Origin of the sequence: Streptomyces misionensis (genome assembly GCF_900104815.1) — a bacterium.
Lineage (GTDB): Bacteria > Actinomycetota > Actinomycetes > Streptomycetales > Streptomycetaceae > Streptomyces > Streptomyces misionensis.
In genome coordinates this window covers 7,650,762-7,880,659 of sequence record NZ_FNTD01000004.1, presented here as the reverse complement: position 1 = coordinate 7,880,659, position 229,898 = coordinate 7,650,762, and the positions used below count along the sequence as shown (strand labels likewise).

The 229,898-nt window shown below is 72.5% G+C and carries 196 protein-coding genes and 5 pseudogenes (2 of these 201 cut by a window edge); 97 read left to right on the top strand and 104 right to left on the bottom strand.

The annotated features are described in order from the left end of the window. From BLW85_RS36600 to BLW85_RS36590, 3 genes are all read left to right on the top strand, one after another. Window positions 1–562, top strand: the 3' end of a protein-coding gene (locus BLW85_RS36600; RefSeq protein WP_074995758.1) for an endo-beta-N-acetylglucosaminidase. Its footprint begins 1,457 nt before the window's first position; the window shows 562 of its 2,019 coding nt (coding positions 1,458–2,019); its start codon lies beyond the left edge, outside the window; it ends in the stop codon at window positions 560–562. Between the two features lie 41 nt (window positions 563–603). Beyond that, window positions 604–3,624, top strand: a complete 3,021-nt coding sequence (locus tag BLW85_RS36595) for an alpha-mannosidase (protein ID WP_074995757.1) — start codon at window positions 604–606, stop codon at window positions 3,622–3,624. A 310-nt stretch (window positions 3,625–3,934) separates the two neighbouring features. Further along, window positions 3,935–6,538, top strand: a complete 2,604-nt coding sequence (locus BLW85_RS36590; RefSeq protein ID WP_074995756.1) for an MXAN_6230/SCO0854 family RING domain-containing protein — start codon at window positions 3,935–3,937, stop codon at window positions 6,536–6,538. A 166-nt stretch (window positions 6,539–6,704) separates the two neighbouring features. Here BLW85_RS36590 and BLW85_RS36585 read toward each other — a convergent pair whose 3' ends face one another. The 3 genes from BLW85_RS36585 to BLW85_RS36575 all read right to left on the bottom strand — a co-directional run bounded on the left by BLW85_RS36585 (window position 6,705) and on the right by BLW85_RS36575 (window position 9,114). Next, window positions 6,705–7,850 (bottom strand): RNA polymerase sigma factor, encoded by a 1,146-nt coding sequence (locus tag BLW85_RS36585; RefSeq protein WP_074995755.1) that lies wholly within the window; start codon window positions 7,848–7,850, stop codon window positions 6,705–6,707. 8 nt (window positions 7,851–7,858) lie between these two features. Beyond that, window positions 7,859–8,266: a YciI family protein gene (locus tag BLW85_RS36580; protein ID WP_070029899.1), complete on the bottom strand. Its 408-nt coding sequence runs from the start codon at window positions 8,264–8,266 to the stop codon at window positions 7,859–7,861. A 104-nt stretch (window positions 8,267–8,370) separates the two neighbouring features. Continuing rightward, window positions 8,371–9,114 (bottom strand): alpha/beta fold hydrolase, encoded by a 744-nt coding sequence (locus tag BLW85_RS36575; RefSeq protein WP_074995754.1) that lies wholly within the window; start codon window positions 9,112–9,114, stop codon window positions 8,371–8,373. 49 nt (window positions 9,115–9,163) lie between these two features. Between BLW85_RS36575 and BLW85_RS36570 the strand changes: the two genes are divergently transcribed. Together BLW85_RS36570 and BLW85_RS36565 are read left to right on the top strand one after the other, a co-directional pair. Beyond that, window positions 9,164–9,541 carry a winged helix-turn-helix transcriptional regulator gene (locus BLW85_RS36570; protein ID WP_070029897.1) on the top strand — a complete coding sequence of 126 codons (378 nt, stop codon included), beginning with the start codon at window positions 9,164–9,166 and terminating at the stop codon, window positions 9,539–9,541. Between the two features lie 249 nt (window positions 9,542–9,790). Next, window positions 9,791–11,065 (top strand): MFS transporter, encoded by a 1,275-nt coding sequence (locus BLW85_RS36565; protein WP_074995753.1) that lies wholly within the window; start codon window positions 9,791–9,793, stop codon window positions 11,063–11,065. 195 nt (window positions 11,066–11,260) lie between these two features. Here the strand turns inward: BLW85_RS36565 and BLW85_RS36560 are convergent, their stop codons facing one another. From BLW85_RS36560 to BLW85_RS36530, 7 genes are all read right to left on the bottom strand, one after another. Beyond that, window positions 11,261–13,438, bottom strand: coding sequence for a discoidin domain-containing protein (locus BLW85_RS36560; protein WP_074995752.1), 2,178 nt, complete (start codon window positions 13,436–13,438; stop codon window positions 11,261–11,263). A 50-nt stretch (window positions 13,439–13,488) separates the two neighbouring features. Next, complete coding sequence (locus tag BLW85_RS36555) at window positions 13,489–15,096, bottom strand: glycoside hydrolase family 13 protein (RefSeq protein WP_074995751.1); 1,608 nt, start codon at window positions 15,094–15,096, stop codon at window positions 13,489–13,491. Window positions 15,097–15,129: 33 nt separating this feature from the next. Continuing rightward, window positions 15,130–16,008 (bottom strand): carbohydrate ABC transporter permease, encoded by an 879-nt coding sequence (locus BLW85_RS36550; protein WP_074995750.1) that lies wholly within the window; start codon window positions 16,006–16,008, stop codon window positions 15,130–15,132. Continuing rightward, the gene (locus tag BLW85_RS36545; RefSeq protein ID WP_074995749.1) at window positions 16,005–16,958 is read right to left on the bottom strand and encodes a carbohydrate ABC transporter permease; all 954 of its coding nucleotides are present in this window, start codon (window positions 16,956–16,958) and stop codon (window positions 16,005–16,007) included. Before BLW85_RS36545 ends, BLW85_RS36550 begins: the two co-directional genes overlap by 4 nt. A 5-nt stretch (window positions 16,959–16,963) precedes the next feature. Then, window positions 16,964–18,316 (bottom strand): ABC transporter substrate-binding protein, encoded by a 1,353-nt coding sequence (locus BLW85_RS36540; protein WP_074995748.1) that lies wholly within the window; start codon window positions 18,314–18,316, stop codon window positions 16,964–16,966. 130 nt (window positions 18,317–18,446) lie between these two features. Then, entirely contained in the window at window positions 18,447–19,445 is a 999-nt protein-coding gene (locus BLW85_RS36535; protein ID WP_208624937.1) for a LacI family DNA-binding transcriptional regulator, read from the bottom strand. A 101-nt stretch (window positions 19,446–19,546) separates the two neighbouring features. Continuing rightward, a complete protein-coding gene (locus BLW85_RS36530) occupies window positions 19,547–20,047 on the bottom strand; it encodes a MarR family winged helix-turn-helix transcriptional regulator (protein ID WP_070029889.1) in 501 nt (166 codons plus the stop codon). A gap of 40 nt (window positions 20,048–20,087) precedes the next feature. Here BLW85_RS36530 and BLW85_RS36525 point away from each other — a divergent pair, with 40 nt between their 5' ends. The 6 genes from BLW85_RS36525 to BLW85_RS36500 all read left to right on the top strand — a co-directional run bounded on the left by BLW85_RS36525 (window position 20,088) and on the right by BLW85_RS36500 (window position 24,639). Next, window positions 20,088–20,711, top strand: coding sequence for a mycothiol-dependent nitroreductase Rv2466c family protein (locus BLW85_RS36525; RefSeq protein ID WP_079172554.1), 624 nt, complete (start codon window positions 20,088–20,090; stop codon window positions 20,709–20,711). Then, a complete protein-coding gene (locus BLW85_RS36520; protein ID WP_079172553.1) occupies window positions 20,692–21,966 on the top strand; it encodes an MFS transporter in 1,275 nt (424 codons plus the stop codon). Before BLW85_RS36525 ends, BLW85_RS36520 begins: the two co-directional genes overlap by 20 nt. Window positions 21,967–22,088: 122 nt before the next feature. Further along, window positions 22,089–22,526 carry a GNAT family N-acetyltransferase gene (locus BLW85_RS36515; protein WP_074995745.1) on the top strand — a complete coding sequence of 146 codons (438 nt, stop codon included), beginning with the start codon at window positions 22,089–22,091 and terminating at the stop codon, window positions 22,524–22,526. A 75-nt stretch (window positions 22,527–22,601) separates the two neighbouring features. After that, on the top strand, window positions 22,602–23,120 hold the full coding sequence (locus tag BLW85_RS36510) for a hypothetical protein (protein ID WP_244174986.1): 519 nt from the start codon (window positions 22,602–22,604) through the stop codon (window positions 23,118–23,120). 226 nt (window positions 23,121–23,346) lie between these two features. Further along, a complete protein-coding gene (locus BLW85_RS36505; RefSeq protein ID WP_177329935.1) occupies window positions 23,347–23,700 on the top strand; it encodes a hypothetical protein in 354 nt (117 codons plus the stop codon). Window positions 23,701–24,165: 465 nt separating this feature from the next. Next, window positions 24,166–24,639, top strand: coding sequence for a hypothetical protein (locus BLW85_RS36500; protein WP_074996354.1), 474 nt, complete (start codon window positions 24,166–24,168; stop codon window positions 24,637–24,639). Between the two features lie 175 nt (window positions 24,640–24,814). Here the strand turns inward: BLW85_RS36500 and BLW85_RS36495 are convergent, their stop codons facing one another. The 3 genes from BLW85_RS36495 to BLW85_RS36485 form a co-directional block, all read right to left on the bottom strand. After that, on the bottom strand, window positions 24,815–26,317 hold the full coding sequence (locus tag BLW85_RS36495) for a pyridoxal phosphate-dependent decarboxylase family protein (RefSeq protein WP_244174985.1): 1,503 nt from the start codon (window positions 26,315–26,317) through the stop codon (window positions 24,815–24,817). Between the two features lie 149 nt (window positions 26,318–26,466). Then, entirely contained in the window at window positions 26,467–26,766 is a 300-nt protein-coding gene (locus tag BLW85_RS36490; protein WP_244174984.1) for a hypothetical protein, read from the bottom strand. 109 nt (window positions 26,767–26,875) lie between these two features. Then, window positions 26,876–27,847 (bottom strand): SDR family NAD(P)-dependent oxidoreductase, encoded by a 972-nt coding sequence (locus BLW85_RS36485; protein ID WP_070029885.1) that lies wholly within the window; start codon window positions 27,845–27,847, stop codon window positions 26,876–26,878. A gap of 63 nt (window positions 27,848–27,910) precedes the next feature. Here BLW85_RS36485 and BLW85_RS36480 point away from each other — a divergent pair, with 63 nt between their 5' ends. Continuing rightward, a complete protein-coding gene (locus tag BLW85_RS36480; protein ID WP_079172552.1) occupies window positions 27,911–28,483 on the top strand; it encodes a TetR/AcrR family transcriptional regulator in 573 nt (190 codons plus the stop codon). Window positions 28,484–28,551: 68 nt separating this feature from the next. On the opposite strand, the gene BLW85_RS36475 is transcribed toward BLW85_RS36480, so the two are convergent. The 6 genes from BLW85_RS36475 to BLW85_RS36450 all read right to left on the bottom strand — a co-directional run bounded on the left by BLW85_RS36475 (window position 28,552) and on the right by BLW85_RS36450 (window position 38,068). Continuing rightward, complete coding sequence (locus BLW85_RS36475) at window positions 28,552–29,502, bottom strand: SDR family NAD(P)-dependent oxidoreductase (RefSeq protein WP_074995743.1); 951 nt, start codon at window positions 29,500–29,502, stop codon at window positions 28,552–28,554. A gap of 243 nt (window positions 29,503–29,745) precedes the next feature. Further along, complete coding sequence (locus BLW85_RS36470) at window positions 29,746–33,036, bottom strand: tetratricopeptide repeat protein (RefSeq protein ID WP_074995742.1); 3,291 nt, start codon at window positions 33,034–33,036, stop codon at window positions 29,746–29,748. After that, entirely contained in the window at window positions 33,033–33,494 is a 462-nt protein-coding gene (locus tag BLW85_RS36465) for a hypothetical protein (RefSeq protein ID WP_143060493.1), read from the bottom strand. The genes BLW85_RS36470 and BLW85_RS36465 overlap by 4 nt, the downstream gene beginning before the upstream one ends. 167 nt (window positions 33,495–33,661) lie before the next feature. After that, window positions 33,662–34,558 (bottom strand): hypothetical protein, encoded by an 897-nt coding sequence (locus BLW85_RS36460; RefSeq protein ID WP_079172551.1) that lies wholly within the window; start codon window positions 34,556–34,558, stop codon window positions 33,662–33,664. Between the two features lie 73 nt (window positions 34,559–34,631). Continuing rightward, complete coding sequence (locus tag BLW85_RS36455; RefSeq protein ID WP_143060492.1) at window positions 34,632–35,039, bottom strand: peptidase inhibitor family I36 protein; 408 nt, start codon at window positions 35,037–35,039, stop codon at window positions 34,632–34,634. Window positions 35,040–35,275: 236 nt separating this feature from the next. Beyond that, window positions 35,276–38,068: an AfsR/SARP family transcriptional regulator gene (locus BLW85_RS36450; RefSeq protein WP_079172550.1), complete on the bottom strand. Its 2,793-nt coding sequence runs from the start codon at window positions 38,066–38,068 to the stop codon at window positions 35,276–35,278. Between the two features lie 238 nt (window positions 38,069–38,306). On the opposite strand from BLW85_RS36450, the gene BLW85_RS36445 reads away from it, so the two are divergent. Then, window positions 38,307–38,597: a hypothetical protein gene (locus BLW85_RS36445; protein ID WP_074995739.1), complete on the top strand. Its 291-nt coding sequence runs from the start codon at window positions 38,307–38,309 to the stop codon at window positions 38,595–38,597. Here the strand turns inward: BLW85_RS36445 and BLW85_RS36440 are convergent. After that, window positions 38,581–38,952, bottom strand: a pseudogene (locus BLW85_RS36440) (transposase); the annotation flags it as partial. The gene BLW85_RS36445 and the pseudogene BLW85_RS36440 overlap by 17 nt on opposite strands. Window positions 38,953–39,279: 327 nt before the next feature. Here BLW85_RS36440 and BLW85_RS36435 point away from each other — a divergent pair. Both BLW85_RS36435 and BLW85_RS36430 read left to right on the top strand, forming a co-directional pair. Next, window positions 39,280–41,145, top strand: a complete 1,866-nt coding sequence (locus BLW85_RS36435; protein WP_074995737.1) for an IPT/TIG domain-containing protein — start codon at window positions 39,280–39,282, stop codon at window positions 41,143–41,145. Between the two features lie 128 nt (window positions 41,146–41,273). Then, window positions 41,274–41,780, top strand: coding sequence for a hypothetical protein (locus BLW85_RS36430; RefSeq protein ID WP_074995736.1), 507 nt, complete (start codon window positions 41,274–41,276; stop codon window positions 41,778–41,780). A gap of 325 nt (window positions 41,781–42,105) precedes the next feature. Here BLW85_RS36430 and BLW85_RS36425 read toward each other — a convergent pair whose 3' ends face one another. After that, window positions 42,106–42,537, bottom strand: coding sequence for a winged helix-turn-helix transcriptional regulator (locus BLW85_RS36425; protein ID WP_070029872.1), 432 nt, complete (start codon window positions 42,535–42,537; stop codon window positions 42,106–42,108). A 26-nt stretch (window positions 42,538–42,563) separates the two neighbouring features. Here BLW85_RS36425 and BLW85_RS36420 point away from each other — a divergent pair, with 26 nt between their 5' ends. The 5 genes from BLW85_RS36420 (at window position 42,564) to BLW85_RS36400 (ending at window position 50,539) form a co-directional block, all read left to right on the top strand. Beyond that, a complete protein-coding gene (locus BLW85_RS36420; RefSeq protein ID WP_244174983.1) occupies window positions 42,564–44,087 on the top strand; it encodes an MFS transporter in 1,524 nt (507 codons plus the stop codon). A 559-nt stretch (window positions 44,088–44,646) separates the two neighbouring features. Further along, window positions 44,647–46,509, top strand: a complete 1,863-nt coding sequence (locus BLW85_RS36415) for an ABC transporter ATP-binding protein (RefSeq protein ID WP_074996351.1) — start codon at window positions 44,647–44,649, stop codon at window positions 46,507–46,509. Window positions 46,510–46,608: 99 nt separating this feature from the next. Further along, entirely contained in the window at window positions 46,609–48,102 is a 1,494-nt protein-coding gene (locus BLW85_RS36410; RefSeq protein ID WP_074995734.1) for an NUDIX domain-containing protein, read from the top strand. Between the two features lie 71 nt (window positions 48,103–48,173). Next, window positions 48,174–49,475 carry a methyltransferase domain-containing protein gene (locus BLW85_RS36405; RefSeq protein ID WP_244174982.1) on the top strand — a complete coding sequence of 434 codons (1,302 nt, stop codon included), beginning with the start codon at window positions 48,174–48,176 and terminating at the stop codon, window positions 49,473–49,475. Beyond that, a complete protein-coding gene (locus BLW85_RS36400; RefSeq protein ID WP_074995733.1) occupies window positions 49,475–50,539 on the top strand; it encodes a GNAT family N-acetyltransferase in 1,065 nt (354 codons plus the stop codon). Before BLW85_RS36405 ends, BLW85_RS36400 begins: the two co-directional genes overlap by 1 nt. Before the next feature lie 93 nt (window positions 50,540–50,632). Here the strand turns inward: BLW85_RS36400 and BLW85_RS36395 are convergent, their stop codons facing one another. Continuing rightward, window positions 50,633–51,976, bottom strand: coding sequence for a COG1361 family protein (locus BLW85_RS36395; RefSeq protein ID WP_074995732.1), 1,344 nt, complete (start codon window positions 51,974–51,976; stop codon window positions 50,633–50,635). 438 nt (window positions 51,977–52,414) lie between these two features. Here BLW85_RS36395 and BLW85_RS36390 point away from each other — a divergent pair, with 438 nt between their 5' ends. Next, a complete protein-coding gene (locus BLW85_RS36390; protein ID WP_070029867.1) occupies window positions 52,415–53,752 on the top strand; it encodes a dicarboxylate/amino acid:cation symporter in 1,338 nt (445 codons plus the stop codon). Between the two features lie 89 nt (window positions 53,753–53,841). Here BLW85_RS36390 and BLW85_RS36385 read toward each other — a convergent pair whose 3' ends face one another. Further along, window positions 53,842–54,756, bottom strand: coding sequence for an alpha/beta hydrolase (locus BLW85_RS36385; RefSeq protein ID WP_074996349.1), 915 nt, complete (start codon window positions 54,754–54,756; stop codon window positions 53,842–53,844). Window positions 54,757–54,882: 126 nt separating this feature from the next. On the opposite strand from BLW85_RS36385, the gene BLW85_RS36380 reads away from it, so the two are divergent. Both BLW85_RS36380 and BLW85_RS36375 read left to right on the top strand, forming a co-directional pair. Then, window positions 54,883–56,940 (top strand): AfsR/SARP family transcriptional regulator, encoded by a 2,058-nt coding sequence (locus tag BLW85_RS36380; RefSeq protein WP_074995731.1) that lies wholly within the window; start codon window positions 54,883–54,885, stop codon window positions 56,938–56,940. Between the two features lie 102 nt (window positions 56,941–57,042). After that, the gene (locus BLW85_RS36375) at window positions 57,043–57,828 is read left to right on the top strand and encodes a DUF1963 domain-containing protein (protein ID WP_074995730.1); all 786 of its coding nucleotides are present in this window, start codon (window positions 57,043–57,045) and stop codon (window positions 57,826–57,828) included. 306 nt (window positions 57,829–58,134) lie between these two features. On the opposite strand, the pseudogene BLW85_RS38625 reads toward BLW85_RS36375, so the two are convergent. Next, window positions 58,135–58,370 (bottom strand): annotated as a pseudogene (locus BLW85_RS38625) (VOC family protein); the annotation flags it as partial. Between the two features lie 62 nt (window positions 58,371–58,432). Then, window positions 58,433–58,861, bottom strand: coding sequence for a VOC family protein (locus tag BLW85_RS36365; RefSeq protein ID WP_070029864.1), 429 nt, complete (start codon window positions 58,859–58,861; stop codon window positions 58,433–58,435). A 589-nt stretch (window positions 58,862–59,450) separates the two neighbouring features. On the opposite strand from BLW85_RS36365, the gene BLW85_RS36355 reads away from it, so the two are divergent. Next, window positions 59,451–59,915 carry a universal stress protein gene (locus BLW85_RS36355; protein ID WP_070029863.1) on the top strand — a complete coding sequence of 155 codons (465 nt, stop codon included), beginning with the start codon at window positions 59,451–59,453 and terminating at the stop codon, window positions 59,913–59,915. A gap of 234 nt (window positions 59,916–60,149) precedes the next feature. Then, window positions 60,150–62,027 (top strand): AMP-dependent synthetase/ligase, encoded by a 1,878-nt coding sequence (locus tag BLW85_RS36350; RefSeq protein ID WP_079172548.1) that lies wholly within the window; start codon window positions 60,150–60,152, stop codon window positions 62,025–62,027. A gap of 107 nt (window positions 62,028–62,134) precedes the next feature. Here the strand turns inward: BLW85_RS36350 and ku (BLW85_RS36345) are convergent, their stop codons facing one another. Then, on the bottom strand, window positions 62,135–63,058 hold the full coding sequence (gene ku, locus BLW85_RS36345) for a non-homologous end joining protein Ku (protein WP_074995729.1): 924 nt from the start codon (window positions 63,056–63,058) through the stop codon (window positions 62,135–62,137). 261 nt (window positions 63,059–63,319) lie between these two features. Between ku (BLW85_RS36345) and BLW85_RS36340 the strand changes: the two genes are divergently transcribed. Then, window positions 63,320–63,520, top strand: a complete 201-nt coding sequence (locus BLW85_RS36340) for a hypothetical protein (RefSeq protein ID WP_074995728.1) — start codon at window positions 63,320–63,322, stop codon at window positions 63,518–63,520. Between the two features lie 113 nt (window positions 63,521–63,633). Here BLW85_RS36340 and BLW85_RS36335 read toward each other — a convergent pair whose 3' ends face one another. Beyond that, entirely contained in the window at window positions 63,634–64,680 is a 1,047-nt protein-coding gene (locus BLW85_RS36335) for a serine/threonine-protein kinase (protein WP_244174981.1), read from the bottom strand. Window positions 64,681–64,959: 279 nt separating this feature from the next. Here BLW85_RS36335 and BLW85_RS36330 point away from each other — a divergent pair, with 279 nt between their 5' ends. Then, window positions 64,960–65,712: an MBL fold metallo-hydrolase gene (locus BLW85_RS36330; protein WP_074995725.1), complete on the top strand. Its 753-nt coding sequence runs from the start codon at window positions 64,960–64,962 to the stop codon at window positions 65,710–65,712. An 89-nt stretch (window positions 65,713–65,801) separates the two neighbouring features. Here the strand turns inward: BLW85_RS36330 and BLW85_RS36325 are convergent, their stop codons facing one another. The 4 genes from BLW85_RS36325 to abc-f form a co-directional block, all read right to left on the bottom strand. After that, window positions 65,802–68,444 carry a SpoIIE family protein phosphatase gene (locus tag BLW85_RS36325; RefSeq protein WP_074995722.1) on the bottom strand — a complete coding sequence of 881 codons (2,643 nt, stop codon included), beginning with the start codon at window positions 68,442–68,444 and terminating at the stop codon, window positions 65,802–65,804. 968 nt (window positions 68,445–69,412) lie between these two features. Next, window positions 69,413–69,865, bottom strand: coding sequence for a hypothetical protein (locus BLW85_RS36315; protein ID WP_074995719.1), 453 nt, complete (start codon window positions 69,863–69,865; stop codon window positions 69,413–69,415). Window positions 69,866–70,002: 137 nt separating this feature from the next. After that, window positions 70,003–71,658 carry an ABC-F family ATP-binding cassette domain-containing protein gene (locus tag BLW85_RS36310; RefSeq protein WP_074995716.1) on the bottom strand — a complete coding sequence of 552 codons (1,656 nt, stop codon included), beginning with the start codon at window positions 71,656–71,658 and terminating at the stop codon, window positions 70,003–70,005. A gap of 79 nt (window positions 71,659–71,737) precedes the next feature. Continuing rightward, window positions 71,738–73,372 (bottom strand): ribosomal protection-like ABC-F family protein, encoded by a 1,635-nt coding sequence (abc-f, locus tag BLW85_RS36305; RefSeq protein WP_074995713.1) that lies wholly within the window; start codon window positions 73,370–73,372, stop codon window positions 71,738–71,740. Between the two features lie 396 nt (window positions 73,373–73,768). Here abc-f and BLW85_RS36300 point away from each other — a divergent pair, with 396 nt between their 5' ends. From BLW85_RS36300 to BLW85_RS36290, 3 genes are all read left to right on the top strand, one after another. Further along, window positions 73,769–74,893, top strand: coding sequence for a DUF6183 family protein (locus BLW85_RS36300; protein WP_074995711.1), 1,125 nt, complete (start codon window positions 73,769–73,771; stop codon window positions 74,891–74,893). A 93-nt stretch (window positions 74,894–74,986) separates the two neighbouring features. After that, window positions 74,987–75,535 carry a GNAT family N-acetyltransferase gene (locus BLW85_RS36295; RefSeq protein ID WP_074995708.1) on the top strand — a complete coding sequence of 183 codons (549 nt, stop codon included), beginning with the start codon at window positions 74,987–74,989 and terminating at the stop codon, window positions 75,533–75,535. A 71-nt stretch (window positions 75,536–75,606) separates the two neighbouring features. Further along, window positions 75,607–76,089 (top strand): hypothetical protein, encoded by a 483-nt coding sequence (locus BLW85_RS36290; RefSeq protein ID WP_074995705.1) that lies wholly within the window; start codon window positions 75,607–75,609, stop codon window positions 76,087–76,089. Window positions 76,090–76,147: 58 nt separating this feature from the next. Here the strand turns inward: BLW85_RS36290 and BLW85_RS36285 are convergent, their stop codons facing one another. Then, window positions 76,148–78,223, bottom strand: a complete 2,076-nt coding sequence (locus tag BLW85_RS36285; RefSeq protein WP_079172687.1) for a HelD family protein — start codon at window positions 78,221–78,223, stop codon at window positions 76,148–76,150. Window positions 78,224–78,647: 424 nt separating this feature from the next. On the opposite strand from BLW85_RS36285, the gene BLW85_RS36280 reads away from it, so the two are divergent. Continuing rightward, window positions 78,648–79,628, top strand: coding sequence for an alpha/beta fold hydrolase (locus BLW85_RS36280; protein WP_074995702.1), 981 nt, complete (start codon window positions 78,648–78,650; stop codon window positions 79,626–79,628). A 336-nt stretch (window positions 79,629–79,964) separates the two neighbouring features. Next, entirely contained in the window at window positions 79,965–81,464 is a 1,500-nt protein-coding gene (locus BLW85_RS36275; RefSeq protein WP_244174980.1) for a metallophosphoesterase family protein, read from the top strand. 60 nt (window positions 81,465–81,524) lie between these two features. Here the strand turns inward: BLW85_RS36275 and BLW85_RS36270 are convergent, their stop codons facing one another. After that, complete coding sequence (locus BLW85_RS36270; RefSeq protein WP_074995700.1) at window positions 81,525–82,430, bottom strand: MBL fold metallo-hydrolase; 906 nt, start codon at window positions 82,428–82,430, stop codon at window positions 81,525–81,527. 145 nt (window positions 82,431–82,575) lie between these two features. Here BLW85_RS36270 and BLW85_RS36265 point away from each other — a divergent pair, with 145 nt between their 5' ends. The 4 genes and pseudogenes from BLW85_RS36265 (at window position 82,576) to BLW85_RS36250 (ending at window position 85,542) form a co-directional block, all read left to right on the top strand. Then, entirely contained in the window at window positions 82,576–82,785 is a 210-nt protein-coding gene (locus BLW85_RS36265; RefSeq protein ID WP_070029850.1) for a hypothetical protein, read from the top strand. Continuing rightward, the gene (locus BLW85_RS36260; protein ID WP_074995698.1) at window positions 82,772–84,163 is read left to right on the top strand and encodes an Asp-tRNA(Asn)/Glu-tRNA(Gln) amidotransferase GatCAB subunit A; all 1,392 of its coding nucleotides are present in this window, start codon (window positions 82,772–82,774) and stop codon (window positions 84,161–84,163) included. The genes BLW85_RS36265 and BLW85_RS36260 overlap by 14 nt, the downstream gene beginning before the upstream one ends. 56 nt (window positions 84,164–84,219) lie before the next feature. Next, window positions 84,220–84,783: a TetR/AcrR family transcriptional regulator gene (locus BLW85_RS36255; protein WP_070029848.1), complete on the top strand. Its 564-nt coding sequence runs from the start codon at window positions 84,220–84,222 to the stop codon at window positions 84,781–84,783. Window positions 84,784–84,904: 121 nt separating this feature from the next. Next, a pseudogene (locus tag BLW85_RS36250) lies at window positions 84,905–85,542 on the top strand (TOPRIM nucleotidyl transferase/hydrolase domain-containing protein). Here BLW85_RS36250 and BLW85_RS36245 read toward each other — a convergent pair. Continuing rightward, window positions 85,526–86,494 carry a LysR family transcriptional regulator gene (locus tag BLW85_RS36245; protein ID WP_079172547.1) on the bottom strand — a complete coding sequence of 323 codons (969 nt, stop codon included), beginning with the start codon at window positions 86,492–86,494 and terminating at the stop codon, window positions 85,526–85,528. The pseudogene BLW85_RS36250 and the gene BLW85_RS36245 overlap by 17 nt on opposite strands. A 92-nt stretch (window positions 86,495–86,586) precedes the next feature. Here BLW85_RS36245 and BLW85_RS36240 point away from each other — a divergent pair, with 92 nt between their 5' ends. Further along, a complete protein-coding gene (locus BLW85_RS36240) occupies window positions 86,587–87,675 on the top strand; it encodes an alcohol dehydrogenase catalytic domain-containing protein (protein ID WP_079172546.1) in 1,089 nt (362 codons plus the stop codon). 65 nt (window positions 87,676–87,740) lie between these two features. Here the strand turns inward: BLW85_RS36240 and BLW85_RS36235 are convergent, their stop codons facing one another. From BLW85_RS36235 to BLW85_RS36225, 3 genes are all read right to left on the bottom strand, one after another. Beyond that, window positions 87,741–88,256: an NUDIX hydrolase gene (locus tag BLW85_RS36235; RefSeq protein ID WP_074995695.1), complete on the bottom strand. Its 516-nt coding sequence runs from the start codon at window positions 88,254–88,256 to the stop codon at window positions 87,741–87,743. Between the two features lie 258 nt (window positions 88,257–88,514). Then, window positions 88,515–89,267: an SDR family NAD(P)-dependent oxidoreductase gene (locus BLW85_RS36230; RefSeq protein WP_070029845.1), complete on the bottom strand. Its 753-nt coding sequence runs from the start codon at window positions 89,265–89,267 to the stop codon at window positions 88,515–88,517. Next, a complete protein-coding gene (locus tag BLW85_RS36225) occupies window positions 89,264–89,581 on the bottom strand; it encodes a hypothetical protein (RefSeq protein WP_070029844.1) in 318 nt (105 codons plus the stop codon). Before BLW85_RS36225 ends, BLW85_RS36230 begins: the two co-directional genes overlap by 4 nt. 70 nt (window positions 89,582–89,651) lie before the next feature. Here BLW85_RS36225 and BLW85_RS36220 point away from each other — a divergent pair, with 70 nt between their 5' ends. Next, window positions 89,652–90,575, top strand: a complete 924-nt coding sequence (locus tag BLW85_RS36220; protein ID WP_074995692.1) for a LysR family transcriptional regulator — start codon at window positions 89,652–89,654, stop codon at window positions 90,573–90,575. A 29-nt stretch (window positions 90,576–90,604) separates the two neighbouring features. Further along, window positions 90,605–91,039, top strand: a complete 435-nt coding sequence (locus BLW85_RS36215; protein ID WP_074995690.1) for a VOC family protein — start codon at window positions 90,605–90,607, stop codon at window positions 91,037–91,039. A 59-nt stretch (window positions 91,040–91,098) separates the two neighbouring features. Here BLW85_RS36215 and BLW85_RS36210 read toward each other — a convergent pair whose 3' ends face one another. The 6 genes from BLW85_RS36210 to BLW85_RS36190 form a co-directional block, all read right to left on the bottom strand. Continuing rightward, window positions 91,099–92,109 carry an aldo/keto reductase gene (locus tag BLW85_RS36210; RefSeq protein WP_074995688.1) on the bottom strand — a complete coding sequence of 337 codons (1,011 nt, stop codon included), beginning with the start codon at window positions 92,107–92,109 and terminating at the stop codon, window positions 91,099–91,101. Window positions 92,110–92,335: 226 nt separating this feature from the next. Further along, a complete protein-coding gene (locus BLW85_RS36205; protein ID WP_074995685.1) occupies window positions 92,336–92,644 on the bottom strand; it encodes a hypothetical protein in 309 nt (102 codons plus the stop codon). A 160-nt stretch (window positions 92,645–92,804) separates the two neighbouring features. Next, window positions 92,805–93,647, bottom strand: coding sequence for an MBL fold metallo-hydrolase (locus tag BLW85_RS36200; protein ID WP_074995682.1), 843 nt, complete (start codon window positions 93,645–93,647; stop codon window positions 92,805–92,807). 179 nt (window positions 93,648–93,826) lie between these two features. Then, entirely contained in the window at window positions 93,827–94,357 is a 531-nt protein-coding gene (locus BLW85_RS36195; protein ID WP_244175064.1) for a DUF1990 family protein, read from the bottom strand. Next, complete coding sequence (locus BLW85_RS40415) at window positions 94,357–94,548, bottom strand: hypothetical protein (RefSeq protein ID WP_244175070.1); 192 nt, start codon at window positions 94,546–94,548, stop codon at window positions 94,357–94,359. The genes BLW85_RS36195 and BLW85_RS40415 overlap by 1 nt, the downstream gene beginning before the upstream one ends. Window positions 94,549–94,554: 6 nt before the next feature. Further along, the gene (locus BLW85_RS36190) at window positions 94,555–94,803 is read right to left on the bottom strand and encodes a hypothetical protein (RefSeq protein WP_239697649.1); all 249 of its coding nucleotides are present in this window, start codon (window positions 94,801–94,803) and stop codon (window positions 94,555–94,557) included. A 90-nt stretch (window positions 94,804–94,893) separates the two neighbouring features. Between BLW85_RS36190 and BLW85_RS36185 the strand changes: the two genes are divergently transcribed. Continuing rightward, on the top strand, window positions 94,894–95,616 hold the full coding sequence (locus BLW85_RS36185) for a DUF1990 domain-containing protein (RefSeq protein WP_070029837.1): 723 nt from the start codon (window positions 94,894–94,896) through the stop codon (window positions 95,614–95,616). Between the two features lie 10 nt (window positions 95,617–95,626). Continuing rightward, a complete protein-coding gene (locus tag BLW85_RS36180; RefSeq protein ID WP_074995680.1) occupies window positions 95,627–96,511 on the top strand; it encodes a short-chain dehydrogenase/reductase in 885 nt (294 codons plus the stop codon). A gap of 475 nt (window positions 96,512–96,986) precedes the next feature. Here BLW85_RS36180 and BLW85_RS36175 read toward each other — a convergent pair whose 3' ends face one another. The 3 genes from BLW85_RS36175 to BLW85_RS36165 form a co-directional block, all read right to left on the bottom strand. After that, the gene (locus BLW85_RS36175) at window positions 96,987–97,157 is read right to left on the bottom strand and encodes a DUF5670 family protein (protein ID WP_070029835.1); all 171 of its coding nucleotides are present in this window, start codon (window positions 97,155–97,157) and stop codon (window positions 96,987–96,989) included. Between the two features lie 139 nt (window positions 97,158–97,296). Beyond that, window positions 97,297–97,524, bottom strand: a complete 228-nt coding sequence (locus BLW85_RS36170; RefSeq protein ID WP_070029834.1) for a helix-turn-helix domain-containing protein — start codon at window positions 97,522–97,524, stop codon at window positions 97,297–97,299. A 107-nt stretch (window positions 97,525–97,631) separates the two neighbouring features. After that, entirely contained in the window at window positions 97,632–98,177 is a 546-nt protein-coding gene (locus BLW85_RS36165) for a lytic transglycosylase domain-containing protein (protein WP_244174979.1), read from the bottom strand. A gap of 464 nt (window positions 98,178–98,641) precedes the next feature. On the opposite strand from BLW85_RS36165, the gene BLW85_RS36160 reads away from it, so the two are divergent. From BLW85_RS36160 to BLW85_RS36150, 3 genes are all read left to right on the top strand, one after another. Continuing rightward, complete coding sequence (locus tag BLW85_RS36160) at window positions 98,642–99,055, top strand: globin family protein (protein WP_074995676.1); 414 nt, start codon at window positions 98,642–98,644, stop codon at window positions 99,053–99,055. Window positions 99,056–99,143: 88 nt separating this feature from the next. Beyond that, entirely contained in the window at window positions 99,144–100,250 is a 1,107-nt protein-coding gene (locus BLW85_RS36155; RefSeq protein WP_074995673.1) for a globin domain-containing protein, read from the top strand. Next, window positions 100,138–100,827, top strand: coding sequence for a DivIVA domain-containing protein (locus tag BLW85_RS36150; protein WP_279628624.1), 690 nt, complete (start codon window positions 100,138–100,140; stop codon window positions 100,825–100,827). Before BLW85_RS36155 ends, BLW85_RS36150 begins: the two co-directional genes overlap by 113 nt. A 5-nt stretch (window positions 100,828–100,832) precedes the next feature. Here the strand turns inward: BLW85_RS36150 and ku (BLW85_RS36145) are convergent, their stop codons facing one another. After that, window positions 100,833–101,912: a non-homologous end joining protein Ku gene (ku, locus tag BLW85_RS36145; protein WP_074995667.1), complete on the bottom strand. Its 1,080-nt coding sequence runs from the start codon at window positions 101,910–101,912 to the stop codon at window positions 100,833–100,835. A gap of 528 nt (window positions 101,913–102,440) precedes the next feature. Here ku (BLW85_RS36145) and ggt point away from each other — a divergent pair. The 7 genes from ggt to BLW85_RS36110 all read left to right on the top strand — a co-directional run bounded on the left by ggt (window position 102,441) and on the right by BLW85_RS36110 (window position 108,756). After that, window positions 102,441–104,291, top strand: a complete 1,851-nt coding sequence (gene ggt, locus BLW85_RS36140; protein WP_079172544.1) for a gamma-glutamyltransferase — start codon at window positions 102,441–102,443, stop codon at window positions 104,289–104,291. Between the two features lie 212 nt (window positions 104,292–104,503). Further along, on the top strand, window positions 104,504–105,097 hold the full coding sequence (locus BLW85_RS36135) for a DUF4291 domain-containing protein (protein ID WP_070029828.1): 594 nt from the start codon (window positions 104,504–104,506) through the stop codon (window positions 105,095–105,097). 46 nt (window positions 105,098–105,143) lie between these two features. Continuing rightward, the gene (locus BLW85_RS36130; protein ID WP_074995665.1) at window positions 105,144–105,845 is read left to right on the top strand and encodes a class I SAM-dependent methyltransferase; all 702 of its coding nucleotides are present in this window, start codon (window positions 105,144–105,146) and stop codon (window positions 105,843–105,845) included. Between the two features lie 124 nt (window positions 105,846–105,969). After that, window positions 105,970–106,419, top strand: coding sequence for an SRPBCC family protein (locus BLW85_RS36125; RefSeq protein ID WP_074995662.1), 450 nt, complete (start codon window positions 105,970–105,972; stop codon window positions 106,417–106,419). 180 nt (window positions 106,420–106,599) lie between these two features. Then, window positions 106,600–107,340 carry a class I SAM-dependent DNA methyltransferase gene (locus tag BLW85_RS36120; RefSeq protein WP_074995659.1) on the top strand — a complete coding sequence of 247 codons (741 nt, stop codon included), beginning with the start codon at window positions 106,600–106,602 and terminating at the stop codon, window positions 107,338–107,340. Between the two features lie 73 nt (window positions 107,341–107,413). Continuing rightward, the gene (locus BLW85_RS36115; protein WP_074995657.1) at window positions 107,414–108,376 is read left to right on the top strand and encodes an aldo/keto reductase; all 963 of its coding nucleotides are present in this window, start codon (window positions 107,414–107,416) and stop codon (window positions 108,374–108,376) included. A gap of 23 nt (window positions 108,377–108,399) precedes the next feature. Next, window positions 108,400–108,756, top strand: coding sequence for a MerR family transcriptional regulator (locus BLW85_RS36110; RefSeq protein ID WP_074995654.1), 357 nt, complete (start codon window positions 108,400–108,402; stop codon window positions 108,754–108,756). 73 nt (window positions 108,757–108,829) lie between these two features. Here the strand turns inward: BLW85_RS36110 and BLW85_RS36105 are convergent, their stop codons facing one another. Together BLW85_RS36105 and BLW85_RS36100 are read right to left on the bottom strand one after the other, a co-directional pair. Continuing rightward, a complete protein-coding gene (locus tag BLW85_RS36105) occupies window positions 108,830–109,504 on the bottom strand; it encodes an ABC transporter ATP-binding protein (RefSeq protein WP_074995651.1) in 675 nt (224 codons plus the stop codon). Next, window positions 109,501–110,628: an ABC transporter permease gene (locus tag BLW85_RS36100; protein ID WP_074995648.1), complete on the bottom strand. Its 1,128-nt coding sequence runs from the start codon at window positions 110,626–110,628 to the stop codon at window positions 109,501–109,503. Before BLW85_RS36100 ends, BLW85_RS36105 begins: the two co-directional genes overlap by 4 nt. An 88-nt stretch (window positions 110,629–110,716) precedes the next feature. Between BLW85_RS36100 and BLW85_RS36095 the strand changes: the two genes are divergently transcribed. Together BLW85_RS36095 and BLW85_RS36090 are read left to right on the top strand one after the other, a co-directional pair. Further along, a complete protein-coding gene (locus BLW85_RS36095; protein WP_070029821.1) occupies window positions 110,717–111,328 on the top strand; it encodes a TetR/AcrR family transcriptional regulator in 612 nt (203 codons plus the stop codon). 112 nt (window positions 111,329–111,440) lie between these two features. Then, a complete protein-coding gene (locus tag BLW85_RS36090) occupies window positions 111,441–111,971 on the top strand; it encodes an SRPBCC family protein (protein WP_070029936.1) in 531 nt (176 codons plus the stop codon). A gap of 49 nt (window positions 111,972–112,020) precedes the next feature. Here BLW85_RS36090 and BLW85_RS36085 read toward each other — a convergent pair whose 3' ends face one another. The 7 genes from BLW85_RS36085 to BLW85_RS36055 form a co-directional block, all read right to left on the bottom strand. Further along, window positions 112,021–112,662, bottom strand: a complete 642-nt coding sequence (locus BLW85_RS36085) for a hypothetical protein (protein ID WP_074995645.1) — start codon at window positions 112,660–112,662, stop codon at window positions 112,021–112,023. Between the two features lie 41 nt (window positions 112,663–112,703). Then, on the bottom strand, window positions 112,704–113,417 hold the full coding sequence (locus BLW85_RS36080; RefSeq protein WP_070029819.1) for a YqjF family protein: 714 nt from the start codon (window positions 113,415–113,417) through the stop codon (window positions 112,704–112,706). 140 nt (window positions 113,418–113,557) lie between these two features. Next, the gene (locus BLW85_RS36075; RefSeq protein ID WP_167381463.1) at window positions 113,558–114,187 is read right to left on the bottom strand and encodes a hypothetical protein; all 630 of its coding nucleotides are present in this window, start codon (window positions 114,185–114,187) and stop codon (window positions 113,558–113,560) included. A gap of 77 nt (window positions 114,188–114,264) precedes the next feature. Beyond that, window positions 114,265–114,582 carry a nuclear transport factor 2 family protein gene (locus BLW85_RS36070; RefSeq protein WP_079172685.1) on the bottom strand — a complete coding sequence of 106 codons (318 nt, stop codon included), beginning with the start codon at window positions 114,580–114,582 and terminating at the stop codon, window positions 114,265–114,267. A 79-nt stretch (window positions 114,583–114,661) separates the two neighbouring features. Further along, entirely contained in the window at window positions 114,662–115,423 is a 762-nt protein-coding gene (locus BLW85_RS36065) for an alpha/beta hydrolase (RefSeq protein WP_107409241.1), read from the bottom strand. Window positions 115,424–115,500: 77 nt separating this feature from the next. Beyond that, window positions 115,501–116,109 (bottom strand): DinB family protein, encoded by a 609-nt coding sequence (locus BLW85_RS36060; protein ID WP_074995640.1) that lies wholly within the window; start codon window positions 116,107–116,109, stop codon window positions 115,501–115,503. Between the two features lie 89 nt (window positions 116,110–116,198). Then, complete coding sequence (locus BLW85_RS36055; protein ID WP_074995637.1) at window positions 116,199–117,545, bottom strand: COG1361 family protein; 1,347 nt, start codon at window positions 117,543–117,545, stop codon at window positions 116,199–116,201. A 208-nt stretch (window positions 117,546–117,753) separates the two neighbouring features. Here BLW85_RS36055 and BLW85_RS36050 point away from each other — a divergent pair, with 208 nt between their 5' ends. Further along, a complete protein-coding gene (locus BLW85_RS36050; RefSeq protein WP_074995635.1) occupies window positions 117,754–118,479 on the top strand; it encodes a dienelactone hydrolase family protein in 726 nt (241 codons plus the stop codon). Between the two features lie 176 nt (window positions 118,480–118,655). On the opposite strand, the gene BLW85_RS36045 is transcribed toward BLW85_RS36050, so the two are convergent. Next, on the bottom strand, window positions 118,656–119,270 hold the full coding sequence (locus BLW85_RS36045; RefSeq protein WP_074995632.1) for a hypothetical protein: 615 nt from the start codon (window positions 119,268–119,270) through the stop codon (window positions 118,656–118,658). Between the two features lie 209 nt (window positions 119,271–119,479). Further along, window positions 119,480–120,493: a zinc-binding dehydrogenase gene (locus tag BLW85_RS36040; RefSeq protein ID WP_074995629.1), complete on the bottom strand. Its 1,014-nt coding sequence runs from the start codon at window positions 120,491–120,493 to the stop codon at window positions 119,480–119,482. Window positions 120,494–120,665: 172 nt separating this feature from the next. On the opposite strand from BLW85_RS36040, the gene BLW85_RS36035 reads away from it, so the two are divergent. Then, window positions 120,666–121,214 carry a TetR/AcrR family transcriptional regulator gene (locus BLW85_RS36035; RefSeq protein ID WP_074995626.1) on the top strand — a complete coding sequence of 183 codons (549 nt, stop codon included), beginning with the start codon at window positions 120,666–120,668 and terminating at the stop codon, window positions 121,212–121,214. A 173-nt stretch (window positions 121,215–121,387) separates the two neighbouring features. Here BLW85_RS36035 and BLW85_RS39665 read toward each other — a convergent pair. Next, window positions 121,388–121,483 (bottom strand): annotated as a pseudogene (locus BLW85_RS39665). Between the two features lie 299 nt (window positions 121,484–121,782). Here BLW85_RS39665 and BLW85_RS36030 point away from each other — a divergent pair. The 3 genes from BLW85_RS36030 to BLW85_RS36020 all read left to right on the top strand — a co-directional run bounded on the left by BLW85_RS36030 (window position 121,783) and on the right by BLW85_RS36020 (window position 126,022). Further along, window positions 121,783–122,613 carry an aldo/keto reductase gene (locus tag BLW85_RS36030; RefSeq protein ID WP_070029810.1) on the top strand — a complete coding sequence of 277 codons (831 nt, stop codon included), beginning with the start codon at window positions 121,783–121,785 and terminating at the stop codon, window positions 122,611–122,613. A 398-nt stretch (window positions 122,614–123,011) separates the two neighbouring features. Continuing rightward, window positions 123,012–125,015, top strand: coding sequence for a glycosyltransferase family 4 protein (locus tag BLW85_RS36025; protein WP_244174978.1), 2,004 nt, complete (start codon window positions 123,012–123,014; stop codon window positions 125,013–125,015). 212 nt (window positions 125,016–125,227) lie between these two features. Further along, entirely contained in the window at window positions 125,228–126,022 is a 795-nt protein-coding gene (locus BLW85_RS36020; RefSeq protein ID WP_074995620.1) for an SDR family NAD(P)-dependent oxidoreductase, read from the top strand. Window positions 126,023–126,045: 23 nt separating this feature from the next. Here BLW85_RS36020 and BLW85_RS36015 read toward each other — a convergent pair whose 3' ends face one another. From BLW85_RS36015 to BLW85_RS35995, 5 genes are all read right to left on the bottom strand, one after another. Continuing rightward, window positions 126,046–126,495, bottom strand: a complete 450-nt coding sequence (locus tag BLW85_RS36015) for a DNA-binding protein (RefSeq protein WP_070029807.1) — start codon at window positions 126,493–126,495, stop codon at window positions 126,046–126,048. Window positions 126,496–126,553: 58 nt separating this feature from the next. Then, on the bottom strand, window positions 126,554–127,720 hold the full coding sequence (locus BLW85_RS36010) for an FAD-dependent oxidoreductase (RefSeq protein ID WP_074995618.1): 1,167 nt from the start codon (window positions 127,718–127,720) through the stop codon (window positions 126,554–126,556). Window positions 127,721–127,938: 218 nt separating this feature from the next. Beyond that, window positions 127,939–128,634 carry a TetR/AcrR family transcriptional regulator gene (locus BLW85_RS36005; protein WP_107409239.1) on the bottom strand — a complete coding sequence of 232 codons (696 nt, stop codon included), beginning with the start codon at window positions 128,632–128,634 and terminating at the stop codon, window positions 127,939–127,941. Window positions 128,635–128,693: 59 nt separating this feature from the next. Then, window positions 128,694–129,254 (bottom strand): GNAT family N-acetyltransferase, encoded by a 561-nt coding sequence (locus BLW85_RS36000; protein WP_074995613.1) that lies wholly within the window; start codon window positions 129,252–129,254, stop codon window positions 128,694–128,696. Then, on the bottom strand, window positions 129,247–129,711 hold the full coding sequence (locus tag BLW85_RS35995; protein WP_070029803.1) for a MerR family transcriptional regulator: 465 nt from the start codon (window positions 129,709–129,711) through the stop codon (window positions 129,247–129,249). The genes BLW85_RS36000 and BLW85_RS35995 overlap by 8 nt, the downstream gene beginning before the upstream one ends. Before the next feature lie 56 nt (window positions 129,712–129,767). Here BLW85_RS35995 and BLW85_RS35990 point away from each other — a divergent pair, with 56 nt between their 5' ends. Continuing rightward, complete coding sequence (locus BLW85_RS35990; RefSeq protein ID WP_074995610.1) at window positions 129,768–130,739, top strand: SDR family NAD(P)-dependent oxidoreductase; 972 nt, start codon at window positions 129,768–129,770, stop codon at window positions 130,737–130,739. A 49-nt stretch (window positions 130,740–130,788) separates the two neighbouring features. Here BLW85_RS35990 and lysA read toward each other — a convergent pair whose 3' ends face one another. The 3 genes from lysA to BLW85_RS35975 all read right to left on the bottom strand — a co-directional run bounded on the left by lysA (window position 130,789) and on the right by BLW85_RS35975 (window position 133,633). Beyond that, a complete protein-coding gene (lysA, locus tag BLW85_RS35985) occupies window positions 130,789–132,123 on the bottom strand; it encodes a diaminopimelate decarboxylase (protein ID WP_074995607.1) in 1,335 nt (444 codons plus the stop codon). Between the two features lie 14 nt (window positions 132,124–132,137). After that, on the bottom strand, window positions 132,138–132,554 hold the full coding sequence (locus tag BLW85_RS35980) for an SAV_915 family protein (protein WP_074995604.1): 417 nt from the start codon (window positions 132,552–132,554) through the stop codon (window positions 132,138–132,140). Between the two features lie 224 nt (window positions 132,555–132,778). Further along, window positions 132,779–133,633: a GNAT family N-acetyltransferase gene (locus BLW85_RS35975; protein ID WP_074995601.1), complete on the bottom strand. Its 855-nt coding sequence runs from the start codon at window positions 133,631–133,633 to the stop codon at window positions 132,779–132,781. Window positions 133,634–133,868: 235 nt separating this feature from the next. Between BLW85_RS35975 and BLW85_RS35970 the strand changes: the two genes are divergently transcribed. Both BLW85_RS35970 and BLW85_RS35965 read left to right on the top strand, forming a co-directional pair. Further along, window positions 133,869–134,936 (top strand): P1 family peptidase, encoded by a 1,068-nt coding sequence (locus BLW85_RS35970; RefSeq protein WP_074995599.1) that lies wholly within the window; start codon window positions 133,869–133,871, stop codon window positions 134,934–134,936. A 168-nt stretch (window positions 134,937–135,104) separates the two neighbouring features. Next, window positions 135,105–135,560 (top strand): nuclear transport factor 2 family protein, encoded by a 456-nt coding sequence (locus BLW85_RS35965; protein WP_070029797.1) that lies wholly within the window; start codon window positions 135,105–135,107, stop codon window positions 135,558–135,560. Window positions 135,561–135,580: 20 nt separating this feature from the next. Here BLW85_RS35965 and BLW85_RS35960 read toward each other — a convergent pair whose 3' ends face one another. Beyond that, window positions 135,581–136,753 (bottom strand): MFS transporter, encoded by a 1,173-nt coding sequence (locus BLW85_RS35960; RefSeq protein ID WP_074995596.1) that lies wholly within the window; start codon window positions 136,751–136,753, stop codon window positions 135,581–135,583. A 207-nt stretch (window positions 136,754–136,960) separates the two neighbouring features. Here BLW85_RS35960 and BLW85_RS35955 point away from each other — a divergent pair, with 207 nt between their 5' ends. Further along, complete coding sequence (locus tag BLW85_RS35955) at window positions 136,961–137,821, top strand: helix-turn-helix transcriptional regulator (RefSeq protein ID WP_079172541.1); 861 nt, start codon at window positions 136,961–136,963, stop codon at window positions 137,819–137,821. Between the two features lie 109 nt (window positions 137,822–137,930). Continuing rightward, on the top strand, window positions 137,931–139,073 hold the full coding sequence (locus BLW85_RS35950; protein WP_074995593.1) for a DUF5954 family protein: 1,143 nt from the start codon (window positions 137,931–137,933) through the stop codon (window positions 139,071–139,073). A gap of 85 nt (window positions 139,074–139,158) precedes the next feature. Here BLW85_RS35950 and BLW85_RS35945 read toward each other — a convergent pair whose 3' ends face one another. Beyond that, window positions 139,159–140,409, bottom strand: a complete 1,251-nt coding sequence (locus BLW85_RS35945) for an amidohydrolase (protein WP_239697646.1) — start codon at window positions 140,407–140,409, stop codon at window positions 139,159–139,161. Continuing rightward, window positions 140,406–141,824: an MFS transporter gene (locus BLW85_RS35940; protein ID WP_244174977.1), complete on the bottom strand. Its 1,419-nt coding sequence runs from the start codon at window positions 141,822–141,824 to the stop codon at window positions 140,406–140,408. The genes BLW85_RS35945 and BLW85_RS35940 overlap by 4 nt, the downstream gene beginning before the upstream one ends. Window positions 141,825–141,931: 107 nt before the next feature. Between BLW85_RS35940 and BLW85_RS35935 the strand changes: the two genes are divergently transcribed. Both BLW85_RS35935 and BLW85_RS39660 read left to right on the top strand, forming a co-directional pair. After that, window positions 141,932–142,951 carry an Lrp/AsnC family transcriptional regulator gene (locus BLW85_RS35935; RefSeq protein ID WP_167381462.1) on the top strand — a complete coding sequence of 340 codons (1,020 nt, stop codon included), beginning with the start codon at window positions 141,932–141,934 and terminating at the stop codon, window positions 142,949–142,951. A gap of 223 nt (window positions 142,952–143,174) precedes the next feature. Beyond that, window positions 143,175–143,591, top strand: a complete 417-nt coding sequence (locus tag BLW85_RS39660) for a glutaredoxin domain-containing protein (RefSeq protein ID WP_074996341.1) — start codon at window positions 143,175–143,177, stop codon at window positions 143,589–143,591. Here the strand turns inward: BLW85_RS39660 and BLW85_RS35925 are convergent. Both BLW85_RS35925 and BLW85_RS35920 read right to left on the bottom strand, forming a co-directional pair. Next, window positions 143,579–144,037, bottom strand: coding sequence for a universal stress protein (locus tag BLW85_RS35925; protein WP_070029790.1), 459 nt, complete (start codon window positions 144,035–144,037; stop codon window positions 143,579–143,581). The genes BLW85_RS39660 and BLW85_RS35925 overlap by 13 nt on opposite strands. Before the next feature lie 30 nt (window positions 144,038–144,067). Then, a complete protein-coding gene (locus tag BLW85_RS35920; protein ID WP_074995588.1) occupies window positions 144,068–145,105 on the bottom strand; it encodes a lactonase family protein in 1,038 nt (345 codons plus the stop codon). 261 nt (window positions 145,106–145,366) lie between these two features. Between BLW85_RS35920 and BLW85_RS35915 the strand changes: the two genes are divergently transcribed. From BLW85_RS35915 to BLW85_RS35900, 4 genes are all read left to right on the top strand, one after another. Then, window positions 145,367–146,407, top strand: a complete 1,041-nt coding sequence (locus BLW85_RS35915; RefSeq protein ID WP_244174976.1) for an NAD(P)-dependent alcohol dehydrogenase — start codon at window positions 145,367–145,369, stop codon at window positions 146,405–146,407. 71 nt (window positions 146,408–146,478) lie between these two features. Beyond that, on the top strand, window positions 146,479–148,308 hold the full coding sequence (locus BLW85_RS35910) for a glycoside hydrolase family 15 protein (protein ID WP_074995582.1): 1,830 nt from the start codon (window positions 146,479–146,481) through the stop codon (window positions 148,306–148,308). Beyond that, complete coding sequence (locus BLW85_RS35905; RefSeq protein WP_070029786.1) at window positions 148,305–149,756, top strand: glucose-6-phosphate dehydrogenase; 1,452 nt, start codon at window positions 148,305–148,307, stop codon at window positions 149,754–149,756. Before BLW85_RS35910 ends, BLW85_RS35905 begins: the two co-directional genes overlap by 4 nt. A gap of 15 nt (window positions 149,757–149,771) precedes the next feature. Continuing rightward, entirely contained in the window at window positions 149,772–150,302 is a 531-nt protein-coding gene (locus BLW85_RS35900; protein WP_079172539.1) for a gluconokinase, read from the top strand. A 52-nt stretch (window positions 150,303–150,354) separates the two neighbouring features. On the opposite strand, the gene BLW85_RS35895 is transcribed toward BLW85_RS35900, so the two are convergent. The 3 genes from BLW85_RS35895 to BLW85_RS35885 form a co-directional block, all read right to left on the bottom strand. Further along, entirely contained in the window at window positions 150,355–150,852 is a 498-nt protein-coding gene (locus BLW85_RS35895) for a hypothetical protein (protein ID WP_070029785.1), read from the bottom strand. A 118-nt stretch (window positions 150,853–150,970) separates the two neighbouring features. Beyond that, window positions 150,971–152,044: a hypothetical protein gene (locus BLW85_RS35890; RefSeq protein WP_074995580.1), complete on the bottom strand. Its 1,074-nt coding sequence runs from the start codon at window positions 152,042–152,044 to the stop codon at window positions 150,971–150,973. A 256-nt stretch (window positions 152,045–152,300) separates the two neighbouring features. Further along, entirely contained in the window at window positions 152,301–152,690 is a 390-nt protein-coding gene (locus BLW85_RS35885) for a hypothetical protein (RefSeq protein ID WP_074995577.1), read from the bottom strand. Between the two features lie 286 nt (window positions 152,691–152,976). Here BLW85_RS35885 and BLW85_RS35880 point away from each other — a divergent pair, with 286 nt between their 5' ends. Beyond that, on the top strand, window positions 152,977–154,206 hold the full coding sequence (locus BLW85_RS35880) for an NAD(P)/FAD-dependent oxidoreductase (protein WP_074995575.1): 1,230 nt from the start codon (window positions 152,977–152,979) through the stop codon (window positions 154,204–154,206). A gap of 115 nt (window positions 154,207–154,321) precedes the next feature. Then, window positions 154,322–155,680, top strand: coding sequence for an MBL fold metallo-hydrolase (locus BLW85_RS35875; RefSeq protein ID WP_074995572.1), 1,359 nt, complete (start codon window positions 154,322–154,324; stop codon window positions 155,678–155,680). Window positions 155,681–155,793: 113 nt separating this feature from the next. Here BLW85_RS35875 and BLW85_RS35870 read toward each other — a convergent pair whose 3' ends face one another. The 6 genes from BLW85_RS35870 to BLW85_RS35845 form a co-directional block, all read right to left on the bottom strand. Further along, on the bottom strand, window positions 155,794–157,638 hold the full coding sequence (locus BLW85_RS35870; RefSeq protein ID WP_279628623.1) for an endo-1,4-beta-xylanase: 1,845 nt from the start codon (window positions 157,636–157,638) through the stop codon (window positions 155,794–155,796). Between the two features lie 13 nt (window positions 157,639–157,651). Beyond that, the gene (locus BLW85_RS40990) at window positions 157,652–159,142 is read right to left on the bottom strand and encodes a GH12 family glycosyl hydrolase domain-containing protein (protein ID WP_425275379.1); all 1,491 of its coding nucleotides are present in this window, start codon (window positions 159,140–159,142) and stop codon (window positions 157,652–157,654) included. A 102-nt stretch (window positions 159,143–159,244) separates the two neighbouring features. Further along, window positions 159,245–162,049 carry a glycoside hydrolase family 48 protein gene (locus tag BLW85_RS35860; RefSeq protein WP_074995563.1) on the bottom strand — a complete coding sequence of 935 codons (2,805 nt, stop codon included), beginning with the start codon at window positions 162,047–162,049 and terminating at the stop codon, window positions 159,245–159,247. 185 nt (window positions 162,050–162,234) lie between these two features. Beyond that, entirely contained in the window at window positions 162,235–164,295 is a 2,061-nt protein-coding gene (locus tag BLW85_RS35855; RefSeq protein ID WP_079172684.1) for a glycoside hydrolase family 6 protein, read from the bottom strand. Between the two features lie 149 nt (window positions 164,296–164,444). Then, the gene (locus tag BLW85_RS35850; RefSeq protein ID WP_425275359.1) at window positions 164,445–166,409 is read right to left on the bottom strand and encodes a cellulase family glycosylhydrolase; all 1,965 of its coding nucleotides are present in this window, start codon (window positions 166,407–166,409) and stop codon (window positions 164,445–164,447) included. A 1,034-nt stretch (window positions 166,410–167,443) separates the two neighbouring features. Continuing rightward, complete coding sequence (locus tag BLW85_RS35845) at window positions 167,444–168,472, bottom strand: LacI family DNA-binding transcriptional regulator (RefSeq protein ID WP_070029779.1); 1,029 nt, start codon at window positions 168,470–168,472, stop codon at window positions 167,444–167,446. Between the two features lie 329 nt (window positions 168,473–168,801). Here BLW85_RS35845 and BLW85_RS35840 point away from each other — a divergent pair, with 329 nt between their 5' ends. After that, window positions 168,802–170,181: a PP2C family protein-serine/threonine phosphatase gene (locus tag BLW85_RS35840; protein ID WP_107409371.1), complete on the top strand. Its 1,380-nt coding sequence runs from the start codon at window positions 168,802–168,804 to the stop codon at window positions 170,179–170,181. Here the strand turns inward: BLW85_RS35840 and proP are convergent. Both proP and BLW85_RS35830 read right to left on the bottom strand, forming a co-directional pair. Further along, complete coding sequence (gene proP, locus BLW85_RS35835) at window positions 170,150–171,646, bottom strand: glycine betaine/L-proline transporter ProP (protein ID WP_070029777.1); 1,497 nt, start codon at window positions 171,644–171,646, stop codon at window positions 170,150–170,152. The genes BLW85_RS35840 and proP overlap by 32 nt on opposite strands. A gap of 119 nt (window positions 171,647–171,765) precedes the next feature. Continuing rightward, window positions 171,766–172,038, bottom strand: coding sequence for a hypothetical protein (locus tag BLW85_RS35830; protein WP_074995561.1), 273 nt, complete (start codon window positions 172,036–172,038; stop codon window positions 171,766–171,768). A gap of 173 nt (window positions 172,039–172,211) precedes the next feature. On the opposite strand from BLW85_RS35830, the gene BLW85_RS35825 reads away from it, so the two are divergent. Beyond that, the gene (locus BLW85_RS35825; RefSeq protein WP_074995559.1) at window positions 172,212–173,729 is read left to right on the top strand and encodes an MFS transporter; all 1,518 of its coding nucleotides are present in this window, start codon (window positions 172,212–172,214) and stop codon (window positions 173,727–173,729) included. Window positions 173,730–173,739: 10 nt separating this feature from the next. Here the strand turns inward: BLW85_RS35825 and BLW85_RS35820 are convergent, their stop codons facing one another. After that, window positions 173,740–174,525: an SDR family NAD(P)-dependent oxidoreductase gene (locus BLW85_RS35820; protein WP_074995556.1), complete on the bottom strand. Its 786-nt coding sequence runs from the start codon at window positions 174,523–174,525 to the stop codon at window positions 173,740–173,742. A 168-nt stretch (window positions 174,526–174,693) separates the two neighbouring features. Between BLW85_RS35820 and BLW85_RS35815 the strand changes: the two genes are divergently transcribed. Continuing rightward, window positions 174,694–175,950 (top strand): LmeA family phospholipid-binding protein, encoded by a 1,257-nt coding sequence (locus tag BLW85_RS35815; protein ID WP_074995554.1) that lies wholly within the window; start codon window positions 174,694–174,696, stop codon window positions 175,948–175,950. A 13-nt stretch (window positions 175,951–175,963) separates the two neighbouring features. Here BLW85_RS35815 and BLW85_RS35810 read toward each other — a convergent pair whose 3' ends face one another. Beyond that, window positions 175,964–176,845: an SDR family NAD(P)-dependent oxidoreductase gene (locus BLW85_RS35810; protein ID WP_074995552.1), complete on the bottom strand. Its 882-nt coding sequence runs from the start codon at window positions 176,843–176,845 to the stop codon at window positions 175,964–175,966. 70 nt (window positions 176,846–176,915) lie between these two features. On the opposite strand from BLW85_RS35810, the gene BLW85_RS35805 reads away from it, so the two are divergent. Together BLW85_RS35805 and BLW85_RS35800 are read left to right on the top strand one after the other, a co-directional pair. Beyond that, window positions 176,916–177,584, top strand: a complete 669-nt coding sequence (locus BLW85_RS35805) for a TetR/AcrR family transcriptional regulator (RefSeq protein ID WP_074995549.1) — start codon at window positions 176,916–176,918, stop codon at window positions 177,582–177,584. 120 nt (window positions 177,585–177,704) lie between these two features. Continuing rightward, entirely contained in the window at window positions 177,705–178,292 is a 588-nt protein-coding gene (locus BLW85_RS35800) for a TetR/AcrR family transcriptional regulator (protein WP_070029770.1), read from the top strand. Window positions 178,293–178,299: 7 nt separating this feature from the next. Here the strand turns inward: BLW85_RS35800 and BLW85_RS35795 are convergent, their stop codons facing one another. Further along, complete coding sequence (locus BLW85_RS35795; protein WP_074995547.1) at window positions 178,300–179,322, bottom strand: SMP-30/gluconolactonase/LRE family protein; 1,023 nt, start codon at window positions 179,320–179,322, stop codon at window positions 178,300–178,302. A gap of 173 nt (window positions 179,323–179,495) precedes the next feature. Here BLW85_RS35795 and BLW85_RS35790 point away from each other — a divergent pair, with 173 nt between their 5' ends. Continuing rightward, complete coding sequence (locus BLW85_RS35790; protein WP_074995544.1) at window positions 179,496–181,307, top strand: flavin-containing monooxygenase; 1,812 nt, start codon at window positions 179,496–179,498, stop codon at window positions 181,305–181,307. Window positions 181,308–181,453: 146 nt separating this feature from the next. Here BLW85_RS35790 and BLW85_RS35785 read toward each other — a convergent pair whose 3' ends face one another. Next, window positions 181,454–182,215, bottom strand: a complete 762-nt coding sequence (locus BLW85_RS35785; RefSeq protein WP_070029767.1) for an SDR family NAD(P)-dependent oxidoreductase — start codon at window positions 182,213–182,215, stop codon at window positions 181,454–181,456. An 89-nt stretch (window positions 182,216–182,304) separates the two neighbouring features. On the opposite strand from BLW85_RS35785, the gene BLW85_RS35780 reads away from it, so the two are divergent. Next, window positions 182,305–182,931 (top strand): TetR/AcrR family transcriptional regulator, encoded by a 627-nt coding sequence (locus tag BLW85_RS35780; RefSeq protein ID WP_074995542.1) that lies wholly within the window; start codon window positions 182,305–182,307, stop codon window positions 182,929–182,931. Window positions 182,932–183,064: 133 nt separating this feature from the next. Here the strand turns inward: BLW85_RS35780 and BLW85_RS35775 are convergent, their stop codons facing one another. Together BLW85_RS35775 and BLW85_RS35770 are read right to left on the bottom strand one after the other, a co-directional pair. Then, window positions 183,065–183,748 (bottom strand): MOSC domain-containing protein, encoded by a 684-nt coding sequence (locus tag BLW85_RS35775; RefSeq protein WP_074995539.1) that lies wholly within the window; start codon window positions 183,746–183,748, stop codon window positions 183,065–183,067. Window positions 183,749–184,001: 253 nt separating this feature from the next. Further along, window positions 184,002–184,553, bottom strand: coding sequence for a TetR/AcrR family transcriptional regulator (locus tag BLW85_RS35770; protein WP_074995537.1), 552 nt, complete (start codon window positions 184,551–184,553; stop codon window positions 184,002–184,004). Window positions 184,554–185,512: 959 nt separating this feature from the next. Here BLW85_RS35770 and BLW85_RS35765 point away from each other — a divergent pair. From BLW85_RS35765 to BLW85_RS35710, 12 genes are all read left to right on the top strand, one after another. Next, entirely contained in the window at window positions 185,513–186,703 is a 1,191-nt protein-coding gene (locus BLW85_RS35765) for a cytochrome P450 (RefSeq protein WP_070029764.1), read from the top strand. 7 nt (window positions 186,704–186,710) lie between these two features. Continuing rightward, window positions 186,711–186,932, top strand: a complete 222-nt coding sequence (locus BLW85_RS35760) for a ferredoxin (RefSeq protein ID WP_070029763.1) — start codon at window positions 186,711–186,713, stop codon at window positions 186,930–186,932. 152 nt (window positions 186,933–187,084) lie between these two features. Then, window positions 187,085–187,504, top strand: coding sequence for a hypothetical protein (locus BLW85_RS35755; protein ID WP_074995534.1), 420 nt, complete (start codon window positions 187,085–187,087; stop codon window positions 187,502–187,504). 191 nt (window positions 187,505–187,695) lie between these two features. Beyond that, window positions 187,696–188,226, top strand: coding sequence for a hypothetical protein (locus BLW85_RS35750; protein ID WP_107409237.1), 531 nt, complete (start codon window positions 187,696–187,698; stop codon window positions 188,224–188,226). 106 nt (window positions 188,227–188,332) lie between these two features. Then, complete coding sequence (locus tag BLW85_RS35745) at window positions 188,333–188,800, top strand: MarR family winged helix-turn-helix transcriptional regulator (protein WP_239697642.1); 468 nt, start codon at window positions 188,333–188,335, stop codon at window positions 188,798–188,800. Beyond that, entirely contained in the window at window positions 188,797–191,247 is a 2,451-nt protein-coding gene (locus BLW85_RS40985) for an MFS transporter (RefSeq protein ID WP_079172537.1), read from the top strand. The genes BLW85_RS35745 and BLW85_RS40985 overlap by 4 nt, the downstream gene beginning before the upstream one ends. A 270-nt stretch (window positions 191,248–191,517) precedes the next feature. Further along, a complete protein-coding gene (locus BLW85_RS35735; RefSeq protein WP_070029760.1) occupies window positions 191,518–192,708 on the top strand; it encodes an acyltransferase family protein in 1,191 nt (396 codons plus the stop codon). A 625-nt stretch (window positions 192,709–193,333) separates the two neighbouring features. Beyond that, entirely contained in the window at window positions 193,334–194,227 is an 894-nt protein-coding gene (locus BLW85_RS35730) for an STAS domain-containing protein (RefSeq protein WP_403422514.1), read from the top strand. 8 nt (window positions 194,228–194,235) lie between these two features. Next, window positions 194,236–194,592 (top strand): STAS domain-containing protein, encoded by a 357-nt coding sequence (locus tag BLW85_RS35725; protein ID WP_070029930.1) that lies wholly within the window; start codon window positions 194,236–194,238, stop codon window positions 194,590–194,592. Beyond that, entirely contained in the window at window positions 194,592–195,038 is a 447-nt protein-coding gene (locus tag BLW85_RS35720) for an anti-sigma regulatory factor (protein ID WP_074995529.1), read from the top strand. The genes BLW85_RS35725 and BLW85_RS35720 overlap by 1 nt, the downstream gene beginning before the upstream one ends. Continuing rightward, the gene (locus BLW85_RS35715) at window positions 195,035–196,108 is read left to right on the top strand and encodes an ATP-binding SpoIIE family protein phosphatase (RefSeq protein ID WP_074995527.1); all 1,074 of its coding nucleotides are present in this window, start codon (window positions 195,035–195,037) and stop codon (window positions 196,106–196,108) included. The genes BLW85_RS35720 and BLW85_RS35715 overlap by 4 nt, the downstream gene beginning before the upstream one ends. Beyond that, window positions 196,092–197,765 carry a PP2C family protein-serine/threonine phosphatase gene (locus BLW85_RS35710; RefSeq protein WP_074995524.1) on the top strand — a complete coding sequence of 558 codons (1,674 nt, stop codon included), beginning with the start codon at window positions 196,092–196,094 and terminating at the stop codon, window positions 197,763–197,765. The genes BLW85_RS35715 and BLW85_RS35710 overlap by 17 nt, the downstream gene beginning before the upstream one ends. A gap of 50 nt (window positions 197,766–197,815) precedes the next feature. Here BLW85_RS35710 and BLW85_RS35705 read toward each other — a convergent pair whose 3' ends face one another. The 4 genes from BLW85_RS35705 to BLW85_RS40980 all read right to left on the bottom strand — a co-directional run bounded on the left by BLW85_RS35705 (window position 197,816) and on the right by BLW85_RS40980 (window position 202,872). Beyond that, window positions 197,816–198,058 (bottom strand): chaplin, encoded by a 243-nt coding sequence (locus BLW85_RS35705; protein WP_071828869.1) that lies wholly within the window; start codon window positions 198,056–198,058, stop codon window positions 197,816–197,818. Window positions 198,059–198,198: 140 nt separating this feature from the next. After that, window positions 198,199–200,463, bottom strand: a complete 2,265-nt coding sequence (locus tag BLW85_RS35700; RefSeq protein WP_074995522.1) for a catalase — start codon at window positions 200,461–200,463, stop codon at window positions 198,199–198,201. A gap of 478 nt (window positions 200,464–200,941) precedes the next feature. After that, entirely contained in the window at window positions 200,942–202,405 is a 1,464-nt protein-coding gene (locus BLW85_RS35695) for an aminotransferase class I/II-fold pyridoxal phosphate-dependent enzyme (protein ID WP_074995519.1), read from the bottom strand. Between the two features lie 107 nt (window positions 202,406–202,512). Continuing rightward, the gene (locus tag BLW85_RS40980) at window positions 202,513–202,872 is read right to left on the bottom strand and encodes a hypothetical protein (protein WP_425275358.1); all 360 of its coding nucleotides are present in this window, start codon (window positions 202,870–202,872) and stop codon (window positions 202,513–202,515) included. Between the two features lie 149 nt (window positions 202,873–203,021). On the opposite strand from BLW85_RS40980, the gene BLW85_RS40975 reads away from it, so the two are divergent. After that, complete coding sequence (locus tag BLW85_RS40975) at window positions 203,022–203,384, top strand: zinc-binding metallopeptidase family protein (RefSeq protein WP_425275357.1); 363 nt, start codon at window positions 203,022–203,024, stop codon at window positions 203,382–203,384. A 75-nt stretch (window positions 203,385–203,459) separates the two neighbouring features. Here the strand turns inward: BLW85_RS40975 and BLW85_RS35685 are convergent, their stop codons facing one another. The 4 genes from BLW85_RS35685 to BLW85_RS35670 form a co-directional block, all read right to left on the bottom strand. Continuing rightward, a complete protein-coding gene (locus tag BLW85_RS35685; RefSeq protein WP_074995516.1) occupies window positions 203,460–206,015 on the bottom strand; it encodes a discoidin domain-containing protein in 2,556 nt (851 codons plus the stop codon). Window positions 206,016–206,136: 121 nt separating this feature from the next. Further along, window positions 206,137–206,943 (bottom strand): inositol monophosphatase family protein, encoded by an 807-nt coding sequence (locus tag BLW85_RS35680; protein ID WP_074995514.1) that lies wholly within the window; start codon window positions 206,941–206,943, stop codon window positions 206,137–206,139. A 45-nt stretch (window positions 206,944–206,988) separates the two neighbouring features. Further along, window positions 206,989–208,773 carry an RICIN domain-containing protein gene (locus BLW85_RS35675; protein ID WP_074995511.1) on the bottom strand — a complete coding sequence of 595 codons (1,785 nt, stop codon included), beginning with the start codon at window positions 208,771–208,773 and terminating at the stop codon, window positions 206,989–206,991. A 120-nt stretch (window positions 208,774–208,893) separates the two neighbouring features. Continuing rightward, complete coding sequence (locus BLW85_RS35670) at window positions 208,894–210,066, bottom strand: FAD-dependent oxidoreductase (RefSeq protein ID WP_074995508.1); 1,173 nt, start codon at window positions 210,064–210,066, stop codon at window positions 208,894–208,896. 221 nt (window positions 210,067–210,287) lie between these two features. Between BLW85_RS35670 and BLW85_RS35665 the strand changes: the two genes are divergently transcribed. Next, window positions 210,288–211,298 carry a Ppx/GppA family phosphatase gene (locus BLW85_RS35665; protein ID WP_074995505.1) on the top strand — a complete coding sequence of 337 codons (1,011 nt, stop codon included), beginning with the start codon at window positions 210,288–210,290 and terminating at the stop codon, window positions 211,296–211,298. Window positions 211,299–211,349: 51 nt separating this feature from the next. Here BLW85_RS35665 and BLW85_RS35660 read toward each other — a convergent pair whose 3' ends face one another. After that, entirely contained in the window at window positions 211,350–213,986 is a 2,637-nt protein-coding gene (locus tag BLW85_RS35660; protein WP_074995503.1) for a WD40/YVTN/BNR-like repeat-containing protein, read from the bottom strand. A 392-nt stretch (window positions 213,987–214,378) separates the two neighbouring features. Continuing rightward, the gene (locus BLW85_RS35655) at window positions 214,379–214,639 is read right to left on the bottom strand and encodes a hypothetical protein (protein WP_074995500.1); all 261 of its coding nucleotides are present in this window, start codon (window positions 214,637–214,639) and stop codon (window positions 214,379–214,381) included. A gap of 248 nt (window positions 214,640–214,887) precedes the next feature. Between BLW85_RS35655 and BLW85_RS35650 the strand changes: the two genes are divergently transcribed. The 5 genes and pseudogenes from BLW85_RS35650 (at window position 214,888) to BLW85_RS35630 (ending at window position 222,822) form a co-directional block, all read left to right on the top strand. Then, window positions 214,888–217,380, top strand: coding sequence for a SpoIIE family protein phosphatase (locus tag BLW85_RS35650; RefSeq protein ID WP_074995497.1), 2,493 nt, complete (start codon window positions 214,888–214,890; stop codon window positions 217,378–217,380). 140 nt (window positions 217,381–217,520) lie between these two features. After that, complete coding sequence (locus BLW85_RS35645; protein WP_070023415.1) at window positions 217,521–217,937, top strand: PaaI family thioesterase; 417 nt, start codon at window positions 217,521–217,523, stop codon at window positions 217,935–217,937. A 676-nt stretch (window positions 217,938–218,613) separates the two neighbouring features. Further along, a pseudogene (locus BLW85_RS35640) lies at window positions 218,614–220,770 on the top strand (glycoside hydrolase family 31 protein); the annotation flags it as partial. 141 nt (window positions 220,771–220,911) lie between these two features. Next, entirely contained in the window at window positions 220,912–222,144 is a 1,233-nt protein-coding gene (locus tag BLW85_RS35635; protein WP_074995492.1) for a chitinase, read from the top strand. Between the two features lie 177 nt (window positions 222,145–222,321). Next, window positions 222,322–222,822 carry a hypothetical protein gene (locus BLW85_RS35630; protein ID WP_070023412.1) on the top strand — a complete coding sequence of 167 codons (501 nt, stop codon included), beginning with the start codon at window positions 222,322–222,324 and terminating at the stop codon, window positions 222,820–222,822. 32 nt (window positions 222,823–222,854) lie between these two features. Here the strand turns inward: BLW85_RS35630 and BLW85_RS35625 are convergent, their stop codons facing one another. The 5 genes from BLW85_RS35625 to BLW85_RS35605 all read right to left on the bottom strand — a co-directional run. Continuing rightward, complete coding sequence (locus BLW85_RS35625) at window positions 222,855–226,229, bottom strand: pyruvate carboxylase (protein WP_074995490.1); 3,375 nt, start codon at window positions 226,227–226,229, stop codon at window positions 222,855–222,857. Window positions 226,230–226,407: 178 nt separating this feature from the next. Continuing rightward, complete coding sequence (locus BLW85_RS35620; protein WP_244174974.1) at window positions 226,408–227,289, bottom strand: hypothetical protein; 882 nt, start codon at window positions 227,287–227,289, stop codon at window positions 226,408–226,410. Window positions 227,290–227,608: 319 nt separating this feature from the next. After that, entirely contained in the window at window positions 227,609–228,469 is an 861-nt protein-coding gene (locus tag BLW85_RS35615; RefSeq protein WP_074995487.1) for an RNA polymerase sigma-70 factor, read from the bottom strand. Further along, window positions 228,466–229,044 carry a carboxymuconolactone decarboxylase family protein gene (locus BLW85_RS35610; RefSeq protein WP_074995485.1) on the bottom strand — a complete coding sequence of 193 codons (579 nt, stop codon included), beginning with the start codon at window positions 229,042–229,044 and terminating at the stop codon, window positions 228,466–228,468. The genes BLW85_RS35615 and BLW85_RS35610 overlap by 4 nt, the downstream gene beginning before the upstream one ends. Before the next feature lie 80 nt (window positions 229,045–229,124). Beyond that, window positions 229,125–229,898, bottom strand: partial view of an MFS transporter gene (locus tag BLW85_RS35605; protein ID WP_208624989.1) — the 3' portion only. The gene runs 336 nt beyond the window's last position; the window shows 774 of its 1,110 coding nt (coding positions 337–1,110); the start codon falls outside the window, past its right edge — the gene reads right to left on this strand; it ends in the stop codon at window positions 229,125–229,127.

Sequence of the window (229,898 nt, the reverse complement as noted above, 5' to 3'; positions counted from 1 at the left end):
GCTCGGCCCCGACACGGTCGTCGAGCTGACCCATCGCACGGATGCGGGGGCCGTCCGTGTCGAACTGGCCGTGGCGACGGCCGAGCCGGACGCGGCCGGCGCCGCACCGCCGTACACCTATGTACCCGTGCCGGCCGGGTCGGGCGACGGCTGGCACACGTCGGCCGTCCGGCTCACCGGGCTGTCCGGGACCGTGCACGCCGTCGGTGTCCGGCTCACCGCCACCGGCGGCGGTCCGGTGCGGTGGCGGCTCGGCGGCCTCGCCGTCCACGACCGCACCGACACCCCGGCCGCCCCCTCCGGTCTGCGGGTCACCGCCGCGTCGGGCGGCGACCTGCGCCTCGCCTGGGACCACGCGGCCCCCGGGACGGTACGCCACTACACCCTGCACCGTGTGCTGCCCGACGGCACCCGCCGCTTCCTGGGCGGCACCGGCCAGCGGGCGTACTTCACCGGTGGCCTGACGCCCGCACCGGGCGAGCACGCCGCACGGTTGGAAGTGCGCGCGGTCGGGGAGTTGTACACCTCGTCCGCCCCCGCCACCGTCACCCACCCCTGGTAGACCGATCCACCCGCTGACGTACGACCTACGGAGCATCCCGCATGCATGACGACCGCAGTCTGGTCGAAGCGCGTCTCAAGCGCGTCCTCGACGAGCGCATCCGCCCCGCCGTGTACCCCGAGTCCGTCCCCCTCCAGGTCGCGGTGTGGCACGCGCCCGGCGAGCCCGTGCCGGTCGCCGAGGGACTGGCCGCCGAGCCGGAGCCGATCGAGGTGGGCGCCCGGTGGGGTGCTCCGTGGGGCACCAGCTGGTTCCGGGTGACCGGGACCGTGCCGAAGGAGTGGGCCGGGCGGACCGTGGAGGCGCTGCTCGACCTCGGCTTCGACGAGAACATGCCCGGCTTCCAGTGCGAGGGGCTGGTGTACCGGCCCGACGGCACCCCGGTGAAGGGCCTCAACCCGCGCAACCAGTGGGTGCGCGTCGGCGCGCCCGTCACCGGCGGCGAGGAGGTGCGGCTGCACATCGAGGCGGCCTCCAACCCCGTGATCCTCGACTACCACCCCTTCCTGCCCACCCGGCTCGGCGACAGGGAGACCGCGGGCGGCGAGCCCCAGTACACCCTGACCCGCATGGATCTCGCGGTCTTCGACGAGACCGTGTGGCAGCTGGTGATCGACCTGGAGGTGCTCGGCGAACTGATGGCCGAGCTGCCCGCCGACTCGCAGCGCCGCTACGACATCGTGCGCGCCGTGGACCGGGCGCTCGACGCGGTCGACCTCCAGGACGTGAACGGCACCGCCGCCCGCGCCCGCGACCGGCTCGCCCGGGTGCTGGCCGCGCCCGCCGTGTCTTCCGCGCACCGGATCAGCGCCGTCGGGCACGCGCACATCGACTCGGCGTGGCTGTGGCCGCTGCGCGAGACGGTGCGCAAGGTGGCCCGGACCACGTCGAACATGACCGCCCTCCTGGAGGACGAGCCGGACTTCGTGTTCGCCATGTCCCAGGCGCAGCAGTGGGCGTGGGTCAAGGAGCACCGGCCCGAGGTGTGGGCGCGGGTGAAGAAGGCGGTGGCGGACGGGCGGTTCGTGCCGGCCGGGGGGATGTGGGTGGAGTCGGACACCAACATGCCGGGCTCGGAGGCGATGGCCCGTCAGTTCGTGCACGGAAAGCGGTTCTTCCTCGACGAGTTCGGCATCGAGAACGACGAGGCATGGCTGCCCGACACCTTCGGCTTCGCCGCCGGACTGCCGCAGATCATCAAGGCGGCGGGCTCCACCCGGCTGCTCACACAGAAGATCTCCTGGTCGCAGACGAACAAGTTCCCGCACCACACCTTCCGCTGGGAGGGCATCGACGGCACCCGCATCTTCACGCACTTCCCGCCGGTCGACACCTACAACTGCTCCATGAAGGGCAGTGAGATCGCGCACGCCGCCCGCAACTTCAAGGACAAGGGCGTCGCCCGGCACTCGCTGGCGCCGACCGGCTGGGGCGACGGGGGCGGCGGCACCACCCGCGAGATGGTCGCCAAGGCCGCCCGGCTGCGCGACCTGGAGGGCTCGGCGCAGGTGGTGTGGGAGACCCCGCGGGCGTTCTTCGAGAAGGCCGAGGCCGAGTACCCGGAGCCGCCCGTCTGGGTCGGGGAGTTGTACCTGGAGCTGCACCGCGCCACCCTCACCAGCCAGGCCCAGACCAAGCAGGGCAACCGGCGTAGCGAACACCTGCTGCGCGAGGCGGAGCTGTGGGCGGCGACGGCGGCCGTGCGCACCGGTTTCCCCTACCCCTATGAGGACTTGGACCGGCTGTGGAAGACGGTGCTGCTGCACCAGTTCCACGACATCCTGCCCGGCTCGTCCATCGCCTGGGTGCACCGCGAGGCACGGGCGACCTACCGGCGCGTCGCCGGGGAACTGAGCGGGATCATCGAGGCCGCCCAGCGCGCGCTGGCGGGCGAGGGCGGCACGCCGCTGGTCTTCAACGCGGCCCCGCACGTCCGAGCGGGCGTCCCGGCCGGTGCCGCCGGGACCCCGGTCGCCGAGGGCCGTACCGAACTGAGGCCCCGCGAGGGCGGCGGGCACGTCCTGGACAACGGCCTGCTGCGCATCGAGATCGACGGCCGCGGCCTGGTGGTCTCGGCGTACGACATCGACGCCGACCGCGAGTCGATCGCGCCCGGCCGGGCCGCCAACCTTCTCCAACTGCACCCGGATTTCCCCAACATGTGGGACGCCTGGGACGTGGACGAGTTCTACCGCAACACCGTCACCGACCTCACCGACGCCGAGTCGGTCACGCCCGGCGAGGACGGCGCGTCGGTGCGGATCGTCCGGTCCTTCGGTTCCTCCCGCGTCACCCAGGTGCTCTCGCTGCCGCCGGGGGAACGGCGGCTGGTCCTGGACACCGAGGTCGACTGGCACGAGACGGAGAAGTTCCTCAAGCTGGCGTTCCCGCTGGACGTGCACGCCGAACGGTACGCGTCGGAGACCCAGTTCGGGCACGTCTTCCGGCCCACCCACACCAACACCTCCTGGGAGGCGGCCAAGTTCGAGGCGTGCAACCACCGCTTCGTCCACCTGGCGGAGCCCGGCTGGGGCGTGGCGATCGTCAACGACTCGACGTACGGCCACGACGTGACCCGCACCGTCCGCACCGACGGCGACCGCGGCACCACCACGACGGTCCGGGCGTCGCTGCTGCGCGCCCCGCGCTTCCCCGACCCCGAGACCGACCAGGGCGTCCACCGCTTCCGGCACGCGCTGGTGCCGGGCGCGGACATCGGCGACGCGGTGCGCGAGGGCTGGCGGATCAACCTGCCCGAGCGGCGCACGACCGGCGCCCGGGAGGTCGCGCCGCTGGTGTCGGTGGACTCGGACGCGGTGGTCGTGACGGCGGTGAAGCTCGCCGACGACGGCAGCGGTGATGTGGTGGTCCGCTTCCACGAGGCCCACGGCGGCCGGGCCCGGGCGACGCTGACCGCCGGGTTCGAGGTCGCCGAGGTCACGGTGACCGACCTGCTGGAACGCCCCCTGCCCGATGCGGCGGCACCCCGGCGGGACGCCGACCGGATCGAGGTGCGCCTGCGGCCGTTCGAACTGGTGACGCTGCGGCTGCGGCGGCGCTGAGGTGCTGCCCGCCTTCCGGGTGAGATCCTGCCCCTGCTCGAACGGATCCCGCCCGGAGCACGAACGACGCCGGTATGACCGCCGCTTCCAAGGAGGCGGCGGTCCCGGCCTGCCCGGTGGCGACCCGGCCGGGCGAACGCGGCTCCTCGGCCATTAATTCGGTTGGCGGCGGCGAGGAGTTGTGGTGGGATCAGGGCAACGGGGGCGGCTCCCCGGCGCGCATCCTTCTCACCTTCTCTGAAAAGTCTCGGCGCGCCCACTCTCCGTCCCCGTTCTGCTGTTCCAGGTCGTCGTGGAGGGGAATCCCCTGTTGCTCGCTGCCGAGTCCGTACTGCTGCGCCGTATCCAGACCGTGTACGTGGACGGGGCGTCCGCGTCCGGCGGCGGTACCGGACCCGCGCTGCGTCGGCTCGAGGCCGAACTGCTCGGCCGCGGTCACGTCCTCTCCCCCGCGCTGCACGCGGCGCTCGGCACCCTGGTCCCCGAGGTGCTGGCGGCCGCGCACACCCGCCTGGTCGGGCTGGCCGACGAGCTGCTCGGCTCCCATCGCACCCACGTCCCGCTCTTCCGCCGCTTCCCGCACACCGTGCCCCGGGACACCGAAGCCCTGTACGTGGACCGGGTCTTCGCCTTCCTGCTGCAACAGCCGGACCAGCCCTGCGTGTTGTGCGGCGAGGCCCGCACGGTGTTCCCCGTCTCGCCCTGCGCCCACCTGGTGTGCCGGCTGTGCTGGGACGGGTCCGACTACGAGGGCTGCCCGGTCTGCCACCGCCGGATCGACGCGGACGACCCCTTCCTGCGGCCGGTGCGTGCCATCGGCGCCGCCAAGGCACCGGTGGCCGGCCCGCTGCGGCTGCTGCGCCTGGGCACCGACCGGGCCGCCGACGCCACCGTCCTGGTGGACTCCCTGCTGGCCCGGCGCACGCCGCTCTCCCCGCAGGACCGCGACGATCTGCTCACGCTGCTGCCGCTCACCCCGGCCGGCCGGGGCCTGCTGCCGGAGGAGATACCGGTCCGGGAGACGAAGGCGATGGTGCTGGCCGCGCTGGTCCGTGCGGCGCCGGACGGCCTTCCGGTGCGGAAGCTGCTGGCCGAGCGGCTCACCACGGCCACCGATGTGCTGCGGCTGCTCGCCGTGCTCTCCGGCGGCGACGCCGGGCTGGTGACACCGTCGCCGTTCACCGGACCGCGGCGCCCGCTGCGCCGCGACCTCCTCGCGGTCCTCGACGGCTTGCCGACGCCGTACCTGGTGGAGGACGTGCTGCGGCACCCCACGGCGTGGAAGCGGGCCGCGGAGGTCCTGCACCCCTTCGAGCGGCACGCCCGGCATCCGCGCGCCGCCCTCGCCTTCGCCGTGCTGCGCGGCACCCGGGTGGATCCCGGCACCGCCTTCGGCGCCGCCCTGCTGGAGACGGCCGCCGCGCACCCGGACGCCGTCCGCGTGGACGGTGCCCGGATCCGCCCGGCCACCTGGGCCGGGCGGCTGGAGCAGGCGGTCGCCGAGGGCGATGCGGGCCGGGCCGCCGCCCTGGCCGGGGAGCGGCCCGGCGAGCTGGTGCGCCGGCTGGATCTGCTGCTGCGCCTGCACACCAGCGACGACCTGGCGCCGGAGCTGGAGAAGGCACTGCTGCGCGGACTGCCGAAGGTGGGGCCGGGGCCGCTGCTGTCGGCGCTCGGGGCGCTGCGGGTCCGCACCGAGGACCGTACCGGCCGCCGCCGGGTGTTCTTCCCACGTGGCGAGGTCACCCGCGCCCTGTCCGTTCCGGAGCGACGGGCTCCGCTGCCTGCCCGGCTGGTCACCGCGGTGGTCACGCTGCTGGAGGCCGAGCTGCTGCGCCGGTTCGCCGCCGGGGAGCCGTACGCGCTGTCGGTGCTGGAGGCGGGCCTGGCCGACCTCACCGTGCCGTTCACCGAGCGGTCCACCGCGAAGGCCCTGGTGGCAGTGCCCAGGGGCAGCACGCAGACGCTGCCCGACGGCGCGGTGCTGCGGCTCTTCCTGCACTGGACCGAGCCGGACGGCAACCGTACGGACCTGGACCTGTCGGTCGCGTTCTTCGATGCCGAGTGGACGTTCACCGGCCTGTGCGACTACACGAACCTGGTGCACGGCGCGCGGTCCGCGGTCCACTCCGGCGACCTGACCTCGGCCCCGGCGCCGCGGGGCGCCACCGAGTACGTGGACCTGGACCTGGAGCGGCTGGCGGAACAGGGGGACGTCTATGCCGTCCCGCTCGTCTTCAGCTTCAACAACGTGCCGTTCGAGGAGTTGCGGGACGCCTTCGCGGGCTTCATGGCGCTGGACGCGCGGGGCGCGCGGGACGCCTCCTACGACCCGCGCACGGTCCGCCAGCGCTTCGATCTGGCGGGCGACTCGCAGGTGTGCCTGCCGATGGTCGTGGACCTGGGCCGGCGCCGGATGCTGTGGACGGACACCCATCTGCCCTCCACGGACGGCTTCCAGAGCATCGGCTCGCACGGCGGCGCGCGACTGGCGACCGTGGCCCGGGACCTGTGGGAGCAGTTCGGCTCCGGCAGCCGGACCACTCTGTGGGACCTCGCGGTGTGGCGGGCCGCGGCGCGCTCCCCGGAGGTGGCCGTGATCCGCCGGGAGCCGGAGCCCGCGCTGCTGACGTTCCGGCGGCGGCCGGAGGAGGACGCGGCCGCGTTCGCCGCCCGGGTGTCCGCCATGGAGGAGGCCGAGGAACGGCTCCCGCACCCGGACCCCGACGCCGCGGCGGCCGAACTCGCCTCGGACACACGGGTGTTCCTCGCGACGGTGCACGGGACCGTCGGACCCGCAGGGGCCTCGGGCACCTCCTACCGGTTGTTCCCCGGGGCCGGGGACGCCTCGGAGACCCTGGTCCGCGTGACCGCCGGGGATCTGGTCGCCGAGCTGGGCAGCACCTCCGCGTAGGCCCGCGCACCGCCGCCGTCGCGGCCGGGCTGGAGGGAGCACGTCGGGATCGCGGCGGCGGGCGCGGACCGTGCCGACCCGCAACCACCCCGACTCCGAAGGGCATCGCGGCGGCTGCGGCCCCGCACGGTGAAGGCCAGGAGGCCCGGATGCCGGGCGCGACCCGTCAGCCGCGTCGAAGGGCGTTGAGCCGGGCGGCCTGGCGCGTCAGATGGTCGCGCTCGGCCAGGTTCGGTGCCTTGTGGGCCGCCTCGGCGTACAGCCGCGCGGCCGTCGCCAGGTCGCCGTCGCGCTCGTGGAGGTAGGCGGCCACCGCGGCATGGCGGGGCAGTGAGTCGTCCAGCGTCGCGAGCGTCGCCAGCCCCGCGCGCGGTCCGTCGGCCTCGCCGACGGCCACCGCGCGGTTGAGCCGGACGACCGGGCTGTCGGTCAGCCGCACGAGTTCGTCGTACCACTCGACGATCTGCGCCCAGTCCGTCTCCGCGGCGGTGGGCGCGTCGGCGTGGAGGGCCGCGATGGCGGCCTGGGCCTGGAACTCGCCCAGCCGGTCGCGGGCGAGGGCCCTCTGGAGGATCCCGATTCCCTCGGCGATCAGCTCGGTGTCCCACCGACCGCGGTCCTGCGCGGCGAGCGGCACCAGACCGCCGTCGGGCGCGGTCCGGGTGGCGCGCCGGGCGTGGTGCAGCAGCATGAGGGCGAGCAGCCCCGCGACCTCGGGGTGGTCGATGCGGGCCGCGAGCTGCCGGGTGAGCCGGATGGCCTCCGCGGCGAGGTCGACGTCGCCGGAGTAGCCCTCGTTGAAGACCAGGTAGAGGACGCGCAGCACGGTGGCGACGTCGCCGGGCTGGTCGAACCGCACGCCGGACACGGTGCGCTTGGCGCGGCTGATGCGCTGCGCCATGGTCGCCTCAGGCACCAGGTAGGCCCGCGCGATCTGGCGGGTGGTGAGCCCGCCGACGGCGCGCAGGGTGAGCGCGACCGCGGACGACGGCGTCAGCGACGGGTGGGCGCACAGGAAGTAGAGCTGGAGCGTGTCGTCCAGCGCGGGCGCGGGCCCGGGCGCCGGCTGGTCGTCGAGGCGGTCCTCACGCCGTCGGCGGGCGGCGTCCGCCCGGGCCTGGTCGAGGAACTTGCGCCAGGCCACGGTGACCAGCCAGCTCTTCGCGGACCGTGGCGGGTCGGCCGGCCAGACGCGGACCGCCTCGACCAGGGCGTCCTGCACGGCGTCCTCGGCCGCCGCGAAGTCGGCTCCGCGGCGGACGAGGATGGCGAGCACGCTCGGTGTGAGGCTGCGGAGCAGGGCCTCGTCCATCCGAGGGGTCACTCCGTGACGGTGGGCGGCGCGGCCAGGAACGGGCGCACTTCGAGCCACTCGTGGATCGGCTTCCCGCCTGCCCCGGGAGCGGCCGACAGCTCCCCGGCCAGCTCGACGGCGCGCTCGTACCCGTCGACGTCGATCACCATCCAGCCGGCGATCAGGTCCTTGGTCTCCGCGAACGGACCGTCGGTGACCGGCGGCCGCCCCTCGCCGTCGTACCGGACCCACACACCCTCGGGGGCGAGCGCCTGCCCGTCGACGAACTCGCCGCTCTTCTCGAGCCGGGCCGCGAAGTCGTGCATGTACTGCATGTGCGCCGAGATCTCCTGCGGCGTCCACTGGTCCATGGGCACGTCGTTGACCGCTGCCGGAGCGCCGCGGTAGTGCTTGAGCAGCAGGTACTTGGCCATCGTGTCTCTCCTCGGTGCTGGTGCGACCCATTGTGGCCGCCTTCACCACGAGGACGGAGCCGGTCACGGGTTCTCGACATCACCGGCCGATGTTTTTCAACGCGTCAGCCGGCTTTCAGCAGCAGTTCGGCGAGTGCGTCCGGCACGGTGACCATGCAGTCATGGCCGCTCCGCAGCTCCCACACCTGCGACGCGGTGCCGCCTGGCCGCACCGCCGGCACCGGGCGGCGCGTGACGTTCCCCGGTGCGCTGCCGACGCAGTGGATGTGCGTCCGGGAGATCGCGTCCATGGCCGGGTTGTCCAGCCGGACCGGCTGCAGGAAGCAGCGCACCGATTCGTCCGACAGCATGGTGCGCAGCCACGCGGTGTCTGCCGGGTCGGTCACCCCGAACAGACCCGTGGGCGCGGGCATTTCCGGCACGGGCGGGATGCGCCAGGGGGCGTCGGAGGCGGCGGCCGCGTCGATGAGCCGCTGTGTCATGTCCGGTATGACGTCCCGTGCGCTCTCGCCGTCGGTCGGGACCATCGCGTCGACGTAGACGAGATGCGCGATCCGGTCCGGGACCTCGTTGGCCGCGCCGGATATGACCATCCCGGCGTAACTGTGCCCGACCAGGACCACGTCGGTGAGATCCTGCTCGCCGAGGAGAGCGACGACGTCGCCGATGTGGGTGTCCAGGCTGACGTCCGCAGTGAGCAGGTGTTCCTTCTCGCCGTGGCCGGTCAGCGAAGGGGCGAACACCCGATGCCCGGCCCGGGTCAGCAAGGGAACCACCCGGTCCCAGACGCGCCCGCTGTGCCAGGCGCCATGGACGAGAACATAGGTTTTCGTGTGCGGCGTACTCATGTGGAAAAACGCTACTGAGCCGATAGGTACCTCCTGGTAACCTTCGGCTATGCAGGAGTCAGCCGGAAGCGTCTTCCTCGCCGACTGCCCCGCCCGGCTCGCCATCGACATCATCACCAACAAATGGGCCGTCGTCGTCCTGTTCGCCCTCAGCCGCAGGCCCCGTCGGCACGGGGAACTCGTCGACCTCATCGGCGGCATCTCCCGCAAGGTGCTCACCCAGACACTGCGCAGACTTCAGAGCTACGGCCTGATCGAACGCCGCGTCTACGCCGAGGCACCCCCGCGGGTCGAATACAGTCTCACCGACCTCGGTCAGACCCTCACCGAACCCATCGCCGCCTTGACCGACTGGGCGAAGACGCATGGCGCCGCCGTCGCCGACTTCCAGGAAGCGGCGCGGCAGGACAGCACCTCCGGCACCTGACCCGTGACCGCCACCGGACAGGTGATCGACAAGGGCACCCCTCGCGACCCGCAACGGCGCCCGACGACAGTGTCGTGGTGTTCCCGGAGGGAGGGCCCCATGCCGGACAGCGCCGTGGCCACGGTCGCGGCCGGTGCTCGACGGCCGGCCGCGCCGAGCACCGGCCTCCCCGGGCCCACCGGCCCGCGACTCGCCGAAAGGGGCCCCGGCCGGCGGCCCCGCCCCTGCTCGCCCACTCCGGAAGAGATGATGACCAGCGCCCCGACCGCCGACACGACGGCCCTCATATCCGACCCCGCACAGGCCCAGCGCCACATCCTGCGCGTCCTGGTCGCCTCCCAGATCCTCAGCGGCGCGGGTCTCGCCGCAGGCGTCACCGTCGGCGCCCTCCTCGCCCAGGACATGCTCGGTACCACCAGCCTCTCCGGGCTCCCCAGCGCCCTGTTCACCGCCGGCTCCGCGCTCACCGCCGCCGTCGTCGGCCGCGTCTCCCAGACCCGCGGTCGCCGCCCGGGGCTCGCCACCGGCTACCTCACCGGTGCCATCGGCTCCGCCGGGGTCATCGCCGCCGCCGTGCTGGACAACCCGGTCCTGCTGTTCGTCGCCCTGTTCGCCTACGGCGCGGGCACCGCCACCAACCTCCAGGCGCGCTATGCCGGAGCGGACCTCGCCGCCCGCGGCCACCGGGCCCGCGCGGTCTCCACCGTCCTCGTCGCCACCACCCTCGGCGGAGTCACCGGCCCCAACCTCGCCGCCCCCGCCGGCACCTTCGCCAAGCACCTCGGCGTTCCGAGCCTCGCCGGGCCCTTCCTCCTCTCCGGCACCGCGTACGCGCTGGCCGCGCTCGTCCTCGCCGTCTGGCTGCGGCCCGACCCGCTGCTCCTGGCCCGAGCCGTCGCCCGGGCCGAGGAAACCGGCGCCGCGCCCCACCCGGCCGGCGCCGGCGCCGCGGATGCCGCCGACCCGGGCGAGGGCCGGGGCGGCGTGGTCCTCGGCGCCCTGGTCATGGTCCTCACCCAGCTCGTCATGGTCTCGATCATGACGATGACGCCGGTCCACATGCACGACCACGGCCATGGCACGGCCACCTCCGGCCTCGTCATCGCCGTCCACATCGGCGCCATGTACCTGCCCTCCCCGCTGACCGGCCGGCTCGTCGACCGCTGCGGGCGGACGAAGGTCGCCCTCGCCTCGGGCGTCACCCTGCTGGCCGCGGGCGTCCTCGCGGCCGCCGCGCCCGGCGGCTCCGTCGCACTGCTCGCGCTCGCGCTCGGACTGCTCGGCCTGGGCTGGAACCTCGGTCTCGTCTCCGGAACCGCGATCATCACCGACACCGTCCCGCTCGCCACCCGCGCCAGGACCCAGGGCATGGTCGACGTCTCCATCGCCATCGCGGGCGCCACCGGCGGCATGGCCTCCGGCATCATGGTCGCCGCCACCGGCTACCCCGCCCTCGCCCTGACCGGCGGCGCCCTCGCCCTGGCCCTCCTGCCCGCCATTGCCGCCACCGCCTACCGCCGATGAGGCCGGGAAGGGTTCGTGGGGCCCGAGCCGGAGGGGGAAGACGACGCCGACGGCCCGCACCGCGTCCGGCCGCCGGCGTCACCGCGTACACGTCCCGGCCCCGGCGGTCCCGTGACTGGCGCGGACGCGAACGGCCGGGTTCCGTGCGGTGCCGGCGCCCGGGCTTCCCCGCCCGGACGCCGGAATCCCAGGGCGTCAGGAGGTGAGATAGGCCTCCACCTCGCTGAACTGCCCGGCCGGCCAACCGGTGTTGGCACTGACCGACAGCCGCAGGTACCGCAGGTTCGTGCCGCTCGGCAGGGACACCGTGGCGGTGTTGCCGGTGGCCGGGTCGAATCGGTAACCCTGGGAGCCGACCACGGTGGAGTAGTTCGAACCGTCGGTGCTGCCGAGCACGGTGATGGTCTGGGTGCGGGCGCCCCACGCCGAGGACGGCGGCAGCTTCAGCACCAGCCGGCGCACCGCGTACGACGAACCGAGGTCGACCGTCAGGGATTGCGGGAAGGCGTTGTTCGCCGACTCCCAGTACGAGTTGGCGTCGCCGTCCACCGCCTTGCCGGGCGTGTAGACGTCCTGGGAACCGGTCGCCGTGGCCGGACGGCCCTTGGCGAGATTGCGGTTGGGGTCGGGCGCGGGGTTCCCCTGGCCGGGCTGCGGCCAGGTGGAGCAGTCCGACCAGGTGCTGGACCAGCCGGAGTTGCCGCCGCCGTCGGTGAGGGTGAAGGAACCGGAGTTCGCCGGGTACGGGCAGTTGTACACCCCGGCCGCGCCGACGCCGGTCGCGGTGACGTTCTTGAACGTGGCCGCCCCCTGCGCCTCTCCCTGGACCACGACCGTGCCGGTGTTCCGCACCGTCGCGCCGGTCACGTTGACGTTGCGCACGGGGTAGCCCTGCCCGCCGCCGGAGACGAACTCGAAGGCGCTGTACGGGCTGTCGGTGATCGTGGTGTCGGTGATGTTCACGGTGGCGTTGATGGCGCTGTCGTACGAGTCGACGCGCAGCGCGCCCATCGGATGGTTCCAGTTGGGGTTGAGCGCGCCGGTGCGCACCAGGGTGTTGCCGTCGACCGTGATGGTGCCGGACAGCGGCGAGAACGGGTCCATGAACTTCTGGTTGGAAATGGCGATACCGCTGCCCAGGGCGTTGGTGTCGGAGACCAGGTTGTTGCGCACCGTGATGTCGGTGCCGCCGTAGATGGCGATGCCGTTGGCGAGGTTGGGCTGGGAGACGGTGTTGTTCTCGAAGCTGGAATTGGTGTCCGGGGCGTACAGCGACCACATGGCGAGGGAGTCGTCGCCCTGGTTGCGCAGGAAGTTGTTGCTGACCCGGACGCCCCTCGCGGTGCCGTTGAGGTTGATGCCGTCGGCGGTGGTGTCGAGGATGCGGTTGTTCTCCACGACCAGGTTGTCATTGGTGCCGGTCAGCCACAGTCCGCACTTGAGGTGCTGGATCCACATGCCGGAGACGGACGAGTTCGGGCCGAGTGAGCCGTTGACGAAGTTGTCCGGGCTGGAGTCGACGCGCTCGGTGACCTCCCCGATCACCGCGAAGTCCTTGATGTGGACGTTCCCGGCGGAGCTTGACTGGTCGACGAACCGGGAGGTGTGCACGACGGAGTACCAGCTGCCCGCCCCTTGCAGGGTGACGTTCTGTACGCCGCCGAGGGAGGAGGTGAGCCGGTAGTCGCCCGGTGGGATCCACACCGTCCCGCCCTGGGCGGCGGCGATGGCGTCCCGGAAGGCCTGGGTGGAGTCGCCGTTGCCGCTGGGGTCGGCGCCCTTGGAGACGACGGACACCGAACCGGACGGCTGTGTGCCGGCCGCGGCGACCTGTTCGAAGTCGGCGACGTCGACGGTGACCTGGGTGCTGGTCGCCACGAACGCGACCTTGTCACCGGCCTGGACGTTCTGTCCCAGCAGCAGCCGGGCGTTGTCGAAGAAGTGGTGCGTCTTGCTGCCGGTGATCCAGCCGGTGTCGACGTACGAGTACTTGGACGTCACCGGAAGGGACTTGGCCAGCTTGGTGCCGTTGACGTACACGTCGAGCGAGCCGGACTGGCCGTCGGGGACGCTGTAGGAGACGTTCACCGCGTTGGCCGCCCGCGGCACGGTGAACTCCACCCGCTGCCCCGCGGACAGTCGTACGGCCTGCCGGCCGGACGCCTCCGAGGCGAGGGTGCCCTGGGTGTAGTCCGGGCCGATCTTCGTGCCGGTGGTGGTGGCCGACTCGGCCTCGACCGAGGTGAAGGGCAAAGTGGCGCCCGCGGCCGCGTGCGCGGCGGGGGCCACCGTGACGAGCATGCCCGCGGCGAGGGCGACGACCGCCCCCACGGCTGGCATGCGCCTGACATATCTGAGGGTGCTGCTGTGCATGAGCTGTTCCCTTCGTGGTGGGGGTTCGCGGGACAGCGGTGCGCCGCGGCTCAGGCGTGCAGCCAGGCCGCGGTGTCCTGCGGCAGCCGGCCCGTGTCGTCCAGCGGGCCGCTGCTGAGCAGGAGTTCCGAGTGCGCGGGGAGGTCGGCGGGGGTGGCGGAGAAGTTGACCACGCAGATCGCGCCGCCCGCGCGGGAGAAGGCCAGGACGTCGTCGGGGGCGGGGAGCCAGGTGAGGGGGCCGGTGCCGAAGCGGGGGCGCAGGGCGATGGCCCTGCGGTAGAGGGTGAGCATGGAGCCGGGGTCGCGCTCCTGGTGGTCGGCCGCGTACGACGGCCAGTCGGCCGGCTGCGGCAGCCACGGTTCGCTCTGTGAGCCGAACCCCGCATACGGCATGCCGGCGTCCCACGGCAGCGGCACCCGGCAGCCGTCGCGGCCGGGATCGGTGCCGTGCGAACGGTGGTACATCGGATCCTGTATGCGGTCGACCGGGATCTCTGCCTCCGGCAGCCCCAGTTCCTCCCCCTGGTACACGTACACCGACCCGGGCAGCGCGAGGGACAGCAGGGCGGCCGCCCGTGCCCTGCGGGTGCCGAGCGTCGGATCGGTCGGGGTGCCGAAGGCCTTGGTGGCGAAGTCGAAGGCGGTGTCCTCGCGGCCGTAGCGGGTGACCGTGCGGGTGACGTCGTGGTTGCACAGCACCCAGGTGGCGGGGGCGCCGACCGGGGCGTGTTCGGCGAGGGTGGTGTCGATCGAGGCGCGCAGCCGTCCGGGGTGCCACGGGCAGGAGAGGAAGGAGAAGTTGAAGGCGGTGTGGAGTTCGTCGGGGCGCAGATAGCGGGCGAAGCGTTCGGCGTCGGGGAGCCACACCTCGCCGACGAAGACGCCGTCGTAGGCGTCGGCGACGGCGCGCCAGGAGCGGTAGATGTCGTGGAGTTCGTCGCGGTCGACGAAGGGGTGCGGCTCCGGGTGCGTGGCCAGGTCGGGGAGGTGCGGGTCCTTGGCGAGCAGGGCCGCGGAGTCGATGCGGACGCCGGCGACACCCCTTTCGAACCAGAAGCGGAGGATGTCCTCGTGTTCCTGGCGGACGGTCGGGTGCGCCCAGTTGAGGTCGGGCTGCTCGGGGGTGAACAGGTGCAGGTACCAGTCGCCGTCGGGCAGCCGGGTCCACACCGGTTCGGTGGTGCCGGCGAACTGCGACGGCCAGTCGTTGGGCGGGAGTTCACCGTGCGGGCCGCGGCCGGGCCGGAAGTGGAACAGGTCCCGCTCGGGGCTGCCGGGACCGGCGGCGAGGGCCGCCTGGAACCAGGGGTGCTGGTCGGAGACGTGGTTGGGGACGATGTCGACGATGGTGCGGATGCCCAGCCCGCGGGCCTCGGCGATGAGTTTCTCCGCCTCGGCGAGGGTGCCGAACGCCGGGTCGATGGCGCGGTAGTCGGCGACGTCGTAGCCGCCGTCCTTCATCGGTGACCGGTACCAGGGGTTGAACCACAGCGCGTCCACGCCGAGTTCGGCCAGGTAGGGCAGCCGGGAGCGGACGCCCGAGAGGTCGCCGGTGCCGTCGCCGTCGCCGTCGGCGAAGCTGCGGACGTAGACCTGGTAGATGACGGCGTCGCGCCACCAGTCGTGGCTGCCGGGGGCATGGGTGGGCTGTCCCACTGAGCTTGCCTTTCTGTAGACGTGCGGTCGGCGTCAGCCCTTGGTGCTGCCCGCGCTGATCCCGGCGATGATGTGCCGCTGGAAGACGAGGAACAACGCCACCATCGGGATGCCGGCGATCACCATCGCGGCGAGGAGCACGGTGAGCTGGATGTTCTGCGACAGCTGGACCAGGGCCACGCTGATCGGCTGTTTGTCGGTGTCGGAGAAGACCATCAGCGGCCACAGGAAGTCCTGCCACACGGCGACCAGCGCGAAGATGGACACGACACCGAGGACCGGCCGCGACATGGGCAGGACGACGGACCACAGGGTGCGCAGCTTCCCGGCGCCGTCGATCTCGGCGGCCTCCAGCACGTCACGGGGCAACTGGTCGAAGAACCGTTTGAGCAGATAGAGGTTGAAGGCGTTGGCGACGGCCGGCAGCCAGATGGCGAGCGGGTCGTTGAGCAGGCTGGTGTGCAGCAGCGGAAGATCGGCGACGGTGAGGTACTTGGGCACGACGAGCGCTTGGGCCGGGACCATGAGGGTGGCGAGGATGCCGCCCAGGATCACCTTGCCGAAGGCGGGCCGCAGCTTGGACAGGGCGTAGGCGGCGGCCGTGCAGAACACCAGTTGGAGGGCCCAGGCGCCGGCCGCCTGGACGACGGTGTTCCACAGGTGCCGCGGGAGCTGCATCAGGTCCCAGGCGTCGGTGTAGGCACCGGTGTGCCAGTGCTCCGGCACGAGCGTCGGCGGGATCCGGGCCACCTCGTCGGGGGACTTCATCGCGCCGGTGACCATCCAGTAGACCGGGAAGAGGAAGGCCAGCGCGAAGAGGACGACGACGGCGGTGAACACCGTCCAGTAGATCGCCTTGCCGCGTGGGCGGGCGAGGGTGGCCGGGGAGATCAGGGTGCGGGTGGCGGTCACGCGGTGTCCCCCTCGTTGCGGGTGAGCCGCAGATAGACGGCGGAGAAGATGCCGAGCAGCAGCAGGAGCAGCACGCTGAGGGCGCAGGCGCCGCCGAAGTCGTTGTAGAGGAAGGCGTATTTGTAGATGAGGTAGAGGACGGTGACGGTGGCGCTCTCGGGGCCGCCGCCGGTGATGACGAACGGCTCGGTGAACACCTGCATGGTGGCGATGATCTGAAGGAGCATCAGCATCAGGATCACGAACCGGGTCTGCGGGATCGTGACGTGCCGGATGCGCTGGAGGAGGCCGGCGCCGTCGAGTTCGGCGGCCTCGTACAGCTCGCCGGGGATGGACTGCAGGGCGGCCAGGTAGATGAGGACGGTGCCGCCCATGTTGGCCCAGGTCGCCACGATCACCAGGGAGACGAGCGCGGTGTCGGTGCCGTTGGACCAGTTCGAGGTGGGCAGGTGCGCGAAGCGCAGCGCCTCGTTGGCGAGGCCGGCTCCCGGGTCGTAGAACCACTTCCACAGCAGGGCGCTGACCACTGGCGGGATCATCACCGGCAGGTAGACCACGACCCTGAAGAAGGCCTTGGCGTGCCGGAGTTCGTTGAGGACGAGGGCGAGGAGGAAGGGGACGGCGAAGCCGATGAGCAGGGCGAGCAGGGTGAAGGAGAAGGTGTTGCGCCAGGCGGCGGCGAATTCCGGGTCGTGCAGGACACGGGTGAAGTTGGCGGTGCCGACCCACTGGGGCGGGGAGCCCGGGGTGTACTTCTGGAAGGCGATCACGACCGCGCGGATCGCCGGGTACCAGGAGAACAGTGCGAAGCAGAGCAGGCCGCCGAGGAGGAACGCGTAGGCGCGGGCCTGGTCGAGCAGGCGGTGCCGCCCCCGCTTCCTTGCCTGGGGCGGCACGGGGGCCGGGGAGGCGGCGGCCGCCGTCGGCTGTCGTTCGGCCGTCTTCGTCATGGCGGTCAGCTCCGGGCGAGAATGCCGTCGATCTTGCCGGACGCGTCCTTGAGGAGCTGGTCGATGTCGGCGTCCTTGTTGGTGAGGACGGCGGAGACGGTGCCGTCGAGGACGGAGTAGATCTGCTGCGCGTTCGGCGGCTCGATCTTCATCCGGAGTTCGGCGTTGCCGTCGAGGAAGGGCTGGTAGTTCTTCACCGGGACGTTGGCGTTGGCCTTCTTGATCGCCTGGTCCTTGGCGTCGGCGGCGCCGGTGAACAGGCGCGGCTCGGGCAGGCCGACAGGGGCGTTGTTCCGCTTGGCGCGGGCGTAGTCGCCGAGGAAGCCCTTGCCGGGGGTGAGGTACATGTGCTCCAGCCACTTGAGGCCGGCGCGGATCTGGGCGGGCGAGTCGTGCTTGTTGAACATGTAGCCGTCGCCGCCGATCAGGGTGCCCTGGCCGCCGGGCATGGGGCCGATGGCGATGTCGTCGTAACGGGCGCCCTTCTCCTTGACGAGGATCGGGATGTTGTCGGGTGCGGCCAGGTACATGCCGAGCTTGCCGGCGCCCATCAACTGCTGTGCGTCGTTGATGACGAGGAGCTGTTTGCTGCCCATGGAGTTGTCGTTCCACCGCATGTCGTGCAGGTTCCGCAGGACGGCGTGGCCCTCGGGAGTGTCGACGGTCGCCTTCTTGCCGTCGGCGCTGACGACGTCGCCGCCCTGGGAGTACAGCTCGGCGGTGAAGTGCCAGCCGCCCTGGTTCTGGGCGCTGTAGTCGGCGTACCCGACGGTGCCGTTGCCGAGGGCGGCGATCTTCTTGGCGTCGGCGCGGACCTCGTCCCAGGTGGTGGGGGGCTGGTCGGGGTCGAGGCCGGCCCGCTCGAACAGGGCGCGGTTGTAGATCAGCCCCATGCTGTATCCGGTACGCGGTATGCCGTACACCTTCCCGTTCACCGTGTAGATGTCGCGCAACTGCTTCTGGAGCGTGCCGTAGCTCTTCATCTCCTTGAGGTACGGCGTGAGGTCCGCGGCCTGGTTGATGTCCACGACATGCCCGACGTCGGTGAAGTACGTGTAGAACACGTCCTCCATCTGGCCGCCGGCGAGCTTGGCGTCGAACGTCTTGGGGTCCTCGCAGGGGAAGGCGTCGTGGGTGACGACGTCGATGTCCGGGTTCTGCCGCTCGAAGGAGGCGACGTCCGCGTCGAAGAACTTCCGGTCGGTTCTGGCACTCTTCGGTGGCTCGCAGTTGACGGTGATGCGCGTCTTGCCGCTCGCCGAGCCGTCGCCGCCCGAACCGCAGGCGGTGGCGGCGAGGGCGAGGGAGGAGCAGACGCCGATCGCGACGAAGGTGCGGCGGAACCCGGTGCTTGTCATCGATGGACCCCTTGGTGGCACTCATGGCGGGAGCAGTGGGCGCGGCACACTCAAGCACCGCCGACAAGGGTCCGCAAGATGTCGCGCGAGTTCTGTAATTATTTGACAGTGGGCTGGATGTACTGGGGTCTCAGTCGCGCGGTGCTTGCCCGGTCGATCCGCGCACCACCAGTTCGGGTTCGAACAGCAGCTCCTCGGCGGGTACGGCGGTGCCGCCGATCTGCGCGTTCAGCAGTTCCACGGCCGCGCGCCCCATGGCCTCGATGGGCTGGCGGACGGTGGTGAGCGGGGGTTCGGTGCAGTTCATGAACGCCGAGTCGTCGTAGCCGACCACGGAGATCCGGCCCGGCACGTCGCAGCCCTTGCGCCGGGCGGCCCGGATCGCGCCGAGGGCGAGGGGGTCGCTGGCGCAGATGATGCCGGTGACGCCCCGGTCGATCAGCCGGGAGGCGGCGGCGTGCCCGCCCTCGATGGAGAAGATGGCCCGGGCGACTCGCTCTTCCGGCAGACCGCCGGTGAGGTCGTGCGCGGCGGCCAGTTTGCGGGCGGAGGGCATGTGGTCGCCGGGGCCGAGGACCAGTCCGATGCGTTCGTGACCGAGCGAGGCCAGGTGCCGCCAGGCCTGTTCGACGGCGACCGCGTCGTCACAGGACACGCCCGGGAAGCCGAGGTGTTCTATGGCCGCGTTGACCAGGACGACGGGGATGTTGCGGTCGGCGAGCAGCCGGTAGTGGTCGTGCGGGGCGTCGGCCTGGGCGTAGAGGCCGCCGGCGAAGACGACGCCGGACACCTGCTGCTGGAGCAGCAGTTCGACGTAGTCCGCCTCCGAGACGCCGCCCTTGGTCTGGGTGCACAGCACGGGGGTGAGCCCGAGCTGGGCGAGCGCACCGCCGATGACCTCGGCGAACGCGGGGAAGATGGGGTTCTGCAGCTCGGGCAGGACCAGGCCGACGAGCCGGGCGCGCTCACCGCGCAGTTGAGTGGGGCGCTCGTAGCCCAGGACGTCGAGGGCCGTCAGCACGGCCTGCCGGGTGGCGTCGGAGACTCCGGGCCTGCCGTTGAGCACCCGGCTGACCGTGGCCTCGCTGACCCCTACCTTCTTCGCCACTTCCGCAAGTCGTCGCGTCATGCGCGCAAGAATAGCGCGGATTACGTAAGCGGCTTGCGTAAACTCGGCACGGGGCAACGGGGGCGGCGAGCGAGGCCGCGAGCGCCATGCCCCCGTGGGTCTCAGTCGTCGCCCGAGGCAAGCGTGAGCGCGAGTCGTCCGAGCAGGCCGGCGAGTTGGGTCTGCTCGTCCGCGCTGAGCCCGGCCAGAAGCCGGCGCTGGTTGTCCAGGTGGACGGCGATGAGTTCGTCGGTCAGTTCGACGCCCTCGGGAGTGAGGGTGATGAGGCGTCCGCGCGAATCGCTCCGGTCCACGGATCTGCCGACCAGCCCACGGGCTTCGAGCCGGTCCACCCGCTTGGTGATCGCGCCGGTGGTGACCAGGACGGTGCGGCTCAGTTCGCCCGCGGACAGGGAGTAGGGGGCCCCTGCGCGTCGTAGCGCCGCGAGCACGTCGAAGTCGCCGCTGCCCAGCTCCGCGGCCGCGAACGGCGGGCGCAGCCGCTGATCCAGTGCGCTGGTGAGCCGGAAGAGCCGACCGATGACGAGCATGGGTGCCGCGTCGAGATCGGGCCTCTCGCGTTTCCACTGTTCGACGATGGCGGCGATGGGATCGGGCTGCATGGCTTCCATTGTATCTTCCGCGGATGATAATTTATCTTCCATGGAAGATATGCTTGCTCGGCGAGCCACCCCGTCCGTCGTGTGTTACTTCGACCCCGCCTGTCCCTTCGCCTGGACCACCTCCCGGTGGCTGCTCGAAGTCGAACGGTTTCAGCCGATCGACCTGCGCTTCCGGATCATGAGCCTGTCCGTGCTCAACGAGCACCGCGAACTCGAGCCCTGGTACCGCGAGTTCAACGACCGTGCCTGGGGCCCCGCCCGGGTCTGCGCGGCCGCCGAAACCCTGCACGGCGAAGCCGTCCTGCGTGACCTCTACACCGCGCTCGGCCGACGTGTGCACGTGGACGGTGACAAGGACTACGACGCGGTCATCGCCGACTCCCTCGACGAACTGGGGCTGCCCCGGTCCCTGGCCGAGGCCGCGCGCACCGACGAATTCGACGCGGCCCTGCGCGCCGGCCACCAGGCCGGTCAGGAAGCGGTCGGCGAGGAGGCCGGGACGCCCGTCGTCACCGTGGACGGCGTCGGCTTCTTCGGTCCCGTCCTCACCTCCATACCGCGGGGCGAGGAGGCGGTCCGGCTGTTCCAGGCCCTCCGGACGCTGGCCGGGACGGGCGCGTTCGCCGAGCTGAAGCGGGGGCGCGGTGCGCTCGACCTCCGCTGAGGCCGGTGTTCGTGCCCGCCGCCTCGTCACCGCCGGCCTGGCCGGCTCGATCGGTGACGGCATGTACGTACCGCTGACGATGCTGTTCGTCCACTCGCTCACCGGTCTGTCCCTGACATCGATCGGTGCGGGCCTGACGATCGCCGGGCTCTGCGCGCTGGCGTTCATGCCGGCCGTGGGCGCCGCGATCGACCGGTTCGGCGGCCGGCGGGTGCTCGTCGGTGTCCTCGCGTTACGCGCGATCGGGTTCGCCGCCTACCCGTTCGCCGACTCCTACCCCGCCTTCCTGGCGGTCGCCCTGGTGGTCGCGGTGGGGATGTGGGCTACGTCGCCCAGCCAGCAGGCGCTCATCGGCGACATCGCCCAGGGCGCCGAGCGTGACCGGCTCCTGGCGTGGGACCGCAGCCTGCGCAACGCCGGGATGGGATGCGGCAGCCTGGCGGCGGCGGGCCTGCTGGCGCTGAACGGCACCACCGGCTTCATCGCGGCCGCGGAGGTGCTGGCGGTGGTCTTCGCCGTCGCCGCGGTACTGGTGATCCGGATTCCGCACGTCCGCGGCCGCGCCGAACCGCCCGGGGCCCCCGAGGGGTACCGACAGGTGCTCGCCGACCGGCCCTACCTGCTCATCACGGCGGCCAATTCCCTGATCGCCTTCGGCTACACCACCCAGGCCATGGCCCTGCCGGTCTTCCTCACCCGCGATGTCGCCCTGCCCGACGCCCTGGCCGGGGTGGTCTTCGCGGTCAACACCGCTCTCGTCGCCGTACTCGGCGTCCCCGTCGCCCGTCTGACCCTGCGCGCCAGGCGCACGCGCGCGGCCGCGCTCGGCGCCGTCGTCTTCGCGCTGTCCTTCGCCGCCTTCGCCGTCCTCCCCCGGTTCGTCAGCGGTCCGGACGCCATCGTCGCCGTGCTCGCGGTGGCGGTGCTTTACACCGCCGGGGAACTCGTCCACTCCTCGCCCTCGCTGGGCCTGTCCGTCCAGGCCGCACCCGATCACCTGCGGGGACGGTACTTGTCGGTCTACCAGCTGTCCTGGTCGGTCTGCCGTACCGTCGCGCCCCTGCTGCTGGGGTTCCTGCTCGACACGGGGCAGTGGCACCTGTGGGCGGTTCTCGCGCTGATGGTTCTCTCCGGTGCGGCGATCCTGCTGGGCACCGAGCGCTCGCTGCCGCCGCACGCGGTCATCGCCGGCCGGGCCCCCGCCGCCACGGCTTCCCGACCAGTCCGGCGTCAAGGGCGTCCGGCGCGGCGGTGATCGCGGATCCGTGGATTACCCGGCGAGGACGGGGCCGGCGTTCGTACGATCCGGACACAAGGTGCGGCGGACGGCCGGGACGCACGAGCCGACCCGTCGAACACGGAGGAGAGGATGGGACGTTGGCGGACTACGCGTGGAGGTACGGCCATGAGGGTGTGGACCTCGAAGAGCTGTCACGGCTGTACCGGATAGCACCGCTGGGCCACAAGCCGCCCGAGGCACTCGCCACGGTGTTCGGCAACAGCCGCTACACCTGCTTCGTTTACGCCGCCGACGTGCTCGTCGGGGCGGGGCGCGCGCTGGCCGACGGCGGCGACTGCGCCTACATCGCCGATGTGGCCGTCCATCCCGACCACCAGGGACGGGGCCTTGGCGCCGACATCATCCGCAAGCTGCTGGAGTCGGCGCGGGGCCACAAGAAGATCATCCTCTACGCCAACCCCGGCACCGAGTCCTTCTACCGGAGACTCGGATTCCTCCACATGAACACCGCCATGGGGGTCTGGGCCGATCCTGAGCGTGCGGTGGAGAACGGACTGCTCCGGCCGGAAACCTGACAGATCCGGGATCACGGCAGCCGTCCCCGTGCGCCCGCCTGGTGCCACCGACACGGGATGGACCAAGCTGGCCCGATGGACTGGTTGCCACTGCTCTCCACCCTGGCCGGGGCCGCGATCGGCATCGTCGCCACGCTCATCGCCGATCGCAATCGCTGGAAGCACGACGACGACAAGGAGGCCCTGCGACTGCGGCTCGACATCTACACGCAGTACACCACCACCGTGAAGGTCCTCGGCGAGACCCTGCGGGCGCTGGCCGGGCGGGATCACCCCTCCCCCGACGAACGGGCGCTCGCGCTGCGGGACGCCTTTCGCGACTCGGGCATAGCCATAGCGTCGGAACGGATGTGGCTCATCGCGCCCCAGCCCGTCGTCAAGGCGTCCAACGACGTGTTCCACTGCCTGCGACGCATCTGCGAGGGCTATATCGCCGGCACCGCCGTCAGCAGCCCGGAGGATCGCGCCCGCTGGGAGGCGCGCGGCAAGGCGGCCGCCAAAATGCGCCGACTCATGCGGGACGACCTCGGCGTTGGCCCGCTCGCCGAACGCCACAGTCCCCTCCTCGACGACTACAACGATCCCGCCGCGTAGTGCCGTGCGCGGCGAGACCGCGGCTGCGGCGCGCACCCCGCTCCGACTCTCGCCCGAACTCCGCGCCCATCCCGTCGAACTCCATCGAAACCCATCGAACAAGGCGTCACCCGGCCTCGTGTGGAACGATTCGCCTTCCCCGTCCGGGGGACAAAGCGTCTACCTCGCCATTTTCAGGGGCATCGCTGGCACTGACCGTAGTAGCACCCAGAAGAGAGAGATCCCAGTGTCTGCTCGCTCCCTCACGGCAGCCCTCGGCGCTGCCTGCAGCGCCCTCGTCCTGCTGCTGGCCGCACCGGGTTCGGCCTCGGCGGCAACCGGCCAGTTCCGCTACACCTACACCACCGCCCAGGGATACGAAGCCGTCGGCTTCCTGAACAATCCGGCCAGCGGCGAGTGCATCAATCTGCGCGGCCCGGCCTCCGAGCCGGGTTCATTCAGCCGGGCGCCCAAGAACCGTACAGACGCCACCGCCACCGTTTTCCTCGACGCCGACTGCGAGGGCGACACCTACTACACCCTGCCTCCCGGCGCGGGAGCCGGTGACCGCCTCCTCCTGCGCTCCGTCGTCTTCTCCTGACGGGGGTGCTCGCCGAGGAAACCGGCACGGCGGCGTTCGGCCTCTGACGGGTCGACCGTGCATGGCCGCGTCCACGCCTCCTGGCATGTCGTGGGGGCGTGGACGTCGGTACGGCAGCAAAGTCCTAGGCCAAGCCCCAGTTCCCGGAGTGTCCGCACGCGGTCCAGGCGACTGACGGCGTCGGCGTCGTACCGGCGGCAGCCGGCACGGTGCAGACCATCCGGTTCTACTCCGATCGCGGAATCGTGACCGTCTCCCTTTACGGGAGACTCAAGCTCCCTGCCTCTCGCGCCGTTGGTGACGGCCCGCCGTAGACGCCGCGCGCCCCCTCGGCGACGAGTTGCGTCAGGCCGACGGCCACCGCGTCCGCTGCAGTCATGGCGCCGCGCCCCGACCGCCGGTCGGACGAAGAGGGCGAGGGAGAGTGGGGCTCGGATGTCAGAGGTGGCAAGTAGCCTCAGGCGCGTGGGAATTAAGATCGATGTGGTGGTGGACTATCCGGTCAACGACGAGGTGGAGAGGGTGCTCGGGTTGGCCGAGGCCGTCGGGGAGCCCGTCACGGTCACGTTCGTCTGGGAGGGGGGTGAGGAGCCGGAACGCGCGGTGCTTGTGCCCGCCGCCACGCTGGCGCTCTGGGAGCATTGGGCCCCGACCGCCTACGAGGCGAGTTCCGCCGGGGACGAGAAGCAGGCCGTGGCGAAGGAGCCGGAGCCGGCCCATCCAGCGGAGTTCGGGGCGTTCACGCTCTTCCGCCGTCGTGCCGGCGGGCGCACGGCGGTCGCTCGCGCAGGGGTTGTGGTCGCCGAACTCCTCGACCCCGACGAGGCACACTGGCTCCGGGAGAAGGCCCGCACTGTCCGCCAGAGCTTCATGGATCCAAAACAGAGGGCGGCGTTCGAGGAGTTCCTCGCCCGGCAGGCGGCCCTCCACGAGCAGTGACACCCCCGGCCGCCGGGCGGCCCGCCTCAACGCGGGAGTCGGATCACCGTGCCGGATCCTGCGGCACGACCGTGGTGACGGAATGCGCCTGAGAACCGCTTGAGTACCCATGCTCCCTTGCGACCGCACCTGGCTGCCACCAGCGGGAGCCAGACGCTGACACCTCAGGTGTGGATCAGATACGGAAGAGCGACCCGACGAACTCCGTCAGCATCCGTTCCTTCAGTCGGGGCGGCAGTGCGTCGAGCAGGGCCAGGACCGGTGCCGTCCGGGACGGCAGGCCCTGTTCGCCGTCCAGGCCGGCGAAGGCCAGGAAGCCCGCCACGTCCTCGGGTGTGAGGGTCTCGGGGTCGAGGGTGGCGGCCAGTTCGGTCAGTGCGGGGTCCACGGTCACCGCCTCGCACGCGCGCGCCGCCGTCACCGACTCGGCGAGGTCCGCCAGCAGTGGCGCTACCCGGTCGCTGGTCGCCGGGGTCAGCGTCAGATGCAGATTGGGTGGGAGGCCGTCGCAGGACAGCTGCGGCTGGAGGTACCAGCCGCGCTCCCGCATCTCGTCCGCCACGTGCAGCACCAGGCCCAGATCCGGCGTGCCGGCGGGACCGAGCACGGTGAACGCGACGAGGCTGCCCGCGGGGTCGCCGAGCACCCGGATGCCGTCGATCGCCCGCAGGCCGGGGAGCAGCCGGTCGGCGGCCACCGCCACCCGGCGGGCCAGCGCGGTGTACCCGTCGTGGCCGAGGTGGTGCAGCACCGCCCACGCCTGCGCGAGCAGTCCGCCGGACTTGGTGCCCTGCACGGTGGGGTTGACGACCGGATAGCCGGGCCAGCCCGCGTACGCGAAGTACTGGTGGCGTCGCAGCTCGGCGTCCCGGTACAGGACGACCGAGGCGCCCTTGTCGGCATAGCCGTACTTGTGCAGGTCCACCGAGATGGAGGTGACGCCCGGAACGGAGAGGCCGAAGGGTTCGACCGGGCGGCCGGTCCGGGCGAGGAACGGCAGGAACCAGCCACCGATACACGCGTCGACATGGCACAGCACACCCCGTTCGGCGGCCGCCGCGGCGATCTCGGCCACGGGGTCCAGCACGCCGTGCGCGTACGACGGCGCCGATGCGACCACCAGCGCGGTCCGGTCGGTGATCGAGTCCGCGACGGCGGCCGCGTCGGCCCGGAACGTCAGCGGGTCGACCGGGACCACCACGGTCTCCAACCCCAGGTAGTGGGCCGCCTTGTGGAAGGCCGCGTGCGCCGTCGAGGGCAGCACCAGTTGCGGCCGGGTCACCCCGCGCACGGCGCGGGCGTGGTCCCGCGCCGTCTTCACGGCCAGCAGGATGGACTCGGTGCCGCCGCTGGTAAAACTGCCCTGTGCGCCGGGCACACCGAGGACCGCGGAGACCGCGCCCACCACGTCGTTCTCCAGCCGGGCCACGCTCGGGAAGACCGTCGGGTCGAGGCCGTTGACCGTGGCGAACACGCCGTACGCGGTGGCGGCCAGCTCGTCGACGTCGGGCAGGCCGGCGTCGTAGACGTAGGCGAACGTCCGGCCGCCCCGGGTCGGTGCGTCGGCGGCGCGCAACTCTCGGAGTTCGGCAAGCAGTTCGCCGGCGGGGCGGCCCGCGGGCAGCGTCGGCGTGGGACGTATGACGCGGGCGGTCGGCTCGGCGGAGTCACGGGGCACGGTCGGTTCCTCTCTGTCTCGGCACGGGGCCTGTTCCCGTGGACGCGTGGCATGGGGGCCGGTGACGGGAGCGGGGGCGCCGGGCTCTGTTCCGGCGGCGGGCGGACCGGCGGTCGCCAGCGGAGTTCATGGAGCAGGTGGCCCCCGGGTCAGCGCGCGGCCACCCCGCGCACGGCGAACCGCAGTTCCTCGAACAGGTGCCGCAGTTCGCCCGGCATGCGGGGCACCACCTCCGCGCCCGCCTCCAACAGGAGCCGGACCCCGCCGCGGAACTCCTTGTCGCTGGTGCGCTCCTCCAGCATCCGCGCCACCTCGGTCAGCGGCACGGCGATGGAGGTCTCGACCTCGTCCGGGAGGCTGTCGAGGTGGACGTCGTCCTCGGTGGGCACGAGATCCACGATGCGGCGGGCGGCTTCCCTGACGACCTGTGGAGCACTGTGGGACGGCATGGTCACTCCATGTAAGTCAGCCGGCCTTCTCGCAACTTGCCGAGAGTGGGCGCGAGTTGGACAGACCCACCGTATCCCCCGTCTCCAGCAGCCACCCGCGTGAGGGGCTTCAGGAGCGCAGGAGGTCGGTCGAGACCGCCCAGAGGCGCTCGGCGAGGGCGGGGTCGAGCGCCCATTCCTTGACGCCGTGGGGATGGCGCGCGAGATCGGCGTCGTTCGGCACGGTGTACGCCTCCCGCGCGTCATCGAGGTAGTGGCCGCCGGAGTGGGCGAAGGCCGGGAAGACGGCCGCGACGATGCTGGTGGCGGCCCCCTGCTCGACCGTCTTGTAGGTGAAGACGCCCGCGGCCTCGGCGGCGTCGAGGGACCGCCTCTGCCGCGGGGTGAAGTTCCGTTGCAGTCCGGTGGCGACGCCGCCCGGGTTCACGGCGTTGGCGACGATCCCGTCCGCCGCCCACAGCCGGGTCGCCTCGACGGCGAACAGGGAGTTCGCCGTCTTCGACTGAGCGTAGGCGATCTGCGGGTCGTAGCCGCGGCGTTCGAAGTGGAGGTCGTCGAAGTCGACGCCCGCGCGCATGTGCGCGGTGGAACTCACCGAGACGATCCGGGCACCGTCGCGGTCACGGGCTCCTCGGGCCAGGGCGTGACGCAGGCCGGTGGCGAGGGCGAAATGGCCGAGGTGGTTGGTCGCGAATTGCAACTCCCAGCCCTCATGGGTTCGTTCGAGACCGCCGGTGACCACGCCCGCGTTGTTGATCAGCAGGTGCAGCGGGCCGCGCCACGCCTCGGCGAAGCGCGCGACGGACGTCCTGTCGGCGAGGTCGAGCCGGACCACTCGGGGCCGGGGCCTTCCCGTGGACCGTGCGATCGCCTCCGCGACGGTGTCGCCCGCGGTGGTGTTCCGGACGGCGAGGGTGACCTCGGCGCCGGCAGCGGTCAGCGCGCGAGCGGTCTCGGCCCCGATGCCCGAGGAACCACCGGTCACGACGGCGCGGACACCGGTCAGATCGAGGCCCCGCAGCACGTCGTCCGCGGTGCTCGCGGCGGTGAAGGGCGTGGAGATGAGCGCAGACTCTGCCATGCCCAGGACTATACAGAGTGAACTTGATTTGTATAGCTCGTATGGCCCTCCTATGCTCGGCCCATGAGCAACCCTGATGCCGGCCACCCGTCCTCGGCGGCCACCGACAGCAGTCGGCGGACCATGGTTCTGGACGCCGCCCTGACCACTTTCGCGCGCTTCGGTTACCGGAAGACCTCGATGGAGGCGGTGGCGCGGGCGGCGCGGATCTCCCGGCCAGGGCTCTACTTCCTCTTCTCCTCGAAGGAGGCGCTGTTCCGTGCCGCCGTCACCCAGGCCCTGGAGCGCGACATCGCAGCGGTCGAACAGGTCCTGGCCGACACCGGACGTCCCCTCCCGGAGCGTCTCCTCGCGGCTTTCGACCAGTGGGCGGGCCGCTACATCGGCCCCTTGGCACGCGAGGTGACGGAGGTCATCGAGGCCAACCCCGATCTGCTCGGCGAGACGGCCGAGACCGCGCCGCGGCGTTTCGAGGAACTGATCACCGATGCGATCGCCGCGGAGACCGGACGGGCAGGGGCGCTCGCCGTCGCGCAGACGATGATCAGCGCGTCGATCGGACTCAAGCACCAGGCGCCGTCGCGGGAGTTCTACCTCGAACGGCTGAAGGTCGCCATCGATCTCCTGTCACGCTGAGCGGAACCGGCCGCACCTCGCCCCGGCCGCCGACCCGTAGTCGGCGGCCGGGGCGCGCGTGCCTCGTGCTATCCGGTCACCGCCCCCGGGTCGACGCCGGTCAGGTCGCAGCTCGCGTGCCACAACCGCGTCGCCGCCAGGGTGTCGGTGAGGTGGTGCCACACCGGTGCGCACCGGGGTTCGCCGCGCAGGCCGAAGACGCGGGGCTCCCACATCCGGCCCTCGGGCACGACCGGGTCGAGCACCGCCCGCACCGCGGGCCACGCGCCGGCGTCCTTGCCCTGGACGAGGAGGGCCGCGGGTGCCGCGCCCAGCCGTGCACCGGCGGTCCGTACGTGGACCGGCGGCCGGGACGGGGTGAGGGAGTCCAGCGCGCCACCGGGGTGGGCCAGCACGCCGGCCACCGTACTGCCGGCGGCGCGCAGGCGGCGGTCGAGTTCGAGGCTGAAGTACATCTGCGCCAACTTGGACCGTCCGTAGGCGCGTTTGGGCCGGTAGTCCTCGCGGGACTGCAGGTCGTCCAGGTCGAGCCGCTCCGACTTCGCCGCGAAGCTGCCCATGGTCACGACGCGGGCCGCCGGTGCGGCCGACAGCAGCGGCATCAGCCACCGGGTCAACGCGAAGTGCCCGAGGTGGTTCGTGCCGAACATCAGCTCATGGCCCTCCCCCGTCTCCCTGCGCGGCGGGTCGTCGAGCGCGACGCCGGCGTTGAGGACCACCGCGTCGAGGCGGTCGACCGCCAGTGATTCCGCCGCTGTGCGCAGCGTCGACAGGTCGGCCAGGTCCATCCGTACGGCGCGCACCCGCGCACCGGTGACCCGTGCGCGTATCGAGGCCATCGCGTTTTCGGCCTTGGCCGGGTTCCGGCTGCCGAGCACGACGGTCGCGCCGGTCGCCGACAACTGCTCCGCGACGAAGTACCCGATGCCGGCGTTGCCGCCGGTGACCAGGAAGGTGCTGCCGTCGGCACGCGGCAGCCGTGCGACGTTCCAGGGCGGATCTGTGGGTGCGAACGACATGGCGGCGGGGCTCCCTTGCTGGTGAGGACGGTCGCGGCTGCTTGCCGGGCGACTGGTCACCACCGTTCCGGCGGGCACCGACACCTCGCCTGCGCGGCACCGACAGGGCCGCCCGGCCACCGACATTGCGCCGACAGCGTGCCGACCCGTGCCGGCATGCGCCGGTCTCCCGGCGTCCCCGCCGCCGCTGCCGTGCTCACCGGCATGCCCCCGCGGGTGGCCGGCCGGTGAGGACGGCCCGGGTCAGGTATCCTCCGTCTCCGAGGGCTCCGCCGGGGCGTCGTCGCCGAGGGCTTCGAGCACCAGGGAGTGGGCGGTCAAGGCGTCGGTGAGCAGGGTGGATTCCGGAGGGAGGTACGCCGAGATCCCGCGGGCGATGCGCACGGCCTCGGTGGTCGCCTGGAGGGCCGGGTTCAGGTCGAGGCCGGCGCCGACCCGGACCAGGGCGAGGATGCGCAGCACGTTGACTAACCGCGGGAGGTACGCCGTGTCCGACGCGACCAGTTCCTGGAGCATCGACAACGCGAAGTTCAAGGACTGCACGGCCGGTTCGGGCTGACCGGCCTCCGAGAGCCTGATGCCGACGAGGGTCGCCGCGGTCGCCAGGTGCGGGCGGTAGGAAGCCTGGTCGGCGCTCGCGGGCTCCTTGAGGGCGAGCAGGGCGCCGGCGGACAGCCGTACGGCCTCCCCTGCCCGGCCCGTCTCGACCAGCAGGGTGCCCAGCAGGTTCACGGAGTCCAGCAGCGGGGACGCGTCGGCGGCCGTCCCGGTCCGCGCGAGATCGCGGCGCAGGTCGACCGCCTCGGCGAGGTGTGCCATGGCCTGCTCCCGGCGGCCCGCACCGGCGAGCCGTGCGCCCACGGAGTGCAGCGCGGTGGCGAGCACGGGTACCTGGGAGGCGTCGGCTTCGGCCGAGCGGCGCCGCACGGCGAGCTGTTCCTCGGCGGCGTCCAGGGCCTCGTCGTGGCGTCCCTCCCGGGTGAGCCAGTGGTCCAGTGCGTGGAGGGCGGTCGCCTGGTCGGGCAGATGTGCCGGATTGGCGGCGGCGATCGGGCGCCACAGCCCGACCGCCCGCTCCGCGGGGGCGAGGCCGTCGTGCGGCTCCGCGAGCTGGGAGAGGCGGATGCTGAGGTTGGTCAGCGATCGTGCCAGGTCGGGCCGGTGGCGCTCCGGGTCTGCGGCCGTGAGTCGTTCGCGTATCTCCAGGCCCTTGCGCGTGGCCTCCAGGGCGTCCTCGGGCCGGCCCAGGCGGGCGAGGGCGTTGCCGAGGTTGTCCCAGCCCATGGCCAGGTACGGGAGGTGGGCCGCCGGGTTGGCGTCGGCGAGTTCGCGGTACAGGCGCACGGCCTCCTCGGTGACCTCGTGAGCCTGCTCCGGTCTGTCGGCGGCCATCAGCCACTGGCCGCAGTCGAGCAGCGTCATCGCGAGGTCGGGCAGGTACCGCATCCGGTCGGCGCCGGCCAGCCGTCGGTGGAGTTCCAGCGCGTCCTGCGCGGCGCGTACGCCTTCGTCCAGGCGTCCGCAGCGGGCCAGCGCGTTGCTCAGGTTGGTCAGCGCGGTCGCCAGTGCGGGCAGATGTGTCCCGGGGTCGTCGTCCGCCGGTGGCCGGAGCAGTTCGACGGCCTCGGCGGCGTACCCGGCCGCTTCCGCGGCCCGGCCGGTGCGCAGCAGGTGGATACCGAGGTTGTTCAGCGCCATCGCCAGTCCCGGGGAGTGCTCGGCGCGGTCCGCGGCGGCCAGCGCCCGGTACGCGTCGGCGGCTTCCCCAAGGGGCTCGGACGCCTCGTCGTACCGGCCGGCGGTGGTGAGGTGCGCGGCGAGGCCGTTGAGGGCGTCCGCCAGGGCGGGCAGCGCGGTGGTGTCGTCGGCGGCGGCCCGGCGGCCGAGCGCCACCGCTTCCCGCGCCGCGTCGGCGGCCTCGCGGAGCAGCCCCGCGTTGCCGTACCGCCAGGCGAGGTGGGAGAGCAGTCCGGCCTGCTCGGCCGGCCCGAGGTCGCCGGTGCCGAGCCGGTGCCGGACGATGCGCCGGGTCACGGCCGCCGCGCCGAGGTCGAGGTCGACGTGGCGCTCTTTCGGCAGGTGCGGTGCGACGAACTCCAGCACGGCGTCCGGCAGGCCGTCCAGGTCGCACAGGCGGCTGAGGGTGGCACCGCCGGCGGCCCGGGCGAGGGCGGGCCGGTGCAGCAGCATCGGGATCAGATGGCGGTCGACGACGTGCGGCCAGCGGCGGGCGGTTTCGACGAGGACCGTGAGCACCTGGCGGGCGTACGGCGGCGGCTGCCCGTCCTCCGGGTGCTCCAACAGCATCGCCGGGGCGGCCCCGGCCCACTCGTCCGTGGCGTGGTAGCCGTACCGGTCCTCCCGGCCGGGGAGGGTGAGGGCGAGGAAGTCCTCGGCGAGCCGGTCGGGCGAGAGGCTTTCGAAGAGCAGTCGGGCCGTCTGCGGCGGGTAGCACAGCGCGTGGTCCCGCAGGACCTGCTCAGCGTCGGCCGCCTCGGCGGCGGCGGTGCGGGTCAGGGCCGCGGCGGCGGCGTCGGCCGCAAGCGGCGGGGTGAGCGTGGCGACGTACACCGCGCGGCGCATCTCCCGCGGGCCGGTGCGCACCGGTCCGCGGCCGCCGTCGTGGCCGGACCGCCAGTGGTCGTGCTCGCGGTCCAGCAGGTACGTGGACAGGGCGGCCAGGTCGCGGCCGGACGGCGGGGTGACGCCGCGCACCGCCGCGTCCACGTCGACCAGTGCCTTCATGTGGACGGCGAGCATCAGGTCGAACGCGGGGTCGCCCAGCTCGGTGGGAACCCGGACGGCGGTCGGGTCGGCGAGGCCGAGGGCGGCGGCGAACGCGTCGCGGGCCGAGCCGTAGACCGTGCCGCGCGCCTCGGGGCGCGCCGGCAGGCCGGGCAGGTGGACGGCGTCGGCGTCGAGGATGTCGAGCTTGGACAGCTGGTGGGCCAGGTCCTGCCACCAGTCCCCTGCGGGCCGGGACAGGAGCAGGACGCGCAGGCGGTCGCGTGCCGCGGCGCGGTGCTGCCGGATCAGGGTGATGAGGTCGGGCAGCGGCCAGCGCTCGGCGTAGTCGACGACGATGACCAGGCCGGGCGAGCGGACCGTCAGCGTCTCGTCGCCGCCGCCGGCGGAGGCGACCTCGCTTCGGTGCCGGGCCTGGGCCACCGTCCAGCCCGCTTCGGCCGACCGCGCGGCGAACTCGCCCGCGAGCCGGGTCTTGCCCTGGCCGCCCTCGCCGTGCAGCAGCCGTACCGTGAGTCCCGGTGCGGTGTCGTCCCGCCATGCCTCCAGCAGTTCCAGTTCCGGGCGCGGAGCGAAGGGGACCAGTCGGTGCCGTGCCGTCAGCAGGCGGCTGGGCACGCGCCGCAGGCCCGGCGGGATGGTCCCGGCGTCCAGCGGATACGGCTCGACCCGGTAGGGCGGGGTGCTGCGGTAGATGTAGTTGTACTGGTCCGCGCCCTGGACGGCGTTGATCCGGCCGCCGTGCGCGGAGAGGTTCTGGATGAAGACCGTGCCGTCCGAGTCGCTCATGCCTCGTCGTCCGCGTCACCGTCCGTGCGGGATCTGTCCATGTAGTGGTTGTACTGGTTGCCGCCCTGCACGACGTTGGCGACGGAACGGTCGTGCGTGTGGACGTTCTGCGTCCAGCGGCGGCCGTCCTCCGGGAGCCGCTCCTGGATCCGGTCGATGAGTTCGGTCAGTTCGGATGCCGCGTCCGGATGGTCGCGCAGCAGGCGCAGCAGCCGCAGCCGCCAGGGGCCGATCAGCGCCTCCCGGGCCGCGGCGGCGTCCTCCCCCGTCACCAGCGCCGCGTCGTTGTCCAGTTGGGTCTCGATCTCGCGCAGGCCGTTCCCGCGGCGGTGGAACAGCCGCGCGAAGCCCCCGCGGCCCACCTGCCACGTGTCCGTGGCCATGGCCGCGACCAGCGTCGAGGCACCCGTCATCGCCAGCGCCTCCGCCACCTGCTGCACATGCTGCGGATCAGGCACGGTCTCCCCCCTCCGGCCGCCGTACGAACGGGACGGCGGCATCCTTCGGGGAGAACGTACACCTCTCAACGGCCGTACCGGCCATGTGACTTGATGATCGGTGCGTCGCCCCGGGGACACCGCCCTCCCCCGCCCGTCCGGCCGTTGCGGCCTGTGATCGCACGGCCTCAGTGCAGGGCGGCACGGGCCGCGTGCAGCCACACCTCCTTGGCCCGGGCCAGCGCTCGGAACGCCTTGGGATGCCGGTCGACGAAGTCCTGCTGCCAGGCGGCCTCCGCCCGCCGCCATTCGTCGACGAGCCCGGTCGACTTCTTGCACCGCACGTCCGTGGTGGCGATCAGTACCTCGCGCCTCGCGGGCCGCCTCGTCTTCCCCCAGGCCGAGTCGTCGGCCGCGTCGAGGGGCGTGGCGTAGGCGAACCCCGAACGTTTCATGCAGGAGTTCCACAAAGCCAGTTCTCTCCTTACCTGTGAGTTCTCGAGCGAGGCGTCGAAGGACCGCAGGGTCAGTTCGTCGAGCAAGGCGTGGTCGGACGCGGGTACGTGGCGGCGCAGCCGGTCGTGGGCCGTCTTCCAGCATCCGCCGACGGAGTCCGGGTGTTCCGTCGCCCTGCCGAACGCGGCGTCCGCCTCGGCCTGGGTGAGTTCCGCGTTCCGGGCGTGCTCGGCGGCCGTGCGGCGGGCGACGCCGGGTGGTGGCGGGGGCTGGTGGTAGCCGTAGCGTTCCGCGACGTCCGGCTCGATGACGCCGTAGCGCGAGCGGTTGGGCGGGTCGGCGTCCGCGGCCCGCGGCAGCGGCTTCCACGTCCAGCCCCGGGCCCGCATGCACGGGACCATCAGGGCGTCCTCCGCCGACTCGATGGTCAGGACGTCGGCGGGCGCCAACTCGTAACGGTCGTACGGCAGGAGCAGGGCGCGGGTCCGCCCGGAGGCGGCGGGCCCTGCCGGCACGGCGGGGGCGGGGTGTCCGGGCGCCGCGCCGGGCGGGCCGCAGCCCACCAGCAGAGCACAGAACCCCGTCACCAGGCAGGTGCCGGCTCGCCGGGGCTTTCGGGACACGGACATGCGGCTCCTCTCGGGCGGCCTGGTCCCCGGGTGCGCGGCCGTCCTGGCCACGCACCCGGGAACGGCCCTCAGGTCAGCGGAACTTGACGCAGCTGAGTCGGTTGTCCTTGATGGCGTCGTTGCTGAGCTTGGGGTCCTTCGTGCCCGGGTACGACGTCGTGTGCGCGCCGCTGCAGCCGACGTTCTGCCACAGGTCCACGTACTTGTTCGTGTAGTTCTTCACCGAACTGGTCTGGTTGTCGACCTTCCTGCCGTTGTCGAAGTAGTTGTTCCTGAGGTCCTTGTCGGTCCGGGTCAGGCCTGCCCAACCGCCCTTGTAGCCGTTCTTCTCGTACAGGTGGAACGTGCCGGACTGGATGTGCACCGGCCCGCCGGACGTGCCCGCCATCGCGGACGGAGCCGTCAACGCGCCGACGCCCAGGGCGGCGAGCGTGACAGCGGCGGCGGCCGTTCCGAGCCGCACGGCGATCTTCGAGATCATGTGGTCCCCCTTCAAGTCGTCCTCCCGCACCACGGGTTGTGTGCGGTGGGTGGAGGCGCGTCCGCCCCCGGTGCCGGCCGGCGACAGCCATCCTGGTCACCGGCCCTTCGGCAAACCTTGTGGGCTTCTGCAGGAAGCCGGGCGCCGTCCGCCGCGGACGGGTCCGTGGCAGGCGGTGTCCGGGACGACGGAGGTGGCCTTTGGGCCGGGACGTCCGGCGGGTGCGGCCCGGGAGGTCAGGCGGGTGCGGTCTCGGTCATCCGCCGCTGGAGGTCGTCGGCCTCCGGGTGGCCGAGTTCCCGGAGGATGCCCAGCGCCTGCCGGTGGCAGGCCCGGGCCTCGGCATGCTCGCCGCGCGCGGCGTGGCCGTCGCCGAGACCGGTGAGCGTGGTGGCCTGGTTGTAGCGGTCGCCCAGGGCCCGGAACAGGGCCAGGGCCTGCTGGAAGCAGTCGATCGCCTCGGCGTTCCGGTCCAGTCCCCGGTACGCGTGGGCGAGGCTGTCCCAGCAGTACGCCTGCCCGGTGCGGTTGCCGGTCTGCTCGAAGAGGTCCAGGGCGCGTCGGCAGGCGGACAGCGCCTGCGGGTGACGGCCGAGCAGGGTCTCGCACCAGCCGATCACGTTGAGCGCGCTGGCCTGCCCGGGGACGAACCCCGCGGCGGTGTAGTGCCGCAACGTCTCTTCGGCGTGCTCCAGCGCCTCGGCGGGCCTGCCCTGCCGCTGGGCGAGCCAGGCCAGGGTGCGGTGCGTGTGGGCCTGTCCGCGCTCGTCGGCCAGCTCGCCGTACTCGCGCAGGCCGGTGACGAGGTGTGTGTGGGCTTCCTCCGGTCGGCCGGCCCAGGCGCAGGCGACGCCGAGGCCGTGCCGGGCATGGGCGATGCCCGCCCGGTCACCGCAGTCGGAAGCCGCCGCGAGTGCGGTGCGCTGCGTCTCCACCCACTCCTGCCAGGCGCCCCTGCGGTGCAGGTGGGTGCCGATCGCCCAGGCGAGCCGCCAGGCGTGCCCCGGAAACCCGGTGCGGGCGGCCTGCTGGACGGCGGTGAGCAGTACGGCGTGCTCGGCGGAGAACCACTGCTCGGCCTGGTCGTGCGTCGCCATCGGCTGCGGCCGGGCGCCCGCCGTGGGCGCCGGTACGGCGACGGCGTCACGGTGTTCGTCCAGCAGCCGGTCGGCGGCGAGCGCGGTGTGCAGGTAGTGGTCGAAGATCCGGTGGGCCGCGCCGTCCGCGTCCTCGTCCGTCTCGTCGGTGGCGAGCCGGGCGCGGGCGTAGGCGCGCAGCAGGTCGTGCAGGAGGAAGCGGCCGGCGGTGCCGGGCCGGACCAGGTGGGCGTCGACCAGTTCGGCGAGCCGGGCCCTGGCGTCCACGGGGGTGAGACGGCTCGCCGCGGCGGCGGCCGGCAGGGTGAACTCCGGTCCGGGGTGTGCGGCCAGCAGCCGGAACAGGCGTGCGGCGCCCGGGGACAGCGCGTCGTAGGACCAGCCGAACACCGAGGTGAGGTCGGTGTCTTCGCTGTCGCCCGTGGCGAGGGCCGTCAGGCGGTGGCGCTCGTCCCGCAACTCCTCCACCAGCGTGCCGATCGGCAGACCGGGGAGGGTGCCGGCGCGTGCGGCGGCGATGCTCAGCGCCAGCGGCAACCGGCCGCAGTGCTCGGCGAGTTCGGTCACCGCGTCCGGTTCCGCGGCGGCCCGCTCGGCACCGAGGCGCGCGGCCACCAGTTCGCGGGCCGCCGCGGGGGTCAGGGTGTCCAGCGAGAGGTGCTGCGCCTGGTGCCGTGCGACCAGTCCGGTGAGCCGCCGCCGGCTGGTGACGAGCACCAGGCAGCTGGGGCTGCCGGGCAGCAGCGGTTCGACCTGGTCGGCGCTGCGTGCGTTGTCCAGCACCAGGAGCATCCGCCTGCCGTCGGTGACGCTGCGCAGCAGGGTCACGCGGCCCTGTGTGTCGGCGGGAATCCGCTCCGGTCGCACCCCGACGGCCTCCAGCAGCCGGCGTACGGCTTCGGCGGGAGCCACCGGTGCCTCGTCGGGGCCGAAGCCCCGCAGGTCGAGATAGAGCTGGCCGTCCGGGAATCGGTCGGCCACCCGGCGCGCCCAGTGCACGGCGAGCGTCGTCTTGCCGACCCCGGCCACGCCGGACACGGAGATGATCAGGGCGGTGCCCGGGCCGTCGTCCAGAATCCGCAACCCCGCGTCCAGCAAGGCCAGTTCGGGTTCTCGGCCCGCCAGGTGGAGGACGGTGGGCGGGAGTTGGCGCGGCAGCGCCCCGGCGACGCCCCGGTCGGCGGGTTCGGACCCACCGTTCAGCGCCGGGTCGCCCGTGAGGATGTCCTGATGCAGACGCTGCAGCCGCTCGCCGGGGTCGACACCGAGTTCTTCCGCCAAGCGGTGGCGCAGGCGCCGGTAGTGGTCGAGTGCCTCGGCGGCCCGCCCTGCTCGGCACAGCGCCAGCATCAGCTGGCCGACGAGCCTTTCGTCCAGCGGGTGTTCCTCGATCCGTGCGGGCAGTTCCGCCAGCAGCCGGGTGTGCCGGCCGCAGCGCAGCGCGTGGTCGCCCCGGTCCGACTCGGCCGCGAGACGCTCCTGGTCCAGGCTGTGCCGGAGCCGGTGGATCCACGGGCTGTCGGCGGAGCCGAAGGGTTCGCCCCGCCACAGGCCGAGGGCCGCGCCGTACAGGTCGTCGGCGGCCACCGCGTCGTCGACGGCCCGGGCCCGCTCCAGCAGCCGGCGGAACCGGTGCAGGTCCACCGTGTCCTGCGGGGCACGCAGCAGGTACCCCTCGTCGCACCGCTCGATGCCGGCGCCGCCGGCCGGGGCCAGCACCCGGCGCAGCCGGGACAGGTAGCTGTAGAGGGCGTCCCGGGCGCGCTGCGGCGGGTGCTCACCCCATACACGGTCGATCAGCTGGTCGACGCTCACCCTTCGGCCGACGTCGACCAGCAGGGCGGCCAGCACACACTGCTGCCGGGCGTGGCCCACGTGCCTCGCCCGGCCGTCGATCACCACCTCGACCCTGCCCAGAACCCGGAACTCCACGATGATCGCTTCCCCCTCCGCGCGCCTGTCGTACGTTCGGTGACGACCTCAGCATCCGTATCCGGCGCGGACAACCGGAGCGGAACCGGGACGGACGGAAACGGCCACCGCCGGGAACGGCCTCACCGGTTCGAGCCATCGGCCGGCCCGCCCTGTGGGCGACGCCCTTCGGCGGGTATCCGCGTTCTCATCGGGACGCGACGCTGTCGGCGCCCCCCTGACGAAAGGAGTAGGGCACATGGCCATCGACGCGAACTCCGCGAGGATCACCGGGAGGGTCCACGGCCGGGACATCACCCTGGAAGGCGGCTTGTCGAGGGACGAGATCCGGAGCCGGTTGTGGTGGTGGCGGACCGAGGATCCCGACGGCTGCGGGGAGCGGGAAGACCGTGCCCACGAGTCCGAGGACTCCCGGGCGGACGTGATCGCCACCCTGGGCGGGTATTACGAGATCTCCGGGGATCCCGACAGCCAAGAGGCGGAAGACCTGGTGGAGTTGGTCTACGCGGAACTCAACCCGGCCGGCTGACGCGTCCAGGCCGTTTCCTTCGGATCAGGGCTGACCGGATGAGGATCGCCGCGATGTGGAGTCCAGCGAGGTAGGTGGTGGCGGTCTTGTCGTAGCGGGTGGCCAGGCCGCGCCACTGCTTGAGCTTGTTGATGCAGCGTTCGACGGTGTTGCGGTGCTTGTAGGCGTCGCGGTCGAACCCTGGCGGGCGGCCCCCTCGACTGCCGAGCCGTTTGCGGTTGGCGGCCTGGTCCGCGGGTTGCGGAATCATCGCACGGATCCGTCGACGTCGCAGGTAGGAGCGGATGGCGCGGGAGGAGTAGGCCTTGTCCGCGAGGACAGTGTCCGGCGTCGTCCGCGGTCGGCCGACCGGGCGGGGCACCCGGATCCGCGCGACACATCAGATCCAACGATCCGTTGATCCGAAAGAAACACCCTCGGTGCTTCGTCGCGGCAGACGGACCCGGACGTCTCGACCAGAGACGTTCTGGAACCGCATGCACACAGGATGGGGCTCACCGGAGTGCGACGAGTGCCCGTGCGGCCCGTCGCCCCATCGTCGGACGACCGCATTCCGATTATGGACGAACAGAAACGGTCATCATCGTTCATCTGACCGTTCGTCATGTTCTGTGAAGCTAGCGTGACTCGGCAGAGCCCGTCCGTTCAGCCGGGCTTCTGCATCCCGCGAGAGGCGGAACACATGGCACCGACCACCGTCCACACCGCGATACGCCCGGGGCGGCTGCGCCGCCTGCGGCGCGGCGCGGCGGGCGCACTGGCCACCGCGCTCCTCGGCACGGCCGCCGCGCTGCTGCCGGCCGTTCCCGCGCACGCGGCCGCCCCTGCGCAACTGGTCTACGTCGCCAACTCGGACAGCGACTCGGTCACCGTCTACGACCCGGCGACCGGTGCGAAGGTCACCGACGTCATGGTCGGCAGCCAGCCGCGGTCCGTGGCCCTCTCGCCGGACGGGACGCAGGCGTACGTCACCGACTACGCCGGCGGCGCCATCACGGTGATCGACACCGCGACCAACACGGCCGTCGACGCCTTCGCGGTCGGCGCGGCTCCCACCCCGGTCGCCTTCTCCCCGGACGGCGCGCACGCCTACGTGGGCCTGACCGGCAGCCCGGGGCAGGTGGCCGTGATCGACACCGCCACCCGCACGGTCACCGCCACCGTCCCGGTCGGCGGCCAGCCGTTCGCGCTCCAGGTGCGCCCGGACGGCGGCCGGGTCTACGTGGCCGACTTCGTGAAGAACGTGGTGGAGGTGATCGACACCGCCACCAACACCCTCGCCGCCACCATCGCCGAGCCCGCCGGAGCCCGCAGCCCTACGGGGCTGGCGGTCAGCCCCGACGGCGCGTCCGTGTACGTCACCAACTACAACAGCAGGAACGTCACGGTCATCGACGCCGGCAGCTACCTGGTGACGGCCCTCGTCCCGGTCGGCGCGCAGCCGTTCGGCGTGGCGGTCACCCCGGACGGCGGGTCGGTGTACGTGGCCAACATGTCCAGCGGGTCGGTGTCGGTCCTGGACGCCGCGACCAACACCGTCACCGCCACCGTGCCGGTCGGCGTCCGGCCGTTCGGCGTCACGGCGGACCCGGAGGGCGGTGCCGTATACGTCGCCAACAACACGTCGAACACCGTCTCGACGATCAGCACCGCCACCAACACCGTCACCGCCACCGTCTCCGCCGGGCTCGCCCCGTTCGGCCTTGCCGTCAGCAAGCCCGCCCCGCCGAAGGTCACCGGCCTCGCGCCCGGCCACGGCCCCGTCGCCGGCAGCACCACCATCACCCTCACCGGTAGCCACCTGAGCGGCACCACCGCCGTCTCCTTCGACGGCACCCCGGCGGCCAACGTGACGGTGGTCGACGACTCCACCGTCACCGCCGCAGCCCCGGCGCACGCCGCCGGCACCGTCGACGTCACGCTGAGCGCCAGGGGCCGCACCGTGCCCGCCGGGCAGTACACCTACGAGGACCCGGCACCCGTGCTGAGCGGCCTCGCCCCGGCCACCGGCCCGGCCGCCGGCGGCACCGTCGTCACTCTGACCGGCAGCCACTTCACCGGCGCCACCGCCGTGAACTTCGGCACGGTTCCCGCGACTTCGTTCACCGTCGTCGACGACAGCACGATCACCGCCACCGCCCCCGCCGCCGCGGCGGCCGGGCCGGTCGACGTCTCCGTCACCACCCCCGCCGGCACCAGCGCCACCGGCGCCACCGACCGCTACACCTACACCAAGGACACCGCCAAGCTCACCGCGAACCCGCTGCTGCTCTCCATCGGCCCCGGCCAACTGAGCGTCAACCTCAACCTGTCGGCCGCCCTCACCGACACCACCACCGGCAAGGCGGTCCCCGGCGCCACCGTCACCTTCAAAGTCGGCGCCACCACCGTGTGCACCGCGATCACCAACGCCGCGGGCACGGCTTCCTGCACCGGCCCCTGCCCCGTCGCCGCCGTCCTGCTGAACCTCGGCTACACCGCCACCTACGCCGGCGACCCCGCCCACGAGGCGGCCACCGCCACCGCCGGCCTGATCCGGATCGGCTGACCAGGCACGGCGCCCGAGGGCCGCTCCGGAAACTGCTCCCCGGAGCGGCCCGCCCACGGGCCGCACAGCGCCGCAGCGCACCCGGACCCGGCCCGCCCGCACAACTCCTACACCGAAGGACAAACACCATGCCCCTGAACGCCAACGACCTCGCATACCTCGGCGAGACGCCGATCAGCATCCGCTCGGCCTTCTACCAGAACATCTACCTGCGCCTGGACGGCACCGGAGTGGTCGCCAACACCACCCCCGGCGGAGGAAAGGTCAACTGCCAGTACGGCCCCGGCCCCGAGACCTCGTTCCGGCTCCGCTCGCAGGGAAGCGGCGTCTACGCCCTCGAGTCGGTCGCCTACCCCAACGTGTTCCTCCGCATGGACGCCAGCGGGCTCCCCGGCAACGGCGCCGGCGGAGGCACCGTCAACTGCCAGTACAACGCCGGGGTGTACGAGAAGTTCACCTTCTCCGCGCAGCCTGACGGTTCGTTCGTCACCGGGTCGGCGACCTTCCAGAACGCCTGTCTGCGCATGACGCCAGGAAGCGGGGTGACCCCCGCCACCGGCCCCGGGGGCACGGTCAACTGCCAGCTCAAGAGCGTCAGCGACTCGGGCACGAAGTTCATCCTCGACATAGCCTGACGAAACCGGCGTACGCCTCCGGCCCGGCGGGAACGAGGACGCTCCGGATCCCCGTCCCCGCCCAGGCCGGAGGCGTACGGCCGTGCCGACCGAAGGCCCTCGACGGCAGTCTTCCGTCGCGCCGACCAAGGGCACCGGCGCTGCGCGGATCGTGGGGCCGATCAGCGCGACGACAGAGTCACTGCGGACGTCGACCGTGCAAGTCATCGCGGACGGCGCGACGATCCGAAAGAACCGTCCCAGGTGCCGGAGGCGGGCCTACGGCAGCGGCAACCGGGGCGTCCGGGCGTCACACCGCGCTGCTTCCTCCACCGATCGGTCCGCCTCAGACGACTCCTCTGCGCTCCGGCCGCTGGTCCCGCGGTGCCGCCGACGTCGCGGCGGCACCGGTGTCGTAGGCGGCCCGGGCGTCGGCGATGGCGGCGCGGTGCCGCTGCGCCCAGTCGACCAGCCCGGAGAGACAGGAGTGCAACTCCCGCGCCATGGGCGTGAGGCTGTACTCGACCTTCGGCGGCACGGTGGGGTGGACGGTCCTGACGAGCAGGCCGTCGCGTTCCAGCTTGCGCAGGTTCAGGGTGAGCATCCGCCGGCTGATGCCCTCGATGCCGCGTTCCAGTTCGGTGAACCTGATGGGACCGTCCGCCGCGGCGACCAGGATGCCGATGCTCCACTTGCCCGCCACATGGTCGAGCACCTCCGTGACCGGACACGCCTCGTTGATGACCTGCTCGGACACATGCGTGTGACGGTGTGACATAAAAGTGCCTCCTTCCGCTGCGCACCATGGTTACAGAAGATGACGGCTGTAACAAAGGATGCACTTATGGAGGAGCTCCGGACATGGACCAGCCCGCCCCACGGACGAGCGCGGCACCCTGGCTGACCGTCATCGTGCTCTGCATCGGCCAGATGATGATCGTCCTCGACCAGAACATCGTGAACGTGGCGTTGCCCGCCGTTCAGCGGGGTCTCGGGATCTCCGCCGAGAACCTCGTGTGGGTGGTCAACGCCTATGTCGTCCCCTTCGGCGGTCTGCTGTTGCTGGCCGGCCGGCTCGGCGACCTGATCGGCCGGCGGACGGTCTTCCTGTCCGGTGTCGCGCTGTTCGGCATGTCCTCACTGCTGTGCGGGACCGCGTCGAGCGAGGCGACGCTGATCGGGTCCCGCTTCATCCAGGGAGTCGGTGGTGCGATCGCGTCGGCCTGCATCCTCGGCATGGTCGCGACCATGTTCTCCGACCGGCGCAAGCAGGCCCAGGCGATCGGCGCTTACAGCTTCGCGTCCGCCGGCGGTGGTGCGGTCGGGCCACTGCTCGGCGGCGTCGTCACCGATCTGCTCAGCTGGAACTGGATCTTCTTCATCAACGTCCCGATCGGCGCCCTGCTCGTCGTCGTGGGACTGCGCACGGTCCCCCGGGATCGCGGTGAGGGCATGAGCGAGGGCACCGACTTCCTGGGTGCCCTGCTCGTCACCGCCGGCCTGATGCTGCTCGTCTACACGATCGTGGACGCCGGGAACACCGGCTGGAGTTCGGCCCGGACACTGCTCCTCGGCCCCCTGTCACTCCTGCTGCTCGGCGGGTTCGTCCTGCGTCAGGCCACGGCCGCACATCCGCTGCTGCCGCTGCGGCTCTTGCGCTCACGAAGTCTGGCGGTGGCGAACCTCGTGCAGTTCATGATGATCGCGGGCATGTTCGGCCTGCTGTTCTTCAGCACGCTGTATCTGCAACGCGTCCTCAACTACAGCTCACTGGAAGCAGGTCTGAGCTTCGTGCCGATCGCGACGGTGATCGCGGCGGTCTCCCTCGGCCTGTCCGCCCGGCTCATCACCCGCTTCGGTCAGCGCCCGGTGCTGTTCAGTGGCCTCGTCCTCATCACCACCGCCTTCGTGATGCTGTCCTTCGCACGCGTCGACGGCGTGTACCCGGTGGACTTCCTGCCCGCGAGCCTCGCCATGGGGCTGGGCTTCGGCCTGGCCGCGCCGGCCATCATGGGGCTCGGCATGGCCGCCGTCACCCGTGCCGAGTCAGGCGTCGCGTCCGGGCTGTTCAACACCACTCAGCAGATCGGCGGCGCCATCGGTCTCACGGTGCTGAGCGCCTTCGTCACCGCACGCACGAACAGCCTCACGGCCGCGGGCAAGGACGAGGCGGAAGCACTGGTCGGCGGCTACCACGTGGCATTCCTGGCCGCCGGGGGCTTCGTGCTGATCGCCCTGCTCATCGCGGTGACGACGCTGCGGCCCGCGCCACCGGCGGCCGGACAACGGTTCAGCGCCTCTCCCGATCAGGAAATCGCGGCTTCCTGACCCGTCCCGCCCGAGGCCCTGGACCAGGGCGGAGCGGTTTCGTCGAGTAGGCCTCCGCACGGCGGAGTTCCTCCGGGCGGGCCACCCCGCGGCCCGTCTTCCGAGCATCGGCGTTTCGGCCACGGCCGCGCTCGGCGGCCGGGCCGTTCGGGCAAGGGTCGGTGTATCCGGCACGAACGTGCATTCGCGTGCCACCGGGATTTCCAGCACGTCCGAAAGACGTGTGTTCGAGACGCGGCCCCTCGTCGTTGATCCCGGTGCCCTGTCGCTCTCTCCCGGAGGCCGCCGTGTACCGCCTGCCCAGCCCCCACACCACCCTTCCGCCCGCTCCTGCCGTACCCGCCCCGCCCGCGAGCACGCCCGCACCGGCACGGCACGCCATGGGCTCCCTCCGTGCGGCATGCCCGGATACGAGGTGGGCGGCATGAGCAGCGCCACCGGTGCGTCAGCCGACAGCGTCCCCGAGCCGCGCACCACCACGCCGGCCGAGTCCGCGGGCAGCCCCGGCCCTTCGGACGCACGGCAGGACAGCGCGCCGGAGTCCGGCGCCCAGCCGCAGATGCGGTACGTCGATCTGACCGGCAGCCGTGAAGCCGCCGGCCGTTCGATCCGGCTGCGTGACATGGCCCGGCGGCTGCCGCAGTTGGTGCGCCGCTCCCTGGCGCTGGCCTGGCAGGTCGACCGTCCGGCGACCGTCGGCCTCCTGGTGTGCCAGGCCGCGGGCGGCGTCATGCAAGCACTCGGCCTGGTCGCCATCAGCGGCACCCTCACCGCGCTGCTCACCAGCAAGGACGTCTACGACCGGCTGCTTGAGGCGTGGCCGTCCGTCGCGCTGCTGGCCGGTGCCGCCGGTATGCGCGCTCTGCTGGGCATCACCGTCAACTGGCTGTCCGCCCGGCTGGGCCCGCTGATGTCCCGCGAGGCGGAGCAGCAACTGCTGCTCGGCTGCGCCGGTGTCGAACTGTGCGCCTACGACGACCCCGAGTTCAACCGCGCCCGTGAGGCAGCCGACCGCGGGGCCCAGGTCACCGGGGACCTGATCGACGAGGGACAGGACTTGATCGCCTCGGCCGCCTCGTTCGTCGCCGGGGCGCTCGTGCTGGCCGGGGTGAACTGGCTGCTCCTGCCACTCCTGATCGCGGCCAGCCTGCCGCAGGCCCTGGCCCAGGTCAGTGCCGCGCGGGTGCGGTACCTGGCGAACCTGCGCAGCAACGGAGATCTGCGCATGCTGTCGGTGCTGCGCTGGCACATCTACAACAGGGACGCCGCCGACCAGATCCGCGCCGGCACCATGGCCCCGTTCCTGTCCGGCCGGTACCGGGAGACCGTCGCCCGGATCAACCGCGAGGACCGCACCGCGGCCGACAAGGGCGCCCGCATGTCCCTGGTCGGCGCGGTGTGCGGTGGCCTCGGGTCGGCCGTCGTGTGGGCGGCGGTCGTCCTGCTGCTGGCGGATGGGCGCATCACCGTCGGCCACGCGGGGACGGCCATTTTCGCGCTGCAGATGGTGGGCCAGTCGGTCCGCGGCCTGGTGGCCATCGGTGCCCGAGCCGTGCGCACCGGCCTGTACATGGACGACTGGAGCGACTTCCTGGAGAGAGCCGGGGGATTCCGTATGCGCCGGGGCACGCAAAGCCCCGAGCCGCCCAAGACGATCGAGGTCAAGTCGGTCACTCACCGCTACGCCGGCAAGGACCACGATGCCCTCTCCGACGTCTCGCTGACCTTGCGCCGCGGGGAGGTCACCGCTCTGGTCGGTTTCAACGGGTCGGGGAAGTCGACGCTGTCCAAGCTGATCAGCGGTCTGAACCTGCCCACGGCCGGGGAGGTGCTGTGGGACGGGCTGCCCACCGGCGAGGCCGACCCGCAGGCCCTGTGGCGGCAGGTGGCCCTGGTACCGCAGGACTACGCGCACTGGCCCCTGACCGTACGGGAGAACGTGCACCTGGGACAGCCCACCGCCGGCGGCGACGCGGCGGTGCTGACAGCATGCGAAGCCGCCGGCGCCGACGAGGTCGTCGACAAACTCGCCTCCGGCCTGGACACCCTGCTGGCCCGCGAGTGGCTCAACGGCGAGGAACTCAGCGGCGGCCAATGGCAGCGCATCGCTCTGGCCAGGGCCTTCTTCCGCGAGGCCGGGCTGCTGGTCCTCGACGAACCGACCGCGAACCTCGACCCCCGCGCCGAGTACCGCATCTTCCAGCGCCTGCGCGGTCTCGCCCGGGACCGCGTGGTCCTGCTGGTGACCCACCGCATCACCAATGTGGCCGTCGCCGACCGGATCGTCGTCCTCGACGAGGGCAAGGTCGTACAGGAGGGCACCTACCGGGAGCTTTCCCAACAGCCCGGCATGTTCCAGCAGTTGCTGTCCTTCCAGGTCACCTCGGAACCGGCCCGCGAGCAACCCGGGACCCCCGCATGAGCTGCGCCGAAGCCGGTCCGGCCCGAACCGCCCATGTCCGCGCCCGCGGCCGCGCTCCGCTTGTCCACGTTCCGCTCCACGCCCTGCCGAGGTGATGACGTGCCACCCACCCGCTCCCACATCCGTGCGACCACCGAGGCGTACCTGGCCCGGCATCCGCGGGAGAGGGACGCCCTCTCCGGGCTCCTCGCCCTCCTCGACGGGCCCGCCGAGCCGACGAGCCGTGCGGCGCTGCCCGGTCACATCACGTGCAGCGCCGCGGTCGTCGACCGGAACCGGCGTGTCCTGCACATCGGTCACAGGGCGTCGGGGAAGCTCCTCGCTCCCGGTGGTCACGTCGAGGAGGACCGGACCCTTCTGGCTGCCGCGCTGCGCGAAGTGTGCGAGGAAACCGGGCTCCGACCCGGGGATCTGTGCCTGACCCCGCAGTTCCTCGGCGCGCCGGTCGACATCGACGTCCACGACATCGACGCCGGCCCGGCAGGCGGCGAACCCGCGCACCGGCACTTCGACTTCCGCTTCGCCTTCTACCTCACGGCCGCGGAGCCACCGCCGCTCACGCCGCGGCACGAGGAAGTGACCTGCGCGCGGTGGCTCGACCTCGCCGACATCGGGTCGCCGACGCTGCGCGCCAAACTCCTGGCCGCCGAAGCCCACGGCCTCGACGGGCGTCCCGAGCCGGTCAACGCCTCCGTCCTGATCCATGACGGAAACGGCCGCTACCTGCTCCATCTGCGCGATCACCGGGACGGCATCTGGGAGCCGTGGTCCCTCGCCCTGCTGGGCGGCGGCCGCGAGCCGGGCGACGCCGACCTGGAAGCGACCCTGCGCCGTGAGCTCGCCGAGGAGGCGCCCGGCCTGGAACCCACCGGTCTGACGCCGTACGCCGTGGAGGCGGCGACCGGCGTCGACGGCCTCAGCGTGCCCGTCCAGGTCTACGAAGGCCGCTGGAGCGGGCACCCCGACTCCGTGGACCTGCGCGAAGGCGTCCTCCTGCGGTGGTTCACCGTAGACATGCTCGACCGGGTGCGCCTGAGCTCCGGCCTCGGCGGCCTGATCCGCCGACACGCGGCCGAACGTCCGATGCCCGGCGGCCCGCGCACGAAGGGAACGCCTCCCGCGCCGCGACGTGACCGGGACGCGACGCCGAGCGGGGCCGAACTCCACGTCGTCGGCGTACATCTGTTCCTCCGGGACGACGACGGCCGGATCCTTCTCGGCCTGCGCCACCCCGACTCCGCGTACGGGGGCGGTCGGTGGCACCTGCCGGCCGGACACTGCGAGCGGGAGTCCGCCGTCGCCTGCCTGGTGAGGGAGGCAAGGGAAGAGGCCAACCTGGTCATCGACCCGGCGCATGTCGAGTTCGTGCACCTGGTCCACCTCGCCGGCCCCGACGACACCCGACCGCGCCTCCAGCTCTTCTTCCAGGCCCATTCCTGGTCGGGCATCCCGGAGGTGCGCGAACCCGACCGCTGTCTGGAGTGGCGGTGGTGGGCGCCGGAGTCCTGTCCGGCGGAGCTGGTCCCGTACACCCGCACCGCCATCGCGGACATCCTCGCGGGCCGGACCTACGCGCAGAGGGGATGGAAGTGACCGCCGGGCGTCCCCCGGAGCGATCACCTCACCGACGAGGACGGCGCAGCCCAGGAAGGAGCACCTCGGAAATGAACGCGTCCCGGCTCACGTCCCTGGACACCCCGCACCCACCGATGCCTGTCGGCCTGCTCGCCGCCGCGACCGCAGCCCGCGCCTCGATGGTCGAGCGGCTCGTGGCCGACGGTGTGCTGACCGACCCGCGGCTGCGCGAAGCGCTCCTGCGTGTGCGACGGGAGGTGCTGCTCCCCCACGCCTACGTCCGGGTCAGCGGCCCCGGCGCGGACCCGGTCGGCTGGCGGCTCCTGGACGGCTCCCACCCGGGCGACCGGGCGGAGTGGCTCGACCTCGTGCACAGCGGCGAGTCCGTCCTCCTCCAGCGCGACGGAGAAGCGCTGACCGGCCTCGGCCGGGGGCCGGTGACCGGCGGCCACATGACCTCCATGAGCACCTACACCCCGGCCACCGTCGAAGTCCTCCAGCAACTCCGGCTCCAGCCGGGGCAGCGGTTCCTGGACCTGGGCACAGGGCCGGGGATCACCCTCGCGCTCGCCGCCGCCGTCATCGGTCCCGGCGGCGCGACCGGGGTCGAACGGGATCCGCACATGCGCGAGTTCGCCCGGCACCACCTCGACCGGCTCGGCCTGGGCGCGGAGGTGGTCGAAGGCGACGCGCTGGACGGGCATCCCACGGGGGCGCCGTACGACCGTATCCACTCCGGCATCGGCGTGCCCTGCCTCCCCCGGGCCTGGGCCGAACAACTCGCCCCCGGCGGAACGCTGCTGACCACCCTCACGACCCGAACGCCCAGCTGGCCCGGGCAGTTGTCCGTCACCCGCACACCGCAGGGCGGGCTCCGGACCCTCCTGCGGGGACGGCCGCGCGGATACCGGCCCCTGCTCGGCTTCCGGTGGCTCACGGCCGTCGACCACCGGGACCGGATCACGGCCGATCCCGGGCGGCCGCGCCCGACCCGGCTGCCCCCGCCCGCGGACGACGCCCACGGCTTCTGGGTCGCCGCGGCCTACCTGGCACCGGGGCTGGTCCGCGACTTCCAGGCCGAGACGATGACCGTCGTCGCCCCCGAGGAGGACTCCTGGGCGGTGGCCGGCCCCGGCGACGGCACCGTCCGCGTCCACGGGCCGCGCGATGTGTGGGCCGAACTGGAGGGCCTCCACGACCGCTGGCACCAGGCCGGGCGACCGGACACGTACCGGGTCGAGCTGCCGGACGGCGACGGTCCGCAACACGTCACCTCCGGTACCGGTCCGAAGGCTCTCACCTGGACGCTGCCCCCGTGCCCCACTCTCCCCCGCCAGCCCTCGTCACCCGCCGGGCGCGGCTCCCTCGACTCGCTTCAGGAAGGCACCTGATGAACACCGACACCACCTCTGCTGCCACGGTCCGGCCACCGGCCGTCGCCGAGCCGCCTCCCGTCCGCATGGCCACGCCTGCCGACGCCGAGGGCATCGTCCGCCTGCGCTCCTCGTATGTCCTGTCCCAGCCGCTGAGCGAGGAGTGGATCCGGCGGTGCACCGTCCGGCTGGCTCCCCGGCTGGCACCGGCCGGGGACGCTCGCTGCTTCGTCGTCGACGCCGCGGACGGCTCGTTGGCCGCGTGCGCCCTGGGCCTGATCCACCCCGTGCTCCCGGCCCCGGAATGTCCCCGGGGGCTGGCCGCCCGTGTGCACGTGGTGGCCACCCGCCCGGATCTGCGCCGCCGCGGCTACGCCCGAGCCGCCGTCGGCGCACTGCTCGATCGGCTCCAGGCCGAACACGTCACCCTTTTCGAGCTGCACGCCAGTGCGGAGGCGGCTCCCCTGTACCGTCGGCTGGGCTTCTCGTCCAGCTCCGCGTTGATGCGGATGACCCTGCTCGATGAGCCGGCCGCCCCGGGCGTACCGGAGCACGGGGACGACCTGCGCGGGACCGGTCCGGGCTGGATGCCGCCCGAGCAGTACGCCGAGACGGTTCCGAAGGCCACGTGCTTCGCGTGCCTGTACTTCACCGACGAGGACGACCGGCCGCTGCAGTTGCGCTCCGTCTACTCGCCCGCGCACCCGTGGCAGTTGGTGGGCGGCACGATGGATCCCGGTGAGCGTCCGTGGCAGACGGCCGTACGGGAGTGCGCGGAGGAGACCGGCCTGACGGTGACCGGGCCGCCCCGGCTGCTGGCGACGGTGTACGGGCTGCCCGGCGACGAGTGGCCCTACAGCACGATCGGCTGCGTTTTCGACGGCGGCCGGCTGTCCCCGGCGCAGATCGACGGCATCGTCCTGAACCCGGAGGAGCACGACGAGGTGCGGGTCCTCCCGCTGCCCGCGTGGCAGGCCCTGATGCCCCCGCGCGACTTCGCCCGCCTGAGCACCGTGGCCCAGGCCCGCCATACCGGCCGGGCCGCCTACTTCGACACCTGGGACTGGGAGACGACGAAGTGAGCGGCATCGTGCCGTCGTCCGCCGGGAAAGCAGTGGGGGCCGGGACGACCTCGTCGCCGGCCACCACCTCGCCAGGGCCCGTGGGCGCGATCCCTAGTTCACCGTGAGGACGGCCGCGTTGTTCGACGTGTCCGGGTCGTGGCCGAACTCGCCGAACGGAGGATGGATGCTGACCGCACCCGTCGCTCCGGGCACCACCGTGTCGATCCGCAGCGTGAAGGGGAAGGAGCGCTCGGTGTTCTCCAGCACCCAGTACGGCAGCGAGCAGTCGTAGCGCGGGGCGCCCGTGCGGTTCGGGTAGTAGCCGCCGGAGAGGGTCCGCGGGGCGCAGTCCTCCGGCGCGGCCGTGACCGTGGTGCCGGACGGCACGATCAGCCTGACGTCGGCGACCGGGTCCCCGGAGCCCAGGTTGCCGAGCCAGGCGGGCCCGTTGTTCTTGAAGGTGAGCGCCGCGGTGACCGTCTCGCCCGCGGCGCCCGTGACCGCCGCGCCGGTCACCGAGAAGTCGGCCGTGTTGTCGGCGCCGATCGCCAGCACCGCGTAGTCGTCGTAGCCGCCGAGGTCGGTCGCGCCGATCGGCTGCGCCGAGATGTCGACCCGCTCCTGGAGCGCGTGCGCGGTCAGTTCGACCTGCAGCGGCTCGGGCAGTTCGAAGGAGGCGCCCGGCGCGAGATCCTGGTGGAAGGTGCAGGTCGCGTACGACATCGGGGCGTACTCGTCGCCGCTCGACGCCGTGTAGGCGCAGGCGTCGTACCGGTTGAGGTACCGCACCCCGTACGAGGCCGTCATCGTGACGGTGAAGCCGTGCGCGGTCTCGTTGCCGTGGTTGGTGAGCGTGAACGGGAGCGTCTGCGTGCTGCCCGGCTGGGCGTCCTTGATGCCGCCGCCGGTCGTGAGCCCGAGGTCGGGTCCCGAGGCGACCGTGACCGTGGTGTCGAAGCTGTCCTGCGGGGCGGTGAGCGTACCGTCCGGGCCGCCGGTGGCGGTCGCCTCGAAGGTGATGCGGCCCCGGGCCCCGGCGGCCGCCCCGTCGGCCGCGCGGACCGTGAGATGCACCTCGCCGCCGGTGTTGCCGGTCGCCGGCACCTCGGGCACGTCGCACACCGCGGTCGCGCCGCTCGGCGTGCAGTTGTCCGGCCAGGTGATCTCGGCGACCCCGGCGAGGCCGGAGGCGTCCACCGTGAGCCGGCCGTCGGTCACCGTGAAGTGGTCGTTGTCGTGGTTGAGCCTGACATCGAGCGTGCGGGTCGGCGGTGTCCCGCCGTCGATGCCGAGCGGCAGGGTCGGATCGTACGGGGCGGTGATCCAGAGCTGGTCGGTCTCCGGCTCGGTCGCGGCGAACGCGGGAGCGGTGGCGAGCCCCAGGGTGACGAGTCCGGCGGCGAGCGTCGTACAGGCTCCGAGCCGCAGTGCGCGGCGGACGGAGTCGGCTCTCATGACATCTCCAGGTGAGAGGCGGGCAGGTCGCGCGGTCGGCGTGGTCGCCGATCATCGGCCCACGCCGGGCCGCTACTCCTTGACGATCAAGAGGAGTTGAAGGTTGTACGAGACCTGTCAACCGATGAGCACAAAGGGCCGCCAAAGACCTACCAAAGTCCTGCTTTGATGTTCTCAAAGTAAAGATGTTAATGTCCTTCACGCCATGAAGACAGCAACCGTGTGCCGCCCCGGCGCCCCGCGCGGCGTCCGCCGCACCATCACGAGCGTCCTGCTCGTGCAGCGTCTGCATGTCGACCTCTGCCTCTGCATGTCCGCGGCTTGTTGCGTCTGATCGCGAACTCCTCGCTGCAGCGGCACCGTTGACCTTTCCACGGTCGCCGCTCCCGTACGCCCCGCTGGTCTCCCCCGCGCGTCCCCACTGGAGTGTGTCCCTCCGTGTCCTCGAACACCGCTGATCCAAAGCCCACGAAGTCCGGCTTCCGGATACCCCTGCCCTTCTGGGCCCAGGTCCTGCTCGGCCTCGCCGTCGGCCTGGTGCTCGGCTACGTCGCCCGCACCTACGACGTGTCCTGGCTCGCCACCACCCTCGACAAGGTCGGCGGCATCTTCGTGCAGCTGCTGAAGCTGGCCGTGGCGCCCCTGGTCTTCTTCGCGATCATGGTGTCCATCACCAACCTGCGGAAGGTCAACAACGCGGCCCGCCTGGCCGGCCGCACCCTGCTCTGGTTCATGATCACTTCGCTGATCGCGGTCGTCATCGGCCTCGTCATCGGCCTGGTCTCCAACCCGGGCTCCGGCTCCTCCCTCACCCCGGCCGACGGCGCCAAGCCCGACCACGCCGGCAGCTGGCTGGACTTCCTCACGGGCATCCTCCCGACCGACGTCGTGACGCCGTTCGTCCAGCTCAACGTCCTCCAGATCGTCTTCATGGCGGTCGTCGCCGGCATCGCCATCCTCAAGATCGGTCCGAAGGCCCAGCCGATCCTCACCCTCTCCGAGTCCGTCCTGGAGCTGCTCCAGAAGGCCCTGTGGTGGGTGATCCTGCTGGCCCCGATCGGTTCCGCCGGGCTCATCGGCCGCGCGATCGTGCAGTACGGCTGGGATCTGCTCGGCAACTACGCGACCTTCACCGCCGACATCTACATCGGCTGCGCCCTGGTCCTCTTCGGCGTCTACCCGCTGCTGCTCACCTTCGCCGGCAAGCTCAACCCGGTGCAGTTCTTCAAGGGCGCCTGGCCCGCCATCCAGCTCGGCTTCGTCTCCCGCTCCTCGGTCGGCACCATGCCGGTCACCCAGCAGTCGGCGATCCATCTCGGCGTCCCGAAGGAGTACGCCTCCTTCGCCGTGCCGTTCGGCGCGACGACGAAGATGGACGGCTGCGCGGCGATCTACCCGGCCATCTCCGCGATCTTCGTGGCCCAGATCTTCGACGTCCAGCTCGGGATCAAGGAGTACCTGCTGATCGCCTTCGTCTCGGTGATCGGCTCGGCGGCGACCGCCGGTCTGACGGGCGCGACGGTCATGCTGACGCTGACCCTGTCCACCCTGGGTCTGCCGATGGAGGGCGTCGGCCTGCTGCTCGCGATCGACCCGATCCTGGACATGATGCGCACCGCGACCAACGTCGCGGGCCAGGCCCTCATCCCGGTCATCGTCTCCGCGCGGGAGAACATCCTCGACCGTACGAAGTACGACAAGGCGTCGGCGTCCCCGGTCGACGAGGCCGAGAGTGTCCACGCCGAGCCCCAGCCCGCCGCTTCGGTGGCCGCCTGACCCCTCCGGTCCGACTGCCCCGCCCCGCGCTCCGCCCTGCCGGCCTCTCTTCGGCAGGGCGGAGCGCTTTCACCGGTACACCGTCGAGGTCAGCGGCGGACGAGCGCCCTGATCTCCTCGGCGATCATCCCGGGATCCTCCTCCGCCATGAAGTGACCGCAGGAGACCGTGCGGTGGCGCAGGTCTTCGGACCAGGCGCTCCACAGGCCCTGGGCGTGGTAGCCGAGGGCCGCGCCCCAGTCCTGCTGGAGGACGGTGACGGGCATGGCCAGCCGGTTGCCCGCCTCCTTGTCGGTGGTGTCGTGGTCCACGTCGACGCCGGCGGAGGCCCGGTAGTCGGCGACGATGGACGGTACGGCCGCCGCGGACGCGGCGAGGTAGTGCTCGCGGATCTCGGCGGGGATCGCGTCCGGGGAGCCGGTCCAGGCGTCGAGGAAGTGGGCGAAGAAGGGCCGGGCGGCCGCCTCGATCATCTGCTCCGGCAGGCCGGGGGGCTGCGCCATCAGGTAGAGGTGGAAGCCGACCGCGCCGGACACGCCGTGCAGGGCGTTCCACATGTCGAGGGTCGGCAGGATGTCGAGGAACAGCGCGCGGGACACCGTGTCCGGGTGGTCCATCGCGGCGCGGAACGCGACCAGGGCGCCGCGGTCGTGGCCGGCCAGGGTGAAGCGGTCGTGTCCCAGCGCCTCGGCGAGGCGTACGACGTCGCGGGCCATGGTGCGCTTGGAGTAGACGTCGGGGCCGCTCTCGGCCGGCTTGTCGCTCGCGCCGTAGCCGCGCAGGTCGGGACAGATGACGGTGTGGTCGGCGGCGAGGTCGGCGGCGACGTGCCGCCACATCAGGTGGGTCTGTGGGAATCCGTGCAGCAGCACGACCGGGCTTCCGGCGCCGCCGACGGCGGCGTGGAGCGTCACGCCGTCGTCGACCGCGACGCGGTGCTCGGTGAATCCGGGGATCTTCGGGTGGGTCACAGCGACTCCTGCGGTTCGTGGCAGAGTGGACATGTCCGGGGCCCTGACCTTGGCGGTCCGGTCGTTCCGGGACGTCACCCAGGTTGGGGGCGCCGGATCAGTGATCGATGAGTGGATTCGAGGGACCCGGGGGCGGCGCCGCGTCGCCGGGAGGATGGCGTGCGCGTGGAGTTCGGAATTCTGGGGCCGGTAGCCGCCTGGGAACCGGACGGCACACGGGTGCGCCTCGGCGCGCCCCGCCACCGGGAAGTACTGGGCCGCCTTCTGATCGCCCGGGGCCGGGTGGTCCCGGTCGGCAGGCTCGTGGCCGACCTGTGGGAGGACGAGCCTCCGGCAGGCGCGGTCGGCGCGGTCCGCACCTTCGTGGCGGCGCTGCGCCGCGCCCTGGAACCCGGGCGTCCCGCCCGGCAGCCATCCCGGCTGCTGGTCACCGAGGGGCCGGGCTACGTCCTGCGGGCCGGGCGCGACGCGGTGGACGCCTGGCGTTTCGAGGACTGCGCCGCTCGGGCCGCTAAGGCGTCGCCGCACGCGGCGGTCGCCTTGTGGGACGAGGCGCTCGCCCACTGGCGCGGCCCTGCCCTGGCCGACTTCCCCACCGCCGCGTGGGCCGCTGCCGAGCAGGCCCGGCTGGAGGCGCTGCGCCTGGACGCGGTCGAACGGCGCGCCGACGCCCTGCTTGCCACCGGCGCGGCCCGGGACGCGGTGGCCGACCTGCGCGCCCACGTCGCCGCGCATCCGGGCCGGGAGGACGGCTGGGTGCTGCTGGCCACGGCGCTGGCGCGGTGCGGGATGCGCGGCGAGGCCCTGACCGTCCTGCGCGACGCCCGTCGGGAACTCGGCGGCGCGTACGGGCCCGGTGCCGGAGCCGCCCTCGCGCGCGCCGAGTCCCGCATCCTCGCCGCCGACGGTGCCGCGGCCGAACCGGCCGGGACGGCGGGCAGCGTCTGGGACCGTACCGCCGCCGCGTGGGAGCGCTCGGTCCCGGCGGGCTCCCGGGCGCGGCTGCACGCCACCGCCGGCCTGCTGCGCGACCTCGCGGTGACCGGCGCCGACGGTCTGAAGGAGGCACGCGCGCACCGCCGGGACCTGGTCGCGGCGGCCGAGACGAGCGGTGACGGCGAACTGGCCGCCAGGATCATCGGCTCCTACGACGTGCCTGCCGTGTGGACCCGCGCCGACGACCCCGAGGACGCCGGTGCGCTCGCCCGCTCCGCTGCCCGCGCCGCCGCCCGGCTGGGCCCGGAGGGACCGCCCGCGCTGCGGGCCCGGCTGCTGTCGGTCGTGGCCGTCGAGTCGCGCGGTGACGCGGCGGCCGACGCGCCGCCGCCCCGGGCGGTGGATCCGCGCGCCACCGAGCCGTGGCGGTTGCGCGCCGAACGGGCCGCTGAGGAGGCGGTCCGCCTCGCGCGCCGCCTCCAGGACCCCGCGCTGCTCGCGTTCGCCCTCAACGGCGCCTTCATGCAGTCGTTCGCCACCTGCGGATCGGCCGCCCGCCGCGATGCCCTCGGCGCCGAGCTGATCCGGCTCGCCGTCGACCACCAGCTGCCCGGCCACGAGGTTCTGGGCCGCCTCGTCCGCCTCCAGGCCCTCGCCGGACTGGGCGACCTCGCGGCGGCGGACGCGCAGGCCGAGGAGATCGACCGTCTGGCGCACCGCAACGAGCGGCCGCTCGCCGGGGTGTTCACGTCCTGGTACCAGGCCCTGCGCGTGTGCGAGACCGATGGCTGGCGGGCCGCGCGCCCCCGGTACGAGCGGGTCCTCGCCGAGACCGCCGACTGCGGCATGCCGGGCCTGACCCGGGGCCTGGCCGTCCTCGTCGCACTGGTCCCGGTCATGCGGGGCGACGGCCTGCCGGAGCCCGCGGAGTTCGCGGACCTCGACGCCGGCCCCTACCGGCCCTGGCTCGCCCCTCTGCTGCTGGCCGCCTCCGGCGCCGCCGACCAGGCCCGCCAAGCCCTCACAACGGTTCCCCGGCCGCCGCACGACCTTCTCCAGGAGGCCCTGTGGTGTGTCCTCGCGCGCGCGGCGGCGTCCGTGGGCCACCTGCCGGTCCTGCGCCGCGCCCGCGCCGAACTCGCCTGCGCACGCGACGAGTTCGCGGGAGCCGGCAGCGGACTGGTGTCCTTCGGCCCGGTGGCCCGCCAGCTGCGCGCCGCCGACACGGTCCTCGGCGACGCCGGTCCGTCCGACACGGAGAGTGCAGGCGGAACCGCGTAGGGCAAGAACCTTCGCCCGCCCGCCGCCCGCGCGGCCGGGCGGAGCCGAAGTGGCCGTGGGCGATGGCCGCATGCACCGGCTGACGGGTCGTAGGGTCGTCCCATGACCGACACGGAAACCGTTGACGAGACCCCGGCGGCCAGGGCCGCCCGCTTCCGCGCGGAGGCCGCCGCACGGGGCATTACGGCCGCCGAGGTGGAGGCCCGTATACGCGTCGCCCGCCCGGCGATCTACCTCGCTGAGGACGGCCCCGGCCCGCTGGTGGCGCTGACCGGCGGGAACCCGCCGCTGCCGGAGGGCGCGCCCGACCCGAAGGCGGCGTTCGTCGCGGCCGTCGACTGCGCGGCCCTGCCGCCCGGGGTGACGGATCTGCCGCTGCCCACCGAGGGCCGGCTGCTGTTCTTCGCCGACCCCGACCCGGGCTGCGGAGCCGTGGTCGACGACGCCGTGCGGTACGTCCCGGCCGGGACGCCGTCGGCGGAGCGCCCGGCCGGCCCGGACGACGGTCCGGGCACCTACCGCCCGGCGCGGCTGGACTTCTGCTTCCACCAGTGGTCGTGGCCGCCGCACGAGGAGGACGACGACGAGGAGTCGGAGCGGATCGCCGAGCTGGAGTCCGCCTGGTCGCACGTGGTCGGCTGGCGCCCGCGCTGGCGTTTCCAACTCGGCGGGGAGCCCAACCTCTTCAACTGGGACCCGGTCGAGGTGGCCCGGGACGAAGCGCCGTTGCCCGCCGCGGACGGCGACGAGTGGACGCTGCTGGCCACCTGGCGCGGTGACGACGACTGCGAGGAGCTGGAGGCGGCCCTCTTCCACTGGGTGATCCGCCGCTCCGACCTGGCCGCCCTCCGCTTCGACCGGGTGTTCGTGTACGTCGACGCCTTCTGACCGCGGGGCACTTGCCCCGGCCCGTTCCGGCCAAGCGCGTGGCTGCTTCGACTCCAGCAGCCCCAACGGGTGGGTGTCACCGGCGAGTACGGACTGGGCCGTCTGCCGCCGAGGAAGTGCTCGGGGGTGTACGGGGCGGTGGTCCAGGACGGGCCCCGGGTGGGCAGCGGGTGTTCGTCCTGGTCACCGGCGACGACGAGGCGGGGTGCGGTTGTCGTACCGGTGGTGGACGTCGCACCGGCTGAACGCCGGGGCGGATGAAGATCCGGACAAGGACTGCCGGAGCCGACCGATCAGGGGCGGGCGTAAAGCCGCGTCGAACCGCTCGTCGGAGACGAGGAATGCGTAGTGCTGCGCTGGATCGGCTCGTCCCTCTTCTCGAAGTAGTCGAGCGTCACCCCGTTGCCGAGGTCGACCGGCAGGAACGGCCCGAACGGGGCGCCGACTTCCAGGCCCAGGATCACGGCGATGAACTCCGCGGACGGGTGGGGATCGCTCGCGCAGGCCGACCCGGCTGTCACCCGGTCGACCTTAGTGATCATCGCGGGCGAGGGCGACACCCTGCCCGGCCGCGCTCCGCAGTAGCGCGAACCGCACGCCCCGCTCAGTCGATACAGAATTCGTTGCCCTCGATGTCCAGCATCGGGATGCACGAATCGGTGCCGTCGTACAGCGTTTGCACGTGGACGGCCCCGAGCGGGATCAGTCGTGCGCACTCGGCCTCGAGCGCGGCGAGGCGCTCCTCACCCACGAGTCCGGTGCCGACCCGCACATCGAGGTGCACCCGGTTCTTGACGACCTTCCCTTCGGGGACGCGCTGGAAGTACAGTCGCGGGCCCACACCCGAGGGATCCATGCAGGCGAACCAGGAATCCCGCTCCTCAGGCGGCTGCGAGCGCTTGTAGTCGTCCCACGTCGCGAACCCCTCCGGTGGCGGCGGTACGACATACCCCAGCACCTCGCACCAGAAGCGTGCGAGACGCTCGGGTTCCGCGCAGTCGAAGGTGACCTGGAACTTCTTGATCGCTGACATCGGTGCACCGTACCAAGGGACTTGGGGGCCGTGCCCGCTCGTTGCAGCCGACTTGCCGGACGGCGCGATCACTCACACTCGTTCCGCCTGAGCGGCAACGCGGGGAGAGACAAGGGCCGTTGCCGTGGTGGAACGGCGGGCGAGGTCGGGCAGGACGGTGGCCAGGCCGACGACGTCCGTGATCGCGCCGAGCCAGAGCGGAGCGCGCAGACCCCAGGCGTCGATCGCGGCGGCGCCGATGGAGGAGCCGAGGATGACGCCGAGGGTGATGAAGGAGGAATGGTTGGGTGCCGCGTCGACTCCGTGGTAACCGGCTCGGACCGGCGGGGAAGCCGGTGCCTCCGCGCGGTCTCCATGCCGGTCCCGGTCGTCCCGGCAGGCGCGGCCGGGCCGGTGGAGCGTGGAGCGGGGCGTCCCCGCACGCCGCGATTCACCCGAAGGGCCGGATCGCGGCCGGACCGTCGCCGCGCTCGTCGTGCGTCGCGCGGGCCGCCGCCGGTGAGTGGCACCGCCGGGTGAAGTGGCGGCTCCGCACGGTCGCGGAGATGGTGGTGGGAGGGGACGTCTACGACCAGGTGGGAAGCACGTGATGAACAACGAGGCCGCAGCCCCTCCGCGCATCGTGGTGGGCGTCGACGGGTCCGAACACTCGAAAGCGGCCGTCCGATGGGCGGTGAACCAGGCGAAGCTGATCGGCGGCGCGGTCGACGCGGTCCTCGCCTGGGACCTTCCGACACCGTGGCACGGTCTGGTCTCGCCCTCGGAGAAGGAGACGAGCGACTACGCGGAGCGCATGCGCACGGCCTTGGACCGGGCGATCGACGAGGCCCTCGGCCCCGGTCCGGGACGGCCCGTCCCGCTCCGCGCCACCTCCGTCCAGGGACATCCGGCCGCCGTTCTGATCGAGGCCGCCGAGGGAGCGGAGCTGCTGGTCGTGGGCAATCGGGGGCGCGGCGAGATCCGTGGGACGTTGCTGGGCTCGGTCGGCATGCACTGTGTGCAGCACGCGCCGTGCCCCGTCGTCGTGATCCGGGGCTCCGCCGACGGCACCTGAGGAAGGTTCACGGCCAGGGGCCCATGACGTCCGCCGCCACGGGACCCGACGGGGAAGCCGCGAGCCCGGCAGCACGTCGCCCCCGTTCGGAGCCGTCGGATCGCAGCGAGCGGCCGTCGGTGAGCGCGGGCGGCCGCCGTCCAACGCCGGCCCCGCGTGTCCGGCACGCCATCTGCCCGACCACCACATCGAAGCGGCCCACGCGCTGAAGGCGGGCCCGTCTCGGGAGGTCCGATGAAGGACGCGGCACACGACCGGAACCACGCCCCGCCGAACGCCTCGCGGAGCGGCCGGTCACGGCCCGGACCGCGCATCGTCGGCGAACTGTCCGTGCCGGCCGTCGCGTCCGTCCCGGACTCCGCCGTGCTCACCGACCCGGTGTGGGACAACGCGGCCGACGCGCCGGACACGATCCAGTTCGCCCGGCGCGTCGAAGGCCGGTGGCAGGACGTGACCTGCGCGCGGTTCCGCGACGACGTGATCGCGCTGGCCCGGGGCCTGATCGCGGCCGGGGTGGAGGCCGGGGACCGGGTGGCGCTGCTGAGCGGGAACCGCTACGAGTGGGCCCTGATCGACTACGCGATCTGGGCCGTCGGTGCGGTCGGCGTGCCCGTCTACCAGACCTCGAGCGCCGAGCAGGTCGCCTGGATCCTGTCCGACTCGGGCGCGGTCGCGTGTTTCGCCGAGACCGACGCCCACCACGCGACGGTGGCAGGCGTCCGCGACCGGCTCCCGGAGTTGACCAGGCTGTGGCGGATCGACGCGCCGCACGGCGCGATCGGGGAACTGATCACCACGGGTGCCGCCGTTCCGGCCGCGGAGGTCGAGCGGCGCCGCCACGCCGTGCGGGCGGACGACATGGCCACGATCGCCTACACCAGCGGCACGACCGGCCGGCCCAAGGGCTGCGTCCTCAGCCACCGCAACCTGTGTTTCGAAGTCGCCAACGCGATCCCGAAGATGCGGTCGATGCTCCGTCCGGGCGCGTCGACGCTGCTCTTCCTGCCGCTCGCACACTCGTTCGGCCGGCTGATCCAGCTCGGCTGTGTGCGGGCCCGGGTCCGGATCGGGCACGTTCCGGACACCAAGCACCTCGCGGCCGACCTCCGGTCGTTCCGGCCGACTTTCGTCCTCACGGTGCCACGCCTGTTCGAGAAGATGCACAACACCGCCCGGCAGAAGGCCCGGGCCGCCGGCCGGGGCCGGGTCTTCGAGCGCGCCGAGCACATCGCCGTCGCCTACAGCCGGTCGCTCGACACCGGCGGCCCCGGGACCCTGCTGCGCCTGGAGCACGCACTGTTCACCAAACTGGTGTACGACGACATCCGCGCCGCCCTCGGCGGCCGGTGCAGGCACGCGATCTGCGGCGGCGCTCCGCTCGACCCCCGCCTTGCGCACTTCTTCCGGGGGGTCGGTATCGACGTGCGCGAAGGGTACGGGCTGACCGAGACGTCCCCGCTGCTCACCGCCGACTTCGACGACGAGGTGCGCTTCGGAACCGTCGGCCGGCCGCTGCCCGGCACCACCGTGCGCATCACCGAGGAGGGCGAGATCCTCGTCAAGGGCGCCCAGGTGTTCACCGGTTACTGGAACAACGAGGCCGCCACGGCCGACGCCCTGGACCCCGATGGCTGGTTCCACACGGGTGACCTCGGCGAACTGGACGACGGGCTCCTGCGGATCACGGGCCGCAGGAAGGAACTGCTCGTGACGTCGAGCGGCAAGAACGTCGCGCCCGCCGTGCTGGAGAACCGGCTGCGCGGCCACGGAATGATCAGCCAGTGCATGGTCGTGGGTGACGGAAGGCCGTTCATCGGAGCGCTCGTCACCATCGACGCGGACGCGTTCGCGGCGTGGAAGGCCGGCCACGGCCGGCCGGCCGACGCCACCGTCGCCGATCTCCGCGAAGACCCGGGGTTGCGCACGGCCGTACAAGAGGCCGTGGACTACGCCAACCAGGCGGTCTCGCGCGCCGAGTCGATCAGGGTCTTCCGGATCCTGCCCGGTGACTTCACCGAGTCCGGCGGCGAACTGACCGCGTCGCAGAAGGTGAAGCGCGATGTGGTGGCGCGGGAGTACGCCGACGACATCGCGGCCATCTACGGCGGCTGACGGCTTCCGCGACTTCCGAAGCTCCGGGGCAGCGAAGTCCCGTTCCGGCGCACGCAGTTGGCGTATGCGGGATCGGAGTCGCCGTCGGGGATCGTACGCACACGTCCTCAAGCACTGCGCGACCGACGGCCCGAAGCCTTCTTCGCCGTGGTCTTCTTGGCCTGGGCCTTCTTGGCCGGCTGTTTCTTCGTCGCGGCCTTCTTCTTCGGTCGGGGCAGTTCGTGGACCTCGGCCGGTTCCGTGTGTTCGTCGCGGGAGGCCTTGGCCTTGGACACCGACTCCTGCAGGGCGGCCATCAGGTCGAGCACCTGGGCAGGCTGCTCCGGCTCGGGCGCCTCGGGCAGGGGCTTCTCCTCGCGTTTGGCCTCGATGATCTCGGCGATCGCCTCGGTGTAGCGGTCGTGGAAGTCGGGGCCCTCCAGCGCGTCGACGGTCATGGTGTCCATCAGGGCGAGCGCGCCCTCGATCTCGTCGTCGGACACCTCGACCGGCGGCGGCAGCAGTTCGGCCGGGTCGCGGATCTCGTCGGGCCAGCGCATCGCGTGCAGCACCAGGACGTCGTCCTTCACGCGCAGCAGGCCCAGTCTCTCCCTGCCGCTCCAGGCGTACTTCGCCACCGCCACCTTGGCCGAGCGGCCGAGCGCCTCGACGAGGAGTTTGTACGGCTTGGCCGCGACCTGGCCGGCGGGCTGGAGGTAGTAGCCCTCGGCGATCTTCAGCGGGTCGACGGACTCCAGCGGGACGAAGGCGTCGATCTCGATCGCCTTCGCGGTCGGCAGCGGCAGGTTGCTCAGGTCCTCGTCGGTGATCGGGACGACCTGGGTCTTGGTCAGCTCGTAGCCCTTGCCGATCTCGTCCTGGGAGACCTCGCGGTCCTCCAGCTCGCACACCTTCCGGTACCGGATCCGGCCCTGGTCGGCCAGGTGGTACTGGTGGAAATGGATCGAGTGGTCCTCGGTGGCGCTCTGCACGTTGATCGGCACGGTCACGAGACCGAAGCTGATCGCGCCACTCCAGATCGTTCGGGGCATGGACAGACCTCCGCAGTGACCCCGAGCATCACCAGCGTACGGCCATCCCACCAGGCACGCGCCGCATCGACCGACCACGGAGCGTGCGCGCCCGGTCGTGCGCGACGCACCGCACGACGCACCGCCCGCCGGATGGCCGACGTCCCCGAGTCCGCACCCGTTGCCATGGCCCTCTCCCCGGCCGCTCGATACCGCTTTCCCGGACTGGGGCGATCGGGTGAAAGCGGTCGTGCCCACGGGGGCTGGTGGAGGAGGGGGACCGTGGATCCGTTGACGGCGTTGGCCGCGGGGCGTGCCGCGGCGGGGCGCCGGTTGCCGGCCACCGGGTACGTGATCGGGTACGTGGGCCGGGAGCCGGCGCTGCGCGTGCTCGGCGTCGCGGAGTGGCTCAGCCACCGGCACCGGTCCGCGCTGGGCGCGCTGCGCGCCGATCTCCGAGCCCTCCCTCGGCATCGGCCCTGATCCCCCCTCCCCCCCTCGCCGACCCGCTCCGCGCGGGATCGGCCGGAGAGACGGCAGGGCCCGCATGGCGGCGGCCGTCGCCGGCCGTCAAGCCGCGGTTCGGGCGTGCGCGCTCAGCTGGGCGAGAACCACAGCATGCCCACCAGCAACGCCGCGATGAAGAGGCCGGCGCCGCCCAGCAGGGCCGCCAGCCGGGAACGGCGCAGGAGCGGCAGGTTCGGTCGGCGGGTGGCGGCCCGGTGCACACTCGTCCGCCACTCGGTGTCCGCCGCCGGTACGAACGCGCCGTTCGAGTGGGCCGCGGAAGGGGAACCATGCCTCGCGGGCGCTCTCGTGCCCGTCGCGTACGACCTGTCCGGGAGGCTGTGGCCCTGGTATTCGACCGGCAGCGGCTCCGGCGCGCCGCGCCAGGCGCCGCGCCCGAACCAGTCCGCCACCTCCTCGGCCGTGGGCCTGCCCTCGGGCTCCTTGGCCAACAGGCCGAGCAGGTAGTTCTCGAAGGCCGGCGGGAGGTCGGTGCGGAGTTGCCGGGGCGGGGCCGGGGTGGCGTCGAGGTGCTGGTGAAGCACCGCGAGCGGGCTGTCCGCCTGGAACGGCGGGCGCCCGGTGAGGAGTTGGTAGAGCACGCAGCCCAGGGAGTACACGTCGGACGCCGGTCCGGCCGTGCGGCCCAGGGCCCGCTCGGGCGCGAGGTAGAGGCTGGTGCCGACGATCTGTCCGGTGGCGGTGAGCGCGGCGCTGGGGTCGTCGAGGAAGCGGGCGATGCCGAAGTCACCGATCTTCAGGGTGTCGTCGGTGCCCAGCAGAAGGTTGGCCGGTTTGATGTCCCGGTGCACGATGCCCTGCCGGTGCGCGACGGCGAGCCCGACGGCGGCCTGCGAGGCGATGCGAGCCACCCGTTCGACGGGCAGCGGCCCGGAAGCGGCGAGCAGTCCGTCGAGGCTGCCCCCGTCGACCAGTTCCATCACCAGGAACAACCGGCCTTCGTACTCGCCGAAGTCGAGGACGCCGACCACGTTCGGATGGCTGAGACGGCCGGCGGTCTGCGCCTCCAGCCGGAACCGGGAGGAAGCGGTGTGGTCGGAGTCGTGGGGAAGGAGGAGTTTCACGGCGACCGGTCTGCCGAGCGTCTCGTCGAAGGCCCGCCACACCTCCCCCATCGCGCCCTGCCCGATGGTGTCCCGCAGCCTGTATCGACCCGCTATAAGCACTTGTTCTTCATCCTCATGCCCAAAGACGTCTTGATCGCCGCAGGCCATGACTCACCGCGGAGGCGGATCAGGTGGGAGGGTGCCGCAGCGGTCCAAGCCTACCGGCCCCCACCACGTCGCCTTTCCACATCCGCACCCTAGTTGATCTTCGATGGCGAGCGGACGCAAGGGCGGGGCCGCGGCCGGGGAACCGTGGAATACCCGGAGAGCGGCGCGAGTTGAAGCGGCGTGACGACCATCCGCTATCTCGGCGGCCCCACGGCCCTCATCGGTTACGGCACGGCCCGCCTGCTCACCGACCCGACCTTCGACGCCCCCGGCAGCTACCCCGTGGGCGCCCGCACGCTGGTGAAGACCGCCGGTCCCTCCCTCACGGCCGCCGAGGTCGGCGCCGTGGACGCCGTACTGCTCTCCCATGACCAGCACCCCGACAATCTGGACGCGGCCGGGCGGGCATACGCCCTCGGCGCCCCGCTCGTCCTGTCCACGGCGTCCGCCCGGGAGCGGCTCGGCGGTCCCGTTCGGGCGCTGGCCGGCTGGGAGTCGTACACCCTCGAAGGCGGTGCGCGGATCACCGGGGTGCCGGCGCAGCACGGGCCGGACGGCAGTGAGCACCTCGTCGGCGAGGTCACCGGCTTCGTGATCGAGGGCGAGGGCCTGCCGACCGTCTACGTCAGCGGGGACAACGCCTCACTCGACGTCGTACGGCGGATCGCGGACCGTTTCGGCCCGGTGGACATCGCCGTCCTGTTCGCGGGCGGGGCCCGGACGCCGCTGGTCGGCGACGCCTACCTCACCCTGCCCAGCGACGACGCGACCGAGGCGGCCCGGATCCTGGGCGCGCGTCATGTCGTCCCGCTGCACTTCGAGCACTGGGCGCACTTCACACAGGGCGCGGACACCCTGGAAACGGCCTTCGCCCGCGCGGGGCTCACGGACCGGCTGCATCTGCTCAAGCCGGGCGTGCGGATCGAGTTCTAGGGCTCCCACGGGTTCCGGTGCTCCGACGGCGAGGGACGCGGGCATCGGCCTGCTCCTGTCCCTGCGACACGCGTCGGGACGGTCGTCGGTCAAGGAGGCGGCGCCGTGCGCAGGGCGAGGAGGGCCACGTCGTCGGCGGTGTCGGCGGCGAGTCCGATGAGGAGTTCGTCGCAGAACACGTCGAGCGGCTCGCGGGCCAGGGCGGCGGCGTGCTGGCGCAGCCTGGACATGGCGTCGTCGAGGGATTCGCCCCGGCGCTCGATCAGGCCGTCGGTGTACAGCAGCAGCGTGGAGTGCGGTGGCAGGGTGTCGCACGCGGTGGGGCGGGGCAGCTCGGGATCCATGCCGATCAGCACGCCCGCGCCGGCGTCGAGATAGCGGGTGTCGCCGTCCCTGGTGGTGAGCAGCGGCGGCAGATGCCCGGCGGCCGCGTGGTGGAGGATCTTGGACCCTTCCTCGGCGCCGTCCTTGACCACCGCGTAGATGCAGGTGGCGGTGGCCTGCCGGTAGAGGGTGTGGCTGGCCAGGTCCAGCCGGCGCAGTACCTCACCCGGTGGTTCCCTGCGGTCGACGGCGATGCCGCGCAGCATGTTGCGCAGCGCGCTCATGGCCACAGCCGCCTTCAGGTCGTGCCCGGTGACGTCCCCGATCACCAGCACGAGATCCCCCTCCCCCAGGAGGAAGGCGTCGTACCAGTCACCGCCGACGTGCGCCGTGCTGGACGAGGAGGAGTAACGGGCGGCCAGTTGCAGGTCCTCGGTGTCGGGCAGGGCGGGCAGCAGGGAGCGCTGGAGGCGTTCGGCGATCTGCTGGGTCTCCTGGTACAGCAGGGTGTTGTCGACGCCCAGCGCGAGTCCGTCGGCGACGTCCGCCAGCAGTGGCAGATCGTCCTCGGTGAACGGCCGCCGCTCGCTGAGCCGGGCCACGGTCAGGGCGCCGATGACTTCCCGGCGCGCCCGCAGCGGCGCGATGACGGCGCTGCTCGCGCCCAGCTGCTCGAACAGCTCCAGCTGCCGCGCGTCCAGGGCGTTCGCGGCCTGCTGGGGCGTGGGGATCTCGGTGAGCAGCAGCGGCCCCGCCCCGCGCAGTACCCGGGCCAGGGAACCCTGGGCGGCGCCGGAGACCGGCGGGAGCGGGCCCTCGAACGCCTCGGGCGGCAGCGCGGCGGGCTCGCGGTGCACGACGCAGAACCGCCGCGCCTGGTCGCGCTCGTCCAGCAGGTCCACCACGCACCAGTCGGCGAGGCGTTCGACGAGGATCTCGCCCACTCTGCGCACCCGCGCCATCAGATAGGGCGGTGTGACGGCCAGCGCGCTCCTGGTGTCGGCCAGCAGTGACAGCCGCTCCCACGCCGTACGGCCGGTGTCAGCGGGTACGCCGGGCTCCGCCACGGTCTGCGTGGTGCCGGATCGCTCGGGCGCCGCGTCCGGCTCCGGCTCCCCCTCCGGGGCAGGCCGGCTCGGCGCGGACCTGCCGGGGGCGGACGGGGGCGCGCTCACGCGGGGGATGAGCTGGGCGACGAACACGGTACGGCCGTCGGCCGCCTCCTGCGTCTGGATGAACAGCCGGACCGGGACCAGTCGCCCGTCGCGGTGCAACCCCGGCAGCGGTACGGAACGGCCCAGGATCCGGGGCTCGCCGGTCAGCAGGAGGGAGGTGAACGCCGACACATGGCGCTCGCGCAGATGCTCGGGGATGAGCACCGTGATGCGCTGTCCGACCAGCTCGTCCGGGCTCCAGCCCAGCAGGTCCGACACCGGTCCGTTGACCGCGATGATCCGGTTGTCGTCCCCGGCCGTGATCGTCGGCACCCGGCTGGCCCCCACGTGCCGGGCGTCCCAGGGCGCCAGTTCCGACGGCCGCGCACTCGGCTCCCGGGGCACCAGCGTCCACGCGGCGGGGTGGGCGCCGGCGAGCTGGCCGATGATCTCGTCGAACAGCCAGCGGTGGAAGGCGCCGATGTGCGGCAGGGCGGGCCGGGCGAGCAGGCGCTCCTGACGCGCCATCTCCTCGGCGAGGTCGAGCACCCTGCGCAAGGCGGCCGCGCCCTCGACCGCGTCCGCCGGGACCGCAAGAGTCAGCGTGGGGATGTCCGAGTCGGCCTGCTGGTCCTCCAGCGCCGCCGCGACACACGCGCTGATCAGGTTGTTCGCGTCATGGGCGGCGAGCAGGTCCACGGTGGGCGGGCCGAGGGGGGCGTCCGCGAGGTCGGCCAGCACGAGTTCCCGCAGCAGCGCGTGCCGGTGCTGGCGCGCCGCCGAGTACAGCGCGTACGGAAGATCGACCAGGATGACGGTGCCGGGCGGCCCGGGGGGTGGCACCCGTGGCCACGACGTGGCGGGCGGCGGTGTGTCCGGCCGCAGCTCGAACCAGACGGCCTTGTGGTCCTCGGCGACGTCGACGCCGTGCCGGGCGGCCAGCCGTTCGACGATGCCCAGGCCCCAGCCGGTGGCGGCGTACAGATGGCCTTGGCGGGACACCACCGGGCGATCCGGCTTGAGGTCGCCGACCCGGGCCCGGACCACGCCGTCGGCGACCCGGACCCGTACCTCGACCTCGGTGCGCGCGTGCAGCACGGCGTTGGTCACCAGCTCGCCGGTCAGCAGCTCGGCGGCGTCGACCACCGCGGGCTCGGCTCCTTCGAGGACGGCCCGGACGAACCCTCTGGCCGCCCGCGCGCTCTGTGGCCGCGGAGGAAACCGCCGCACCGATTCCCGCGGATCAAGGCTCATGCGCCCAGTGTGCCGCCGTGAGGGTGTCCCGGCGGCCCCACTTGCCCGGCGCGCGCCGATCGGCCCACCGCACGCACCGCCAACCGAGTGGCACGCGGCCTTCGCGGGCCTGGGCGGGCGGAGGGGCCCGCCGTTCGGGGGTGGACGACGCCCTACGGGTTGGACCGGGTCCGGGTGGACAGCACCAGCCGATGCCCGTCCGGGTCCTGGAGCGTCACACCCACGTGTCCCGGTGCGGGCGGGCGATGCGCACGTGAGCCGTCGCGTCGGCGGGCTAGGAACGACCTCCTGATCGGCGCGGCCCCTGGTGAGCCGACGGCTGACACGGAGCGTGGGGAGGAAGCGTTCGCACGCCCATCGGGCGCTGGTCCCAGATCGTGCACCCGGGGCGGGTCTCGGGACAGGCCCGGGCGTACGCGCCGTACACCCCATGCGCCGGCCCCCTTGCTCCGCCGGCACACGCCGAGGGCCGAACCCCGAAGGTCCGGCCCTCCTTTGACCGGACGCCCACCCCAATGCCCATACGTCCGAGGCCGGTTACGGCCTGGGTAGCGGAAGTGCCGTTCTCGCCGCGGTTTCGGAATGTCGCATCGGCAGAGGGTTCGTGGAGAGGGCGGGCACCGCCATCGCACCGATTACGTGGTCGAGTTCACGGAGTATGCTCGTCGCCGCGTCACGTACTCGCGCGGGTACATCGCCACGCTCCGCGACAAGTTGGTGGTAGATCGGAGCGTCCTGAAACATGTGGCCCCTTCCGGTAGTGATCATGACCAGTACGGCCGCCGAGTCTAGAGGTTGTCCCGTCGGGGCCTGACCCCGGCTCAGATGATCTCGCGCCGGCCGGTGCGATCACGGCCTCGGAACCGGCAGGTCCGGGCCCGGGACCAAGCCCGGCGGAACCGGCCAGGGCGCCGTCACGGGAACCTGTTCGTGACGGCGCCTTGGCGCGCAAGCGGCGGGCGCGGTCGTCAGATGACGATCGGGTTCGCTTCCACGACGCAGCCCGAGCCGATCACCGCGAGCGTCTTGCCGCCCGGCACGGGGCCTCCGTTGCCGATGATGTCGCCGAGGGCGCTGACCGAGTCGGTGCAGTACTCCTGGGTCGGGGCCCTTTCGCTGCTACGGAGCACGACCGGGCCGGAGCCGGGGTAGGGGTGGGTGCCGGAGTACGGGTCGGTCGGGACGGACCTGTCGCAGCCGAGGCCGACGGCGGTGGGGACTTCGGCGAGCCCCAGTTTCCTCGCCACGTCGTTGATCGTGGCGACGGGGTAGCCGATCGGGGGGTTGGTGAGATCGACCGTGCCCAGCCCGCAGGCCAGCGCCGGTGTGTCCCCGGGCGGAGTCGGGGCCGCCTCGGCGGGTGAGGCCAGGGCGAGAGCGGCGGCCAGGGCGAGCGAGGCGGCGGTAAGAGTCCTCTTCATGTGCCCGATGGTTGCCCGCGCCCGGCCGCTGCGCGCGGTCTTCCGTGCTTGAGCGCGAAATCTCCGCACGTGCCTCGCTTCGTGGGGCACACCGACCGAGAACGCCCATCCGGACGGCACAGCCGGAGCCGGGTCGTTCACTTCACCGTGCCCGCGAGCGGCCGCCGTCCGGATGCCGGTTCCAGCCGGAGTTCCCGGCCCTGCCACCGTCGCCGCAGCCAGCGGTCGTGGCTGGCGACGACGATCGCGCCCGGGCCGGTGCCCAGGGCCTCCTCCAGCTCGTCGCACAGCCGCGGGGACAGGTGGTTGGTCGGTTCGTCGAGCAGCAGCAGCTGGGGCGGGCGGGCCACCAGGAGGGCCAGCGCGAGCCGTCGGCGCTGCCCGACGGACAGCCGGCCGACGGGTCGGTCCAGGTCCGCGTCGTGCAGCAGACCGAGCGAGCCCAGCGGCACCTGCTCGGCCCGCACCGGGCCCAGGGACAGCGCGTAGGTGTCGCGGACCGTGCGCTCGGGCCGCTCGAACACGGTGTCCTGGGTGAGGAGTCCGACCGTCAGCCCGTGTCGCCTGCGCACCTCGCCCTCGGCCGGCAGGTGTCCGGCGAGCACGGCGAGCAGCGTCGACTTGCCCGCTCCGTTGCCACCGGTGACCAGCAGCCGGTCGGTGGCCGACACGTCCAGGGCGTCCAGGGCGAGCCGGCCGGGCACCCGGGCGTCCCGCAGGCGGACCAGCGGCCGCGGTCCCTGCGCCGCGGGGGCGGCGAGTTCCGCGGCGGCGAACCGCAGCGGACGCGGCGGCTCGGGGACCCGGGTGCGCTCCAGTTCCTCCAGCCGCCGGGTGGCGTTGCGCACCCGGCGGGAGATCTGGCTCTGCACCCGGCCCGCCCGGTGGCCGTAGCCCATCTTCTCGTTGTCGCGCGGCCCCCGGTCCGGCGCGACCCGGTGCGCGGTCACGCCCGCCGCGTGCCGCAGTTCCTCCAGTTCCTGCTGTTCCTCGGCGTGCCGCTGCTCCCAGCGGGCCCGCTCGGCGCGCTTCTCGCCCAGGTAGGCGCTGTAGTTGCCGCCGTAGCGGACCGGGCCGTCCACCGCCGGGTCGAGGTCGATCAGATCGGTGCAGACGGCGTCGAGGAACGCCCGGTCGTGGCTGGCGAGCACCACGCAGCCGGGCAGGGCGCGGATCTGTTCCTCCAGGAAGGCGGCGGCGCCGTCGTCGAGGTGGTTGGTCGGCTCGTCGAGCAGGAGTGCCGACGGCCGTCTGACGAGCAGCGCCGTCAGGGCGAGCCGGCCGCGCTGTCCGCCGGACAGTGAGCCGAGGGTGCGGTCGTGGCGGAGCGCGCCGAGGCCCAGTCCGTCCAGTACGAGGGCCGCGCGGCGGTCGGCGTCCCACGACTCGCGGTCCTGGGCCCGTTCCAGGCATCGGCCGTAGGTGTCGAGGAGTTCCCGGTGGCCGGGGTCGCCCTCGGGGAGGCGGGCCAGTTCCCCGCCGAGCCGTTCGAGTTCCGCGAGGTCCTCGCGGGCCTCGCGCAGTGCCTCGTCGAGCACGGCGGCGAGGGTCGAGTCGGCGTCGAAGGGCATCTCCTGGTGCAGGAAGCCGAGGTCGGCGGGGCGGATGACGCTTCCGGCGTCGGGTTCGTCCACGCCGGCGAGCACCCTCAGCAGGGTGGACTTGCCGACGCCGTTCTCCCCGATCAGGCCGATGCGCCGGCCGGGGGACGCGGTGAGGCTGACGCCGTCGAGGACACGGCGGCCGCCGAGGGTGCGGACGATGTCGTGGGCGAGCAGAGCGGTCTGGGGCATGGGCGTCCGTCCAAGGTGATCGGTGGTCGGCCCGCCGGGCGCGGCGCCTCGGGGGCGGGCCGTGTGACACACCGGCGGTTCACACCGCGGGGGCTCCCGTCTCCGTCAGCGTTCCGTCGGCCAGCCGCAGCCAGCGGTTCACCCCGATCTCGGCGAGGAACCGCTCGTCGTGGCTGACCACCATGAAGGCGCCCTGGTAGGAGTCGAGGGCGCTCTCCAGCTGGGCCGCGCTGACCAGGTCGAGGTTGTTGGTCGGCTCGTCGAGCAGGAGCAGGTGGGGAGCCGGTTCGGCGCACAGCACGCAGGCGAGGGTGGCCCGCAGCCGCTCGCCGCCGGAGAGGACCCCGGCCGGCAGGTGTGCCCTGGCGCCCCGGAAGAGGAAGCGGGCGAGCAGGTTCATCCGCTCCGCCTCGGGCCGCTCGGGGGCGAAGGCGGCGAAGTTCTCCGCCACGGTGCGGTCCAGGTCCAGCAGGTCCAGGCGCTGCGAGAGGTAGGCGATCCGGCCGTCGCCGCGCTTGATCTCGCCGCTGTCGGGGGCGAGGTCGCCGGTGATCAGCCGCAGCAGGGTGGTCTTGCCGGCGCCGTTGGGTCCGGTGAGCGCGATCCGTTCGGGGCCGCGGACGCTCAGGTCGACGCCTCCGTCGGCGAACACCGCCCGGCCCACGTGGTGCACCTGGATGCCCTCGCCGAGGAAGAGGTTGCGTCCGGCGGGCACCCTGGTGTCGGGCAGTTCCAGGGTGAGGCGCTGCTCGTCGCGCAGGGCGCGTCCGGCCTCGTCGAGGCGGGCCTTGGCCTCGCTGACCCGGGACGCGTGCATCTGGCCGGCCCGGCCCGCGGACTCCTGTGCGCCGCGCTTCATGGTGCCGGCGAAGATGCGGGGCAGACCGGCGTTCTTGAGGTTGCGGGCGGCGTTGCTCGCCCGGCGCTCGGCGCGTTCGCGGGCCTGCTGCATCTCCCGCTTCTCACGCTTGAGTTCCTGCTCCGCGTTGCGGACGTTCTTCTCCGCGGCCTCCTGCTCGATGCGCACGGCCTCCTCGTACTCGCTGAAGTTGCCGCCGTACAGGCGCAGTTCGTCGGAGCCGAGTTCGGCGATGCGTTCCATGCGGTCGAGCAGCGCGCGGTCGTGGCTGACCAGCAGCAGGCAGCCGGTGAAGTCCTCGAGTACGTCGTAGAGCTTGTGCCGGGCCGCCAGGTCGAGGTTGTTGGTGGGCTCGTCGAGCAGCAGCACGTCGGGGCGCCTGAGCAACTGGGCGGCGAGGCCGAGCGAGACGACCTGGCCGCCGCTGAGCGTGTTCAGGCCGCGGTCGAGGGTGAGGTCGGCGAGTCCCAGGCGGTCGAGCTGGGCGCGGGTGCGTTCCTCGATGTCCCAGTCGTCGCCGATGGTGGTGAAGTGCTCCTCGCCGACATCCCCGGACTCGACGGCGTCCAGGGCGCGGATGATCTCGGCGACGCCGAGCACCTCGGCGACGGTGAGATCACCGGTCAGGGGCAGGCTCTGCGGCAGGTAGCCCACTGTCCCGCTGACCGACAACGAGCCTGCGGTGGCTTTGAGTTCACCGGCGATGAGCTTGAGCAGGGTGCTCTTGCCTGAGCCGTTGGGCGCGACCAGGCCCGTGCGTCCGGTGGTCACGGTGAAGGACAGGTCGTGGAAGGCCGGGGTGTCGTCCGGCCAGGCGAAGGAGAGATGCGAGCAGACGACGGCGGCGTCGGACATGAAGGAGACCTCGAAGGTGCGAGGGCAGGGCTGTGGAACCTCTGCCCTGGGCAGACGTGGGGAAAGGGGTACGACGAAGCGGACCACCTCGGCGGCGCTCCTGAGCACCGGCCGGTGGCCGTCAGTTCCGGATCTCACCCGGAGATGTCGTCGTCACCCACCACGTCTGCGACTCCTCACTCACACAGTTCAGGTCGTACACAGCTTAGCAAAGGGTGCCGTGGTGGTGGCCGACGACCTCGCGGCCCTGGTGGACCGCGTCACGGGAGGGGTCAGACGGTCAGCCGCCAGAGGGACGTGTGCCTCGGCGCCGCGTGGAGCGGGTCGACGGGGTGCGCGGCGCGCGGGTGCCGGGGCCGGGTGGCCCGGAGCCGTGGGCTGCGTAGGGTCGGAGCCGTGGCTGATCAGATACGGACGATCGTGGCGGGGCTGGCGGAACTGGATGACGTCAGCGGGGTCTGGGCGGTGGCGGAGGAGCGGGTCGCGCGGGGCGATTCGGCCTTCGCCGCGGACCTGGGCATCGCCTGCGCCGACGCCTACGGCGCCGCGCCGCAGGCATGGCAGTACAGAAGCGTCTTCGACCATCTGCTGCGGCTGCTGGCCACCACCGGCGGCTCCGGGAATGTCACCCAGGCGCTGCGGATGGTGTCCTGCCCGCGGGCCGCCGACCGGAAGCTGGACCGCTACACGGCCTCGCTGCTGGCCTCCGGCCACGAGGCCGAGGACCTGGCGTCGGCGTTCACGGGGCGGGCTTCGGAGGAGCTGCGGGCCTGTCTGGTCCATGAGCTGGTGCTCCGCGGTGTGGTCGTGGAGGAGACGCCGGGGATCGCGGGCTGGGCGTTGTCGCGGCACTGGAGTCATCACCCGCTGCGCCAACTGCCGCTCGGCCTGTCCGACATGGAGCGCGGCGCGGACCTGCCGAGCTACGGCGTACGCGGCCGCAGTCACTCGATGCCGTACGACTCCTCCGCGGGCCGCGGGCCGGCGGTGCCCGGCGGCGCGCGAGTCCCATCGGCGACGGAGACCACGACGCGGGCCGCCGCCACGGCGATGGGCGGGGCCGTGGCGAACTGGGCCGAGGAGTCCAACGGGCGCGTCGAAGCACGGGTGTTCACAATGGCCGAGCCGCTGGAGCCCGCGTCGGTGCCGACGGCGCTGCCGACACTGGGACTCGAGTGTCTGCGCGGAGCGGGAAAGAAGACCGCCGTGTCGGTCACGGTCCGTCCGGTCGCCGAGGTGTGGCGCGTGCTCTTCGCCGCGGCGTCGACCGGTGGGGCGTACAACTCCGGTTTGTACGGCGCCTATGGGCGTCTCGCCGCCTGGCAGTCTCTGGCGGCGTTGGCCCAGAGCCCGGAAGGTCTCACCGCCGAAGAGGTCGAGGAACGGGTTCGAGGTTGCGTCTGGTACGGGTTCGACGCGGGCACCAGCTGGTTCGAGCGAGTGGCCTGGGACATCGGTCTGGCCGCCCTCGCGCCCGATCGCCGTGGCTTGGCCGTGCTGGCCGCGACCGACACCGATTGACGCCCCGCGAACCGTGGTCGCGGCCAGGGCTGCCCCTGCTCGCTTGCGCCGTGGGCGAGTTGCCGCCGACGGGCCCGCGGTAGGTTGCCCGCCATGACTGAACCAGGGCTTTTCGCTTGGCCGCCTGCCCCGATACGCACCGCACGGCTCGTGCTGCGCGAGTCGGAGGCCCGGGACCGTGCGGCGGTCATCGCGCTGTTCTCCTCGCCGGAGGTGGGGACCTACGTCGGCGGCTCCAGGCCGCGTGACGAGCTGGAGCGCACGGTGCCCGAGGTGCCCGGGCAGCGGCCCGGCTTCTTCGTGGTCGAGCTGGACGGGGCGATGATCGGGATGGTCACGCTCGACCAGCGCGACGCGGACGGCCCCGGTCACGTCCGGGCGGATGTCGGCAAGACCGAGCTCGGCTACATGTTCCTGCCCGAGGCGTGGGGGCAGGGGTATGCGACCGAGGCGTGCACGGCCGTACTCGACTGGTTCGCCGACGCGCTCCCCGGCGAGCCGGTGGTGCTCACCGCCCAGACCGCCAACGCCGGCTCGATGCGCCTCGCGGCGAAGCTCGGGTTCACCGAGGTGGAACGGTTCGAGGCGTACGGCGCCGAACAGTGGTTCGGCGTCCGGCCCCCCATGACGGTGGCCGGCTGAGATCGAACTTGATCGGGTGATGTCGGTTGATTGCCTGACAGGTGAGAGAGGTGTCCGGTAGATCTGTCCGGGTGAATGACTCCGCGCGAAGCGAGCCCGCCCCCGAGGACGGCAAGCACGATCCCGAGGGTCGCGGGGCCGTCCCCGAGGACGGCCGGCCCGCGTCCTTGGCGGCGGCCGCGAAGAACCTGTTCGACAAGCACAAGGCGAAACTCGGCGCCGTCGTCGCCGTCGGTGCCATGGGTCTGGCCGTCGTCGGCGTGGTCGCCCGTCTCGCCGAGGGGCAGGACGCCGAGGACATCCAGGACACCGAGGACTCCCTGTCGGCCCCCGGCCTCGACGTCGCGGACCGTCCGCAACGGAAGTCTCCTGCCGGGCACGAGGTAGTGGCGACCCTGGTCAAGCTCGCCGCCGGTCGGCAGGCGAGCGCGGAGCGCAGGGCGGCGTACAAGGAAGAAACGGGCGAAGACCTTCCCGCCGGCAGCACCTACCGCTCCAGGCATCGCCGGGGCGACTTCGGGGAGGACGGGTCTCCCGGCGAAGCCGCGGCCTGAGCACCGGGGCCGAGCCCCCCACCGCCTCGAAACAGGGTCGGCCAGCTGCGCGGCCCCGTCACCCCACCGGTGTTCCGGACGCGTCGGCAGTGGTGACGGTGATGGTGCACAGTCGTTTGGTCGCGCGGGTGAGGGCGACGTACAGGTCGCGCTCGCCTCCGGGGCGGGCGGCGGTGATCCGGTCCGGGTCGATCACGACGGCGGCGTCGAACTCCAGGCCGCGAGCCTGGGAGGCCGGTACCAGCCGGGCGTGCTCTTCGACACCGGCGGCCGTGAGCTGTTCGATGCGGTCGTCGGCGCAGATCACCCCGGTCAACTCCCCCGGGTGCGCGCGGCTTTGTGCCCGCAGTTCCCGGTCGAGGACCGCGAGGAGCGACGCCGGGGCGGCGGTGAGGGTCCGGGGCGGCTCACCGTGCCGGATCGACCGGATCGCCGGGCGGCCCGGGTCGATGCGGGCGAGCAGGTCCTCCGTGGTGGCGAGGATCTCCTGTGTGGTGCGGTAGCTGACGGTCAGGGTCCGCAGGTCGAAGCGCCGTCCGAGGTCCGGGCCGAGTGCCTCCTTCCAGTCCCGGGCCACCGTCGCCGGTCCTGCCTGGGCGAAGTCCCCGACCAGGGTCATCGATCTGCCCGGGCAGCGTCGTACGATCATCCGCCACTGCATGGCGGTCAGTTCCTGTGCCTCGTCGACGACGACGTGGCCGAAGGTGTGCTCGGGCGGGCCGTCGACCAGGCTCGCCGCCTCGTCGAGGAGCGGCACGTCGGCGTCCGTCCAGGGCGCGTCGGGGGTTCGCCGCAGCAGGGCCTGCTGGGAGGCGGTGAGCCGGCGCAGGTGGGGGGCCGGCGCATCGGGATCGGCCAGCAGCGTGTGGACCACGTCGCCGGGCGTCAGATGCGGCCACAGCTCCTCGATGGCCTCGTCCAGGAAGGCGTCGTCCAGGAGGCCGGCGCGCACGGTGTCGGCGTCGAACTCGTCGGCACCGGAGGCGGGCGCGGCGTCGATGCCGAGGCGGCGCAGGTCGGCCGCGGCGACCCGGTCCAGGTCGAGACCGGTCAGCTGCGCGACCTGGGCGTCGATCCGTTCGAGTTCCTCGGCGCCGCTGCGGGCGAGTTCGCGGACGAGGGCGTCGATCAGCAGTTCCTTGAACAGCTGACGCGCCCGGTTGTGCGCGAGACCGCTGGTCTGCGCCGTCGCACGTGCTTGTGCGACGACGTCGTCCGGCAGGCGGACCTGTTCCCGCCCGATCCGGATGTCGAACGCGCCGCCGGGGGCCTGGCAGGAGCGGACCAGGGCGGCCAGGTCGTCGGCCAGTGCGGCGCTTCCCTTCAGACGCGCCGCCTCGAAGGGCGCCGCGATGTCCGGTGTGATGCCGGCCAGTTCCTCGCAGGTCGCCAGGACGACGTCGTTCTCGCCGAGTGAGGGCAGGACCTGGCTGATGTAGTCGAGGAACCGTGTGTTCGGTCCGAGGACGAGCACACCGCGCTCCGATGCCTTGGGGAACGCGTACAGCACATAGGCGGCGCGGTGCAGCGCCACCACCGTCTTCCCGGTGCCGGGGCCGCCCTGGACGACGGTGACGCCGCGGTGCGGTGAGCGGACGATCGCGTCCTGTTCGACCTGGAGCGTGGCGACCGCGGTGCCCATGCGGCCCGTGCGCTTCTCCTGGAGGGCGGCCGTCAGCGGGCTGTCGCCGATCACGTCCCGGCCGGTGGGTTCGGAGCCGTCGAGGAGTTCGTCGCTCAGACCGGTCACCGTGCGGCCCGCCAGGCGCAGATGGCGGCGCCGGCGCAGCCCCATCGGGTGGACCGGGGTGGCCTCGTAGAAGGGCCGCGCGGCCTCGGCCCGCCAGTCCACCAGCAGGGGCAGGTCGTCCGGCTCCCGGTGCAGACCGATCCGCCCGATGCGCAGCACCGTCGTGTCCGCGAGATCGATCCGGCCGAATACGAGTCCCTCTTCGGCCCCTTCCAGCCGGCGTACCTCGCTCGTCAGCCGGCCGGCGGTCACCTCCCGTTCATAGGTTTCGCCCGCCCCGTCGGGCGCCGACGCGAGCACCCGCACCAGTTCCGCCCGTGCCTCCGCCAGGCGCATGTCGAACAGCTCGCCGATGACGGTCACTTGGGCCTGCTCGTGCTTCATCTCGTGCGCGGCGCCCTCGTTGATCTGCGGCAAGAAAATGCCCTCCGTGTTCTGCCCGCCGATATCGCGAGGCGCCACTATGCAGATCTATTCCGGAAAAGTAAATGTTGACCAGGGCGCGGGAAATGTGTCCTGCGGTGCGGGAGTGCGGCTTCTTGTGATTTCCGCGCCGGGCAAGCGCTTGTCACCGGTTCCTGGACGGCGCGCACCGCCGCGTAGGGCGAGGAATGCCGCCTTCGCCGTACGCGGCCGGGCGAGCCGGCGCCGTGAGTGGCCCACCGGCGCCGCCTCCGGGGCCGATTTGCCGAACCGGCAAACGCGCTCGTGTTACGGGCGGGGCCTCCCCATGATCGGCATCGGGCCGGGCGGACCGCGAGGCGGGACCGTGACGGCGGCACACAGGACTGGCAACGCGGGAGGACACATGTCGCAGCACGTCTCGGAGATCACGCACCGGTCGGTGGCCTCGCCGGGAGGCCGGATCCACCTCGTGGAGCAGGGAACCGGGCCCCTGGTCCTGCTCGTGCACGGCTTCCCGGAGTCCTGGTACTCCTGGCGCCACCAGCTGCCGGCCCTCGCGGCGGCGGGATACCGGGCCGTCGCCATCGACGTACGCGGCTACGGCCGTTCCTCCAGGCCCGCCGCGACGGACGCGTACCGGATGGTCGACCTGGTCGAGGACAACGTCGCGGTGGTGCGCGCGCTGGGCGAGGAGTCGGCGGTGATCGTCGGTCACGACTGGGGCGCCACCATCGCCGCGAACTCCGCCCTGCTCAGGCCGGAGGTCTTCCGCGCGGTGGGGCTCCTGAGCGTTCCGTACACCCCGCGCGGCGGCCCCCGGCCCCGCGACGTCTTCGCCGGGATGGGCGGGGAGGAGGAGTTCTACGTCTCCTACTTCCAGGAGCCGGGCCGCGCCGAGGCGGAGATCGAACCCGATGTGCGCGGCTGGCTCGCCGGCTTCTACGCCGCTCTGTCCGCGGACACCATGCCCGGACCCGACGACCCCGACCCGCACTTCGTCGGCAGGGGCGGGAAGCTGCGCGACCGGTTCCCCGCCGGCCGCCGGCCCGCCTGGCTCGGTGAGGACGAACTCGACTTCCACGCTGGGGAGTTCGAGCGCACGGGCCTGACCGGAGCGCTCAACCGCTACCGGAACATGGACCGTGACTGGGAGGACCTCGCCGCCTTCGACGGCGCTCCCGTCACCCAGCCTTCGGTGTTCATCGGCGGCGGTCTGGACGCCTCCACGACCTGGCTCGCCGACGCCATCAAGGCGTACCCGGTCACGCTGCCGGGCCTGGTCTCCTCGCACGTCCTCGACGGCTGCGGGCACTGGATCCAGCAGGAACGGCCCGCCGAGGTCAACCGGATCCTGACCGACTGGCTCGCCGCCCTGACCGCCTGACCCGATTCCGGGCGCGCCCGCCGGCAGCGACATCCCTCGCCGCGACCGGCCCGCGCGGCGTCATCGCTGCCCGGTGGGCCGTACCACCGTTGTTCCCTGGCTCCGTGCGGGCCGACCGGGTGACCGCACAGAGGGAGCGGCACACGGCGGGAGCGGCGTACGGCGGGAGCGGCGTACGGCGGGAGCGGCGTACGGCGGGAGCGGCGTACGGCGGGACGGCCGTGCCGTCAGCCGTTCGCCTCACCAGCGCTGCACGGCGCGGCGGCATCGATGAGCATTCCAGGTGCGGCCCGGCCACGGGACCGCGGGTGACCTGGACACACCGCCGGAGGAACTGTGCCCTCGCTTCGCAGGATCGTCGTTCTCACCGCGGTGGGTGTCCTGGCCTCGGGAGTGGCCGCGGCCGCCGCGCCCGCGTCCACCCCGGCGGGCGGTGCGGGCCCGCGGCCTCCCGCCACCTCACCACCCCCGCCCGGGACGGCCGACGGCGAGGCGTGGGCCTGGACGCAGCTCACCGCCGCGGGCACGCGGATCCGCTATGTGTCCACCGACACCAGCCAGACGTGCCCTGCCGTGCGCTACACCCTGGGCACGACCAGGAACCCGAATCCCATGACCCGGGTGAGCACACCGATGGGATCCCAGTTCCCGACGACCGTGTGCGAACTGGCCGTTCCCCTCGCGGCGTCGAACGCGGTGCTGGAACAGTCGTCCGTCCAGGCGGCTGTCGTACACCCGGCCAATCGCCAACTCCCGTTGCCGGACTGGACCTCGGCCAACCGTCCGCGCAGGGTCGCCGTCATCGGGGACACCGGCTGCGAGGTCCCGGTGACGGGCCCGGCGCAGAACTGCGCGAACCACCAGACCGGTTGGCCCTTCCCCCGGATCGCGGCCAGTGCCGCGGCCGTCACCCGGCCGGACCTCGTGGTGCACGTCGGTGACTACCTCTACCGGGAGGACCCGGCGAAGGAGAACGACAAGGCGGCCAACCCTGGCTGCACCACGGCCGCCGACCGGGCCGGCTGGGACTGCGTGGTCGCCGACTTCTTCCGGCCCGCCGAGCCCTTGCTGGCCACCGCGCCCGTCGCACTGACCCGCGGCAACCACGAGGACTGCAACGCGGCGCAGCAAGGCGGTGCGGGAGGCGCCTGGTTCCGCTACCTCGCCGACGTCCTCCGCTCCGACGGGAGGTGCATCACCTACAGTCCCACCGCGTCGATCAGGGCCGGCACCCTGAATCTCGTCTCGGTGGACTCCTCCTTCGCCGATCCCGGCGACACGGGAAGTACCACACAGACCGCGGTTTTCACCCGGCGGTTCGACGCCGTGAACCAGGCCGCGCAGCAACATCCGGCCAACGACTACTTCGTGTTCACGCACAAGCCGGTGTGGATGGTGAAGGCGGCCGGAACCCTGCCCCAGAACGTGGAATGGGCGACGCACGTACTCGACGCGGCCGTCGCCGCCACCGGCCCGCACCAGCTGGCGGACAACGTACGGCTGGTGCTCTCGGGCCACATCCACCTCTACCAGATGCTCGGCTTCGACACCCCGCGTCCGCCCCAGCTGACCGTGGGCTCCTCGGGCGGGCCGCTGGACAACGGCCCGGACGACACCAAGGTCGTGGGCAAGGAGATCGGCACACCACCGCAGGCCGTCCACCAGTCGATCACTCAGGAGCAGACCCCGGGGGGTCCGGGCGTCTTCGGGTACGCGGTGCTCGCGGACGGCGGCGGCACCTGGAACCTCACCTTCCACGACGCGTCCGGCGCGGTCAGGGGCCAGACGTGCGCCCTGACCACCAGTACGGCGAAGAAGTCGTTCGTGTGCCACTGAGGTCCGCGGCGCCATGGGGGTGTGGGGGGTGGGGTGGCGGTCACCGCGTCGCCCCGGGGGTCAGTGTCTGTCGGCGGGGACGGGCGCGAGGCGGTAGGCGCCCTCGTGGGGGACGACGTGGCCGGCCGTGGGCGGGGGGAAGTGGGTGCCCAGGAGGAGGGTGTCGGTGCCGGCGAGCGAGCCGAGCAGCGCGCGACGGGAACGCTCCGAGCGGTCGGGGTCGATGTCGACGCAGGCGCCGACGGCGGGGTGGGCGAACTGGAGGGGGTGGTGGATGCAATCGCCGGTGATCACAGCCCGGTGGCCGCCGTCGGTCAGTTCGACGGCGACATGGCCCGGGGTGTGCCCGGGGGTTGGCAGCAGGCGCAGGCCGGAAGTGATCCCGGCGCCCTCCGCCGGAATGTCGACGAGGTCGAGCTGCCCTGATTCCTCCACCGGGACGACGGAGTCCCGGAACATCTGCCTGCGGGCCTCCTCCATGTCGTGTCCGGCCCAGAACTCCCGCTCGGTACGGGACACGAGGTAACGGGCGTTGGGGAAGGTGGGCACCCATTCCCCGTTCACCTCGCGGGTGTTCCAGCCGACGTGGTCGGCGTGCAGATGCGTGAGGATCACCAGGTCCACCTCGTCCGGCGGGAAACCGGCGTCGCTGAGGCGCTGGAGGTAGCCCGTACGCAGGTTGTGCCAGGCGGGGTTGGCCCGCTCCTTGCCGTTGCCGATGCCGGTGTCCACCACGATGCGCAGCCCGCCGAGGACGAAGGCGAAGCTGTGGCTGTCGAGGCGCAGGACACCCTCGGCGTCGGCGAAGTCGGGGCGCAGCCAGTCCTGAGCGGTGACGAGGGCGGGCGTGGCGTCCGGCAGCAGCCACTCCCCGGTGGCGGGCGGCAGGACGGTCTCGTCGATGCGGTGGACGCGGATACCGCCCACGCTCCAGCCGGGAGCGCCGGCCGAGGGGGAAGCGTTCATGGTCTTTCCTTCCAGCACAGTAAAAGCTATTTGTTTGCGTTAAGCGCATCGTAGGCCCTACAGTCATCTAACGCAAAGAGTTAGCTTTAAGGCGGGCAGGCTCCCTCAGCTCTGCCCTGCCCCGTCCTGACGAAAGAAGAGGCCCATGTCCCCTGGCGATCTCGCCCCCGCGGAAGCCGCCCGCTGGGCCGCGCGTGCCGGGCTTCCCCTGCCGAGCGACCGCCATGCCGAGGTCGCCGCCGTCGCCCGTCACATCCACTCGGTCGTCGCCGTCCTGCGGGAGCTGGAGTTCGGCGACACCCCGCCCGCCCTCGCCTACCGCGCCGAACAGGAGAAGCCCGATGCGGCCGTATGAGATGTCCCTGACCGAGGCCGCCGACGCGATCCGCGCCCGCCGGTTGTCGCCCGTGGAACTCGTGGACTCCGTCCTGGAGCGGATAGACCGGACGGAACCGCGGCTGCGGGCGTACGCGGCCGTCGACGCCGAGCGCGCCCGCGGCGCCGCGCGGGACGCCGAACGCGAGATCGCGGCCGACCGCTACCGCGGTCCGCTGCACGGCATCCCGATGGGCCTGAAGGATCTGATCGACGTCGCCGGCACGGCCACGTCGGCCGGTTCCCGGGTCCGCGCCGACCACCGCGCGCACAGCGACAGCACGGTCGCCGCGCGCCTGGCGGCGGCCGGTGCGGTCCTCCTCGGCAAGACGCACACCCATGAGTTCGCCTACGGCCTCACCACCCCGCAGACCCGCAACGCCTGGGACCCGGCCCGGGTCGCCGGCGGGTCGAGCGGCGGGTCCGCCGTCGCCGTCGCGGCGGGCTCCGCGACCTTCGCCCTCGGCACCGACACCGGCGGCTCGATCCGGGTGCCCGCCGCGCTCAACGGGGTGGTCGGCCTCAAGCCGACCTACGGTCTCGTCTCCCGCCACGGTGTCACGTCCCTGTCCTGGTCACTGGACCACGTCGGCCCGATCACCCGCACGGTCGAGGACGCGGCCCTGGTGCTGACCGCGCTGGCCGGGTACGACCCGCGCGACCCCGCCTCGCTCGCCGCACCGGCCACCGACTACCGCCCGACCGCCGCAACGGACCTCTCCGGACTGCGGATCGGCGTGCCGAGCACCTACTACTTCGACCGCGTCGACCCGGAGGTGGAAACCGCCGTCCGGCAGGCCGTCGACCGGCTCCAGGCCCTCGGCGCACACCTCGTCGACGTGGAGATCCCCATGGCCCGCTACGTCCAGGCCACGCATTGGGGCCTGATGGTGCCCGAGGCCACCGCCTACCACGAGCGCACCCTGCGGACCGTCCCCGAGCTCTACGAGGCCGACGTCCGCGTCCTGCTGGAGGCCGGCGAGCTGATGACCGCCGGGGACTATCTGCGCGCCCAGCGCTCGCGCACCCTCATGCGGGAGGCATGGGACCGGCTCCTCCGGGAGGTCGACGTGATCGCGGCTCCCGCCGTCCCGGCCACCGCCGTGCGGGCCGAACAGGAGACGATCACCTGGGCCGACGGCAGCGTCGAGAGTGTGTCCGACGCCTATGTGCGCCTCTCCTCCCCCGCCAACATCACCGGGGTGCCTGCCCTCTGCCTGCCGGTCGGCCACGACCCGGCGGGGCTGCCGATCGGCATGCAGCTCCTGGGACGCCCCCTCTCGGAGAGCGTGCTCCTGCGCGTCGGCCATGCCTACGAGCAGTCCCGGCCCGCCCGCGAGCTCGCGCGCGCGGCATGAGCCGGCCGCGGGAAGGCTTCCATCAGACGCAATGAATTTGCTTTAAGATGAATGCCATGAGCAGGCAGATGGTGCGTCCGGGCGGCCGCAGCGCCCGGGTCCAGGCATCAGTGCACGCCGCCGTACGCGAACTCGTCGCGGAGAACGGCCGGGAGACGCTCACGGTCCCGCAAGTCGCCCAGCGCGCGGGTGTGACCCCGTCGACGATCTACCGCCGCTGGGGGGACCTGCAAGAACTGCTGTCGGACGTGGCGGTGGAACGGCTGCGGCCCGACACGGCACCGGACGACCACGGGTCCCTGCTGAGCGACCTGACGAGCTGGGCCGAGCAGTTCCTCGACGAGATGTCCTCCCCCACCGGCCGCGCCTACATCCGCGACGCCCTGCTCGGCGACCCGGACGGCGGCAATGCCGGGCAGTGCTCCGCCTATGCCGCCGAGCAGATCGACGCCGTGCTCACCAGGGCGGCCGAACGCGGCGAGCCGACACCCGGCACGGAAGCGGTCATCGACCACGTCGTGGCGCCCCTGATGTACCGCATCCTCTTCCGCCCGGACGGGCTGGACGGCGCGTACGCGCGCCGGCTGGTGACAGGCGTCCTCGGCCCGGCCGAACGCTGAGCGGGCGGCCCCGGCCCTGCGCACAGCCGCTGTCCAGCGGCCCGCCCGTCATCCCCTTCCTGATCCGCACCCTCGGGGAAATTCCCTCGCGCTGCCACCAGGCCGGACGCAGACTCGTCTCATGGCCGACATGGGGGCGTTCCGAGACGCGGTCACCGCGTGGGCGGCCGGCGGGCCGGGCGAACCGGCCCGGGATCTGGCCGCGCGGCTGGCGGTCCGGGCGGTCGTGCTGCTGGAAGGGCCGAGTGACGTCGCGGCGGTCGACGCGCTGGCGGAAGGCCGCGGCCGGGACCTGGCGGCCGAGGGGATCTGCGTCCTGCCGATCGGCGGTGCGATGAGCGTCGGGCGCTACACCCGGCTCCTCGGACCCTCGGGCCTGGACCTCCGCCTCACCGGACTGTGCGACGAGGCGGAACACCCCTACTACGCACGGGGCTTCGGCGAGGCCGGTGCCGCCCGGGACGACTTCTTCGTGTGCGCCGCGGATCTGGAGGACGAACTCATCCGTGCCTTGGGGGTGCCACGGGTGGCGGAACTCATTCGGGCGCAAGGCGAGTTGCGCGCGCTTCAGACCTTCCTGCGCCAGCCCGCCCAGCAAGGCCGAGCCCCCCCCGGCAGCAGTTCAGGCGTTTCCTCGGCACCAAGAAGGGGCGCAAGATCCGCTACGGCCGCGTCCTGGTCGAGGACCTCGCCCCCGACCGGGCTCCCGCCCCACTCGGCCGCCTGCTGAGCAGACTGACGCTCATTCAGGAGGACTGACGGCGGCGGTACCACGGGTGCGGGTCCGCGGCGCGTCGCCGCTGCCGTGATCGACGGTCGGGTCGGGCGAGACGATCGCTCGGGTGACGGCCGCGACTCCCGGGGCCGGGCGGCCGGGAAGGCGTGCCACGAGCACGCGGCGGACCTCGGGGGGTGCTCCGTCCACGCGCAGCAGGCTCACCCCGTCGGGCAGGATCCCCGACATGCGGGCCGGGACGGTCGTCACCCCGGAGCCGGCGGCGACCAGCCGCAGCTTGGTCAGCCAGTCGCTCGTGCTGTGGACGACGCGGGGCCGTCCCGGCAGGCCGGGCCAGACGCCGAGGAGCGGTTCGGCCTCCGATGACGGGGTGGCGATCCAGGGGACGTCGACGAGTTCGTCCAGGTGCACGGTGGCACGGCCGGAGAACGGGCCGGCCGTCGCGGCCGCCACGCGCAGTTCGGTGTCCTCGACCGTTTCGATGTGCAGCCGGGGGGACTCGCCGTCCGACGGCCGGTGCGGCGGGCGGGACGTGAGGACGGCGATGTCGATCGAGCCCGCGCGCAGGCCCCGCAGGAGGGCGGGCGTGGTGCCCTCGCGCGTCGTGACCGTGATGTGCGGGCTGTCCGTCGCGAGCCGCGTGAGCAGTTCGGGGAGGATCGTGGCCCCGGCGCTGGGGAACATGCCCAGCCGTACCAGCTCCGTCCGCGCGGCGGAGCCGGCGAGTTCGTGCTCGGCCGCCGCGACGGTGTCCAGGATGGTACGGGCGTGCCGCAGCAGGGTGAGGCCGGCGGGGGTGAGCCGCACACCGTCGGGGCGGCGCTCGAACAGTACGGTGCCCGCGCTGCGTTCGAGTGCCGCCGCCTGACGTGAGATCGCCGACTGGGTGTAGCCGAGCCGGGCGGCCGCCGCGGTGAAGCTGCCCGACTCGGCGACCTGGCGCAGAACCCGGAGCGCCGTACTGGAGAAGTCCATGCGTCTTACGCATACCACATATGCGGGATCGTCGCTTGGCGCATGCCTCTCGCGCTCCTAGCCTCAAGACCGACGATCAAGGAGGTCAGAGGATGCGAGCAGCGGTCCTGACACGGTTCGGAGCCCCGCTCGACGTGCGGGAGGTGCCCGAGCCCGAAGCGCGCGGCGGCGAAGTGGTGGTCGAGGTCCTGGCGGCCTTTGTCCCACCGTATTCCGAGGATGTCTTCGGTGGTCGGCGGAACTACCCGCTCGAACCGCCTCTGACACCCGGACTGGGAGGGGTGGGGCGAATCGTGCACGTCGGTCCGGACGCCACCCGGCTGCGGGTCGGCGACCTCGTGTGGTGCGACTGCACCGTGCGTGCCCGCGACGACGCGCTGACGCCCGACATCATGCTCCAGGGCTGGAGTTCCCGCGGCGAGGGCGGCGCGCGGCTCGCCCGGTATCTGCACGACGGGTCGTTCGCGGAACTGATGCGGGTGCCCACGGAGAACGTCCATCCGCTGCCGGACCGGGCCGGGGACGACCCTGCCCGCTGGTCCTTGCTGGGCATCTACACGATCCCGTACGGAGGGCTGCTGGCAGGCGGGCTCGAAGCCGGCGAGACCATCCTCGTCAGCGGGGCCACCGGCAATCTCGGCAGCACGACGGTCGCCCTGGCGCTGGCCATGGGGGCCGGCCGCGTGGTCGCGCCGGGCCGCAACCGTGCCGTCCTCGGTCTGCTCGCCGACCGGTTCGGCCCACGTGTACGGCCCGTCGGACTGACCGGGGACGAAGCCGCCGACCGGGCCGCGATGTCCGCGGCCGCCGACGGCCCGATCGACATGGTGTTCGACGCCCTCCCGCCGGCCGCGCCCAGCTCGGTGACCCGCACCGCGGCCATGACCGTGCGCGAACAGGGCCGCGTCGTCCTCATGGGCGGTGTCGGCATGCTCGGCGGCGAGGATCTCGCCCTCCCCTACCCGTGGCTCATGCGGAACTCGGTCACCGTGCGCGGCCAGTGGATGTACCCGCGCTCGGCGAACGTCGGCATGATCCGGCTCATCGCGTCAGGCACGCTCGACCTTGGATCGGAACAGATCCGTACGTTCGGCCTGGACGCCGTCAACGACGCCGTGCGGCACGCCACCGTGCACGGCGGGCCGTTCGACCGGACCGTCCTCACCCCGCGCGCGCGTTGACGAGCACGCGCCGTGTGCCGCCCGGCAGTCGTACGGTTCCATGGCGGAACAGGCGTCGTGGCCCGTCATATCCACTGGTAGTTCGTGTCGTCCAGGGGTGGCAGGAAGGCGCGGGCGGCGTCGACGGGCGCCGTAGGCGTGTCCAGGGCCGCGACGGGGACCGGCGGGAACAGCGACCTGCCGGCCGTCTCCTTGTAGGGGCTCCAGGCGAGCCGGCCGGCGCCGACGGCGTCGTCGTACTCGACGGTGCTCAGGCGGGCGCGGGTGGCACCGGGGATGTGGACGCGGAAGACGAGGTGGAGCTTGCGGGGCGGGGTGCCACCGGGGCGGGTGACCATGGCGTCCTGGATCCAGGTCAGGTTCGGGGCGCTGATGGCCTCGGTGAGGTCGAGGCCCAGTTCTTCGCGGAGTTCGCGGGCGAGTGCCTGGTGGATGGGCTCACCGGGTTCGACGTTGCCGCCGGGCAGGGTGTACTGGTCCCGGCCGTTCTTGACGCGGTGGATGAGGGCGATGTCATCGCCGTTGAACAGGGCCGCGGCGACGCGGATCTTGATGCGGGTGAACGGCTCGGCGGACGTCACTGCGGGGTTCTCCTCCGGTCGGGCGGGTCGGGCGCGGGCGCGCGTCGACGAGGCCGAAGTATCCACCCCCCGCAGTCGCCAGACGGTCGGGCCCGGAGCTACGACCTGTGGCTCCGGGCCCGAGCGGGGCGGCCGACTCGGGAGCCGTGACCGTCGAGGCCGTCTCCGTCCCGCCGCCAGGCACGGCGTCCGGACCGCGGGCGACGTGCGGGCACGCCCCCGCAGCCCCATACCCCTCGACCGCGACAGCCCCCTCTGTTACGCCCGCCGTCCGCCGTCGACCGACATCGCGATCCCGGTGACGTAGGACGCGGCGTCCGAGCAGAGCCAGACCGCCGCCGCCGCGGCCTCCTCCGGCGTGGCCAGTCGGCCGAGCGGCGTGATCGCCGCCTGCCGCGCGATCATGTCAGTACCGGCCGCCACCTCCTCGAACCCGGGAGTGCGGGTGGGGCCGGGGCACACGGCGTTGACCCGGATGCCGTCCGGGGCGTAGTCGACCGCGGTGACCTTGGTGAGGCCGACGACGCCGTGCTTGGCGGCCACGTAGGCGGGGGCGGTCGGGATCGCGTGAAGACCGCCGTTGGAGGCGATGTTGACGATCGCGCCGCCGCCACGGCCGCGCAGTACGGGCAGTTCGTACTTCATGCAGAGGAACGTCCCGGTCAGGTTGACGCGGACGACGCGCTCGAACTCGTCCGGGGTCATCTGGTCGAGCCTGCGGTGGTGCGAGGCCATACCGGCGTTGTTCACCGCGAAATCGAGGCCGCCGAACGCGGCGACCGTGCGCTCGACGGCCGCCCGCACGGACCGTTCGTCGGCGATGTCGACGGTGACGGCCAGCGCTTCCCCGCCGTCCTTCCTTATGGTCTCGACGGTCTCGGCCGCCGCGTCCGCGTCGATGTCGAGCACGGCCACGGCGGCGCCGCTCCGGGCGAACTGCTGCGCCGCCGCACGGCCGATCCCGCTGCCGGCCCCGGTGACCAGACCCACCTTTCCGGCGGGGCGGCTCATACCAGCGCCTCGTGGTTCGCCCAGGCGACCTTGTACGGGTGCCGGGACTGCCAGCGGTCGATGACCTCGTGCATGCCCGGCGCGGTGAACGCCTTCGCCAGGGCGTCCATGTCGGCGACGGTCACCTGGACGATCGCGGTCGCGATCAGTGCCGGGATGGCTTCCTCGCCGGGGACGGGAAGGTGGCGCCGCGTCGCGACCGACTGTGCGTAGCCGGAGTCGAGCATGACCTGTTCGATATCCGCGAGGTACTGGTCCAGCTCGGCATCGGGCAGCGGCTGGTCGAACGAGACAATCATCGTGTGGCTGATCATGCGGCAATTCTCGACTCCTCGCGGCGCCCGCGTCCAAGACCGGTTCGCCATGCGGCGATAACCTGGAGGCATGATCCAACTGGAGACCCGCGAGCTCGAGTACTTCATCGCACTCGCCGACGAGCTGCACTTCGGCCGGGCCGCCGTCCGGCTTTCGATCGCCCAGCCGGCGCTGTCGAAGGCCATCCGGCGGATCGAGACCCGGCTCGGTGTCCCGCTCTTCAACCGCTCCAGCCGGCACGTCGAACTCACCCCGGCCGGGAAGGCGTTGCAGGAACACGGACGGCACGCGCTCAACGCGGTCGGCGCCGCCATCCGGCACGCCCAGCGCGCCGGCGACACCCAGGCGCACCTGCGGCTCGTGCTCAAGCCCGGCGGCGACGCCGGACTGCTCTCCGGTCTCCTGGCCGCGTACGCGCACCAGCCGGACGCCCGTCAGGTGGACATCCTCTTCAGCGGGCCGGCCGACCGCACCGACTTCCTGCGCGCCGGCCGGGCCGACGTCGGCCTGCTCTACGCGCCGTTCGACGACCTCGACGGCCTGGCCCACGAGACGCTGCTCACCGAGGACCGCGTGGTCATCGTCCCGGCCGGACACCGGCTGGCCGGGCGCCCTTCGGTGCGGATGCCCGACCTGGACGGCGAGACGCTGCCACGCTGGAGGGGCGTACCCGGCGGCGAGGGCACCGGCCCCGAGGTCGCCGACGTGGTCCAGCTGCTCCAGATGATCACGGTGGGCCGGATGATCGGGGTACTCCCCCGCTCACTGGTCGAACCCCTCCCGCCCGGTCTCGTGTGCGTCCCGGTGGCCGACGCGCCGCCCAGCCGCCTGGTGCTCGCCTGGGCCGAGCAGGACCGCCGGCCACTGGTCGCGTCGTTCGTGACCGCCGCGCTCGGACTGCGCGGGAACGGGAAGCGGTCCGGCCTGACCGGCCGGCCATGGGACGGCGAGCCGGTAACTCCTCCCAACCGGCAGGAGAAAAAGGGGAGATGAGTGTTGGAAGCCCCTGCTATCGTGCGCCGATGTCATCGATCAAGAAGTTCCAGGTCACCTTCGACTGCGCGGAACCCGAGCGCGTCGCCCGCTTCTGGTGCGAGGTGCTGGGGTACGTCGTACCGCCGCCGCCGAAGGGGTTCGCCGGCTGGGACGACTTCGACCGCTCACTGCCGCCCGAACGGCAGGGTTCCGCGTTCGCCTGCGTCGACCCCTCCGGCGTCGGCCCGCGACTGTTCTTCCAGCGCGTTCCCGAGGGCAAGGTCGTCAAGAACCGGGTGCACCTCGACGTACGGGTCGGCACCGGACTCGTCGGCGACGAGCGTCTCGCCGCGCTGGAGGCCGAGCGCGCACGGCTGATCGCGCTCGGCGCCGTACATGTGCGGACGCTGCCGGCCGACGGCTTCAACGAGTCGTGCATCGTGATGCAGGACGTCGAGGGCAACGAGTTCTGCCTCGACTGAGACCCGGGCCGACGGCCCGGCGCGCGGGCGGCCCGGGCCGTGTCAGGCGGGTTTCGGGGTCAGGCGCCGTCGGGCAGCGGGGCGGCCGGGCTGACCAGGCCGGCGGCGCGCAGGTCCTGCCAGAACGCGGCGGGGACGGTCTCGCCCAGGGCGGCGACGTCCTCGGCGATACGGCTGGGGCGGGTGGCGCCGGGGACGACGGCGGCGGCCACGGGGTGGGCGAGGGCGAACTGGAGCGCGGCGGCCTTGATGCCGATGCCGTGCTTGTCGGTGAGGGCCTTGAGGCGCTCGACACGCTCGATGATGGCGGGCGGTGCCTGCTGGTACTCGAAGTTGGTGCCTCCGGCGAGCACGCCGGAGCTGTAGGGGCCGCCGACGACCATGCCGACACCCTGTTCCTCGGCCATGGGGAGCAGGCGCTGGAGGGCGTGCTCGTGGTCGAGGAGGGTGTAGCGGCCGGCCAGGAGGAAGCCGTCGGGCCGCGGCTCGTCGAGGGCCAGGGTCAGCTCGATGGGCTCGGTCTTGTTGACACCCAGGCCCCAGGCCTTGATGACGCCTTCGTCACGCAGCCGGGACAGGACGCGGAAGGCGCCGGTGCGTGCCTCCTCGAACTTCTGCAGCCACACGTCGCCGTGGAAGTCCTGGGCTATGTCGTGGACCCAGACGATGTCGAGGCGATCGACGCCCAGGCGCTTCAGGCTGTCTTCGATGGAGCGCTCGGTGGCGTCGGCGGTCCACTCGTGAACAATCTTGTTCGGGCGGCCGTGTTCGAACAGCCCGCCCTTCTCGCCGAGGTCGCGGGCGCCTTCCTCCAGCTCGTCGAGGATGACGCGGCCGACCTTGGTCGACAGGACGTAGGAGTCGCGGGGCTTGGTGGCGAGAACCTCGCCGAGCCGCAGTTCGGCCAGTCCGGCGCCGTAGAAGGGGGCGGTGTCGTAGTAGCGGATGCCCTGGTCCCAGGCGGCCTCGACGGTCGCGCGGGCCTCCTCGTCGGGGATCGCGCGGAACATGTTGCCCAGCGGCGCGGTGCCGAAGCCGAGCTTGCCGGGAAGGATGTCGGTGAGCGACATGGTGAAGCCTCTTCGTTCGATATCTCCGTGCCCGAGGCCTCCCTGCCGTTGAGCGAGACCCGGACGGTCGGATGCCTCTGCGGGGTCACACACGGCCAGGTAGATGCAGAAGCACCTTACGAGACATAACAATAATTGCAGACGCGCGGTAATGCAAAGGAGGGTGGAGGTCCGTCGCCCAAGCTATGCCGTCAGCGCCCCGACCCAGGCCCGACACCTGCCCCGATCACAGCCAGCCGGCCCAGCCGAAGGTCAGGAGATAGGCACGCACGGCCGCCGCCCGCCCGCGGCGCCCGCCACGGCGGACCGCGAAAAGGGCGACGGCGAACCAGGCCGCGACCGCCCCACCGACGATCAATGCCCACCGGGCGCCGCCGATCGCAGCGAACAAGGCCACGACGACGGCCGTGATGACGAGCCCGGCATGGGCACCGCCGATACTCACTCGGAACAGCTCGCGCACGACCCGACGGTCCTCGGCGAGGACCCGCTCGTACGCGTTCGGCTCCCGATCCGCACCGTTTCGCTCCCGCATACCCCGCTCCACAAGCCTCTCCCCAGCCTCGCGAACTCCACACAGTCTGCCCTGGCCGCCCCCGGGTACCGCGGCCACCAGCTCTACGGCGAGGGGCTCTGTGTGGCCGCCGCGCGGTTGCTGGGCGAGAGCCCGTACAAGGAACCCTGGAACTGACACCTCAGCGCACCGCGGGCCGCTCCTCGGAGGCCACCACGCGCGCGTACTGCCCGCGCAGGCAGTGGACCAGCCGCTCCTGAAGGCCGAGCGCGCGGGCCTCGGTCAGGAAGGCGTCGAGCGGGGAGCGGAAGACGGTGTAGTCGTCGTAGTGCACGGGCAGCACGTGCCGGTAGTCGAGGCGGCGGGCGAGTTCGGCGCCCTGGGCGCCGTCCATGGTGACCACGAAACCGCCCGGCAGAGTGGTGCCGCCCAGGTGCAGCACCGCGAGGTCCGCGCCGGGGAAGCGGCGGGCGATCTCTTCGAGGCCGTCGTGGAGGAGCGTGTCGCCGGAGACGTACAGCCGCAGCCGTGCCGGGCCGCCGCGGGGACCGAACTCCAGCATGCTGCCCATCACCGGCGGCAGCAGGCGCCGCAGCACCGGCTGCAGGGAGTGGCGACCGGGCAGCGATGTCACCCGGACCTGCGCGTCGCCCTGCCGGAAGGTGCAGCTCTCCCAGGTGTGCAGACCTCCGGCCTGACGGAAGCCCTGCCAGGAGCGCAGCCGGCGGGCCGCATGGGGCGTGGTGACGATCGGCACCGACCGGTCCAGGTGCCGCCGGGCCCTGCGGTCCCAGTGGTCGCCGTGCAGGTGGGAGAGGACCACGGCGTCCAGGCGCGGCAGCTCCCACGGATCCAGCGCCGGTTCGGTGAGACGGCGGCTGATCAGTCCGTATCCGAGGTGTGCGGGTTCGCCGCGGTGCAGGAAGTTGGGGTCGGTGAGCAGGGTGAGGTCGCCGTACCGCAGCAGGACCGTCGCGTTGCCGATGAAGTGCAGGTCGACGGCGGAATCGTCGAAGCTCGCCATGGTGGTCCTTGCCCGACGGGAGGGTCCCGTCTGTGGTTGCGCGGGGACTGGACTGGGCTGTCCCGACCCACCCCGGAGTACCCGCGCCCGGCCGTCCGTACCCGGCACGGCGCGCAGGACCGCCTGGACCGCAGGGCCCTTGGCGCCGTGCGGCCCGGCGGAGGCCCCGGCGGCCGCCCTCAGCCCGGGGCGACCCGGTTGACGGCCAGTCCGTCCAGGCGGTGGGCCCGCGCGTCGAAGGGGGCGTACACCAGGTGGCCGACCATCCTCGGCGGGCGGGCCGGGACGGGCTCGCCGCGCAGTGCCGCCTCCACGAAGTGCCGCATGCGTACGCCGCACCGGCGGTAGAACCGCAGTTGGGTGCGGCGGCCGAAGAGCCGCCATCCGAGGGAGGTGACGGGACCCAGCGTGGGCGCGCCCTGGGAATGGCACCTGGCCACGAACTCCACCGCTCCGGTCCGGCCGTCCTTCACGACCTCGTAGGTGACCTTGCCGCGCTCCAGGTGGCCACCGAGGGTCTCGTAGGCCCATCCCCAGGTGTGGTCCGTGCCGTCGCGCGTCTCGTCGACCACTTCGGTGACGCGTACGCCGCAATAGAAGTGCAGGCCGTGGAAACGGGCTTCGAGCAGCATGTCACGGCCGAGGAGGGGTGCGGTCGGGTCGTACAGCGCCCGGACGATCTCCGGCGGGGAGAACTCGTAGTCGCGGATCAGACGGCGGGCGTGCGTCCACGATCCCCCGGCGCGGGAGGGCCCGGTGGCTCGGCGGGCAGCGGAGTGCGGTGGATGTCGATGTTCCAGGCGGGACGGCGCACTTCGTCCATCGAGTAGTTGACGGACTCGTCCGCGAGCTCGCGCCACGCCCGCACCACGTCGAGCTGTCCGAAGACCCGGTCACCCAAGGGTCATCACTCCGGCCGCCGCAGCGATTCGCCGATCAGCCACAGAGTCGGTGGCCACAGGCCGACGAAGAGCGCGCGCCGTTCGGCGTTCCCCCGCTGCTCCTGGTCGATGGTCTTCGCGCGCACCCACAGCGTCACGCACAGACCGACCGCGCCGAGCGAGGCGAGGTGCAGGTGAGCGCTGCGCACGCCCGCGCGGTGCAGAAGCCGGACCACCATGCGCGCCTCCGGGTTCGTCCACTCGTGTCGCACCACCGTGTCAGCATTGCTATACCAGGGTATGTCCATATTCATTCACATTTCTTCGTGCGTATTTCCGCCGATCCGATGCCCTGAGGGGGGTCGATGTCCCCACCACGCTGGCCGCGGCCACTGACCGTGCTGGCGCGATGGCTCCTGGGCACGGTGCTGGTCACCTGGCGCTACCTCTGGGAGACGACGCCGCTGTACCGCGCGGGCGAATGCGAGGGCGACGAGCAGGACCGTCCGCCCCGGATCCCGACCGAGGCGGTCGACGACACGGTGCAGCTCGCCGAGGACGGCTTCGGTCCCCTGTTCCACCGGACCTTCCGGGTGCACATCGCGGGGGCCGAGGTCGACGGCGCCCGGCTGGTCGAGCAGCTCTGCTGCCACTTCGAACACTTCGTGCCCTCGGAGGTGGTCGGCATCCGGGTGGGCGAGCTCCGCGCCCACGGGCTGAACGTCGCGGACGAACTACTGGTGGAGATGCCGGGCCCGTGGAACGGTCCGGTGCGCGTCGTCCAGCGTGACAGTGAGCTGCTGCACCTGGTGACCCTGCGCGGGCACATGGAGGCCGGACAGGTGCAGTTCCGCGCGCGCCGGGACGGCGACCTGCTGGTGTTCGAGATCGAGTTGTGGGCGCGCGCCGCCACCCGGCTGGTGCACGTGCTGTACTCGCATCTGCGCGTGGCGAAGGAGATCCAGCTCAACATGTGGGTCCGCTTCTGCCTGTCCGCCGTCAAGGCCTCGGGCGGCCGGCTGGTGGACGGAGTGCACATCCGCACCCGCCGGCTCCAGCCGTCCCGGATGACACCACGGAAGGGATGAGGGCCGACCGGTGGCGAACAGCCCTCTGCGAGACCGGACCGTCGTCATCACCGGAGCCGCGCGCGGACTCGGCGCCGCCCTGGCGCGCCAACTCGCCCGACGCCGGGCGCGCTTGGCCCTCCTCGGGCACGAGGGGGCCGAACTGGACGCGCTGGCCGCGTCGCTGCCCACCGCTGCCCTGGCGATCGAGGTCGACGTCACGGACCCCACCGCCCTGGAGGACGCGGCGGCCGAGGTACGCGGCCGTCTCGGCCGGCCCTCGGCGGTCGTGGCGAACGCGGGCATCGCCGAGGGCGGACCGTTCGCGGTGTCCGACCCCGCGTCGTGGCGCCGTGTCGTCGACGTCAATCTGACGGGCAGCGCCCACACGGCACGGGCCTTCCTGCCCGATCTCGTCGCGACCGCCGGGTACTTCCTCCAGGTCGCTTCGCTGGCCTCGATCGGTGCCACACCGATGATGAGCGCCTACTGCGCCTCCAAGGCGGGTGTGGAGGCGTTCGCCCACGCGCTGCGGGCGGAAGTCGCGCACCAAGGGGTCGCCGTGGGCATCGCCTACCCCGCCTGGACGGACACCGACCTGATCCGCGAGGCCGAACGGTTCGCCGCGCTCCACGAGTTGCGGGTCCACATGCCGGCTCCCGGGCGCACCATCCACCCGCCCGAAGCGGTCGCCGCGCGGCTGGCACGGGCGGTGGAGCGCCGCCGTACCGCGGTCTACGTACCGTCGTGGCTGCGCTGCCTCCAGGCGGTCCGCTGCGCCCTGCCGCCCGTCGTACTGCGGGTGACCCGGCACGAGTTGCCCCGCCTGGACGCCGGGCGGCCGCTGCGCGCCACCGGCCCGCTCGGCTCCGGCGGCCGGGCCGACCGGGCCGCGGCGGAACCGGGAGAGGACTGACGTCCGTGCGACAAGGAGCGGGGCCGGGACGCGTGTTCAGTGCAGGACGAGGTGCCGGCCCGGGGTGATCCGGTCCGGGTCGTCGGCGCGCCTCTCGTCCGGGTCAGTCGACGTGACCGGATCCCGGGCCGGAGTGCGCCGGCCCGGAACCCGATGACCCCACCTTGCCGCTCCCTGCCCGGATACGCGATTACCGCACAGGTAATGCCTGGCCCGCCCGGTCGCGTCACCCGTCGAAACGGCGCCGGACACGGCGCACCGGCCCCGCGGGACAAGGAGGCGCAGAGTTCCACTGCTGTTCCCGCGAGACCGGTGCACCGCACACATACCCAACGATGCGCCCGATACGCCCGTTCCGCCCCCCTGTGTCGTTGCACGGTCCCCCAAGCATGACGTGGGGCCCGGCCTCACCCGGCCGGGCCCCACGTCATGCATCTCGTTTACCGCCGGCGCATCTCACGCCGGTCGTCTGCGTCTACCAGCGATACCAGCGACCCTTGCGGCCCGTGCCGTCCGCGGACCGGACGACGAAGCCGAGCAGCCAGACGACCAGCACGATCACCGCGATCCACCACAGTGCCTTCAGCGCGAAGCCCGCACCGAAGAGGATCAGAGCCAGAAGAAGAACCAGAAGCAGGGGAACCATTGCTATCAACCTCCTGGCCATCGAATGCCCTTACCTCGCGCCTACATGCATACAAATCGCAAGTTATCTTCACGAAATGCGGGGCATGCGCACACCGGGTGCGGTTCCCCTCACGGGTCGCCGGCGAGGCGGGCCGACCTCACCTCGGTGAGCGGCCGGCTCCTTCCAGGCGCCGCCGCTGGGGACGTTCGCCGCCCCGGCTGCGCAGAGAGACGTCCGTCTCGGTCAGGACCCGGTGGACGAACCCGTACGACCGTCCGTGCGCCTCGGCGATGGCCCGTATGGACATGCCCTGCTCGTACTGCTTCTTCATCTCCTGTGCGAGTTCCTCGCGGGCCGCACCGGTGATCTGCTTGCCCTTGTCCACGGTTCGTCTCCTTCAGGGGTCGACGCGATTGTGCTCGTCGTCTACCCCGGACCAGGGGAACCTTTCTTTCCGAACCGCAGGGCCGGGCCTGGCTTTCCCGGGGCTCGTCAGACCTCTCGCCGCCCGGTGCCGCGCGCGTCGCCGCGGTCGGCCAGCGCCTCGGCGGCGCGGCTCCGGTAGGCACGGAACCGGCGCAGGTACGACCGCGCCATGGGGCCCGGCGGGATGCCTCGGGCGAAGGCCCGCATGTTGCGTTCGCCCGTGTTGTAGCCCAGGGCGAGGAGTTCGTCGCGGGTGTAGCGGCGCACGTGCCGCCTCGGAAGGCGCCGGTCGAGGTCCTTCATGTGCAGGGCCGCCGCGTGGACGGCGAACGCGGGATCGTCGCGGAGATCCTGCCACCGCCCCGGCAGGCCGTGCGCGCGCCGTACCCGCTCGAACGTCGCGCGGTGCATGTTGGCCACGCCGAAGGACGCCCCGGGCTTCCACCACTGCCACAGCCGTTCGAGCAGCGGATGGTGCGGTTTGTACGCCTCGACGTGAAGCACCGTCATGAGGAGCACCGCAGACACACCGGCCTCCGCGGCGCTGCGCAGCACTGGCCCGGCGTAATCGGCCGGGTCGTAGCGGCCGGGGCGCAGCGGCGGCTTCCGCACACCGTCGCGCTCCGCCGGCGAGGATTGTCCGCCCGGCCCCGTCGTCGATCGCTCAACCACCCGTACCCGTCCCTCCCTGCGCCGCCGGGCCGGCGCCCGAACGGCGGCACGTCCACCAACCGGACAACCGGACGTCCGTCTGCCCCGCCCACCCGGGTGCCAATCCGGCGCGGACCTGCGGGAGTTTCGCCGCACAACCCTCCCACCAGCGCGTACGCGGGCCGCCGGGACGGTCCCCCGCATCCGCAAGTGAACGCCGTGTCAGGAGAGTTACCAGAAGTTTGCCGAACTTCCCTGCCGTCTCGTCAAACCGGTACCACCCCTGGCGAGCAGGTCGATACCGCACGGTAAACCACAGCGGGCACATAGCGGTTGACCAGCGAATTCGGCAATACGTCCGCAGATCGGTTGCATCAGGAACTCAATTTGTTCGAATAGAGGACCGCTGGCTACAGTCGGCCGCCATGACCGCAGACATCGCGTTGATCCGGAGCAGCTTCGCGGCTGTTCAGCCGCACGGTTCGCAGGTGACCGAGTACTTCTACGACCACCTGTTCACCCACCACCCCGGCGTGCGCCCCCTGTTCGCGGCGCACCTCGACGAACAGCGTGACCGCCTGTGGGCGGCGCTGGGCGCCCTGGTCTCGAACCTGGAGAACACCGACACCCTCATGGGCATGCTGCAGAACCTCGGGCGGCGCCACGCGGGATACGGCGCACTGGCCGAGCACTACCCGGCCGTGGGCGCCAGCCTGATAGCGGCCCTGCGCCACCACGCGGGCGATGCCTGGACACCGGCCGTCGAGGAGTCCTGGACGGCGGTCTACGGCGTGATCAGCAGCACCATGGTCGCCGCCGGCGAGGCGGCCCAGAGCTGATCCGGCCGCTGACGGCTCCTCACCGCGAGCCGTCGGACGGCACCCGATTTTTGGAGGTCACCCTGATGTCAGTCACCGGAGGGCGGACGTGAGCGATTCCCAGGCGCTGAGAGATTCCTTCGCTCTCGTCGGCAAGTCGGGGGACGAGGTGCCGCGGTACTTCTACTCCTACCTGTTCCTCATCGCGCCGGAGGTCCGGCCGATGTTCCCGGTGGCCATGGGGGCCCAGCGCGACCGGCTCGTCGCCGCGCTCGGGCGGATCGTCGCGGAGGCGGACGACCCGGACCGGCTCATTCCCTTCCTCCAGCAACTGGGCCGCGACCACCGCAGGTTCCAGGTCGTCGCCCAGCACTACGAGGCGGTGGGACAGGCGCTGCTGGCCACGCTGGCCTACTTCCTGGGCGACGCCTGGACCCCGGAACTCCAGCGTGGCTGGACCGAGGCGTACTCCCTGGTCGCCCGCACCATGATCCAAGCCGCCGAAGCGGACGGTGCGGTCAATCCGGCCTGGTGGAACGCCCAGGTGGTGCGGCACGAGCAACGCGGCTTCGACCTCGCGGTGCTGACGCTGCGCCTGGACCACCCGATGGCGTACCAGGCCGGGCAGTCCGTGATGGTGGAAGCCCCGATGCTGCCCAGCACCTGGCGGCCCTACACCCCGGCCAACGCGCAACGCGCCGACGGCACCATCGAGTTCCACGTGCGCGCCGTCGACGGCGGCCTGCTCAGCCCCGCCCTGGTGTACGGGCTGCGCCAGGGCGACGTGCTGCGCCTGGGCGCCCCGGTCGGAAACCGGCTCACGCTGCGGGCGTCCCAGGGCCGGGACCTGGTGCTGGTCGCCGGCGGCACCGGCCTGGCCCCGCTGCGGGCCCTGGTCGAGGAGATCGTGCAGCACGGCCCGTACCGCCGCGTCGACTTGTTCGTCGCGGCACGCGACAACCACGGCCTGTACGACCTGCCCGTGCTCAGGCAACTGGCCCAGGTCCACCCGTGGCTTCGCGTCACTCCGCTGGTCGGCGCCGATGCCGGCACCTTCGACAACCGAAGCCTCGCCGGCCCGGTCCTGCGCTCCGGCGCGGGGGGTGGACGCTCCTTCTACATCTGCGGTTCGTCGGCCATGGTCTCCGCCACCGTGCGTGATCTGGCGGGCGCAGGAATCCCCCACGACCTGCTGCACTACGAAGACGCTCGGTGATCGGAGACAAGTGAACGAGACAGGAGCCCCCCAGCCACAGGAGTCCCGGGAGCCCTGGGTGACGCCCGAGGCCCTGCGATCGATGACCTTTCCCCGCGCGCCCCTGACCCGTCGCGGCTACAGCGAAGAGGCGGTGCACGACGCGCTGCGGCGCTGCGCCCAGGCGCTGACCGCGCTCACGGAGGAGAACGACCGGCTGCGGGCGGACATGCAGCGTCACCGGGACTGGATCCGGGCGAACAACATCGGTGACGGCGGCAGCCCCACCGGGGTGCCGACCGTGGACGCCGTGCTGCAGCAGGCGCGCGCCCAGCAGTCGGCCGAACAGACCGTCACCGCGGCCCGTGAGCAGGCCCGCAACATGGTGCGGGCCGCGAGGGCGCAGGCCGAGGCGCTCCTTCAGCAGCGGTGGGAACAGGCCGCCCAGTCGACCGAGAACGACCAGGAGGAGACCGAGCGGCTCATCTCCTATCTGCGCCAGGTCGCGCAGTCGCTGACCGTCACCGCGGACCAGTACGACACCAAGCGCCCCGCGGCCGCCTCCCCGGCGGCCCCCGCCTCCCCGCCGGGGCCCTGACTGGGTCAGGCGGCGCTCTTCTTGCGACGGCGTCCGGTGCGTGTGAGGGCGTCGAGGAGTTCCTCACGGCTCATCCTGGACCGGCCGGGGACGCCCTGGTCGCTCGCCCGCCGGTACAGCTCCGCCTTGCTCAGCTGCCGCAACCCGTCCTTGCCGCCGGAGCCTCCGCCTCGGGAGCGCCTGGACGCCGTCCCGGTCTTCTTCGGCGGGGCCTTCCGGGCCGGCGTCCCCGCCGCGGGGGCGTGGGAGGTCTTGCGCGGGGCGCTCTTGCCCTTCCGCCCGGCCGTCTCCCCGCTGCCGCGGCCGGAGCGCACGGCGTCCAGACTGCCTTCGAGGGCCTTCATCAGGTCGATGACGTTGGTGGCCTCCGGCGGCGCCTCGGCCGCCGTGATCTCCTTGCCCTCCGCCTTCGCCTCGACCAGCTCGCGCACCTTCTCCTGATAGGTGTCGTGATACCGGCCGGGATCCCAGTCCCCGCTGAGGGCATCGATCAACTGCCGCGCCATCTGGAGTTCCTTGCCCCGCGCGGCCCGGCCGGAGGGCAGTTCGGGCAGTTCCTCGCCCGGGTCGCGAACCTCGTCCGCCCAGTGCAGCGTCTGCAGCACCAGCACGTCGTCCTCGGCGCGCAGCGCGGTCAGGTACTGCTTGTTGCGCATCACGAAGGTGGCGATGCCGACCCTGTTCCCTTCGGCCAGTGCCGCCCGCAGCAACTCGTAGACCTTGGTGTACTCCTTGCCGCGCGGGGCGATGTAGTAGCTCCGGTCGAAGTAGACCGGCTCGATCTGCTCCAAGGCGACGAAGTCGGTGATGTCGATGGTCTGGGAGCGGCCGGGCGCGATCTCGTCCAGTTCCTCGGGTTCGACGACGATGTACTCGCCCTCGCCGACCTCGAAGCCCTTGACGATGTCGTCGGGGCCGACCTCGTCGCCGGTGCGCTCGTTCACCCGCCGGTTGCGGATCCGGTCGGAGGTGCCGCGCTGAAGCTGGTGGAAGTGGACCGTGTGGTCCTGGACCGCCGTGTACAACCCGACGGGGACGGTGACGAGCCCGAACGTGATCACCCCTGTCCAGATCGCCCGCGCCATGGCCTGCTCCGTTCCATCCACCCAGCGCGACGGCCGGTACCGCCTGTTCCCCTCCACGCTCGCACCGCTGCCGTGCCCGCGCGCGCCGGGCCGCCCGATCGGGCACCCGAACCGCGGACGACCGGGGCCCGTGACGGCCGCGGTCATGCCGCTGTTCCCGGCGTCGATGGCCCTGACCCCGCTCGCACGCCTTGCCCGGTACGCTCCCGGAGGGGCGCAACGCGCCACAGACGGCTGACCGCGTGGGCGAGCAAGTGCCCTGTGAAATCCATGAACTGACGGTGAGTTATACGGAGACTTCGCGCTGACCGATCCGCCGCGACCCCAGCCCACCGAGCGCGCCGACCTGGGCCGTTGGCTCCTTGTCGGCCTCTGGACCGACCGTCGTCCCCTACCGGCGGGAAACCTCAGATCTTCCGCAAACCTTGATCCACACGGTTGCCCGTCCCACGGCCGGCTGCAAATGTTTCGCGCACCCCCCGCTCCAGTCGGCGACTCCCTCTCACGAGGGGTGAAATCGGAGGTTTCGTGACCACCCGCCGTACCCTGGTGACCGCCGCTTCGACGGCGTTGCTCACTCTTCCCCTGCTCCCCCACACCGCCGCCGCCTCGACCCCCGCCGCCCCGCAGGAGACGGCTCCCGGGCTCCAGCCGCCCGCCAAGCAGGCGGTCGCCGTCGGTGACGGCGGTGCCGTCGCCAGCGTCAACCCCTACGCCACACAGGTCGGTATCGACGTTCTGCGCCGCGGCGGCAACGCCATCGACGCCGCCGTCGCCACCGCGGCCGCGCTCGGTGTCGTCGAGCCCTACTCGTGCGGGGTCGGAGGCGGCGGCTACTTCGTCTACTACGACGCCCGAACCAGGACCGTCCACACCATCGACGGCCGGGAGACCGGACCGGCCCGCATGCGGTCCGACTCGTTCACCGATCCGGCCACCGGCAAGGCGATCCCATTCGACGACGCCGTCAACTCCGGCCTGTCCGTGGGTGTTCCGGGCACCCCGGCGACCTGGCGGAAGGCCCTGGACGCCTGGGGCACCCTTTCGCTGGCCGAGGTCATGCGGCCGGCGATCCGGATCGCGGACGAGGGATTCGTCGTCAACGAGCAGTTCCGCGCCCAGACCGAGATGAACGAGGACCGCTTCCGCGCCTTCACCTCGACCACCCGGCTGTTCCTGCCGAACGGTCGGCTGCCGGTGGTCGGCAGCCTCTTCCGCAACCCGGAACTGGCCCGGACCTACCGGGAGCTGGCCCGCACCGGCATGGACGCGATGTACTTCGGCGACGTCGGCCGCGACGTGGTGCGGACCGTCCAGAATCCGCCGGTGGCCCCGGGCTCCACGCGCAAGGTGCGCCCCGGCCTCATGGAACGCGCGGATCTCGCCGCCTACCGGGTGATCATGCGGGCCCCGACCCGTACGACGTACCACGGCCTTGACGTGTACTCCATGGCACCGTCCTCCTCCGGCGGCACCACGGTCGGGGAGGCCCTCAACATCCTGGAGAACCTCCACCTGTCCCCGGCCGACAAGGTGCAGGCCCTGCACGACTACCTGGAGGCCAGCCGGATCGCGTTCGCGGACCGCAACCGCTGGGTGGGCGACCCGGCGTTCTCCGACGTACCGACCCAGGAACTGCTGGGCAAGGAGTTCGCGAAGGACCGCGCCTGCCTGATCCGGCCCACCACGTCGCTGACCAGCCCCGTCGCCCCGGGCGACCCGCGCCACCCCGCGGGCTGCTCCGACTCGGGCACCGGCGCCCTCGAACCCTACGAAGGCCGGTCGACCACCCACCTGGTGGCCTCCGACCGCTGGGGCAACGTCGTCTCCTACACGCTGACGATCGAGCAGACCGGCGGCTCGGCGATCACGGTTCCCGGCCGCGGGTTCCTGCTCAACAACGAGCTGACGGACTTCGACTTCACGCCCTTGCAGGAAGGCGTGCCCGACCCGAACCTGCCGGGGCCCGGCAAGCGGCCGCGCAGCAGCATGTCGCCGACGATCGTCATGCGCGGCGGCAAGCCCGTGATCGCCGTGGGTTCGCCGGGTGGCGCCACCATCATCACCACCGTTCTCCAGACCCTCGTCAACCGCCTCGACCTCGGCATGACCCTGCCGGACGCGGTCGCCGCGCCGCGCATATCGCAGCGCAACGGCGCGACGACGGAGGCCGAGCCCGCGTTCCTCGACTCGCCGGAGCGACCCGCGCTCGAAGCCCTCGGCGAGCGCTTCGTCCTGGCCCCGCCGGCCTTCACCCCGTCACCCGAGATCGGCGCGGTCGCCGCGCTGGAGTTCGGGTCCCACGGAAAGGTCACGGCGGTCGCCGAGCCGAAGCGGCGCGGCGGCGGCTCCGCGATGGTCGTCCACCAGAGGTCCTGAGACCGCGCCGGACACCGGCACCCGGACTCCGCGCCCCCGTACCCGAACGCGTCGCGGTCGTGTACGGGGGCGGCGGGAGCGCGCGGCGCCTCTTCGACGCGGCGGGGCTCACCGGCCCCCTCCCCGCCCGCCCGGTGACCTGGGGCCCGGATGACCCTGGTGGGCACGGTAATTCGATGGCGCCCTCACCTGGGTGTGACCACCCTGTTCCCATGACAGAACCCACGAACCGCATCCGGGCCACGTACACCGACTCCACCGTCACCGTCTACCAGGCGTACACGCCGGAGATCGGCCGCCGGGCAGCCCATGAGGGCCGGTTTCCGCCGACGTGGAAGAGGGACCGGATGACCTGGATCAAGCCGTCGTTCCTGTGGATGATGTACCGCTGCGGGTGGGGGGCGAAGGAAGGCCAGGAGACCGTCCTCGCCGTCGAGATCTCCCGCGAAGGCTTCGAATGGGCGTTGGAGAACGCCTGCCTCTCCCACTACGTGCGGGGGCTTCACGCCGACGAGGCCACGTGGAAGCGCCAATTGAAGCGGGCTCCCGCCCGGGTGCAGTGGGACCCCGAACGCGACCTGCGCCTCCAGCCGCTTCCCTACCGGTCCCTCCAGCTCGGCCTCGCCGGGGAGGCGGCACGTCTCTACGCGGACGAGTGGATCACCTCGATCACCGACATCACCCCTCTCGCCCACAGGGTCCACGCGCACGTAAAGGCCGGGGATCTGGACGCCGCACAGCAACTCCTGCCCCCTGAACGCCCTTACCTTGTGAAGGAGGGTTTTCTGGCTCACCTGAGCCAGTGAGCCGGGTCCCGGTCGGGGCGGACTTCCGGTGCGAGGGATGGGTGGCATGGCGAACGCGGAGGAACGGGTGGCGCGGGTTAGCGAGGTGCGGAGGCGGCTCGCCCGGGAGGGGCCTCCGTGGGCGCGCGACCACGAGAGGGACTTCGAGACCGTCTCCGTTCCCGAACGCCATGGCGACCAGCTGCGGGATCTGCTGGTCTGCGAGGGGGCCGGGAAGGTCGTGGAGATCGGTCTCGCGTACGCCGCTTCCGCGCTCGCCATCGGTGAGGCACTGCTGACCGTCGGCGCGCCGTCTCCCCGGCACGTCGTCATCGACCCGTTCCAAGAGAGCGAGTACGCCAACGTCGGCTGGAAGCTGCTGTGTTCGGCGGGGCTGGACTCGATCGCCAGGCTCGTGCCCGGTCCGTCGTCGATCGCGCTGCCTCGGCTCCTCGGCGAGGGCTTCGTGGCCGACGCGGCCTTCGTGGACGGCAGTCACCGGTTTCACGAAGTCTTCGTCGACCTGTACTTCCTGCGCAAGATCGTCCGTCCCGGCGGCTTGGTCGTCATCGACGACGACTGGTGGCCGTCCGTGCACACGGCCGTCCGGTACTACGAGCGGAACACGGGCTGGCAGGCCCTCCCCGACGCCTTTCCCGGCGAGCCGGTCGGCGTCCGGCCGCAGGGCCGGCAACGGGCGCGGTGCAAGGCGTACCGCCTGCCCGACCCCCCGTTCGAGCCCTCCTTCCAGGACTTCCGCGCGTTCTGACCCGAGACGACAAACGGCCCGCGCCCACGGCGCCGGCCGACCACCGGCAACGGATCAGGCATGAACGGCCCCTAGCCTGGAACCCGCTCCTCGTCCAACCCGTACACCAGGAAGCGAGGAGCGCATGTCCCAGGTCGAAGAGTCCATCGAGGTCAACGTCCCCGTCCGCGCCGCCTACAACCAGTGGACCCAGTTCGAGGAATTCCCCCGCTTCATGGGGGGCGTCGAGCGCGTCGAGCAGCGCACCGACACCCTCACCCACTGGAAGACGAAGATCGACGGGGTCGAGCGCGAATTCGACGCGAAGATCACCGAGCAGATCCCCGACGAGCGCGTCGCCTGGACTTCGATCGACGGCGAGGCGAAGCAGGCGGGTGTCGTCACGTTCCACCGTCTGGACGACAACACCACCAAGGTCATGCTGCAACTCGGCTACACGCCGGAGGGCGTGACCGAGACCGTCGGGGACAAGCTCGGCTTCGTCAAGCGCCAGGTCAGCGGCGACCTGAAGCGGTTCAAGGAGTTCATCGAGTCCCGCGGCACCGAGACCGGAGCCTGGCGCGGGGCGGTCTGACAGCCAGGCCGGACGGCTGCCCGCGCGGTGACGACCGGGCGCTGCCGCAGACACCGGGCCGTGGAGACGGGTTCTTCGACACGGGCGGGGCCCACCATCGTCGGCAAGGGGGCGGGCCCCGCCCGGCGGCCGGGTAAATGCCTCGACATCGTCCCGCGCCAACCGGCAGAGTGGCCGCCCGTGACGAGCAGTGAGCTGTGGAACCGTGCGACCGCCGACCGTTACGACGCCGAGGAGACCGAGATGTCCTCGGCCGCCGTTCTCGGACCCACCCTCGATTTCCTCGCCGAACTCGCCGGAGACGGAAGGGCGTTGGAGTTCGCCATCGGGACGGGGCGGGTGGGCGTTCCGCTCCGGGAACGCGGCGTGCCGGTGGTGGGTGTCGAACTCTCCGAGCACATGGCAGCGGTCCTGCGGCGCAAGGTCGGCGAGGACGTGCTCCCGGTCGTCATCGGAGACATGGCCAAGACCGTCGTTCCCGGCGAGTTCAGCCTCGTCTATCTCGTCTACAACACGATCTCGAACCTGCTCACGCAGGACGAGCAGGTCGAGTGCTTCCGCAACGCCGCACGTCATCTGGCGCCCGGCGGCCGGTTCGTCATCGAGCTGGGCGTACCGCCGCTGCGCTTCCTGCCGCCCGGGCAGGTCGCGGTGCCGTTCGACGTCTCCGAGCGGCACCTCGGCTTCGACACCTTCGATCTGGTCGAGCAGATCCTCGTCTCGCACCACTTCACCCGCGACGGCGACGACGGCCGCTACCGCCGCGACGCCTCCCGGCACCGGTACGCCTGGCCGGCGGAGCTGGATCTGATGGCGCGGATCGCCGGGCTGGAACCGGAGCGCCGCGTCGCGGACTGGGACGGGGCGCCGTTCACCCAGGACTCGGTCAAGCACATCTCCGTGTGGCGCAAGCCGGCCTGACGCCGCCCTCGGCCGGCAAGCCGCCCGCGCCCTGTCTTGACCTGGAGCGCGCTCCAGATTCGAGCATGGGCGCATGAACACCACTCAAGCCTCCACTCGAACCTCCGCTCGACCCCAGGTCGTCCTCGGGACGATGGACTTCGGCACCCGCGTGGACCGCGAGCGGGCCTTCGCGGTCCTCGACGCCTTCGTCGACGGCGGCGGAGTCTGGCTGGACACCGCGAACTGCTACTCGTTCTGGGCCGACCCCCGTGGCATCGGCGGCGCGAGCGAGGAGGTCATCGGCGCGTGGCTCCGGGCCCGGCCGGGGGCGCGCGATGCGGTGCGGATCGCCACGAAGGTCCGGCAGAACCCGCTCGTTCCGCACTCCTGGCCGGACAGCGCCGAAGGGCTGTCCGCGCGCGCCGTCCAGGCCGGGGCCGAGGAGAGCCTGCTGCGGCTGGGGACCGATCACGTCGACCTGCTCTGGGCCCACGCGGAGGACCGTGCCGTGCCGCTGGAGGAGACGGTCGGTGCCTTCGGTGAACTGGCCGCGAAGGGCGTTGCCCTGAGGGTCGGGGCGGCGAACCATCCCGCCTGGCGCGTCGCGCGTGCCCGGTCGCTCGCCCGGGAGCAGGGCGTGGAACCCTGGACGGCGCTGCAACTGCGCCACTCACTCGTGCAGCCGCGTCCGCTCACCCCGGTCGCGGAGGCAGGCCACCGCATGCTGAGCGCCGAGGACCTGGACCTGGCGCGGGCGGAGGGGCTGGGCGTCTGGTCGTACAGCTCGTTGATGTGGGGATCGTACGTTCGCCCGGACAAGCCGCTTCCGCGGACCTATGATCACCCGGGGACCGAACGGGTGCTCGCGGTCCTGGGCGACATCGCGGGGGAACTCTCGGTCACCAGGAACCAGGTCGTCCTCGCGTGGCTGATGCGGCAGGGAATCGACCCCATCGTCGGCGCGAGCCGGGCGGAGCAGATCGAGGAGGCGCTCGCCGCACGCCGAGTGCGTCTCGACGACGAGCACCTGGCGCGCTTCGCCGGAGCGCGGTAGTGACGGTTCACCCGGGAGACCGTATGACGACCCTCTCGCCGGCGGCGGCCGCCGACCGCACCGGCGTGTCCATCGACACGCTGCGCTATTACGAGCGCGAAGGGCTCATCGGACCGATCCGGCGTTCCCCGGGCGGGCGCAGGGAGTACACCGAGGACGACATCTTCTGGATCGGCCTGGTCACGTGCTTCCGCGAGGCGGGCCTCGGCATCGCGGACCTGCGGGAGTTCGTCGCCATCCTGCGCGCCGAGCACTCCGCCCGGGACCGGGTCGCCTTCCTCCGTGAGCGCCGTGCCGCACTGGAGCACTGGGTGGCGGCGCTCCACCGGGCGATGGAGGTCCTCGACGACAAGATCTCCTACTACGGCGCGGGGTCCTGAGGCGGATCGGTTGCCTCCCGTCGGCGCTCCTTCTCAGGGGCGCCGACGGGGTGTCGGCGGGCCGGGCCGGGGCTCAGGCCGTAGGCGCGGCGGTGTGGTCCCGCATGTCGATCGTGCCGTCGGCCGCCTCGACGACCACCGGGTCGTGGGTGGCGACGACGGTGACGCAGCCGTGCTCGTGTGTGGTGCGTGCGATGAGTGCGGTCAGGTCGTCGGCGCGGGTCCGGTCGACGGCGGCTGTCGGTTCGTCGACGAGGAGGAGTTCGGGCCGGGTGAGCAGGGCGCGGGCCAGGGCGACGCGTTGGCGTTCGCCGCCGGAGAGCTGGTCGGGCCGGTGGCGGAGCCGGTGTTCGAGGCCGACGTCGGCGAGCAGGTCGCGGGCCCGGGCTCGGACCGCGCGGGGTCCGCGGTCGGCGAGGGAGGCGGCGGCGAGCAGTTGCTCCTCGGCGGTGAGGCCGGTGATGAGGTTGCCGCTCTGGAACATGTAGCCGATGCGGGTGCGGCGGGCGCGGGCGCGTTCGCGGTCGGTGAGGGCGGCCAGGTCGGTGTCGCCGAGCAGGACCCGTCCCTCGTCGGGGCGGAGCAGGGCGCCCGCGACGGCGAGGAGGGTGGACTTGCCGGAGCCGGAGGGGCCGACGAGGGCGGTGAGGACGCCCGGCCGGAAGGTGGCGGTCAGTGCCCGCAGGGCGGTGGTGCGGGCTTCGCCGCGGCCGAGGGTGACGGTGATGTCGTCGAGGCGGAGGGTCATCGTGCGGCTCCCAGCATGATCATCGGGTCGACGGTGGTGACGCGGCGCAGGGTGAAGGCGGAGCCCGCGAGTGCGACCAGGGTCACCGCGGCCATGGTGGTGGCGAGGGTGGCGGCGGGAAGGCTGAAGGGCACCTGCTCGCCGACGAACAGGCCGACAGCGGAGGCGAGTACGGCTCCGGCGGCCGTTCCGGCGACGACGACCACGGCGGCCTGCGCGAGGGTGTGGCCGAGCAGGCGGCGGCGGGAGGCGCCCATGGCGCGCAGCAGGGCGAGTTCCGGGGTGCGCTGCACCGTCCACACGGCGAAGAAGGCGCCGACGACCAGCGGTGCGATGAGGAAGAGGAAGGTCTGGATGGAGGTCATCGTCAGGCGTTCGCCCTCGTAGCCGGGGGCCGCGGCGAACGCGTCGTCGAGCGGGACGGTGGCCGTGTGGTGGCGGTGGTCCGCGTCGGCGAGCGTCGTGGCGTCGAAGCCCGTGGGGAGCTTGAGGGCCATCGCGCTGTACTGGCGCGGGAGGTCGCCGGGGCGCGCGTCGGTGCCCGGTGTGGTGAAGCGGATGCGGCGCCAGGTGTCGGCGGTGACGTAGGCGGCGGGGACGTGCCCGTAGGAGGAGCGGCCGGTGGTGCCGACGACCTTCAGCCGGATGCCGAGCCGGTCGATGGCGAGGGTGTCGCCGATGCGGACACCGTCGCCGACGAGTTGGCGGGAGACCACGATCCCCTGGGGCGCGCTCGCGGCGAGGGGCTTGCCGTCGTCGGCCCCGGGGTCGGTGAAGGCGCCGGGTTCCACCCCGAACGCGGCGAGGTCGACCTCGACGTGCCGGTCGGTGGTCCCGCGGGTGATGGCGACGCCGAGCGGGGTGGCCGAGACGCCGGCTTCCCGCCGCCAGCCGTCGACGGTCCGCTCGTCGATCAGACCGCGGGCGAACTGGTCGGAGTCCGAGCCGGCGGCGAAGGCGATGTGGGTGGCGGGCAGTCTGCGCAGGGCGGAGACGGTGTCGTCACCGAGGCCGGTGGTGAACCCGGAGACGATACCGACGAGCGCGGCGACGAGGACGACGACGCTGCCCATCAGCAGGAAGCGGCCGCGGGCCGCCTTGAGTTCCAGCAGGGCGAGGAACACGGTGTTCCTTCCAAAGATAGGGACATGGCGTCCCTAAAATAGAAGATGGGGACGCGGCGTCCCCAAGTGGGGGTCCTAAACTGACCGTGTGCCCAAGATCCACGCCGCGTCGGTCGCCGATCACCGCGCCCAGCAGCGGGCCGCCCTGCTCGAAGCGGCACGGGAACTGCTCGCCGAGGGCGGCGCCTGCGAGGTGACGTTCGCCGCGGTCGCCCGCCGCACCGGGCTGGCCCGCAACAGCGTCTACAAGTACTTCGCCGACCGCAGGCAGCTGCTGACCGAGGTGGTCCGGGAGGCCGCTCCGCGCTGGACCGAGCGCATCCACGCCGCCCTCGCCGCCGCCGGCGACTCGCCCCGCGACCGGGTGGCCGCCTACGTCACCGCGCAGCTGGAGATGGTCCGCGACGGCGAGCACCGCATCGCCCGGGCCGACGCCGACGCGCAGGACGCCGCGGCGCTGCGCGCGGGCGCGGACGCGGCACACCGGGCCCTGCTCGACCCTCTCGTGGGCGCGCTGGCGGACCTCGGCGACGACGCCCCGCTGCGGACGGCACGGCTGCTGCAAGGGTTCGTCAACGCCGCGACCACGGCGCTGGAGGCGGGCGACGACTACGAGGCCGTGGCGGACAAGGCCGTACGACTGGCTGTCGCGGCCCTCGGCGGTCTCACCGCCGAACCGTCACCCCCAGCGCGTACGTAGCGGCCCGGCGCGAACGAGAAAGTCCGCCGCGGCCGCTCGACTCATCAAGGGCCTTGCTGTCAAAGTGATCAAGGCCGTGGATGAGCCGAGATCCGACATCGAGGGGGACGACATGCGATTCGCCGATGGCCCGAGCGTGCACTGTGACGTTCACGTCCAGGCGGACGTGCGGCGGGTATGGGAGCTGGTGACCGACATCCGGCTGCCCGCCCGGCACAGCCCGGAGTTGCAACGCGTCGCCTGGCTCGACGGCGCGGACCGCCCCGTGGTCGGCGCCCGCTTCGAGGGGTACAACCGTCACGAGCGGCTCGGCGAGTGGCGCACCGTCTCCCATGTCGTCGAGCTGGCCGAGCCGAAGGTGTTCGCCTGGGCCGTCACGGACGCGGACGGCCGTTACGGAGAACCGGCGCCGGATCCGGCACGGCCCATGGCGACCTGGCGCTGCGAACTCCAGGCCGAGAACGGCGGCACCCTGCTGCGGCAGTCCGTGCTGATCGGGCCGGGCCGCAGCGGAGTCACGCTGGCGCTCGAACGCTGGCCCGACCGCGAGGAGGAGATCCTCGCCTCCCGGTCGAAGGAACTGCTCGCCGGAATGGAGGCGACCCTTCAGGGCATCAAGGCCCTTGCCGAGCAAGGCGGTTGAGCCCGCGGGTACGACCCTTCGCCCCGTGGGTTCCGCTTTCCGTGGGTGGTCAAGGGGTGCTCACGGTTGTCGTCACCCGAACCAGGCTGGGCCTGCGGGGTGTGGAGCCGAAGCCGAACCGGACCGGTGAACGCACCGCCGTGAGGGCACCGAGGCTCCGTCCCCGCAGCACGGCGGTCATCCGGGTGATCCGGTGCAGGTCGTGGGCGCCGTACCACTCATGGCGCCCGCCGCCGGCCGTGCCCCGGGTGCGCACGCCCAGCAGCAAACGGGCTAGCGGGTCCGTCACCGCGGTCCAGCCGGGGCTGCCGGACAGCGCCGCGGGTACCGCACGCAGCAGCAGCCCCGCGGGGCCGCGCCGGCCGACCGTGAACCGCAGATCGAGCAGCGCTCCCGCGGTGACGGCCCAGACGTCGCCGGTGACGCGGACCCGTACGGGTTCGATCCGCACCTCGTCGAAGGCGTACGTACCGGCGACGAACTCGGCCGTCCGCCGGGTCGGGGCCAGCAGCAGCCGGTGCCCGTCGGGCCGTTCGACCATCACGTCGCTGAACGGCCCGAAGGGCGAGCGCGGCCAGTGGCCCACGACCAGCCGGGTTCCGGACGCCGTACCGAGGCCGGCGATCCATCCCTCGAAGCGCATCCGGACGGGCCGCCGGGCCCGCGTGCCCTCACCGGAGGTCCGCGTCATCCACCCGCGTCCTCGGGATTGACCCGGCCGCACGCATCGCCTCACCGTCTTCCCTTCCGCCACACCGGTCGCGAGGGCGCGAAGCGCACCGTGTGGACCCCGTCCGAGAAGTGCGCCAGCGGCTCCCCGGCGGGCGGGGGCAGCCCGGCCGCCCTCGTCAGCGTCTCGTCGAGGCCCTCGACGTGCGCCGCGCGCAGCGGCCAGGGCTCGTGCTCGACGGGCGTCTCCCAGAGCACGCCGTACCCGCGGGTGAAGGCCCGCCAGCGCGAGGTCAGCCACACGTCCCGGCGGGTCGGCCGGAGCGGTTCGCCCGGCCGGACGGTGAGGCGGTACGACGGCCCGCCACGTCCCCGGACGCCGGCATAGGTCAGAGCGTCGCCGTCGCGGGACAGCCCCAGGTGCCCGAGGCGGTACGGCGCGCCGATCACGCGGGCCGCCAGCATCACCGGGGACGCCACTTCGAGGGACAGGAACCACAGGCCGTCCCTGCCGTCCCGGCCGCGCACGTAGGTGCGCAGATTGGTCTCCGCGAAGGGAGGCACGGCGAGCGGGGACCCCGGCACCCGTACGCCCGCCATCACGAACGGCGTCAGGCTCACCCAGGCCCGCCCGTCGCACGTGTCCGCGGTCAGCCCGGCCGGCAGCAGGCGCTGCACCTGCTCAGCGGGGTAGGACCAGTGCACGAACGTCTGCGTCAGCCATTCGGCGCGCAACGCCGGCAGCCGTACGCGCTGCTCCGCTCCGTAGGACGCCACGGATCCCGACTTTCCCGCAGCCACACGGCGAAACCGGACGAAGGGGCCTGCGGCCCGCGGCGTGTACGCGGCGGCACACGCGCGGCGGACATCGCAGTGCGTGCCGGACGCTCCGCGCCGACCGTGGTGGCCGTGTCGTGTCAGCGGCATGACGGGCGGTCCCCGTGGCCCGCCCAGAGCAGCTTCATGTGTTCCGTGGCAGTGGTGTGTCCGCGTCGGACGGTCACGGTGACCCGGCCGCCGGTCCGCGCGGGGACGTCGAAGGCGTAGAGCAAGCGCCGGCCGTCGAGGACGGGAGCGAGCCGCCGCAGTGCGAGGGGGCTGCCGTCGCACGTCACCTTCACGACGGCTTCGCGGTCCGCGCCGAGTACTTCGTGCTGATCGGTGATCACGGTGACGACGAGAGGGACGACCGTGGGACGCGAGGAGTAGGCGGTGCTGCCGGGGGACGAGGCGCAGCTCGTCATGACGGCCCCGCCGGTCGCCGCGGCGGAGCCGAAGCAGAATCGCCTGTCGCCGGTCTCCCAGACGAACAGCGCGGCGCCCCGGTCGACGGCGGCCGTGGACATCGGAGCCCGGCCGGGGTGGTCCTTCGCCGGCAGTTGTACCAGCAGATGGCGCCGCGCCGCGGCCGTCACCTCCTCGCGGCCGGCCGTCGTGGCCCGCGGGGAGGCGGCGCGCGACGTGGTGGGCGAACTGGTCCGGGGCGGTACGCCGGGGCTCGTACACGCGGCCATCGAGGCGAGCGCGGCACCGGCCAAAGCGGACACGAGAACTCTTTTCATGGTCGCCCCCCGTTGTCATCCGTGGCGTCCGCACCGCACGCGGTGCGTGTTCCGGCCGTCGCTCAGCCGGTCGGCGTGCCCTGGTGGAAGTACAGCCGCCAGCCCGCTTCCGTCAGCCGCCACACCGAGCTTCGCCAGGCCCGGCGGCCCTGGTGGTCAGCGACGTACGTCAGGTGGACGACGCCCGGCGCGAGGACGGCACCCGACATGTCGCTGACCTCGACCGGCGACTGCGGGGACACCGAACCGTCGCTCGTCACGGCGAGGATCGATCGCACGTCCCAGCGGCGTCCGGAAGCCCCGATCTCGGTGAACTCCGGGTCCAGCAGGTCCAGGACCCGGGCCGGGGAGGCGCGCACCTTTGGATCGAGGAGGCGCATCTCCCCGTCGACGGCCGCCCGCACGGCCCGTTCGTCCTCGTTCACCGGTATCGGTTTCCCCTCGGGTGGGCTCGGCCGGTCACGACCGGTGGGCGGAGTGCCGGGCGGCGGTCGTCGCCGCGCGGGCCAGGACGTCGGCGGTCAGCGCGCCCGCCGCCACCGCGTGGGCGGCGGTGCTGGGCAGGCAGCGCTCGCGTTCGGGGGCGTACTCGGTCATGACGACGCCCGCGTGATCGGTCGGGACCTCGGCGAGGGACGCCGGCCAGCCCTGTTCCCCGAGCGCCGTGTGCAGTTCTCGGGAGCGTGCCACGTCCACCACCGGATCGGCGGTGCCGTGCACCAGCCACACCGGTATCGGTGGCAGCAGGCCGCCGTCCCGGCGCAGGTCCTCCAGCGGAACGGTTCCGGTGCTGGGGGCGGCCGAGGCGTAGGCGCCCGCGATCCCCACGACGGCCTGCGGTCGCCAGTCGCCGAATGCCGTGGGGTTCAGTGCGACGCCCACCGCGGCCTTGCCGCCGCGCGACCAACCGGCGAGTGCCACCCGCCCGGGGTCTCCACCGAGGCCGGCCGCGCGCTGCCGTACGAAGGCGGCGGACTCCATCAGGTGCGTACGGCCGCCGTCCGGAGCATCGGGCCGCCAGTCCGGCACCAGGACGAGGACGCCCCGCTCCGCGGCGGCGCGGGCGACCGGCGCGAGGACGTCCCGTTCGTCGGGGCCCCGACCGTGCCAGAGCAGCACCACCGGCGCGGGTCCCGGCGCGCCCGTGGGCCGGTAGACGTCCATGAGCTTGTCGCTGGGCCCGTACCGGAGCCCCGCCGTGACGACGACTTCCGTGGCCACCGTCCCCCCTGACTGGTCGCATCGAACGACGTCACGGTATCAACGGAACAGTTGGAGAACTCCCCCGGCATCGGCCGTCAGTTCTCGGCAGCGCTCCTGTCGTCGGCTTGGCGCGCTGCCTGTTCCAGGCGGTCGCGGTAGGACTCCCACCACGCCGAGTCGCCGGGTGCCATGCTGTCCCTGTCCTTGCGCTCGCCGACGTCGCCGTCGATGAGTTCACGGACGATGTCGGCGTGTCCGGCGTGGCGGTGTGTCTCGGTGAGCACGCGGACGACGGCGTGGTGCAGTGTCATCTCGTCGCGGCCGGTCGGCCACCAGGGCACCTTGCCGATCGTGTCGAGGGGCAGCGCCTCCAGTGTGGCGTCCGCGTGGGACCACGCGCGGCGGTAGAGGCCCACTATGGACTCGCGGGACTCGTCGGCCGTGGCCCACATGTCCGCGTTCGTCTCGGCGTCGTCCCCGACCCAGGGCAGCGGCTCCTCGGAGGGCCGGCCGAACGTGGCCCCGAGGTAGCCCAGTTCCACACCGGCGACATGCTTCACCAGGCCCAGCAGGTTGGTGCCGGTCGGTGTGAGCGGGCGGCGGATGTCGTACTCCGAGAGTCCTTCGAGCTTCCACAGCAAGGCCTCCCTGGCGGTCTGCAGGTAGCGGTGAAGGTCGGCCTTGGCATCTGGTGACGTGGTCATGGGGTCACTTTGCCGGTTCCGCCGCCGTCTTCGGGGGATTTTCGGCCCGGTGCCGGAAGTTCGGCACCGGGCCCCGGGCGGGGCGCCCGTCAGGCGGACGGGTTCACGACCACCTCGGCGGAGTTGTTCTCGGTGTCCGGATCGAAGGCGAAGGCCGTGCCGTAGTCGGGCCGGGCGACGACGCGGCCCGTGGCGTCGGGGACGACCCGGTCGATGCGCAGCTGGAACGGGAAGCCGACCCGCAGGTCCGGCTTGGCCCACATCGGCAGTGTGCAGGCGTAGTGGCCGATCGCCGGGTCGTCGCCCGACTTCCAGGCGTTGCGGCAGGTGTCGGGCACGGATATGGCGGTGGTTCCCTCCGGGAGGTAGAAGTCGAGCACGGCGACCGGGTCGCCGGAGCTGACGTTGCCGACCCAGGCCGGGCCCCGGTTGTCGAAGCGGAAGGCGGCGGTGACGGTGTCGCCGGCCGCGCCGCTCACCTCGGTGCCGTGCACGGCGAAGTCGGCGGTGTTGTCGGCGTCGACGTGCAGGGAGCGGCCGTTGTCCGAACCGTCGAGGTCGGTGGCGCCGGCGCCGGGCTCGACCTCGTAGTCGAACCGCTCGTACAGCGCGTGGTCGGTGACCGCGAGCCGCAGCGGCTCCGGCAGCTCCACGGTGGCGCCGGGCGCGACCTCGGTGTCGAACGAGCAGGTCACATACGTCATCGACATGTATGTGCTGTCCTCGTCCGGCCCGGTGTATGTGCACTGCGGGTAGCGGGTGACGACATCGAGGCCGTACGTCGCCCACATCCGCACGCTGAAGCCGTGGGCGGTCTCGTTGCCCGTGTTGGTGACGGAGAACGGCACGGTGAGGCTCGTGCCGGGCTCGACCCCGGAGGCGTCCTGCGGGGTGCTCACACCGAGGTCCGGGCCGGAGCCGACGGTCACGGAGGTTTCCGCCGAGTACTCCGGGGCGACGAGTTTCCCGTCGGGCCCGCCGGTCGCCTCCGCCGAGTACTCGATCGCCCCCTGGGTGCCGACGGCGGCGCCCGCTGCGGCGCGCACCTTCAGCTGGACCTGCGGCGTGTACCGGGTCGGCACGTCCCCGGTGTCGCACACGGCGACCGAACCGGCGTCGTCCGGAGTGCAGTTGTCGGGCCAGACCACCTCGGCGACCCCGGCGAGTCCGGAGACGTCGACGGTCAACCGGCCGTCCGTCACCGAGAAGTCGCTGTTGTCGTGGTAAAGGCCGAGCGCCAGCGAGCGGTACTGCGCCGAGCCGCCCGCCGGAGCGACGGTGACCGCCTGCTCGTACGGCGCCTGTATCCACAACTGGTCGGTCTGCGCCTCGTCGGCGTAGGCCGTCCCCGTGCCGAGACCGGCGACGACCAGCGCCCCCACGGCTGCGGCGCACGCCCCGCGCCGCAGTGCGCGCATGACGAAGACAGAACTCATGACATCTCCCGATGAGTCGGACAACAGCCCGATGCAATGATCAGGATCGGGCGGCGAGTTGGACGACCTGGGAAGACGAAAGGTTGTAGACAGCCGGCACGGCGCGTGCGCCCTGTCCCATCGCCGCATGACGGAGGAGCACCCGCGCTGTTCCGCCGGCGGCGGAACAGCGGCCCGACGGGCTCGGCGATCACTACAGTCCGGCCGTATGACGACGATTACCACCCGCACGGTCGAGTACCCGGCCGACGGTCTGACGATGATCGGGCACCTCGCGCTCCCGGCCGGAGTCGATCGCCGGCCCGCGGTGCTGCTCGGTCCGGAGGGCACGGGACTCAGCGACGTCGAGCGCCGCCGGGCCGATGCTCTCGCCGAACTGGGATACGTAGCGCTGGCCTTCGACCTTCACGGCGGGCGCTATCTGGGTGACCCCGAGGAGATGCTGGCCCGTTGCATGCCGCTGCTCGCCGACCCCGAGCGGATGCGGGACATCGGTCATGCGGCGCTCGACGTGTTGCGCGCCGAGCCGCGGACCGACCCCGACCGGATCGCCGCCGTCGGCTACGGCACCGGCGGCGCGATCGCGCTGGAACTCGGGCGTGACGGCGTCGACCTGCGCGCGATCGGGACGGTCAACGGACTGATCACGGGCCGACCGGGCGAGGCGGCGCGCATTCGCTGCCCGGTGTGGGCCGGCGTCGGGTCGCAGGACCCGATCATGGGGCCCGCGCAGCGGGACGCGTTCACCGCCGAGATGCAGGCCGCGGGCGTCGACTGGCGCCTCGTGGTCTACGGCGGCGCCCTGCACGCCTTTCACCACCCGTCGGTCGACCACACCGTGCGCCCCGGCGTCGGCTATCACCCACGGCACGCGCGGCGAGCCTGGCAGGACGTGGTCGATCTGCTCGCCGAGTGCCTGACCGTGACGGAGTGATCTGGTCAGCGCGTCACCGTGCACGGGTACTTCGGCAGGTCTCCGTGCCACCGGCCACGCGGATCCGACCCCGGCCCCCCGGGGCAACGCCGCCAGGACACGGCGGTGTTGCCCGAAGCGGGGACCGTACGGTCGGCATGGCCTCCGCGCCCCGCGCGTACCGCCAGGCCGGTGGCTCAGTGCTGGACCGGCGGGCAGTAGCCGGTCTGCTCGCCGATGCTGTTGATCTCGGCGTTGGACCGCGGGTCACCGGCGTAGTCGACCTGGTTCGTGCAGCTGACACCGGGCTTCTTCGGCGTGCCGGCCGGCTTGCTGCCCTTCTCCGGCGTCGGGCAGTAACCCGTCTGCTCGCCCACCGAGTTGATCTCCGCGTTGGAACGGGGGTCGCCCGCGTAGTCGACCTGGTTCGTGCAGCTGACACCGGGCTTCTTCGGTGTGCCCGCGGGCTTGCTGCCCTTCTCGGGTGCCGGGCAGTGACCCGTCTGCTCACCGATGCTGTTGATCTCGGCGTTGGACCGCGGGTCACCGGCGTAGTCGATCTGGTTGGTGCAGCTGACGCCGGACTTCTTCGCGCTGCCCGAGCCCGTGGTCTTGACCGAGCCCGCGCCGGACTTGCCGGCCGAGGAGCCGGACTGGGCGCCGCTCGTGGAACCGGCCGACGAACTGGCCGTCACGGAGGGGCTGGAGGAGGACGAGGCGCCGTCCGAGCCACTGCCGCCGCTGCAGGCCGTGAGCGACAGACCGACGGCCACACCGGCGACAGCGAGCATCGAGAACTTACGAACGCGCATCAGATTCCCCCTCAGGGCGGCTCCCGCTCCTGGTGAGCGGGCCTACTGCCCATCCAGACAGGGTGATCGGCGGCCCAGTTGCATCTCATAGTTCGCTGAGACACACCTGTGACACAGATGGCCGATACACGCAGACCGACTGGCGTGAACCGAACCGGAGTTGGGCCGTGCCGATGCGTGGGACACGGGCCGGGGCGGGCGGCTCGCGGTCAGGGGCGCAGGATCAGCCGGATCGGGTCGCCGGTCTTGTTCTCCAGCCGCTCCACCGCCTCGGCGGCCTGTGCGAGCGGGAGTTCGCCGCTGATCGAGCGGGAGAAGTCCAGCCGGCCGCCCCGGATCAGGGACAGCAACTGCGGCAGCGCGACCGGCATGTCGGAGCCGTAGTGGCCGAGGATCTGCTGCTGGAGGTAGCTGAAGCGGGTGCCGTCGGCGACGGTCAGCGGCTTGTCGGTCAGGCCCACGAGAACCAGCCGTCCCTTGGGCGCGAGCACCTTCAGCGCCTGCTCGCGCACGGCCGGCACACCGGCGAAGTCGAACGCGGCGGCGAGACCCGCGGCGCCGGTCGCCGCGCCGATCCGCTCGCGCAACGCCGGGTCGGCCGGGTCGAGCGCCAGGTCCGCGCCGTGGGCGAGGGCGCGCTCGCGGGCGGTGGGATTGGGGTCGACCGCGATGACGGGGCACGCGCCCACGGCCCGCAGCAACTGGACGGCGTGGACACCGAGTCCCCCGACACCCCAGACGCCGACCGCCTCGGCGGGCTTCACGGCACCGGTGACGGTGATCGCGCCCCACGGGGTGGAGACCGCGTCCGGGATGATCGCGCCCTGGTCGAAGGGGATGGTGTCGGGCAGTTCGGTGAGGGCGCCCTCGGCGGAGAGCGCGTACTCGGCCCAGCCGCCGTCGTAGTCCACGCCACGGGTGTAGGTGACACCGTCGCGGATCTCGCCGGCGTACAGCACGACCCGCCGGCCCGGGGTCCAACGGGTGACGCCCGGCCCGGTCTCCGCGATGGTGCCGGACACCTCGTGCCCGAGGGTGACCGTGTCGCCGCGCAGCAGCAGCGGTGTGAGGGTCCCGTCGATCAGATGGACGTCCGACAGGCAGACGCCCGCGGCCTCCACCTTCACCAGGACCTGGCCGGGGCCGGGCACCGGCTTCGCCACCTCCTCGATCCGCAGGGTGCGGCTGGGAACGTGCAGCCGGGCGGCGAGCATCTGCTCCATGACATGGCCTCCTTGACACGGCGGCGACCCGGGGCCGCGAGACCCCTTAACGCAAGTCACCTTGCGATGAACGTACGCCCGGCTCGGAGGTAAAGCAAGTGGCCTTGCGTTAGGGTTGAGCATGGCCTCCTCCGACCAGCACGCACCGCCCTTGCGCCGCCGAGGAGCCCGCATGCGCTCCGCCGTCCTCGCCGCCACGGTGGACGTCCTGACCGAACACGGGCTCGCCGGCACCACCGTCGGTGCCGTCGCCCGTGCCGCCGGCGTCCACGAGACCTCCGTCTACCGGAGGTGGGGAACCCGGGAGAACCTGATCCTGGAAGCGCTGACCGAGCAGCTCGACGCGGCGATGCCCGTTCCGGACACCGGACGCGTCCATGACGACCTCGTCGCCTACTTCGGCACGCTGGCGCGGCTGCTCGCGACGGCGCAGGGCGAGGCGCTGCTCCGGCTGAGCGTCGAACGCGACGACTCCCTGCCGGACCGCCGCCTCCCCTACTGGACCGAGCGCCTCGAGCGCGGCGCCGTCATGGTGCGCCGGGGCATCGAGCGGGGCGAACTGGCCCCGGACGCGGACCCCGGCCTGGTGATCGAGGCCGTCAGCGGCGCGCTGTTCACCCGCACCCTCATCAGCGGCGCCCCGCTCGACGAGGACTTCGCCGCGCGACTCGTCGCCCTCGCGCTCACCGGCGCACTCCCCCGACCGGCGGCCGGCCCCTGAACCTGCCTGGCGCCCTGAGCCATGCCCCATAGGCCACGGTGGGTCGGCGGACTGAACTCGACCGCGGTGCGACCCGCCGCGCATCGCGGGGCCGGCCGGGAAGGCCGGCCGACCGCACGGCATCGGCACGGCGCCCACCGGGTGCTCCCGGGTGGGCGCCGTACCGCGCGGTGCGGAGAGGGCAGGATTCGAACCTGCGTGGATCCCTGGGGATCCGACCTTGAGGCGTGGCTCGTTGGTCCCCGATCAGCCGCTCCGGGCACCTCTCCTCGCTCCCGACCCCCCTTCCGTCGCCGGGGTCGTTCACGTGAAAGAGAGTGACACGGGCCCCTGACACGGGGCTGACACGCCGACGGACCGCTCCAGCAGGTCGACCCAGGGCGCTCCGGGGTGCCACCGCCTTCACCGACGCCGCCACCCAGTCGGAACACACTACCCGCGTTTGCACATATGAGGCGCCCGCAACTATTCTCGAACAAGTGCCAGGACCCCGGTCCCACCGGCACCCAGGCAAGTCGTACATCCGCCCTCAGGGGCCCCGCGCCACCTCAAGGAGCATCCGCACACCATGGCCTCCTCCCCCATCCCCACCGTCACCCTCGACAACGGCGTCGAGATCCCCCAGCTCGGCTTCGGCGTCTTCCAGGTGCCCGACGAGCAGACCACCGCCGCCGTGACCTCGGCGCTGGAGGCCGGCTACCGCAGCATCGACACCGCCGCGATCTACGGGAACGAGACCGGCGTCGGCCGCGCCCTGGCCGCCGCCGCGCTGCCCCGCGAAGAGCTGTTCGTCACCACCAAGGTGTGGAACGCGGACCAGGGCTACGACGCCACCCTGCGCGCCTTCGACACCAGCCTCGCCAAGCTCGGCCTCGACTACGTCGACCTGTACCTGATCCACTGGCCGACCCCCGCCCGCGACCTGTACCGGGACTCCTGGCGAGCCCTGGAGCGCCTCGCCGCGGAGGGCCGCATCCGCGCCGCCGGCGTCTCCAACTTCCAGCCCGGCCACCTGGAGCGTCTGCTGGACGGGGCGACGCTGACCCCGGCCGTCAACCAGATCGAGCTGCACCCCGGCCTCCAGCAGGCCGCTCTGCGCGCCTTCCACGCCGAGCACAAGATCGCCACGGAGGCATGGAGCCCGCTCGCCCAGGGCGCGGTGCTCGACGACCCGGCGATCACCGACATCGCCGCCCGGCACGGCAAGTCCCCCGCTCAGGTCGTCATCCGCTGGCACCTCCAGCTGGGCAACATCGTGATTCCGAAGTCGGTCACCCCGGCCCGCATCCGCGAGAACCTCGACGTCTTCGACTTCGCGCTGACGGAGCAGGAGATGACGGCGATCGCCGCGCTCGACCGCGACCTGCGCACCGGCCCCCACCCCGACGAGCTCAACTGAACCGGCGCTCCCCCACCACCTCCGTTCCGCGTCCTCGGCGACCCACTCGGAGGTCTGCCGGGCGCCGGCGGCGCCCGGCCGCGCCCCGTCCGGCTGGGCCTGAGCACCGGCCACCCACCCCCCTCGGGGGCGGCCACCCGCGCCGGCGGGTTCAACTCCCTTACGGAGCACGGCTCCTTCCCTCACCGCGAGGGAAGGAGCCGTGCTCGTTTCGGGGCCGCGGAACCCGCGGGAACCAGCCCTATGACCTCTCCGTGAAAATCGGGTGAAATTTGTGAAATACTTCTACTAGTTTGCTCTCAGCCAGCACTCAGATTCCACTTTCCCCTTCTTTGGCATACCCCACCTATGCCTTACACTAGGAGAATTAAATGAGAATATCGTTTCTTATCCATAATGTGTACGGTTTGGGTGGGACAAATCGGACGACCATCAATCTCGCCGAGGCGCTCGCCGAGCGCCACGAGGTGGAGATCGTCTCGGTCTTCCAGTCCAAGGACGCACCGCTGTTCGCCATGGACCCGCGGATCAAGCTGACCAGCCTGATCGACACGCGTGAGGTGCCGGAGAAGGACCGGGCCGTACCGGCCGAGGTCTTCCCGGCGGCCGAGGCCCGTTACCGCCAGTACAGCACGATGACCGACGAGCGGGCCGCCGCCCACTTCCGGGAGAACGCCCCCGACGTGCTCATCGGCACCCGCCCCGGGCTGAACGTGTACGCCGCGCGCTTCGCCACCGAACGCACGCTGAGCATCGGCCAGGAGCACATCACGCTCGCCTCGCACCCCGAGGCGCTGCTGCCGGACCTCAAGGAGAACTACGCGCGTCTGAACGCGTTCGTCACCGTCTCGGAGGCCGACGCCGAGAACTACCGGCGCGACATGGCCATCCCCGGCTTGCCGATCTACTCCATCCCCAACAGCGTCCCGGCGCCCGCGGTGTCCCCCGCCGACCCCGCCGCCAAGACCATCGTCGCCGCGGGGCGCCTCGCCGTCATCAAGCGGTACGACCTGCTCGTGCAGGCCTTCGCGAAGGTCGCCGCCAAGCACCCCGACTGGCAGCTGCGGATCTACGGCGACGGCAGCCAGCACGGCAAGCTGCGCGCCCTGATCAACGAGCTCGGCCTGTACAACAAGGTCCATCTGATGGGCCTGGCCTCGCCCATCGAGGCGGAGTGGGTGAAGGGCTCGATCGCCGCGGTGACCTCGGACAGCGAGTCCTTCGGCATGACCATCGTGGAGGCCATGCGCTGCGGCGTCCCCGTCGTGAGCACCGACTGCCCGCTCGGCCCCCGCGAGATCATCCGGGACGGCGAGGACGGCCTCCTTGTCACGCCGGGCGACGTGAACTCCATCGCCGACGGCCTGCTCCGGCTGATCGACGACGACGGCGCCCGGGCCGCGATGGGCGCCGCCGCCCTGCGCAACGCCGCGCGGTTCGACCCCGCGGCGATCGCCGCGCGGTACGAGAAGCTGTTCCGCGAACTCGGCGCCCACGACTCCACCGCGGCGCCGGCCCGCCCCTCCCGCTGGAGCCGTCTGCTGCGCCCCCGCGCCAAGCAGGCGGACGCGGCCCGGACGGCCGCCCCCAAGGCGGCACCGAGGATGAGCGGCAGCGTGCACGCCGCCTCCGACGGGTCGCTGCGCGTCGTACCGGCCGCGACCGCCCCGGTCGACCAGGGGGAGCTGCTGCTAATCAGGCGCGGTGGCGAGAACCGTACGACCCTGCGGGTGCCGCTGGTCCCCGACGACCGGGGAGGCCTCAGCGCCGCCATCGAGCCCACCCTGGCATTGGGCAACGCGGTCTGGGACCTGTGGATCGATCCGGCGCGCGGCCCGCGCAAGCGCCTGCGCAGCGATCTGCTCGACCTGCGCGGCCTGGTCGCTTTCCAGCCCGACCCGCGGCTGTCCCCGGTGCGGTCCTGGCTCCCCTACACGACGGTGGACGGTTTCGTGGCGCTGACCGCCCGCGAGGCCGAGGTGCACGCGGAGGCCCAGGACATCGACATCGACGACGGCGAGATCCGCGTGGCGGTACGGCTGTTCGGAACCGACGCCGACATCGAGGGCTTCGAGTTGCGGCACCGCGGCGACACCGACCTCCCCGTCCTGGAGCCGACCTGGCACCGCGACGAGGACGGGCTGCTGCACGCCACCGTGACGTGTGCGACCGTCGCCCGGCTCCACCGCGAGCAGCAGGACCTGTGGGACCTGTCGGTGCGCGTCTCCGGCCGGGCCGAACCGGTGCGCGTCGCCGGCTGGTTCGGCGATGTGCGGGAGCGCAAGAACGTGTACGTGTACCCCGTGACCGTGTTCGAGGACACGCCGCGCGGACGGGCCCGCGTCCGGCCGTACTACGCCGTCGACAACGGCCTGTCCGTCAACGCCGTCGACCTGAAGTAGCGGCACCGGCCGGGTCTCGCGCCGCACGGGCGAGACCCGGCCGCACGGGTTCCTCACTCCCCCGGGTGCCCGGGGCGATCGTGGGAACCGGCGCGGCGGATGGCGTAACCGCGGAGCGGTCCGGGTGTGCGGGCTGCCGGTCGGCGGGCAGGGATGGTGAGCCCGTTTCCGGCCACGGCCGCAGTACCCACCACCTCGACGAGGGACCGCAGATGCAGATCGATCTCTCCGGCCGTACCGCCCTGGTCACCGGCTCCACGCAGGGCATCGGGCACGCCATCGCCGTCGGACTCGCCCGCGCGGGTGCGCACGTCGTCGTCAACGGTCGCGGCGAGGACCGCGTCGCGGACGCGGTCCGTGACGTGCGGGCCGCCTCCGGCAGCGAGCATGTCACCGGGGCCGCGGGGGACCTCGCGACGGAGCAGGGCACGGCCGCCGTGCTGGAGGCCGTGCCCGCGGTCGACATCCTCGTCAACAACCTCGGCATCTTCGGTTCCGCGGCTCCGCTGGAGATCGACGACGCCGAGTGGCGGCGCTACTTCGAGGTCAATGTCCTGTCCGCCGTACGGCTCATCCGCGCCTGTCTGCCCGGCATGAAGGAGCGGGGCTGGGGCCGGGTCCTCAACCTCGCCAGCGACTCGGCGGTGGTCATCCCCGCCGAGATGATCCATTACGGCATGACGAAGACCTCGCTGCTCGCCGTGGGCCGCGGCTTCGCCAAGGACGCCGCCGGCACCGGAGTCACCGTCAACTCCGTCATCGCCGGACCGACCCGCACGGGCGGCGTGGAGGGGTTCGTCCGCGAACTCGTCGGCGACGAACTGCCCTGGGACCAGGCGCAGCGCGAGTTCATGGTCAGGTACCGCCCCCAGTCGCTGCTGCAACGCCTCATCGAGCCCGAGGAGATCGCCAACATGGTCGTCTACCTCGCCTCGCCGCTCGCCTCCGCCACCACGGGCGGCGCCCTCCGCGTCGACGGCGGCTACATCGATTCCATCCTTCCCTGAGTCCCGGCCGCGCGCTGCGCCCCTCACTCCAGGGCCTCCTCGTCGGCCGCGGCGCGGCTCGCCAGACGTTCGTAGCGCTGTCTGGCCGCCTGCGGGGTGCCCAGTCCGAGTCCGAAGGCGATCTCCTGCCAGGTCATGCCGCGCCCGCGCGCCATCCGGAGGAGCGAGGTCTCCAGTTCGTCCATCTCCGCCCGGACCAGCGGGACGAGGCTCAGCGCGGCGGTCATGTCGGCCTGGTCCACCTCCGGTTCGCCGTCTTCGGGGTGCGCGGCCCCGCTCAGCAGGAACGACACGAGCCTGACGGCCTCGTGCGGCCCGAGGACCACCGGGTGGATCTGGCGGTGGCGTTGCGCCTCGGTGGCCGCGTGCCGCTCGGCGATGCGCATCAGGGACGCGTGGACGCGGGCCGCGCGCGCCTGCTCGGGCCGCGGCGGCTTGAAGGGGTCGGTGCGCTGGTCGGAAGTTGACGACATGGCACGAGGATGCGGGGAGACGTGACACGATGTCAACAGTTCGTTTTGAACATATAGTTCAAGCCAGCTCGGCCCCAGGCTGTTCCCGGCCCTGGGCGCCGGTGAAGAAGGCGACCGTCCTTTCCAGGCCGTCCTCGCCGAACATGGTGTCCATGCTGGCCGCGGACCCCACGGCGGACGCCTCGCCGCGCGGGAAGAGGGCCTCCTCGTACGCCGCGAGGGCGGCCTCGACGTCGCCGGGGTGCGCGGCGATCGCCTGGCCGAGTTCCGCGCCGTCGAGCATCGCCAGGTTGGCACCCTCGCCGGCGAAGGGGGACATCAGGTGCGCGGCGTCGCCCAGCAGGGTGACCCCCGGGACACGGTCCCAGCGGTGCCCGACGGGCAGGGCGTGGATGCGGCGGGGCGTGAGCGTGCCGTCGGCGTCGGCGACGAGGCTGCGCAAGCCCTCGTCCCAGCCCTCGAAGTGGGCGAGGACCGCCGCCTTGGCGGCCGCGGGGTCGCCGAAGTCGATCGTGTCGAGCCAGTCCTCGTCGGCCTTGAGCGCGGTGTAGACGTGGAGGCTGCCGTCGGTCTCCCGGTGCGCGAGGAAGCCGCGCCGGTCGCCGAGGCAGATGAAGAACCCGCCGCCGACGAGGGCCGCGCTGCGCGGGTGGCGGGCGTCGGCGTCCAGCAGATCGGTCTCCACGAAGGAGATGCCGGTGTAGGCGGGCCGGGCGGCCGAGACCAGCGGCCGGATCCGCGACCAGGCGCCGTCGGCTCCGATCAGCAGATCGGTGGTGATGACGGAACCGTCGGCGAAGGCCACCTCGTGGCGTCCGCCGCCCAGCGGCCGGGCTCCGGACACCTTGCTGTTCCAGCGGATCGTTCCGTCCGGAAGGGAGTTCAGCAGCAGGTCGCGCAGGTCACCGCGGTCCACCTCCGGGCGGCCCCGGTCGGCGTCGTCCTCCTCGCGGAGGTGGACGGTGCCGTCGGGGCCGACCAGGCGCATGGCCTGTCCGCCCTCGTGGATGATCTTGCGGAATTCGTCGTGGAGGCCGGCCGCGCGCAGCGCCTCCTGCCCGTCCTCCTCGTGGATGTCGAGCATGCCGCCCTGGGTGCGGACGCCCGCGGAGGCCTCCGCCTCGAAGATCGTGGCGTCGATTCCGTGGACGCTGAGGAGCCGGGCGGCCGTCAGGCCGCCGAGTCCCCCGCCGATGATCGCGACAGGGTAGTGGCTGGTGGTCATCAGGGGCCTCCCGAAGTGGTGTGCGCGCGGCCACGGCGGAGCCCCCGGGAGGCTCCGCCATGAAGTCGCCGACCGAACGCCTTCACCATAACGAACGCGTTCGTTACGAACAAGTTCGAGTCGGAGATGCGCGGGGCAGGGACCGGGTGCGGGCGACGGACGACCCGCCCTCAGAGCCTCAGGGCCTCAGGGCCTCAGGAGACGGGAGTGGGCGCGGCTCAGTCCGCCGTGCCGGGGACGGGCGTGTGCAGGATGCCGTTGACGAGGACGTCGAAGCCCCAGCGCATGCGGTCCGTGACGGAACCGCTGAGCAGAACGGGCATGTGCGCCGTGATCGCCGGATGAGTGGTCCGGCTCGTGGCGTGCAATGCGCGGGCCAGGGCGTTCCAGTCGTCCTCGGCCGCGGGGTCGTGCTCCCGCGCCGACTGCTCGGCGGCGGTGGCCGTTGCGTCCTGGAGCAGTTTGTCGACGCCCCAGGCGACCTGCTCGCGGGAAGCGCCGCTGCGGGCGAGCAGGTCGACGATCCGCTCCACCAGCCGCAGGTAGTTCTCGCCGCTGGGACGGGCGACGAGGGCCGACCGGGCGAGTTGCGGGTGCTCGAACAGGACGAGCGTGTAGGACGTCAGCACCGCCAGGAGCTGGTCGCGCCAACCGTCCCCGGCCGCGTCGCCGACCAGCTCGACCTCCCCCAGCAGCGCGTCCAGCACGGCCGCGTGCAGTTCGGCGGTGTTGGCGACGTACACGTACAGCGAGGCCGGCCCGGTGTCCAGTTCTTGTGCGAGGCGGCGCATGGTCACCTTCTCCAGCCCCTCGGCACGCATGATCCGCACGGCGGTGTCCACGATCCACTGCCGGGACAGGGCGGGCTTCGCCGGGCGCTCCCGGCGGCTGAGCGGCTCTCTTCTCGCTGTCACACCGCTGATCGTAACGAACACGTTCGCCGGACCCGGTCGCGGTCACCCGCGCCGGTCGCTCAACGGCAGGGCATGCTCATGTACAGGGCCTGTTCGCCCGCCGAGCGGGTGCCGTCGTAGAGCGCCGTGTCCAGTCCGCAGAAGGTGAAGCCCAACCGCCGGTAGGCGTGGATCGCCGGAGCGTTGACGTTGGTGACCTCCAGCCAGATGTGCACGGCGCCGCGCTCACGGGCGAACGCGACGGCGTGACCGATCAGAGCACGGCTGATGCCCCGGCCCCGGTGGGCCGGGGCGACCGCGATGTCCTCGACGACCAGCCGCCGGTTCCAGGCGGCGTAGCCGACGGTGGCGAAGCCCGCCAGGCTGCCGTCCATGGCGAGGGCGACGAAGGTACGGCTGTCCGTGTCCTCGCCGGCCCCGGGGGCATCGGCGGCTCCTGTCTCCTCGGCCGGGAAGACCTTGCGCAGGGGCGGGTCCACCGGGACCTCCCGGAGGGCGAACCCGTGCTCCGTGACGGCCACATGGAAGACGGTGCGGGTGGTGAAGGAGCCGTCGAGCGCCTCGATGGCCGCGGCGTCCTCGGGCCGGGCCGCGCGGAACTCGTACTCCGTGTCACTCATGCTCGTCGTCCGCCTTGTCACCCGAGCCGTCGACGGTCGTCACGGCCCGGGCCGTCGGATCCCAGAGGCCGCCCGCCTCACCCCGCGCGAGGTGCTCGGCGTAGACGCCGGACTTCCAGGCGATGATCGAGCGGCACTCCTCCAGCGCCTCGATCCGGGCGTCGACGCGCTGCCGGTGGGCGTCGAGGAGGCGCAGGCGCTCGGCCTCGTTGCCCGGGCCCTGGCGCACCAGCTCGGCGAAGCGTCCGAGGTCGGCCAGCGGCATGCCGGACTCGCGCAGTCTGACGCAGATCAGCAGCCAGTCGACGTCGAGACCGGTGTAGCGCCGCCGTCCGCCCGCGGTGCGCCGGACCGGTCCGACGAGCAGGCCCTCGCGCTCGTAGAAGCGCAGTGCGTGGACGCTGAGCCCGGTGCGCTCGGCCACCTCGCCGATGCTCAGCCACTCCTCGGTCGCCATGTCCCGCCCCCGTACGACTTGATCTAGACCTCGCTCGAGATCGTAGCGTCGGCCGCATGACCACCACCGAACAGCGGCCGATCGGCTCGCCCTTCTCCGCCCTCAGCACCGCCGAAGACGTCATGGCCGGCCTCGACCTCTCGGGCACCACCGCCGTGGTGACCGGGGGCTACTCGGGGCTCGGGCTGGAGACCACCCGGAGTCTGGCGGCGGCCGGGGCCCGGGTCGTCGTACCGGCACGGCGGCCCGACCTCGCCCGTGCGGCGCTCGCGGACGTGGCGGGTGCCGAGGTCGTCGCCATGGACCTGGCCGACCCGGGCAGCGTGCGGGCGGCAGCCGAGCGGATCGGCGACTTGCTGGACCGGCTCGACCTGCTGATGGCCGTCGCCGGTGTGATGGCGACCCCGGAGCGCCGCGTCGGGCCCGGCTGGGAGGGCCAGTTGGCGGTCAACCACCTCGGCCACTTCCTTCTCGTCTGCGAGCTCCACCCCCTGCTGGCCGCCGCCGACGGTGCGCGTGTCGTCGTCAACAGCTCGGCGGGACACACCCTGACCGGCGTCCGCTGGCACGACCCGCACTTTCGCACCGGCTACGACAAGTGGCTGGCGTACGGCCAGGCCAAGACCGCGAACTCCCTGTTCGCCGTCCATCTCGACGCGCTCGGACGGGCGGACGGCATACGGGCGTTCGCGCTCCACCCGGGGAAGATCATCACCGGGCTCCAGCGGGAGATGACGCTCCGGGAACAGATGGACCGCGGCTGGGTGGACGCGGACGGCAGGGTGATCGGCGCCGGATTCAAGACGCCTTCCCAGGGCGCCGCGACCGGTCTGTGGGCGGCCACGTCCTCCCTCCTCGACGGCCGGGGCGGGCTCTACCTGGAGGACTGCGACATCGCGGCCGTCTCCGCCGCCGACCGCCCGATGGACGACGGCGGAGTGCGCGCGTACGCGGTCGATCCCGACGCGGCCGCCCGGCTCTGGGACCTGTCCCTGGCGGCGACCGGCGCCCGCCCCGTCCCCGGGTGACCGGGTCGGGCCGCAGGCCCGCGACCGGCACCCGGTCACCGGGACCGGATCAGAGGCCCACGTCCCTGCGGCGGATGTCCTCCAGGGTCTCCCGGCGGACGAGCAGGCGGGCGTGGGCGTTGTGTACGGCGACGACGGGCGGGCGGCCGATCAGGTTGTAGGTGGAGGCCATGGAGAAGTGGTAGGCGCCGGTGACGGGGACGGCGAGCAGGTCGCCGGGGCGGATGTCCGTGGGGAGGGACACGTCCTCGGCGATGACGTCGCCCGCTTCGCAGTGGCGGCCGACCACGGTCGCCCGGGCCCGTTCGGGCGTGGCGGGACGGCCGATCAGGCGTGGGGTGTAGCCGGCGCCGTACAGGGCCGGGCGCGGGTTGTCGCTCATGCCGCCGTCCACCGCCACGAACACCGTCTCGCCGGTGTGCTTCACGGACAGCACGCGGTAGAGGGAGACCCCGGCCGGGCCGGCGATGGCCCGGCCCGGTTCGATGATCAGGCGCGGCACGGGCAGCCCCGCCGCCGCGCAGGCCCCGGTCAGTTCGGCACTCACCCGGTGGGCCAGCGAGGTCAGGTCCAGCGCCTGCTCGCCGGGGCGGTAGGCGACGCCGTGTCCGCCGCCCAGGTCGAGTTCGCGCAGCACCAGCCCGTGCTGCCGGTGCAGGCGGGCCATCAGGCCGGTCATCCGGCGCACGGCGACCAGATAGGGCTTGACGCTGGTGATCTGGGAGCCCAAGTGGCAGTGCAGCCCGGTCAGTTCCAGCCGGGGCTGGTCGAGGATGCGGGCGATGGCGTGCTGGGCGTAGCCGTCGCGGATGGAGAGGCCGAACTTCTGGTCCTCGGTGCCGGTGCGGATCTTGGCGTGGCCGCCCGCGTCGATGCCGGGGACGACGCGGACCATCACCTTCTGGCGGCCGCCGGGTCCGACCGCGGCGGCCAGCCGGGCGATCTCGGAGGGGCTGTCGATGACGATGCGGCCGACGCCCAGGCGCAGGGCGGTCTCCAGGTCGCGGGGCGTCTTGGCGTTGCCGTGCAGCACGATCCGTTCGGGCGGGAAGCCGGTGGTGACGGCGAGTTGGAGTTCACCGGCGGAGCAGACGTCCAGGCCGAGGCCCTCCTCGTCCGCCCAGCGGGCCATGGCGCGGCACAGGAACGCCTTGGCCGCGTAGAGGATTTCGGCGTCGGGGAAGGCGGCCCGGTAGGTGCGGCAGCGGTCGCGGACCTCGGCCTCGTCCATGACGTAGACGGGAGTGCCGAAGCGCTCGGCGATCTCGGTGAGCGGGACGCCGCCCACGGCCAGGTCACCGTGGCCGGCGTGCGTGGTGGAGGCGGGCCAGAGGGACAGATCCCCCATGGCGTGCGCGACGGCGGGTTCGTGGACGGTGGTCATCGTGCGGGGCCCTCTCAGCGGATCCACTTCGTCGGTACGGAGACGAGTGCCGTCGCGGTGGTCGCGTGGACCGCGCCGACGACTCGCGGGCCGCTGGAGCGGCTGCGGGAGCGGGGCACCGGCGCCTGGGCCGGGCAGGGGGCGGTGAGCTGTGGGTCCACCGTCAGGGTGGTGACGCCGAGTGGCGCGGTCAGCGTGCGCAGGGCGGGTTCCGCCAGCCGCATCCACGCCTGGTCGGGGCCCAGGGTGGCGGTCAGCCGGCCGGCGGAGGTGAAGGCGACGGCGGTGCGTTCGCCGAGCGGTGTGCGCAGCAGGCGGGTCGCGCATCCGAAGGCGCCCGGCCGGACCGGGACGTACAGAAGTCCGGCCGGGGACCGATCAGGGGGCTCGGGCTCGTCGCCGTGTTCGTCGCCGTGGCGGAGTTCCGTCATGGGGTGCCTCCCGGAAGGGCAGCGTGTGTGCGAAGGGGAAGGAAGCCCCGGACGCCCGGAGGAAGCGGACCGGGGCTCCGTGTCGACGGTATGCCGCCGCCCCGGCCGGGGGACCGGCCCTGACGGGACACTGACGAGGACCGGTGCGGACTTGACGGGATACTGACGCCTCGTCGCGCGGAGCCGCCCGGCCCTCTCGGGCGGAGCCGAACCGCGTGCCTCTTCTAGGAGAAGTCGTACACGGCCCAGTCCGTCAGCCGCTCGTAGCCCAGCCGCTGGTAAAGGGCGTTGCTGGTGGGGTTCTCGGGGTCGGCGAAGAGGACGACGTCGGTCGCGCCCGCGGCCAGGGCGGCTCGGGTGACCTCGGCCGTCACGGCGCTCGCGTAGCCGCGGCCCCGGAAGCGGGACGGGGTGTACACGGGGTCCACCCGGACCATGCCGCCGATCAGTGCGGTGGAGCCGGCGAGGGAGACGGGGGTGCCGTCCGGGGTCTCCCAGAAGGTGAAGTGTTTGTCGGCGAAGCGGGAGGTGGGCCAGGAGTCGGCGGTGGTGGGGGTTTCCCCGACGGATGCGGCGAATTCGCGGACCCACTGGAGAAGTTGATCCTGGTGGTAGGCGGAGGAAGGCCGGGGCCGGCCTTCCGGGAGGGGGTTCGGCGGGGTCAGGGTGCCCAGGCGGTACAGGCGGATCCGGATGCGCGGGGCGGGGGCCGCGCCGGTGTGCCGGTGCCATGCCTCCGCGTAGGCGGTGGCGGTCTCGTGGTCCGCGGTGACGTAGGGGTGGGTGTGCCCGACGGCGGCCAGGCGGGCGGCGAGGGCGTCGGCCTGCCCGGGGGTGAGGGGGGTGGGGTTGAGACCGCGCGAGGGGAGGTGGAAGAAGGCGGCGTCGATCCGGCCGTCCGACTCCAGGAGGCCGAAGAGGGGTGATCCCGGGCCGAGTTCGCGCGGTCCGTGGGTGCGCAGCCTTTCGAGCACCGTCAGGGCCATGGTGTGCGGGGCGGGGCGTGAACGCAGGAAGTCCCCGGCTCGGGCGAGGAAGTCGTCGACGTCGTCGGTGAGGTGCCAGTCATCCGGGCGCATGCCTCATCATCCCCGCGGTGCGGGGCCTGGGGTCGCCTGAGACGGCAGATCGCCGCGTTCGTGTCCCGCCCGGCGCGGGCCACGGCGCCGCCCCGCTGGCTCTGCGGCAGCCGCTGCCGACCGCCGTTCCGGCTCGGTCCGCGGGATCAGCACGGTCGCCCGGGTGTCCGGGTCGGCGGCGGTCGGCTCGCGGACGTACGCGGCGATCGGTGTCCCGCCGGTAGCGTGCGGCCGTATGGAACCCACGGCTCACCTCGGCTCAGCGCGGGCCGCCCGGCCCCGGGCCCGCGATCTCGGCATCCTCATCGGGGAGTTCGCCCCCGGCCCGCTCGACGCGATCACCGATGTGCCGGGGGTGCGGGTCGGGCACGCCACCGTCCGCCGGCACCCCGATGTGCACAGCGGGGTGACCGCCGTCGTGCCCGATACGGTCGGCCCCCGTGATCCGCTGCCCGCCGGGGTGTTCACCGGCAACGGCTACGGCAAGCTGATCGGCACCACCCAGCTGTCCGAGCTGGGCACGCTGGAGACCCCGGTGCTGCTGACCTCCACCCTGTCGGCGTTCCGGGTCGCCGACGCCGTCGTCGGGTGGATGCTGGAACGGCCGGACTGCGCCGAGGTGCGCAGCCTCAATCCGGTCGTGGGCGAGTGCAACGACGGCCTTCTGTCCGACATCCGCTCCCGGCCGGTGCGCGAGGAGCATGTGCGGGCCGCCCTCGACCAGGCGACCGGCGGGCCGGTGGCCGAGGGCTGTGTCGGCGCGGGCACCGGCACGGGCGCCCTGGGCTTCAAGGCGGGCATCGGCACCGCCTCGCGCACACCGGAGCTGGCGGGCCGCCGGTACACGGCCGGGGTGCTGGTGCAGGCGAACTTCGGCGGCACGCTGCGGGTGCTCGGCCGCACCGTCACCCCGCGGTCGCTCGGCCTGACCGGCGGCACGGGCCCGGTCGCGGAGCACGGCTCCTGCATGATCGTGGTGGCCACGGACGCCCCGCTGGACGCCCGGCAGCTCACCCGCGTCGCACGGCGGGCCGTGTTCGCGCTGGCCCGCACGGGCGCCGCCTACGGCCACGGCAGCGGCGACTACGCCCTCGCCTTCGGCACCCGCCCGGCGGCCGGTGCCCCGCCGGCGGACGCCGCACTGGGTCCGCTGTTCGAGGCCGTCCTGGACGCCGTCGAGGAAGCCGTGCTCAACTCCCTGCTCGCCGCGACGACGACCACGGGTTTCGCCGGTCACACCCTGCCGGCGCTGCCCGCGGACCGGCTGCTCGACGTCCTCGGCGGCACGCCGTCCGGGGAGTGAGGTCACCGGGTGCGCGCGGGCGTCCACGGCGGGGCGGGCGTGCGGTGGCCGCGGACGGGTTGTCGTCCAAGACGAAGGAGAGACGGCCGAGATCGAGTACCACCCCCGAGGGCGTCCCGCCCCGTGCCGAGGCCGATCGACCGAACAGCCCGCGAAGGACGTCCCGCCATGACCGAAGCACGTCCGCCCCTGCCCCCGTTCGACCTCGCAGGCGCCCAGGCCAAGGTGCGGGCCGCCGAGGACGTCTGGAACACCCGTGACCCGCGGCGGGTCGCCCTCGCCTACACCGAGGACTCGGTCTGGCGGAACCGGGACCTCTTCCTCACCGGGCACGACGAGATCATCCGCTTCCTCACCGACAAGTGGGAGCACGAGCTCGACTACGTGCTGCGCAAGAGCCTGTGGAGCCACGACGGCAACCGCATCGCCGTCCGCTTCCAGTACGAATGGCACAACGCCGAAGGCCAGTGGTTCCGTTCCTACGGCAACGAGCTGTGGGAGTTCGCCGACAACGGCCTGATGCGCCGCCGCGAGGCCTCGATCAACGACGTCCCCATCGAGGAGTCCGACCGGCGCTACTTCGGTCCGCGCACCGCCGAGGAACCCGACATCCCCCTGCAGTGAGGCAACCCGTCGCGGCGCGCTCACCGGTACCGCGCCCGTCCCGCGGCCGCGGCCACCGTCAGCGGCACGCTGAGCAGTGCGGCCAGCCAGAACAGCGGCCGGTAGGCGCCCGCCTGCGCGGTGGCGGCGGCCAGCCCGCCGGCCAGGGCGCCGCCGCCGTACAGGGCCACGCCGAACAGGGCCACGCCGGTCGCCCGGGCCGCCGGGCACAGGGTGGTCGCCCACGACTGGACCGTGGAGTGCAGGAAGGACCAGCCGCCGCCGAGGAGCAGCGCGGCCACGACGAGCGGGCCGGTGGACTGCCGGTAGCCGGCGAGCAGGTAGGCCACGGCCGTCTGGGCGCCGCCGGCCACGATCAGGGCCGCCGGGGACCACCGGCCCACGAGCCGTTTCACCGCCTGGGACGCCGCCATGGCCCCGGCCCCGTACAGGGCCGCCACCGCGCCGGCCAGGGCGACGGGCACCCCGTGCGCTTCGAGGGCCGGGGCGAGATAGGTCAGGAAGCCGAGCAGCACCGCCCCCTCCAGCAGGGCCACCGCCATGACGTACCACTGCCAGGGCGAGCGCAGGACCGTACCGAAGGGCGCGAGCAGCGATCCGGAGCGGGGCCGCGCGGGTTCGGGCAGGCGGCGCAGGCCCATGGCGAGGAAGCCGGCGAGGACACCGGGCAGGGCGAACACCGGCCGCCAGGTGAGGTAGTGGGCCAGCGCTCCGGCGACGGCGGTGGCCAGGGCGGTGCCCAGGGCGAACGCGGTCATCAGTTCGCTGAGCGGGCGCTGCCGTACCGCGGCGGGCACGGTGTCGCCGACGTAGGTCAGCGAGGCGGGGATGGCGGCGGCGAAGCACGCGCCGGTGAGCACCCGGGCCCCGATCAGCACGGGCGCGTCGGGGGCGAGGGCCGAGACCAGCGCGGCCGGCGCCGCCCCGGCCAGCGACACCCGCATCACCCGCACCCTGCCCCACCGGTCGCTGGCCGCGCCCCACACCGGCTGCATCAGCCCGTAGGCCAGGTAGTAGCCGCTCGCGGCCAGCACCACGGTGGCGAGCGGTACTCCGAGGTCGGGGCCGATCAGGACCAGCATGGGGGCGATGCAGAAGCGGTCGAAGTTGCTGACGAAACCGGCGGTGCGCAGCAGTCGCAGCGCGGACGGGGACAGGGCGGCCACCGGTCGCGGCGCGGTGGTGGTGACCACGCGGCGCTCCTTCCTGGGAGATCGGACGAGGACGCGGACCGCGGCGGTCGCGGTCCTGCACCAGTCCAGCACCGGGGCCGTGGAGGCGGAGTTCGCTGCCTATTACCATCGCTCACAGCCTGCCGGTGCGGCCCGGCCCCTGGTCGCGGCAGCATCGGACGAGGGGGCCGGCACCGGCGGGCGCCCGGTGCGGCGAGGAGGGGCACGATGACGCGCGGCAGGCCGGAGACCGCCACGGCCGGGGCTTCGGCGGCCGGGGTACGGGAACTCCCCCGCCGCGAGCTGGGGGCCTTCCTGCGGTCCCGCCGGGAGCGGCTGACGCCGGGGGAGGTGGGTCTGCCGGACGGCCCGGGGCGCCGCACGCCGGGGCTGCGCCGGGCCGAGGTGGCCGAGCTCGCCGGCATCAGCGTCTCCTGGTACACGTGGCTGGAGCAGGGGCGGGTGCGGACCTCGGAACAGGTGCTGCGGGCGGTGGCGCGGGCGCTGCGGCTGGACGGAGCGGAGACCGCGCACGTGCTGTCCTTCGTGGCGGACGACCCGCCGTCCGACGCCCCCACCTGGGTGTCGCCCAATCTGCTGAGCCTGGTGCGCGCCATGACGCCCCACCCGGCCGTGGTGCTCGACCCGCACTGGGACCTGCTGGCCTGGAACGCGGGGTACGCGGCACTGCTGACCGATCCCGCGCGGCTGCACCCCAAACAGCGCAACCTCCTGTGGCTGGTGTTCCGTTGGCCGCCGGCCCGGACCCTGCTCGCCGACTGGGAGCAGGACGCCCGGGCGCTGCTCGGCCAGTTCCGCTCCCGGGCCGCCCGCCGGCCGCGGGATACGCGGTTCGCCGAACTCGTCGAGGAACTGCGGTACGACGCCGACGCGGCCCGCTGGTACGACCATCGGGAGACCGCCGCCTTCCATCCCTCGGTGCGCCGTTTCCTGCACCCGACGGCGGGCGAACTCCGGTTGCGGTACGTGAAATTGGCCGCCGTCGAGGAGCCCGGCCATCACTTCCTGGCCTATCTGCCCGACGACCGGGCCACCGAGGAAGCCCTGCGCCGGCTCCAGGACGGGTGAGAAGCCGGGACGGGCGAGGCGGGCGCGGGTTGGCCGGATTTCCCTGACAGGACAGGCATTTCGCCGAAAACGGCGCTGGGCACGCCGTCCGGTCGGCAGGATGGGCGCCATGGATCCAGGGGATGTCAGGCCGGGCGCGGTCCGGCCGGTGGTGGTGCGCGTTCCGGTGGCACCGGTCGAGGCCGCCATGGAGGCCGACGCCGCCGACGCCGTGCTGAGCGCGGGCGAAGTGGCGGTGCGCGGCCCGCTGTTCGGGGTGGTCGCGCAGCGCCCGGAGGACGGGCAGTGCTGGCGAGTGGTGGTCCCGGTCACGGCCGGTTTCCCGCAGATGTCGCGCGACAGCCTGAACTCACTGCTGTGGTTCCGCGCCAAGGACGAGGCGAAGGACCGGGCGGAGCGCCGGGCCCTGCTGGCCGCGGTCGCCCGGCTGGAGACCGAGCCGGTGGACGAACTCACCGTGCTCGGCACCCGCTACCGGGTCGTGCGCGCCGAGGAGTACGCCGGTTCGGGGGTCAACGGCATCGAGCTGCCGCGTCCGACCGATCCCGAGCCGTTGGTCCCCGACTGGGGCCTCGGCCCGAGGGAGCGGCGGGTCGACGCCGACCTGGTGCTGGACCCGGACGCGCCGCTCACCCCGGCCCTGGCCACCGAACGGCTGGCCCTGCGCAACTTCGTCTACGCCGGTTCCCGCTTCCCCGACCACGTCATCGAGGAGTCCCGCCGGGCCCTGCGCACCCACCCGGACGTGCTGCTGCTGCCGACGACGTTCGCGGTCGTGGAGCGCGACGGCCGCGGCTGGGAGCCCGTCAGCCGTGCGCACCCGACCGCGCACGCCGCCCGCAGATCGCTGGACTTCTTCCTGACCTGGCTGGAACCCCGTACCCAGGGGCTGCTCCCGGTGGACGCCGACCGGGAGGCCGACGCCCGCACCGAGGTGGCCCGAAACCCCGACGCCCCACCGGAGTTGGTCGCGTACGCCGAGGCCTCCGAGCGGCTGCGCACCGGCCGCTGCAACGAGCTGGAGGTCTTCGACACCACCTACCGGATCATCCGCAGCCGCCGCATGCTGCGCTGGGGTCCCGACGGGCCGGAGGGACCCCGCCCGTCCGACACCGGCAATCACCCGCCCGAGCGCATCCATCCGGTGCTCGACGAGGACGGGATCGTCCATCACGACGCGGACGAGGACGGGGAGGACGAGTACGCGGAGGACAAGGACGGGAAGGACGAGGACGGGCAGGGCAGGGGGTGACGGCCCCGGGGCCGGGCGGGACGCGGGCCGCGGGCCGCGGGTGCGACCGGCCGGAGCGGCCAAGCGGCCCGCGGAACGGAACCGGTCAGCTCCGGGCACCGGGCGCGCCGCCCGCCGTCCGCTCGCCGACCAGGTCCAGGAACCGCCGCCGGCCGGCGGGGTCCGTGGCCAGCTCGACGCCCACCCGGGCCAGGGCGGTCGCGCCGTCCACGACGGCCTGGTCCGCGCCGGGGCTGGTGCCGTGACGGGCGAACGGCTCGGTGTGCTGAAGGGCTCCCCCGGTGTCGTAGCCGATGGTCGGGTGCAGGGACGGCACGGCGTGCGAGACGTTGCCCATGTCCGTGGAGGCCATGACCTCGCCGTGCCGGGGCACCGGTTCGCGGCCCAGGGCACGGGCGGCCCGCACATAGGCGGCGGTGAGGAACGGGTCCTGCCGCAGATCGGCGAAGTCGCGCCCGTGGGCGGTGAGTTCGAGTTCCGCCCCGGTGGCGAGCGCGCCCGCTTCGAGGCAGGCCCGCACCCGTTCCCGGGCCCGGCCGAGGTCTTCGGTGGTGCGGGCCCGCAACTCGTAGCGGCCCCGCGCCAGTTCGGGGATGACGTTGACCGCGTGACCGGCCTCCAGCACGATGTCGTGGACCAGGGTGCCGGGCGGGAGCTGCTGGCGCAGCAGGCCCACCGCGGTGTGGGCGAGCGTCATCGCGTCGAGGGCGTTGACCCCCTCCCACGGAGCGAGCGCCGCATGGGCGGGCCGGCCGCGGAAGGTCACGTCCCAGGCGCCGACGGCCAGCGAGGACGCGCCGACGGAGTCCTCCGGCGCGGCGTGCACCATCATGGCCGCCGCCACGTCGTCGAAGACGCCCGCCTCCAGCAGCAGCGCCTTCCCGCCGATGTCCTCCTCGGCCGGGGTGCCCACGAGTTTGACGGTGATGCCGACGGCGTCCGCCACCGCCGCGAGCGCGAGTGCCGCGCCGACCGCCGCGGCTCCGTTGACGTTGTGCCCGCAGGCGTGGCCGATCCCCGGCAACGCGTCGTACTCGGCGCACAGAGCCACCACCAGGTCTCCGGTGCCGTAGGTGCCGACCAGCGCGGTGGGCAGGCCGCCGGCCCCCGGCGTCACCGAGAACCCGGCGCCGTCGAGCACCGCCGCGACCTTCGCGGCCGACTTGTACTCCCGCATCGCGGTCTCGGGCTCCGCGTGCAGACTGTGGCTCAGCCCGACGAGGGTGTCCCGGGCGCGGCGCACGGTGTCCGCGGCCTCGGTCATCGCTCGTTCGCGGTGCGCCTCCCCCCGGCTCCCCCGCCCGCCGTCCGCCGTGTCCGTCGTCCGGTCGCTCATGCCGCCTCCCCGCTCGCCGTAGGCCCGAACGCCCGCGCCCGGCCCGGTGCGGCCGTCTCCCGCAGGAGCAGGCCGACCGCGGCGCCGGCCAGCGCGACGGTGGCGCACACCGACCAGGTCCACAGGTAGCCTGCGGGGCCGATGCCTTGGCCGGTGGCCGGGTGGGCGGCGAAGAGCGCGCCGATCACGGCGGCGCCGATGGCCGCGCCGAGGGAGAGGGCCAGCTCGTTCAGGCCGACGGACAGGGCGGTCTCGGCCTCCTCGACGACCTCCGCGGACAGCGTGCGGGTGGCGGCCTCGAACATGCCCGTGGCGACCCCCACCACCAGGGCGCCGAGGAGGTATTCGGGCAGCGTGCGGTGCAGGAACACCAGCAGCAGGAAGCCGGCCGCGCCGACGCAGCCGCCCGCCGCGAGGGCCGTACGGTCGCCGACCAGCCGGGCCAGCCGCGGTGTGGCGGCGGAACCGGCACAGCCGGCGACGACCATCGCGAGCGAGACCAGCGCGATCGCCTGGGAGCCCAGCCCCAGGCCGTAGCCGTCGCCGTCCGGGTCCGCGCCCAGGAACACGGCGTTCGCGCCGAGGAAGCCGATCGTGCCGAACGCGGCGCAGAAGGTGTGCGCGCTGACGACGGCGAGCCGGGGGTTGCGCAGCAGTCCGACGTCCACCAGGGGGTGGGCGGAGCGCCGTTCGACGCCGATCCAGGCCGTCAGCGACACCACCGCCACGGCCAGTGCCGCCATGGACCGCGCGGAGGCCCAGCCCCAGGTGCCGCCCTGGGCCAGGACGAGCACCAGCGCGCCCAGCCCCACGGTCAGCAGCACCGCGGCGGGGGTGTTGAAGCGGCCCGCGCGGGGCGCCGCGCTGTCCGGCAGCGCGATGGCCGCGGCGAGGGCGAGCAGGGCGAACGGCACGGCGGTCCACAGCCCCGCGAAGGCGTGCTCCTCGCTCAGCGACCCGGCGACCAGACCGCCCACGCCGATCGCCAGGAGCAGCGCGCCGACCAGGACCGACATGCCCGTACGGCCGTGTTCCGGGGCGCGCGAGCGCAGGATTCCGGCCAGCAGCGGGAAGAAGCCGACGACGGCGCCCTGCAACACCATGCCGACCGCCAGGGTCGCGGTCGTCGGGGCCACGGCGATGAGCAGTGAGCCGCCCGCGACCATGGCGACGGCGATCCGCAGCAGCCTGCGGTGGCCGTGGATGTCGCCCCAGCGCGACAGCAGCGGTGTCAGCGCGGCGAACGCCAGCTGGGACAGCAGATACAGGTCGTTCTGGCCGACGCCCGAGATCCCGACCCGCCGCCCGACCACGGGCAGCAGCGGCGTCAGATAGCCCTGTACGACCCCGCTGCACACCACGATCACCGCCATGCAGGCCAGCAGCCCCCGGCCGCGGCGCATTGCTCCGGTCACGGTCACACCCTCTCCCCTTGGCTGGAACCCGAGGTGGTGGCTACAGTGCGGCAACCATCCGAACCGGTGGTGAACTTGGCAGGAAACAGACGCGGAGGATGGCCGAGGTGACGGATTCGGACATGATCAGCGAGCTGGACCTCGCTCTCGTGCACGCGTTGCAGATCCGTCCGCGTGCCGCCTGGTCCGATCTGGCGCCGCTGCTCGGGGCCACGGCGGTGACGCTGGCCCGTCGTTGGGAGCGGCTGACCCGGCGGGGGCTGGCGTGGCTGTCCGCGGTGCCCGGCCGGACCTTCGCGCGGACCCGCTGCACCGCGTTCGTGCTGCTGCGCTGTGCGCCGGCCGCCCGGGAACGGCTCGCGGCTCGGGTGGCGGAGCTGACCGAGGCGGTCACCGTGGAACTCACCGCTCCCGGCACCGCGGACCTGCTGCTCGACGTCCTGACGCCGGACCCGGTCGCCCTGCACCGCTTCCTCACCGAGGAGCTTGCCGCGCTGCCCGACGTGACCGGCGTCGAATGCCTGCACGCGACATCGCTGTACGCCGACGGGACGCGCTGGCGGCTGGGCTCGCTGGACGCCGCTCAGCTCACCGCGCTGGACCGGGCCGGTGCCGGGGACCCGGGCGCCGGGGCCGCGCCGCCGCTGGACGGACTCGACCGCGCACTGCTGCGCGCGCTCGCCGAGGACGGCCGGCTGCCGCTGGCGGAGCTGGCCCAGCACACCGGTACCAGCGCCGCCACCGTCCGGCGACGGCTGCACCGGCTCACCGCGGCCGACATCGTCGCCTTCCGCTGCGACATGGCCCCGGCGCTGACCGGTCTGCCGGTGGCGGTGACCTTCCGCGGCCGGGCCCCGGTCCGCGATGTCAACGCGCTCCACCGCACGCTCGCCACCCTGCCCGAGTGCCGGCTCGTGGCCGCCGTCACCGGCCCCGCCAACATCCTCGCCACCTACTGGCTGCGCGACATCGGCGCCGTCCAGCACCGCGAGACCACGCTCGGCGCGCGCCTGCCGTCCCTGGAGATCACCGACCGCATCCTCGCCCACCGCACCGTCAAACGCATGGGCCACCTCCTCGCCCCCGACGGCCACCGGATCGCGACCCGCCCGATCGAACCGTGGTGAGCCGCGGGTGAACCGGGTGCGGCCCGTCACCCCGGCGGGCACCCGGCGCCCCGTCCCGGTGCCCGGAGCACCGGTCGCCGTGCACCGCGCAGGTCCGGGTAGTCTGCGTCACCATGAGACGCGCTCGGGCCGTTCCGCTGTTGCTGGTGCTCTGCGGAGCCGTCGCCGCGACCGGTCTGTCGCTGGCGGGCCGCGGGGGCCAGGCCGTGGTGTTCGCCCTGGCCTGGTGCTCTGCGGAGCCGTCGCCGCGACCGGTCTGTCGCTGGCGGGCCGCGGGGGCCAGGCCGTGGTGTTCGCCCTGGCGTTCCTCGCCGTCGCGGCCGCCAACTCCCCTGTGATCTTCCCGCGTTCGGTCAGTGCGTCCGAGGCTCTGAGCCGGAGCGCCTCGGACGGGCGTGCGGTCGTCTACTGGCGGCCGGGCTGCGTTTACTGCCTGCGGCTGCGACTGCGGCTCGGCCTCCGTGCCCGCCGGCTGCACTGGGTCGACATCTGGCGGGACCCGGACGGCGCGGCGGTGGTCAGGGCGGCCAACGGCGGTGACGAGACCGTACCGACGGTGGTCGTCGGGGGCCTGCCGTACGTCAACCCCGATCCCGCCTGGGTGCGCGGGCTGGCGGCGGCCGGGTCTCAGTCCTCCTGACCCCTGAGGACGAGCACCGGGCAGGGTGCGTGCTGGACGCAGTGCTGGGCGACCGAGCCGAGGAGCAGCCCCTTGAAGCCGCCGAGGCCGCGGCTGCCGACGACCAGCAGCGCGGCGTCGCGGGCGGCTTCGAGCAGGACACCGGCGGGGGTGCCGTACCGCACCACCGTGCTGACCTGCACCGTGGGGTGCGCCGCCACGGCCTCCTCCACCGCGCGCGTGACGTCGTCGCGGGCCCGGCCCTCCATGACGGCCTCGTCGGAGCTGGACGGCGGCAGCCAGCCGAGCGCGCCGTGGAACTGCGGGACGTCCCAGGCGATCACCGCCTCCACCCAGCCGCCGGTGAGTGCCGCCTGGCGCACCGCCCAGTTCAGGGCCTGCTTCGACCCCTCCGAGCCGTCCACCCCGACCACGATGCGTTCTCTCTGGCTCTGTCCGTCGGCCATCTTCTTCCCTCGTCCTCGTACGGAGCGCCCTCATCCGAAGGCGACACTGCTGGCGGCGGGCACGGGCAGCGATCCGGCGGGCCGGGGCACGCCCGTCGTGGTGTCGAGGTCGAACCACGTCACCTCGCCCGAGCGCTCGTTGGCGGCGTACAGCCTGCGGCCGGGCGGGTCGAGCACGAGGTCGCGCGGCCAGCGGCCGCCGCACGGTACGGCCGTCACCAACTCCGCCCGGTCGCCGGAGGCGTCGAGCGCGAGGACGGCCACGGTGTCCGTGCCGCGCACCGCCGCCCACAGGTACCGGCCGTCCGGGGACACCACCGGGGCCGAGGGCTGCACGGGGACGTCCGGGCCGTCCGGGAACAGCGGGGTCTCCCCCACCGGCCGGAGTGCCCCGACGGTGGCGTCCCACCGGCAGACGGTCACCGTCGGCCTCAACTCGCCGAGGATGTAGGCGTGTTCGCCTGACGGGTGAAACGCGAGGTGCCGGGGCCCGGTGCCCGGCGGCAGCCCGGTCGCGCCGTGCGCGCGCAGTTCGCCCGTGTGCTCGTCCAGTACGCACACCCGGACCGAGTCGGTACCGAGGTCGACGCAGAGCACCCAGCGGCCCGTCGGGTCGGGCACGACCTGGTGGGCGTGCGCGGACGTCTGGCGGTTCGGGTCCGGGCCGGAGCCGACGTGGCGCAGCACGCTGCTGGGGGGCAGCGGCATCCCCTCGGCGGTCAGCGGCAGCACGCTGACGCTGCCCGAGCCGTAGTTGGCCGTCAGCAGGTGGTCGCGTGTCAGCGACAGATGGGTCGGTTCGTCGCCGTGCACCCGCACGGGCTCGCCGAGCGGCCGGGGCACCGGTGCGTCGATGGTGTACGCGGCCACCGCGCCCGCCACGGTCTCGGAGACCGCGTAGAGGACGGTGCCCCGCACGGCGAGGTACGACGGGTTCGCTACGGACCGGACGACGCCCGTCGCGGTCAGCGCCCCGCTGCCCGGGTCCCGGTGGGCGACGACGATGCCCGGCCCGCCGGCCGACGTGAACGATCCGATGAAGACGCGCTCCGCGTCGCCGCCGGCCATGCATCCTCCGCCCTCCGCCCCGCGCGACGCACGGCGGAGTCACCACGATGCGGGCGCTGCGCCAAAGACCCGGGGATTCCCTGGGCGACATGGCCCGGCATTCACCGGAACGCATCAACGGCCGCGCGGCTCCCGGGACCCCGTGAGACGGTGATCACGGTGGGCGAAGCCGTCGCCGGCCCCCGGGGACGGCCGTACCGCCGCCGGGGACGCGGCGGTGCCGATCCGACAGGAGGGCGGAAGCCGGTGAAGGCATTTGTGATGAAGGAGATCGGGAGCGTCGGCTTCATGGACAAGCCGGTTCCCGAACCGGGTCCGCTGGACGCCGTCGTGCGGACGACCAACGCGCTGATCTGCACCTCCGATTCGCACACCGTGCAGGGCGGCATCGGCCCCCGGGAGAACCTGACGCTGGGCCACGAGGCGGTCGGCGTCGTGCACGCCGTGGGCGGCGAGGTGAAGGACTTCCGGCCCGGCGACCGGGTGCTGGTCGGGGCCATCACGCCGGACTGGGGCGACCTCGCCTCGCAGAACGGCTACCCCTCGCAGTCGGGCGGGCCGCTGGGCGGCTTCAAGTTCGCCAACCTCAAGGACGGGGTGTTCGCGGAGTACTTCCATGTCGGCTGGGCGGACGCCAATCTGGCGAAGATCCCCGAGGACATCTCCGACGAGCAGGCGGTCTACTGCGCCGACATGCTGTCCACCGGCTTCATGGGCGCCGAGCACGGTGACATCCCGATCGGCGGCACCGTGGCCGTACTCGCGCAGGGGCCGGTCGGGCTGATGGCCACGGTGGGGGCAAGGCTGCGGGGCGCGGGGCTGGTCATCGGGGTGGAGTCGGTGCCCGGCCGGCAGGAACTCGCCCGGTTCTACGGTGCGGACGTGATCGTGGACTTCACCCAGGAGGACGTGGTCGAGCGGATCCTCGAACTGACCGACGGCCAGGGCGTGGACACCGCCATCGAGGCGCTCGGCGCGGACGTGACGTTCCAGACCGCGGTCAAGGTGACCAAGCCGGGCGGCACCATCTCCGTCATCGGGTACTTCGGACAGGGCGAGTTCGTGCACATCCCGCGCCTCGCATGGGGTGTCGGCATGGCCGACAAGACCATCGCGACCGGGCTGTGCCCGGGCGGGCGGCTGCGGATGGAGCGGCTGCTGCGGGTGCTGAAGAACGGGCGCGTCGACCCGACCCGGCTGACGACCCACCGGTTCTCCTTCGACGAGATGGAGCGGGCGTTCGAGGTGTCGGACAAGAAGCTGGAGGACACCGTGAAGGTCCTGGTGACCTTCGAGGGGTGACGCCGCCGGGCAGCACGGTTTCGGTGCCGGCGGGACCTCGCGCTCCTGCGGCATCAGAGAGGCGAGGCCGCATGTACGATCCCGATCCGCCCTTCCGGCCCGTCCGCGCGCGCGGGGGCTACCTGCCGCTGGAGGACCTCGGCCTGATCGGGGACGGCACCACGGCGGCCCTGGTCGGTCTGGACGGCTCCATCCCGTGGATGTGCCTGCCCCGCTTCGACTCGGAGCCGCTCTTCTGCGGTCTGCTGGACCATGCGCGCGGCGGCCACTTCACCGTGGCGCCCGAGGACCTGGTGGAGGCCCGGCAGCACTACCAGCCCGACACCGGAGTGCTGGTCACCGAACTGCGCTCGCCCACCGGGGTGGTGCGGCTGACCGACGCGCTCGCGCTGCGGTCCGGCGCCGATCTCACCGAGGACATGCCCGCGGGGCGGGCGGAGCTGGTGCGCTCGGCGGTGGTGCTGTCCGGTCACGTCCGGCTCGGGGTGAGGCTGGAACCGCGTGGCGGCGGACAGGCGCACGCGCTGTTCAGCGGGCTGGAGGTGCGCCCCCACCGGCAGCCGGGTCTGCGGCTGCACCTGCGGGCCAACCGCGCCCTGAGCGGCCTGCACAGCACCCACGACCTCCGGCAGGGCGACCGCCTCGACCTCGTGCTGTCCTGGGGGCGCTTCCACCGCCACCACCGCTTCGACAGCGACGCCGTCCTCAAGAGCACCGCGGACGCCTGGCACCGCTGGATGCGGCACTGCGACTACGCCGGTCCGCAGGCGTCCCTGGTCAGGCGGGCGGCGCTGACGCTGAAGATGTGCGACGACTGGGCCAGCGGTTCGCTGGTGGCCGCGCCCACCTCCTCCCTGCCCGCCCCGATCGGCGGCATCCGCAACTGGGACTACCGCTACGCCTGGATCCGGGACGCGGCCTACGCCGTGTTCGCGCTGCGCCGCATCGGGTTCGACGGCGAGGCGGACTCCTTCCTCGGCTGGGTGCTCGACGCGTTCGAGCACAGCAGGCAGCCCCGCATCATGTACACCATCGAGGGCGACGCGGTGCCCGACGAGGTGGAGGACGGCGAACTGGAGGGCTACCGCGGCTCGGCGCCGGTGCGCTGGGGCAACGGCGCGGCCGACCAGCGCCAGCACGACGTCTACGGCGAGATCCTCGACTGCGCCGACCAGTGGCTGCTGGCGGGCGGGGAGATCCAGCCGGCGCTGTGGGCGGGCCTGGCCGGGCTCGCCGACGCCGCGGAGGGGGCCTGGCGCCATCCGGACCAGGGGATCTGGGAGGTGCGCAGCGCCGGGCAGGCGTTCACCTACTCGGCCGGGATGTGCCAGGTGGCGCTGGACCGGGCGGTGCGGATCGGTGAACGGCACGGTCTGCCGGGCCGGATCGACCAGTGGCGGGCGGCGGCCGAGAAGGTGCGCCGCATCATCCTGGAGGAGTCCTGGGACGAGGAGGCGCGCACCCTCAGCGCGCATCTGACCGGCGGGGGCGTGCTCGACGCGAGCCTGCTGGCGCTGCCGACACGCAAGGTCGTGCCGGCCGACCACCCGCGGATGGTGGCCACCACGGCGGCCGTCGCCGAACGCCTGTCGGCCGGCGGCGGGCTGCTCTACCGCTATCTGCACGACGAGGCCCCCGACGGCCTGGCCGGTGACGAGGGCGCCTTCATGCTGTGCAGCTTCTGGCTGGTCGACAACCTGGTCGGGCAGGGCCGTACCGAGGAGGCCGAGGAGCTGTACGCCTCCCTGTGCGCTCGGGCCAGCCCGCTCGGGCTGCTGTCGGAGCAGATCCATCCCACCACAGGAGAGTTCATGGGCAACCTCCCCCAGGCGTTCAGCCACATCGGCATCATCGCGAGCGGCGTGAACCTCCAGCGGGCGAGGGTGGCGAGCAGGCGATGATCGGCCGACTCGTCATCCTCGGCGGCACGGGAGACCTCAGCGGTCGCTTCCTGATGCCGGCCCTCGCCGCCCTGCACGCCGCGGGACACCTCGCGGACGGATTCCGGGTGACCGGCGCGAGCCGCGAGGAGTGGAGCACGGAGCGGTTCCGGGAGTGGATCGCCGAGTGGCTCGACCGGCAGGGCGGAGCCGTGCCGGCCGACGCGCGGCGGGCCGTCGTCGAGTCGGCCCACTACCAGCGGGCCGATGTCACCGACCCGGAGGACGTGCGGGCCGTCGTCGCCGGTGACGGGCCCGTGGCCCTGTACCTCGCGCTGCCGCCCGCGCTCTTCCCCCGCGTGGTCACCGCGCTGCACTCGGCGGGCCTGCCGCCGGGGAGCAGGATCGTCCTGGAGAAACCCTTCGGTGAGGACCTCGACAGCGCACGGGAGTTGAATCGATTGCTGGCCGAACTGGTCCCGGAGCAGGCGGTGTTCCGGGTGGACCACTTCCTGGCCATGACGACCGTGCAGAACGTGCTCGGCAGCAGGCTCGCCAACCGGGTGCTGGAACCCCTGTGGAACAGCACCCACATCGCCGAGGTGGAGATCGTCTGGGACGAGAGCCTCGCACTGGAGGGCCGGGCCGGCTACTACGACCGGGTGGGGGCCCTGAAGGACATGGTGCAGAACCACCTGCTCCAGGTGCTCTGCCTGGTCGCCATGGAGCCGCCGGTCACGCTCGGCGAACGGGATCTGCGCGACCGCAAGGTGGACGTGCTGCGCTCGGTGCGGCTGCTGACCGAGTACGACGTGGTGCACCGCACCCGCCGCGCCCGCTACGCGGCGGGGCGGATCGACGGCCGCGAGGTGCCCTCGTACGCGGACGAGGAGGGTGTGGACCCGCGGCGCGGCACCGAGACGTTCGCCGAGGTGGAGCTGGAGCTGGACAGCTGGCGCTGGGCGGGCACGACGTTCCGGCTGCGCAGCGGCAAGGGACTGCGCGACGACCGCAAGGAGGTGGCGGTGCGGTTCCGGCCGGTGCCCCATCTGCCGTTCGGGCACAGCGGGGAGGTGGTGCCCAATGTGCTGCGCTTCGGTCTGGAGCCGGAGGGTCTGACGCTGGACCTGATGGGCACGGGGTCCCGGGCCGGGCACCTCACCGAGCTGGAGCTGTCCGCGCGGCTGGAACCGGGCGAACTTCCGGCCTACGGGAGGCTGTTGCTGGACGTCCTGCGGGGCGATCCGGCGCTGTCCATCCGCGGCGACGAGGCGGAGGAGGCCTGGCGGGTGCTCACACCGGTCCTCTCGGCCTGGGAGCGCGGGCTCGTACCGCTGGAGGAGTACCCGGCGGGTTCGGACGGGCCCGCGCCCCGGCACGCCTACGGTCCCGGGCCGGTGACCAGGGACGCCCTGCTGCACGAGGAGACGGTGCTGCACACGTCGGGCGAAACCGGCGGCAGGCCGTGAGGGGAGGGCGGCGCGATGCGTCGTGAACCGGGACGACGGCCGCCGTGCGTCGTCGTGATCGGGGTGGCCGGGGTGGGCAAGACCACGGTGGCCCGGCTGCTTTCCGGGCGGCTGGAGGTGCCGTTCGCCGAGGCGGACGACTTCCACTCGCCGCGCAGCATCGCCAAGATGTCGGCCGGTGTGCCGCTCACGGACGCCGACCGGCAATCCTGGCTGGAGTCGATCGGCGACTGGCTGCGCGAGCGCGACGAGGCGGCGACGGGTGGTGTGGTGCCCTGCTCCGCGCTGCGCCGCCGCTACCGCGACACGCTGCGATCGGCCTGCCCGGACGCCTTCTTCGTCCATCTGACGGCCGACCACGAGGTGGTGGGGCGGCGGCTGGGCGGACGCGCCGGCCATTTCATGCCGCGCACGCTGCTGGAGTCGCAGGAGGAGACGCTGGAACCGCTGGAGCCGGACGAGCGGGGAATCACGGTGGACGCGGGCCCGGCTCCCGAGGCCGTCGTCGAGGCGGTGCTGGCACGCATGGCCGGCGCCGACGGCTGACCGGCGGGTCCGGGTCCGGGTGCGGCGCCGGGACCCGCCGTTGGGGTACGGGTCAGCAGCCGCCGCAGTTGTAGTAGAGGGCGTCCCAGTGGTTTCCCTCGTCGGCGTAGACGTTGCCGGAGGCCGAGGTCCACATCGGGTAGCCGTCGCCTCGCAGACCCGAGTAACTGAAGTTGTTCTTGATGTAGTTGGTGACGCAGGTGTTCTTGCCGTAGTCGAGCTTGTAGCCGTTCCAGTGGGAGTAGGTGCCGGAGGCGTGCCCGGTCTCGGTGCCGCCGGTGATGTTCAGGGCGCAGCCGCTGGCGCGCTTGAGGGTCTGGGCGCCCTGGGCGGTGGCCAGGTTGAGCTGGTCGAACGACGTACAGGTCGAGTTGTTGCGGTCGGAGCAGTTGCCGGACGAGGACCAGGTGATGCCGACGTCGCGGAACATCTGGGTCGCCGTGGCTTGGCTGATCTTGGTGACCGCGAAGGCGTCGGTGGCGGTGCCGACGACGGCGACGCCGGGAGCGACGACGAGGGCGAGTGCGGTCACTGCGGAGCGGACCTTCATGGGGAGCCTCCTGCGGATGGCCAGGCTTCTTGTGTGTCGGCTGTGCAGGTGGTGCCACGAGATGATGGCAGAGAGCCGCACGGATCGGCCAGCCCCCGCCACCGTCATCACTTCGGTTTCACCCGTGAACGCCCCTGTCGGCGAGGTCCGTTGGCGCCGTGGTCCGGAGCCGCGCCCCCTTCGTGACGGCGCGGTGTGCCGTGACCTTCTGCACCAGCCCGTAGGCCAGTACGACCAGCAGGGCGTGCGGTTGGTCCGGCAGTGCGCGGACGACGACGACCGCGCCGACGCCGACGTTGCTCATGCCGCAGGCCAGGGTGACCGTGGTGGCGGAGCCGGGCGGCAGGCGCAGCGCGCGGGCGGTGAGCGAGCCGCTCTGGAAGGCGAGGCGGCACACGGCCCATCCGACGGCGGCGCAGAGCACGATCACCGTCCAGGACTCCCGGCGCAGCACGGGTACCGCGGCGGTCGCGTTGACGTACGTCAGCGCGAGCATCACCGTCGTCGCCACCACCGGCGCCCGCTCCGCCAGGCGTCCGGCGACGGCGGCCGGGGTGAGCCCCCGGGCCAGCAGGCCGGCCGCGCACGGCAGGGCGACGGCGGCGGTCAGCAGGGTGCGCGTCTGGCCGGAGGCGCCGTGGACCAGCGCCCGCGCCCTGGCCGTCGCCGGCAGGACGTCGCCGAGCAGGCCCAGGGTCGCGGGCATGGTGAGCGGGCTGAGCAGCGCCGAGAGGAGGACGACGGCGAGCAGCGCGGTGACGTCGCCGTCCCGGCCGATCCAGACGGTCGCGGCGGCGGCCACGGGGGCCGCCGTGATCAGGGCCACGGCGCCGGCCAGGCTCCCGGCCAGTTCCTGGCGTCCGAGGGCGGACAGCGCGAGGGCGGTGGCGGGGGCCAGGAGGAAGGCCGTCAGCAGATGCGCGGCCAGCCCGGCGATCAGGGCCGTCGGCCGGCGGACGGCGGCCAGGGCCCGGGCCGGGGGTACCTGGAAGGCGGCGGCGAACAGGATGAGGAACAGGGCGCAGGCGGAGACGTCGAGGCGCAGGCCGTGGAGGCCGAGCGTGGCCGTGCGCAGGCGGGTGCCGGGGGCGGGCAGCAGCAGGGCGAGCAGGTGGCAGACGAGGACCAGCGGGCCCAGGCGCCGGTGGAGCCAGGCGGCCGGCCGCCGGTCGTGGGGGGTGGGAGCGGGCATGCGCGTTTCCTTGGTGTGCGGGCGCACCGGCGGCCCGCCGGGACACGCGGACGTCGTCGTGCCAAGCGGTGGGGTGCGCGGGAAGGGGGAGCGAACGGCCGACGCTCCGTGCCGGCGCTCCCTCGGCAGCGCTTCCGGACGGCCCGCGACGGCCCGTCGGCACGGCGGTGTGTCCCGGAAGGGCGGCGGCTCGGTCCCCCAGGGACCGTCCGGTATGCGAGTGGGCGAGGACGGCCGGCACGCGGCGTCAGGGCTCCTACACCCTCAGCAGCACTTCCGGACGGCCCTCGGGAGCCCGTGGACACGGCGGCGCGCTCCCGGGTGGCAGCGGGTCGGCCCGGCGCGGGCGGTGGTCGGCGGGTGCCGCGGCCACCGGAGCCGGGGCCGGGGCGGAGGCGGTGAGCGCCTTGCCGCCCCGGCAGTGCCGGCCGTGGACACCCGGGGGTTTCGGCACGTCGGCCGCGGCGGCCCGGGGCGCGGCCGAGGAGGGCAGCCGGGGCGCGGCCGAGGCGAGCGGCCTGAGCGACGGGTCGGGGGCGGCACCGGCCAGGCTCCGCATGCGCGGGCATCCGCCGAGCGCGGCACCGAGGACGGCGCAGGCGAGGACGCACGCGAGGAGGGTCAGCCAGGCGGCGCGCCCGCGCATCCGCGTCCTCCCCTCTCCTCGTCCAGTGGAGCACTCCGGACGTTAGGCACCGCAGGGGCGGGGCGCATCGTGCCTCGCCCGCAGGGCACGCGAGGGGGTGACGGGTCGACCCGTAAGGGTCAACAACAGGCGTTGGCGGTGCGGACCTTGCCTCTCGGGCAAATACCCGCCCGGGTATTTGACCCTCCCCTCCGAGTCGTCCTAACTTCGGCCTCACGCAAACCCCCCGGGGTATTTGAGCAGGCAACCAAACGGGCCTCAGGGCCGGAAGGGAAGGACCCCCACCATGGTCGCCAGTCCCCTCTCCAGTGGCGAGACGATCGCCGGCCGGCACCGCGTCGTCATCATCGGCGGCGGCAGCGCCGGCATCAGCGTCGCCGCCCGGCTGCGCCGCGCCGGCGTCCGGGACATCACGCTCGTCGAACCCTCCGACAGCCACTGGTACCAGCCCTTGTGGACCCTGGTCGGCGGCGGCCAGGCGTCCCTGCGCAGCACCCGCCGCGCCGAGGCCGCGGTCGTACCGGACGGCGTGCGGTGGATACGCCGGCACGCCCTCGCCGTCGACCCCGACGCGCGCACGGTCGCCCTCTCCGGAGGTGCGGAACTCGCCTACGAGTACCTGGTCATGGCCCCCGGGCTGCAACTGGACTGGGACGCCGTGCCCGGTCTCGCCGAGGCGGTGGGTCACGACCGGGTGTGCAGCAACTACGCGCCCGAGTACGCCCCGCGCACCTGGGACCTGATCAAAAATATGCGCTCCGGCACGGCCGTCTTCACCCACCCGGCCACCCCGTTGAAGTGCGGCGGGGCACCACAGAAGATCGCCTACCTGGCGGCCGACCACTGGCGCAGGCGCAAGGTCCTGGACCGCGTCCGGATCATCCTCGTGATACCGGACGCCACACTGTTCAAGGTGCCCGAGTGGGGCCGCGTCCTGGAGCAGGTGGCCGACCGGTACGGCATCGAGGTGCGGCTGCGGTCCGAGATGACCGCCGTGCACGGCGACCGGCGCGAGGTCGTCATCACCGACCACGCGAGCGGCCGCGAGGAGACCGTCTCCTACGACCTGCTGCACGCCGTGCCGCCGCAGAGCGCGCCCGACTGGGTCAAGACCGGCCCGCTCGCCGATCCCGCGAGCCCCCTGGGGTTCGTCGCCGCGGACCGGCACACCCTGCGACACCCGCGCCACCCCGAGGTGTTCGCGCTCGGCGACGTGGCCAACCTGCCGACCTCGAAGACCGGCGCGGCCGTGCGCAAGCAGGCCCCGGTGGTGGCCGCCAACCTGCTCGACGCCATGCGCGGCAGGCGGCCGGAGCACCGGTACGACGGCTACACCTCCTGCCCGCTGGTGACCGCCCGCGACCGGATGCTCCTCGCCGAGTTCGACTACGACCTCAAACCCTCCCCCACCTTCCCGCTGATCGACACCTTCAAGGAGCGGCGCGACATGTGGGTCTTCAAGCGGTACGCGCTCCCGCAGATCTACTGGCGCGGGATGCTGACCGGCCGCCTGTGACCGCCCGGCCCGAGCCGCCGCCGGCCGGGCACGACACGGTACCCGGAATACCCCCGGGGGTACTCGTGTTACCTTGATATACCCCGGGGGGTAATTCGGCAAAGGGAGTGACTCCGTGTTCTTCATCGACACCATCGAGCTGGAGGGCCTCGGGAACCGCAGCTATCTGGCCGGCGGGCGGGAGGCGGCCGTGGCGGTGGACCCGCCGCGCGACGTCGACCAGGTACTCGCCGCGGCGGCGCGGCGCGGGGTCCGGATCACGCACGTGGTGGAGACCCACATCCACAACGACTACGTCACCGGCGGCCTGGAGCTGGCCCGGCTGACGGGCGCCGCCTACCTGGTGCCGGCCGGTGCACGGGTGTCGTTCGCCCGGGTGCCGGTGTCCGACGGCGACACCGTCACCGTCGAGGGCGAACTGGAGTTGCGCGCGGTCGCCACGCCCGGCCACACCCCGCACCACACCTCCTATGTCCTGCGCGAGCAGGGGCGCCCGGTGGCGGCGTTCACGGGCGGTTCCCTGCTGATCGGCACGGTGGGCCGGCCCGACCTGGTCGAGCCCCGGCTGACCGAGCGGCTGGCCCGGGCCCAGCACGCCTCCGCGCACCGGCTCGCCACGGAGCTGCCGGACGAGACGTCGGTGCTGCCGACGCACGGCTTCGGCAGCTTCTGCTCCTCCGCGCAGGCCGAGGGCGACGCCACCACCATCGGCAAGGAGAAGTCGGTCAACGCGGCGCTCACCACCGACGTGGACTCGTTCGTGGCCCGGCTGCTCGCCGAGCTGGACGACGTCCCCGCCTACTACACGCACATGGGTCCGGCCAACGCCGCGGGTCCGGCGCCGGTGGACCTCACCGCGCCGGCCGTCGCCGACGCCCGGGAGATCGGCGACCGGCTCGCGGCCGGCGAGTGGGTCGTGGACCTGCGCAACCGGGTGGCGTTCGCCGAGGGCCATGTCGCCGGATCCTTCAACTTCGAGGCCGACGGCAAGCTCGCCACGTATCTCGCCTGGATGATCCCGTGGGGCAAGCCGGTGACCCTGCTCGCCGACTCCCCCGAGCAACTGGCTTCCGCCCAGCGCGAGTTGATCCGGGTCGGCATCGACCGGCCCGCGGCCGCCGCGACCGGCGCGCCCCAGGAGTGGGTCGCCGGGGGCGACGCCCTCGTCTCCTTCCCGCGCTCCACCTTCGCGGGCCTGGCCGAACGCGGCACGGACGGCGTCGTCGTCCTGGACGTACGCCGCGACTCCGAGCGGGGCAGCGGGTACATAGCGGGCTCGGTGCACATCCCGGTCCACCAGCTGCACCAGCGGCTGGACGAGGTACCGGCGGGCACCGTGTGGGTGCACTGCGCCGGCGGGATGCGGGCCGCCATCGCCGCCTCCCTGCTGCACGCCGCCGGGCGGGACGTGGTGGCCGTGGACGACGGCTTCGACTCGGCCACCGAGGCGGGTCTGACCGTGGTGACCGGCTGAGCCACTCCCCCAGCCCGCACCAGGCGGGCCCTGCCGTCGTCGGCACGACTGGCCCCCGCCCGGCAGACCTGTACGGCCTGCCGGGCGGGGTGTTCTCCGGCGGCTTCCCCGGTTTACGGCTCGATGCCGCCCGCGAGGGTGCCGCTCACGTACACCGTCACCCTGCTGGCGTCGGCGTACGCGGTGTTGGTGGCGTAGCTGTAGTCGTCACTCTCGTTGAAGTTCGACCAGTCCGTCTTGTTGATCCGGCTCTGGATGTCACCGGTCGACGCACCCGCGGCAAGGCTGCCCGCGCCGGAGGTGAACCCGATCTCCACGTAGTGGTCCGCGCCCGCCTTCGGCGAGGACAGGGCCACGACCTTCTGCGTGACGTTCGAGCAGCCGACGGCCGCGTAGTCGCACCACGCGCTGAAGGTGGAGGCACCGCTGTCACCGGTGAAGTAGTAGCGGATGGTCACCTTCGACAGGTCCACCGCGCTGCTGCCGGTGTTGACCACCTTCAGACCCGGCTTGATCTGGTTGTCACCCGGCGCCGAGTCGTTGTTCTTGTACTGCACCTTCACCGCACCCGTACCCGGAGTGCCACCACCACCGGACGCCGCCGTGGTCGCCGTCACCGCGCTCGACGCCGCCGACACATTGCCCGCCGCGTCCTTCGCCTTCACCGTGTACGAGTACGACGTCGACGCCGACAGCCCCGAGTCGGTGTACGACGTGGACGTGGTGCTGCCCACCTTCGTGGACCCCCGGTACACGTCGTACCCGGTGACCCCCACGTTGTCCGTGGACGCCGTCCACTTCAACGACACACTCGAACTCGTCGTCCCCGACACCGTCAGACCCGTCGGCGCGGAAGGCGCCGTCGTATCGGTGCCGCCACCGGGCGGGTTGCCGCCGGAACCGCCGAGGGCGGTCTGGACGGCGGCGTACGCGGGCTTCTGCTGGAGGTTCTCGTCGTAGAGGCAGGCGGCGCCCTGTCCCTGGAAGGTGCTCGGCACCCAGGAGTACTTGTCGTCGAAGTCCCACACGGTGATGCCGACGCACCGGGAGACGGCGAGGCAGGCGTTGGTCACCTGGCGGTAGTAGTCGGCCTGGGTCGCCAGTTTGGTGCTGTCGGCGGGCATCTCCATGCGTACGTCCAGCTCGGTGAACGCGACGTCGAGCCCCAGGTCGGCGAAGCGCTGGAGGTTCTGCTGCATGTTCGAGGGGAACGAGTACTGGATCGCGAGGTGCCCCTGGAAGCCGATGCCGTCCAGCGGCACGCCCTGCTTCTTCAGATCGCTGGCCAGTTGGTACATGGCGTCGGCCTTGGCGCCGCTGCCGTCGATGTTGTAGTCGTTGATGTACAGCTTGGCGCCCGGGTCGGCGGCGTGCGCGGTCCTCAGCGCGTCCGCGATGTAGTCCTTGCCCATGGCGTTGTAGAAGGCGTCGGTCCGGTAGGTGCCGTCGTCGTTGAACGGCTCGTTGACCACGTCCCAGGCGTAGACCTTGCCCTTGTAGTGGGAGGCCTCCTTGGTGATGTGGTTCTCCATGGCCGCCTGTACCTGGCCGGCCGGAAGGTTGCTCACCCAGCTGGGCAACTGGCTGTGCCAGACCAGGTTGTGGCCGCGCACCTGCTGGTTGTGGGCCTGTGCGAAGGAGACGATCGCGTCGCCGCCGCTGAAGTTGAACTGGCCCTGCGACGGCTCCGTGGTGTCCCACTTCATCGAGTTGCCGGGCGTGATCGAGCCGAACTCGCTGCCCAGTACGGCGGTGTAGGACGAGTCGTTGAGTTCCGAGTTGTCGGTGGCGGAGCCGAAGTAGCGGCCCTGCGCCTGCGCCAGCTGGTCCAGGGTGGCGCCCTGGGCGACGGCGGCCGGAGCGGTTCCGACGGCGAGCAGGCCGAGTCCGGCGGTGGCCAGGGTGGCCAGCGCGACCGCCAGCCCCCCACCACGCATGGGATGCAGAAGGGATCTCACCGCTGTCTCCTCGTCAGTTCGGTTCCGTGCCGCCCGCGAGGCTGCCGTTGACGTACACGGTCACCTTGGTGGCGTCGGCGTAGGCGGTGTTGGTGGCGTAGCTGTAGTCGTCGGACTCGCTGAAGTTCGACCAGTCGCTCTTGTTGATCCGGGCCTGGATGTCACCGGTCGACGCACCCGCCGCGAGGCTGCCCGCGCCGGAGGTGAACCCGACCTCCAGGTAGTGGTCCGCGCCCGCCTTCGGCGAGGACAGGGCCACGACCTTCTGCGTCAGGTTCGAGCAGCCGACCGCCGCGTAGTCGCACGACGTGGTGAAGGAGGACGACCCGCTGTCACCGGTGAAGTAGTAGCGGATGGTCACCTTCGACAAGTCCACCGCGCTGCTGCCGCTGTTGACCACCTTGAGGCCAGGCTTGATCTGGTTGTCGCCGGGGGCGCTGTCGTTGTTCTTGTACTGCACCTTCACCGCGCCCGTACCCGGAGTGCCACCACCACCGGACGCCGCCGTGGTCGCCGTCACCGCGCTCGACGCCGCCGACACATTGCCCGCCGCGTCCTTCGCCTTCACCGTGTACGAGTACGACGTCGACGCCGACAGCCCCGAATCCGTGTACGACGTGGACGTGGTGCTGCCCACCTTCGTCGAGCCCCGGTACACGTCGTAACCCGTGACCCCCACGTTGTCCGTGGACGCCGTCCACTTCAACGACACACTCGAACTCGTCGTCCCCGACACCGCCAGACCCGTCGGCGCGGACGGCGCCGTCGTGTCCGAACCGCCACTGGAGCCCTTCTGGCTCGCGGAGAACGAGAAGCTGTTGCTGGCCAGGCCCTGGCCGCCCTGCCAGATCTCGAAGCCGGCCTCGGCGTCGATCAGGTAGTGCGCGGGGTTGATGGAGCCGCGCGCCACCGCGTCGTCGATCAGGGCCTTGACGTCGAGGTTGCTGAACGAGGTGCCGCCGCCCTGGAGGACGTAGGAGATGATCTTCCAGGAGGTCTGCTGGCCGGTCCACACGTCCCAGCCGTGGCCGGCGACGTTCGTGGTGGCGGTCTTGCTGCCGAAGGGCTGGACGCCGCCGCGGCTGTTGAGCCAGATCATCACCTCGGTGCCGTCCGGCTGGTCGTCCGTGGTCGGCGTCGAGTTGAACCAGAGGTCGTACGCGACGTCATAGGCACCGGACGCGGGCTGCGTGGTCGACCAGGAGGTGGTCGAGCTGCCCAGCTGGCTGACCTGGATGGGCAGTCCGCTGCCGGTGGTGCAGGCGCCCCAGTGGCAGCCCTTGTAGATCGACGGGTAGGTGGCCGGGGCGCCGTTGGTGGGCACGCTGAGGTTCGCCTGGGTGACGGTCCACGCGCCCGTCGAGTCGTCGACGCTCACGCACTGCGTGTCCGACGAGTTCCATTCGTTCTGCTGGTAGATGTACTCCCCGCCCCGCACGGACGTGGTTCCCCACTGCGTGCAGTCCGTCGTCGTACTGGCCGACGCCGGCTGGCTGACGGCCATGAGCGCACCGAGCAGCAGGACGGCCATGGTGCCCGCCCAGGCGGCCGCGCGCAGCCGTCTCCACGATGACAGCATGTGTGGTCTCCTTCTTTCCTTGGCGGATCAGGGCTCGGTGCCCCAGGCGAGGGTTCCGTTGACGTACGCGGTCACCTTGCCGGCGTCCGTGTAGGCGGTGTTCCTGCCGTAGCTGTAGTCGTCGCTCTCGCTGAAGTTCGACCAGTCGCTCTTGGCGATCCGGCACTGGACGTCACCGCTCGACGCGCCCGCGGCGAGGCTCCCGGCGCCGGAGGTGAACCCGACCTCCAGGTAGTGGTCCGCGCCCGCCTTCGGCGAGGAGACGGCGACCACCTTCTGGGTGACGTTGGAGGCGCCGACCGCCGCGTAGTCGCACCAGGTGCCGTAGGTGCTCGCGCCGCTCTCGCCGGTGAACCAGTAGCGCAGGGTGACGGCGGACAGGGACAACGGGCTCGTACCGGTGTTGATCACCTTCAGGCCCGGCTTGATCTGGTTGTCGCCCGGCGCCGAGTCGTTGTTCTTGTACTGCACCTTGACCGCCCCGGTGGGGTTGCCGCCGGAACCGGCCTTGGTGGTGGCGGTGACCGCGCCGGAGGCCGCCGAGACGTTGCCCGCGGCGTCCTTCGCCCGGACCGTGTAGGAGTACGCCGTCGCCGCCTTGAGCCCCGAGTCGGTGAACGAGGTGGTGACCGCGCTGCCGGCCAGGGTCGTGCCCCGGTAGATGTCGTAGCCGGCCACGCCCACGTCGTCCGTGGACGCCGTCCAGGTCAGCGAGACGCTGGTGTCCGTGGTCGCCGCAACCGCGAGGTTCGTCGGAACGGTCGGCGGGGTGGTGTCACCGGTGCCGCCGCCTCCCCCGGTGCCGACGATCAGCTCGGCGTACACGGCGTACGCCATGGCGATGTCGGCCTGCGCCCAGAAGCGGTGGTAGACGAAGGTGGGCGCCGCCCCGCCGTCCAGATACGCCTGGACCTTGGGCCAGTCCGGGTCCTTCTTGTACCAGGTGCGAATGGAGAGGAACGTGGAGTTGGCGTTGACCGGGTCGCCATTGGGCATCTTGCCCGACCAGCCGGACGGCACGTAGACCGGATCGCCGAACCGGCTGTAGTCCGTGCGGGTCTCCGGTGTGGTGATGCCCTTGGCGTCGGCGAGGGTCGCCATCGCGTCCAGCAGCTTCTTGGCGAGGGCGGCGGAGGCGGTGTCACCGGACTTGGCCGCGTAGTAGGTGAGCGTCTTGACGTAGGCGGCGGCCACCCCGGTGTCGTTGCCGTGGTCCACGACCGTCACGTGCAGGCTCTTGTTGCCGGACGGGCTGCTCGGGTTCCAGGTGTCCGGCTGTCCGCTCCAGTTCAGGGTGCCCGGGATCTTGAAGTCGGTGGCGGTGACCGTGGTCTCGGAGATGGCCCAGGCCACCCACTTGTCGAGGACGGCCTTCGCGGTGGCGTTGCCGGTCACGTAGTAGTACTCCGCGACGCGCTCCAGCGACCAGCACTGGAAGCCGAACCAGTTGTTGCTCGGCGGGTCGTGGTAGACCGGCTGCCAGTCGTAGGCCATGCCGTAGAACGTCGGGGTGCCCGCCGGCGGGGTGCCGTACTGCCCGTTCCAGCTGTTGGTCGCGCCGCCCGCGATGGCGCCCTCGGCGGACTGCAGCCACTGGTAGAACTCCAGTTGGCGCTGGAGGCTGGTGGACCAGTCGCTCTTGGCGGTGGGCGACTTCGGGGTGAGGCTCGGCACGTTGGCCAGCGCCCAGGCGGCGAGCGGGTTCTGGTAGCCCTGGTGGGCGCTGCCGTCGCCGATCCGCCAGGCCCAGCCGCCGCCCGGTTCCGCACCGCCCCAGGCGTAGTACCAGGCCAGCAGGTAGTGCTCGGAGTCCCGCCCGGTGCCGGCGGCACAGCTCTTCGGGTCGGTGCAGTTGCCGATCTTCTTGAAGTACTTGTCGAACAGGGCGTACCGCAGGTAGTCGCCCATCTTGGCGGCCTTGGCGACGGAGGCGGAGATCGCCGACTGGTTGCCCTGGGCGGTGGCCCACCGGAAGGCCCAGTACGCCGCCTGCACCGCGCGGGCGTCGGCGTCGGGGGCGTTGGTGTACTTCCACTGCTGGGAGTAGGCGCTGTCCTTGACGAACAGGTCGAGGTAGCCGTTCGTCCCGCCGTACTTGAACAGGTCGGTCGTCGGCTGCGGGATGGTCTCCCACACCGACTCCTGGGCGCCGCGCTGATAGCTGTTGATGTACGACGGTCCCGACGCGGTCGGCCCGTTCTCCGCCCCGGTGCCCGGGGTGTTGCCGTAGCCGTAGACGTTGTCGACGTCCAGCAGCCAGTGCATCCCGTAGATGTCCGGGGTGCCGTAGGCGGAGTTCAGCTCGCTCGCGATCGGATCCTGGCCGGAGGTGACCGAACTGTCCAGTGCGGAGGGGTACTTGTTGACGTCCGGCCACTCGGGGATGTAGGTCGCCGGGCTGGCCGCGTTGTAGGAGCCGTTGCTCGGCTGGTCGTTGTGGGTGGGGATGATGTACTTCTCGGCCGTGGCCCAGGCGTTGTTGAACGGCGTCCAGTCGGCGGTCACCCGGCCGTAGGTGGCCTCCAGCCAGAACCAGTAGCTGAACGCCTCCGAGGTGGTCTGGTGGCCGTGGTCGGGGGCCTCGACGATCAGTGTCTCCACGCAGTGGTACGGGATGCCGTCGGGGCTGAAGTAGCCGTTCGCCGGGTCCTTGATCTTCTTGTACTGGGTCAGAAAGGCCGTGGTGTACGGGTCGTCGGCGACGGCCGTCGGGGACGTGGCGGCCTTCGCGGAGGGCGTCGCGCTGGCGAGCGTGGGCGAGACGGCCGCCCCGAGCAGGGCTCCGCCGACCGCGGCGGCGAATCGCCTGCGGGATATGCCGGAGGCGGACATGGTTTCTCCTCAAGGGAATCGGGGGGATCCGCCGGACGCGGGAGTTCGGGGAGACGGTCCGGCGGGAGCGGAGGGAGCCGGAGCATGGCGCCACCCCTGATGGGCGCCATGCTCCGGGACCCGGCCGCGGCCCGGAGCGGGGCGGGCGGGGCGGGGCGGCCGGGTTGCTTCGCGGTTGCCTCGGTTTACGGCTCGACGCCGCCCGCGAGGGTGCCGCTCACGTACACCGTCACCTTGCTGGCGTCGGCGTACGCGGTGTTGGTCGCGTAGCTGTAGTCGTCGGACTCGCTGAAGTTCGACCAGTCGCTCTTGTTGATCCGGGCCTGGATGTCACCGGTCGACGCGCCCGCGGCAAGGCTCCCGGCGCCGGAGGTGAACCCGATCTCCACGTAGTGGTCCGCGCCCGCCTTCGGCGAGGACAGGGCCACGACCTTCTGCGTGACGTTCGAGCAGCCGACCGCCGCGTAGTCGCACGACGTGGTGAAGGTGGAGGCGCCGCCGTCACTGGTGAAGTAGTAGCGGATGGTCACCTTCGACAGGTCCACCGCGCTGCTACCGGTGTTGACCACCTTGAGGCCCGGCTTGATCTGGTTGTCGCCGGGGGCGCTGTCGTTGTTCTTGTACTGCACCTTCACCGCACCCGTGCCCGGGGTGCCACCACCACCGGACGCCGCCGTGGTCGCCGTCACCGCGCTCGACGCCGCCGACACATTGCCCGCCGCGTCCTTCGCCTTCACCGTGTACGAGTACGACGTCGACGCCGTGAGCCCGGAGTCGGTGTAGGACGTGGACGTGGTGCTGCCCACCTTCGTGGACCCCCGGTACACGTCGTAACCGGTGACCCCCACGTTGTCCGTGGACGCGGTCCACTTCAGCGACACGCTCGAACTGGTCGTCCCGGACACCGTCAGACCCGTCGGCGCGGAGGGCGCCGTGGTGTCCGAGCCGCCACCGGGCGGGTTGCCGCCGCCGGAGACGGGCGGGTAGGCGTTCTGCAGCAGTTGCTGGAACTGGGCGGAGAACCAGTGGCCGGCCACCGGCGCGTTCGGCAGGGCGCCGGTCGGGTTGTTGCCGTTGCGGGCGTTGCCCCCGTAGGTGGGGTCACACATCTGGTCGAAGCCCTTGCCCTCGTTGTTGTCGACGGGCTGGCTCGAACCGTCCGACTCCCCCGGCGGCTTGACCCACACGTAGGCGTCGATCCCGGAGGCGGGCGCCGCGGTCGGCCGCTCGCCGAGTCCCGCACCGCTCTGGTTGCACCAGTTGCCGGTGTGGAGACGGCGGTCGATCCGGCCGCCGTTGACGTAGTTGTCCACGGAGGTCGTCGGGCCGGGGCCGGTCGGCCGGGCGGAGCCGCCCCAGCCGTTGCGGGAGGTGTCGATCAGCATCCCGATACCGGAGTCGAAGCCCTTCGCCACCAGGGCGGTGCGCAGCGCCTGGGCGTACGACTGCTCGTCGACGTACTGGTTCCAGTCCACCCACTTGGACTGGCGCACCGTCGTGCCGTTGACGTTGTCGCTCACCTTGAAGTACGGCTCGACCGTCGCCGAGTAGTTGGCCGTGTTGGTGATGAAGCCCTGCACGTCGTTGACGGTGGCGCCGGCGGTGTTCGCGGCCTTGTAGAACTCGTCCACGGCGGGGCCGAGGTTGGTGTCCCAGCCCAGCCAGCCGTGGTGTCCCGCGTCGATGTAGTTGTACACGTTCGGGATCGCGCCCAGGTGGTTGAGCGCGTAGCCCACGCCGGTCTCGTAGTTGCCGTTCGCCTTCATGGTCTCGCACTGGGTCGTCGACCCGGCGCTGCCGCCCGCGTTGGTGACGATGTTCGGCAGCGAGTCGGGCTCGATGACGTTGACGATCCGCAGATTGGCGTAGGCCGGGTCGGCGAGGATCTTGGCGATCGGGTCGATGTACTCGGTCTCGTACCGCCCGATGTCGGTCGGGCCCAGCTCGCCGTTGGAGGCGAGGGCGGAGCAGTCCCGGCCGGGCAGGTCGTAGATGACCAGCGTGATCAGGTTGGCGCCCTGCGACACCGCCTTGTCCAGGTGGTCGCGCAACCCCATCTTGCCGCTGGTGCCCGAGATGGTCGAGATGCTGTCCAGCCACACGGCGGTCGGTGTGTTGGCGACCGCGCTGCCGCCGGGCTCCGCCGCGGCCTCGCTGGACCACTCCGGGTTCACATAACCCTTCGCGCCCACATAGGGGTTGTCCACCCGGGTGGCCGCCGAAGCGGTGGGCGCGTTGAGCGTCATGGCTAGCGCGGAGCTCAGCGCGAGCGCCGAGACCACCGCGAGACCGCGGGTGAGACGCGATCTGGGGGGATGCTTCTTCACCGGTGTTTCCTTCCGTGGGGTGTTTTGGCGCACGGCTGCACACCGACGCGCCGCCTTCAGGGGGAAGATCAGGGCTCGATGCCGCCCGCGAGGGTGCCGTCGAGGTACACGGTCACCTTGGTGGCGTCGGCGTAGGCGGTGTTGGTGGCGTAGCTGTAGTCGTCGGACTCGTTGAAGTTCGACCAGTCGCTCTTGTTGATCCGGGCCTGGATGTCACCGGTCGACGCGCCGGCCGCGAGGCTGCCCGCGCCGGAGGTGAACCCGACCTCCAGGTAGTGGTCCGCGCCCGCCTTCGGCGAGGACAGGGCCACGACCTTCTGCGTCAGGTTCGAGCAGCCGACCGCCGCGTAGTCGCACGACGTGGTGAAGGAGGACGACCCGCTGTCACCGGTGAAGTAGTAACGGATCGTCACCTTCGACAAGTCCACCGCGCTGCTACCGGTGTTGACCACCTTCAGACCCGGCTTGATCTGGTTGTCACCCGGCGCCGAGTCGTTGTTCTTGTACTGCACCTTCACCGCGCCCGTACCCGGAGTGCCACCACCACCGGACGCCGCCGTGGTCGCCGTCACCGCGCCCGACGCCGCCGACACGTTGCCCGCCGCGTCCTTCGCCTTCACCGTGTACGAGTACGACGTCGACGCCGACAGCCCCGAATCCGTGTACGACGTGGACGTGGTGCTGCCCACCTTCGTCGAGCCCCGGTACACGTCGTAACCGGTGACCCCCACGTTGTCCGTGGACGCCGTCCACTTCAACGACACACTCGAACTCGTCGTCCCCGACACCGTCAGACCCGTCGGCGCGGACGGCGCCGTCGTATCGGTGCCGCCACCGGGCGGGTTGCCGCCGCCGGAGCCGAAGCCGGGCGCCTTGACGGACGTCAGATAGCCGTCCTTGACGGTGTCGACCGTCGACCAGTCGTCCTTGAGGATGCCGCCGGTGTCACCGGAGTCGGGGTTCAGGCACCAGAACGTCCACTGGAAGCTGTCGGCGCCGTACTGCGAGGTCGGGCGGAGGTAGTCGACCAGCGCCTTCAGCCAGGTCTGGTCGACGGCCGACTGGAGCGTCGTGCCGAACTCGCCCACCCAGACGGGGGCGATGTTGTTCTTGAACAGGTAGCCCCAGTGCTTGTCCCAGATCCCCGGCATGTTGTTCGGGAAGGACGGGTCGCTGAACCAGGGCTGGTTGGAGACGCTGGTGGCGTAGTCGTGGGCCGAGTAGACGACGCGGTTGGCGACGTCGAGCCGGACCGGGTAGGTGCCGGCGCCCTCCAGGTTGCCGCCCCACCAGGTGGAGTCGCCGTTGTAGGTCTGGATGCCCTCGACGAAGATCAGCATGTTGGGGTTGGCCGACAGCACGGCGTTGCCGCCGCGTTCGGCCGCCAGCCGCCAGTCGGTGCTGGTGTCACCACAGCCCCAACAGGCCGGGTCGTGCGGCTCGTTGTGCAGGTCGATGCCGATGACCGTGGGATTGTTGGCGTACCGGCTCGCCAGCGTCTTCAGGTTGGCGAGCCAGGTCGACTCCGGGACGCTGCTGGTGTACCAGAGGGCGCTCTGGCCACTCGAGTCCGGCCGGTGCCGGTCGAGGATGACCTTCAGGCCGATCCGGCCCGAGTAGTCGACGATCTTGTCCAGCACGCCCAGCGAGTCAAGGCCCTGCAGGTCGGCGTTCTTGCCGCTGGAGAAGTCGATGCTTTCCGGCATGGTGCCCGACTTGAAGATGTCGTCGGAGTACGGAATGCGCAGCGTGTTGTATCCGAGCGAGGAGATCTGGTCGAGCATGCTCTTGTAGTCCCGTGACCACAGGCCGTGGACCACATGGTTCGATGTCTCGAACCCGAACCAGTTGATCCCGGCGATGCGCACCGGGTTCCCGTTCGCGTCCACGATCTGCCGGCCGCTGGTGTGCCAGTAGCCCGCTCCGGCCGTACTGGCTGCCCGAGCGGGCGCCGTGCTCGTCACGGCGGTCAGCAGAGCGAGCAGGATCGCGGCCACGGCGGCGAGCACCGTGAGCCGCTTCGGTGGGCCCAAGTCCGCAGGTCTCATAGCAGCCAACTCCCCTTCGTACGGCGTGCCCCCGTGCTGATTGACAGCTCTTCCTCACCGGTCGCCCGAGCGGGCTCCGGTGTGGTGCGCGTGCGGTGGTACTCGCCGGGACTCGCCGCATCCTCGGAAGGGACCGGAGGCTTCCGCCACTCGATGCCGCGGTGGTCAACTCCGGCGTGGTTCCAGGATGTTGAACGTGGGAGCGCTCCCAGCAAGTGAGGAAAGTAACAACTCGAAACACCGCTGTGAAGGGGCCGGGCGAAACGTGAGCGCAATGGCGTGTTCATGTCGCCCTAACGCCGACGGGGCGCCGCACGCCTACTCGTCGGTCACCGGCGCCCGGAACGACGGCGAACTCGCCGCATCCGGCGGCGATGCACCCGGGGACGGTGCGCCACGACCGGATCCGCGCGCCGGGCCGTCGAGGGCTCGACCGGTGCGCGACGGCGAAAGGAGGGCGCAAAAACCGCCATCCGGCACTTGCACACGGCTCCGCACGGCCGGCTGCCGGGCGTGCCGGACCGCGCGAGGCCGGGGGCAGGGGCGCCCGGGTACGCCTGAACGTCCCCACCGCGAGGACGAACATGGCCGGTTCCACGGTTGTGCTTCGTCCCGCCGCACCGAGGCCGCAGTCGATCGCGGCGGCACAGGAGATCTCCGGTTCGGCCTCCTGGCGTCCCACCGCCTGGCGATCGCACGGGTCCGGCCGTCGGACTGCGCCTCGCCCGGGGGCGCGCGGGCGCGGCTGCCGGCGGACGCGCTGGGCGGCACCTGGTGGGACAGGTCATGGACGGCCGTGGCGGGCGCCGCGTCCCCGTACCGGCCGGTCATGGCCGCGGCGACAGCGCGACGGGCGAGGGCGGCAGAAGCCGGTGGCGCCCGGCCCGATCTGCTCGCCGGGCGATCGGATCCCCGCGCGGGTCACCACGCGGGCCGGGGCTCCGAAGCATCTCGCCACGGGGCACGCCCAAGCTTCCCGGACCTGGCGCGCGACGGCCGGGGCCTTCCGGCCCGCGGTCTCACGCGGACTCGCGCCGCACCAGTTCCGTCGACAGCACCACATGGCGCCGGGGGCCGGTGCGGGACTCGATCTGCTCCAGCAGCACCCGGGCCATGGTGCGGCCCATGTCCTCGGTCGGCTGGCGCACGCTGGTGAGCGGCGGGTCCGCGTGCCGGGCCACCGCCGAGTCGTCGAAGCCGACCAGCGCCACGTCCTCGGGCACGCGCCGCCCCGACTGGCGCAGCACGTGCAGGGCGCCGCTGGCCATCACGTCCGAGGCGGCGAACACGGCGTCGATGCCGGGGTGCCGCTCCAGCAGGGCCCGCATGGCCGCGCGGCCGCCCTCCTCCGTGAAGTCGCCGTGGGCGACCAGCGAGGGGCCACGGCCGAGACCGGCGGCCTCCACGGCCTGGGTGTATCCGTCGAGCCGGCACCGGGCGACGTACATGTCCAGGGGCCCGGTGATGGTGGCGACGCTCCGCCGGCCGAGGGCGAGCAGGTGTTCCGCCGCCGACCGCGCGCCGCCGACGTTGTCGGCGTCGACGTAGGACATCCATTCGCGCTCCGAGCGGCGGCCGTTGAGCACCGTGGGCACCTGGAGCCGTTCCAGCAGGCTGGGCAGCGGGTCGTCCTCGTGCACCGACACCAGCAGCACGCCGTCGACCCGGCGGGCCTCCAAGTGCTGGGCGAGGCGCTGTCGTTCGCGGGGCGTGCGGATGAGGGTGAGCAGCAACTGCATGTCCGTGTCAGCCAGTTCGGTGCTCACACCGCGCACGATGTCCAGGAAGTACGGCTCGGCGCCGAGCCGGGTCTCCGACTCGGGGATGACGAGGGCCACCGCGTCCGTGCGGTCGGCGGCCAGCGCCCGGGCCGCACGGTTGGGCACGTACCCCAGCTCCGCGATCGCCGCCTCCACCGCCGCCCGCGCCTGGGCGCTGACATGCGGAGAACCGTTGACCACCCGGGACACCGTGCCCCGTCCGACACCGGCCCGCGCGGCGACCATCTCCAGCGTCGGCCGGCCGCCGCGCCCCCCGCCCGCAGCCATCACGCTTCTGCCCGTCACCATGGATGACAACCCGTCAGTCGCACCAACTCGGAGTGTTCGTTCCCTTGACACGCCTGCGGGAACAGTGGACCTTCATTATGCCTATCTGGGAGCGCTCCCAAGGGAGCGCTCCCAGATTTCCGCCGCCAGGATCGCGCCGGAACAGCGATCTCCCCTGTGAACGCCCCGTTCCGGAGGACCGCCGAACGCCAGGGCCCGCGGCCGCGGCGAGCGCCCGGCCGCACGGCGCCCGGCCCCGGCGCGGGGCCGCCATCCCTGAGAGGATGGACAGCGGATGTCGGCTCCCGACGTGCCCGGAGGTGCTCGTCATGCCGGAGGAACCGCGGCGGCCGAAGGCGGCGGCCGGGCGCCTGGCCCTGGCGCTGGAGGCGCTGGGCCGGTCGCCGGACGGAGCGGGGCCCGAAGAGCTGAGCACGCAGGTGCGGCAGCTGGCCCTCGGCCAGCGGCGGCTGCGCAGGCTTCTGGACGCGGTCGTGGCCATGAGCGAGGACATGGACCTGCGTGCCGTGCTCCGGCACATCGTGGAGGCGGCCACCGATCTGGTCGGAGCCCGGTACGGGGCGCTGGGGGTGCTCGGCTCGGACGGCGAGTTCGTCGATCTGATCACCGTGGGCGTGGACGAGGAGCGGATGCTGGCGGAGTCGGGGCTGCCGCAGGGGCACGGCCTGCTGGTCGGGCTGCTCGCGGACCTCAAGCCCATGCGAGTCGCCGACGTCGGCGCCGATCCCCGCTCGGTGGGCTTCCCGGTCGGCCACCCGATGATGACCACCTTGCTGGGAGTCCCGCTGATGGTGCGGGGCAGGGCGTACGGCAACCTGTATCTGGCGGACAAGAGCGACGGCGCGCCGTTCACCGATGACGACGAGGCCATCCTGACCGCGCTGGCCAGTGTGGCGAGCGTCAGTATCGAGAACGCCCGTCTGTACGAGGACCTCAAGCAGGCCGCGATGCACTTCCAGCTGCGCATGCTGCCCGAGCTGCCGGATCTGAGCCCGCTCGCGGTGGAGGTCCGCTACGAACCGGCCTCCGAGCTGCCCCGCCTCGGCGGGGACTGGTACGACGCGCTGACCCTGCCGGACGGTGCCGTCTGTCTCGTGGTCGGCGACGTCACCGGTCACGCGGTGGCGGCCGCCCCGGTGATGGGACAGATCCGCAACATGCTGCGCGCGCTGGCCTACGACCACGGCGGGCCGCCCAGCCTGGTCGTCACGAAGCTGGACCGCGCCCTGACGATGTTCACCGAGCCGCCCACGGCCACGCTGGTGCTCGCCCGGGTCGAGCACACCGGCGGGGAGTACGTCCTGCGCTGGAGCAACGCCGGGCACCCCCCGCCACTGCTGGTCGAGGCGGACGGCACGACCCATTTCCTCGCCCCGGCCCGCCACGGGCTCCCGGTGGGCGTCGAGCCTTCGTTCGGCCGCTACGACGACGAGCACCGGCTGCCGGCCGGGAGCACCCTGCTGCTGTTCACCGACGGGCTGGTGGAGCGCCGGGGCGAGGACATCGACGCGACCCTGGCCGAACTGGCCGACCAGGCCGCCCGGCTGGCCGGCGTCCCGTTGCGGCGGCTGTGCGCCGAGCTGGTCACGGGCCGCGGCCAGCTGTTCGACGACGACGTCACCCTGCTCGCCCTGCGGCTTCCCGGGGAGGACCCGGTCAGAACTTCGGGTCGGGCGACTGGGCCCTGACCAGCTGAGCGGCCTCGGCCTCCGATTCCACCGACGGCGGGGAGCCTTCCAGGGGCTTGTTGGCGGTCTCCTTCATGCACAGGACGGCGATGGCGCCCACCGCGGCGGCGATCACCGCGTAGTACGCCGGCACCAGGTTGGTGTGGTACACGCCGATCAGCGCGGTGATCACCAGCGGGGTCGTGCCGCCGAAGAGCGAGGTGGAGAAGTTGTAGGCGACCGAGAGCGAGCCGTAGCGCACATGGGTGGGGAAGATCGCCGGGAGCGCCGCCGACATGGTGCCCAGCATGGTCACCAGGGACAGGCCCAGCAGTAGCAGGCCCAGGACGATCAGGGCGACATCACCCTGCCGGATGAGCAGGAAGGACGGCACCGACAGGAAGAGGAAACCGAGCATCCCCGTCATGAGCAGCGGCTTGCGGCCGAAGCGGTCCGAGAGGCGTCCGACCTGGTTGATGACGCACATCTGGAGGACCATCACGATCAGCAGGATCAACAGGCCGTGATTGGTGTCGTAGCCCAGTTCGTCGGACAGGTACGTCGGCATGTACGACAGCAGCATGTAGTCGGTGACGTTGTACCCCGCGACGAGCGCGATGCACAGCAGCAGCGGGCGCCAGTGACGGGTGAAGATCTTGCCGAGGTCCGCCGCGGCCGACGTCTCCACGGAGTCGGCCGCCTCGGTCGCCTTGGCCAGGCCGCCCTCCAGCTTCTGGAAGGCGGGCGTCTCGTCCAGCTTGAGCCGCAGGTAGAGGCCGATGAAGCCGAGCGGCGCAGCGACCAGGAAGGGGACGCGCCAGCCCCAGTGCAGCATCTGCTCGTCGCTGAGGAAGCTGCTCATGGCGACGACGAGGCCGGAGGCTCCGACGTATCCGCCGAGTGTGCCGAACTCCAGGAAGCTGCCGAAGTAACCGCGCCGCTTGTCCGGCGCGTACTCCGCGATGAAGGTGGAGGCGCCGCCGTACTCCCCGCCGGTCGAGAAGCCCTGCACCAGGCGGAAGAAGATCAGCAGGGCCGGGGCCCACAGGCCGATGGTGGCGTGCGAGGGGATCAGGCCGATCGCGAAGGTGCCCAGCGCCATCATGATCATGGTGAGGGCGAGGATGGTCTTGCGGCCGATCTTGTCGCCGAGCGGCCCGAGGACCATGCCGCCGATGGGCCGCACCAGGAAGGCGACCGCGAACGTGGCGAAGCTGCTGAGCAACTGGGCCGTGTGATTGCCCGAGGGGAAGAAGACCTGGCCGAGAGTGGCGGCCAGATAGCTGTAGATGCCGAAGTCGTACCACTCCATCGCGTTGCCGAGGGCGGCGGCCTTCGTGGCGCGTTTGACCGCCGCCTCGTCGGTCACGGTGATGTCGCTGCGGCGCAGCTTCGGATTCCGCCGCTTCTCGATCGCCCTGAAGAGCATGCGGTGACGTCTGACCGCGGCGGGGTCCACCGTGCTGTCGTGGTCAGTCGCCTCCATGACGGTTTTCCTTTCGCCGATCACATTGCACACGCCAACGCCTGCACAGATCTCGCGCGCTCAAACTAACCGCTTCGTAGCGCCATCGGGGCAACACCGTAGGTAACGGGACCCTGGGTTCAGGGGGTGTCGCCGGTCCAGTCGAAGCGGGTGAGGTCGCCGGGGCGCGGGGTGTACACCGCCCGGCCGCCGGTGCCGAACCGGCCCAGTTCGGTACGTAGCGGGACGCCGGCGGCGGGCGCCTCGCCGGCCCGGTCGGTGATGTCCAGGAGCAGGCCGTCCAGGGGACCGCCGACCAGTTCCGCGTACCTGCGGTCCGGGCGGGGGCCCGGGTCGTCGTGGTCGTGGCCGTAGACCCGGCCGCGCAGCAGCTGCTCGTCGTCGCCGTTCATGTGACCAGCCTGGCAGCCACCACTGACAGTGGGCTTCCGCCCGAACACACCCGGCCAGGGTGGCCGGCCGGATTTTCTTGCCGGTGTTTGCGGTTGCAGGTGGTGGTGTGTCCGTGCCCCGGCAGGGAACCTGGTTCCTTCGAGTGCGGGGGTCCTGACGGAAGGGAGCCCAGGTGACAGCGTCGACGCCGACCACAGGCGGCCGTGGTCAGGGGGCTCGGGAAGCCGGGTACGAGCCCGATCCGCGCCGGTGGCGCGCCTTGTGGGTCACGCTCGTGGCCGGCTTCATGAGCCTGCTGGACGTGACGATCGTGGCGGTCGCCCTGCCCACCATGCAGCGCGATCTGCATGCCTCCCCCGCTCAGGTGCAGTGGGTGGTGTCCGGATACGCGCTCACCTTCGCCCTCGCGCTCGTCACCGCGGGACGGCTCGGCGACGCGCTGGACAGGCGCCGCATCTTCCTGCTGGCGCTGAGCGGGTTCGTGCTGTTCAGCGCCGTCTGCGGGGCGGCCCCCGACATCACGCTGCTGGTGGTGGCGCGGCTCGCGCAGGGCCTCGCGGCGGGGTTCATGGCGCCGCAGAACTCGGCGCTGATCCAGCAGTTGTTCCGCGGTGCGGAGCGCGGGCGCGCCTTCGGGTTCTTCGGGGCGACCGTCGGCATCTCCTCCGCCGCCGGGCCCATCACCGGCGGCGCCATCCTGGCGCTGGCCTCGGGCGCCGACGGCTGGCGCTGGGTGTTCTACGTCAACGTGCCCATCGGCATCCTGGCGGTGCTGCTCGGCCGCCGGCTGCTGCCCCGCGTACAGGGGTCCGGGCGGGGGCACGTGGACGCGTTCGGTGTGCTGCTCCTCGGTGTGGGTGTGCTGGCGCTGATGTACCCGCTGGTCCAGGCCGACTCCGGGGGCATCGGCCGGGTGTGGTGGCTGTTCCCGGTCGGCGCCGTCGTCCTCGCCGGTTTCGTCCAGTGGCAGCGGCGGGTGGTGGCCAAGGGGAGGCAGCCACTGCTCGATCCACGGCTGTTCAGCACCGTGCGCGGCTATGCGATCGGCGCGGGTGTGGGCACGCTGTACTTCATCGGTTTCAGCGGGGTGTGGCTGGTCTTCGCCCTGTTCTACCAGCACGGCCTCGGCTTCTCGCCGTTGCGTTCCGGGCTCGCGGTGACCCCCTTCGCCCTCGGCTCGGCGTGCGCGGCCGTGGTCGCCGGCCGGCTGGTGGACCGGCTGGGCAGGCTGCTGACCGTGTGCGGGCTCGCGGGTGTGATCGCCGGGCTGGGCGGCACGGCGCTGCTGCTGCACTACGTGGACCTCGGCATCGCGCCCTGGGTCGCCGCCCCGGTGCTGTTCCTCGGCGGTATCGGCGGCGGGTTCGTGGTCTCCCCCAACATCACCATGACGCTGCGGGACGTGCCGGTGAGCATGGCGGGCGCGGCGGGCGGCGCGCTGCAGACCGGGCAGCGGCTCGGGGCGGCGGTGGGCACGGCCGCGCTGCCGGGCCTCTACTATCTGGAGCTCGGCCGGCACAACGACTATCGGGGCGCCGTCGTCCTGGCCCTCGCGGCCGCGCTCATCGGCATGGTGGCGTCCCTGGCCCTCGCGGCGTTCGACTGGCAGCGGGACCGGCTGATCCGGCCGCGGCACCGCAAGTGCCCGCAGGAGGTGGCCAACAGCCCGGTGCACTCGCGGCAGTCGTGAGCGCCCCGGTTCAGAAGAAGCCGCCGTCCACGCGCAGGGTACGGCCGGTCATGTACGCGGCGTCATCGCAGGCGAGGTACGCGTAGCCCGCCGCGATCTCGTCCGGCCGGGCCAGGCGGCCGAGCGCGCCGTGCGCCGACAGCCACTGCCGCGGTGACACCTTGCCGCGCAGCAGGGGGTGCTGGTAGCCGGTCGCGTTCTCCGCGGCCATGTCGGTGTCGGTGCCGCCGGGAGCGATGGCGTTGATCGTGATGCCGCGCTGCCCCAGCTCGGCGGAGAGGTTCAGGACCATGGCCTCCACGGCGGCCTTGGAGGCCGCGTACAGGGTGTGCGCGAAGACGGCGCGGGAGGCGCTGACCGAGGAGGTGAGCACGATCCTGCCGCCCGCGTCCATCCGGGCGGCGGCGGACCGCGCCGCGAACAGCTGTCCGCGGGTGTTCACGGCGAAGACGTGGTCGAAGTCGGCGGGGGTCAGGTTCTCCAGTGCGCCGAAGTGCTCGATGCCCGCGCAGGAGGCGAGCACGTCCAGTCGGCCGAATTCCGCGACCGCCCGCTCGACCAGCGCCTCGATCTGCCCGGGGTCGGTCACGTCGGCGCCGTGCGCCAGTGCCCTGCCGCCGCGCGCCCCGATGGCGGCGACCACCTCGTCGGCCGCCGCGCGGTTGCCGCGGTAGCCGACGACGACGGCGGCTCCCTCGGCCGCCAGTCGGGTGGCGACCGCCGCCCCGATCCCCCTGCTGCCGCCGGTCACCACCGCGGTCCTGCCCGTGAAACGCCGGCTGTCCGCTGCCGTCATGAACGGTCCTTCCCCGTCTTCGAAAGGAGGGTCGCCACCAGTGTCCAACGTCGGCCGGGTACATGGGAGTTGACGCACATCTCGATAACACGTGCGAATCGGCCCATTCCGTGTCCGACCCCTCGCGGAAGTTGCGAGCCGGGTGGGTTCATATGATCAAATCTGCCGATGCGTACCCCCCACACACCGACGCATCACACCGCTCACTCCGACGGACCCTCACCCGGCGAGGTTCCCCCCGCCCGAAGTCCGTACGACGAGCTGGCCGCCCTCGCGGACGATCCGGCGGCCGGTCCGCCGGCCGGCTTCCTCGCCGAGGACGACCCCGTTCGGCGACGACAAGGCGACGACGAGGACCCCTGGGAGCCACCCAATCACAGGCGCCGGGGCCGCCGCCGCAACCGGGCCACCGGCCTGCCCACCCTGTTCAGGCTGCTGGTCTGGCTGCTCACCGCCGCCTGCCTCGTCGCCCTCGCCGACCGCTGGGCGCTGCTGTACGCCGAGCGCCAGGCCGCCGACCGGCTCAAGGACCGGCTGCATCTGACCGCCGCCCCCGAGGTGCGGATCGGCGGCTTCCCGTTCCTGACCCAACTGGCCGCCCGGCGGCTGGACTCGGTCGAGGTCACCGTCCCGGACGTGCCGGCCGAGCGGGTCACCCTGACCCAGGTCACCGCCACCGCACGCGACATACGCATCGACGGCGACGGGCCGACCGCCGTACGCGGGGCCCTTGTGCGGCAGGTGCACGGCCAGGTGCTGCTGTCGTTCGCGGACATGAACCGCGAACTGGGCGCCTCGCAGGTGTCGTTCAGCGCCCACGGCCCGGGCCGGATCCGCGCGGTGGGCGCCCTGCGCGTCGCCGGGAACGACGTGCGGGTGCGCGCCGACGCCCGGGTCCGGCGCGAGGGCGAGCGCGGCATCGCCACCTCCGTGGACGGGATGCGGCTGGACATCGGCGACCTCGCGACGTACCGGCCCGGCACCGGCCGCGCCGAGGGCCTGCACCTCACCCGGTCCGCGGCGCGCCGGATCTCCCGGGAGGCGGACAAGGTCAAGGCGATGCTGGGCGTGCCGGAGATCGTGCACCGCATGGGCGTACCGCAGCACACGGTGAACGCCGCGCTGCACGACGAGGACGAGCTGCACCGGCTGACGGGCGCGCCGCGCTTCCTGCACCAGCTGACCCGGGTGAACCTGGTGGACGTGGCGCTCGCCCACCCCGAGGTCCTCAAGCGGCTCGGTCTCGACCTGTCCCTGCTCACTTCCCTGGGCAAGCTCACCCGCCCGCAGATCGCCGACCGGTTCCGCTTCTCCTTCAAGATCCCGAACCCGCCCTCCGGCGACCTGCGCCTCCAGAGCGTGTCGGTGGACAAGGACGGCATCCACGTCCACGTCGGCGGGACCGGGCTGCTCCTGGGCAAGTGAGCGGTCCTTCGGCCTACTCGGGCTCCCCGGACGGCAGGCGCACCGGGTAGGGCTCGCCGAAGTCGGCCGAGCGGCTCACCGCCTCCCAGGCGGTCGCCTCGGCGAGCTGCCGCCGGGAATGGTCCAGCGCCATGGTCACGGCGTTCACCCCGAGGAGGAGATGGCCCGGGACCTCGCCGCCGTGCACGGTCCGTACGACGATCTCGGCGGCGCGGTCCGGGTCCCCGGCCGCGCCGGCCGTGTTCTGCCGCATCAGCCGGTTCATCGCGCCCACGGTCGCGTCGTACGCGTCGGGCACGGTGTGCACGGTCATGGAGGCGCCCGCCCAGTCGGTGGCGAAGCCGCTCGGCTCGACCACCATGACCCGCACGCCGAACGGCGCGGTCTCCGCCGCCAGCACCCTGCTGAAGCCGTCCACGGCGAACTTGGCCGCCTGGTAGGACGCGATGCCCGGCGATCCGCCGACCCGCCCGCCGACCGAGGAGAACTGCACCACGGTGCCCGCCCCCTGTCGGCGCAGGGTGGGCAGCGCGGCCTTGGTGACGTGGTAGACGCCCCAGAAGTTCGTCTCGAACTGGGCGCGGAAGTCGTCGTCGTCCGTCGTCTCGATGGGGGACACGTTCGCGTACCCGGCGTTGTTGACCAGCACGTCGATGCGCCCGAAGTGGGCGACGGCGGCCTCGACGGCCGCGCGCGCCGCGTCCGCGCTGGTGACGTCGAGGGGGAGGGGGAGGACGCGGTCGCCGTACCCGGCGAAGTCCGCCGCGAGGGACTCGGGGCGCCGGGCGGTGGCCACGACGCGGTCTCCGGCCGCCAGGGCGGCGGTGACGAGGGCGCGGCCGAGGCCGCGCGAGGAACCGGTGATGAACCAGACCTGGGAATCCTGTCGACTCATGCCGTTAGTACAACACCGTTCTCTTATTAATGCAACGCCGTTTTGTTAACCGGTTCCTATGATGTCCCCCATGAGTGAGCCCGCCTTTCGACGTGCGCGCAGCGCCGAGGCCAAGCAGGCCCGGGAAGCCGCCATCCTGGAAGCGGCCCGGGAGCTCGGCCGGGCCCGTGGCGTACGGGAGGTCACCCTCACCGACATCGCCGCGGCCGTGGGCATGCACAAGTCCGCGCTGCTGCGCTATTTCGAGACGCGGGAGCAGATCTTCCTCGCGCTGACCGCCGAGGGGTGGCGGGAGTGGTCCGCCGAACTGCGCGGCGACCTGGCCCGGCGGGCGCAGGCCACGCCCGCCGAGGTCGCTGCCGTGATCGCGGGCACGCTGGCGCGGCGCCCCATGTTCTGCGACCTGCTCGCCCAGGCGCCGCTGAACCTGGAGCGCAACGTGTCGATCGAGTCGGTGCGCTCCTTCAAGCTGGTCACGCTGGAGGAGGTCGAGCTGATCGGCGGCGAACTGGGCCGGCTGCTCGGTCTCGACGAGCTGGAGAGCGTCGACACGATCGCCACGGCGACCGGGCTGGCGGGCGCGCTGTGGCAGATGGCCACGCCCGGCCCGCGCCTGCGCGAGCTGTACACGAGCGACCCCCGGCTCGGCCACGCCGTGGTGGAGGTGGAGCCGCGGCTGACCCGGGTGCTGACCGCCTGTCTGACGGGGCTCGGCGTACGGTCCGCCGCGACGAACTGAGCCGGACGGTCCGGGGCTTCGGTCACTTCGGGCGGGCGACGGCCGCGCGGCACGCGGGCGTCCATGACCGCGCCACACCGTCCCGTTCCCGGGTAGGGAGCGGCCCGGTACCCTCGCGGGGTGACGCAGCAACCCAGGTCCGGCACCCGCAGGCCCGCCAGTGGCGGCCCCAAGGCCGCCGCTCGCAACCGGGCCGCTCTCGTCGCCGCCGCCCGTGAGGTCTTCGCGGAGCACGGCCTGGACGCCCCGCTGTCCGCGATCGCGCGCCGGGCGGGGGTCGGCCAGGGCGTGCTGTACCGGCACTTCCCCGACCGGGCCGCCGTGGCGACCGCGGTCCTGGAGGAGAACGTCCGTCAGATCGAACAGGCGGCGCAAGAAGCGGACCTCGCCCGCGTCCTCGGCGTGCTGACCTGGCACCTGGTGCAGTCCGCGGCCTTCATCAGCGTCCTGCACGGCGACGCGGCGGCCGACCCCTCCGCCGTCCACGCGTACGCGGCGGCGCTGTCCCGGCGGGTCGAGCAGGCCCTGCGCGGACGTCTGCCGGAGGGTCATCCGCTCGCTGCGGAGCCCGACGACCTGATGATCGCCGTCGGCATGGTCTCGGGCGCCGTCACCGGTTCCCCCCGTCCGCACCGGGAACGCCGGGCACGGGCGGCATGGCGGCTGCTCGGTGTCGAGGTGGGCCCGGTGCGGCCCTTCGAAGGGTGAGCGGGCGTCAGCCTCCGTTGGACTGGCGCACGCCCTTTCCCAACGCGTCGAAGGCGAAGAGACAGCCGCCGGCCGGCCCGCTGACGGTCATGTAGGCGCGGGTGCCGCCCGGTGCGATGGCCACGTTGGTCGCCGATTCCAGCCCGTCGGCGGCATCGGCCGGGACCTCGACGGTCGCCAGGCGCTCGCCGTCGCTGCCGTACACCGCCATCGCGGGCCGCCCGTGCAGTCCCTGGTAGAGATTGCCGTCCGCGTCCACCGCGATCGAGTCGGTCTGCGCGACACCGCCGTCGACCCGGATGGCGGTGTGCCGTGAGGACACCCCGCCCTTCCCGTCGAGGAGCAGGTAGGAAATGCGGTTCTGCGTCAGCTCGCTGAACCACAGCCCGCGGTAGTCCGCGTCGAAGGAGATGCCGTTCGGCGCGGCGAGGCCGTCCGCCAGCACGGCCGCCTCCCTCCCCGTGCGGTCGATGCGCACCACCCGGCCCTGCGCCCTGCCCTCGGACATGCCGCGTGAGTCGCTGACGTACAGATTGCCCTCCCGGTCGAAGGCGAGGTCGTCGGGGTTCATCGGCGCGCCGTCGACCTCGCCGGAGAAGAAGGTCCGCGGATCACCGCCGTCCGGGGCCAGGGTGACGATGTCCCCGTGGGCGAAGTCGGTCAGGTAGATCCGGCCGTCGTACGGGCTGAACTGGGCCGAGGTGTAGGCGCCGCGGTCGTCGGTGTAGACCGGTTCCGCCGACGTCTTCCGGACGTCCACGCGCAGCACCTTCGGCTCGCCGGCCGGGGCCGTGACGTCGACGACGAGCAGTTTCCCGTGCGCGTCGAAGGTGGGCCCTTCCAGCAGGGTCGTCCCGGTCCGCCCGTGCGTCGGGGTCGGGCACATGACCCGCTGCGCGCGGATGATCCGCTCCGCACCGGCGGTGCCCGGGTCCGAACGCGCAGCGGTGGTCTGGGTACCGCATCCCGCGAGGGCCGGCACACCGATCGCCGCGAGCATGACGAGTGTCCGGATCGAAAGTCGTCGCACGGGGATCACTCTTCCTGTCCGAAAGTATGCGGAAGCAACCCGCCCCTCAACCGGACAACACTGTCCGGTGCTTGTTACCGTAGTGCATGGCTGCTCAAGTCCCGTGCGTTCGTGCCCAGTTCGTGGACGAGGCGGCCCTTTGCCGGACAACCGGAAGGAACGAGGCCGCGCACATGGCGCATTCACAGCCGCTGACTCCCGAAGCGCTCGCCGAGCTCAGGGAGCGTTACCGGGCCGAGCGGGAGCGCCGAGTGCGCCCCGACGGCACCCGGCAGTACCTCCGCGCCGAGGCCGAGTTCGGCTCCTACGCCGACGACCCCCACGCGGGTCCGGCGGCCGAGCGCGAGCCGGTGCGGGACAGCGTGGACGTCGCGGTCGTCGGCGGCGGCTTCGGCGGCATCCTGGCGGGAGCACGGCTGCGTCAGCAGGGCGTCGAGCGCGTGCGCGTCGTCGAGAAGGGCGGCGACTTCGGGGGGACCTGGTACTGGAACCGGTACCCGGGCATCCACTGCGACGTCGAGTCGCACGTGTATCTGCCGATGCTCGACGAGACCGGTTACGTGCCCGAGTGGAAGTACGCTCCGGGTGAGGAGATCCGCCGTCACGCGGTGCGGATCGCCGAGAAGTCCGACCTCTACGCGGACGCATTGTTCTCCACCGCGGTCACCTCACTGACCTGGGACGAAACCGCGCAGGTGTGGATCGTCACGACCGACCGGGGCGACGAGTTCCGGGCCACGTACGTCGTCACGGCCACCGGCACCCTGTCCGAGCTGAAACTGCCCGGCATCCCCGGCATCGAGAAGTTCCGGGGCCGCACCTTCCACACCTCGCGCTGGGACTACGCCTACACGGGCGGCACCGCGAACGGGGGCCTCACCGGACTCGCGGACCAACGCGTGGGCGTCGTGGGCACCGGCGCCACCGGCGTCCAGGTCGTACCGATGCTGGCCGAGGACGCCGGACACCTCTACGTGTTCCAGCGCACGCCCTCCTCCGTGGACGTGCGCGCCAACCGCCGCACCACCGCTGGGGACGTCGGCGCCGACCACCACGGCTGGGCGCGCGAACGCCGCGACAACTTCCTGCGCATCGTCTCGGGCGAGTCCGTCGACGAGGACCTCGTAGCGGACCGCTGGACCTCGTCGGCCGCACTCCTGGAGAAGCTCCTGCCGAGCTTCAGCCGCCGGGGCGGCGACCCGGCGGCGTTCGAAGCCGCCTACGAGATCGCGGACGCCGCCAAGATGAACGAACTCCGCGCCCGCGTCGACGAGATCGTCACCGACCCGGACACGGCGGCCAGGCTCAAGCCGTGGTACCGGTACGCCTGCAAGCGTCCCACCTTCTCGGACCTGTACCTGCAGACGTTCAACCGCGACAACGTCACCCTCGTCGACACCGCCGACACCCACGGCATCGAGCGGATGACCGAGCACGGTGTCGTGGTCGGCGACACCGAGTACGCCCTCGACTGCCTGATCTTCGCCACCGGCTTCTCCGTCGGGGTCTCCGGCATCCACTCGGGCCGGCTGCCCGTGCGCGGCCGGGGCGGCATCCTGCTGCGGGACGCGTGGGCCGCGCGGGGCCCGCGCACGCTGCACGGCTTCACCAGCAACGGATTCCCCAACCTGATCCAGCTGGGCGGGGTGCAGAGCGCCGGCAGCGTCAACTACACCCACGTGCTGGACGAACACGCCGTCCACGCCGCCGCGCTCGTCGCGGCGGCCCAGGCCGAGAGTGCCGTCGTCGAACCGTCACGCGAGGCCGAGGACGCCTGGCTCGCCGCCCTGGCCGTGAACGCCCCCGACCACGAGTGGTTCCACGCCGAGTGCACCCCCGGCTACTACAACGCCGAGGGGCGCGGCCGGCCGAACCGCCCCACCGCCTACCCCCACGGGGCCGCGGCCTTCCACGCACTGCTGGAGCGGTGGCGGGAGGAGTCCCTGGCCGAGATCCTCCGGCCCAGGACTTCCGCCCGGGCCTGACGGGTCCCGCCGCGGCGTCCGCGCGCCGACGCCACCGCCGAGTGGGCCGGCGGCGGCGTCGCGGCCGGGCGGTGCCGGGCGGCCCCGGAGGCGGCCGGCTGCCGACCGCCGCTCTTCGGGACCGGTTCGCGGGCGGCTGTTCCGTGTCAGACCGCGGACCAGCCGTCGTCGACGGGCAGGATCGCGCCGTTGATGTTGCTCGCGGCCGGGGAGGCGAGGAACAGGATCGCCGCGGCCTGTTCCTCCGGCCGGGACACCCGGCCGAGGTTGGCGAAGTAGGGGCCGAGTTCCGCCGGGCCGTGCGCGGCCGGGTCCGCGTCCACCGAGATGGCGGTCGCGGTGCCGCCCGGGCAGATGGCGTTGGCGCGGATGCCCTTCTTGCGGTACATCACCGCCAGCGACTTCGTCAGCCCCACCACGCCGTGCTTGGACGCCGTGTAGGCGGCACCCGCCGCGCTGCCGCGCAGGGCCGCCTCGGACGCGGTGTTCACGATGACGCCGCGGCCCGCGTCCAGCATGTGCGGCAGCACGGCGCGGGCGAGGAGGAACGGTGCGGTCAGGTTGACCCTGATGACCCGCTCCCACTCGGCGTCGCTCACGTCGGCCAGGGCCGACATGCTGTCCATGATCCCGGCGTTGTTCACCAGGACGTCCACGCCGCCGAACCGCTCGACCGCCGTCGCCGTGACCAGGTCCACGACGGTCTGCTCGCTCAGGTCGCCCGTCACGGCCACCGCGGTGCCGCCGGCCGCCTCGATCTCCTTGACGACCGCGCCGGCTCCCTCGGCGTTCAGGTCCGCCACCACCACGCGGTCGCCCTGCCCCGCGAAGGCCAGCGCGGCCGCGCGGCCTATGCCCGATCCCGCTCCGGTGACGATCACGCTGCGCCCGTTCACACCGTCGGCCATGAGTACTCCGTCCGAATTAATGTCTCTGAGTGACATAAAGTCTTGGTGGAGAATACCCACGACATCGATCACCGGCACGGGAGGGGCGGATGAACGCAGCCCGCGGACGGACGGGGCGGCCGCCGCTGACCGAGGAACGCAAGGCCGCCATCCGGCTGGAGATCGCCCGCGCCGCGGTCGACCTGTTCGTCGCCCAGGGCGTCGCCGCGACCACGGGGGAACAGATCGGGCAGGCGGTCGGCGTTTCGGCGCGGACCGTCTGGCGCTACTTCCCCACGAAGGAGAGCTGCGTACGGCCGCTGTTCTCGACGGGCATCGACGCGATCGCCGACGCGTTGCGGCAGTGGCGTCCCCACCGGCCCCTCCAGGAGGCCTTCGACCGCCTGTGGACCGGCGACGCGCTGCTGCCCGGACCGGACATCGGCGCCCTGCTGCGGCTGACCCGGACCGAGCCGGGCCTGCGCGCGGTCTGGCTGCAGACCCGTGACGAGGCGGAACCCGTGTTCGCACGTGTCCTCGCCGAGCGCGCCGGGCTGCCCTACGACGACGCACGGCCGGCCATCCGGGCCGCCATGCTCAACGCCGCCCTGCGCGCGGCCGTCGAGCACCACGCCTACCGCACGGACGAGTCGGCCACCGACCCCGGGGCCGTCCGGGCCGATCTGGTGGCGGCCCTGCGCAGCGCCGTGGCCCTCGCGGCGGCCGGGATCGCCTGATGCTCCTCAGCGATCGGCCAGAGCGGGGGGCGCGATCGCTCACCTTCAGTCCAGTAGCGGGAAGTCGAGGGCGGAGGCCCGATTTGCGGCTGGGCCACCGGACAGGCGGGCAGCCCCGTCGAATGGTGGCCCCTCAGTCGAGCCAGCGGGCCTCGTCCCCGGCGCGGACACGGCCGGGTGTCTCGACCGCCGCGTACACGCCGAAGGTGTTGCCCAGTTCGCGGGCGACCCAGCGCAGCACGGCGCGGTCGTGGGGCACGCTCGGCGTCTCCTTGGTGATCACCACACAGCGGTCGCACCCCTCGGTGAAGCGCAGGACCAGCTCGCCGATGGCCATCCGGCGGCCGATCCAGCCGTGTTCCGGATACCCGGTGGACCCCTCGTCGGGGACGTCGTCGAGCACCATGCCGGGCCGGAACCGGCTGACGTCCAGCGCGCTGTCCGGCAGCGCCGAGGCGAGGCTGCGCAGCGCCGTCGAGGTCAGTATGTGAAGCGCGGCGTGCGGCGGGTGCGCGCCGTGTTCGGCCAGGGTGACCTCGGCCCGGACGGCGGCACTGAGCCGGGCGGCGGCGTCGGGCGCGTCGGAGCGGAACCGCCGGCCGTCCGGCAGCACCAGTTCGGCCACGCCCGGCCCGACATGGACCGCCCGCACCCGCATGAGCCCGGGAACGGCACCGGCCCAGGTGACCTCTCCCCGCTCGTCGTGCACCGCGATGCCCCGGTCGCCCTCGATCCCCGGCACACCGACCCGGGCAGCGGCCAGCCGCTCACCGCCCACGGACTTCACCGGATAGCGCCACAGCTGGTCGACCCGCATGCGTCCCCCTCGCTCCGAACGGTCCCGACGGACCGGCGACCGCGGCCGGCGGGTACCGCGATCAAGCACGGCAGGGTGATCGTATCGAGACGGAGAGGGCGCCTGCCGTCGGTTCTGCGACGGGAGGGCAGGGCGGCCGAACGGGGTGATCCGGTCCCGGATGGCCGCGGTGCGGTGATGGCTCTGGCGGAACCACGATGACGGCCCGCCCGCGCCGACGCGTCGGAGCGACCGCCTGGTGCGGGGCGGGACCCTAGGGCCGCACGTCGGTCACCCCCTCGGCCGGCAGCACGGGGAGCAACCGGTCGAGTGCCGCGAGGACGTGGGCGCAGACGTCGTCCGGGGCGGCGCTCGCCAGCGGCTCCTGGCCCACGACGACGCGCATCAGGCCGATGCCGAGCAGCCAGGCCATGGCGAGCTGGGCGCGCAGTGTGCCGTCCTCGGCCGGGGAGAGGGCGGCGAGCGCGCCGGCGTACTCCTCCCCCAGCAAGCGCACGGTCTCCGGGGCGGCGTCGGCGTTGCCGATCGAACGCAGGTACACGGCCAGCAGCCGATCGGCGCCGGCTCCCCCGCCCTCCGCGAGGACCCCGCGCAGCGCGGTCTCGAACAGCCGCTCGGGTGCCGTGGTGCTCACCTGCTCCCTGCCGTCCTGCGCCATCACCTCGGCGAGCAGGGCCTTCTTCGAGCCGAAGTAGCGGAATATGAGCGCTTGGTTCACCCCGGCGCGTGCCGCGATGTCCCGAACGGTGGCCGCCTCGTACCCTCGCTCGGCGAACATCGCACCGGCCGCGTGAAGGATGCGCATGCGGGTGCCCCGGGCGTCGCGGGTCCGGTGCCCACGGGCTTCCCCGGCAGGGGCGCCGGCGGCGCTGCCCGTAGGGGTTCGCGGCGTTTCGCTCCCGGGGGTGTCCGAATTGGTGCCCGTACAGGTGTCCCGGGACTCGTCCGCAGAGGAGTGTGAGGCGTCGCCCGCATGGCTCCGCCGGGGCCCGCTTGCGCAGGCGCCCGGCGCGCCGTCCGTGCGAGCCTCCGGTTCGTTGCCCGTACGGGTCCCCTGGGCCTGGCCCGTGGATACGTCCCGGACATCGCCCGCACGCGTTCCAGGACGGACACCCGCACAGGCACCACCGGCACCGGCCACACGGGCGCCCGGGGCGCCGCGCCTAGGGGTGTCCGGGGTCCCGCCCGCAGGGATGTCCGGGGCGCCACCCGCGCGGGTTCTCAGGGTTTCGCCCGTGTCGAGGCCCACGGCATCGTTCCCACGGCTCACCGGAGCCTCGCCCACGCGGGGCGCCGGGATCTCGTCCGTACCGGCTTCCCGGACCTCGCCCTTACGGGCATCCCGCTCCTCACCCGCGGAAGTGGCCAGGTCGCCGTCCGCAACCCGCCGAGACTCGTCCACCCGGGTGCCCGGGTCCTTGCCCGCACGGGGAACCCGGGACTCGCCCGGACGGTTGTCCCTGTCGTCACTCGAACGGGTCTCCCGGACCTCCGGCGCGCCCGCCTTCCGGGCCCGGCGCCGGGTGGTTTCCCGGTCTCCCCGGGGGCGGTGCGGCCGTTGTGTCCCGGGGCTGTCCCCGGCGGTCCGGCCCTGGCCCTGTGTGTGCTCGCCGCTGTCCACCCGCTGCTCCTTCTGCCGCCTGGCCCGTTCGGGCCGCTCGCGTCCGACGAGGACCCGCCAGGGTAACGGCCGATTAGCGTCGTTGACCGCCCGGCGGGCGCCTCCTAGCGTTGTAAGCGTGTGCTTACACAAGGGAGACAGCTGTGACGGCAACGGACCACGCACCCCTCGCCTACCCCTTCAACTCCGGTCAGGGTCTCGCCCTGTCCGAGGCCTACGAACGAGCCCGTGACACCCCCGGGCTGATCCGCGTCCAGATGCCGTACGGGGAGCCCGCCTGGCTCGCCACCCGCTACGCGGACGCCCGGCTGGTCCTCGGCGACCAGCGGTTCAGCCGTGCGCTGGGCCTCGAACACGACGAACCGCGTGCCTCGGAGGGCCGCCGGGACAGCGGGATCCTCAGCATGGACCCGCCCGACCACACCCGGCTGCGGTCCCTGGTCGCCAAGGCGTTCACCGTGCGCCAGGTGGAAAAACTCCGGCCGCAGGTACGGGAGTTGACGGCGGGTCTGCTGGACGCGATGGAGGCGGCGGGACCGCCCGTCGACCTGGTCGACCACTACGCGCTGCCCATCCCGGTCGCGGTGATCTGCCGGCTGCTCGGGGTTCCGGAGGAGGACCGACCGCGGTTCCGGGCCTGGAGCGACGCGGCGCTGTCCACCAGCTCCCTGACCGCCGAGGAGTTCCACCGCAACCGCGAGGAACTGCGCGCCTACATGGCCCAGTTGATCGCCGCGCACCGCAAGGAGCCCCGGGACGACCTGATGACGGCGCTGATCGAGGCCCGCGACCACGGCGACCGGCTCTCGGAGCTGGAGCTTGTCGACTTGTGCGTCGGCATCCTCGTCGCCGGGCACGAGACCACCGCCACCCAGATCCCCAACTTCGTGCTCACCCTGCTGGACCACCCCGACGTGCTGGCCCGGCTGCGCGCGGAGCCCGAGCTGATCACGAACGCGATCGAGGAGCTGCTGCGGTTCGTGCCCCTGGGCAGCGGCGCCGGGCAGCCCCGCTATGCCACCGAGGACATCGAGGTCGGCGGCACCCTCGTGCGGGCCGGCGAGCCGGTGCTGGTGGCCATCGGCGCGGCCAACCGGGACGCGCTGCGCTTCACCGAGGCCGGGACCCTCGACATCACCCGCGACGGCAACGCGCACCTGGGCTTCGGCCACGGTGTGCACCACTGCCTGGGCGCTCCGCTCGCCCGACTCGAACTCCAGGAGGCCATCGGGGCGCTGGTGGCCCGCTTCCCCGGTCTGCATGTGGCCGGCGACATCACCTGGAAGACCGAGATGCTGGTACGCGGCCCGCGGGTCATGCCGGTGGGCTGGTGAGGCGGCGATGAGCTGGCAGCTGCACGTGGACTCCGGCCGCTGCATCGGCTCCGGCATGTGCGCCGGGACCGCGCCGGACCTGTTCGTCCTGGACGACGACCGCTCGCATCCGGTCAGCGAGCACGTCCCGGAGGGCGAGGAACGCGCCCTGGACGCGGCCGACATCTGCCCGATGCTGGCCATCACCGTCCAGGACGCCGACGGGAAGGAGATCGGCCCCCGCGACTGACCGGGGGCGCCGATCCGGCTGTTACAAGACAGGGACAAACCATCAGTGAACGCCCGCCCTTGAGCTGTCGTCGTTCCAAGTGACCACGCCAACCGGCATGTTCCTCTCCTTTGGCGTGAACAGTTGAACTCACCACAGAAAAGGACGGATCCATGATGGTCACGAAGCGGCGTTCCCTGCGTGCGGCCGTCGTCGGCGCCCTCGGCGCGGCCTCCCTCGCCCTCGCGGGCACCGCGATGGCGGCCACCCCGGCCGCCCACACCGCGGCTCCCGCCGCGGCCCGCACGGCTCAGGCCGCGAAGGCGAGCATCACGGCGACGCCGTCGGTGTCCTCCGTGCGCGCCTGGACGCTGTTCCGGGTCACCGGCAAGACCACCGGCCTCCAGGCGGGGAGCAAGGTGACCCTCCAGCAGAAGCAGGGCACCAAGTGGGTCACCCTGCCCGCGTCCACGCCCATCGCCCGCAGCGGCTCCTACACGCTCCGGGTCGAGCTGGGCCTGAAGGGCAAGAACGACCTGCGCATGGTCAGCGGCAGCACGACGTCCCCAGTCTTCAACGTCACGGTCCGCTGACCGGCCGTACCCCACCGCGGGCCGGTGCCGGGACGGGTTCCTCCGTCCCGGCACCGGCCCGCACGCATTGCGCCGAACGAGCGGCGCACCGGTATCCGCCCCTCGGCGCCGGGTAGGCCTGGCCGGTGTCCGCTCCGGGCGCCCCGGCCCGGCCCACGGTCACCGGTACGCCCCCGGCCTCAGGAGTGAGCATGCCCGGCGCCCCCGCCTCCCGGCCCTTCGGCGGTCACCGGCGCACCCGGCTGCGCGAGCGCTGGCGCACGGTACTCGAAGAGCACACGGACCCCACCCAGCGTTCGCTGATGGCAGCGTGGCTCTCCTTCGGCTGCACCTTCGGCACCGTACGGGTGATCACCCACGGCATCCGGGGCGGCTGGCTGCCCTGGGGCAACGTCTCCGCCGGCGGCACCCATCTGCACCACTACAACATCGGGATCGTCACCCTCGCGGGCGTCGGACTCGTCGCCGTACGCGGTGACCAGGCCTGTGTCGGCCATCCCGGGGTCGGTGCGCTGTACGGCGCCGGATCGGCCCTGATCGCCGACGAGTTCGCCCTGCTGCTGGACCTGAAGGACGTCTACTGGGCCAAGCAGGGCCGCGTCAGCGTGGACGTCTCCCTCGGCTTCCTCAGCGCGCTGGGCCTCTACCTGACCGCGGCGCCCTTCTGGCACGAGATCACCAAGGTCACCCGGGACCGGGTGCGCCACCGCCTCACGGCCTGACCCGCCCCTCGCCCGACGCCCGAATCCCTTACGAAGTTTTTCATAGGGTCCCTATATAGGAGGGTGATACTTAGAGAGTGTGGATCACTCTCACAGAGATGCGGGCGTGCAGCAGACCGCACAGTTACTGGCCGAGACGGCCGCTGCCGTGATCAGGGTCGTGACCGACCACCGGGACCTCAGCCTCACCGCCGCCTCCACCCTGGCCCGGCTGGAACGCGAGGGGCCGCTGCGGCTCACCCTCCTGGCGGCGGCGGAGGGCGTGGCCCAGCCCTCGATGACCCAGTTGGTGCAACGGCTGGAACGCCAGGGGCTGATCATGCGGGTCGGTGACGCGGTGGACGGCCGGGTGACGCTGATCGGCATCAGCGACGCCGGCCGGGACGTCCTGGCCGCACGCCGGAGGTCACGCGACGCGCGCCTGGCCGATCTGATGGCCGCACTGCCCGACGACGACCAGCGGGCCCTCACGGAGGCGATGCAGGTCGTCGCCCCCCTCGTCCAGCGCATGCTCACGGACGACGCACCGTCCGTCCTCCAGCCCGAACGGCGACACACCGGGAGCAACCGATGACGACCAAGGAGACCGGCAGCATACCCGGCGCCGCCGCGCCGGGGCAGCACCGCAGACGCGGCTGGATCGGCGCGGACGACCCCGGTTACAAGTGGGTGGCGCTGACCAACACCACGCTGGGCATGCTGCTCGCCACGATCAACAGCTCCATCGTGCTGATCTCGCTGCCCGGCATCTTCACCGGCATCCGCCTCGATCCGCTCGAACCCGCCAACGTCAGCTATTTGCTGTGGATGCTGATGGGCTACATGCTGGTCACCGCGGTGCTGGTGGTCGCGCTCGGCAGGCTCGGCGACATGATGGGCCGGGTCCGCATCTACAACGCGGGCTTCCTGATCTTCACACTCACCTCGGTGATCCTCTCGCTCGACCCCTTCCACGGCGGCGGCGGGGCGCTGTGGCTGATCGGCTGGCGCATCGTGCAGGCCGTCGGCGGTTCGATGCTGATGGCCAACTCGGCGGCGATCCTCACCGACGCGTTCCCGGCCCGGCAGCGCGGCATGGCGCTGGGCGTCAACATGGTGGCGGGCATCGCCGGTTCGTTCCTCGGCCTGGTGCTCGGCGGTGTGCTCGTCACCTGGAACTGGCGCTCCATCTTCTGGGTCAACGTGCCCATCGGCCTGATCGGCACGGTGTGGGCGTACAAGTCGCTGCACGAGACCGGCATCCGCCGGCCGGGGCGGATGGACTGGTGGGGCAACATCACCTTCGCCCTCGGTCTGACTGCGCTGCTCGCCGGGATCACCTACGGCATCCAGCCGTACGGCGGTCACACCATGGGCTGGACGAACCCCTGGGTGCTGGCGGGGCTGATCGGCGGCGCGGCGATGCTCGCGGTCTTCTGCGTGGTGGAGAGCCGGGTCGCCGAACCGATGTTCCCGCTGCGCCTGTTCCGCAACGCGGCCTTCGCCGGCGGCAACGCCGCGACGCTGCTCGGCGCGATCGCGCGCGGCGGGCTCCAGTTCATGCTGATCATCTGGTTGCAGGGCATCTGGCTGCCGCTGCACGGCTATGACTACGCGGACACGCCCCTGTGGGCGGGCATCTACATGCTCCCGCTGACCATCGGCTTCCTGCTCGCCGGGCCGCTGTCGGGCGCGCTGTCCGACAAGTTCGGGGCGCGGCTCTTCGCGGCCTGCGGCTTCCTGGTGATGGCGGTGTCGTTCGCCGGGCTGCTGGTGCTGCCGAGCGACTTCTCCTACTGGGTGTTCGCCGCCCTGATCTTCCTGAACGGGCTGGGCGGCGGGCTGTTCGCCGCCCCCAACACGGCGATCATCATGTCGAGCGTGCCGGCCGACGCCCGCGGCGCGGCCTCCGGGATGCGCGCGACGTTCCAGAACGCGGGCATGGTGCTGTCCATGGGCGTGTTCTTCTCGCTCATGGTCGCGGGACTCGCCGGGACCCTGCCCGACACCCTCACCACCGGTCTGACGGCCCAGGGCGTCCCGGCGGGCGCCGCGCACACGGTCGCCGCGCTGCCGCCGGTCGGCGTCCTGTTCGCCGCCTTCCTCGGCTACAACCCGATCCAGCACCTGCTCGGCCCGGACATCCTCGGCCATCTGTCGCCGTCCGCCGCGGCGCATCTCACCGGCCGGGAGTTCTTCCCACACCTGATCTCGCAGCCGTTCCACGACGGCTTGGTCGTGGTGTTCTCCCTCGCCATCGCCATGTCGCTGGCCGCGGCGGGCGCGTCGCTGGTCCGCGGCCGGCGGACGGAGGCCGGGGCGGTGGCGCCGGCCGGGTCACCGACGTCCGGACCCGCGCCCGAACCGTCCGCGAACGCGCCCACGCCGGCGGTGGCGACCGCGACGGCGGCGCGCCCGGGTCCGGGGGCCGAGGCGGTCGCCCGGAAGGTCGACCGAGAGTCCGTCGAGGAGTCCGTCGCGGAGGCGTCCGGGGAGCCCGTCGCAGGCCAAGGCGCGGCAGCCCCCGGGGGTTTCCTCCGCGGCCGGGTGTACGACAGCGCGGGGCAGCCCCTCCGCCGGGCGAGCCTCACCCTGGTCGACCACGCCGGCCGGCAGCGGGCGCGTGCCACCACCGACGAGCACGGCGCCTATGAACTGACGACGACGGCGGAGACCTCGTCGTACACCCTGGTCGTCTCGGCCACCGGGCACCACCCGCGGGCCGTCCAACTCGGCGCCGAGGCCGGGCCGGTCGTGCCGGACGTCAGACTGGCGGGCCTGGGCAACGTGCACGGGACGGTGCGCCACCAGCACACCGGCCGGCCCGTCCCGGACGCGCGCATCACCTTGCTCAGCGCCTCGGGCGAGGTGGTGGCCTCGGCCACCACGACCGCCGACGGCACGTACGCCCTCCAGAACCTGGTCCCCGGCTCCTACACCGTGGTCACCTCCGGCTACGCACCCGTCATGGCGGAGGTGACGCTGGGCGAGGGCACGTCCTGCGAGATGGACCTCGACGTGGGACACGACGACGCCGACTGACGAACTCGGCACGGCGGGGGCGCGGTTCGGTCGAACCACGCCCCCTTCGCGTCCGTCCGGCACCTCGGGGAAACGGGTCGTCGGCCCCGCGCGGCCGGGCGGTGGAGCGGGGTAGCTCGTACGGGTGTAGCCGGGGGGATGTCCGTGGCGCGTAGGGGGTTGCCTCGTTCCGCATCTGTGTGATGTTTGCCATGTGACGTGATGGAACGGGGATGAACGGGCAACGTTCCCCTTCATGCCCCACGCCAACCCTCTGCGGCAGGTGATTCGATGACCACGGCGACGACCCGGGCGCTCCGGACGCCGCCCGCCCTGACCGGCACGACGAACGCCCGGCTCCCACCCGCCGCCAATCCGTCCCTGCCGTCCCTCACGGGGCTGCGGTGGATGGCGGCTCTCCTGGTGTTCGGACTGCACGTCAACAACTTCGGCTATTTCGGCGGTACCGGTGCCCATGTCGTCTTCTGGGGATTCGGTGCCGGTGCCACCGGAGTGTCGTTCTTCTTCATCCTCTCCGGATTCGTCCTGACCTGGTCGGCACGACCGGGTGACAGAGCGCTCGCCTTCTGGCGGCGCCGGATCGCCCGTGTCTATCCGGTGCACCTGGTCACCCTCGGGGTGGCCGTACTCATGACGCTGACCCTGGCGCACCAGACCAAACCAGTGCCCAAGCAGGCGCTGGCCACGGTGCTGCTGCTGCACTCCTGGTGGCACCCCTGGTGGCAGACGCTCAACCCGGTCAGCTGGTCCCTGGCGTGCGAAGCCTTCTTCTACGCCACCTTCCCGCTGCTGATCCTGGTGCTGCGCCGGCTCGGCGTGCGCGGATCGGTCGTGCTGGGCGCGCTGTCGGTGGCCGCGGTGGCGGTGCTGGCCTGGTCGGACATCCACCACTGGTGGACGTACACGCTCTACTCGTTCCCGGCCGCCCGGCTGCCCGAGTTCGTGCTCGGCGCGGTCACCGCGCGGCTGGTGCTGCTCGGCCGGTGGCGCGGTCCGGGGCTGGAGGCCTCGCTCGCGCTGGCGATCCTCGGCTACTTCTTCGTGCCCCAGTTCCGGCCCGGCTATCCGGCCACGCTGTGCACCCTCGTCGGGTTCGCCCTGCTCATCCCGGCGGCGGCCGTCGCCGATCTGAACGGGCAGCCGTCCCTGTGGCGGCACCGGCGGCTGGTGCGGCTCGGGGAACTGTCCTTCGCCTTCTACATGATCCATCTGCTGGTGCTGCGCGCCGGCACCAGTCTGCTGGGGAACAAGCCGCACTTCGGCGTCCTCGCGGGACTGGCCGTCACCGCGACCGCGTTCGCGATCTCGCTCGGGCTGTCCTGGGTGCTGTACGAGGCGGTCGAGTGCCCGGCCAGACGGCTGCTGCTGCGGCGCCGCACGTCCTCGTCGAAGTCCCAGCGCCCGTCCCAGCCGGAAGCGGTACCGGCCAGCCGGGAGGCCCCGGCCGGTACGGCGGACTGAGGAAGCCGCCGAAGACGGAGAAGTGTCCTGCGGTCAGCCGTCAGGTCCCCTGAGAGGGCCTCGGCGGGACCGTGGGGCGCGGGCGGTGGAGCACCCCTGCGTCCACCCGGGGTCCGCCGTCCCGGCGTCCGTCCGGGTCCGCCGTCTCGCTCGGCGTCCGCCCCGGCGCCGATCCACTCGGCCATCCGGCGAGCCGACTCCACCGAGCATCGCCGCCATGCCCCCTCCCCCGCGTGCTCCCCGGCCGGGGCACTTGGGGCGACCGTGACGCCAGCCGGAACCGAGCATGCGGCCGGCAGCAGGCCGCCGCCGAGCGACCGCCCGGTCGGCCGACGGGCACGGACGGCCCCGCATACGCCCGTCGGAGTGACATCCGCAACAGTCGGGAGACTCTCGCGCGATCCGGGGTAGACGGCCCACCGGCGGTCGTACCGGTGCGGCGCTCCAGGAGGGCGTCCCGGGCCGGCCGTCGATGTGAACTGACCGTAGGACAGCGGGAGTTGGCACGTCAGAGCCCTCCTCGGGTTTGGTCGCGCCGGGTGGCGGGGCTAATGTTGCCGGACGGTAATGATCGGCTCGCCGCCGGCCGGACCGGCGGCGATGCCCGGCTGTGCGAGAGGAGAGTGTGACAGTGCCGGAGCAGGACGCGGCCGCATCGGCGCCGCAATGGGTGGGTTCCTTCCTGGAGCGGCGTCAGGAGCAGATCGCCCAACGCTGGGCGGACGCCCCCCTGTTCCGCTCGGTGTTCACCGTCTCCAGGGACGAGGCGGTGGAGGCCTGCAAGGCGGTGGTGGACGCCCTGTCCGACGTGGCCGTCAGCGGACGCCTGGAGGACACCGGGGCGCCCGGGTACGAACCGGTGCGCGAGCAGTTGGGGCGGATGACCCAGAACCGCGCGCGGACCGGGGCCACGCCGTCCCAGATCGCCGACGAGGTGGCCGCCCTGCGCGCCCCCGCCGTCGACCTGCTGCGCGAGGAGTTCGCGGACCCGGCCACCCCGCAGGCCCAGGAGAGCGTGCTGGCGCTGACCCTGCTGCTGGGCACGCTGCGCCTGGTGGTGCTGGAGACGGCCCTGGACGCGGGCGCGGAACTGATCGAGCGGCAGCGTCAGCAACTGCTCGAAGTGGCCACGCCGGTCATCAAGCTGTGGGAGGGCACGGTCGCCGTCCCGCTGATCGGGACCCTGGACAGCGCGCGCAGCCAGGTGGTGATGGAGTCGCTGCTGGAGGCCATCGTCGAACAGCGCGCCCGGTACGCCATCCTGGACATCACCGGAGTGCCCACCGTGGACTCCCTGGTGGCGCAGCATCTGATGAAGACGGTGGCCGCGGCGCGGCTGATGGGGGCCGAGTGCATCGTCTCCGGTATCCGCCCGGCGATCGCGCAGACCATCGTGCAGCTCGGCATCGACCTGGGCTCGGTGCTCACCCGGGCCTCGCTCGCCGACGCACTGGCTTACGCGCTGGGCCGGCAGGGCATCGAGGTCTCCCGCGCGCAGACGGGTACGAGCGCCCGGTGAACGAACCCATGGCGCCCGTCCCGGTGCTCGCCCTGGGCGACGTCCTGCTCGTCTCCCTCCAGGGCGAACTGCACGACGGCATGGCGGAACAACTTCAGCAGGACCTCAGCGAACGCATCGCCACGGCCGGGGTGACCGGTGTGGTGATCGACATCTCCGGTGTGGAGATCGTCGATTCCTTCCTGGGCCGGGTGCTCGCGGAGATCGCCTCCACCGCCCGGCTGCTGGCGGCCCGTACGGTGCTGGCCGGGATGCGTCCCGCGGTCGCGATCACCCTGGTGGAGCTGGGGCTGACGCTGCCCGGTCTGACCACCGCGCTGGACGTGGACCGGGCACTGGAACTGCTGTCCCAGAGGGGGAGATGATGCAGTCGTCCGGCCAGGCGTCCGCGACGCGCGTGCCCATCGGTTCGGACGCGGATCTGGCCTGGGTCCGGCAGCAGGTGCGGCAGTGCGCGGCACGTCTCGGGTTCGGTCTGGTACAGCAGACGAAGCTGGTCACGGCGGCGAGCGAGCTGGCCCGCAACACCCTGGTGCACGGCGGTGGCGGGTGCGCCGAGATCACCCCGCTGGACAACGGGCGGGCACGGGGGCTGAAGATGTCGTTCATCGACGAGGGCCCCGGCATCCGTGACCTGGAGCTGGCCATGACCGACGGCTACACCAGCGGCGGCGGCCTCGGTCTGGGGCTCAGCGGTGCCAAGCGGCTGGTGCAGGAGTTCAGCGTGGACACCGAGCCGGGCCGGGGCACGACCGTCACGGCCGTGGCCTGGGTGACCCAGGTGCCCTCGGCACGTCCGGGGCTCGGATGAGCCGGGTCTGGGAGGTCCCGGTGCACGACTCCACGCGGGTCCGGGACGCCCGTACGGCGGTACGGGAGGCGTGCGCGCGGGCGGGGCTGAGCGCTGAGCGCACGGCAGCCGGGGAGCTGGTGGCCACGGAGCTGGCGACCAATCTGCTCCGGCACGCGGGGGGCGGCAGCATGGTGGTCAACCTCGTGACACCGCCGTCGGGTACGGGTGCCTCGGTGCGGCTGTGGACGCTGGACCACGGGCCGGGGATCGCCGATGTCGCGGCGGCGCTGCGCGACGGCTGCACCACCGCCGCCGAGAACTCCCTCGGCGCCGGCCTCGGCAGCTGTCTGCGCAACGCGGACGCCTTCCACCTGTACGGCGCGCCGGGCCGGGGCACGGTGGCGACGGCACGCATCGACGCCGAGCGGGCGGGCGGCGGCCACACGCCGCCGACTCCGCCCGGCGGTGCCTCGGCGGGGGGCATCGCCGTGTCCCTCGGGCAGGCCGAGATCTGCGGCGACGCCTGGGGCTGGGTACGCCACGGCGGACTGGTGACGCTGCTGCTCGCCGACGGCCTGGGGCACGGTCCGAAGGCCGCGCACGCGTCCACCGCGGCGGTGGCGGAACTGGCCCGCTTCGGGCATCTGCCGCCCCCGGAGCTGCTGCGGCGGCTGCACACGGCCCTGCGCCCCACCCGGGGAGCCGCGATCGCCGTCGCCCAGGTGGACACGGACCGTGCGGAACTCGGCTTCGCCGGGGTCGGCAACATAGGCGCCCGGCTGCGCACCGCGGACAGGTGGACGTCCCTGCTGTCGCATCCGGGGATCGTGGGGGCCTACTTCCCCAACCACGTCCCCTTGCGGCGGGTGCCGTGGCACCGGGACAGTCTGCTCGTGCTCCACAGTGACGGGCTGCCCAGCCGCTGGAGTCCCCCCGAGGACCCCCGGCTGCTCGCCCACGACCCGTCCGTCCTGGCCGCGGCGATCCTCCGGGACGCGGGCAGCGCAGCCCGCCCCCCGCGTGACGACACCAGCGTGGCCGTACTGGCCCCCGACCGCCGGACCCGCACAGATGACCGCGACCACTGACACCTGGCCCCTCGCCGGCACCGCCGACGCGGCCCGCGCCCGTGCCCTGCTGGCACGGCTCGCGACGGACGCGGGGGTGCCCGCGACAGCGCGCGCCCGTTTCCTCGCCGAGGTCACCGCCCGGCTGCGCCCCTGCCGGGACGGGCACCGGCAGCGACTGGCCGTGACCGCCGACGGGACCGAACTCCACATCGACCTCTGCGGGCCGCAGCCCTGGCATCACACGCTGACCTGCCCCTCTCCCCTGCCGCAGCCCCTGCCCCGGCCGGACCGGCTGGACGAGACGGCGCTCGCCGAGGCACTGCTCGGCGCGGACGAGGAGACCGCCGCCGTGCTCGCGGGCCTGGACGAGGCCGAGGAACTGGTGCGGTTCCACCGGGAGGAGCTGCACCAGACCAACCAGGGTGTGCTCGCGCTGCACGGCGAGCTGGAGGCCGCCGCGCTGGCACAGCGTGACCTCCTCGACGCGGAGCGCACGGCACGCGCGGAGGCGGAGAAGGCCCGGCGGCTGCTGACCTTCCTCGCCGACGCCAGCGCCGCCCTCAACGCCTCCCTGGAGCACGAGGACATCCTGCGCCGGCTGCCCAAGCTGCTCGTCCCGGAGTACGCCCGGCACGTCGACGTCTGGCTGATAAACGACGAGCGCACCCAGCCGGCCGGGCGGGCGGCGGCCACGGTGCTGGCGGCCCGCACCGGGCGCCCGCAGCACGCGGGCCCGCACCCCGGCGGGCTCCCGGGCGTGGACGACCTGCCGGCCTCCGCGCTCTGCCCGGACCGGCCCCTGCTGTGCCTGCCGCTCGGGGCGCGCACGGTGCAGGGCGTGCTGACCCTGTCCGCGCCCGGCGAACGGTTCGACCCGGACACCACGGTGATGCTGGTGGAACTGGCCCGGCGGGCGGGCATCGCGCTGGACAACGCGCGCCAGTACGAGCAGCACCGGGACGTCGCCGAGGCGCTCCAGCGCGCGCAGCTCACCGATCTGCCGGCCACCCGGGGCCTGGATCTCGCGGCGCGCTATCTGCCGGCGACGCACGGGCTGAACATCGGCGGCGACTGGTACGACGCGTTCCCGCAGCCCGACGGGAGCGTGCTGGCGGTGATCGGGGACGTCACCGGGCACGGGCTGCGGGCCGCGGTGATCATGGGTCAACTGCGCACCGCGCTGCGCGCCTACGCCGTCGAGGGCAACGGGCCCGCCCGGATCCTCACCCTGTTGCACCGGATGCTGTGCCACCAGCAGCCGGAGCTGTACGCGACGTGTGCCATCGCCCGGATCACGCCCGGCGAGACGGGTGTGGTGTGGGCGGCGGCCGGGCATCCGCCCGCGCTGGTGCGCGACCCCGGGGGCGAGGTGCGGGTGCTGGACGCGAAGCCGGGGGTCATGCTCGGGGTGCCGGTGCCCCACGAATACCGGGAGCACCACGAGGAGTTGCCCGCGGGCGCCACGCTCGCGCTCTACACGGACGGCCTGGTGGAGCGTCGCTCCGCCGGGATCGACGCGGGCATCGAGCGGCTGGCGCGGGCGCTGGCCGGACTCGGCACGGCGGAGCTGGACGAGCTGGACTCGGCGGCGGACGCGCTGCTGAGGCCGATGCTGCGCGACTCCGAACACGACGACGACATCTGTCTGTTGCTGTGCCGCACCACCGTGTCCTGAACCGCCCGTGCGCCGGCCCCCGGGGCGGGGAGCCGGCCACGGGCGCGTCGTCACTGGTTGACGCAGGTGTTGCCGAAGGCCGGGTTGAGCAGCCCGACGATGTCGACGGAGTTGCCGCAGAGGTTGATGGGGAGGTGGATCGGTACCTGGAGGACGTCGCCGGACAGGACACCCGGGCTGCCGACGGCGGTTCCGGTCGTCGGGTCGGGGTCGGCGGCGAAGGCGGTGGCGGCGGTGCCCAGGGCAAAGACGCCCGCGAGAGCGGCCGTTGTGGCGATGCTGCGGATGCGCATGGATCTGCCTCACTGGTTGACGTAAGGGACAGCACCATCACATCCGGCCGCCGGGGAGTTCGCCTCTCCGGGTACGCCGACGGGGTGGCCCCCTTCGGAGGGAACCACCCCGCGTCGGCTCCGGCCGTCGGCCGCCCGGTTCAGGCGGCGGACGGGAAGCGCTCCCAGACCCGGTGCGCGCCGAGCAGTTGGACCAGCTCCTGGAGCACGGTGGTGGCGCCGTCGCCGGCGATCACCCCGGGGGCCTCGAGGGGGATGCCCGCCGCCTCCAGCGCGCTCTCGCCGCCCTTCGCGGCGCCGATGGCCTTGCCGTGCCGGAACGCCTCCCCCAGCAGCAGCCCGACCCGGGGGTCGGGGGTGGACTGGGGGTGCGGCAGGCCGGCCTTGGCGTCGCGGGCGCCGTAGGCGTCGGCGCCGACACCGGGGGTGCCGGCCACCAGCAGGGCGTCGAACTCCACGGAGCGCGCGGTGGCGTAGGTCCGCTGCACGGTCAGGGCGTCGCCGCCCGAGCCGAGCTTGCCGCCCTTGGGGGCGATGACCAGCGGCACCATGCCGCCGTCCAGCACCTCCTGGCGGACCGCGGCCACGCCCTCGAGGTCGCCGTCCTCACCGGTGATGATGCCGATGACCCGGCCGTCGACGGGCCAGGTGTGCCCGACCTGGGACAGGGCGGGGCTGGGCGCGACGTCGGCGAGCGGCTCGGTGGGCTCGGGGACGGGCAGGCCCAGGCCGGCGGCGACGCCCGCGCACAGCTCCGGGTCCACGTTCGCCAGCACCTGCAACGCCCGCTCCCGGATGGACTGTTCGTAGCACTTGGCGAGTTCGAAGGTGTAGGCGCCGATGATGTGCTCGCGCTCCACCGGGCTCATGCTGAGCCAGAACCGGCGCGGCTGGCTGAAGTGGTCGGCGAACGACTCCGGGGCCTCGCGGACCTTGGTGGCCTCCGGCACCCGTACGGGGGCCTCGACGTAGGCGCCCATGTCGGCGCCCGCCGTGAACGGGCAACCGCCGTCGAGGGAGTTGGGGCGGTAGGGAGCCACCCCGCGGTGCACGGCCGTCTGGTGGAAGCTGTCGCGCTGCATGTCGTTGACGGGCGCGTGCGGCCGGTTGATCGGGATCTGCGGGAAGTTGGGGCCGCCGAGCCGGGTGATCTGGGTGTCCAGGTAGGAGAAGAGCCGCCCGGCAAGCAGCGGGTCGTCGGTGATGTCGATGCCGGGGACGAGGTGGCCGACGTGGAAGGCGACCTGCTCGGTCTCGGCGAAGAAGTTGGAGGGGTTGCGGTTGAGGGTGAGCAGTCCGATGGGCTGCACCGGGGCCAGTTCCTCGGGGACGATGTTCGTCGGGTCGAGCAGGTCGATGCCCTCGAAGGTCTGGTCGGGGGTGTCGGGGAACGTCTGGATGCCGAACTCCCACTCGGGGTAGGCGCCGGCCTCGATCGCGTCGGCGAGGTCCCTGCGGTGGAAGTCGGGGTCGACACCGCCGATGATCTGCGCCTCCTCCCACACCAGGGAGTGCACGCCGAGCTTCGGCTTCCAGTGGAACTTCACCAGGGTGGTCTCGCCGGCCGCGTTGACCAGGCGGAAGGTGTGGACGCCGAAGCCCTCCATGGTGCGGAAGGAACGCGGGATACCCCGGTCGGACATGTTCCACATGGTGTGGTGGGTGGCCTCGGTGTGCAGGGTGACGAAGTCCCAGAAGGTGTCGTGGGCGCTCTGCGCCTGCGGGATCTCCCGGTCGGGGTGCGGCTTGCCGGCGTGGATGACGTCCGGGAACTTGATCGCGTCCTGGATGAAGAAGACCGGCATGTTGTTGCCGACCAGGTCGAAGACGCCCTCGCTGGTGTAGAACTTCGTGGCGAAGCCGCGGGTGTCGCGGACGGTGTCGGCGGAGCCGCGGGAGCCGAGCACCGTGGAGAAGCGCACGAACACGGGGGTCTCGACGTCCTCGGCGAGGAAGGCCGCCTTGGTGACGTTGGCCGCGGTGCCGTAGCTGCGGAAGACGCCGTGGGCGCCGGCGCCGCGGGCGTGCACCACGCGCTCGGGGATGCGCTCGTGGTCGAAGTGCATCACCTTCTCGCGCAGATGGTGGTCCTGGAGGAGGACCGGGCCCCGGGGGCCGGCCTTCAGGGAGTGGTCCGTGTCGTAGAGCCGGGTGCCCTGGGCGGTGGTGAGGTAGCTGCCGCTCTGGGCCATCCGGGCCTGGTCGGCGCCGGTGGGCTGGCCGGTGGGCGAGACGGTGTCCGGGCCGGACTGGTCGGGCTTGGGGGGCAGCGGCTCGCGGGCCTCGGTCGGCTCGGCGACCGGCGGCGACTCGACGCCCGGCTTGCCGGGGATGCCCTCTTCCGGCCCCTCGCCGCCGCCCTTGAGGGCGTCCGCCGCTCGCTTCAGGGGGTTCTTCTCGCTCATCACTACCTTTTTCCTTCGCTGGTCACGGGGTCGGGCCCGGCGCGGCGAGGCGGTCGGCGGTGCGTGGAGCCACGCCCGGGGCACCGCCGGCCCGGTGCGCCGGGTCCGGGTGACGTTCGGGGGACAGCCGGATCGAAGAGGTCGGCCGGGTTCCGTACCGAGGTCCCCGGGCCGGGGCGTCCGAAACCGGGAATCCGGGGATTTCCGGCCGGGGTGAAGTCGGGCCGTCTCCCAATCGAGTTGCCGGGGCAGCTGGCCCGCCGGACGCGCTGGTCCGGTCCCGGAGACCGTTCGGGCAGGGCCAAGTCCCCCCTGCCGAGGGCGTGTTCGTCAGGGGCCGGTTTCTTGACCCGAGGAGGCGGCCGGCGCCTGGCCGCCCGCATACGACACCCTAGGGGCTGCCCCGCATCGGCGCAGTTCGGGACGGCCCGTCAGGCGCGGCCGCGGGTCGCCTCGCCGTAGGGGCCGGTACGGCCCGTCAGGTGCGGGCCACCACCCGGAAGGAGTCCAGTGAGGGGTCCGCCGCGTCCGAGATCAGGAAGCCGTGGGCGACTCCGCTGCGCAGGTAGTCCACCACCTCGTCCGTGATGACCTCGCCGGGGGCCACGACCGGCACGCCGGGCGGATAGGGGCTGATCGTCTCGGCGGCGATCCGTCCGGCGACGTGTTCGGCGGGCACGTGTTCGACCGGGGCGAAGAACGCCGCGCGGGGCAGCATCGCCTGTTCCAGTTCGAGCACGTGGGGCTCGGGCAGGTGGACCGGGGGCCGCCATTCGATGGAGTCGGCGTGCTCCACCAGGGAGCGCACCGCGTCCACCAGGGTCTTCTCCGTGTCGTCGTCGTCCGCGTGGGTGATGGAGGCGGTGATCCGGCAGGTGTCGGAGCCGCCCATGTCGACGTGGCGGTGGACACGCAGCCATTCGGTGGCCTGCATGCCGCTGATGCCGAGGTCACGCACGTCCACGACGATCTTCAGCGGGTCGAACTCGGCGGCCGGCCCCTCCTCGATGATCTCGCCGCCCATCACCCGCAGTCCCGGGAACTCGCGCAGCACGGCCCGGATCCGTTCGGCGCGGTGCAGCGCGGCGTCCAGCAGTTCGTGACCCCGTTCGGCCATCTGGCGGCGCCAGCCGTCCAGCGCGCCGTAGACCAGGGAGGAGGCGCTGGTGGTGCCGAGCAGGTCCTCGCGCTGTTTGAGCACCTCGGGGGCGACCCGGTCGTGCTGGAGGTGGAAGACGGAACTCTGTTCGATGGCGCCGCCCATCTTGTGCACGCTGGTGACCACCAGGTCGGCGTCGGCGTCCATGCCCCAGGCGGGCAGCCCGGGGTGGAAGGGCAGATGGGCGCCCCATGCCTCGTCCACGATGAGCGGCACGTCCGCCGCGTGACAGGCGTCGGCCACGCCGCGGATGTCGGCGCAGGTGCCCCAGTCGGTCGGCGTGATCAGCAGCATGCCCTTGGCGTCCGGGTGGTCGCGCAGCCGCCGTCGTACGTCCTCGGGCTCGGGCGGATGGGCCAGATGGCGTTCGGTGTCGAACTTGGGATGGACCCAGATCGGCTCCACCCCGTTGATGATCACCGCCGCGATGACCGCCTTGTGGGCGTTGCGGGACAGCAGCAGTTTCTCCCCCGGGCCCGCGACCGACAGCATGGCGGTCTTCACCGACAGGGAGCTGCCGCAGGTGGAGAAGAACGCGTGTTCGGCGCCGACGGCGTCCGCCATCAGCTCCTGGGCCTGTTCCAGCACACCCTGGGACTGGCGCCGGTCGTCGAGGCCGTTCAGGCTGAGCACGTCGGAGCGGAAGACGTCCAGGCCGAGGATGTCGGTGACCCGGGGGTCGGCGCCGCGTCCCTGTTTGTGCCCCGGCGGCCCGAACACGACGTCTCCCCGGCGCCGGAACCCCTCAAGGGCTTCCAGTACGGGTGCGCGCGAGTGGTCCATGCAGTCCTCCTGAGCCGTCGGTGCCGCAACCACCGTGTTGCACCGGCCACACGCTCCAAACACCCCGGACGGTGTCGGGACCCGAACGGGTGGAACCCGGCGGCACGTCAGGAGGTCCCGCGAGCCCGTTGGAGGAGCCCGTGTCGGGTCAGGACGTTGCCGGTCCGCAGGTGGGGCGCGCCGCCCCCGAGGAAGAGGCGCGGCTCGTCCGGGAGGAGGTGGCGCGGCGGGCGGACGCCTTGTGGGCCGTCGCCCGCGCGCTGCACGCCGATCCGGAGACCGCGTTCGCCGAGCACCGGTCCGCGGCGCCGCTCGCGGACGAGCTGGAGCGGGCGGGGTTCGAGGTGCGGCGGGAGGCCGCCGATCTGCCGACCACGTTCACGGCCCGGTCCGGGCGGGGGCGGCCGGCGGTGGCGTTTCTCCTGGAGTACGACGCCCTGCCCGGCCTCGGCCACGCCTGCGGGCACAATCTGATCGCCGCCGCGGGGCTCGGGGCCGCGCTGGTCGCGGACGCGGTGCCGGCGGGCGGCGAGGGGACGGTGCTGGCGGTGGGCACACCGGGCGAGGAGGGCCGCGGCGGCAAGGCGATCCGGCGGCGACCGGTACGACCGTCACCGTGGACCGGGCGAGCGTGCGTTACGAGCACTTCCGGGACAGCGGGGCGCTCTCCGAGCGGTTCGCCGGGCATCTGGAGCACGCGGGGATCGCGCTCACCCCGCCGGTTCCGGGGGTCTGTCCGGGCTCGTCGGACATCGGGAACGTCAGCGGGCGGGTGCCCGCCATCCATCCCTTCGTCGCGATCATGGACCCGGACGGCTCCGACCACACCCCGGAGTTCGCCGAGGCGGCGGCCTCCGAGCGGGCCCGCCGGGTGCTCCTGGCCGTCGTGGAGGCCCTGGCCCTGACCGGGCTGGACGTGCTGCGGGACCCCGGGCTGCACGGCCGGGCGTGGGAGGACCTGCGCCGCGCCGAGGGGTGAGGGCGGTGCCGGGGGCTCGCCGCGGCGAACCGCCGCCCGGGACGCGGGAGTTGCGTCCCGGGCGGCAGGGGCAGGTCACGGGAAGGAGGTCACCTTGGACGGGACGGTGCCGGTTCCCGAGGTGGGTGCGCCGGTGCTGTTGACGACGTGGGCGTACTGGCCCATGCCGCCGAGGGAGATCACGAGCAGGTCGTGCATCTTGATGCCGGATGCGGTGGGCACCTGGAAGCCGTGGGCCTGCACGATCGACGGATCGGACGTGTAGTTGCAGTAGCTGCCCAGGCCCCACGCCTCATGGCTGGTGACGGAGTCGGCGACCTTGTAGGCCGCGTAGCCGACGATGCCGTCGTGGGTGATGGCGGCGGCGTTCGGGGCGTCGTACGCCTTCTCGTTCTGGAAGAAGATCGTGCGGCCGCGCTCGCCGTTCCAGTAGACGTCGTACTTGTTGAAGTGTTCGACGAACAGGCCGGTGGCGAGGACGTCGTTGCCGTTGACGCGCAGTCCGTAGTCGGCGCGGTTGGTGTCCCAGCCGACGCCGCTGCCGTGGTCGGCCCGCCAGAGCCAGGTGTGGTCGATGATCACGTTGTTGCTGTTGACGACCACGGAGTTGGTGGCGAGGCCGGGTCCGGCGCCGCCGATGCGGACGAACACGTCCTGCATGGTGGTGGGGTTGGCGGAGTGGTCGGCGCTCGCGCCGGGCGGACCGATGCGCAGCAGTGTGTCGGAGTTGACCGGTCCCGCGTCGATGAGGAAGCCGGCGAGCCTGACCCCGTCGACGTCGGCCACGTGCATGGCGTCGATGCCGTTGTCCGGGACCAGGGTGGCGAGGCCCAGGCCGAGGACGACGGTGTTGGCCCGGTCGACCTCGATGGTCTGGTCGAGGTGGTAGACGCCGGGCGTGAACAGGAGGTTGAGGCCCTGGGCGAGGGCCGCGTTGATGGTGGCCGCGGTCGCGCCGGGCTTGACGACGTAGAACTGGTCGAGCGGGATGGAGGTGCCCGCGTTCGCCGGCCAGGACACGCCCCGGGCGTTGGTGCGCTTGGCCGGTACGAACACCTTGTAGGCGGAGCCGTCCAGGTAGAGGAAGGGCTTCTCGCGGGAGACGGGCGTGTTGTCCAGGGTGGTGTAGGGGCCGGTGTCGAAGTTGGTGGCGGGGGCGCCCTGGACGCCGGAGAAGGTCATGTTCCACACGCCGTTGGTCCAGCCGCCGATCGAGCTGTCGCGGGTGTACCACTGCTGCTGGGAGTACGGGCCGACGGTGCCGTCGATCTTCGAGTCGGCGATGTAGCCGCCGGAGGCCCAGCCGTAGCCGTTGGGCGCCAGGTTGAGCCCGCCCTTGACGTGGATGCGGCGGAACGGCGCGGCCTGGGCGACAGCCCAGCGGTCGTCGCCGTGGGACGGTGTGATGGCGAGGTTCTCCGCCGAACGCCAGAAGTTCTGGGTGGCGTTGCCGTTGAACCAGCCGGCGTCGACGGTGACGTCACCGTTGATCTGGGTGTCGTCGGGGTTCAGGCCGAGTCCGGAGATCGAGGTGTAGAAGCCGATCTGGGCGTTGATGCCGTTGTAGGTGCCGGGCTTCAGCAGGAACTGGTAGCGGTCGGTGCCGAACTGGTTCGACTCCTGCTGTGCGAAGACCTGGTCGAACTTCTGCTGGAGGTTGGGGGTGGAGGGGTCCACGACGATGACGTTCGGGCCGAGGTCGCCGCCGCCCACGACCGGCGGGGTGCCGGTGCCCGTGGTGTGCACGGCCACCTCCCACAGGGAGTAGCCGTAGCCGGTGCCGCGCGCGGTGCCGTAGATCCGCAGATACCGGCCGGAACCGCTGACGTCGTACGACGCGGTGCCGCCGGTGGCGCCGGTGACGCTCTTCAGGGTGCTCCAGCTCTGTCCGTCGTTCGACGTCTGGATCTGGAAGTCCTTGCCGTAGGCGGCCTCCCAGTTCAGCGCGACCTGGCAGATGTCCTTCACGGAGCCGAGGTCGACCTGCACCCACTGCGGGTCGGCGGCCTGGCTGGACCAGCGGGTGCCGGGGTCGCCGTCGAAGGCGGCGGAGGCGGGGGTGCCGGCGTTCTCGGTGGAGGAGGCCGAAGCGGGCTTCCCCTGGGCGTCGTTGGCGCTGCCGCAGCCGGCCTGGCTGCCGGACGCCGAGCCGAACACCTGGAACTCCCAGAGGGAGTAGCCCCATTGGGTCGCCCGGTGCACGCCCTGGAGGCGCACGTAGCGGCCTTGTCCGGACACGTCGAGGGTGTCGGTGCCGCCGTCGGAACCGGTGACGGACTTCAGGTCGGTCCAGGTTCCGGCGTCCTGCGATATCTGGATCTTGTAGTCCTTGCCGTAGGCGGTCTCCCAGTCGAGGACCACCCGGGTGACGGACGTGGTGGCGCCGAGGTCCACCTGGAGCCACTGGTCGTCGGTGGCGGCCGAGGACCAGCGGGTGCCGGTGTCACCGTCCACGGCGGCGGAGGCGGGGGTACCGGCGTTCTCGGTGGAGGAGGCGGTGGCCGTCTTCCCCTGGGACAGGGGGGTTTCGGCGGCGGCGGCCGGGGTGTGGGTGAGGGGCAGGGCGACGAGCGCGGCCATGGCGGCCATCGCGACCCCCAGGGCTCTCCAGCGGGTGGGACGTGTTCTCATGGGGCGGCTCCAAGCGGCTGCGGGGTCGACGGCTCGACCCCTCTCCTTAGTTCAAGTTTTGATTTAAGTGGTGAGTCAAGCCGCCGACAAGCCTTCGGGAGCCAAATACTTCGACGAGGTGTCAGCCCCGCTGCCGCCGCACCAGTTCGAGCAGCGCGGCATGCGTCGCCGGGTCGGCCGCCGCCACCAGCCCGCCCGCGCCGGTGTGCACCGGTTCCCCGTACAGCCCGGTCACCGTGCAGCCGGCCGCCCGGCACAGGGCGATGCCCGCCGCGAAGTGCACGCTGTCGGCGAGGTGGCCGTCGGTGACATAGGCGGCCCGGCGGCCGGCGGCCACCCAGGCGACGGCGAGGGTGCTGGAGATCACCCGGGGCCGGAACCGCTCGGCGAAGCCCGGGTCGGCGAGCAGGAGTGCCGCCCGGAAGCCGGGGGCGTTAGGGAACGGCGGGTCGAGGTTGACGTCCACCAGCGCGGAGGCGGCGGACGGGGTCAGCTCCTCGTCGCCGTGTTCGGTGCTCAGCCGGGCCTGGGTGCCGTCCGTCCAGAAGACCTCGCCGGAGAACGGGTCGGCCGTCGCGGCGGCGGTGACCTCACCGCCCACCCGCAGGGCGACGTTGACGCCGACGAGCATGGTGGACACGGCGTAGTTGAGGGTGCCGCACAGCGGGTCGACCAGCCAGCGGCGGTGGGCTTCGGCGGCGCCGCTGCGGCCGCTCTCCTCGCCGGTGACGGCGTCGTCCGGGCGGGCGGTGCGCAGCACGTCCAGGACGGCCCGTTCGGCGGCCAGGTCGGCCTCGGTCGCGAAGTCGCCCGCGGTCTTCTCGTACCGTGCGAGCCGGCCGCCGTACAGGTCGCGGACGACGGCGGCGCCCGCCCGTGCCGCGGTCACGGCCAGGCGGGCGTCGGATTCCCCGTTGATGATCGTCATGGCGGCAGCCTACGCAAGTCAGCGCAGCGATCGCACAGTTGTTCCCTACTTCTCGACCGGGGTGAGCGTGAGGGTCTGCTCGGCGGCGGTGCGGCCCCGGCCGACGGCGCTGCCGCTGGTGTCGGTCCAGGTGCGCGCCGGGGTGGTCTCGGCGAGCCGGCCGGAGTCGGCGGACAGGCCGAGGACCAGGCCGCTGTAGCGGTTGACGAGGCGGAGGGTTCCGGCCGGGGAGGCGTCCGGGAGGAGGAACCACTGCTGTCCGACGGTCGGGCCGCTGTGGTGCCGGGCGGTGACCACCGGCTTGGTGCCCCAGGCGCGGGAGGCGGTGGTGCCGGAGTCGACGCCGAGCAGCCCGCCGGTCGCCGCGTTGGTCACCGTGTAGGCGCCGTCGCCGGTCGGCTCGAAGGTCCAGGACGCGCGGGCGGTCGGGGTGGGCGGGGCGGCGGTGGTGGCGGAACCGCCGGGGCGCTGCACGAGGATCCGGCCGGTGCCGGAGGCGATGTGGTAGCGGCGGCCGGCGGCCACGGGCGGGGTGGCGGGCGTGGTGGAGTCGAGGGTGAGGTCGACGTACTCGCCGTCCGCGTCGTGCGAGCAGCCGTAGGCGCAGTACGAGCGGACGGTCCTGCCGACGATCGAGGAACCGGTGCGGCTCACGCCGTCGAGGAACCAGCGGTACCAGGAGGCGTTCGTGTAGCCGCCGGTGTCACCGAGCAGGTGCCACTTCTGGGTGGCGAGGTCGTCGGTGGCGTAGAGGTACTGCGGTGACGTGCCGCTCTGGTCGACCGCCTGCGGTTCGCCGATGTACAGCCCGAGGTAGGCGTCGTAGGCGATGTTCATGACGAACAGCGGCGAGGTCGGGGGCGTCTTGCCGGCCGCGATCTGCTCGCTGGTGGTGCCGGTGGTGGCGGGGTCGTACTCGGCGGCGGCGGGGGTGTAGCCGGTGGGGTGGCCGGCGTCGACCGGGACGATGTTGCTCTCCTTGCCGCCGGTGCCGGGCTGGGACCAGGCGCCGTCGTACCACTTGCGCCAGGAGCCGGGGGCCATCTTCGCGGAGATCGGGGCGCGGGCCACGTGCTCGTAGAAGGCCTTCCAGCCGCCCTTCTTGTCGACGATCCGCGAGCCGTAATAGACGTAGAAGTAGCCGGAGGCGGTGTCCACGAAGAGCCGCTGGTCGCCGTCGCCGTAGTCGTACGTCTGGTGGGGGAAGGCGGTGGTGTCCCCGCGCGCGGTGCTGTACGGGGACGTGATGGCGTGGTCCTTGACGGTCCAGGTGTGGCCCTGGTCGGTGGAGACGGCGTAGTCGATGGCGTCGAAGTGCAGTCCGTCGCCGAAGGGCTGCGGGGTGAACTCGTTGTGCACCAGGCCGTACCAGTCGCCGGTGTCCGGGTCGACCCACACCCCGACGAGGTCGCAGTAGTTCTTCTGGGCGTAGCCCGAGCCGGCCGGGGCGTAGCTGGCCTCGCGGCCGGTGGGGCTGTTGTTGCAGCGCCAAGTGGTGTCGTCGTTGCGGTCGTTCGGATTGGCCGGGTTCACCGCGTTGCTCAGCGAGCGGTCGAAGGTGGCGGTGTCGAAGTCGGTGCCGGTGTAGAAGTCCCAGCTGCGCGGGTCGGCGGCCCCGTAGAGCGCGGCGGCCTGCTGGTAGTGGAAGGTGCCGTCCTTGTCGAGGAAGGGGCTCGCGGGGGTGTCCGTGGGGTTGGGGAACGGCACCGGGCTGCCGACGGTCACGCGGTAGGCGGCGGGGGCGGCGGGCGCCGGGGTGGCGGTGGCGCCGCCCAGGGCGAGGGCGGCGGCCGCGGCCACGGCGCCGCCCGCTCTGCTCAGCAGTCGCACGGGGACTCCTAGTTGCCAAAGGGGGTTGAGGAGGACCGGTCCCACGGAACGATCAACCCCCGGCGGTTTCCCGGCAATGGACTCCCGTGCGCCGCCCCTTGCACTTTCGCGCGGCGGCGGTCAGTTCCGCTCGGTCAGCGGTGTGTCCCAGGCGAGTTGGCGGACCAGTTCCTCGTCCCGATGGCCGGGGCGGTGGTTCGGGTCGGCGGGGCGGGCCGGGGCGTGGGTGCCGCGCGAGATGCCGCCGCTCACGGTGATGTTGTGCTCGACCCGGGGGCGCCGGAGCCGCTCGTACGCGGCGAACGCCCGTGCCACGTCCGGCAGATCGCGCAGTGCCTTGGCGAGGACGACCGCGTCCTCCAGCCCCGTCGAGGCGCCCTGCCCGGTGGCCGGGGAGGCCGCGTGGGCCGCGTCGCCGATGAGCAGGACACGGCCGGTGTGCCAGGTGGCGCCGAGCGGCATCTCGGTGGCGTTGGTGACCATGAGGGGGCCCGGCGCGGCGGCGACGAGCGCGGCGGCGGGCGTGGCGTCCCTCTCCAGCACGGACAGCAGGTGCTCGCGCGGTACGGCGGTCCGGGCGGCCGGGGTCCGGCCGGGCAGCGGGTCCTCGCCGACGCGGGCGAACCAGTACGCCTCCCCCGCCGGCGAGGCGGCGTATCCGAAGGCGCTCGCGCTGCCGCGCACCATGGTGATCACGCCGCTGCCCGTGCTGTCCGGGGCGCCGGGCGTGTAGCCGTAGTAGACGCGCTGGCCGGCGTAGCCCGGGCGGACGCCGGGGGTCAGGACGCGGCGGACGGTCGAGTTCAGGCCGTCGGCGCCGATGAGCAGGTCGCCGGTCGCGGTGGTGCCGTCGGCGAAGCGTGCGGTGACGCCGTACGGGCCGTCCGTCACGGACGTCAGCCGGGCGCCGTGGGTGAGCCGGATGCCGCGCCGGGCCGCCTCGACCTGGAGGGCGGCGTTCAGCTCGCCGCGCCGCAGACAGCGGTAGCGCAGATCGGGTTCGGCGACCTCGCCGAGCGGCACATGGGCCAGTTCGGCGCCCTCGGCGTCGATCAGGCGCAGCGAAGTCAGCGGAAAACCGACGGCGGTCACGGCGCGCGTGGCGTCGAGTTGGGCCAGCGCGCGCATGCCGGTGCTCGCCAGGGTGAGGAACGCGCCGATGTCCTCGGCCGAGCCGGGGTGCGCCTCGTACACGCGGACGTGACAGCCCGCCTTGTGCAGGCCGAGCGCGGCGGCGGTGCCCGCGATGCCGCCGCCGATCACCAGTGCCCTGATCGCTGCCGTACCGGTCATGTGCCGCTCCCCGTGCCGACGGTGGTGGGCGACCATCCAAGTACAGCGGCGTCCCGGGGGTGCCGGGCGGGGCCCGGATCCGGACAGGGGCGGGCGGTTCGGCGGCGCGCGCCGGTATGTGTCGTATGTGCCCCCGGTAGCCATCCGTGCGGACGGGCCGTGCCCGAGTCCGCCCCTCGTGTGCGGGCGTTCCGGCCGGTGGATTGGGTACGGACCCGGCCATGCGGGTGAGCTTGGTGGATGCGGGGTCGAACACGGTGCGACTGGTGATCGCGGATGTGGAGGGGGGTGTTCCGCTGCCGGTGCACACCGTCAAGTGGAAGCTGCGCCTGTCCGAACGGGTGAGTGCGGACGGCACCATCGCCGAGGAGGCGGTGGAGCAGCTGGTCGAGGCGGTGGCCGAGGCGGGTGACACGGCGTTGCGGTGGCGGGCCGCGGGCCCCCTGGCGTTCGCGACCGCGGTGGTGCGGGAGGCGCCGAACCGCCAGGAGGTGCTGGAGCGGGTGGCGTCCGGGACCGGGATCCGGATGTGCACGCTGCCGGGCGAGACGGAGGCCGAGCTGACGTTCCTGGCGGCCCGCCGCTGGCTCGGCTGGAAGGCGGGCCCGCTCGCGCTGCTCGACATCGGCGGCGGTTCGCTGGAGGTGGCCTTCGGGCGGGGCCGGCTGCCGGACTTCGCCGCGTCGCTGCCGCTGGGCGCGACCCGGCTGACCCGTGAGTACCTCGGCGTCCAGGACCCGCCCGGGGCGGCCGAGTTGAAGGAGCTGCGCCGCCGGATCCGGCATGAGCTGCGGGACGTGGCGGCGCGGATACGGTGGGAGAGCCCGCGCACCGCGGCCGTCAGCTCCCGTACGTTCCAGCAGCTGGCCCGGATGTGCGGGGCCGCGCCCGGCCGCTTCGGCCCGTTCGAGCCGCGCCGGCTGCTGCGCCGGGACCTGAAGGAGGCCGTGCGCACCCTGGCCGCCCTGCCCGCCGCCGAACGCGCCCAGCTGCCGGGCGTGTCCGCGCCCCGTGCCGCGCAGAGTCTGGCCGGTGCCGTCGTCGGGCACACGGCGCTGAAGCTGATGGGGCTGCGTCGGGCCGTGGTCAGCCCCTGGGCGATCCGCGAGGGCGTGCTGCTGCGCTACGTCGAGGACGGGGCCGACTGGTGGGCCGAGGCCGGCGGGGCCCGCGTCGCGGTGGCCCCGGCCTCGGCGGTGTCGCTGCGGAGCATCTCGGGGCCGCCCGCGTGACAGGGAAGAGGGGCGGCCGCACGGCCGCCCCTCCCCCGCTCGTACGACCGGTCAGTGCAGCTTGCGCACCTCGATGGTGTAGATGCCCCGGCCGTGGGTGGCGGCGTAGAGCGTGCCGCCGTCGGGGCTGGTCTTGAGCTGGAGCACGGCGACGGCGGGCAGGTCGCCGACGCGCTTCCAGGTGGTGCTGCCGGGCGCCCGGTGGACGACGCCGAGGTCGGTGGCGACGGCGAGGCCGCCGTCCGCCGTCACCAGCGCGGAGTCGGCGGGCACGTCGGGCAGGTTGCCGGAGATGTCCTTCCAGGTGGTGCCGCCGTCGGTGGACTCGAAGACGTGTCCGTCACCGGCGCCGGGGCCCTCGGTCCAGTGCCGGGAGAAACCGTTGACCGTGAGGTAGACGTGGTCGGCGTCGTGCGGGTCGACGGCGAAGCCGCTGAGGTAGCGGTTGGGCACCGTGCCGTCCACGGGCAGGTTGATGTCGTGCCAGCCGGTGCCGTCCGCGTTGCCGACGGCGATGCCGCGGGCGAAGCCCACGCTGTCGCACGGTCCGCACCAGGCGGCGTAGACCTTGCCGCCGGACGCCGCGACGGCGGTGGCGGTGCGGCCCTTGCCGAGGTCGTGGGCGCTGGTCCACTCGGAGCCGCTGCGGATGGCGTAGCCGTGGTACTGCACCCAGATGTGCCGGCCGCCCGCGACCCAGGTGTCGCTGTCCTTGAGGTCGGCGGTGAGCGGGGCGATGAAGCGGGCCTCGCCGGTGGCGTTGTCGGGCGGGGCGACGGAGTACGACGTCACCTTGCTCGGGTCGCTCTCCCAGCTGCCGTCGTTCACGGCGCAGTTCTGGGTGACCTGGACGGCGAGGTAGACGTACTCCTGGGCGATGTTGCAGCCGTTGGCGGGGTCGGTGAGGGTGTCGCCGCCGTCGCCGCCGAAGTTGGAGCCCATCACCGTGTCGTTGCTGCGCAGGATGGACTGCCCGTTGTCCTGGAGACCGCCGGTGACGGAGACGCCCCCGTGGTCGAGGTCCTTGCCGATGCCGACGGAGTAGTACTCCAGGGTGTCGATGGTGCCGTCGTTCAGGGACGTCCAGTCGGTGGCGTGACCGGAGGCGTCCTGGGAGCCGTCGAGCGGACGCTTGTAGATGCCGCCGTCGTTGCCGACGTACACGAACGACTTGCCGTGGTAGCTGCCGATGGCGACGCCGTGCTGGTCGGAGTGGGTGGTCTGGTTGCAGTCACCGGTCTGCTTGGCCGGGTCGATGCTCCAGCAGGGGAAGGTGAAGTTCCAGTAGGGGCCCACCGTGGACCAGGTGCTGCCGCCGTCCTTGGTCTCGTAGACCTCTTCGAGCCCGGCGTACACGTGCCGCGCATCGCTCGGGTCGACGGCGAGGAACTGGTTGTACCAGGCCTGCACGCCCGGCATGTAACCCTCGGAGTTCAGCGCCGAGTTGTCGGCGGCCAGCCCCTTGTAGTCGGCGATCTTCGTCCACGGCCCGGTCGGCGAGCCGGACTCGGAGACGAAGATGCCCTCCAGGCCGCTGTCCGGGTTGGTTTCCAGCTGCTCCGGGGACTGGTCGATGGCGTAGTAGCGGGAGCCGTCGGCGGACCGGGCGAAGGTCACGTTGCCGACGTCGTCCGGGTCGGCCGGGAGGTCGCCGAGGCCGCTGGTGATCCGCGTCCAGGCGCCGTCGACCTTGGTGTAGAAGCCGTTGTAGTCGTCGCCGCTGCGCCAGCCGACCGCGAGGACCACCTTGCCGGGGTCCTTGGGGTCGATGGCGATGTCGTTGGCGATGTTCTTGTACGCCGCCGCCGGGTCACCGGCCTTCGGCCCGTTCGGCAGGTAGTCCGGGTTGGGCGCGAACTCCAGCTTCCAGGGGCCGTCGAGGTTGCTGGTGGAGTGGCTCCACACGCCCCTGCTGGTGGCCGCCCACACCTTGCCGCCGCCGAAGCGCAGCTCGTGGATGGTGGTGCTCTCCAGCTCGTCGCCGCCGACACGGGTGCGCCGGGAGAAGCGCTGGTGGTGCGGGTGGGCGAGCACGTAGACGCCGCTGCCGAGGTAGGCGTCGGAGTTGGTGGTGGCCTCACCGGTGCCCAGCCACAGCCGGCCGCCGTCGTCGACCGCGAGGGCGCCGGTGGACTGGGAGGGCAGGTCGTCGCTGATGGGCTGCCAGTCGCCGCCCCCGGTGTGCGAGCGCCACACGCCGCCGCCCGCGCTGCCGGCGTAGACATAGCCGTCGTCGTCGGCGGCGACGGCGGCCATGCGCCCGGTGACGTTGCCGGAGCCGCCGCTGGAGTTGGAGTCGTAGTCGCGGTAGCGCGGGTCGTCCGAGTTGTACGGCAGATCGGTGATGTTGCGCCAGTCGCCGCCGGTGCTCTTCAGCTTGGCGAGGTCACCCCAGGCGGCGCCGTACGCGCCCGGTGCGACGATGCCGGGCGAGGTGCGGGCCTCGGCGTACTGGTCCGCGCCCTCGGCGATCTCGTCCGCCTCGTTGCCGCCGTCGTCGTCCGCGGACAGGTGCGGCGACATGGCGCCGACCGACTGCGTCCGCTCCTTGGCGAGTTGGTCGAGGGCACGGACGCCGAAGGGGCTCGCCGAGCGGCCGGCGGCGGACGAGGGTATCGCCACCAGCGCGGCCGACGCGGTGATCGCACAGACGGTGAACCACCGTCTTCTGCGGGGTGTTTGGGACACCAGGCCTCCCTGAACAGGCATGCGGTTCTGCCGACGCAGGAGACCTGATCACAGGAGCGGGCGATATTCCACCACCCTGGTGAACTTTTGACACGTACGCGCCAGTAATGCGACTCACCACCCGTCACCGGGCACGTGAGGGCGTCGAGTTGCCCGGCCGAAGGCCCGTCATCCCTACGGGCCGACAGGCCGACGGAAGCGAGCCCACCCGGCCCGCGACTCGCAAGACCCTTGCGCGCCCATGACTTCGAGGCGGACTTCCGTTCGGCGGCCGGTGCGCGGAGACGGGCGCGGGGGCGGCGGCCGGTGTGACGGCCGCTGCTGTCCCTTGGAGCGGCCCGGACGCCGCCCCCGCTGTCCGGAACTCCCGCCGCACAGGTGCGGCAGGTCTCTCAGTGGCCGGAAGGGCCGTGGGATTCGGGGGCGAGGTGGAGGTAACCGTGCTCGTCGGCCCAGCGGAGCTGGTCCAGGACCCACTGACGGCGGATGTCGGTGTGGTCGTCGGCCGTCCGGACGGCGGAGACGGCCGCGGACCGAGGCGCTCCGGGAGCTTGCGTCGCCGCCGAGGCGGGACCGCCGGCGGCGAGGAGGCCGGCCACCGCGGCGGCTGAGGCGATCGCGACGGCGAGCGGGCGCACAGTCCTCTTGCCCATGATTTCTTCTCCTTGTTCACCCCGTGACGCTGCCGGGCAGCGTCACGGACCACGCCTTTTGTCAGGCACTTGAGACCCTAGCCCCCATGTTGTTGAATCGTGAATCATTCCGGTGGTGAGGTCCGCCACTCCCTCACCACACAGGTGGTGGCATCGAGCCGCGGCAGCCTGGCCGACCCGGATCACCTGGGACATCCTGAGATCGGTGAGGGTGCCAGGGAAGGGCTCCGAAGGGCAGATGATCGATCATGGTTGGACCGGCGACCAGTGACCGTGCCGCACCCGGGGACCCCTTCGCCGCCGACGACGCCATCGCCACGACCACTCCGGACGGCGCGCTGTCCGCCTGGAGCCCCGGGGCGCGGCGGTTGCTGGGCTTCTCCGCCGCCGAGGCCGTGGGCCGGCCCGCGACGGCGCTGCTCGCGTCCGCCCTGCCCGACCCGGCCCGGGAGAGTCTTGCCGCGCGGCGGCCCTGGACCGGCCCGGCGGTGCTCCGCCACCGCGACGGCGCCCCGGTGGAATGCCTGCTCCGCGTCCGGCCGCTGACCACCGCGCAAGGGGGCACCGGCTGGTTCGTGGAGGCCGCCCGGCATCCGGTGACCGCGACAGCGCCCGAACCGGCCTCCGCCGCGAAGCCTGTCCCGCGGCGGCACGAGGAGGCGGTACGAGCCGAGGACCGGCTCCTTCGCTGGGCCTTCTACCAGTCCCCGTTCGCGCTGGCCATCCACGACACCGAGGGCCGGTTCCTGCGGCTCAACGCTCCGATGGAGCGGCAGATGGACGCGACGGAATCGGATCTGCGGGGACGTCTGATCGCCGAGCATCTGACCGACCCGGCGTTCGAGATGTCGGGGCAAGCCGTGGAGCGCGTGGCGGCCACCGGGGTGCCGGAGCGGTTCGAGACCCACGCGCGCGTGCCGGGGGAACGGTACGCGCACGCGTGGATCGTCCATGTCTTCCCGCTCAAGGACCCGGCCGGCGTCGTGCGCGGTGTCTACGTCTCCGCGCTCGACTTCTCGGAGCAGTCCGTGTCCCGCGAACGGCTGGCCCTGCTCAACGAGGCCAGCAGGCGGATCGGCAGCAGCCTGGACGTCATCCGCACCGCACAGGAGCTGGCCGACGTGTCGGTGCCCGGCGCCGCGGACTTCGTCTCCATCGAACTCCTCGACGCCGTGCTCCAGGGCGACGAGCCCGCGCCGCTCCCCCTCGCCGGCCCCATGGAACTGCGGCGCACGGCGGTCCGCTCCGCCGCGCCGACCGTCGTCACGGCGGGCGACCTGGTCCGCTACCCGGACATCTCGCCACTCGCACAGTGCCTGGCCACGGGCCGCGGCTGCGCCTACCGGATCACCGACCCGGAGGTGGCCCGATGGCTGGCGCAGGATCCCGCCCGCGCCACGTGGGTACGGCGGAACCACCCTCATTCGATGATCGCCGTGCCGCTGCGGGCCCGGGGGGTGAACCTCGGCGCCGCCCTGCTCACCCGCAACGACCCCAGCCTGCCGCCGTACGGGGAGGGCGATCTGCGGGTCGCGGAGGAGCTGGCGGCGCGCGCGGCCGTCGCCATCGACAACGCCCGCCGCTACACCCGCGAGCGCACCACCACACTGGCCCTCCAGCACAGCCTGCTGCCCCAGGGCATCCCCGAGCAGGCCGCCGTGGAGGTCGCCGGGCGCTATCTGCCCGCGGTGTCGCGGGCGGGTGTCGGCGGCGACTGGTTCGACGTGATCCCGCTGTCCGGCGCCCGTGTCGCCCTCGTCGTGGGCGACGTCGTCGGCCACGGGCTGCACGCCTCCGCCGCGATGGGCCGGCTGCGCACGGCGGTGCGCACGCTCGCCGATGTCGATCTGCCCCCGGACGAACTCCTGGCGCAACTGGACGACCTGGTCATCCGCCTCAGCACCGGGCTGGAGACCGGGGCCGAGCCGCCGACCGCGGACCTCGGGGCGACCTGCCTCTACACGGTCTACGACCCGGTCTCCCGCGTCTGGTCGCTGGCCAGTGCCGGGCACCCCTGGCCCGCCCTGCTGACCCCGGGCGGCACGACGGAGTTCGTCGAGCTGCCCACCGGTCCGCCGCTGGGCCTGGGCGGGCACCCCTTCGAGTCCGTCGAGGTGCCGCTTCCCGAGGGAAGCCTGCTCGCGCTCTACACCAACGGCCTGGTCGAGGGGCACGACCGGGACGTCGACACCGGTCTGCGGGGCCTGCGCGCGGCGCTGGACCCCGCGGTGCCGTCGCTGGAGATCAGCTGCGACAACATCCTCAAGGAGCTGCTCTCCGACCGGCGGCCCGCCGACGACGTCGCGCTGCTCATCGCCCGCACCCGCGCGCTGGACGAGCGAGCCGTCGCCCAATGGGACATCGCCGCCGATCCGGCCGCCGTCGCCGAGACCCGGGCGCTGGCGACCGCCCGGCTGCGCACCTGGGGACTCGACGAGCTGGTCTTCGTCGCCGAACTCGTCATCAGCGAACTGGTGACCAACGCCATCCGCTACGCCGCCCCGCCCGTCCAGCTGCGGCTGATCATGGACAGAACGCTGATCTGCGAGGTCGCCGACGGCAGCAGCACCGCCCCGCATCTGCGCCGGGCCCGCATCCTCGACGAGGGCGGCCGCGGCCTGATGCTGGTGGCCCAGCTCACCGAACACTGGGGCACCCGTTACACCGGCACGGGCAAGATCATCTGGGCGGAGATGCCCCTTCCGGACGAACGGGCCGCCGAGACACCGGGCGGGATGTGACGGGCGGGAACCCGGAACAGCTCCCGACCGCCGGCGCCTGCCGCTCCGGAACCGCCCCGAACTCCCCTTCCGCACCCGGCCGATGCCCACGGCTGGCAGACTTTTTCCGATCATCCGGCCCCGATGAAAGGCGGTACGCCATGACGTCCCTCCCCGCGCCGGCCGAACTGCTCTCCGCCATGCCGTTCGCGGCCGGTCTCGGCATCGAACTGCGTGAGGCCACCGCGGAGCGCACCGTCGGCTCGCTGGCCTGGTCGCCCGAGGTGTGCACGGCCGGTGGCGCGCTGCACGGCGGGGCGCTGATGGCGCTGGCGGACAGCGTGGGCGCGGTGTGCGCCTACCTCAATCTGCCCGAGGGGGCCGGCGGCACCTCCACCGTGGAGTCCAAGACCAACTTCCTGCGGGCGGTCACCTCGGGCCAGGTGCACGCCACGGCCCGCCCGCTGCACCTCGGCGGCACGCTCATCGTGGTGCAGACCGAGCTGCGCGACGACCGCGACCGGCTCGTCGGGCAGACCACGCAGACGCAGATCGTGCTGCGCGGGCAGGCCGGCTGAGACAGGACCGAGGAGGGGCCGGACCGCGCCGGGAGGCGGGGTCCGGCCCCTCGTCATAGGCGCGGGAGCGCCCTCGTCTGCGCCCGCGGTATTGACATGAACCTGTGTCCCCTCCAAAGCTTCGTGCGTGAAGTTGCTCGATTCTCCGCTGTTTCGAGCGCTTCCGTGCACGCTCAGCAGTCCGCAATGACGCGAGGGGAGCTGTTCCGCCGTGCGAAGACTCCGACACCGTGTGCCGTGGCCCGCCTGGGTGCCGCTGGGGCTGGCGACCGCCTTGGCGGGCACCGCGCTGGCCGTCCCGGCGCCCGCCGCGGCCGCCGCCACCGGCGCCGTACTGGACCCCGCCCACAGCAGTGTCAGCTGGCAGAGCCCGGTCTACGCCAAGGGCACCGGCGGCGGCCCCGGGGACTGCCCGGCCCCCGGCGCCGACCCCGACAACAAGGTCTGCGACCGCTTCGATCTGACCGTCTCGGTGCCGGACGGCTACTGGGACGACAACCCCGAGGGCGGCATCCCGCTGTCGATCGAGTGGGAGCACCCCACCGACGACTTCGACCTGTACGTGTACGACGACCACAACACCCAGGTGGCCTCCAGCGCGGGCACCGCCGACCCCGAGGCCACGGTGATCCCGCGGGCGTCGGGGACGTACCACGTGGTGGTCGTGCCGTACGACGTGCACGACAACTCCTTCACCGGCACGGCCTATCTGCCCTCGACCACGGACGCCGGGGACCTCACCTCCTTCTCCGGCCGCGACGGCAGTTACACGATCCGCGCCGGACAACTCCTGGCGCGCGCCGACTTCCTGACCGGTGGTCAACTACGGCTCCAGGCCGACCCGTCGGGCTCGCTGAGCGATCCCGCCGGAACCGAGATCGTGCGCGGGCAGCCGGCGGTGGACCGGCACACCTCGTCCTTCGACGCGGGCGCCTACTACGGCATCCGCACCTCCGACGCCGTGCTGCGCGTGTACAAGAAGCCGTTGCGGTTCGGGCTGTACAAGGCGGACGACCGCACCCGGATCTGGCAGGAGGACAAGCCGCTGCGCTGGTCCACGGGCGGGATGCGGCAGAGCCTCGACCGGGGTGCCGACGAGCAGTTCTTCGGCGGAGGTGAGCAGAACGGCAGCTTCTCGCACCGCGGGCAGACGATGTACGTGGCCAACAGCTTCGACTGGAACGAGGGCGGCTACAACAACTCCCAGCCGTTCTACCTCTCCAGCGCCGGTTACGGCGTCTTCCGCAACACCTTCGCACCGGGCGTCTACACCTTCGGCTCGCCGGTGACCACCGGTCAGCAGGAACGGCGGCTGGACGCCTACTACTTCCTCGGCGACGCCAAGCAGGTCATCGGCGCGTACACCAAGCTGGTGGGCAAGCCGTTCATGCCGCCGGTCTACGGTCTCGAACCCGGCGACTCGGACTGCTACCTGCACAACGCCAACCGGGGCGAGCGGCACACGCTGGACGCGCTGAAGACCGCCGACGGGTACGTGGACCACCAGATGCCGCTGGGCTGGATGCTGGTCAACGACGGCTACGGCTGCGGCTACGAGAACCTCCCGCAGACCGCCCAGGGCCTGAAGGACCGGCACGCACAGCTCGGCCTGTGGACGCAGGACGGCATCGACAAGCTCGCCGACCAGGTCAAGGCGGGCCAGCGGGTCGCCAAACTGGACGTGGCCTGGGTCGGCAACGGCTACCGCTTCGCCCTGGACGCCTGCGACGCGGCGAAGAAGGGCATCGAGGACAACAGCGACGCACGCGGCTTCGTCTGGCTGCCCGTCTCCTGGGCGGGCGCCCAGCGCTGCGGGGTGCTGTGGAGCGGCGACCAGCAGCTGTCCTGGGACTACATCCGCTGGCAGATCCCGACCTACGCCGGGGCCACCATGTCCGGCATCGCCTACAACACGGGCGACGTGGGCAGCATCTACCGCCACGACGCCAAGATGTACGCCCGCGACCTGCAATGGAAGGCGTTCCTGCCGGCCATCATGACCATGGACGGCTGGGCCACCGACCTGACCACCAAGAAGCCCGCCGACCAGCAGCCGTGGCTGGACGGGGAGCCGTACACCTCCATCAACCGCAAGTACCTCCAGCTGAAGGAGCGGTTGCTGCCGTACATGTACACGCTGTCGCGGCAGGCCGCCGACACCGGGGTGGGCGCGGTGCGTCCGCTGTGGCTGGAGTACCCGGACGACCCCGGCACCCTGGGCGCCGACGCCACGTACGAGTTCCTGTCCGGCCCCGACTTCCTGGTGGCTCCGGTCTACCGGGACACCGACACCCGCGACGGCATCTATCTGCCGAAGGGCACCTGGACCGACTACTGGACCGGCCGCACGTACCAGGGACCGACGACGGTGAACGGCTATCACGCCCCGCTGGACACCCTCCCGCTGTTCGTGCGCGAGGGCGCGATCGTGCCCATGTGGCCCAAGGGCACGACGAGTTGGCAGACCCGGGACCGGCACGAGCTGGACTGGGACCTGTACCCCTCGGCGCACGCCACCAGCCACTACACGCTGTACGAGGACGACGGCGTGAGCCGTGACTTCGCCAAGGGCGCGGCCGCCACCCAGCGGGTCTCCGTGCGGCGGGACGCGGGTGGGACGACCGTGTCGGTCGGCGCGAGCAAGGGCACGTACGCGGGCAAGGTGGCCGCGCGGACGTACCGGTTCACCGTGCACGGCTCCTCCGCGCCCGCGCGCGTACTGGTGAACGGGCGCCAACTCCCCTCGTCGGCATGGTCGTTCGACTCCGCGACCCGGGTCACGACGGTCACCGCGGCGAGCCTTCCGATGGACCGGGGCTTCAGTGTGCGCCTGGTCGACGGAAGGTAAAGGGTTGGTATGGTCTAGTCCAAAGAGGGATTTGGTCTAGTCCAACTTATTGACGTGGCCGCAACAGCTCCCGGAGGGTGGGGCTCCTCCCCACCCGGGCACACCCCCACCCTCTGGAGGCACGCAGTGAGACGTCTTCACGCATGTCTGAGCGCGGCTGCCGCGGTCACGCTCGCCGCCGCGGGCACCACCGCGCTGGTCGCGACCAGCGCCTCGGGCGCGACCGCGAACACCGCGCTGAGCAACCGCTGGTACGCCGCGGCCCCCTATCTGATGCCGCTGGACAACGACCCGCCAAACCCGGCCGCCATCATGGACGCCACCGGCCTGAAGGCCTTCCAGCTGGCGTTCGTCCTCGCCCCCAACGGCGGCGGCTGCTCCCCCACTTGGGGCGGCACGGCGGCCGTCTCCTCGGACACCGCCGTGAAGTCGATGATCGACACCATCCGCGCCAAGGGCGGCGACGTCTCCGTCTCCATCGGCGGCTACGGCGGCACCAAGCTCGGCCAGGCCTGCTCGGACGCGGCCTCCACCGCGGCCGCCTACCAGCAGGTCATCACCAAGTACGGCCTGCACGCCATCGACTTCGACCTGGAGGAGCCGGAGTACGAGAACACCGCGGCCGTCAAGAACGAGATCGGCGCCGCGAAGATCCTCCAGCAGAACAACCCGGGCCTGTACGTCTCCGTCACCACGGCCGGCACGGCGGACGGCACCGGCTGGTTCGGCAAGCAGATGCTGCTGGAGGCGAAGTCGCAGGGCTTCACCCCGAACAACTTCTCCATCATGCCGTTCGACGGCGGCTTCAACGGGGCTGCCAGCCAGACGAGCGCCCTGACCAACTTCAACTCGATCCTCCAGTCGACCTTCGGCTGGGACGCGGCCACGGCCTACGCCCACGAGGGCTTCTCCGGCATGAACGGCCGCAGCGACACCGGTGAGATGTTCACCCAGGCCGACTTCCAGACGGTGCTGGACTACGCGACGAGCCACAACATGGACCGCTTCACCTTCTGGTCGCTCAACCGCGACCGGCAGTGCAGCCCGCCGGACAACGGGGGCCGCACCTCCGGGACGTGTTCGAGCGTCGCCCAGAGCGACTGGGACTTCGCCAAGTACTCGGTGAAGTTCGCGGGCGCCACCCCGCCGAGCGGCACCCCGACCCCCACCCCCACGCCCACCCCGACCCCGACGCCCACTCCGACCTCCTGCAAGACCGCGTGGAACGCGACCACCGCGTACACGGGCGGAACCGAGGTGTCGTACGGCGGGCACAACTGGAAGGCCAAGTGGTGGACCCAGAACGAGACGCCCGGCGCCTCGACCTGGGGCCCCTGGCAGGACGAAGGCGCCTGCTGAGCCCGCCGGGCGGCCGAGGACGCGTGCGGTGTTCGCCGACCCGCACGCCTCCTCGGCCGCCGTGCGTTCCGGAACCCCGCGGACACGCGGCGTGACCTGCGCGACTGGTGCAAACGGCCGCACCGCCGTAGCGTCGATGGCACCTGCTCGGACACGGCACGAACGGTGGGAGCGGCCATGCGCGGATCAGTGGTGGGAACGGCGGTGACCCTTGCGGCGGGCGCCCTGCTCGCGGCCGGGACGACGGCCTCGGCCAGTCCCCCGACCCCCTCCCCGGCCACCACGCCGGCCGGCACCGCGACCGCGCAGGCCCCCGGCGGGGAGCGGGTGCTGGTGGACTGCTTCGCCCACCGCAACGTCCGCCCGACCGACTTCATCCTGGCCTGCGGCGACGGCAACAGCCGGCTCAAGGGACTGCACTGGACGTCCTGGGGCCCGGACGGAGCCAGGGGCACCGGCACGAACTGGGTGAACGACTGCAAGCCGTACTGCGCGGCCGGCACCTTCCACCCCTACCCGGTGGAGATCCGGCTCAGCGGCGGCACGCAGTGGAAGAAGCACCCGTCCTTCGAGCGCTACACGCAGCTCAGCCTGAACTACACCGGCGCGCGCCCCCAGGGCTTCCGGCACGTCATGTCGTACCCGCTCTGGGACGGCCCCACCTCGCCGCGCGCCTGAGGCCACGCGGCCCCAGGCGCTCCGGCGCGGACTCAGCCGATCTCGACCAGCAGATCGCCGCCCTCCACCTGCTGGATCCGGTTGATGGCCAGCCGGGTCACCCGGCCGGCCTTCGGGGCGGTGATCGTGGCCTCCATCTTCATCGCCTCGATGGTGGCGACGGTGGCGCCGGCCGCCACCTCGTCCCCCTCGGCCACGGCGAGGGTCACCACTCCGGCGAACGGGGCCGGGACATGACCCGGGTTCGACCGGTCGGCCTTCTCCGTCACCGGCACGTCCGAGGCCGCCGCCCGGTCCCGCACCTGGATCGGGCGCAGCTGGCCGTTGAGCGTGGACATCACCGTGCGCATACCGCGCTCGTCGGCCTCGCCGATCGCCTGCAACTCGATCAGCAGCCGCACGCCGGGCTCCAGGTCGACGGCGTACTCCTTGCCCGGGCGCAGCCCGTAGAAGAAGGCCTTGCTGTCGAGCACGCTGGTGTCCCCGTACGACTGCCGGTGCGCCTCGAACTCCCGGGTGGGCGCCGGGAACAGCAGCCGGTTGAGGGTGGTGCGGCGTTCCTTGGCGAGCCCCTCGCGGTCCTCCGCGGACAGCTCCGGGACCGGCTTGGCGGCCGACCGGCCGCGCAGTGCCTTGGTGCGGAACGGTTCGGGCCAGCCGCCGGGCGGGGTGCCCAGCTCGCCGCGCAGGAAGCCGATCACCGAGTCCGGGATGTCGAACCGGTCGGGGGTCTGCTCGAAGTCCTCCGGGGAGACCCCGGCGCCGACCAGGTGCAGGGCGAGGTCGCCGACCACCTTGGAGGACGGGGTGACCTTGACCAGGCGGCCCAGGATCCGGTCGGCGGCGGCGTACATGGCCTCGATGTCCTCGAAGCGGTCGCCGAGACCGAGGGCGACGGCCTGGGTGCGCAGGTTGGACAACTGGCCGCCGGGGATCTCGTGGTGGTAGACGCGGCCGGTCGGGGAGGCGAGGCCCGCCTCGAACGGCGCGTAGATCCGGCGCACGCCCTCCCAGTACGGCTCCAGGTCGCCGACCGCCTGGAGGTCGAGGCCGGTGGGCCGCTCGGAGTGGTCGGTGGCGGCGACGATGGCCGACAGCGAGGGCTGCGAGGTGGTGCCGGCCATGGAGGCGACCGCGCCGTCCACCGCGTCCGCGCCGGCCTGGATCGCGGCGAGATAGGTGGCGAGCTGGCCGCCCGCGGTGTCGTGGGTGTGCAGGTGCACCGGCAGGTCGAACTCGCGGCGCAGCGCGGAGACCAGCCTGGCGGCGGCCGGGGCGCGCAGCAGGCCCGCCATGTCCTTGATCGCGAGGACATGGGCGCCCGCCTCGACGATCTGCTCGGCGAGCCGCAGGTAGTAGTCGAGGGTGTAGAGGCGTTCGGCGGGATCGCCCAGGTCGCCGGTGTAGCAGAGGGCGACCTCGGCGATCGCGGTGCCGGTCTCGCGCACGGCGTCGATGGCGGGCCGCATCTGGCCGACGTCGTTGAGGGCGTCGAAGATGCGGAAGATGTCGATGCCGGTCGCGGCGGCCTCCTGCACGAAGGCGTCGGTGACCTCGGTCGGGTACGGCGTGTAGCCGACGGTGTTGCGGCCGCGCAGGAGCATCTGGAGACAGATGTTGGGCACGGCCTCGCGCAGCGCGGCCAGCCGCTCCCAGGGGTCCTCGGCGAGGAAGCGCAGGGCGACGTCGTAGGTGGCGCCGCCCCAGCACTCCAGGGACAGCAGCTCGGGCAGGGTGCGGGCGACCACCGGGGCGACGGCCAGCAGGTCCTTGGTGCGCACCCGGGTGGCGAGCAGCGACTGGTGGGCGTCGCGGAAGGTGGTGTCGGTGACGCCGATCGTCGGCGACTCGCGCAGGTGCCGGGCGAAGCCCTCGGGGCCCCGCTCGACCAGGAGTTGGCGCGATCCGGCGGGCGGCTCCCCGGCGGGCAGCGCGGGCAGCTTGGTCAACGGGTCGAACAGGTCGGGGCGTTCGCCGTGCGGCTTGTTCACCGTGACATCGGCGAGGAAGGTGAGCAGCTTGGTGCCGCGGTCCGCGGAGGAGCGGGCGGTGAGCAGATGCGGGCGCTCCTCGATGAACGAGGTGGTGACCCGGCCGGCCTGGAAGTCCGGGTCGTCCAGCACGGCCTGGAGGAACGGGATGTTGGTGGCGACGCCACGGATGCGGAACTCGGCGACGGCACGCCGGGCGCGGCCGATGGCGGCCTTGAAGTCGCGGCCGCGGCAGGTGAGTTTGACCAGCATCGAGTCGAAGTGGGCGCTGATCTCCGTGCCCGCGTGGGTGGTTCCGCCGTCCAGCCGGATGCCGGAGCCGCCCGGTGAGCGGTAGGCGCTGATCCGGCCGGTGTCCGGGCGGAAGCCGTTGGCGGGGTCCTCGGTGGTGATGCGGCACTGGAGGGCGGCGCCGCGCAGGGTGACGGTGTCCTGGGCGAGGCCGAGGTCGTCGAGGGTCTCGCCGGCCGCGATCCGCAGCTGTGCCTGGACCAGGTCGACGTCGGTGACCTCCTCGGTCACGGTGTGTTCGACCTGGATGCGCGGGTTCATCTCGATGAAGACGTGGTTGCCGTCCCGGTCGAGCAGGAACTCCACGGTGCCGGCGTTGCGGTAGCCGATCTCGCGGGCGAAGCGGACGGCGTCGGCGCAGATCCGCTCGCGCAGGGCGGGGTCGAGGTTGGGGGCGGGCGCCAGCTCGATGACCTTCTGGTGGCGGCGCTGCACCGAGCAGTCGCGCTCGAAGAGGTGGATGACGTTGCCCGCGCCGTCGGCGAGGATCTGCACCTCGATGTGGCGGGGGTCGACCACGGCCTTCTCCAGGAAGACGGTCGGGTCCCCGAACGCGGAGGCGGCCTCGCGGGAGGCGGCCTCGATGGACTCGCGCAGCTGGGCGGGGTCCTCGACCCGGCGCATGCCGCGCCCGCCGCCGCCCGCCACCGCCTTGACGAAGACGGGGAAGCCGACGTCCTCGGCGGCGCGCACCAGTTCGTCCACGTCGGTGGAGGGCTGGGAGGAGCCGAGCACCGGCACGCCGGCCGCGCGGGCGGCGGCGACCGCGCGGGCCTTGTTGCCGGTCAGCTCCAGCGTGGCGGTGTCCGGGCCGACGAAGGTGATGCCCGCCTCCGCGCAGGCGCGGGCCAGCTCCGGGTTCTCGGAGAGGAACCCGTAGCCCGGGTAGACGGCGTCGGCGCCGGCCCGGACGGCGGCGTTCACGATCTCCTCGACGGAGAGGTACGCGCGCACCGGGTGCCCCGGCTCCCCGATCTCGTAGGCCTCGTCGGCCTTGAGCCGGTGCAACGAGTTGCGGTCCTCGTGCGGGAACACGGCGACGGTGCGCGCGCCGAGTTCGTACCCCGCCCGGAACGCGCGGATCGCGATCTCTCCACGATTGGCGACCAGCACCTTACGGAACATCCTGGATCCCCTTCAGCTGCCTGCCGGCGACGAACGTCATGGTGTGAGCCACGCCCTGCCCTGCGTTTCCCGCGGCAACCCTAGGGGCTGCCCGTCAGGGCCTGTATGCGAAAACCATCACACCGGGGATGTGTGCGGCGCCACAGGCGCGCGCGGGCCGGTCAGCGTTCGGGGGACGTCATCGCACGGGCACCGTAGGGGCCGTAGGGGCCGTAGGGGCCGTAGAGGCCGTAGAGGCCGTAGGGGCCGTAGGGGCCGTAGGGGCCGTAGGGGCCGTAGGGAGGGTCAGGCCCTCGGTCGTCGCGGGGAGCGCCGGTCGGGGGGCACGGGTGGGCAGCAGGGAGCGTGCGAGGGTCCGGAGCCGTTCCCGGCGGCCGTGCAGGAGGCCGAGGACGACGGCGGAGCCCACCGCGATCAGGTGTTCGCGTCCGGCGAGGTTGGGGACGGCGATCGACTCCCACACCATCGAGCCGCCGGTCAGGACGAACACCACGGGGGCGCGCCGGACGACCGAGAGGTAGGTGAACAGGCCGACGACCGCCGCCGAGGGCCCGGTGTCGAGGATGTGCCCGCACTCGGCCGGGAGGCCGAAGCCCCACCAGCCGGGCCCCGCCGCGATCATCGCCCGGGCCACGAGGGTGCCGGCCAGCGTGGTGGCGTAGGAGATCGCGAGGGTGCGGGAGCGGCCGAGGGTCAGTTCGGCGAGGGCGAAGGCCAGGAACAGCTGGGTGATCCCGGCCCAGACCGGCAGGTCGAGCGCCGGGACGTACAGCGACACCGGGGTGCGCAGCAGGGACAGCCACAGCGGCAGGTCGGCCTTGACGCCGCCGAGCCGGGTGACCCAGACGGCGCCGGTGGGGTGCTGGGCGATGTCGTGGAAGAAGATGACGCCGAACGCGGCGACGAACGCCAGCAGCAGCCCGGACAGTCCGCGCCGGGCGAGCTGCCGTACCGGGTCGACGACGATGGCGTGCCACTCGTGGCGCAGCGTGCGCCCCGTGAACCGGGCGAGGCGGGCCGCCGCCGGGCGGAGCCGGTCGAAGTGCCCTTCAGCGGTCATGAGACGGGACAGCCCGTCACCTTCGACGCACCTCTCATCCGCACATCGCCCCCCTTCGCCCCGTGTCCGGCGGTCGGCCGTACGAAGCTCTTCCCGTGGTCCGCCCGTTTCAGGCATCACCGAACGGATGCCCGTGTACCCCCGGCCGCTTGGTCGTGCGGCCGGGAGACAGTTCAGCGAGCCGGATGGCCACCGTCAAGATCTTCCACGGGTGGGAAGCCCCACAGGCGGACGGAACGGCGCGAAAGCAACCCTTCCCCCCTTCCCGGCGTCATCCGATACGGCCGCTCCAGCGCGCCGTCCGGACGCCCGCGCCCGGTCACCGGGCCAGGGCGACCGGCTCGTCCAGCCGGGTCAGCTTGTGCGGGTTCGCCACGGCGTAGACGCGGGTGACCCGGCCGTCGGCCACCACGAGGCTCAGGGCGGCGAGCCGGCCGTCGGTGTCGATCCGGGCCGCCGGGGCGCCGTTGAGCCACACGGTCGTGGTCCTGGACGCGGACCGGTCCACGCCCGCCAGGAGCGTCGCCACCCGTTCGGCCCCGTGGACCGGGGCGCGGGCGGCGGCCGCCAGTCCGCCGCCGTCGGCGACGAACACCACGTCCGGTGCCATCACCTCCAGCAGGTCCTGGACCCTCCCGGTGTGCAGCGCGGCCAGGAAGCGCTCCAGTACGGCCTGTTGCTCCGAGCGGCTGACCCGCACCCGGGGCTGCCGGGCCGCCACGTGTGCTCGCGCCCGGTGCGCGAGCTGCCGCACGGCGGCCGGGGACTTCGCCACGGCCTCGGCGATCTCCGCGTACGGCACGTCGAAGACCTCGCGGAGCACGAAGACCGCGCGCTCCAGGGGCGCGAGCGTCTCCAGCACGGTCAGCATCGCGAGCGAGACGCTCTCCGCGAGTTCGACGTCCTCCGCGACGTCGGGAGTGGTCAGCAGGGGCTCGGGGAGCCACTCGCCGACGTACTCCTCCCTGCTGCGCGACAGCGTCCGCAGCCGGTTGAGGGCCTGCCGGGTGACGGTGCGCACGAGGTACGACCGCGGGTCGCGCACCCGCGCGTGGTCGGTGCCGGCCCAGCGCAGCCAGGACTCCTGGAGGACGTCCTCCGCGTCGGCGGCCGAGCCGAGCATCTCGTAGGCGACGGTGAACAGCAGCCTGCGATGGGCGACGAACGGGTCCTCGGTCATGCGGCGGACGTCCCGTGGGGCTCGGCGGGCCGGGTGGCGAGCGGGATCTCGCAGGCGTCGGAGAAGCCCTGCGAGGTGACGCCGCCGGCCACGTTGGCCCGGGTGGCGAGGTTGACGAAGGCGATGAACGCGGTGAGTTCGACCATGGCGGGCGCGCCGAGCCGGTCCAGGAGGCTCGCGTGCTGGGCGTCGGTGACGGTCGGCGGGGTGTTCGTCATGGCCTCGGCGTACGCCATCACGTCCCGCTCCAGCGGGGTGAACACGTCCGACTCGCGCCAGACCGGCACCTGGCTCGCCTTGGCCAGGTCCAGCTTCTGGTTCCGCGCCTGGAAGTAGCCGACGTCCAGGCACCAACTGCAGCCGACCTGCGCCGCCACGGCCATGTGCGCGTACGACTTCAGGCTCGCGTCGGCGGCGTTCCAGGCGCCCACCTCGGCGCCGAACTCCAGGTTGGCGCGGGCGACTTCGGGGTTGTGCCAGAGCGCCGCGACGTTCTCGGGCACGGCACCGAACTGCCGGACCATGTTCTCCTCGACCTCGGCGGGGAGCGGGGCCTTCGGGATGCGCGGTGTCATGGTGTCCTCCTCGTGTGTCCGACGGGTACGGCATGAAGACACCGGTGCGCGCGGGAATGTGACAGCGGCCCCACGGCGGGCTAGGGGCGGCGCCGCCGCCGGGTGCCGAGCAGCACGGCGCAGGCCGCGGCGGTCAGCAGCCCGCCGACGAGAAACGTGCCCCGCACCTCCAGCAGCGGCAGGACCAGTGCGCCGAGCGCGGCGCCCGCGGCGATGCCGGCGTTGTAGGCGCCGGAGTTGGCCGCGAGGGCGATGTCCGTGCGGCCGGGCGCGCACCGCAGCATCTCGTTCTGGGTGGTCATGAACACCGGGCCGAGGGCACCGCCCGTCAGCGCGAGGAACACCACCGCGGCCACCGGCCGGGCGCCGAGCGCGTACAGCCCGAGCATGCCCACCGCCTGGACGGCCACGGCGGTGATGAGCGCCGCCCGCGGGAAGCAGTCCAGCAGCGCCCCGGTGACGCTCACCCCGGCCAGGCACGCGGTGCCGAACACCACCAGCAGGACGTCGACGGCGCCGGGCGAGAACCCGCCGACGCCGCCCAGGAACCGCACGATGTACGTGTATCCGGTGAACGCCCCGGTCGCGGACAGGGCGCCGGCCGCCAGCACGGTAGCGAACCGGCGGGCGTCGGGGCCGCTCGCGTAGGCGGCGGGCTCCTCCTCCGGCGGCGAGGTCGGCAGCAGTGCCGCGATCGTCACCAGCGAGACGGCGCCCAGGGCGGCCGGCGCCCCCATGGACACCCGCCAGTCGGTGCACCGGCCCAGCCAGGTACCCGCGGGGACGCCCAGCACGAGGGCGAGGGAACCGGCGACGGACAGCGCCGCGATCACCCGTCCGCGGACCCGGGGCGG

Coding starts and splice junctions, on each gene's coding strand:
- BLW85_RS36540 (WP_074995748.1), bottom strand. CDS start 18,316: ATGACAAGCACCGGGTTCCGCCGCACCTTCGTCGCGATCGGCGTCTGC.
- BLW85_RS36135 (WP_070029828.1), top strand. CDS start 104,504: ATGACAGAACCCACGAACCGCATCCGGGCCACGTACACCGACTCCACC.
- BLW85_RS36115 (WP_074995657.1), top strand. CDS start 107,414: ATGAACACCACTCAAGCCTCCACTCGAACCTCCGCTCGACCCCAGGTC.
- BLW85_RS36325 (WP_074995722.1), bottom strand. CDS start 68,444: ATGAGCCTTGATCCGCGGGAATCGGTGCGGCGGTTTCCTCCGCGGCCA.
- BLW85_RS36230 (WP_070029845.1), bottom strand. CDS start 89,267: ATGAGCCGCCCCGCCGGAAAGGTGGGTCTGGTCACCGGGGCCGGCAGC.
- BLW85_RS36430 (WP_074995736.1), top strand. CDS start 41,274: ATGCCCCTGAACGCCAACGACCTCGCATACCTCGGCGAGACGCCGATC.
- BLW85_RS35990 (WP_074995610.1), top strand. CDS start 129,768: ATGACCACCACCGAACAGCGGCCGATCGGCTCGCCCTTCTCCGCCCTC.
- BLW85_RS36375 (WP_074995730.1), top strand. CDS start 57,043: ATGACCGACACGGAAACCGTTGACGAGACCCCGGCGGCCAGGGCCGCC.
- BLW85_RS35915 (WP_244174976.1), top strand. CDS start 145,367: ATGAAGGAGATCGGGAGCGTCGGCTTCATGGACAAGCCGGTTCCCGAA.
- BLW85_RS35840 (WP_107409371.1), top strand. CDS start 168,802: ATGCCGGAGGAACCGCGGCGGCCGAAGGCGGCGGCCGGGCGCCTGGCC.
- BLW85_RS36480 (WP_079172552.1), top strand. CDS start 27,911: ATGAGCAACCCTGATGCCGGCCACCCGTCCTCGGCGGCCACCGACAGC.
- BLW85_RS36280 (WP_074995702.1), top strand. CDS start 78,648: ATGTCGCAGCACGTCTCGGAGATCACGCACCGGTCGGTGGCCTCGCCG.
- BLW85_RS36030 (WP_070029810.1), top strand. CDS start 121,783: ATGGCCTCCTCCCCCATCCCCACCGTCACCCTCGACAACGGCGTCGAG.
- BLW85_RS35760 (WP_070029763.1), top strand. CDS start 186,711: ATGAGCTGGCAGCTGCACGTGGACTCCGGCCGCTGCATCGGCTCCGGC.
- BLW85_RS35735 (WP_070029760.1), top strand. CDS start 191,518: ATGACCACGGCGACGACCCGGGCGCTCCGGACGCCGCCCGCCCTGACC.
- BLW85_RS35885 (WP_074995577.1), bottom strand. CDS start 152,690: ATGCGCGGGCGCGCCGCCTGGCTGACCCTCCTCGCGTGCGTCCTCGCC.
- BLW85_RS35700 (WP_074995522.1), bottom strand. CDS start 200,463: ATGAGCGAGAAGAACCCCCTGAAGCGAGCGGCGGACGCCCTCAAGGGC.
- BLW85_RS36285 (WP_079172687.1), bottom strand. CDS start 78,223: ATGAAGCACGAGCAGGCCCAAGTGACCGTCATCGGCGAGCTGTTCGAC.
- BLW85_RS35855 (WP_079172684.1), bottom strand. CDS start 164,295: ATGACGCTCAACGCGCCCACCGCTTCGGCGGCCACCCGGGTGGACAAC.
- BLW85_RS36200 (WP_074995682.1), bottom strand. CDS start 93,647: ATGGCGAGCTTCGACGATTCCGCCGTCGACCTGCACTTCATCGGCAAC.
- BLW85_RS35750 (WP_107409237.1), top strand. CDS start 187,696: ATGCCCGGCGCCCCCGCCTCCCGGCCCTTCGGCGGTCACCGGCGCACC.
- BLW85_RS35920 (WP_074995588.1), bottom strand. CDS start 145,105: ATGGCCGGCGGCGACGCGGAGCGCGTCTTCATCGGATCGTTCACGTCG.
- BLW85_RS35845 (WP_070029779.1), bottom strand. CDS start 168,472: ATGGCTGCGGGCGGGGGGCGCGGCGGCCGGCCGACGCTGGAGATGGTC.
- BLW85_RS36365 (WP_070029864.1), bottom strand. CDS start 58,861: ATGTCAGCGATCAAGAAGTTCCAGGTCACCTTCGACTGCGCGGAACCC.
- BLW85_RS35790 (WP_074995544.1), top strand. CDS start 179,496: ATGGCGCATTCACAGCCGCTGACTCCCGAAGCGCTCGCCGAGCTCAGG.
- BLW85_RS36125 (WP_074995662.1), top strand. CDS start 105,970: ATGTCCCAGGTCGAAGAGTCCATCGAGGTCAACGTCCCCGTCCGCGCC.
- BLW85_RS36295 (WP_074995708.1), top strand. CDS start 74,987: ATGACTGAACCAGGGCTTTTCGCTTGGCCGCCTGCCCCGATACGCACC.
- BLW85_RS36050 (WP_074995635.1), top strand. CDS start 117,754: ATGACGACGATTACCACCCGCACGGTCGAGTACCCGGCCGACGGTCTG.
- BLW85_RS36335 (WP_244174981.1), bottom strand. CDS start 64,680: ATGGGGGAGGTGTGGCGGGCCTTCGACGAGACGCTCGGCAGACCGGTC.
- BLW85_RS36220 (WP_074995692.1), top strand. CDS start 89,652: ATGATCCAACTGGAGACCCGCGAGCTCGAGTACTTCATCGCACTCGCC.
- BLW85_RS35780 (WP_074995542.1), top strand. CDS start 182,305: ATGAACGCAGCCCGCGGACGGACGGGGCGGCCGCCGCTGACCGAGGAA.
- BLW85_RS40990 (WP_425275379.1), bottom strand. CDS start 159,142: ATGGCCGTCAGCCAGCCGGCGTCGGCCAGTACGACGACGGACTGCACG.
- BLW85_RS36415 (WP_074996351.1), top strand. CDS start 44,647: ATGCGGTACGTCGATCTGACCGGCAGCCGTGAAGCCGCCGGCCGTTCG.
- BLW85_RS36485 (WP_070029885.1), bottom strand. CDS start 27,847: ATGGCAGAGTCTGCGCTCATCTCCACGCCCTTCACCGCCGCGAGCACC.
- abc-f (WP_074995713.1), bottom strand. CDS start 73,372: ATGTCCGACGCCGCCGTCGTCTGCTCGCATCTCTCCTTCGCCTGGCCG.
- BLW85_RS36350 (WP_079172548.1), top strand. CDS start 60,150: ATGAAGGACGCGGCACACGACCGGAACCACGCCCCGCCGAACGCCTCG.
- BLW85_RS35665 (WP_074995505.1), top strand. CDS start 210,288: ATGCGGGTGAGCTTGGTGGATGCGGGGTCGAACACGGTGCGACTGGTG.
- BLW85_RS36215 (WP_074995690.1), top strand. CDS start 90,605: ATGTCATCGATCAAGAAGTTCCAGGTCACCTTCGACTGCGCGGAACCC.
- BLW85_RS35820 (WP_074995556.1), bottom strand. CDS start 174,525: ATGACGGCAGCGGACAGCCGGCGTTTCACGGGCAGGACCGCGGTGGTG.
- BLW85_RS35900 (WP_079172539.1), top strand. CDS start 149,772: ATGCGTCGTGAACCGGGACGACGGCCGCCGTGCGTCGTCGTGATCGGG.
- BLW85_RS36160 (WP_074995676.1), top strand. CDS start 98,642: ATGACCGCAGACATCGCGTTGATCCGGAGCAGCTTCGCGGCTGTTCAG.
- BLW85_RS40985 (WP_079172537.1), top strand. CDS start 188,797: ATGACGACCAAGGAGACCGGCAGCATACCCGGCGCCGCCGCGCCGGGG.
- BLW85_RS35630 (WP_070023412.1), top strand. CDS start 222,322: ATGCGCGGATCAGTGGTGGGAACGGCGGTGACCCTTGCGGCGGGCGCC.
- BLW85_RS36395 (WP_074995732.1), bottom strand. CDS start 51,976: ATGAGAGCCGACTCCGTCCGCCGCGCACTGCGGCTCGGAGCCTGTACG.
- BLW85_RS35815 (WP_074995554.1), top strand. CDS start 174,694: ATGCGTACCCCCCACACACCGACGCATCACACCGCTCACTCCGACGGA.
- BLW85_RS35685 (WP_074995516.1), bottom strand. CDS start 206,015: ATGAGAACACGTCCCACCCGCTGGAGAGCCCTGGGGGTCGCGATGGCC.
- BLW85_RS36255 (WP_070029848.1), top strand. CDS start 84,220: ATGAGCAGGCAGATGGTGCGTCCGGGCGGCCGCAGCGCCCGGGTCCAG.
- BLW85_RS36090 (WP_070029936.1), top strand. CDS start 111,441: ATGCGATTCGCCGATGGCCCGAGCGTGCACTGTGACGTTCACGTCCAG.
- BLW85_RS36010 (WP_074995618.1), bottom strand. CDS start 127,720: ATGACCACCAGCCACTACCCTGTCGCGATCATCGGCGGGGGACTCGGC.
- BLW85_RS36355 (WP_070029863.1), top strand. CDS start 59,451: ATGAACAACGAGGCCGCAGCCCCTCCGCGCATCGTGGTGGGCGTCGAC.
- BLW85_RS36475 (WP_074995743.1), bottom strand. CDS start 29,502: ATGTCGTTCGCACCCACAGATCCGCCCTGGAACGTCGCACGGCTGCCG.
- BLW85_RS36000 (WP_074995613.1), bottom strand. CDS start 129,254: ATGAGTGACACGGAGTACGAGTTCCGCGCGGCCCGGCCCGAGGACGCC.
- BLW85_RS36575 (WP_074995754.1), bottom strand. CDS start 9,114: ATGAGTACGCCGCACACGAAAACCTATGTTCTCGTCCATGGCGCCTGG.
- BLW85_RS35725 (WP_070029930.1), top strand. CDS start 194,236: ATGGCGCCCGTCCCGGTGCTCGCCCTGGGCGACGTCCTGCTCGTCTCC.
- BLW85_RS36185 (WP_070029837.1), top strand. CDS start 94,894: ATGTCCCCACCACGCTGGCCGCGGCCACTGACCGTGCTGGCGCGATGG.
- BLW85_RS35880 (WP_074995575.1), top strand. CDS start 152,977: ATGGTCGCCAGTCCCCTCTCCAGTGGCGAGACGATCGCCGGCCGGCAC.
- BLW85_RS36045 (WP_074995632.1), bottom strand. CDS start 119,270: ATGCGCGTTCGTAAGTTCTCGATGCTCGCTGTCGCCGGTGTGGCCGTC.
- BLW85_RS36385 (WP_074996349.1), bottom strand. CDS start 54,756: ATGTCCACTCTGCCACGAACCGCAGGAGTCGCTGTGACCCACCCGAAG.
- BLW85_RS35895 (WP_070029785.1), bottom strand. CDS start 150,852: ATGAAGGTCCGCTCCGCAGTGACCGCACTCGCCCTCGTCGTCGCTCCC.
- BLW85_RS35670 (WP_074995508.1), bottom strand. CDS start 210,066: ATGACCGGTACGGCAGCGATCAGGGCACTGGTGATCGGCGGCGGCATC.
- BLW85_RS35980 (WP_074995604.1), bottom strand. CDS start 132,554: ATGACGGAACTCCGCCACGGCGACGAACACGGCGACGAGCCCGAGCCC.
- BLW85_RS36490 (WP_244174984.1), bottom strand. CDS start 26,766: ATGCCGTCCCACAGTGCTCCACAGGTCGTCAGGGAAGCCGCCCGCCGC.
- BLW85_RS36270 (WP_074995700.1), bottom strand. CDS start 82,430: ATGAACGCTTCCCCCTCGGCCGGCGCTCCCGGCTGGAGCGTGGGCGGT.
- BLW85_RS36060 (WP_074995640.1), bottom strand. CDS start 116,109: ATGACCACGTCACCAGATGCCAAGGCCGACCTTCACCGCTACCTGCAG.
- BLW85_RS35610 (WP_074995485.1), bottom strand. CDS start 229,044: ATGACACCGCGCATCCCGAAGGCCCCGCTCCCCGCCGAGGTCGAGGAG.
- BLW85_RS36595 (WP_074995757.1), top strand. CDS start 604: ATGCATGACGACCGCAGTCTGGTCGAAGCGCGTCTCAAGCGCGTCCTC.
- BLW85_RS35970 (WP_074995599.1), top strand. CDS start 133,869: ATGGAACCCACGGCTCACCTCGGCTCAGCGCGGGCCGCCCGGCCCCGG.
- BLW85_RS36265 (WP_070029850.1), top strand. CDS start 82,576: ATGTCCCCTGGCGATCTCGCCCCCGCGGAAGCCGCCCGCTGGGCCGCG.
- BLW85_RS36525 (WP_079172554.1), top strand. CDS start 20,088: ATGGAAGATATGCTTGCTCGGCGAGCCACCCCGTCCGTCGTGTGTTAC.
- BLW85_RS36020 (WP_074995620.1), top strand. CDS start 125,228: ATGCAGATCGATCTCTCCGGCCGTACCGCCCTGGTCACCGGCTCCACG.
- BLW85_RS36565 (WP_074995753.1), top strand. CDS start 9,791: ATGACCAGCGCCCCGACCGCCGACACGACGGCCCTCATATCCGACCCC.
- BLW85_RS35910 (WP_074995582.1), top strand. CDS start 146,479: ATGTACGATCCCGATCCGCCCTTCCGGCCCGTCCGCGCGCGCGGGGGC.
- BLW85_RS35975 (WP_074995601.1), bottom strand. CDS start 133,633: ATGCGCCCGGATGACTGGCACCTCACCGACGACGTCGACGACTTCCTC.
- BLW85_RS35925 (WP_070029790.1), bottom strand. CDS start 144,037: ATGGCCGACGGACAGAGCCAGAGAGAACGCATCGTGGTCGGGGTGGAC.
- BLW85_RS36055 (WP_074995637.1), bottom strand. CDS start 117,545: ATGAGTTCTGTCTTCGTCATGCGCGCACTGCGGCGCGGGGCGTGCGCC.
- BLW85_RS36035 (WP_074995626.1), top strand. CDS start 120,666: ATGCGCTCCGCCGTCCTCGCCGCCACGGTGGACGTCCTGACCGAACAC.
- BLW85_RS36175 (WP_070029835.1), bottom strand. CDS start 97,157: ATGGTTCCCCTGCTTCTGGTTCTTCTTCTGGCTCTGATCCTCTTCGGT.
- BLW85_RS35905 (WP_070029786.1), top strand. CDS start 148,305: ATGATCGGCCGACTCGTCATCCTCGGCGGCACGGGAGACCTCAGCGGT.
- BLW85_RS36260 (WP_074995698.1), top strand. CDS start 82,772: ATGCGGCCGTATGAGATGTCCCTGACCGAGGCCGCCGACGCGATCCGC.
- BLW85_RS36015 (WP_070029807.1), bottom strand. CDS start 126,495: ATGTCGTCAACTTCCGACCAGCGCACCGACCCCTTCAAGCCGCCGCGG.
- BLW85_RS36570 (WP_070029897.1), top strand. CDS start 9,164: ATGCAGGAGTCAGCCGGAAGCGTCTTCCTCGCCGACTGCCCCGCCCGG.
- BLW85_RS35710 (WP_074995524.1), top strand. CDS start 196,092: ATGACCGCGACCACTGACACCTGGCCCCTCGCCGGCACCGCCGACGCG.
- BLW85_RS35950 (WP_074995593.1), top strand. CDS start 137,931: ATGGATCCAGGGGATGTCAGGCCGGGCGCGGTCCGGCCGGTGGTGGTG.
- BLW85_RS36530 (WP_070029889.1), bottom strand. CDS start 20,047: ATGCAGCCCGATCCCATCGCCGCCATCGTCGAACAGTGGAAACGCGAG.
- BLW85_RS36425 (WP_070029872.1), bottom strand. CDS start 42,537: ATGTCACACCGTCACACGCATGTGTCCGAGCAGGTCATCAACGAGGCG.
- BLW85_RS35655 (WP_074995500.1), bottom strand. CDS start 214,639: ATGGGCAAGAGGACTGTGCGCCCGCTCGCCGTCGCGATCGCCTCAGCC.
- BLW85_RS36435 (WP_074995737.1), top strand. CDS start 39,280: ATGGCACCGACCACCGTCCACACCGCGATACGCCCGGGGCGGCTGCGC.
- BLW85_RS35805 (WP_074995549.1), top strand. CDS start 176,916: ATGAGTGAGCCCGCCTTTCGACGTGCGCGCAGCGCCGAGGCCAAGCAG.
- BLW85_RS35650 (WP_074995497.1), top strand. CDS start 214,888: ATGGTTGGACCGGCGACCAGTGACCGTGCCGCACCCGGGGACCCCTTC.
- BLW85_RS35890 (WP_074995580.1), bottom strand. CDS start 152,044: ATGCCCGCTCCCACCCCCCACGACCGGCGGCCGGCCGCCTGGCTCCAC.
- BLW85_RS35965 (WP_070029797.1), top strand. CDS start 135,105: ATGACCGAAGCACGTCCGCCCCTGCCCCCGTTCGACCTCGCAGGCGCC.
- BLW85_RS36070 (WP_079172685.1), bottom strand. CDS start 114,582: ATGCGCCTCCTCGATCCAAAGGTGCGCGCCTCCCCGGCCCGGGTCCTG.
- BLW85_RS35955 (WP_079172541.1), top strand. CDS start 136,961: ATGACGCGCGGCAGGCCGGAGACCGCCACGGCCGGGGCTTCGGCGGCC.
- BLW85_RS36455 (WP_143060492.1), bottom strand. CDS start 35,039: ATGATCTCGAAGATCGCCGTGCGGCTCGGAACGGCCGCCGCCGCTGTC.
- BLW85_RS35645 (WP_070023415.1), top strand. CDS start 217,521: ATGACGTCCCTCCCCGCGCCGGCCGAACTGCTCTCCGCCATGCCGTTC.
- BLW85_RS36315 (WP_074995719.1), bottom strand. CDS start 69,865: ATGAAGAGGACTCTTACCGCCGCCTCGCTCGCCCTGGCCGCCGCTCTC.
- BLW85_RS35620 (WP_244174974.1), bottom strand. CDS start 227,289: ATGACCGCTGAAGGGCACTTCGACCGGCTCCGCCCGGCGGCGGCCCGC.
- BLW85_RS36445 (WP_074995739.1), top strand. CDS start 38,307: ATGGCCATCGACGCGAACTCCGCGAGGATCACCGGGAGGGTCCACGGC.
- BLW85_RS36580 (WP_070029899.1), bottom strand. CDS start 8,266: ATGGCCAAGTACCTGCTGCTCAAGCACTACCGCGGCGCTCCGGCAGCG.
- BLW85_RS35775 (WP_074995539.1), bottom strand. CDS start 183,748: ATGCGGGTCGACCAGCTGTGGCGCTATCCGGTGAAGTCCGTGGGCGGT.
- BLW85_RS36510 (WP_244174986.1), top strand. CDS start 22,602: ATGGACTGGTTGCCACTGCTCTCCACCCTGGCCGGGGCCGCGATCGGC.
- BLW85_RS35695 (WP_074995519.1), bottom strand. CDS start 202,405: ATGGACCACTCGCGCGCACCCGTACTGGAAGCCCTTGAGGGGTTCCGG.
- BLW85_RS35615 (WP_074995487.1), bottom strand. CDS start 228,469: ATGACCGAGGACCCGTTCGTCGCCCATCGCAGGCTGCTGTTCACCGTC.
- BLW85_RS36535 (WP_208624937.1), bottom strand. CDS start 19,445: ATGACGCGACGACTTGCGGAAGTGGCGAAGAAGGTAGGGGTCAGCGAG.
- BLW85_RS35860 (WP_074995563.1), bottom strand. CDS start 162,049: ATGTCCGCCTCCGGCATATCCCGCAGGCGATTCGCCGCCGCGGTCGGC.
- BLW85_RS36420 (WP_244174983.1), top strand. CDS start 42,564: ATGGTTACAGAAGATGACGGCTGTAACAAAGGATGCACTTATGGAGGA.
- BLW85_RS36110 (WP_074995654.1), top strand. CDS start 108,400: ATGACGACCCTCTCGCCGGCGGCGGCCGCCGACCGCACCGGCGTGTCC.
- BLW85_RS36245 (WP_079172547.1), bottom strand. CDS start 86,494: ATGGACTTCTCCAGTACGGCGCTCCGGGTTCTGCGCCAGGTCGCCGAG.
- BLW85_RS35995 (WP_070029803.1), bottom strand. CDS start 129,711: ATGGCGACCGAGGAGTGGCTGAGCATCGGCGAGGTGGCCGAGCGCACC.
- ku (WP_074995667.1), bottom strand. CDS start 101,912: ATGGCGCGGGCGATCTGGACAGGGGTGATCACGTTCGGGCTCGTCACC.
- BLW85_RS35830 (WP_074995561.1), bottom strand. CDS start 172,038: ATGAACGGCGACGACGAGCAGCTGCTGCGCGGCCGGGTCTACGGCCAC.
- BLW85_RS36105 (WP_074995651.1), bottom strand. CDS start 109,504: ATGACCCTCCGCCTCGACGACATCACCGTCACCCTCGGCCGCGGCGAA.
- BLW85_RS35945 (WP_239697646.1), bottom strand. CDS start 140,409: ATGAGCGACCGGACGACGGACACGGCGGACGGCGGGCGGGGGAGCCGG.
- BLW85_RS36585 (WP_074995755.1), bottom strand. CDS start 7,850: ATGGACGAGGCCCTGCTCCGCAGCCTCACACCGAGCGTGCTCGCCATC.
- ku (WP_074995729.1), bottom strand. CDS start 63,058: ATGCCCCGAACGATCTGGAGTGGCGCGATCAGCTTCGGTCTCGTGACC.
- BLW85_RS36210 (WP_074995688.1), bottom strand. CDS start 92,109: ATGTCGCTCACCGACATCCTTCCCGGCAAGCTCGGCTTCGGCACCGCG.
- BLW85_RS35680 (WP_074995514.1), bottom strand. CDS start 206,943: ATGACGATCATCAACGGGGAATCCGACGCCCGCCTGGCCGTGACCGCG.
- BLW85_RS36545 (WP_074995749.1), bottom strand. CDS start 16,958: ATGACGAAGACGGCCGAACGACAGCCGACGGCGGCCGCCGCCTCCCCG.
- BLW85_RS36240 (WP_079172546.1), top strand. CDS start 86,587: ATGCGAGCAGCGGTCCTGACACGGTTCGGAGCCCCGCTCGACGTGCGG.
- BLW85_RS36225 (WP_070029844.1), bottom strand. CDS start 89,581: ATGATCAGCCACACGATGATTGTCTCGTTCGACCAGCCGCTGCCCGAT.
- BLW85_RS36205 (WP_074995685.1), bottom strand. CDS start 92,644: ATGCGGGAGCGAAACGGTGCGGATCGGGAGCCGAACGCGTACGAGCGG.
- BLW85_RS36400 (WP_074995733.1), top strand. CDS start 49,475: ATGAACACCGACACCACCTCTGCTGCCACGGTCCGGCCACCGGCCGTC.
- BLW85_RS36130 (WP_074995665.1), top strand. CDS start 105,144: ATGGCGAACGCGGAGGAACGGGTGGCGCGGGTTAGCGAGGTGCGGAGG.
- BLW85_RS35715 (WP_074995527.1), top strand. CDS start 195,035: ATGAGCCGGGTCTGGGAGGTCCCGGTGCACGACTCCACGCGGGTCCGG.
- BLW85_RS35785 (WP_070029767.1), bottom strand. CDS start 182,215: ATGGCCGACGGTGTGAACGGGCGCAGCGTGATCGTCACCGGAGCGGGA.
- BLW85_RS35705 (WP_071828869.1), bottom strand. CDS start 198,058: ATGCGCATCCGCAGCATCGCCACAACGGCCGCTCTCGCGGGCGTCTTT.
- BLW85_RS35720 (WP_074995529.1), top strand. CDS start 194,592: ATGCAGTCGTCCGGCCAGGCGTCCGCGACGCGCGTGCCCATCGGTTCG.
- BLW85_RS35810 (WP_074995552.1), bottom strand. CDS start 176,845: ATGAGTCGACAGGATTCCCAGGTCTGGTTCATCACCGGTTCCTCGCGC.
- BLW85_RS36040 (WP_074995629.1), bottom strand. CDS start 120,493: ATGGAGCAGATGCTCGCCGCCCGGCTGCACGTTCCCAGCCGCACCCTG.
- BLW85_RS35625 (WP_074995490.1), bottom strand. CDS start 226,229: ATGTTCCGTAAGGTGCTGGTCGCCAATCGTGGAGAGATCGCGATCCGC.
- BLW85_RS35770 (WP_074995537.1), bottom strand. CDS start 184,553: ATGCGCATCCTTCACGCGGCCGGTGCGATGTTCGCCGAGCGAGGGTAC.
- BLW85_RS36560 (WP_074995752.1), bottom strand. CDS start 13,438: ATGCACAGCAGCACCCTCAGATATGTCAGGCGCATGCCAGCCGTGGGG.
- BLW85_RS35755 (WP_074995534.1), top strand. CDS start 187,085: ATGATGGTCACGAAGCGGCGTTCCCTGCGTGCGGCCGTCGTCGGCGCC.
- BLW85_RS36310 (WP_074995716.1), bottom strand. CDS start 71,658: ATGCCCCAGACCGCTCTGCTCGCCCACGACATCGTCCGCACCCTCGGC.
- BLW85_RS36470 (WP_074995742.1), bottom strand. CDS start 33,036: ATGAGCGACTCGGACGGCACGGTCTTCATCCAGAACCTCTCCGCGCAC.
- lysA (WP_074995607.1), bottom strand. CDS start 132,123: ATGACCACCGTCCACGAACCCGCCGTCGCGCACGCCATGGGGGATCTG.
- BLW85_RS36405 (WP_244174982.1), top strand. CDS start 48,174: ATGAACGCGTCCCGGCTCACGTCCCTGGACACCCCGCACCCACCGATG.
- proP (WP_070029777.1), bottom strand. CDS start 171,646: ATGGAGGCGACTGACCACGACAGCACGGTGGACCCCGCCGCGGTCAGA.
- BLW85_RS36085 (WP_074995645.1), bottom strand. CDS start 112,662: ATGACGCGGACCTCCGGTGAGGGCACGCGGGCCCGGCGGCCCGTCCGG.
- BLW85_RS36460 (WP_079172551.1), bottom strand. CDS start 34,558: ATGTCCGTGTCCCGAAAGCCCCGGCGAGCCGGCACCTGCCTGGTGACG.